We start from the raw sequence: 230,686 nt of genomic DNA, 5'->3' as shown, positions 1-230,686 counted from the left end.
TTTTCACAGCCTGTCGATTTCCCCCTCCTCCACTCGACTAGTCCATAAACAATGACCAATCAAAGCGAGGAGAGAATCATGAAATTCATGTTGATGCGCAAAGCTGATGCCAACACCGAGCAAGGAATTATGCCTTCGGAGGAGTTGTTGGCAACCATGGTGGACTACAACGAACAGATGCTAAAGGCAGGTGTATTTGTGTCGGGAAATGGTCTGACACCCAGTAAGGAGGGTTGTCGAATCGACTTTAAAGACGGCAAACCTATGGTTATAGACGGCCCATTCACTGAAACCAAAGAGTTGCTGGCAGGCTATACAATACTGGAAGCGGACTCTCTGGAAGAGGCAATAACCTGGGCTAAACGCTGGCCCACACTGGACAGCGATGGCAATGTCACCCTTGAGCTGCGTCGATTCTACGATCTGGAAGACTTTGCACCCGGCGATGGGATCGACAGGCATCGTGCGATGGGTGAGCAACTGAGTAGAATGCCGAGCAGTATCTGTCTGCATCTGGGCTTCAATGGCCAGTGCCGAGAAGCGATGACCTACTACGCCGAACTGCTGGGTGGCAATATCGAGATGATGGCCTCCTACCGGGAAACGCCAATGGCTGACGAAATTGCCGCTGAACAATTGGACTTGATTATCCACTCACAGATCAATATCGGTGGTCGGCGGATTATGGGGGCCGATGCGCCAGCCGGATATTACAGCCCAGTACAGGGTGCCAGCGTGCAGCTGGAATATGAGAATCTTGAGCAGGCGCGGCAGATCTTCCAACAGCTGGCTGAGGGTGGCACTATCATTATGCCCTTCGAACCCACCTTCTGGGCTCAGGGATTCGGCATGCTGACCGATCGCTTCGGTATCGCATGGATGATTAACGGAGGCATGCTTGGGCAAGACACCTGCCCTGCCCAGAAATAATCTGGATGGACATGTAAGGCTGACAATCAACCAGCGACCACCAACTACAGGCAGCCACACGTAGCTATACGTAACCACAGGAGTTGACCATGAAATATCTTGCACTGGTCTATTACCAGGAGAGCATCATGAATGCCATGACTGAACAGGAGTGGCATGATCTCAATCAGAAATGTATTCAGTGTGTTGGCAGACTTACCGAGGCAGGCCACTTCATCGCAGGGCAAGCACTGCAACCGGTTGAAACCGCTACGACCGTGCGTGTTCGCAATGGAGAGACCCTGATATCCGATGGCCCCTTCGCTGAAACCAAGGAGCAGCTTGCCGGATTTTATCTGTTGGAAGCACGTGATCTGAACGAAGCGATCCAACTGGCCGAGAAGATACCACCGGCACAGCTGGGAAGCATCGAGGTTCGGCCGATCCGAGATCTGCCACCACCTGATTGATGAGGATGCAGGGTTTGATACCATCATTAAGCTAGAAGCTACGGATGATGGCAGGGGCGAGTCATACAACTCAAGTGGATGAACTCTCCCCCAAACCCTGCCAGTTTTTACAAAATTTCTTTATCTGTTTGACGACCGGTTTGAAATCCGAAGGTTAAAGATCAAAACCCCCATAAATACCAATAAAGCACCCGAGTACTGCCCGATATCATTATCCAAGGACAATGCAGAGATCAAACCAGCCGCTATATAGATGGTTGGTCGGTATTCATAAAACAGTTTATTTGATTCCTGGAACATGACCTGTCCCCTTTTGGTCACCAGACTGTGCCTGCTCATTATCTTCCTCTGACAAAATTTTCAAGTGATCACCGATTGTTCAGCTTCAGCTGCGTCCCTGCAGCACTCATCTTGTCTTGAAGTAACATAGGCTCTCGCCCTGAGCATGCGACCATCCATAGCCATCTTCTGCTTGATATAAGCTTATCGTCTGAAAAAATTATCGTATATAGGAAAAATTCCTAAATTCAAATTAATCAGCAACTTATGAGCACTGACTCGACACAGAACAAATAAAACGTCTGAATCAGGGTTAAAAGCGGGCAGCAGCAGGCAGCTGGCCCGCCCTCCAGATAGATTTATTACTTCGTAAGCAGCTCTTGAATATCTTTCAGCATCGGCAGCGAGTTGATCGCTCCTTTCTGCGTTACGGTATAGGCACCACAGGCACAGGCAATGCGCAGAGCCGGCAGCAGTGATGTCGGCTCCTGTGCCATGGATTTCAGCTCGGCAGGGCCTACCGACTGTTCCGCCAGCGCATAGAGCAGGCCTCCGACAAAAGCATCGCCCGCGGCGGTACTATCCACCATGGTAACTTTGGGTGGCACGACACTTCCTTGCCCATAAGCGCTGACATAACGCACGCCCTTACCTCCGTCGGTCACGAGAATCACACTGGGCCCCATCTCCAGCATCTTATTCAGCACGGCATCTTCATCCTGCCCGGCACAAAGATATTCCAACTCTTCCACACAGAGTTTGAGCAGATCCACCTGAGGAATGCACTGCCAGACCGCAGCAAAGGCGTCTTCATCATCCGACCAGAGGTTATGGCGCAAATTGACATCAAAACTGATCAGAAAACCCGCCTCACGCGCTTTGGCAATACCGGCCAGCGTAGTCTCGCGTATAGCAGATTCGGTCAGAGTGTTGGAGCAGAAGTGAAAGATACCGGGCTCTGTGAACCAGGCATCATCAAAGTGTTCTTCACGAAACAGGAGATCAGCCGACGGCGAACGGTAAAACTCAAAACTGCGCTCACCTGTGGCGTCCAGCGAAACAAAAGCCAGCGCTGTTTTGGCCTCACGGGTCTGCAGCATGCAGCTGGTATCCACACCTGAAGCAGCCAATGTTTCGACCAGAAAATCACCGAACATATCCTTGCCGACCATGCCGGCAAAGTAACTGCGACCGCCAAGCTTGCCCACCGCGGCTGCCACATTGGCCGGTGCTCCGCCCGGAAACTTGATAAACGCTTCATGCTCATCGCCTGCGTCCTGACTGAACGAGGTTGACAGCATATCGATCAAGGCTTCTCCGAACGCAATCACTTTTTTCATCTACAGCTCCATACTGAGTTTTTGTTATAAGAAGACGTATTATCAGAACACAAGCAAAACCGCATTCAAACACAGTTGTTTTAATAACGCATGTATTGATTCTCCCTCTTTTGTAATAATTGAAATAATTTCCCTGCTCAGATGTGTTATTCAGGTAGGTAATAATAAGAGGTAACAACAGCATGAGCGAAAACATACGACAGCGACTGCTTGTCGTGGATGACGAAGCCCCCATGCGTGAACTGCTGCAGGACCTGCTTGAATCAGGCGGCTATGAGGTGATCACGGTGGCCAATGGTGAAGGGATGCGCCTTGCCCTGCAGGAACACGCCTGTTCGCTGGTCATACTGGATCTACGTTTGCGTGGCGAAGATGGTATGCAACTGGCCAGAGAGATACGAACCCAGTCTAGCATCCCCATCATGATGTTGACCGGCAAGGGGGATGAAACCGATCGTATTCTGGGGCTTGAGCTGGCGGCAGATGATTTTCTGATGAAGCCCTTCAACAACCGCGAGCTGCTGGCCCGTGTGCGTGCCATGCTCAGACGCACCACCGAGCTGAGCACCCCTATGGTGCGCAAGGAGGATCGCTACAGCCATGAGCGTCTGAGCTTTGATGGCTGGGTGATGGATCTGACCAGTCGTGAGCTGCTACGTCCCGATGGTTCATCGGAAACACTCACCCATGGAGAATTCGTATTACTCGAGGCGTTGGTCAAATCCCCCAACCGTGCATTCAGTCGTGATCAGTTGCTTGAAGCCACTCGTGGTTACAATACGGATGTGTTTGATCGCACGATTGATGTACTGATACTGAGACTGCGACGCAAGATTGAACCCAACCCCAGGCAACCCAGATATATCCGCACCGAACGTGGGATTGGCTATATCTTCAGTGCCACCGTAATGCAGTGCTGACCCGATGAGCCGCTTGCGCTGGCGCAACCCCTTTCACGGCATGCGGGCACGCACCCGTCTGATGCTGGCCTTCACCATTCTGGCTGGCTCCTCCATCATGCTGGCACTGGTTGGCTGGACCGGCCTGAGCAACACGGATACTGCGCTGAATGAGTTTGAACAGCAGGCGCTGCCGGATATTCTGCGCTCACTGGCGCTGGCTGAGCGAACCGCCAACCTGGCAGCGGTTGCCCCTTACGTTGCCAACACCAGCAGCCCATCGATGCTCAATGAACTGAACCTGTCGCTGAAGGAAAGAATCGACAATGTACTGACGATCGCCCGTGATATACCCGAACTCGACAACGCTGCACCGGGCCTTTCCGCCCTGCTGAGTCAGTTGGAAATCACCATCACCGAGTTGACCGGGCTGACTCATGAGCACCTGCTGCTGCGTGAAGATATACGTCAGCTTGAGTACCGACTAGGCCTACTTCGCGGAAAGTTGTACCAACACGAGCAGAATACAGACGCCCATGTCTGGCTGTCCTCTTTTCTGATACTGCTTGATCAGCTCAGCACTGCCCTGCATCTGGAGGATAGCCGTCAGATAACTCAGTTGCAGCAGCAGTTTACCCTGGCTTTGAATGAATCCGACAGCCTGATTCATCGCTACCCACAGATCGCTGCCTTCCAGCATGAGCTTCAATCTCTGGGGACTTCTGATCTCAACCTGTTTGAACAGCGCCGCCAACAGCTACAACTGCAACAACGGCGCGCGTTTCTACTGACATCGACACGAGCCGTGTCTGAGCAGCTCAGCACCGAGGTCAAACAGTTCGTTGATCAGGTTCAACAGCGTATCACCCACCAGGGTCAACGCATGGGAGTGGTCGTTAACTCGGGAAAAACCGGCATTCTGATGATCGCCCTGCTCTGCTTTGCCGCGGCGGTTGGCGGCATCTGGGTGGTCCGTGAGTTGACTCGAAGCCTGGGCGAAGTGACTTCCGTGATGAGTCGTCTTGCCGCTGGCGATCGTGAGCGCCAGACACCGGCGGTAGAGCGCCTGGATGAGATCGGTGAGCTGGCCAGAGCTTTTGAAGTGTTCCGGGAAAACGCCTTGGCGATAGATCAGATGAGCCAACACCTGAAAGAGCAGTCACGCTTGCTGGAGACCATCTTTGACAACATCAACGACGGGCTCAGTGTTTTCGATAGCCAGAACCGTCTGGTAGCGTGGAACCCTCAATATGCCGACATACTTGAACTACCGGTTGATAAGCTGCACTCGGGGCTCCCGATAGAAACCATCTACACACTGCTGTCACAGGAAGCGCAGGAAGGCTGGGCGCTTGATGGCATGATGCTGGACCGGGACGAAGTCAACCAGCTACGTAAACAACGGGCACAGCGCTTTGAGCGCCACTTCCCCGGTGGGAGGGTCGTTGAGTTTCGCAGCAACCCCATGCCAGACGGCGGCTTTGTTACCCTCTACAGCGACCTGACCGAGCGTAAAACCATCGAAGCACAGCTACGCCAGTCACAAAAGATGGAGGTATTGGGGCAATTGACAGGCGGTGTCGCACACGACTTCAACAATCTGCTGACTGCGATTTTCGGCAATCTGCAACTACTGGAAGAGCAACTCAGCCCGGATGCCAGAGAGCGCAGATTTGCTGGCCGTGCACTGGCCGCCGCTGAGCGAGGACGCCTGCTCACGCAACGCCTGCTCGCATTCTCACGCAAGCAGCACCTTCAACCGGAAGAAGTTGAGGTCGATGGACTGATCGAAGGGATGCTGGACTTGATAGAGTACAGTGTCGGTGATCAGATCGAGATCCGACTGGATCTGCAAGCAACCCACTGGCTCGTATCCGTTGATCCGAGTCAGTTGGAGAACGCCCTGCTCAACCTTGCTATCAACAGTAGTGCCGCCATGCAGGGCAAAGGCATTCTGACATTTACAACCCGTTTCCGAGCGCAACAATCACTGAATGGTGAGCAGCAGGATCTGATCTGCATCAGTGTAGCCGATACCGGTTGCGGCATCCCGGAGCCATTGATACGTCGTGTATTCGAGCCTTTCTTCACTACCAAGGAGATCGGTGAAGGCAGTGGTTTGGGATTGAGCATGGTCTATGGTTTCGTCAAGCAGTCGGATGGGGATATACAGGTCTGGAGCGAAGTCGGTCGTGGCACCCGGATCGACATACTCCTGCCTCGCCAGTTGGCCCGAGTACCTGAGACAGCACCCCTGCCACAACCACTCCCCCTGCAAGGGCGTGGACAACATCTGCTGGTGGTGGAAGATGATCGGCAGGTGGCCGAAGCAACCACCGCGATGCTGACCACGCTCAATTATCAGATATCGACTGTGCATTCAGCCGCAGACGCGCTGGCTCTGCTCGCAGAAACAGATGACATCGCGCTTGTGTTCACTGATATCAACCTTGGCAGCAGCATAGATGGACTTCAACTCGGCAAGCAAATTCTTGCTCGCTGGCCCGAGCTGCCACTGCTGTACACCTCCGGATTACCCCAATACCAGCAACCAGACATTCACAGCGCCGATATCACATTGCTGCCCAAACCCTATACACGGGAAACGCTGTCACAAGCAGTTGCGATCCTGCTGCAGCCATCACCCAAGGAGTCACCGGAATGATCCTCCCCTACACCCGACAGCGGTTCAGTGCCAAGGCTTTGGTGCTATCTCTTTTATTGTCTTCTACTCTGGCACTGAGCGCTCAGGCGTTGGCCGATCAAGCAACCTCTCCAGAGCGACAGCTCACTATAGGCGTCTCCGTATCGGACCTTGGCAACCCCTATTTTTCACGCCTTGTTCAGGGGGCTGAGCGCAAGGCAGCCGAACTGACCGGAGGACAGGCACAGGTTTTGCTCGTCTCCAGCGCTTATGATGTTCAGAGGCAGACACAGCAACTGGATCTGTTCATTCAACAGGAGGTCGATATGATCCTGCTGTCGGCGGCGGCCTATGATGCTTTCGATGCAGTGATCGCGCGCGCGCAGGCAGCCGGTATCAAAGTGCTGGCTGTTGATGTCAGGGCGAGAGGTGCGGATGCAACTGTCACGACCGACAATCTACAAGCCGGGCATATTGCCTGTGACTATCTGGCCCGCCAGCTGCAAGGCAGCGGCGAAGTGGTGATACTGAACGGACCACCGGTTTCCTCGATTATTGAGAGGGTTCAAGGTTGTCGGGAGGCGCTGGAAGCGTATTCTGACATCACGCTGCTATCCAGTGATCGTAACAGCGGTGGAAGCCTTGAAGGAGGTGTGGAAGCGATGACTCATCTGTTGCTGGAGCATCCGCAGATTAAAGGAGTGTTTGCGATCAATGACCCTGCCGCCCTCGGCGCCGAGATGGCAGGACAGCTCGCAAATCGCAAAGATTTTATGATTGTCAGTGTTGACGGCGCGCCGGCAGCAGTGGAGAGGATTCGAGATCCAGATGCCTTGCTGCGTGCAACCGCCACGCAATCACCGGCACAAATGGCAGAACTGGCGGTCGAAATCGGCTATCAGTTACTGCAGGGGGAGCAGCCTGATCAGACTGAACATCTGCTCCCCGCTACACTGATCACTTCGGAAAATGCCAACCAGACCGACGGCTGGTAAAGAGCGGCCGCAATCAAGCCGCAAATGCACCCGCTTGGTGCTCATCAGGCGCCATCGCACCCGTCATGATCGCCACCGCCTCCGACATGGTATGCGTATCCGGCTTGATCACGGCGATGCGCTGGCCCAGCCGATGGATATGGATGCGATCAGCCACCTCAAACACATGCGGCATGTTATGACTGATCAAGATCACCGACAGTCCTTTATCACGGACATCTCTTATCAGGTTCAATACGCGACGTGACTCCTTCACCCCCAGTGCGGCGGTCGGCTCATCCATGATCACAACATGTCGGGCAAAGGCTGCCGAACGAGCCACAGCCACCCCCTGTCGCTGTCCACCGGAGAGCGTTTCCACTGCCTGATTGATATTCTGGATCGTCAACAGTCCCAGCTCGCTGAGTTTCTGCCTGGCTTCATCATGCATCGCCTTGCGATCCAGCATTCTGAACACACTACCCAGAATTCCGGGTCGACGTTTTTCACGACCAAGATAAAGGTTATCGGCAATATTCAATGAGGGCGATACTGCCAGATTCTGATAGACCGTTTCGATACCGGCGTTTCTAGCATCCATCGGGCTGCGAAAGGAGATCGGCACACCATCGAGCAGTATTTCACCGGCATCCGGCACCAGGGCCCCGGAAAGTGCCTTGATCAATGAAGACTTACCAGCGCCGTTGTCGCCGATAACTGCCAGAATCTCGCCCTGATGCAGTTCCAGATCCGCACCATCCAGCGCAGTGACATGACCATAGCGTTTAACAAGCTTGCGTGCTTCAAGCACCATTTTCTGATTGTTCATGATCACACCTTCCGTATCCATTGATCCATTCCAACCGCAACGATGATCAACACCCCGATAGTGAACTCCTGCCAGAGCACATCAACACCGGCCAGTGCCAGCCCATTACGGAACACGCCCACAATGAGCGCGCCGATCAAGGTTCCGAAAATTGCGCCACGCCCACCAAATAGGCTGCAACCTCCAATCACTACGGCTGTGATACTGTCAAGGTTTGCCATCATACCCGCCTGAGGGCTCACCGAACCGATTCGGCCGATCAATGCCCAGGCACCAATGGCACAGATAAATCCTGCAGCGACATAGACTGAGAGTAAAACTCTGTCGGTACGAATACCAGCCAGACGCGCCGCTGCCGGATCGTCCCCTGTGGCATAAACATGACGACCCCAGGCGGTCCAGTTCAGCGCATACCAGACAATAAAAAACAGCGCCAGCATCAGCAATGATCCATAGCTGAGTTTGGCGCCAAACAGCTCAACGGTTTTCCCTGTCCAATGCAGCAGAGGTGCCGCCTGCTCGATCGCTTGTGAACGGATCGTCTCACTTTTGGAATACCAGAGATTCAGTGCAAAGAAGATATTCCAAGTGCCCAGGGTGACAATGAAAGGCGGCAGGCGAAAGCGTGTAACCAACTGACCATTGATAAACCCGGCCAGCGCCCCCACCAACAGACCAATTGCCAGGGCTGCGCTGGGTGGCAGCCCTACCTCAACGGCCATACGCCCCATCACGACTGATGTCAGCACCATGATGGCACCGACCGACAGATCAATACCCGCCGTGAGTATGATCAGCGTCTGGGCAATCCCCAGAATACCGATGATAGTCACCTGTTGCAGGATTAACGACATGTTGAAAGGTTGCAGGAAGCGATCCCCGACAATCATGCTGAATGTAAGAACGGCGAGCAGCAGAACGATGGTAGGCGCGGCCATGGGATGGCTGTGAAAAAAGCGATGCAACCTATCCTTGAGTGCGACTTTCTCCACCTCAAAGGAAGCGAAATTGCCACCAGCGGCAGCTGCAACCAATTCATGATCCGCTGCCTGTGATGTTTTTAAAGTATCAGGCTGTGACATGAGATTCTCCGGATTAACTCAGTGAGGCGGAGACAAGCGCTCCGCCCGTGACTATGGCGGGCTTAACCCCAGCACAGATCCATGCCTTCCTTAGCCGATTTTGAATCAAGACCTGTCAGCGGCTGATCAGTGATCAGTTCCACCCCGGTATTCACAAAATCCAGCCCTTCAGAGGCATTCGGTTTATTGCCTGTTTTGGCAAATTCATAAACGGCCTCAACGCCCATCGCCGCCATACGCAGCGGAAACTGCATGGAGGTCGCACCGATCACACCATCGCCGACATTCGAAACACCCGGGCAACCACCATCGACCGACACGACCAATACATCTTCGGTACGCCCTGCTGATTTAAGCGCCTCATAGGCACCGGCAGCCGCAGGTTCATTAATGGTATAAACCACATTGATACCAGGTTCACGCTGCAGCAGATTTTCCATGGCAGTACGACCACCCTCTTCTGCGCCCTGAGTCACATCCTGGCCGACGATACGTGAATCGGTTTCATCGCCGATGCGGCTGGGATCGAACACCTCAATGCCAAAGCCCTCCAGGAATCCCTGATTACGCGCAACATCAACCGTGATCATGCTGCTGTTCAGGTTCAGCATCGCAATTTTGGCATCAGCTGCTTTATCCCCTAACTGCTCAGCGGCCCACATCCCGATCAATACACCTGCCTTGTAGTTATCGGTTGCGAAAGTGGCATCCGCCGCATTGGCAGGGCTCAGCGGTGTATCCAGTGCAATCACCAGCAAACCAGCTTCACGTGCACGCTCTATCGCTGGCACCACAGCCACAGGATCACTTGGAGCAATCAGGATGCCCTTGGCACCGGATGCAATCAGGTTTTCAATCGCTTGAACCTGAGATTCATTGTCGCCATCAAAGCGGCCGGAAAAAGTACGCAGATCAACCCCCATTTCATCTGCCTTCTGCTGAGCACCCTCACGCATTTTGACAAAGAAGGGATTGGTGTTGGTTTTGGTGATCAGCCCGACAACTACCTTATCGGCCATGGTCAATGGAGAGATCAGTGATGCGGAAACAGCCAGGGCCAGTAGGCCAGCTTTGAATTTCATGAGAATACTCCCGTTATTATTTTTGTCGATGGATCAATCGTCTGATGACGCTCAAAGCAGCCGGGAGGTCAGTTATCTGACACGTTGCCCAGCTGATGAGTCTGATTAGAATCCAGCCGCATTAACGGGAAATTTTGTTGTTACAAAGGTTCGTTAATAATTGAAACAATCCCACCGGCACAGCAGCCAGCAGGAGTTGAAAAGGAGATTGATATTACTTTTCAGCAGTACGTGGCAGACTGACAGGAGAGCTTATCACCTGTCTGGATGCACGTCGGGCCTGGCGCGTGACATAGATGGACGACAGAACAATCAGCAATCCACCCGCGATGGTTGCAGGGCCCGGCACCTCAGACAGCACCAGAGCAGCCAGCAGTGTGGCATAGAACACCTGCAGCGCCAGAATAAACGACGCACTGGTCGCATTGATACTGCGCAAGCCATGCGCAATAAGACTGTGTGGAACTGCCGTGAAAACCGAGCTCAGTAACAGAATCAGCAACCAGGTATTGAGCGACAGCTCAGCCACGGTCGGGCCCAGAAACGGCAGAAAAACCAGTGCCGTGATCACACATTGATAGAACATGGTAACAGGGCCGGAAACCCCCATCAGCTTGCGTCTTTGCAAAATATTACGTGCCGAGTAAAGGATGGCGGATAACACCCCAAGCGTCAGCCCCAGCACTACATTACCGGCAATACTGCCCTCAAGCCCGATCAAGCCAACACCCGCCAATACAACCAGACTCATGGCCAGACTGTGCTTATCGGGTCGTTTGAGATCCATCAGCGGTTCCATCAATGCCGTGATCACGGGAAAGGTGAACAAAGCAATCACACCAACCGCCACACTCGATACCTGCATGGCATAGAAATAAGTCAGCCAATGAAAAGCAAACAGCAGACCACCCACCCCCATCATGAGATAATGGCTTCGTGATTCCAGCCGGAAAGAGCGACGTGTCGTCAATAACAGCAGCGCCAACAACAGGGTTGCCAGCACACCGCGAAGCGCTGTGATATCCAGCGCAGGTAACGGGATCAGTTTGGAAAAAAGTGCAGTACCGCCCAGCAAAAGGGCTGCAAAATGCAGCCCGAACAGATCCGATTTACTCGTCATTATCAATTATCACCTGAAACATTCAGCAAGTGATCACGCACCTGCCATAATGCGGTTACGGCCTTCCTGCTTGGCCTGATACAGCATCTTATCCACTTTTTCGATAAAAGGTGTGGCCTCGTCGCTGCGCGAAGGCTGAATGCTACCCACTCCCAGACTGATCGTCAAAACATGACTGACATCCGATTGTGCATGCTCTATTTGCGCTTTGAAAATCAACTGCCGACAGCGCTCGGCAACTTTTCGGGCCGCATCTCTATCCGTCTCGGGCAAAATCAGCACAAACTCTTCTCCGCCGTAACGTGCCAGAAAATCGCGAGAACGTGTTGCCCCGGAGCTGAGCAGACGGGCTACCTCCTTGAGGCATTCATCACCCTGGATATGGCCATAATGATCGTTGTACTGTTTGAAGTAATCGATATCAAACATGATCAAAGATAACGGCTGCTGTGTGCGCTGCGCGTTCAACCACTCCACCGCCATCACTGAGTCAAACATGCGACGATTGGCAACGCCGGTCAGACCATCCTTGAAAGAGAACTCTTCCAGTTCCTTCTGCAACAACATCAGTTTCTGCTCTGCTTTCTTGCGCTCACTGATATCAAACATGAAGCCGACCAGAGAATCGACTTCGCCACTCTCCTTGCGAACCACATGCACCACATCCCTGATCCAGACATAGTCACCCTCACGGGTCAGTGCACGGTAATCCGCCTCGTGATCGGTACCCGCCTGCGATTGTGCCACACAGAAGTTAACCACCCACTCCCGATCCTCCGGGTGCATACGCGCAGCCCAATCCTCAACACTGATCCAACTGTCGGGTGTCCAACCCAACAGCTGCTCTATCTGTGGACCTATATAAGCAAATTTCATGCTGCTCCAATCAATTTTCCACGGAATCGCCTTGGTAGACTCAAGCAGCGTCTTGTATACGGCGTAGTCCGGTACCTGTACTTCCGGAACATCACTCATTGCACATAGCTCCCATCTGACATCAAAAATGAGTTACTTCATCAGTAAATATAATATTAGCATCTACCGTTAGACTTGGGTTATTAAACCTTGAGAAGCAGTCGAACCGATTTCGCAAATATCGTCACCGCTCGCTCCAGCTCATCACTCCAGGGATTCCCGGCATTCAGACGTATAGCATTGGCATAAAGGCTGCGCGCGCTGAACACAGCCCCCGGCACCAGATTGATCCCCTGCTCTTTCATCACCTGATACAGCTGTAAACCGTCGCAGGCTTCAGGCAATTGAATCCAGATGGCATAACCACCATCTGGTCTGGCCAGCCTGCCATGTTCTCCCAGGTGGTGCTCCAGACTACCACACAAGCTGCTGACCTGATCTGCAAGCTGCAACCTCAGTCGATTCAGATGACGACGGTACTCGCCAGAGAGCATAAAATCCGCCAACGCCAACTGCAAAGGTGTGTTCACGGCAAGGCGTCTGGCCAGCATCGCCTGCCTCACCTCCCGATGAAAACGACCGCTGGCGCACCAGCCGATACGATAGCCCGGCGCCAACGTTTTGGACACCGAGCCACACCAGATCACCCAGCCACTCTGACTCCAGGATCTGAGCGGCAAGGGTCGTTGCCGTGTATACCCACACTCCCCGAATACGTCATCCTCGATCACCGGGCATTGATAGCGCTCGGCCATCTCCGCCAAACGCTGTTTATCGGTGGCGCTCAGGCAATACCCCAAGGGGTTTTGAAAAGAGGTGCTGACCAGGCAGGCACTGATCGATTTATCAGCCATCAACTGCTCCAGCCGATCCAGATCAAAGCCAGAGGATGTCGAGGGTATCTCTGCTACACGCCTTCCCATGCTGGCCAGCAGCTGCAACTGGCCACTGTAACAGGGTGACGGCAATGCAAGGGTATCACCCGGTTGCGTGACGGCGCTGACTGCCAGGCTCAGTGCCTCCATGCAACCGTTGGTGATGATCAGATCCTGCTGTGAACAGCTGATACCATCTTCCTGAAAGTGCGCGCTCAATGCCTGCAAAAGCAGCGGTTCCCCCGCAGACTGACTGTACGCCAATGCACGCCCCTGCGCGCGGCGGTTGGCGCGGATCAGACTGCGCTGCAGCGCCTGGATAGGAATCAGCGAAGGTGCGAGCTGAACCGTCCCCAACTGCACACGTCGCTCGTCAATGGCTGACTGGTGTATCTCGGCAATCAATGCCAGATTGTCGATCTGGTGACTGGCAGGATCAAACACAGGAAACTCAGGCTGAGGCAGACTCAGTGGACGCTCGCGGACATAAAAACCCGACTGCGCACGACTCATCAGGTAGCCCTGCGCCTCAAGCAGTTCATAACAACGCTTCACCGTCGTGATACTGACACCGCGTTGTCGGCTCATGACACGGATTGAGGGCAGTCTTTGCCCCTGCTGCAATCGACCGGACTGCACCTCCTGCATCAGGGTATCGGCCAACTCACGGTAACGAAATGCCATATTGTGCTCTTTTTTATATCAAAAATTGAATCTGTATTCTTTTTTCTACCGGAGGATACTAGGCAGAGTCAACACACTTTTTCTGGAGGATGTTCATGAGCCGCCTGACCGATGATTTTCAACAACTCGACCAACTCTCCACACACGTGGCAGACTGGTGCCAGAGCTTTCTGCAATCGCTGCCGGATCGCAAGGTTGCCATACTGGGCGACCCAACACTGACAGATGACCCACTGGACAATCCACTGGAGAATACAGGGATCGGGGCCTCAGCAGCATTTGAGCAGTTTACCCGGCATATTGCCCCTCTGCTCAGTGCATCGGCGGGCCCGCGCTATATGGGATTTGTAACCGGCGGTACCACACCGGCGGCCATGCTGGCCGACTGGATCGTTGCCACGGCTGATCAGAATGTTTCCTCGCCCGGCGACTCCATCAGCACCGCCGTCGAACTGCAGGTGATGCAGTGGCTGCGATCACTTTTTCACCTGCCGGAGCACTTCGAAGGGCTGCTGACCACCGGTGCGACTGCATCCAATCTGCTCGGCATATTGTGCGGCCGTCAATATGCCGGTCTGCAGCAGGGTATCGATATCGCCCGGCAGGGGCTGGCACAGGCACAGATAGAGGTTTTTTCCGCCACACCCCATGCCAGCTCGGTCAAATCCCTGAGTCTGGCTGGTCTTGGCCGTGAACAGCTGACACAGATAAATTGCCTGCCCGATACGGAAGCGATGGATGTAACCTCACTCAAGACTGCCCTGGAAGCGAGCAAAAGCCCCGGTAAAATTGTACTGGCGAGTGCTGGCACCGTCACAGGTACAGACTTCGACGATCTGGAGGCGGTCGCAGCACTTTGCAAAACACATAATGCCTGGTTGCATGTTGATGGAGCCTTTGGCCTCTTCTCGCGCCTGCTGCCTGAGCGTCGCCATCTGAGCAAAGGCATAGAACTGGCCGACTCCATCACCAGCGACGGACACAAATGGCTGAATGTGCCCTACGACTGCGGCATTTTCTATACGCGGCACACCCATTTGCTGCAGCAGACCTGCTCCGTCGCAGCCCCCTATCTGGCAACTGGCGTGGCAACACAATCATTGATGGATTGGGGTATTGAAAACTCTCGCCGTTTCAGAGCACTGCCGGTCTGGATGAGCCTCAAGGCTTATGGCCGAGATGGTTATCAGGCGCTGGTTGAGGAAAACTGCAGACAAGCATCCTGCCTGGCCGACTGGATTGAGGCATCACCCGACTACGAGCTACTGGCTCCCTGCAAATTGAATGTGGTGATCTTCAAACCCAGGGTGGATGATGCCGAGGTAGGTCGGGTTCTGCAGCGTATCAATGAAAGCGGCAAGGTATTCATGACCCCGGGCGTCTGGCAGGGCCACAAGGGCATCCGAGCCGCCTTCAGTAACTGGCGCACTACTCAGGAGGATATGGAGATCATCTTCAGTGTGCTGAAAAGAGTCATGCACTGATCAAGTGATTTGAATCCACTTTCATTACCCGACGGGTCGAATCACCAATGCTACGCGATGACCAACCGGCACGTCGGGATTCAGGAACAGAAGTGAGTCGCCGTCGCGTTCAACGAACCATTTGCGCTCGCCGCTGTGAGCGATCAAGGTGCCGGCAGACAATTCACGGAAGTTAACGAAGCCATCAAGCGCGACATCAAACTCGCCCTCGGGCCGGATGATCTCGCCGATCACCTCAAAATGCTGCGGGCGATGTGGTGCCTGACTCTCCTCACCGCTGGCCAGACGATCCAGCGCTCTGGTCATCGGTAGAAAGCGATCGATCGGCTCATTCAGTGAACTGACCTGGCCCAGTTCCAGCGTGGCGCTCTGATAGCCCTGTGAGGCGGTAAAGCTGGCAAAGGTTGATGCAACGGAGCGGTTCTGCACCCAGGCATCCACTTCAAACTGTGCAAACCAGTGCTGCAGCAGGCTCAGATCGCGCCCCTCGCAGAGACCAGGTACCAGCGCAAAGCGATCCTGCTGAGAGGCCTTGATGGTTGAGTGGAGATCCAGGTGCATACCTGTAGGATAGCGGTCGATGAATGCTCTGACCTCGGCCATCAGCATGCGAGTACGTTCACGCTCGGGTTGATTACCTCGCGCTGCCGAATCCGAAAACAGGCGGTTCATGTTCTCTTCGACGAAACGTTCACCATGAATCACAGCCGCGGGGTTTCCTAACAGAATCAGCAGCGGTCGGCGGATCAGCAGATCGCGCTGAGTCAGAGATTCCAGCCAGTAATCTATCAGGCGGATTGGTACAGTCTCATTGCCATGCACACCCACACTGAGGATCATCGCAGGCAAGCCCGTACCCTGCTCCGGCTCAATGCTGATCACGCCTGATTCAGGCCAGTGAAATCTGGCACCGGCAATAATGCGATCAGCTGGCAGAGTGGAAGCCTTGAGGCTGGTTTCAAGAAAGGCGATGGCTGACACGGATAATCCTTCTGAAAAAAGTAGCACTAAATCAGTACTGAAAATGTTTCTGACTGGCCACTATAACGATAAGCCAGTGTGCTGTTCAGCGTCTGGACTCAATCACAAAATTCTTTGTCGCATATCCTTAATTTGTGTTGAGCTCCCTGCCCTTGTCATAGTCCTTCTGCCACTCCTCAATCGGTACCATACTGCCACCGGTGGCCCACACAATATGGGTTGCCTGCGACAGCTGCCCTGCCAGTCCTTTCTGCACCAACATTTCAGGCGACTGAGCCAGCAAGCGCTCAAGTCCAACCAGCCCGATCAGAGCCGAAGGCTCCAGACGAATCCGATCGGCGTCGTATATCAGCGCCAGCAGCTCGTATAGAACTTGATCCTCGACTGTGTAGAGCCCACTGAGCAGTGACGACATCAGGCGCCCAACAAATGCAGAGGGCCGCCCAACCGCCAGGCCATCCGCACAGGTATGATTATCCAGACCGATATCCTGCACGCTGATCTGCTCATACAGCTCGGTATAGAGCCCCAACAACATGCAGGGTGAGTGCGTCGGTTCAGCAAAAAAGCAGTGCACATGATCACCAAACTGCTGTTTCAACCCAAACGCCACACCGCCCGGTCCACCACCAACGCCACAGGGCAGATAGACACATAACGGATGCTCGGCATCCACCTGAATATCCATCTGCCTGAGCTGTTCGGCCAGTCGCTCACCTGCCACACTATAGCCGGCAAACAGATCCAGCGACTGCTCATCATCAACAAAATGACTGCCAGGTGTCTGCTCAGCTTCGGCACGACCCGCCGCCACCGCCTGACCATAATCACCGAGGTATTCAATCACCTGCACGCCTTTGCTGCGCAGCAGATCTTTTTTCCATTGCCTCGCATCAGCAGACATATGCACACTGACCTGAAAGCCCAGATGAGCCCCCATGATACCGATGCTGAGCCCGAGATTACCGGTAGAGCCGACGATAATCCGGTGCGTGGCAAAAAGCGCGCGGCACTCGGCACTGCCCAGCACCGAGTAATCACTATCCAGTGTCAGCAGCCCTGCATCCACCGCCCGTTGCTCGGCAAACTTGAGCACTTCATGAATGCCACCACGCGCCTTGATAGAGCCCGAGATTGGCAGCTGGTTATCGCATTTGAGCAGTAGCCGCCCGGGCAGATCAAAGCCCGCACGCCGCATCAGTGCTCGCTGGGTAAGTGCTTGCTGAGTATTAGTTATCTCAATCAGCGGCGACTCGATCAGCCCACTTTGATCCACTGTGTCAGGAAAATGGCTGGCAATATAAGGTGCAAAGCGCTTCAGGCGCGCTGACGCCTCCTGCTGAACCTCACTCTCAAGACTGATTCGGGATGACAGACTCGTAAAAGGCTGCTGCAGTGGATTCCACCAGAACAGCTCCTGTGTCTGCTGCAGCGATGAAATCAAAGGGTGAGACGCCATCCATGCACTGAGGGACTTACCGGCAATTGTCGTGTCGAGCATACGAGGTCCTTGAGATTGAGCTTAATATTGAACTGATACAGACTGGCAGATGTCACTGGATCGATAGTAACATGCGGTTGATTAGCGCATAATAAACAACACTATAGATCTTGCCTGCAGTCGCTTCACCTTTACTGCAAAAAGGCGATTATTTTCCAGAACCTGACGCTGATACCTGACTTACATGATGAATAAATCTCTGTTATTTCTGTTTATGCTCTTCTCCAGCCCATTCGCTCAGGCCAGCCTGGTTCAGTTATTCAAGGATGAGCAAGGCAAAACCAATTGGCAATATGTGGCCAACTGGTCAAGCGGCATTCTGATCATCATTCTGTCGATCGTCATCACCACTCTGTTTTTTACCTGGCTCAAAGCACGTCGTTATAATCGCGAGCTCGAAGCCATTCGCAGTGATCTCGAGCAGCGTGTCGAAGAACGAACCGCCACCCTGAAGGAATCAAACCAGTTGCTGGAAAAGGAGATCGCCCAGCACGTGATCACCACCAACCTGCTGCGCTCGTCCGAGTCCTATATCAGTAGCATTCTGAAGTCGATGCCGCTGATGCTGATCGGCCTTAACAAAGCAGGTCAGATCACACAATGGAACCAGCGTGCAGAAGATATCTCCGGTATCCCTGCCGACGCGGCACTAGGCAAAGACCTGTGGGACACCTACCCCGGCATCACCGTATCGCCCAATCAGATCAACCGGGCACGCGAGCAGAATGAAACCATTAATATCAAACAGAGCCAGAGCGGTCTGTACTACTTCGATATCACCATCTATCCGTTACAGGATCAGACCGAAACCGGCGTCGTAATCCTGATTGATGATGTGACGCGCAAGACCCTGGCCGATAACATGCTGATTCATAATGACAAGCTCTCCTCCATGGGTGAGCTGGCCGCCACTATGGCACATGATATCAACACCCCACTGCAAGCAATCCTGTTTGACTTGACCAGCTACCAGAGCCAGCTGAGAAAAAATGCCGCGCTACGTGATGAAGCGCAAAATAATCCGGAGCTGGATCGCCTCAGTAGCCTGCTGACCGATGCATCCGAAAAGGGGCGCCACGTAGCCTCAATCATCAATAACCTGCTCTCCTTTGCCCGTGGCCGCATCGACAAGAAACAACCGGCTCTGCTGTCAGACATCATGGAGCATGCGTTAGGTCTGGCACGTGATGTGCTGTCATCACATGAGCGTCTCAAATTCCGCGACATCCGTATTGAGCGCGACTATGAGGATAACCTGCCCAGTATTGATTGCTATGTGGTGGAGCTGCAGCAGGTGTTTCTCAACCTGTTCCGCCACGCTTATGATGCACTGCTCAATACTACACACCCTGAACAGGAACCGGTTATCCGCATTCAGCTCACCCAGTGCTACGATGCCCTCTGGATCAAGATTCAGCACAACGGCAAGGGGCTGACGAGCGAAGAGCAGATGTATCTGTTCGAGCCCTTCTTCAGCAACCAGCCGGATGGTGAAGACTATGATGCAGGCAAGCGACTCTCCTTCTGCTATTTTGTGATTACCGAGCAGCACCAGGGACATATGGCTGTAACCTCAGATCTTGAGATCGGTACGACCTTCCATATGCAGCTCGACCTGAAGTAGTAGAAAACACTAAATTTCCGTCAAAAGGAATGATGAACCATGAAGATCAGCAGCCAGTTCGACAGCGGTAATATTGAAGTTATCTCAGCTCAGGATCCTTCAGACATTCGGCTCGCCATCCGCAAAGACAACCAGTCGGATTTCTTTCAATGGTTCCATTTTCGTCTGCATACCACCGCCGGTGTCCCGCACAGACTACGCATCATGAATGCGTCTGAATCTGCCTATGCGGATGGATGGCATGATTATCGTGCCGTTGCCTCCTACGATCGTGAAAGCTGGTTCCGTGTCGATACCGAATACGATGGCAAAGAACTGAGCATCGACTTGATCCCTGAGCATAACACCCTCTATCTGGCCTACTTTGCTCCCTACAGTTTTGAACGGCATCAGGATCTGCTGCAACAATCGCAACTGTCTCCCCTATGCGAGATGGTTGACCTCGGTGAAACCCTGGACGGCCGCGATCTGTCAATGCTGGTGATCGGCGACTCTGCACCCGAAAAGAAAGTGGTCTGGATTATTGCCAGACAACACCCGGGCGAAACCATGGCAGAGTGGTTTATTGAAGGGATGCTCGATCGCCTGCTTGATGAAGATGACGCCGTAGCCCGCAAACTGTTGCAGGAGTGCGTGTTTCATGTCGTACCCAACATGAACCCCGATGGCAGCGTGCGCGGCCACCTGCGCACCAATGCAGCGGGTGTCAACCTGAATCGCGAATGGCTCGAGCCCAGCATGAGAATGAGCCCCGAAGTGTTCCTGGTACGTCAGAAGATGATGGAAACAGGCGTTGATCTGTTCCTGGATATTCATGGCGACGAGAACCTGCCCTACAACTTTGTTGCAGGTACGGAAGGCATCCCCTCTTTTGATGCACACCTGAAAAATCTGCAGGATCGATTCAAGGCAGCACTGTTGGCAGCCACGCCGGATTTTCAGGTCGAACATGGCTATCCGATCAACGCACCGGGCAAAGCCAACCTGAGCATGGGTGGCACCTGGGTGGGTGAACACTTTAAATGTCTCTCCTACACGGTGGAGATGCCATTTAAAGACAATGCCGACCTGCCGGATGAGTTGTTTGGCTGGTCTGACACGCGCTCCCTCGGATTCGGGCAGGATATGCTGACAGCCATCCTCGCAGTGTGCGGACAGTTGCGTAAGACACACTGACAGGGCACCAGCGACTACGTAGTTCTACTGATAGACTCCGTAGTCATACGAATGGTTTCTGGCCTTTAGGTGTTTGATGATAAAGGCTGGCTAAAGCATGTACGCTGTTTTGTCGAGCATTTGCGCAGTCAGCCATGAAAGCTTGAGTCCGGAAAAGCGTCTGCTCGGACGTGTTCCCGACCAAAAAAACAACAATCGATCGAGGAATAACAATGAAACGTCGTGACTTTATCAAAACTGCTGCCGTCGGTGCCGGTGTTGCCGCAACCACTCTGGCAGCCCCTGCCATTGCTCAGCGTCGCATCACCTGGCGTATGGCCACCACCTGGCCACGTAACTTCCCGGGCTTGGGTGTCGGTGCACAGCGTCTGGCGGATCGTATCACCGCCATGTCGGATGGCCGTTTGACCGTACAGGTTTACTCTGCAGGTGAGCTGGTACCGGCACTGGGTGTGTTTGATGCCGTTATCGAAGGTTCTGCCGAGATGAGTCACGGTGCTGCCTACTACTGGCAGAACAAAAGCCGCGCCACCTCCTTCTTCACGGGTGTACCTTACGGCATGACCTCACGTGAGCTGGCAGCCTGGATTCGCTACATGGGTGGCCAGGAGATCTGGGACGAAGTCTACGATCAGTTCGGCGTGAAGGGCTTTCTGTCCGGTGATACCGGTACACAGGCCGGTGGCTGGTTCCGTAAGGAGCTGACTGGCCTGGCTGATGTCCGTGGTCTGAACTTCCGTACACCGGGCCTGGGTGGTCAGGTATGGCAGAAACTGGGTGCAACCGTGGTCAACATGGCCGGTGGCGAGATCTATCAGGCACTGCAGTCCGGTGCTCTGGATGCGGCAGAGTTCGTGGGCCCGTATAACGACCTGGCGCTGGGCTTCCATCAGATCTGCAAAGACTACTACTTCCCGAGCTTTATCGAGCCAGGCCTGGCGACTGAGCTGGTAGTGAACAAGTCCAAGTTTGCCGAGCTGCCAAATGATCTGCAGCAGATCGTCGAGTTTGCCTGCCAGGCAGAGTACGATCAGGTAGCGTCCGACTTCTATGCCAACGATCCGATTGCACTGAAAACACTGGTTGAACAGCATGGTGTGCGCGTACATCAGTTCCCGGACGAGATCCTGGAAGCCGGTGCCGTAGCAGCAAAAGAGATCTTCACCGAACTGCGTGAAGGTGGCGATGCCCTGACCAAGAAGACTACAGAGCATTACCTGCAATCACTGAATGTCCTGCGTACCCGTACAGAAACGGTTGATCAGGCGTTCCTGGCAGCGCGTCAGAAGTTCTTCCATATGACTTGATGGCTCGCGTATGGCAACCAGACCGGCTGCCATATAACCGCTCCTCCAGACACTGGCCGGTACGATCCGGCTGGTGTTATCCAACCGCCTTGCTTCAGTCCCTCCGTTTTACCCACGCTCCCAACATCCTCCTTACATCAGTTGCTTATTAAGACTAACTGACAGCTTGTCATATAAGGGGAAATACGTATGCTGGCAGCAGAGACAGGGATAAATACCGGAGAATAAAATGAATAAGCACAACCTCTATGCACTGGGTCTTGAGCAGAACCAGGCCAACTATACCCCGCTGACCCCTTTAAGCTTCATTACCCGTGCCGCAGATGTCTACCCTAACAGAACAGCGGTTGTGCACCAGAGCCTGCGCCGTACCTGGGCTGAGACCTATCGCCGCTGCTGCCAGCTGGCCAGCGCCTTGCACAAACGGGGTATCGGCAAGGGGGATACCGTCGCCGTCATGGCCCCCAACCTGCCAGAAACCTTCGAAACCCATTTCGCCGTGCCCATGGCTGGTGCTGTGCTGAATGCACTCAACATCCGCCTGGATGCCGAAGCGATCAGCTTTATCCTGCAACATGGCGAAGCCAAAGTGGTCATTGTAGATCGTGAGTTTTCCGAAGTGATTCAGCGTGCCGTCAGGATGATGGCCAATAAACCCTTGGTGATCGATATCGACGACCCCTTCTATGAAGGCGGCGAACTGATCGGCGAAAAAGACTATGAAGCGCTACTGAACGAAGGCGATCCCGACTTTGTCTGGCAGATGCCCGAAGATGAGTGGGAAGCGATCACCCTCAACTACACCTCCGGCACCACCGGCGACCCGAAAGGAGTGGTCTACCACCACCGGGGCGCCTATCTGAATGCCATGAGCAATATTGTCTCCTGGGATATGGGTCACCATCCGGTCTATCTCTGGACCCTGCCGATGTTCCACTGCAATGGCTGGTGCTTCCCTTGGGCGATTGCTGCCTCTTCCGGTGTCAGTGTCTGCTTGCGCCATGTACGCGCCGATCATATCTATGATGCGATCAAACAGGAAAAGGTCAACCACTTCTGCGGTGCTCCTATCGTACTCAATATGCTGAACAACGCCCCGGATGAGATGAAAACGGGTATCCAGCATGAGGTCAAGGTGATGACCGCCGGTGCCGCGCCACCGGCCTCTGTGATCGAAGGGATGGAGCAGATGGGGTTCCGTGTAACACACGTCTATGGCCTGACTGAAACCTACGGCCCGAGCGTCGTCTGCGCCTGGCATGATGAGTGGGATGAGAAAACCGCTACCGAAAAGGCCCGCCTCAAGTCACGCCAAGGAGTACGCGCTCCAATGCTGGAAGGGCTGATGGTCGCCAACCCCGAAACGCTGGAACCGGTACCGCAGGATGGAGAAACCATCGGCGAGATCTTCATGCGCGGCAACCTGGTCATGAAGGGCTATCTGAAGAACCCCGGCACCACCGATAAATCCTTTGCCGGTGGCTGGTTCCACTCCGGTGATCTGGCAGTATGGCATGCCGATGGCTATGTCGAAATCAAAGATCGCTCCAAAGACATTATCATCTCCGGTGGCGAGAATATCTCATCCATCGAGGTGGAGGATGTGCTGTATCGCCATCCAGCTGTGCTGGAGGCCGCCGTGGTAGCGATGCAGGATGAGAAATGGGGCGAAGTGCCCTGTGCATTTATCGCCCTGAAGCCCAACGCAGGCAACGTCAGTGAAGAGACAATCATCAACTTCTGCCGCGATAACATGGCGCGATTCAAGGCTCCGAAAAAAGTGATCTTCTGTGACCTGCCGAAAACCTCGACCGGCAAGATTCAGAAGTTCGTACTGCGGGACAAGGCCAATAGCAAAGGCTGATTTCCAATAACCTGATTGCGTTGCAGGCACAGGACTTTATCGAACGGACGCTGGATCTGAACGAACTGTGCATCCAGAAACCCGCTGCCACTTTTTTCGTGCGCGCTCAGGGAGACTCCATGATCGAGGCTGGAATTTTTCCCGGAGATATCCTTGTGATGGATCGCTCGCTGCAGGCTGAACATGGCGATATCGTCATCGCCGGTTTCAATGCCGAGCTGACGGTCAAGAAATTACAACTGCGCCCGGTGATTGTGCTATCCAACAATGACGGCTGCATCATCGCCCGCTCTGCCGAAGCCAAAGCGCTCGGTGTGCCGATGGGTGCCCCGCTGTTTCAGGTACAACAACTGATACGCCAGCATCAGATCGTAGTGTTCTCATCCAACTACCCGCTCTATGGCGATATCTCTGCGCGAGTCATGCAGGTGCTGGAGGAGTTGGCCCCACGGGTTGAGGTCTACTCGATTGATGAAGCTTTTCTAGACCTGACCGGCGTGCGCAATCTCCTGCCGCTGCCTGAGTTCGGCCAGCAGATACGTGATACTCTGCAGCGCTGGCTGGGTATCAGCGTCAGTGTTGGCATGGCACCGAGTAAAACTCTCGCCAAACTGGCCAATCAAGCTGCGAAGCGCTACCCAGCCACTGGCGGCATAGTGGACCTGAGCTGCACAGCACGTCAGAAAAAACTGATGTCGCTGATGCCAGTTGGCAATGTCTGGGGGGTTGGGCGCCGCCTGAGCAAGCATCTTGAGGCGATGGGGATCGACAGCGCATTGAAGCTGGCACAGAGCGATCCACGCATGATGCGTAAACGCTTCTCTGTCACTCTGGAGCGTACCATCAATGAACTGAACGGCACCCCCTGTTTCGGACTCGATGAAAGCCCTGCAACCAAGCAGCAGATACTCTGCTCGCGCTCCTTCGGTGAGCGTATCACCACGCTGCAACCAATGCGTGAAGCGATCGCCACCTATGCAGGCCGAGCCGCCGAGAAATTACGTCTGGAACAACGCTATGCACGGCGGATTGGTATTTTTATCCGCACCAGCTCGTTTACTCCCGGGCAGCCCTACTATGCGCAATCGGCCAGCCTGGAACTGGATCTACCCAGCGACGATACCCGTATTCTGCTGGATAGTTGCATGAAGCTGCTTGATCAGATCTGGCGCGATGGCTACGACTACGCCAAAGCAGGCGTCATGCTGGGCGATTTCTTTGCCCCCGGTACCTATCAGCCGGATCTGTTCAAAAGCAAGAGCACACTACCCGCCAATAGCAAGGCGTTGATGACCGTGCTCGATCGGATCAACCTCACTGGCAGAGGCCGTATCCACTTCGCACGTCAGGGCTGCCAGCAACCCTGGCGGATGAAACAGGAACACCGCTCCCCGGCTTATACGACCCGCTGGACGGACCTGCCCTGCGTGAGTTGATAGTTTTCACAAATCGAAAAGGGCTGATTCAAGCACTCTTGCGGGCAACGATATAAACCCACTCACTCCCCGGCTGCCACTCGTAATCGATACTGAAGCCAGCATCACTCAACATGGACACAAGCGCCTGTTTCGAAAAGACACTCACATGCGGGGCCAATCCCAGGCGCTGCATGATCGGGATCAGTAATCGCCAATAGAACTTCATTTCTGCTATAAGAGCAGTGTTGGACACAAAAACACCACCAGGCTTAAGCAGTTGATTGACGCGAGCAATTGCCGATTCGACATCTTCCAGAAGGTGCAGTATGTTCAGCCCCAGAACAGCATCAAAGCTCTCCGGCTCCAACTCCAGACTATCCAGCGTACCCTGCTGAAAACTGGCATTCTCAACCCCTGCATCCCGCGCTTTTTGCTCAGCGATCTCCAACATCTTGCTCGAAACATCAGTCGCGAGAATATGTTTAACATGGGGGGCATGAATAATGGCGGTGCTTCCTGTGCCGCAACCAAACTCCAGTACAGACCAATCGGGACGGAAGTACTGCTGAGTGACTTCAAGTTTTTTCTGATAGCTTTTCTCATCCTTGATAGGACTTCTGGAATAGCGTGAAGCCGCTTTATCCCAGAACTGTTGAGCACTCTTCATCTGATCTATTCCCTTTCTAATGACTCGTTTCGTTCTTGCTTATATTTTTTATAGGGTTTCTTTGTTTGCGCGATACATTCAGCATACTGCGGTGGCACTTCTCTATTGCAGGCATCACGCTGATAATGGCGCATAGTGTCATACATCGCCTGGTTACTGCACGCAGCGACACTCAGCAATAATAGCAGCAATAACAGAAATCTATTCATGACCATCCCCTATTTCGTCCGTCGCAATATCATCTTGACTAAATTATCATAAAACGATAATTTATTATCCTTAAACAATCACGTCAAGGAGAGAGTTGATGGCTCAGTACTTTTCACTACTTATCGCCCGAGGCTGCTGGGTTCTACTCATACTGACCCCGATAACCACTTTATTCTTTCTTTTCAATATTGATCTCTTTGCAACACTGGCACAGAATCAGCTCCGCCTGCCCATACAATGGCAAACAGTTACTTCGTTGCAATGGTATGGCTTATGGCTGTTAACCCTGCTTTACCTTGCTGTCGGATTGTGGGGGCTCTATTTTCTGCGCCGCGCATTCAGCAACTTCGCCAAAGGAGAACACTTTAACCAGAGCAACAGCCGCAATCTGCGACTGTTTTCAATACTTCTGTTTGCACAAGCACTCGCCAAACCTCTACACTACGCGCTTTCCAGCCTATTGCTCTCAATGAATCATCCTGCTGGCCAGAAGATGCTCTCTATCTCACTCGGCAGTGGTGAAATTAAGGTGATAGCCTTAGCTATGCTTCTGTGGGTCATGAGCGATCTACTGATCAAGGGTAGCCAACTGGAGAGTGAAAACAAGCAATTCATCTAGAGGTGTGAAATGCCTATCATCGTCAATCTGGATGTCATGCTGGCTAAACGAAAGATCCGCGGCAAAGAGCTCGCTAATGAGATCGGAATTACCGAGCAGAATTTATCGTTGCTGCGCACCGGTAAAGTCAAAGGAGTGCGCTTTTCGACACTGGAGCGGATTTGTCAGATACTTGAGTGTCAGCCGGGAGACATCCTCAGCTTTAGCCCGGATGAGCCCAACGCTGATCGCTAATCCAGCCACCGACCTTCCTCTGATTATCGCCTACACCCGCTGAAGGGAAAAATGGTGGGGCGGTATGCGATTGATGTATCGGGAGCCTGGCGCCTTACCTTTGAGTTTGACAATGGCGATGCCGTTGTCGTGGATTATGAGCAATACCACTGAGAGGTGTAGCGTGACTCGCATTCGTACCCGTAAACCGGCCCATCCTGGCCTAGTATTTAAAGCTGATGTGCTCAATCCATTGGGGTTGAGTGTAACCGCTGCGGCCAAGGCAATGGGTGTATCCCGCAAACATCTGTCTTTGTTCATAAACGGTCATACGGCCTGCAGCAAGGAACTGGCCTTGCGGATCGCCAAAGCCACCGGCACGTCTGTGGCCAGCTGGCTGAACATGCAGACTCGATTTGATGTGTGGGAAGTTGAGCATGCCGATAACAGTCGGCTGGCGTCTGTCAAATCACTTGAAGAGGTAGCTCACGCTGTAGCCTGAAAAGCACAAGTTGATATTGCAGGTCATAAAATGCTCAGACTCTTGAGCGAGAAAAAGACTCAGGACATATTGAGAACTCAAGAGTGGAAATAGAAGAGAACTGATAAAACTACACCCCCTGTTCACATGAACGAGCCAGAATCACCAGCGCGATACCACCAAGGATCGCCACCGATGCCAGCACCAGGCGCAGTGAGAGACTCTCGCCCAGAAAGGCAATTCCGCCCAGTGCAGCAATGACCGGCACACTGAGCTGAATCGTCGCAGCACTGGTGGCCCGCAAGGCAGGCAGGGCTGTATACCAGATCGCATAACCGATTCCAGACGCCAGCGCACCAGACGCCACCGCATACCAGAACCCGGCCATATCCACAGAATAACGACTCAACATCAACAGACTCAAACCTGCAGCAATCGGCGCTGCACGCAGAAAATTACCCGCTGTAACGCGCGTGGGATCACCACCACCCTTACCGCGCAGAGAATAGATACCCCAAGCGACTCCTGCCCCGAGCATCAACAGAGAACCCGCCAGAGGTGGTGCTGATAAACCTGGTAACAGCAGCCCTACCAACCCGGCAAGAGCCAGCAAAAAGCCAACCAACTGAAGGGCTGACAGACGCTCTCCCCTCCAGAAACCATAGCTGATCATAGTCGCCTGAACGGCACCAAACAGTAGCAACGCACCGGTCGCAGCCGTAAGACTGATGTAGGCAAATGAAAAGCCTGCCGCATACACAAACAGCGCCAATGCTGATAACCAGTTACCACCTCCAGCCCGTTCACCTTGACGCATACGGACAATCAGCCACAGCGTGACTGCGCCAGACACCAATCGAATAGTGGTAAAACTGGCCGCATCAATATCGGTCTGTAAAAGCGCCACACGGCACAGCAGCGAGTTCCCCGCAAATGCGATCATGGCCAGCGAGGTCAGAAGGATCAAGCGCAAATGCGGCATGGAGTTCAGCACCTGAATATCAAGTATGGGAAAAAGTCACTCACGCCCCTCTCCAAAGGCGGGCAGCTCATCAGCTATGTGATGCCAGCATGCCTTGTAGTTGGTATAAATATGGGCATCCACTTCAACCGGGATATCTTCATCAAACGCGGAGATAGCTATCTCAATCGCCGATAGCGGCTGGTTTTTTCCACGAAAGCCCAAGCTCGAGCCACACTCCGAACAGAAGCTTCTGACCGTTCCGTTGCCAGCCGTATAATGCTTCAGCATAGATTCGCCAGACACCCATCTCAGACCACTGACGCTCACCAGGGTCGCGAAGGCTGCGCCGTGGAATTTACGGCACATCGAACAGTGGCAGTTTGCAACTTGCGAGCTGAACCCCTCAACGACAAACCGAACCTGACCACATAAACAGCTGCCACTGTACATTGCGTCCATTACTGCCTCCTGGTTACTTTAAACGCTCACTTCAAATATACCGCCACTCAGGTTGCGGATAAACGCTTGATCACCCTCCCTGATGAGCAAACCTTTCAGCTCAGGTCGATGCCCTTATTACCCGAGCAACCGCTTCAATCTCTACCAGTGTGTCTGGAGACGCCAATGAACTGACTCCAACACCGGTCACAGCCGGGCGCGTAGTGCCGAAAGTTTCCACCATGATCGGGATGATATTCTCCATGTGATCAGCCAACTCCCCGCGCACATAAACACGCAGCTGAAGAACATGGCTGATATCAGAGCCAGCTTCGGCCAGCACCTCTTTCAGGTTACTAATGGCATTGCGGGTCTGCTCGCCTATGTCACCACTCTTGACCTGATAGTCCGGTGTCCAGTCAACCTGACCTGAAATAAAAACCAGCCCCGATACTTCATCTACCACAGCATGTGACAAACCATGAGGAGCCCCATCATAAAGCGATTGCGGATTGATTTTGATGATACTCATGATGACCTCGTTTTTTGATAAACAGTCCGGTCAGTCTAAGAGCATCAGCCCCCCTTGCCCATCAAGCCGTACTTGTAGCCGCTACAAGCTGCAGTTGTTCCATCAGCCAGTTCAGCACCGGATCCTGCCCTGCATTGGGATGCCAAGCCATCACCACCTCGAAGCCAGGCGGATACTTCTCCAGCGGAACTTCGAAAAGACCCGGCACCGGCAACATCCTTTCAGGGATAAACGCTACCAGCTCTATCTGCCTGAGTAGCTCCAGGGTCATTAAAAAAGACGGTGAAGAAATAACAACATTACGGGGATATCCTTGTTGCTCAAACCAGTCTGCTGCTGAGCCACACAAACCCGCTGTACCGGGAGACGTCACAACAAAATCATACTCCACCAGTTGCTGGAGCGTCAGAGGTTCGGTTCGGCGAAGTGCCTCGTTGGCAGTGACGCAAAGATAGCGTTCGACAAACAGCGGGCGGGACAATAATCCATCTGGAACGTACCCAGCCGTCGTCAGTGCAAGATCTATCTCACCGAGTTGCATTCTCCGGGTAAGGCCTGCACTTTCGATAGGGATCACCAACACCTTAAGCTTGGGAGCGAAGCTCCTGATCGCCTGCAGCTGGCTCGCCAACACAACTTTTTGAGCATGATCTGTTGCCGAAATCACCATGCTACGCGATACACTGCGCGGATCGATATCTGCAGGACGAGGCATTTGCTGCAACTGTTGCAACACAGAATCAATCATTGGCTGAATACTGCGGGCATAAGGACTTGGCGCCATGCCCTGCCCCGTAGCAGAAAACAATGGATCACCCAGAATCAACCGAAGCTTTTTCAGCTGCTGACTGACCGCCTGCTGAGAAAGGCCCAGCTGTTCAGCCGTAGCTGACAGCGTGCCATATTTAAAGAGAGTACTCAGGGTACGCAGGTGATGAATTTCAAGCTGATCAATCATTGGATTGCCCCCTGAAAGGCAGTCTATACCACAACAAGTACAACACCTGCCTGTTCATGGTTGATCATCAGGCTGCTGTGTATTGAAATTACCACGTACTCCAACAAGCCAAAACACGATTCCGGCACAGGCCCCGACATATCCAAAGAGCCCAATCAGGCCAGTATCCAGCCTATTCAGTGGTGCGATTACAACAGCCAGAATAATAACGGCACTTGCGATACAGCCGCCTAACGTTATCCGCCACCAGTTAACGGATCGAGAGCGCCCAATCACCAATAAAACAGGGAGGACAACAAAAGCACTAGCGTATATGGCCGAGAAACTACCAAACAGCAATACAGGACTCAATAACAGGAACCCGACAATGCTCGCTACACTGGCGGCGGGCACTATCTGCCACCAAGCCGTCCATCGGCATTTTTGCATTGCAAGAAAGAGAGGAAGCGCAACAAACAAAATGGCGGGTATCGCTATAAAGGGGCCAATCAGCAGCACTGCGATGAACGACTCACCGCAATGGTAACCACTGCCTGGAATAAGGCCAACTGCGCACTCAAACACCGGAAGAGCAAGCACAGAGGCCAGCGTAGCGGCAAAGAACGCAACGATGACTTTTCCATGATTGACTGAGCTCTTCATATGCATCCTGACGCTATCTATTCATGACGCTATCTATTCATAATGCCGCTATTCATAATGCCGCCTGATTGCTATACCGCAGATTTGACAATAGCATTTTAAAAGTACAGCTTGGCCATGAAAGTCTACCCCATTTTCATAGCTGGAGGATACGAATGCCTATCCCCCAGCTACTCAGCAATCAGGGCTTAACCGCCGATTTGTGCTTCAAGTCGCTTGGCGCGATCACCCGATGCTGGGTGGCTTGCAAAAAGGCTACGATGATTGCCGTATTTGCGCTCGATTTTACGTAAAGCGCTGACAGCAGAGGCAGGATCATGATTGGATTTAGCCATTAGCTTGATCGCATAATCATCCGCTTCATTCTCATGACGCTGAGAGAACTGAGCACTAACCAGCTTCTCACCCAGATCACCCAATTGTGATGAGGTCAGTGCAACCGCTGTTGACTGACCACTCGCCGCAACTGCCTGGCGCGCAGATGATGCGGCATAAGCTGTCTGGAAAGCCGTTTTTGAATGGCCCAGCACAACATGTCCGATCTCATGCGCAATTACATAACGCACTTCATCATCTGTCATCTCATCCAGCAAACCGCTGTGGAAGCGTATGGAACCATTTGGAACAGCAAAAGCATTCACCTCAGAGTCCAGATAGACTTTGTACTCCAGCGCAGCACCATCCACTCGCTGCCACGGTGCGGCCAATCTGGCTAACCGCTTTGCATAAGCGCTCTGAGAAGACGCAACGCGATTCGAGCTATCCAGCTGTGCGATTGTCTGATCACCCAGTTGTCTCATATCTTCATCAGTCAAAGTGGCTGCCGTAAACATTCCCTGACCTGCTGAAACCATGCCTTGCAGGTTCAGATCCGATGATTTACATCCAACCAAGGTCAGCGATGCACCACCCAATACCATCGCCATTGCCAGTCCAGCCAACTTGGAAGATCTCTTTTTTACGTACATCTATGTAGCTCCTTTTTCCATTAATCCATTTATAAACATAAAACACCGTAGTCAAGCGCCAGTCGCTTAAGCACATCACCTCTAGTCAGATCGGCGTGATAGCTCGATCATCGCGAACGAACGCATAGCCGGAAGCGCTTCGCTCCAGAACATTTACTCGTATGAGTAGATCAGTTTGATGATGTACCGAGATGGCCGGTAATAAATCCACTGCAGCAGTGATTACCAGACAGGTGTGATTGGCGCCTAAACGTGCGGTGGGCTTGCCCATGAAACGCTCCTTGTTGATAAAAACTCATGCTGAATTCTATGTTAAATTCTACATGAGCCTGCCTTTGTCCTGGATGGCAGCGGCGGGACTATAACTTGATTTAAACAGTTTGCCAAATCATCTTGGATGACTACTTCGCACCCAGCATATACGTTCCTCTATATAAGCGGCTCCCTATACAACTCCTCACCATAACACCCTAGTCAGATGGGGTGCGCGTTGATCTCATTCACGCACTCTACTGGCTCACTCAACGCCTGCAGGTTGCTCAAGGTAACCTCAGCGATCTGGGTCAGGGCCTCCTCGGTAAAGAACCCCTGATGCCCCGTGATCAACACATTCGGGAAGGTCATTAAACGGGACAGGTCATCATCAGACATAATTTCATCCGATAGGTCCCGGAAGAAAAACTCACTCTCCTGCTCATACACATCCAGTGCCAGATAACCGATCTGACCAGATTTGAGCGCAAGAATCGCTGCCCGAGTATCCACCAACCCGCCGCGCGACGTATTCACCAGCATCACGCCCGGCTTCATCGCCGCAATCGCCGCCCCATTGATCAGGTGATGATTCTCGAGCGATAGCGGACAGTGCAGACTGATGATATCTGCCTGGGCATAGAGCTCATCCAGCGTTACATAAGAGCCTCCCAGCGCCTCAAAATCAGCCGATGGATAAGGATCAAATGCCAACAGATGACAACCGAAGCCACGCAGAATACGCGCCGTTGCCAAACCGATCTGGCCCGTGCCGATCAGCCCCACCGTTTTGCCATGCAGATTAAAACCGAGCAACCCGTTGAGCTGGAAATTACTCTCCCGCACCCGGTTATAAGCACGATGCGTATGACGATTCAGCGTCAGGATCAACGCCAGCGTATGCTCTGCCACCGCCTCCGGCGAATAGCCCGGCACCCTGACCACACGGATACCCAACTCGGCAGCAGCCTCCAGATCCACCTGATTGAACCCGGCACAACGCAACGCCACCCACTTGACCCCTTGCTGCTTGAGCGCATACAGACACGCCTCATCCAGCGTATCGTTCACAAACGCACACACCGCCTGCGCCCCGGCAGCAAGGCTGGCCGTTTTCGCATTCAGAGGGGTATCGAGGTAACTCAGCGCAAAGCCGATGTGCTGATTGGCCTTGTCGAAAAAGGTGCGGTCGTAAGCTTGGGCGCTATAGAACTGGATTTTCATGTTTGGCTCTTCCTGAGTTCGGTTGTTTGCTGTCAGTCAGTTTTATTGTACGCATTAGAAGAGCGCATTCCCTTACCCCAACTAATCTGCTGCAATTCGACACAGTGTGATACCTGAGATTCCAAATGACTCACATCAGATCGATAGGAAACAACTGGATGGATAGTCACATCTATTATGCTTAAACCCCTTGCCGCAGTTACTCTTTCACCATTTTGACGTTTATAAATCGACCTACAGTCTCGACTACCATCACCCAAACATAATCGTCTCCAATAGAGGTCTCATAGATACAATTGCATGTAAAGAACGCAATCAGTAGGAAGGCTACTGTTTGGAACAGCATTATCTACCACTTACAACTAACAGCAAATCATGTATCACTTCTAATGCATCTTCTTTATATTTTGCATTCCACTTTTCCATCCAGATCAGGGGCCGCCCATCATCCTCCCACTCACCTAAAGCCACCCCATTTACTATCTCCATCTCAAACCATGCTTTTTTGTAGCGTTGAATAAGGTCCGCGTCGCCCTCCAACTCATCACAGAGTGACTCAGCCCGTCTAGTAAAATCAGAAAATGCAAAAACACTTTCTACTGCTAACAAAGCATCTTCGCGAAAAGTCATTAAATTCATCTTATTGTCCATATCTGACAGTTACCACCTTGCCCTGCGCGTTCACTACAACCGAAACATTATTTGCCTCATCATAGTGAATTGTAGTCCCTAAGCGGCTGGCCCTTGATGAACCAGTATCAATTGTATTTCGCACAACTTCTGGCATGATACCGCGATCTTGCATACGATCAATTGAGTGACCTGAATAATCCCGCCCATTAATGTTAGTTGACACATTTCGGACAGGTTGATAACTAGGATTCTCTGGCTGATTCATCTGTAATCGCCTACTACCAAGCGGCGATGTAGCCCCAGATGAAGCACTTGGACTACTTGGAACAACACTACCACTTCGCGCCGTAGTCTTGGCAAGATCCCCCACACTCCCAGCAGTCTTTGCAGCCGGAATAGGCAAGATAGAAAAGAAACGGTCTGCCCGGTTCGTGTAGCCCTGATTTTCCTTTGTCAAAGGATTGATCCCAGTGTAACGCTCATCACCAAAGGTGTTGCGCCACAGATCTGCAGCATTCGTTGCAAGATCTCCGAACAGGAAATTACTGACTTGCCCCTCGACGGTATCACGAAAGTAATTATCCGCAGGAGGAGCGATGATACCAACATCCGGTCCACGAAGCTCTTGGGGTGAGATAATGTCACTCGCTCGCTGCCCCACACTTGAACTGCCCTCTCCTCCCTCTGTCGTCAGGAAAGTTGGAATAGGTATTCCTGAATCTGAACCAGCACTTGCAGGGTTGAAAGGACTGATGTTTAAGTGGGTTTCAGGTGCGCTTGTTGCCACAGTAGTTTTAATGAGGGAGGACGATTGCACAGGAGAGCCAGTTGTAGGAGACGTCGGTATCAGCGACGCCTCTTCCGGCTCATCCGGCCCCTCAGTACTCGCAGCCGAGGCTACACTCCCGTTGATGTTGACCACGCGACCATCGATATTGATGCGCTTGCCGCCCAGCAGGTTTGCATTGGGGCTGTCGATGTAGATGGCATTGGTGGTCATGACGATCTTGGAGTCGCCACACATCATTTCGATTCTCTCACCGACATCAATGCTCAGCGTTTTGCCGACTTTAAGGCTGTCTTTGCCTCCCACTTTCTGAATGCGCGACAAACCCACCAGACTTTGTTGCATGCCACCCACGGTGAGGGTTTCGTTCAGGCCCACCGCCTGGAAACGCATCAAGCCGACGCTTTTCATCTCGGTCTGGCCGACGCTATGGGTCAGGTTTTTGGCGATGGAGACCTTTTCGTTGCCGCCAACGGTTTCCTTGCGGTTGTTAACGATGCTGATGGTTTCGTTGTTGCCGACATCTTCGGTGCGGTCATTGCCGATGCTGATGGTTTCATTGTTATCCACCCGCTCGGTACGGTCACGTTTGATGTGTACGGTTTCATCACGGTCGATGGTTTTCTCACGATCCCGGCCCACCCAGTGGGTCTCGTCGTTTTCAACTTCGATATCCTGATTCTTTTCCGCATGGATAAAGAGCTGCTCTTCACCCATCTTGTCTTCAAAGCGGATCCAGTTGGCATTCTCAGCGGTACCCTCTTTACTGGAACGGGTGAGGATACCACTCTGGGTTTTATTTGCCGGCAGGCCCCACGGAGGCATCTGCTCGGCATTGTAGACGCGACCGGTGATGATCGGGCGATCGGGGTTGCCATCGTAGAAGTCGACGATCACTTCCTGGCCGATACGCGGGATGTAGATCGAGCCCCAGTTTTTTCCCGCCCACTGGTGGCTGACACGCACCCAGCAGGAGCTGTTTTCGTTGTGTTGGCCGTAGCGATCCCAGGGGAACTGGACTTTGACGCGGCCATATTCATCGGTGTAGATCTCTTCTCCCGCTGGCCCCACGATCACGGCGTGTTGCGGGCCAAGCATCTTCGGCCAGCCGGTTTTCAGCGGTGGGCGATACACGCGAGAGGCGGGCATACAGACAAAGCGGTTTTCGTAGCCACGGGTCTCTTCATCCCGGCTGGTGTAGCTGTAGTCGGAGGCGTCATGCTGAATGCTGATCAGCAGGTAGGTGTTCAGCTCGCCCGGAGTGTCGTCATGTCGGGTAAGATCAAAGGTGTGGCCGGTACGGAAAGTGCGACAGATGCCTTTGCCCAGCACGTGATCATGCAGCGCTTCGTCGTGCTCGATACGCAGTTTGGTCAGGTTCTCACCGAAGCCTTTGTTGTCGTAGCGTCCGGGGTAGAGGTAGTGTTCATAGCGGGTCACGCCCGGCACTTCCATCGAGGCCGGTACACCGGTCAGCATATGATCAGGTGGCTTTTTGAAGTCATAGTCGCGCTTGGCATAGCGACCGGTACGAAACGCGTGCTGGTGTGACCAGCTGTGAATATGGTGCGGGCTCAGCGAGCCGGTGCGATAGCTGACCTGGTTTTCTTCACAGGTTTCAGGGGCGCTGCTGTGATCTGCCAGCACCAGGATATGCTGACCTTCGCTGTGTTTGAAGAAGTAGTAAATGCCTTCTTCTTCAAACAGGCGGGATAAGAAGGTGAAGTCGCTTTCCTGATACTGAACGCAATACTCTCTGACCGGATGCTGGCCGATCAGGCGGAACTCAAAATCCGTGAAGCCGTTCGCCGCAAACACCTCGCTGGCGATCTGGCGGATATCCTTGTGCTGGAAGACTTTGGAGTCGCTGGTCTGGGTCAGGAACCAGAGCCAGGGCACCACTTCAGCCGAGTAACAGCGCAGGTCGTGCAGTTGGCTGCCATCGCCCCGAAACTGTCGAACATAGCCGTTGATCACCGTGTGGGAATCGGTTTTGAGGCCCTGATCATCCGCTTTCATCAGTTTGAGGGTGACGTTCTTACCCACGATCTCTGCGGGAGCGATCGTCTCACGGAGCGAGTACATCTCTATCTCAAATGAGAACAGGCTCGAGATCGCTTCTTCACCCTCAAGGCGGGTCAGCAGCAGCGTGTCTTTGCCCAGGGGGCTGTCGATGGATAGCAGGCGGGGTTGTTGAGAAAACATCACTGCACCCTGAGTGCTTCAGGATGTCTGATATTGGCTACTGATTTAAAGACATAGGTGTGACGTCGAAAGTGCATCGCATTTCATCCCTGATGGTGTAACAAATCCTTTTTTGCAGCCGGTTATGAGACGTCAAATGACGGGCTCAAATATCGTGCTGCTCTCATGCCGCCCTGTTGGTACCTTTTCGATTTACTGCACTCGCATACCCGCGTGCAAGTACGACCTTTTGGAGATCGAGATAATCGAAGGGGCGAATTTATGTGATTGAGACACTATGTGTCAAGCTGAAACCTGACATCTAGCGTTTGGGGTAATATAAATTCAGCCCCAGCACACCTAAGAACGCTGCCTTGGTGGTAACGCTGGCCACTCCATAGACAATTCGTTTCCATTGATAAGAGATGATAATTCATGCATTTCATGATGCAGGCATTTCATCCCACACTCCCAGATAACAAGAACACGCCACCCCTCAGCCAACAATTGCTCTTTGACCTTTCTATCGCGTTCAATATTCTGGGAAAATTTCTGGTTCCAGAAATCAGCTCTTGTTACTGGTGTGCTGGTATAAAAGCAGTCAGCATGACGATGCCAGAAACAGCCATGCACAAATATAGCTAAACGATACTTTTTCAGTACCAGATCTGGTTTCCCGGGTAACCTTGAAGATTGGAGACGAAACCTGAATCCACAGGAATGAAGAAAGCGACGAACCTGAACTTCAGGCTTCGTATCTTTACCTCGGATCGCTGACATGTTTCTGGATCGGGTCGAACTGACATGTTGACGCTCAATCATACAGACCAACCTGTTGATTATTTGCAACCATCACAGCAATTACATTACCTCTCTTCCCACCCCATACCCAGCTCTGCTCTGAGCTGCTAACAACAAGCAAAGCAGAGCTGAAATATGGGTGATTAGAGTGGAATAGGGATCTGGTGCTGTTCACATACTGAAACTGACGACTGAGTCGGTGCTTCAGGTATACGATCTTTCAGCAATCTAGCCACTGCAGCAAACACCGGAACCACCACCGAATTACCAAACTGACGATAAGCCTGTGTATCAGACACAGGAATAATCATCTTGTTTTCACCAACTTTTTCAAAACCCATCAAACGTGCACACTCCCTTGGCGTTAGCCTGCGAGGCCTGTTTCTGATGTTTTCCGCTGAGTGAAAGTCACTTGCAGGGTTAAATCCCCTGTCAACCAGGATCTCAGAGCCATCCTTGTGATATCTGGCAGATAGCGTTCTCGCAACATCATCAGGACCAGTCAAGCTAAAACCAAAGCCGTTTCCTTTGGCACGATGCTTTTCAGCGTATCTGTACAGATACTCCCAAAGCTTTGGTGTGAGGATATATTTTTCATCAACATCAGGGTCCAGAATATCACCAAAACTGATACGTTTTTCCGGATAAAACTGATCAACATCCTTAAGGGTGAATCCTTGATGGATATCTCTCTCCCGCCTGAATCCGACAAGGACTATTCGCTCACGGTGTTGAGGAACAAAATTTCTGGCATCAATGACTTTAGGATCACCTTTTTTTGATGTAACCATGTCGGCCACTTCATAGCCAAGCTCATCAAGGGCATCGCAGATGACACGAAAGGTTTTCCCTTTATCATGACTCTTCAGATTTTTGACATTTTCCAGCAGAAAAACAGCTGGCTTCTTCGCAGCAATGATCCGCGCAACATCAAAAAACAAAGTTCCTTGCGTGTCACACTCAAACCCATGCTTACGGCCAAGTGAGTTCTTTTTCGACACGCCCGCAAGTGAAAAAGGTTGGCATGGGAAGCCTGCCAGCAACACCTCATGATCAGGGATAACGTGATTAATATGCTCATACGCCTGCTCATCGGTTACAAGCGGATTACAGGATAGAGTGACATCCCGAATGTCATGGTTGAATACATGCTCTTCGGGATCACAATAGTGATTGGCAAGATAAGTACGACGCGCATTTTTATCCCACTCTGAAGTAAAAACGCATTTGCCACCTATCTGCTCAAACCCAATTCGAATCCCGCCGATCCCTGCAAACAGGTCGATGAAGCGAAACGCTGGATTATCGTAATGTTCGGGTCTTCCCGGCAGAAGCTCCTTCAATGCATTGTACTCGGTGAAAGATATGCGAGGTAATGCTTTTCCTTTTAAGGCGCGGTTGATTGTCTCTCGTGTCCAGCGACCATTTGATACATTGCCCAGTACCTCCGCTATATACTTCTGGTCATAGATTTCAGAGACTCTACGCAGTAGCTGCATCTCTTGATTGATCGCTGTTAGATTCTGATCTGGTAAAAAGCTATTCATGAGGTTCAGCTGTGCCATTGTGTTCATGATGCATGCTCTCTGGGTCAAATTAGTGATCAGGAGTCACACAGAAAGATCGATTTTCAGTGAAAACTCCGCTTACATGCAAGCTTTTTTATGACTGCAGTTTCAGATTTTCACTGGCATCACCACTATGGCCATTTCTCAGCCAATCGTTCAATGCATCAATGACCAGATTAGAGTGGTGACAAACTGCCCAGAAATCCCACTCTCGCCACTCCAGCAGAGAACCGACACGCGGACATGGGTGACCTTCTTCAAGAAGATACATATTCGAATCAACATAATCATGTGCATCAGAAAGCGAGCCGAGATCAGCAGGCAAGACTCCACGACGAATGTCTTCCTCTATCCAGAGCTGCGCCACCTTTGTTCTGTAAATAACAACATTTTCAGGAGTTATAACGAGAGGATCTGGGGGGGCCACTTTCGAGGAAATTTGCCTGAGCACATCCTTGTCATCCAATACCGATAAATTTTCCATAATTCACCTCTGGGTTAAGTAAGTGATGATACATCACACTTTAATCAAATATAGTCACACATGATACACAAATCAAGACATAGCTGTATTTATATACAGTTTTTATCACGAGTACTACTGATACGCAAACTCACCTAGCCCGATTGACTTGATCCAGATCGGAAGTAGTTACTGTCTACGTGTCTGGTACACATCATAGATGTTGAACATCGTTGATAATCGGACTTACACTATGAAAGAAACTGATGATATTCATTTGGAGATACAGGGATGTTTGAAACCTGATTCCGTGACTTCGCAGTCACATATAATGCCTCACCCCCTGCAATCACAAGGCTTCCAGCGTTAAAATAGCCACTGATTTCCATTCACCCAGTCAGTGGTGTCAGCCCATGCGCAAATTCAAGATTGAACAGTCCAAAACAGACGTGATCACCCCACATGGAGGCCTGGCATTAGTAGGGCATTGCCTGAACCATCTGACGACACTGCACAAGACATCTCGCAGCATCGTCAAACGTCATGGTATTGCCAACATGGATCTTATCCGGACCTACCTTGGCCTCATCTGCCTGGGTAAAAGTGACTTTGAGGCCGTTGAGCAGACACGCCATGACCCCTATTTCACGGCGGCGATGGGGGTCAAACAATCACCCTCTTCAGCACGATTGCGTCAGCGATTCGATGAAGACGCTCCAGCCCTGATCCCCCTGCTGGATGCTGCCAGTGTCGAGTTCATGCAGAACGCCACCGTACCTCTGACCGGACTATCGACAGGCCACATCCCGCTGGATATGGATGTTTTTCCCATGGATAACAGTCAAACCCAGAAGGAAGGCGTGTCCTATACCTATAAGGGTTATGACGGCTATGCGCCGATAGCCGCCTATCTTGGTCAGGAAGGCTGGTGTCTGGGATGCGAGCTCCGCACAGGCAGTCAACATGCCAATCATGAGTTTATTCAGGTTCTGGAGCGCATCATTCCCCGAGCCCGGCAATTGACCGATCAGCCTCTGTTGGTACGGCTCGACAGTGCTCATGATGCCGCTGAGAATCGCACGTGGTTCAAGCAACACAACATTGACTTCCTGATCAAATGGAACCCCCGTCAGCAGGATCTCTGGCAGTGGTACGATGAGGCCAATGCAAAGGCCCAGTGGCAACATCGTCGGGCGGGCAAGATGGACGCCGTGTTCTCTCAATTACTGGATGATGCTGACAAAACCCGTCGTGTCATCAAGGTCACCGTCCGTCAGTGTGATGCCAAAGGGCAGATGTTTCTGGAGCCTCAGATTAGTATTGAAGGCTGGCTTACCTCGTTGTCTTCGGATCAGGCTGACGATGCCACCATTATCAGGCTGTATCAGGATCATGCCACCAGTGAGCAGTACCATAGTGAGTTCAAAACCGATCTGGACCTGGAGCGTCTGCCATCCGGCAAGTTCGATACCAATGACCTGGTGATGGCCTTTGCCGTATTGGGTTACAACATCCTGCGCTGGATAGGGTTGCGGGGCCTGATGCAGCAGGACTCGCCTGTGCGCCATAAGGCCAAACGCCGCCGTCTGAAAACCGTGATGCAGGAACTGATGTACATGGCTTGCCGACTGCTTCGCAGCGGACGACAACTCATACTTCGGTTTGGTCAGCACTGTCCGGGGTACCAGGCCTTCCACCGGGTGTATACTGCCATTTGACTGATCTGATACAGCGGAAACTAATCACAGGGTCTTCGACCAGAACAGGTTGTGTCCAGGTCATCAGAGTCGATCAAAAAACACACAGTGAATGACTCACCACTGCTGGTGACGGTCATCGTATGAGTACGGACAGACGATCTGTCAGGGTAAGATCTGTTGTTAAAGAGCAATTTTAGCAGTGACGACTATCCGTTCAGGTTGGGGTGGGTGGAGTCACTGATTCAGGTGAAAAACTAACAGATGTGTTTTCAGCGGCCGCACTCAAATATCTTACTGCAGTCGATGCCAGTCCTGAAAAGTCCAATCAACACGAGATCGGCGGCCTTGTCAGACCCAGTGGGTTTGGCAATGCGCTCGGCATGCCTGATGACGGATCCAAGCAGTATTTTCATACTGTAATGATGTATCTTGATGACTTCAGCGATGAACCAATTATCTGCGAGGATAAAGTTTCCTGGTATGACACACGCTATGATGATCCCACGCGATCACCAGAGTGGCGACTTTATTACCCCGGTAATGAAGTAACCGACAGGTTTCAGTCTTCTGATATGATGCTGATTGCACTGACATATGACAGAACTCTACTGATGATGTTTTGCCCACAGAGCAGTCAGGCTGAACTACAGCTCAGAGCTCTTTTTGGTGCCAGTGAAAGAACTGCGGATGAGAAATTCCGCAAAGTTCATATTGAGACCTCATCCATTGCAGCTCCCATCAGACTGATGCTGGCTCGGTACGGTATAGAGCTTGATATACGCAAGCAAGGTGATGATGTACTACTTGATCAGTTGATTTCAAAGTTTGGCAATAAATTTCCATCGACAAAAGAATTCTCCGCTTTCGCTCGCGCGTTACGTAATACAGATGTCTCAATAGAAGATGATCCAGACTCTGCACTACTGCAATGGATGAATGATGAAGAGCATATCTTTCGACTGCTTGAGAGAGCTATTGTACAGAAGCAGCTTGAAAAAGGATTTGGAGAAAGTGGGGTCGATGTAGATGAGTTCATCAAAATATCACTCAGCATCCAGAATCGCAGAAAGTCCAGAGTCGGCCATGCCTTTGAAAACCACATAGAAGAGATACTGCGCCAGAATAGAGTCAGATATGAGCGTGGGGTACATACCGAGGGAAAACAGAAGCCTGACTTCCTGTTCCCAAGCCAAGTAGCGTATCTTGACCCTCAGTATCCCGAATCTGAATTACAGATGCTAGGTGCAAAAACGACCTGTAAAGAGCGTTGGAGACAAATTCTTGCCGAAGCAAACAGAATAGCTCAAAAACACCTGATTACCCTCGAACCCTCTGTTTCCTCTGATCAGACAGACGAAATGAAGGAAAAAGGACTGCAATTAGTTGTACCTGTGCCAATTCAATCAACATACAAGCACGAACAGCAAGAATGGTTAATCTCATTCAAACAATTTATTGAAGGGCTTCCCAGATGAACACTTTTTCATAAAACAAGAGGGTGTAAATAATTCTGTGTAACCGCCGGGGTTATACGTAGTCGCTAATGCGATCCTCGAACTCGATCATAAACCGGTTCAGTGCGGCCTTCCAGTTTCTGATTGGCATCGTCCACTTTTTCGACGCATCCATGATCGCGAGATAGACCACTTTTCGCGCGGAGTCGTCTGTCGGGAATAGCTTCCGCTTCTTGATTGCCTTGCGGATAACACTGTTCAGGGACTCGATGGCGTTGGTCGTGTAGATAGCCTTCCGGATGTCCTGCGGGTAGCGGAACAGCGTGTTCAGATTGGGCCAGTGGTTGCGCCAGGAGCGGCTGATATGAGGGTATTTTTCGTCCCAGCGCTCCGCGAACTCGTCCAACGCCTGCAGCGCCTCTTCTTCCGTGGCCGACTGGTAAATGCGCTTCAGGTCGGCGGTCACTGCCTTGTAGTCTTTCCAGGGCACGTACTTCATTGAATTGCGAACCATGTGAACAATGCAGAGCTGAACCTGGGCCTGCGGGTACGCCGCATTGATGGCGTCAGGGAAGCCCTTGAGTCCATCCACGCAGGCGATGAGAATGTCCTTCACGCCGCGATTCTGGAGCTCTGTGAGGACGCCGAGCCAGAACTTGGCACCCTCGTTCTCCGAGAGCCACATGCCCAGCAGCTCCTTGTGGCCTTCGAGATTCACGCCCAGGGCCAAGTAGATGGCTTTGTTGATTACCTGCTTGTCTTGTCGGATTTTGACAACGATGCAGTCCAGGTAGACGATAGGATATACGGGGTCCAGTGGCCGCGACTGCCATTCGACTACGCGCTCAATGACGGCCTCGGTTACCTTGGAAATCAGGGTGGGTGAGATGTCGGCATCGTACATCTCCTTGAACGTGGCGACGATCTCCCGGGTGGTCATACCCTTCGCGTAAAGGCTGAGGATCTTGTCGTCCATCGAGGTGAAGCGGGTCTGGCCCTTCTTCACTAGCTGCGGCTCGAAGCTACCATCGCGATCACGAGGCGTGTTCAGCTCAAACTGGCCGTCTTCGGTCTTCAGGGTCTTGCTGGTGTGACCGTTGCGGCTGTTCGTATTGTCAGAGGGCTGATGGCGCTCGTAGCCCAGATGCTCATTGAGTTCGGCATTCAGCGCCGCCTCAACGGTGATCTTGGTCAGCATCTGGCTGAACTCGTTCAGATCCTTCTCAGTTTTGAGGCCCTTCGCAGCCTCGCGTGCGAAGGCTTCCAGCTCTTTCCTGTTCATCTTGTCTATCCTTACCCTGTCAGGGTTCTATGATAGACGGTTTACACAGTTTTATTTACAGGCTCTAAAACAACGGTTTGGGAGCCCCCTCACCGACTCCACTCCATCTTGGTAATCTTCCCCTGATACACATCGATAATCCAGGTACGGTTGTCATAATAATACTGAAACTGATGGCCCCACTTCTGCTCTGTGCGACACGAGGTACTAACAGGCTGGGTACAAACTTTGGCGCCGGATCTGTAAATTGGATGACCCAGATACTGAGCCAGCTTGGCAACTGGATCACCTGGTTTGATCAATGAGCCATCTTCTATTCGCATTGCGTGCGCATGGCTGATAGTTACAAAAAGCAGAATTCCGAGAATAAATAGTTTTGTTGAAGTCCGCATAGTCATACCTTTACTCCATAGCAGCTGAGAACAAATCCCTTACTCCGTTTCAGGTTTCTTTTTACTACTTTACCAATCCTGCCGCAACCCTGCCCCTTTTTGTCACCCAATTCAGCCGATATTGTCATTGCTCCTTGCCGCTTCAGGGGCGACAGTAGCTGTGACTTTTTCTCCTTCAACGACTGTTTAGCACAACGCTAAAAACAACTATCAACAACAATAACAATGGATGTCACATGCTGAAAAAAACCTTACTCCCGTTGGCAGCGGCCGTGATGTTGGCGCAGGGCGCGCAGGCCAGTAACTTTTCTGACACACTGTTCTTCGGCGATAGCCTGACCGATTCCGGTTCATTCGGCTTTCAGTTCACGACTAACCCCGGCCCTGTGTGGGCGCAGAACATTGCCGACAACTATGGCGTGGATCTATTGCCAGCCAATCAGGGTGGTACCAACTATGCTGAAGGCGGTGCCCGCCTCACCGGCTTGCCGGGTATTGGTGCCGGGCCTGCTTTAACGGCTACACCAGTGTTGCAGCAGGTACAGAGCTATCTGGCCAGCACCGGTGGCAAGGCTGATCCGAATGCGCTTTATGCGCTGTGGGCCGGTGCGAACGATATTTTCTGGCTGGCAGGTGGTAATGAGGCGGATATTCCGGCTTATGTCCGCAAGACCATCGGTGAGCATGTAACCGCTATCGGTATGCTGCGCGCAGCTGGTGCTCAGTATGTCGTGGTGCCACTGCTGCCTGATATTGGCCAGACACCTTTCGGCATGGCCCAGGGGCCTGAGGGAGCTGCAGGGCTGACTCAATTGACTCAGGGCTATAACAATAATCTGATGCTGGCGTTGCAAGTTCAGGGTATATCGGTGATCCCGGCTGATGTTTTCAGCCTGCTGCACGAAGCTCAGGCCGATCCTGCCGCCTATGGGTTCGATAATGTATCGGTGCCAGTCTGCGGCGCGACTCCCTCCCCCATGTGCATGACGGGTGTAAACTTCCCTGCAGGTCTGGAGAACACCTTCCTGTTTGCAGATGGAGTGCACCCGACCACTGGCGGGCACAAAGCAGTTTCCGATTATGTTCAGTCGTTGCTCGATGCTCCGGCATTCACCGCTCAGGCAGGTGTAGTCGCCTTGCAGGAGCAACGTGCCGTATCGATGGAGCTGGATCAGCAATCCCGTTCTGCGTTGTACAGCGATGGTGCTGAGTCACGTTTCTGGGCTTCTGGCTCGGCGGGTGATCAGTCACGTAACAGTGCTCAGGGTGCAGGTGGTTCACCCTATCGTGTGGGTGTTGGTATCGATAAGCGCGTCAGTGATGATGCGGTGCTTGGTTTTGCACTGCACCAAAGCTGGAACGCTGCCAGCCTCTCAAGCGGACGAGCAAAGCATGAGAGCACAGGACTCAGTGTCTATGGTGCACGCAGCGTTAATAACTGGCTGTTCAATGGCAGTATCAGTGTAGCCAAGGGTAGTTATGATCTGACGCGAGAGGTCAATATCGGCCCAGCTACGCGTCGCATGACAGCCAGCACCGATGGTTTCCAGTTGGGTGCTCAGGTAGCTGCTCAATATCGCTTCGAGGCGGATCGCATCACTCATGGCCCACTCTTCGGGCTTCGCTTTCAGCAGTTATCGATGGATAGCTATACCGAGCAGTCACCGGCTGGCTCATCAACAGCGCTACATGTAGATCCTGACTCCCAACGCGAAACCTCTGGCTTTGTCGGCTGGCATGCCAGTGCGGATTACGGTAGCGCACGCCCATATGCAAGCCTGGTGCTGGAAAGCCGCTTGAATACGCAGGACTCTGCAGCAACGGTTGCACTGGTGAATGTTCCGGGGCAACGCTTCAGCACCCCCGCAGGCAAACCGGATAAGCATTACGCTGCATTAACTCTGGGCAGTGATTTTGCGCTGAGTGAGAGTGTGCGTTTGGGTGTAAGCCTTAATCATCTGTTCGATAATGCGGACCTGGATGAGACCCGGGTCAGTTTGTCCGCATCCTTGTCTTTCTGATTTACAACACAAGGCTGCCGTCGAGTGCTATCAGCACTGCCGACGGCAGCCGCTTCAGATCTGTTTTGGTTTTCGCCTGACCAACGCCAACACGCCTGCAAAACAGATCAACAGCATTCCGCCCCAGGTCATCAGATTCAGGGTTTCATTCCAGATCAACCAGCCAGCCATCGCCGCAATCAGCACTGATGAATAGGTAAAGGGCGACAGGAATCCAGCAGGTGCTAACAGATAGGCTCGGCTCAGCAACAGTTGCGCCAGTGTTGAGCTGACAGCAAGACCTAACAGCCAGGGCAGATGAGCCAGTGTTGGCGTTACCCAGTTTAAGCCAGCAGGGATGGCAGCAAAGCAGGAGCCGAACAGCGCAAAGTAGAATACGATCCGTATAGCCGATTCGGTATCACCCATGCGGCGAATCACCACTTTGGCCAGAGATCCCAACATCGCCCCGCCCAGACCAACCAGCACCGCTATATTCAGCATCCCCTCCTGGGGTTGCAGTACGAGCAATACGCCACTGAAGCCAAGCAGAATGGCCCATTTCACCATGGGTGCGATCCGCTCACCCAGCCAGAAGAAAGCAAAGATCGGGATGAAGAAAGGTGCGGTTTGCTTTAATAGCGCCGCTTGCGCCAATGGCAGGTTTGCCCAGGCGTAAAACAGACAGCTCATGGCCGCCACACCCAGCAGAGCACGCACCAGATGTAATCTGATTCTGTCAGTTTTAAGTGTTGAGATCCCGGCATGAAAGATCAACGGCAGGAGCACAATCAGCCCAAGCAGATTACGCATCAGCACTATCACTTCAGTCGGCAGATCAGCACTGACCTGCCGGATGAAGATACCGCTGGATACCAGACAGAATTCGGAGGCGATGATCAACAACGCCCCCTTCAGCAGTGGGTTCAATGCATCTGCTCGTCAGATCTCGATGCGCTCATAAACATCCGGCAGGCTGGCAGCCGCCTTACTGTTGGTGATAATAGCCACGCTGGCAAGATCCTGCTTGAGCCAGGTGGCCGCAACACGTTTGAGATCATCAAGCGTGACCTGCAGGATCTGACTGCGAAACGCCTGACGCTGCTCTGGCGTGCGCCCGAACAGGCTGGAGTGGAAGGTCTGCTTCGCATCGCCGGCTGGTGAGCCGGGTTTGTCGATGGAACTGACCACACCCAGAATCGCTTCTTCCAGCTTGGCTGGATCATGGTCTGTCTGCTGAATCCACTGAGCCGCCTGTTCGAAATCCTTCAGCGTACCCTCGATCCGCGGATCACGGTAGGAGAAGAAACGGAACACGGCATCGCCACTGTCCTGACCGGCGCCCGCACCATAGGCACCGCCCTGCTCTCGGATCGCACGATGCAGGTAACCATTGCGCAGGAAATCACCCAGTACCGTCAAGGCGGCTGCATCCGGGTGTGCGCTGGTGACGGTCGGGAATGCCAGAGCACAGAAGTTGACCTGTGTACTGGTCAGCCACAGCTGTTGCACAGGCTCGCGCGTCAGCGACAGCGCCAGCGGCTCGAACTCTTCACTGACTGGCAGCGCTTCCCAGACCGAGGCCAGGCGCTCGGCATAGGCAGTTTTGTATTCTTCCTCTGCGACCATCAGGAACTGACGTGGTGCGGCAGCAACCTTCTGGTGCAGCGCCTGCAGGCGCTGAGCCAGTGCTTCCAGTGCGGCCGGATCATCTAACTGTTTGTCCAACTGTTTGGTGCTCCGCACCGCTTCCAGTCCTTTGGTAAGATGATTCAGGCGTGCGGCAGGGCTGAAGCCAGCGCAGGCAGCTGCCATCGCCAAGCCATGACCACGACCCGTGATGGAGCGTTCCTTGCGTGAACGCTGCTGCGCGACGATTTCACGGATACGTGGCAACTCATCAAAGCGCACTTTCTCCAGCGTTTCGGCCATCAGTTCAGAGAGCGCATCGCGGTTAACCGCCAGAGCCTTGCCCGACATGACCATATAGCCCGACACATCCTGCTCACTCTCCACAGTGCCACGCACCGTGAAGTAAGCTCCCAGTCCGCCGGTGATCTCGCTCTGATAGGCCTGATTCTCGCGGTAGTCGCGATCACCACAACCGAGCTCAGTCAGGCAGTAGGTATAGAGTGGCATCAACGTCTGTTCAGACTCGTCCAGATCCGGCAATGCAGAGATCATCTGCTGATAAACCAGACCGTTAGTGCCCGCCGAGTACCAGGTGGAGTTGAGCGAACCCGAAGTCAGTGTTTCAGCATTTGGCAGATGCAGTGCCAGCGGCACATCATCCAGGGTGACACGTGGCAGGATTGAGTCATCATCCACCTGCTGCTGACGCTGTTCCAGTGCCTGGGCCTGGCTGATTACGCCCTGTTTTTCTTCATCCGACATGGCAGCCTTCATCGCGGCCAGGCGCTGCGCTTCTGCTGCATCACGCAGGGTGCTGATCTGGTTATCTGGACGTAGTGTCAGGCGTACACGATGAGGATTATCCAGCAGCCAGGTGCGTACCAGTGACGGGATAAAATCAGGGTCCTGCACCGCTTCGCGCAACCTTTCAAGCGCCGGGTCGATATTCAATGCTGCGATCGGATCACCACGGTGAATGGCCGCCGGCATCGAGGCCAGTATCAATTGCAGACCAAAAGGATAACCATCGCCGGTAATTTCACGCTGGCTCAGTTCCAACTGATGCAGCTGTGCCTCGACCATACGCTGATCGACACCTTTCTCGGCGACCTGTTGCAGCGTCTCCAGCACCAACTGTTCAAACGCATCGGCCTTGTCTGTCTCGCTGCCTTCAATACCGCACATGAAACTCATCTCGCGGTTGGAGTCCTCCAAACCACACAGCGGTGACGGCGCACTGCCCAACCCACTGGATTCCAACGCAGACCGTAAAGGGGAGCTGGCGTTATCCAGCAGCACACGGCTGAGCAGATGCGCCTGCATCAGTTCATCGATATTGATCGAGTGTGGGAGCAACCATCCCAGGACATGATGGGTGTGACCGGCAAGTTCCTCTTCATCCAGCGCGTAGGCTTCTTCCACTTTCATCGGCGCAAAATAGCGTTTTTCGTCCGGCACGCTGAGCACCAGATCACTGCGTTCAAAACGAGACAGCGCCGCTTCATCGAAACGTGCTTGCAGTTCGGCAGCAGGTATATCACCAAACGTCATGAAGATGGCGTTGCTGGGATGATAATGGCTCTTGTAGAAAGCCAGTAGATCTTCATAGCTCAGATCGGGAATGCAGGCCGGTTCGCCACCACTGTTGTGATGGTAGGTGGTTTCCGGAAACAGGTGCTTGCTCAGGGTCTGCCACAAAGTCGAGACAGCAGAACTCATCGCCCCTTTCATCTCGTTATAGACTATGCCTTTGTAAACCAGATCCGACTCTGGATTATCTCGCTCTTCAAACTCCACACGATGGCCTTCCTGCGCGAAATCCAGCGGATCAAGGCGGGAGAAAAACGCCGCATCCAGATACACGTCGAGCAGGTTGAAAAAGTCCTTGCGGTTAAGACTCGCAAAGGGATAGGCAGTCCAGTCGCTGCTGGTGAAGGCATTCATGAAGGTGTTCAGTGAACGACGCGTCATCATGAAGAAGGGATCACGAACAGGGAAACGCTCACTGCCACACAGTGCGGTATGCTCCAGAATATGAGCGACACCTGATGAGTCCTCGGGCACAGTCCGAAACGCCACCAGAAACACATTCTCATCTCGGTCTGCTGCGATGTGGTAATGCTTCGCTCCCGTCACTTTATGCTCGAACTCATTCATTTCGACATTCAGGGAATGGATCTTCTGGCTACGCAGAAACGTGAAACTCGGGTATGCTTGCATATATCGATCTTACCTGTCTGAAAACGTTTGCGAAAAGATAGCATGATTGCGCAATGGCTGCATTTTTACTATATCTGATATACGCCGTTTGCTGATAAAACCGATTGGCAGATCAATCACACTTCTTCTGAAAAAGAGCCTCGAGGATATGGATAAAGACACTCGGGATAACCTTTCGTTCAGCAGCACCTCTTCACTCCTCCCTGAGAGCCTGTTGAATACGCTGATCAACAGTGAGGGACGCTTGCAGGTTGAGGTGGGAAACACGCATATCTCGACCAAGATGCAGTTTGCCTACAATCAACTGCAGTACCTGAGCAACTCAACACGTTTTGCTGATATCAAGGCTGCGGCCTTGGCCGGTGTGATCGGTACGCTGATTGGAATTCTGGTGAATGAGGTTTCAAGTGGGCGCTTCGCAGTTAATGTCCTGTTGATTCTGGCAGGCGGCCTTTTGGTTGTTGGGCTTGTTATGGCACTGGATGTGGTGTTTCCACGACGCGTTGCCAGGCAGCAAAAAGGGATTCTCTATTGGGAGGCGGTTCAGTGCCATAGTGCCGAGGAGTATCTGGAACTGATGGTCAGTATGCCTCGGTCGGAGCTGCTGGAAAAAATACTTCACCACAACTACTTGCTGTCTGGCATTGTGACGAGCAAGTACCGTATGTTGCACCGCGCCTTCATGACATCGGCAGCCGGACTTGTCTGTCTGCTTCTGGCTTATATTCTGAATATGCTCACCTGATTGTAACCCCTGTCATAACAACGCAATACCATTGTGACATGTTGTGTATGCAGCAGGTCGGCTATTGATTTCTATCTTTTTGTGCAATGCAGCATAAATCGCTTGACAGTCTATTTTTTAACCGACTATAGTGTACACATTGGTGCACTGCACAAAACTATTTTAAGACACAACCTCATTGCCCTGTAGGAGAGATTCCATGACTGACCCAATTAAAGATTTTCAGGAAGCCCTGAAGCCTGTTACTGAAATGTCTGAAAACCTGTTGAAAGACATGGAAGAGAAATTTCAGCCTGTTAAAGAAAAGATGCAGCCTGCTCTGGATATGGCTGAGATCAACAAGACTGCTGCTGAGCGTCTGATTGCTCTGCAGACTGAATATGTTTCTGACTTCGTCAACTCCAGCCTGGCTCAGTTGAAAGCCCTGACTGAAGTACGCGAGCCTCAGGATGCTCTGAAACTGCAGGTTGAGTTCTTCAAGACTCTGGACGCCAAATTTACTGATGTCGCTGAAAAAGAGCTGGCCGTTCTGAGCGGTGCTAAAGATCAGTTGACTGACCTGATTGAAAAAAGTTTTGCAGAGCTGGGCGATGCGCCTTTCCTGTCTGAGCTGAGCAAAATGGATATCGGCAAGTTTGACATGAGCAAGTTCGACATGACCAACTTCATCCCAGGCGCTGAAGCTAAAAAGCCTGCAGCTGCCAAGCCTGCAACTGCTCGTAAAGCAGCTCCTGTAAAATCTACACCTGCTGCCTGATTTATCAGGTTTTGCAAAAAAAGGCCGCTATGCGGCCTTTTTTATTTGCTTACTATTACAGTGCTTACTATTTACAGTGCTTACTATTTACAGTGCTTACTATTTACGGTGCTTTGGCCAATGCCGGTAACGGCCCTTCGAGCCCCATCGCCAGCTTGATAACATGAGGCTTGGCTATCGGCAGTTTGTCCGCCACTGCAAGGCCCGCATTGCGTAACCATTTGACCGGCAGTATATCGTTACTGAATACCCGGTAGAAAAGATCCATCGCCTGCATCATCAGCAGATTATGGTTACGGCGTTCCTGCTCATAACGCTGCAGGCAGCTCTTGAGATAAAAAGATTTCTCATCAGCTGGAAGATCCAGCAACACACCCGCCAGTGATGCCGCATCCAGAAATCCTATATTCACGCCCTGCCCGGCCAGTGGGTGGATCATATGTGCCGCATCTCCCACCAGCACCACACCATCCGCCACATACTGCTGAGCATGCTGACGCCTCAGTGGAAAATATCCACGCTCCAGCAATTGATCCACCGTACCCAGGCAATCGGGAAACTCATTATGCACCGCTTGCAGAAACGCTTCATCCGACAAAGCCATCAAACGCTTGGTGTTATCCGGTGTGTTGTACCAGACCAGCGATGCGTTCTGCCCAGACAGCGGCAGAAACGCCAGTGGCCCGGTCGGGGTGAACTGCTGCCAGGTGATATCCTGCTGAGGATAGGTCGTCTTCACCGATGCTACCAGTGCGTACTGATCATAATCCCATTTGGTGACACCAATACCGGCAGCAGAACGCACGCGCGATTCACCGCCATCGGCAGCGATCAGCAGTCTTGCCAGCAGCTCTCGCCCATCGGAAAGGCGCACCAGGCTGGAGCCGGGTGAGAAATCGATAGACTCGGTCACTGCAGGACAGATCAGATCGATATTATCAAAGGTTTTCAGACGCTCCAGCAGCGCCAGTTGCACCACTCGGTTTTCGACAATATTGCCCAGATAGGGCTGATCGATCGTGGCCGAGTTGAACTCTGTTGCCGCGTGCTCTGCATCACTCTCCCAGACTTTCATGCGCTGGTAGGGACAGACGCGCCGGGAGGTGATCCCCTCCCAGACACCGATATTGCGCAGCAGATTCTCAGAGGCCAGGCTGAGCGCCGAGACTCTGAGATCGTGCGGCTGATCCGGCTCGAAGGCTGCCGGGTATTGCTGTTCCAGCACCGCTATCGAGTAGTGGCTGTTACCCAGAGCGCAGGCAATGGCCGCTCCGACCATGCCACCACCCACAATAACCAGATCATAGTGCGCTTGCATACTTCGCTCCCTCGGCCGTCAGGCAGATTGAATGGCTTCGGTTTCCGCTTCCACTTCGGGCAGAGATCAGAGCTGCGTAACGCCGCCCATATAAGGCTGCAGCACCTCAGGCACATTGATGCGGCCGTCTGCCGTCTGGTAGTTTTCGAGCACCGCCACCAGGGTACGACCAATCGCCAGACCAGAACCGTTCAACGTGTGCACCAGTTCAGGTTTGCCGGTTTCGGGATTGCGCCAGCGAGCCAGCATGCGACGCGCCTGGAAATCAGTCATGTTGGAGCAGGAGGAGATCTCACGATACTTGTCCTGTCCTGGCAGCCATACTTCAATATCGTAGGTTTTCGCCGCACCAAAGCCCATATCACCACCACACAGGGTAATGACTCGATATGGCAGATTCAGCAGTTGCAGAATGCGCTCGGCATTGGCCGTCAGTTGTTCCAGTGCTGCGAAGGAGTTCTCCGGCTGAACAATATGAACCAACTCCACCTTCTCGAACTGGTGCTGGCGAATCATGCCACGGGTGTCCTTGCCTGATGCACCGGCTTCGGAACGGAAACAAGGTGTATGTGCCACGAACTGCATCGGCATCTGATCAGCTTCGACAATCTGATCGCGCACAAAGTTGGTGACAGGCACTTCTGCAGTCGGGATCAGGTAGTAATCGCGCTCACCAAAACCGATCTTGAACAGATCTTCTTCAAACTTGGGCAGCTGCCCGGTGCCACGCAGAGAATCGGCATTGACCATATAAGGCACGTTGACTTCGGTGTAACCATGCTCTGCCGTGTGCGTGTTAAGCATGAACTGAATCAGCGCCCGGTGCAGACGCGCCAGATCGCCCTTCAACACGGCAAAGCGTGAACCGGTCAGTTTGGCAGCGGTTTCAAAATCCAGACCCACGCGCTCACCCAGAGATACGTGATCCTGAGGTTCAAAATCCAGTTCAACCGGCGTGCCCCAGCGGCGCACTTCGACGTTGTCATCTTCATCCTTACCTTCGGGTACGGATTCATCCGGCAGGTTCGGTACGCCCATCAACAGATCATCCAGCGCCTGCTGCACGTCCTGCAGCTCCTGCTTGGCCTGATCCAGTTGATCGCCCAGGCTTTTCACCTCATCCATCAGAGGCTGAATATCCTGCCCGGATGCCTTAGCCTGACCGATACTCTTGGAGCGGGTGTTACGCTCATTCTGCAGGGATTCGGCCTGCACCTGCACACTGCGGCGCTTCTCTTCCAGCGCTGCAAACTCGGCAACAGGAAACTCATAGCCCTTTTTCTTCAGCAGACGGGCAACTTCTTCAGGATTGGCACGGACTAATTTAGGATCCAGCATGGAAGAACACTAACCTCGGATTTTTCTGAAAGATGTATCGTAAACGGCAACACGGCATTGCGCACTGCACCACGGACAATAACGCCCAATAATATATAAATCAGCGCCACGGATACATGCCCAAGGCGCAACAAACGCATGATTTCAGTGAAAAGTGGTTAAAAAGAGGGAAAAACGGCTACTTCTTATGGCGCTACTTTTTGTAGCACTACTTTTTATAACGTTGCCGGGGACTCACCTGATCCTGTGATTTAAGATGCTTCAGCTTTTCGCCGATCTTGATCTCAAGCCCTCTCGGCTCAGGCTGGTAGTAACGTCGATCCGAGATCGCTTCCGGCAGATAGGACTCACCCGCCGCATAGGCATCCGGTTCGTTGTGTGCATAGCGATATTCATCACCATAACCAAGTGATTTCATCAGCGAGGTTGGTGCATTGCGCAGGTGCTCGGGTACCGGATGGCTGGCATCCTGCCTGACATCCGCCAGACATTGATTGAACGCCTGATACAGTGCATTGCTCTTGGGTGCACAGGCACAGTAGACCGCTGCCTGCGCAATCGCGCGCTCACCCTCTGCCGGACCGACCCGCTCAAAGGCATCCCAGGCAGCCAACGCCACCTGCATCGCTCTCGGATCGGCATTACCGATATCTTCAGACGCAATGGCTACCAAGCGGCGTGCAACATAGAGTGGATCACAGCCACCATCCAACATACGGCAGTACCAGTAGAGCGCACCATCGGGCGAGGAGCCGCGCACCGATTTGTGAAAGGCCGAGATCATGTCATAAAACAGATCGCCACCCTTATCAAAACGACGGCCACCGGCACTGAGCACCTCTTCCATCTCGCTCAATCTGACCCGTTCGGTATTATCGTCCGACACTGCCAGATCAGCTGCTATTTCAAGCAGGTTCAGTGCACGTCGGGCATCGCCATCGGCCGCGGCGATCAGTTGATCCAGCACGCCCTCTTCAAACTGGATGTTGCGTTGCCCATAACCTCGTTCAGGATCACTCAACGCCTGTTCTACGACCTGCTGGATATCCGCCTGCTCCAGCGAACGCAGCAAATAGACTCTGGCACGCGACAAAAGCGCGTTGTTCAGTTCAAAGGAGGGGTTCTCGGTGGTGGCACCGATAAAGATCACCGTGCCATCCTCAACATAGGGCAGAAAAGCGTCCTGCTGGGATTTGTTGAAGCGGTGTACCTCGTCCACAAACAGGATGGTTTTACGACCATTCTGTGCCCTGAGTTGGCGCGCTTCTTCAACCGCCTGGCGGATATCCTTTACACCCGCCAACACCGCAGACAGGGTGATAAAGTGTGCATCCACCTGGTGTGCAACCAGCTTCGCCAGTGTGGTTTTACCCACGCCTGGTGGTCCCCAGAGTATCATCGAATGAATAACACCCTGCTCAAGCGCCTGGCGCAGGGGTTTGCCGGGCGCCAGCAGATGCTGCTGCCCAACATACTGATGCAGTTTGACCGGCCGCATACGCGCTGCCAGGGGCTGGTAGCCAGCTGTAGCAGTCACACCTTGCCTGACAGAGCTACCCACTGATTCCGGCTGGTCAAAAAGATCATTCATCAGAAACCGCTATCCATAATCACATCCACCCCTTCAGGCGGAACAAATACAAACAGATCCGGGCTCAGATCAGGATTGACCTGCACATCTTCCAGAACGATGGTTGAGCTTTGTCCCAGACTGTCATCCATGGCCAGCTCAGCCAGGATGCCATCTCTGAACAACAGGCGCACAGAGGAGAACAGGTTGTTCTGATCAGAGCGAGGAATCAGCTCAAAAATCTGTGTATCCTCATAGGACTGGATCAGCATGATCTGAAACTGCTCATTCAGCTCATCCACTTGTCCGTTCAGGATCAGAGCCGGGGCTGTACCTTCGCCCTCTTCAGCCAGCTTGCGAGTGGCCTGCTCCAGATCGGGGTCAAATACCCAGATGTATTCGCCATCGGAGATGATCTGCTGTGGAAACGGTGTTTCAGTTTCCCAGATAAAACGATCCGGACGTTCAACGGCAAAAAAGCCGGTTGAGGTTTCCCTTTTGGCACCCTGATCTCCCACACTGTACTGCTCGAACCTGGCGCTGAAGCGATCCTGCCCCTGCAACATTGATGCAAGCTTGTCTGCCGGTAATTCATCTGCCTGCAATGGCACGGCAAACAGCAAAATCAGGGTGCTCAGCGTAGTACGCAGAGTGGTACCCAGAGCAGTTCCCAGAATAGTACGCATATTGATCACTTCCTCGCATCAGTCTCGCGGCGGGGCCGGAGCCATCACTTCACGTTGTCCATTACTGCCGGCAGATGTCACCACCCCGGAAGCTTCCATGGTTTCTATCATGCGCGCCGCTCGGTTATAGCCTATCTTGAGCTTGCGCTGCACGGCTGAGATAGACGCCTTGCGGGTTTCGGTGACAAAGGCAACTGCCTCGTCATAAAGCGGGTCCTGTTCATCATCAAACAGACCGCCACCACCGCCACCCGACGCCATATCATCAGAACCATCAGACAGAAGGTTATCAATATAGTTCGGCGCGCCCAGCAGCTTCCAGGCTTCCACTGAGCGGTGCACTTCATCATCGCTGACAAACGCACCATGCACACGATTCGGAATACTGGTGCCGGCAGGCAGATATAGCATGTCGCCGTTTCCGAGCAGGTTTTCGGCACCCGACTGATCCAGAATGGTGCGCGAATCGATCTTGGTGGATACCTGGAAGGCGATACGTGTTGGCACGTTGGCCTTGATCAGGCCGGTGATGACATCCACCGATGGGCGCTGCGTAGCCAGAATCAGATGAATACCGGCCGCCCTCGCCTTCTGTGCGATACGCGCGATCAGCTCTTCGACCTTTTTGCCCACCACCATCATCATGTCGGCAAACTCATCGATCACCACCACGATATAAGGCAGGCTCTCAAGCAGCGGCGCAGGCTCACCGGCAGGCAGTCCATAATCTTCTGCTCGCCACAGCGGATCACGCAAAGGTGTACCCTGTGCTTCGGCCTGCACCAGTTTTTCGTTAAAACCGGCGATGTTACGCACACCCATTTTTGCCATCAGGCGGTAGCGGCGCTCCATCTCGTTCACACACCAGCGAAGGCCTGCCGCAGCTTCCTTCATATCGGTGATGACCGGCGTCAGCAGATGTGGGATCCCTTCGTAGATTGCCAGTTCAAGCATTTTAGGGTCGATCAACAGCAGACGCACCTCATCAGGCGTCGCCTTGAACAACAGGCTCAGCAGCATCGCATTGATACCCACTGATTTACCGGCGCCGGTCGTACCCGCTACCAGCAGATGCGGCATCTTGGCCAGGTTCGCCACTACCGGATTACCGGCTATATCGTTACCCAGCGCCAGCGTCAATCGGGATGGCGCCTCCAGGAAGGGCTTGGAGTTGAGCACTTCACTCAGGTGCACCACCTCTCGCGACTCATTGGGTATCTCGATACCGACCACCGATTTACCGGGAATCACTTCCACCACACGCACGCTGCGCACCAGCATCGAACGTGCCAGATCCTGTGACAGGTTGCTGATCTTGCTCGCCTTCACTCCCGGCGCAGGCTGTAACTCAAAGCGGGTGATAACCGGGCCGGGGTTGACCTCGACCACCTCGGCCACAACACCAAACTCACCGAGTTTGGTTTCAAGCAGGCGCGACATGCTTTCCAGCTGCTCTTCGGTGTAGCCCTGATCATGCTTCAGCTCAGGGGGATCAAGCAGATCCAGAGAAGGTATCTGGCGTTTCGCGGGTTTGCGCACAGTCTCTTTGGCGGAGGTACCCAGCTCAAGATCGGTTTCCTGCATCGGCTGATGCGCTTCAGACAGAGGCACGATTTTCAGGCTTTTACGGGCCGCTGGATCGACATTCTGAGCGGGTGAAGCGGCAACTGGACGGCTGCCAGAGGGTTGGCCAAATGATGGTTCATCATCCATATCCTCAGCACCGAGATTAAGAGCACCGAGGTTCAGCGTGCTGAGCATCGGCTCCTGTCTTTCCGACACAGAGGACTTTTTCGGCTCTACTGGCTTTGACTCTACTGGCCTTGCTACAGACCCCTTGGCGGGCTGGCGCGGTTCAACCGGCATGGAGATAGCGAGATCCGCATCAGCGTCATCCTCAACACCACGATTACGCCGCGGAAGACGAATATCGCCCAGCTTATCAGTGAACTTGCTGCCGAGTTTTTCACTGAATCTCTCTTTAGGACTTTCTTTAGGCGCATCAGCCATCAGAGGATCGGCTTTAGTAGAAGGAAGCAGCTTACCACCCGTTGCAAAAACAGACAGCAGAGCACCACCAATCGCTTCCAGCATGCGCTGCCACGACAACTCCATATAGAGCGTCAGGCCAAACAGCATCAGGGTCCAGAAAATAACGGAGCTGCCCAGCACACTGAACCAGATCACACTCAGATCAGAGATCGCCTGCCCGGCAAGGCCACCAGCGGTAAAGGGATACCCCAGTGCCTCGTTGGAAATATGGATCGATGCCAGTGTACACAGGCCCAGCACAAACATTACCGCACCTGTCACACGCAGCATCAGATAGGGTATCGCATCCAGCATACCGACTCTGCGCCGCATCAGAAAACGCAGCGTCGGCAACATCAGCATCGGCGGTAACAAATATGCCGTAACACCGAAAAAAGAGATCGCCATATCAGCGATCCAGGCACCCGTCACCCCAACAAGGTTTCTGACATCCGGCTGGTAACCGGCATGTGACCAGCCGGGATCACGTGGATCATAGCTCCAGACAGCCAGCAGCAGAAAAACACTCAGACCGATCAAAACAACCAGTCCTGCTTCCTTGAACACACGTGCAAAGTGATCACTCAGGGTCATCGGGGGTGTAAAACCTTTGTCACTCAAGTCTAAATCCCTTGTCATTTCGTATCGATGCGTATCGCTGTCGTGAATTTTGTATCAGGCAGAGTATTCATACCCTGCCTGACTTGGAGTAGTCTATTGTGCCACAAACCTGCCAAGACTCAGCAGTGTGTAGTTTATAATGTTGAAAAATTATCAGCAGCCCCCATTGAGTTTCTTTAACGTGTCTATTGGCATGAGTCTTATCAACGACTTTTCAGCACAGGAATTTTTTCATCATGAGTGACGTCCAGCATCATCGCCTTATTATTCTCGGTTCAGGCCCTGCCGGCTATACCGCTGCTGTCTACGCAGCACGTGCCAACCTCAACCCTGTTGTCATCACCGGCATGCAGGCTGGCGGACAGCTGACCACCACTACCGACGTCGACAACTGGCCCGGTGATGCCGAGGGCGTTCAAGGACCGGAACTGATGCAGCGTATGCAGGCACATGCCGAACGCTTCAACACTCAGGTCATTTTCGATCATATCAACGAAACCGATCTGAAGACCCGCCCTTTCCGTTTGAAAGGCGATTCTGCCACCTATACCTGCGACGCACTGATCATCGCCACCGGTGCCTCCGCTCAATACCTTGGCCTGCCGTCTGAAGAAGCCTTCATGGGCAAGGGCGTCAGCGCTTGTGCAACCTGCGACGGTTTCTTCTACCGCGGCCAGAAAGTGGCAGTGGTCGGTGGTGGTAACACAGCGGTAGAGGAAGCACTTTACCTGTCCAATATTGCCGCTGAAGTCACCCTGATCCATCGTCGTGACAGCCTGCGCGCCGAAAAGATCCTGCAGGACAAGCTTTTTGAGCGTGCTGAGAACGGCAATATCAACATCATCTGGAACCATGGTCTGGATGAGGTGCTGGGCGACAACACCGGTGTGACAGGACTGCGTATTCGCAGCAAGCTTGACGACAGCACTCAAGAGCTTGAGCTGGCAGGCGTTTTCATCGCCATCGGCCACAAGCCCAATACCGAGCTGTTTGAAGACCAGCTGGATATGCACGAAGGCTATCTGGTGATCCGTTCAGGCCTGAAGGGTAATGCTACTCAGACCAGCATTGAAGGCGTTTTTGCCGCTGGCGACGTGGCTGATCATGTTTATCGTCAGGCTGTGACATCCGCCGGTTTCGGCTGCATGGCGGCACTGGATGCTGAGCGTTATCTGGACGATCTGAATGCCTGACCTGTTTTTGCGCCAGCCATGATCCCCTGGCTGGCGGCAAACAACACCCGATTCCCTTCTGTCGAGCGCGCCCTGGATGAACCCAATGGCCTGCTCGCTGCAGGGGGAGATCTCTCCCCTGATCGTCTTGTACAGGCATATCGGCACGGCATTTTCCCTTGGTTCAATCCTGGCGAACCGATTCTCTGGTGGAGCCCGGATCCGCGCTGCGTGCTCTTCCCTGATGAGCTCTATCTGTCTCGCAGTCTGCGCAAGCGACTGAGACGCCAGGATTACCAGGTGACATTTGATCAGGCATTTGCCGAGGTGATTCAGGCATGTGCCGAAATTCGATCAGAAAAAGGTGGCACATGGATCAGTGAGCCGATGCAGATCGCCTATACTGAATTACATAAACGCGGCATTGCTCATTCCGTGGAGGTATGGATTGAAGGTGAGCTGGTTGGTGGGTTATACGGACTGGCTATGGGACGCATGTTTTTCGGTGAATCGATGTTCAGCCGGCAACGTGATGCTTCAAAAATCGCTTTCAGCTACCTGACCGTACAACTGCAAAGATGGGGCTTCAACCTGATCGACTGTCAGGTGTACAATCCGCATCTCGCATCGCTGGGGGCCAGAGTTATTCCACGCATGACGTTTTGTCGTCTGCTGCAGGAGAATAACGACCAACCCGATCAGACTCACTGGCAGTATGATATCGATGTAGATGCAGTAACCGGGGGATAATAATGACTGACATGAAAACGCTGCGCTTCTATGCGACGCCTACGCATGACTGCAGCTATCTCTATGCGCATCAGGCCAAAACTCTGTTTGTCGACCCGCAGGCCAGTGTCGACAGTGCACTGTACAGCCAGCTATCGGAGCTGGGCTTCAGGCGCAGTGGCAACCATATCTATCGCCCTCACTGTGACTTCTGCCAGGCCTGTGTATCGGTACGTATTCCCGTGGATATTTTCAAACCCGGTAAAACTCAGCGCCGATTGATGAATATCAACAAGGATCTTACCGTTAAGAGAATGCCACCACGCCTGACTCGCGAGTACTATCGCCTTTACCAGAGTTATATCAATGAGCGCCACTCGGATGGCGATATGTATCCACCGACCTCGGAGCAGTTTCACAACTTCCTGGTTGAGGGAAATCAGAACACTTTTTTTTATGAGTTTCGAGATCAGGAAGGAAAACTGGTCGCAGTTGCGGTAACCGATTATCTGCAACACGCAACATCAGCACTTTACACTTTTTACGATCCGGAGCTGTCATCACGCAGCCTGGGCAGCTATGCCATTCTGTGGCAGATCAAGGAAACCCGCAGGCTCGGACTACCTCATCTTTATCTGGGCTACTGGGTAAAAGAGTGTCGAAAAATGAATTACAAGCTCGCTTACAAGCCTCTGGAAATGCTTATTGACGGCCATTGGTCACGTATTAAGTAATATTCATTTTGAATCAAACACATTTTAGGGTAGAATTTCGGCCTTTCCAACCGGACCAGGTTATAGAAACCAGTCTTAGAGGTAACGATTAGAATGGCAAAAGAAGAAGCTTTTGAAATGGATGGCACTGTCATCGACACGCTCCCCAACACAATGTTCCGTGTTGAGCTTGAGAACGGTCATGTTGTGACAGCCCACATTTCTGGCAAAATGCGCAAGCACTATATCCGTATACTGACCGGTGACAAGGTCAAGGTTGAGCTGACTCCGTACGACTTGAGCAAAGGCCGCATCACCTATCGCGCCCGTTAGGATTCTAACAGGCGCCTGGTTGCCCCGTCCCTGGGATCAGTAGCAGGCTCGAATCAGGCTGTTACTGCCTCAACAGACAGCCTGATATCACCATCCTTCTCCTCAATCCTGACATCACCACCCGTTTCAGCAAGCTCTCCGAACAATATCATTTCGGCCAATGGCTTCTTGATCTTGTCCTGGATAAGACGCTGCATCGGGCGTGCACCCATTTTCTCGTCATAGCCATGCTCAGCCAGCCATGTACGGGCAGACTCTTCGACCTGAAGCACAACATGCTTCTCGTCCAGCTGTGCCTGAAGCTCGGTAAGGAACTTGTCGACAACGCCTTTGATGATCTCCGGTGTCAGTGATTTGAACTGAATCACGGCATCCAGTCGGTTACGGAACTCCGGCGTGAACATGCGTTTGATCGCCTCCGAACCATCCGAGCTGTGATCCTGATGGGTAAAGCCTATGGATGGACGCGTCATCGCCTCGGCACCGGCATTGGTGGTCATCACCAGTATCACGTTGCGGAAGTCCGCCTTGCGACCGTTGTTATCGGTCAGCGTGCCGTTATCCATCACCTGCAACAGGATATTGAACACTTCGGGATGCGCCTTCTCTATCTCATCCAGCAGCAGTACGCAGTGGGGAGATTTGGTGATTGCTTCAGTCAGCAGACCGCCCTGATCAAACCCGACATAGCCAGGAGGTGCACCGATCAGGCGCGATACCGTGTGACGCTCCATATACTCAGACATATCAAAGCGGATCAGTTCAATACCCATCTGGCGAGCCAACTGCATGGTCACTTCTGTTTTACCAACCCCTGTCGGGCCAGAGAAGAGGAAGGAACCAACCGGCTTATTCGGCTCTTTCAGCCCTGCACGTGACAGCTTGATCGCAGCCGCCAGCGCATCGATCGCCTGATCCTGCCCCAGCACCACCATCTTCAGATTGCTATCCAGCTTACGCAGCAGATCCTTGTCGGATGCCGATACGCTTTTTGGTGGAATACGGGCGATCTTGGCGACAACCGCTTCGATCTCGGGCACATCAATAATGGTCTTGCGTATCTCTGCCGGCATCAGACGCTGATAGGCGCCACACTCATCAATGACATCGATCGCCTTATCAGGCATATGCTTGTCATTGATATAACGATCAGCCAACTCTGAAGCCGCTTTGAGCGCTGGGTCGGTATACTCGACATTGTGGTGCGCTTCGAAACGGGATTTCAGCCCCTTCAATATCTGATAGGTGTCCTGCACGCTCGGCTCCAGAATATCAACCTTCTGGAAGCGACGCGCCAACGCACGGTCTTTTTCGAAGATGCCGCGGAACTCCTGGAAAGTCGTGGAGCCTATGCAGCGAATCTCACCCGAGCTGAGCATCGGCTTGAGCAGGTTGGAGGCGTCCATCGAACCACCAGACGCCGCACCTGCGCCGATTATGGTGTGTATCTCATCAATGAACAGAATCGACTGCGGCTGCTGACGTATCTCGTTCAATAATGACTTGAGGCGTTTCTCAAAGTCACCGCGATATTTGGTACCGGCCAGCAGCGCCCCCAGATCCAGTGAATAAACGATGCTGTTTGAGATGATATCGGGCACTTTGTCTTCAATGATCAGCTTCGCCAGACCTTCCGCTATGGCGGTTTTACCGACACCGGCCTCACCTACCAACAGTGGATTGTTCTTACGACGGCGCGACAGGATCTGCACCACGCGCTCCACTTCCGCATCACGACCCACCAGTGGATCGATGCGGCCAAGCGCCGCCTGCTGATTCAGGTTAACGGCAAACTGTGCCAGCGCGCTCTTGCCTTTTTCGCCACCCTCACCTGCATCAAGCCCCTCCTCCTGCTCACTATGGGACTCGTTATCGGCGATTTTGGAGATGCCATGTGAAATGAAGTTCACAACATCAATACGCTCGATACCCTGCTGATTCAGTACGAATACCGCATGACTCTCCTGCTCACTGAATATCGCCACCAGCACATTGGCACCGCTGACGTCTGTTTTGCCGGAAGACTGAACATGGAAAACCGCACGCTGAAGCACGCGCTGGAAGCCAAGCGTAGGCTGGGTTTCGAGATTAGGGATATTATCCGGAAGAATAGGGGTCGTTTCGTCAATGAAACTGGCCAGTTGGCTGCGCATACGATCAAAATCGACACCACAGGCCAGCAGGACTTCCGCTGCTTCGCGGTTATCCAACAGCGCCAGTAACAGGTGCTCCACCGTCATATATTCATGACGCTTCTCTCTGGCTGCCCGGAAGGCAGCACTCAAGGTATCTTCTAGCTCACGGTTTAACATGGCTGCAACCCTCTCTATACCGGCTCAATTTCGCAAAGCAATGGGTGTCGGTTGTGTCTGGCATATTGATTCACTTGAGCAGCTTTAGTTTCAGCCACATCACGAGTATAGACGCCACAGACGCCTTTTCCCTGAGTATGGACTGCCAACATCACCTGCGTCGCCTTCTCCCTGTGCAGGTTGAAAAAAATCATCAGCACCTCGATTACAAAATCCATCGGCGTATAGTCGTCATTCAACAGAACCACTCTATACATCGGCGGCTTCTTGATCTCCGGTTTGGTGTCGGCGGTGGCAAGATTGCCGTCTTTGTGATCCTCGTGCTCATCGTCTTTGGAGCTCATTCTGATGATGGCACCCCTTCTATCTATCAGCATAGTCGTATCAGCGTCATTGTCGAACATTAGAAATACATTTATATAGTTGTGATATGGGGCTTAAGTAATATAATTTAAACCGTGGGAGTGATAACTAAAGTATCTGCAGTCCCTGCAAGGATGTAAAGCAACACGCCGGATGTTACGCATTTTTTTCTGGCGTGGAGCATGAGTGGTCGGGCCTGTCTGCTTGCGACAGGCTTTCAGGCAAGGGAAACATGGGAGTGACCGATGCACACTGGAAAAGTCAAGTGGTTCAATAACGCCAAGGGCTATGGTTTCATCCTGTCTGAAGCGGGTGAAGAGGAGCTTTTCGCTCACTTTTCAGCGATCATGGCAGAAGGATACAAAAGTCTTCGCGCTGGTCAGGCAGTTCAATTCGAAACCCAGGAAGGCCCCAAGGGACTGCACGCAGTCAACATCCGCCCCCTGGAGTAACCCACATAACAAAGAAGCCAGCTTTCGCTGGCTTTTTAAGTTCTGTACAGAGGATGCCCGGCACCCTCTGCAAGTAGGCTATTACATCTTGTTGATGATAGCCTGACCGAACTCGGAAGACTTCAGCAGGGTTGCACCCTCCATCAGGCGTTCAAAGTCATAGGTCACAGTCTTGGCAGAAATAGCGCCATCCATACCTTTGATGATCAGGTCAGCCGCTTCAGTCCAGCCCATGTGACGCAGCATCATCTCGGCAGAGAGGATAACGGAACCAGGATTAACCTGATCCTTGCCGGCATACTTGGGTGCTGTACCGTGAGTTGCTTCGAAGATCGCAACATTGTCAGACAGGTTGGCACCTGGAGCGATACCGATACCACCCACTTCTGCAGCCAGGGCGTCAGACAGGTAGTCACCGTTCAGGTTCAGAGTCGCAACCACGTCGTACTCGGCAGGACGCAGCAGAATCTGCTGCAACATCGCATCAGCGATGACGTCTTTAACGACGATTTCCTTGCCAGTTTTAGGGCTCTTGAAGGTCATCCATGGGCCGCCGTCCAGCAGCTGAGCACCAAACTCTTCTGCAGCCAGCTCATAACCCCAATCCTTGAAGGCACCTTCGGTGAACTTCATGATGTTGCCTTTGTGAACCAGCGTCACAGAGCGACGGTCGTTGTCGACGGCATACTGCAGAGCCTTGCGAACCAGACGCTTCGTACCTGCTTCAGAAACCGGCTTGATACCGATACCGCACATGTCGGTGAAACGGATTTTGGTAACACCCATCTCTTCAGTCAGGAACTTGATCACTTTTGTGGCTTCTGGAGAACCCGCTTTCCACTCGACACCTGCATAGATGTCTTCTGAGTTTTCACGGTAGATTACCATATCAACATCGCCAGGTTTTTTAACCGGGCTTGGCACGCCTTCGAACCAGCGAACAGGACGCTGACAAACGTAAAGATCCAGCTCCTGACGCAGCGCAACGTTGAGTGAACGAATACCACCGCCAACGGGAGTCGTCAGAGGACCTTTGATACCAACAACAAACTCTTTGAAAGCTGCCAGAGTTTCTTCCGGGAGCCAGGTATCCTGATCATAGACCTGAGTGGCTTTTTCGCCCGCGTAGACTTCCATCCACGAAATTTTACGCTCGCCGCCATATGCCTTTTCAACAGCCGCATCGACAACGTTAATCATCACAGGGGAAACATCTACCCCGATTCCATCCCCTTCGATATAGGGTATGATCGGATTGTTTGGGACATTCAGGGAAAAGTCCGCATTAACGGTAATCTTTTCACCTTCTGCCGGCATCTGAATATTCTGATATCCCATTCTTTACTCCACTAGTAGTATTCGTAGAATTATCGTCTGCGGCGGTAATTATACACTAAGGGTAGCCCCCTGTTACTGAAAATAGCCCCACGGAACTGGCCCTCAGACCAATGTCGAACATACTGCTTTTCAACAAACCCTTCCGCGTCATGAGTGTTTTCACTGATAACGAGGGCCGAAGCACGCTTGCCGATTATATCCGCGAGCCGGGATTTTATGCTGCCGGGCGCCTGGATTACGACTCAGAGGGGTTGCTGATTCTGACTGACGACGGACAGGTTCAGCACCGACTGGCCAACCCAAAGTTCAAGCTGGAAAAAACCTACTGGGCCCAGGTCGATGGTGAAATATCGGATGCAGCGATTGAGCAACTGCAAAGCGGTGTCTTGCTCAATGATGGGCCCACGCGTCCGGCCAAGGCACGCAGAATGACGGAACCCGAGATCTGGCCACGCACGCCACCGATTCGCACACGGCTGTCGCAGCCTACCAGCTGGCTGGAGCTTAAAATAAGCGAAGGGCGCAACCGCCAGGTCAGACGCATGACGGCCGCTGTGGGATTCCCTACTCTGCGTCTGATCCGCTATGCGATCGGTAACTGGACACTCGATAATCTGTCACCCGGTGAATCACGACGGGAACAGATCAACCTACCCAAGACTCCAACCGACACTGGGGCTGCCAACGCTGGCACCCGATCGGGTGCGAAAAGCACCAGGTCCAGAACCAGGCCCAGTACCAGGTCCAGAACAAGAGCAGCGACCAGACAACGACGCTAAAGCCCTGACTCAGCAGCTCGATACATGCTAATATTGCGCCCGGTTTTATATAGCGACTTACGATTCATAACCAGCAGCCCATTATTTTACAGTTAATCAATCACAGGCCAGATTCAGTAACGTTATCATGACAGATCCTTCAAACCAGAAAGTTATCGTCGGTATGTCCGGCGGTGTCGATTCCTCAGTCTCTGCACTGCTGTTGATGCAGCAGGGCTATCAGGTCGAAGGCCTGTTCATGAAAAACTGGGAAGAGGATGACGGCACAGAGTACTGCACCGCGATGCAGGACCTGGCTGACGCTCAGGCTGTCTGTGACAAGCTGGGCATCAAGCTGCACACCGCCAACTTTGCCGCCGAGTACTGGGATAATGTGTTCGAGCATTTCCTGACCGAGTACAAGGCAGGCCGCACACCCAATCCCGATATCCTGTGCAATCGAGAGATCAAGTTCAAAGCTTTCCTCGACTATGCCAAGGTACTCGGTGCCGATCTGATTGCTACCGGGCACTACGTGCGCAGAGGTGAGCGAGACGGCCACACCTGCCTGCTGAAGGGTCTGGACCAGAACAAAGACCAGAGCTACTTTCTGCATCAGGTCGGTGAAGAACAACTGCAGCAGACCCTGTTCCCGGTCGGCGAGCTGGAAAAGCCCGCTGTGCGTGCACTGGCTGAAGAGCATGATCTGATTACGCATGATAAAAAGGACAGCACCGGCATCTGCTTTATCGGTGAACGACGCTTCCGAGACTTCCTGCAACAGTATCTGCCCGCTCAGCCCGGCAAGATCGAAACACCCGATGGCGATGTGATCGGCGAACATCAGGGGTTGATGTATTATACGATCGGCCAGCGTCAGGGATTGAGGATCGGCGGCCTGAAGAACTACCCAGAAGAACCTTGGTTCTCGGCTGAAAAAGACCTCGAACGCAACGTACTGATCGCTGTTCAGGGCCAGCAACACCCGATGCTCTATTCCGAGTGGCTGAGCCTGAGCGAGATCTTCTGGATCAATGAGCCACCGCCACTGCCGCTCACATGCGAGGCCAAGGTTCGTTACCGACAGCCTGATCAGGCATGCCGGGTGGAAGTGCATCCTGAGCTGGGGTATATCGTGCATTTTGACACGCCGCAACGTGCCGTGACGCCCGGTCAGTCTGTCGTTTTTTATCGTGATGATCAGTGCCTGGGCGGTGGTGTAATCGAACACACCAGCCCAAAGAATCGATAATCTGGAGTTTTGATGTCAAGACAACAAGATGAACAAACGATTGCGCTTGCCGGAATTTTCCAGGCAGCCAGTCTCGTGGAACAGATCGCAAAGCGCGGCATGATTCCTCAGAACAGTTTTGAGACCTGTATTCACAGTCTTTTCATCAACTCGCCAGAGGTGACGGAGGATGTCTTCGGTGGCGCTAAAGATCTGCCCTACAACCTCGGCCTTGGCTTGAGAAATCTTCAGGATCTTGTTGATAAGAAAAAGAATCAGCATAACGCCGATGTGATGCGCTATGCCCTGAGCGCCCTGCATCTTGAGCGCAAACTGAGCGCCAACCCCGATATGCTTAAGACCATCGGGCAACGCATGGATCAACTGGAACAGAAGGCGCGCTACTTCAATCCCGACCATTCCGAAGAGGGCCAGGCGCACCCCAACCCGACCATCTATACTCACAGCAATGTGATAGCAGGCCTGGCCGGGCTGTACCAGGATACCATCAGCACCTTCAGCTTTCGTATTCAGGTCGGTGGCGATCCGCGCCATCTGCAAAACTCTGAAAATGCCGCCAAGATCCGCGCCCTGTTGCTGGCATCGATTCGCTCTGCTCTGCTATGGCGCCAGGTGGGTGGTAAACGCTGGCACATGTTCCTCTTCAAGACTCGTGTACGCCCATCTCTGCAACGCATCATGGCTCGCCGCTGAGCAGATGAATGCCGCCTCCGAACGACCCTGCCGATCCCTTAAAGGACAATCACAGGGTTTTCGGGGGGCATTTGGCCCATCCACGGGCTTTTCAGTTATAATACCCGCCTTCTGACACAACAGTTAAAGTGAGATTGTTACATGGAGCTTTCTGCCCTCACCGCCGTATCCCCAATCGACGGACGCTATGGCAGCAAAACAGCCGATCTGCGCCCCGTTTTCAGCGAATTCGGATTGATCCGTTTTCGTGTCGAAGTCGAGATTCGCTGGCTGCAACAGCTGGCTGCACATCCGCAGATCAACGAAGTCCCTGCGCTGAGCCAGGAAGCCGATGCCGCCCTGAATCGTATCGTGAGCAACTTTTCTCCTCAGCATGCCGAGCGCATCAAGGAGATAGAGCGCACCACCAACCACGATGTAAAAGCGGTTGAATACTTCATCAAGGAGCAGTTCAGGGATAACGCCGAACTCCAGGCTATCTCCGAGTTCGTGCACTTTGCCTGCACCTCCGAAGACATTAACAACCTCTCGCATGCACTGATGCTCAAGCATGGCCTTGACGTGATCACGCAACCGATGCGCGAACTCTGCGATGCCATCGCTGCGCTGGCAACAGAGCATGCTGCTCAGCCAATGCTGTCACGCACACACGGCCAGACTGCCTCCCCCACCACAGTTGGTAAGGAGTTGGCAAACGTAGCCTATCGCCTGCAGCGCCAATTCAGGCAGATCGCTCAGATCGATATCCTGGGCAAGATCAACGGCGCAGTCGGCAACTACAACGCCCACATCAGCGCCTATCCTGAGGTGGACTGGGAAGCCAATGCCCGCAGCTTCGTGGAGTCGCTCGGCATCAGTTGGAACCCCTATACCACGCAGATCGAGCCGCATGACTATATCGCCGAATTGTTTGATGTGATCTGCCGTTTCAACACTATCCTGATCGATTTTGATCGCGATATCTGGGGCTATATCTCCCAGGGTTACTTCAAGCAGAAAACCATTGCCGGTGAAGTCGGCTCGTCGACCATGCCACACAAGGTCAACCCGATCGACTTCGAAAACTCCGAAGGCAACCTCGGCCTGGCCAATGCGATCATGCAGCATCTGGCACAGAAGCTGCCGATCTCGCGCTGGCAGCGTGATCTGACCGACTCAACCGTACTGCGCAACCTCGGTGTCGGCCTTGCACACAGCTTGCTGGCCTATCAGGCGAGCCTGAAAGGGATCTCCAAGCTGGAGTTGAACAAAGAGCGCCTGGATGCCGATCTGGAAGGCTCCTGGGAAGTGTTGGCAGAACCGATTCAGACCGTGATGCGTCGCTATGGCATAGAAGAGCCTTACGAGAAGCTCAAGGCACTGACACGCGGCAATGTGATGAACAAGCAGACACTGCACACCTTTATCGATACGCTGGTCCTGCCCGAATCCGTCAAGGAAGAGATGAAGCAGATGACGCCGCATAACTATATCGGCAACGCAGTTGCTCAGGCTAAGCGGATCTGATTGACCATGCTCAGCAACGTCCGCATTGTTCTGATCAACACCTTTCATCCGGGCAATATCGGCGCGGCTGCCAGAGCGATGAAAAACATGGGGTTATCTCAACTTGTTCTGGTTGACCCTCGTGTTTTCCCCGATCCGGAAGCCACCTCGCGTGCTGCTGGTGCCAAGGATCTGCTGGAGCAGGCACAGGTTGTCAGCACTCTTGAAGAAGCAATAGCCGATTGCCATCTGGTGATCGGCACCAGCGCACGCGAGAGAACCTTCGACCTGCCCCTGCTGGATATCGAATCGGCAGCAGCCAGTATTGTCGAAGAGAGTCATGGTGGTCAGATCGCCATACTCTTCGGCCGTGAGACCATGGGCCTGAACAATCAGGAGATGCTCGCCTGCAATCGTCACCTGTATATTGATGCCAACCCGGAATATCCGGTACTCAATATTGCCCAGGCGGTGCAGCTGATCTGTTATGAGATTCATCGCCATGCACGCAAGGCTGACAATAGCAGCGCAGGCAAGCCTACCCCTCACGCCCCTCAATCCGAGATGGCAATGTTTTATGAACATCTCGAAACAGTACTGCGTAAAACAAGCTTTATCATTCCACAACATGAAGGTCGCGTACTGGATAAGCTGAAGCGATACTTCAATCGCTCACGCCCTGAGCGCGGCGAACTGGGTATCCTGCGCGGTATTCTCAATGCTGTTGAAGAGAGCCTTGTACGCGAGCGTCAGCTTGGGCGTGATGAGGCTCATACAAAAAGCGAGTCCAAGCAAGACATGGAAACACCCTACCAGTCCTGACAGAAGGTAAATGGCTATGGATAACACCTTTCATACCCTGGCTGAACAAGCCGGAAAACTACAACAGGAACTGCAAGCCATCGCAGACAACCAGACACGTGTCGGTTACAACCTCTCCAGTCTGCAAGAGTGCGCCGCTGATATTCAACGCTTGGTACACCTGGTTGGCAATGACCGCACCGCGGCCCTGTCCAGCAAGGACGTCCGCAAAGTGATGGCTCAACTGCAGGACAGAGCCGATCAATTGCAGGAGCTGGTAGGTCAGTGAATATAACCTTCCCGCTTGGCGATATCACGGCTGAAGTCTTTCTGCGTGACTACTGGCAGAAAAAACCCCTCCTGATCCGCAACGCCATCCCCGATTTCGTGTCACCTGTCGGTGCCGATGAGCTGGCTGGCCTTGCCTGTGAAGAAGAGGTGGAATCGCGACTGATCCGCTTTGATGCCGTCAACGATGAATGGCAGATGATGCAGGGCCCATTGGACGAAGCGGTTTTCAGCGAGCTGCCGCCGAGCAACTGGACACTACTGATTCAAGCCGTGGACCACTGGGCCCCTCAGGCACATGAACTGCTGCGCCGCTTCAGCTTTATTCCCAACTGGCGCATCGATGACCTGATGATCAGCTATGCCGTAGACGGCGGCGGCGTTGGCCCCCACTATGACAACTACGATGTTTTTCTGCTGCAGGCCAGCGGAAAACGTCGCTGGGAGATCGGTGGAACCTATGATGAACATGCTCCCAGGCGGGAAGATGCGCCGGTGATGATTCTACCTGAGTGGCAGGCCGAAGAGAGCTGGGTGCTGGAACCCGGCGACATGCTCTATCTGCCGCCCCGGATCGGCCATAACGGTGTTGCTGTTGGTGATGACTGCATCACCTGCTCCATTGGATTCCGCGCCCCGGCTCATCACGAGATGCTGCGTGGGTTTTCCGACTTTGCCGGTGAGCGGCTCGGCCACGATGCTCGCTACTGCGACCCCGACCTGCCACTGCAGCAAGACCCGGGCGAGATCACTGCAGCTGCACTCGACAAGGCCAGACAAGAGCTGCTGGATATTCTGCAGGACCGCGAGCTGTTTGCCGCCTGGTTTGGTGAATTTGTCACCGAGCCCAAGTATCCGGAACTGGCTGCAGAGCCTGATGATGCGGTTTCTGAGGAGGAGTTGGTTGCGTTCTTGAACGACGACGGCTGCCTCTATCCAAGTGAAGGCTGCCGCCTGGCCTGGATGGATCAAGACTCTAAAGGCCAGGATTCTCTAGATCAGACACGCCTTCTGTTTGCCGATGGCCAATGCTACCCACTGACCTCCAGCGCCGCACAAGCACTGGCTTCTCGTCTTGGGCACTACCTCAGCATCAGCCTTGCCGATCTTGAGGATGTTGCAGATGCACAGTCGCTACATCTTTTGTGTGAGCTGCTAAAGCGCGGCTTACTACATGCCGGTAATGATGAAGAAGTTGACTCTGCGTTCGAGTAACATTTTCGGTCAACGTCTATAACAATTCGGGTCTGGCATTCGCCGGGCCCGCTCTTTTTTCCAGACTCTTCCATGCAGTTCGTTATACGGTTTTTACCCGTGCCTGACTGTAAACCCGTTAAAATTAGTATCTTCCGGGAATTTTTCCCGTTTTGTAGTCACTTTTATTAAGAATTATTTGGAATAAAAAACAAATTTAATATTCCTGTAGTTTTTGAAAAAACAACCGCCTCTTCTCAATCAACCAAAGTCTAACTTATGGCACCCACTTCGCTATAGGTAGCGTTTTCACTCACTTTACAAATCAGGCCTGCTGATTAAAGGTTGTAAAAAAATTACACCCATTATGTAAACCACCGTGTAGTCTGACTACATCTATGCTGCTCTGCACAAAAAGTGCTTTGACTCCTCTGTGCCGACACCGCATTATTCATCCAACACAACGCCACTGACCATCGTCTGCACAGCGGCGGGAATGAAGATTCCATAGCACATGACCATAGTTACTTGACCACAGTTACTCCACTAGTAAGCTTGAGAAGGAAAAACCATGTCTACTCTCAATAAAGATATCGACGCCATCGCAACACTGGCAAATGAGTTTGGTCCTGCATTCGAAGGGATCAACCCTGAATATGCTGCCCGTATGCGTGCTCAGAACCGTTTCAGAACCGGTCTGGATATCGCCAGATACACTGCCGACATCATGCGTAAAGATATGGCTGAGTACGACGCCAACAGCGCTGCTTACACTCAGTCTCTGGGTTGCTGGCATGGTTTTATCGGACAGCAGAAGCTGATCGCGATCAAAAAACATTTCGGCACCACCAAAAAGCGTTACCTGTACCTGTCTGGCTGGATGATTGCAGCCCTGCGTTCAGAGTTCGGCCCACTGCCTGATCAGTCCATGCATGAGAAAACCTCTGTACCTGCACTGATCGAAGAGCTGTACACCTTCCTGCGCCAGGCAGATGCCCGCGAAATGGGTGGTCTGTTCCGCCAGCTGGACGCAGCCCGTGCTGCCGGTGATGCCACACAGGAAAAAGAGATCCAGAGCAAAATCGACAACTTCGAAACACACGTAGTACCGATCATTGCCGATATCGATGCCGGTTTCGGTAACGAAGAAGCCACTTACCTGCTGGCGAAGAAGATGATCGAAGCCGGTGCCTGTGCGATCCAGATCGAAAACCAGGTATCTGACGAGAAACAGTGCGGCCATCAGGATGGTAAAGTCACCGTTCCTCACGCCGACTTCCTGGCCAAGATCCGTGCGGTTCGCTACGCCTTCCTGGAGCTGGGCGTTGACAACGGTATCATCGTTGCTCGTACCGACTCTCTGGGTGCTGGCCTGACCAAGCAGATCGCCGTAACCAATGCACCTGGTGACCTGGGCGACAAGTACAACAGCTTCCTGGATGGTGATTACATCAACAGTGCTGATGATATCGCCAACGGTGATGTCGTCGTGAAGGCCAACGGCAAACTGCTCAAGCCCAAGCGTCTGGCATCTGGCCTGTTCCAGTTCAAGAAAGACTCTGGCGTTGACCGTGTTGTACTGGACTGCGTTACCTCTTTGCAGAATGGCGCCGACCTGCTGTGGATCGAAACCGAAAAACCACACGTTGGCCAGATCGCAGAGATGGTTAACCGCATCCGCGAAGAAGTACCGAATGCCAAGCTGGTTTACAACAACAGCCCATCATTCAACTGGACATTGAGCTTCCGTCAGCAGGTGTTTGATGCGATGGCTGAAGCTGGTAAGGATGTATCTGCCTACGACCGTGCCAACCTGATGAGTGTTGAGTATGACCAAAGCGAACTGGCGATCGAAGCAGATAACCGCATCCGTACCTTCCAGGCTGATGCATCACGTGAAGCAGGTATTTTCCATCACCTGATCACACTGCCGACCTACCACACAGCTGCGCTGTCTACCGACAACCTGGCTAAAGAGTACTTCGGTGATGCCGGTATGCTGGGCTATGTTGAAGGCGTGCAGCGTAAAGAGATCCGCCAGGGTATCGCCTGCGTCAAGCACCAGAACATGGCTGGCTCCGATATGGGCGACGATCACAAAGAGTACTTCTCTGGTGATGCCGCACTGAAGGCCTCCGGTAAAGACAACACGATGAACCAGTTCTAAGTTTTTATCTCCCCACTAGGCTAGTTCTGCCAGGGTCGCGCAAGCGGCCCTTTTTTTATGTCTAGACTGTATGTCTGGCAATGCAGGAGCAATAGCCAGTGGTGCCAGCCTCGAGCCGCCTGTCCCATATATATTCACATCACACAGCAGCCAACTGATACCAATATTTTATAATATTCCTATTTAAGGATATTAAGTCCAATAAACATATTTAAGTGCTCTTTTGGTAACTTTAAAATATGAAACATAATATTACTCGCATTATGTGCTACTCTGGTAACTTAAACATGAGTTAATGATTTAATATCCGATAAAAGGTACGTTATGATAGCCAGCATAAAGTCCCCTGCTGCCATCGCTGAAGAACTGGGCGAGCGGTTGAAACACGCACGCCTGAACCGAGACCTGACTCAGGTCGAAGTGGCCGAGCGTGCAGGTGTTTCGCGCAAAGTGGTGCTCAATGCCGAGAAAGGCAAAGTCCATCTGGAAGCCTTTGTTGCCATTCTCAGTGCACTGAATCTGACAGACCAGCTCGACAAATTCCTGCCGGTACAAACCATCTCACCTGTTCAGCTGTCAAAGCTGCAAGGCAAGGTACGCCAGCGGGCATCAGGCCAGCGCAAGGCATCAGATGAGGAGGCACCCGAATGGTAATGCAGGTAATCCGGGTCATCTACAAGGATCTTGAAGCGGGAGCAATCAGCTTTGACACCGAGGCAGGGCTGGGCGCTTTTGAGTACACCTCATCATTTATTGACCAGGGCATTGAGCTATCTCCCCTGAAGATGCCACTGGCCAAGCGGATCTACTCCTTTCCTGAACTTGGCTTTGAAACTTACAAGGGCCTGCCCGGCCTGGTGGCCGACTCCCTGCCAGATGACTTCGGTAATGCCGTACTCAATACCTGGGTCGCCAGTCAGGGCAAACAGCCGCATGAGATCACGCCACTGCAGCGACTTCAATACACCGGCAAACGCGGCATGGGCGCTCTTGAGTATGCACCCGCAACCCGACTGAAGAACCTGAACGCCTCACACGCCGTTGAGATAGACGCTCTGGTGGAGATTGCTCAGGAGGTACTGGACAACCGGACAGGCTTTACCATCGAATTGAACAAAGCGGGTCATGAAGACAGAGAAGCGATGATGGCACTGCTGTCGGTCGGCATGAGCGCAGGCGGCGCACGCCCCAAAGCGGTACTGGCATTCAATGACGACTTCACCCTGGTGCGATCAGGCCAGAGCAACGTACCCGAAGGCTTCACGCACTACCTGATGAAATTTGACGGTGTCAGCGAACATAGCCGAACCCGAGAAACGTTTGGCGACCCGATGGGATATGGCGCCATGGAGTATGTGTATCACCTGATGGCCACAGGCTGTGGTATAGAGATGATGCCCTGCCGACTGCTGGATGAAGGCAATCGCCGCCACTTCATCACCCAGCGCTTTGATCGGGTCGACAACCGGAAGATCCATATCCAGACCCTGAATGGACTGGCCCATGTGGATTACAAAATGCCCGGCAGCTTCTCCTATGCAGAGTTATTCGGTGTCGCACGCGCCCTTAAACTGCCTGCCACCGCAGCAGAGCAACTGTTAAAGCGGATGGTCTTCAACATCGTTGCACGCAACCATGATGACCACGCCAAAAACTTCGCCTTCATGCTACACAACGACCAATGGACACTGGCCCCCGCTTACGACCTGGCTTACAGCTACAGACCTGGCAGTCGCTGGATCAACAGCCACTGGATGAGTCTTAACGGAAAGCGCGACCACTTCATCCGCAGTGATTTCTACACCCTGGAAAAACTCAGCCCCCTCTTTTCCCGAGCAAAAATCAACCGGGTGCTGGACGAGACCATCAGTCAGGTAGCACAGTGGCGAACACTGGCAAGGGAACATCAGGTACCTGAATCACTGTTTGATGAGGTTGGAGGTAATCTGCGGTTGGATTTGTGAGTAGTAAGATCTTGCGTGTAAGAGTGCCAGAAGCTCTCACTACAGTGGCTATTGGCAGCCAGCAACTCCATTTTTCCATGGATATTTTGTTAAGCTTTCCTTCAAAATCTCTATAAAGCCAGAAACACGTGCTGATCGTTCAGCTTCAGAGCTACTGACCAAAGCAACAATATCTGCACTTGGTAACTTATAATCTGGTAATAATCGAACTAATGATCCAGATCTTAGCTCTGGAGTTACATCCCACTCCGATCTCATGATAATCCCCAAACCTGCTTCTGCCCAGTCTTTTACAACACGCCCCTCATTACAAGAAAGACAAGGATTTATGCGGACAGTCGTATGCTCTCCTTTATTGTTTTCAAACTCCCACAAGGTTACATCTTCATTATTTTCTCTTAGAGCAATGCACGCATGATTTAAAAGATCCCTGGGGTGCTTTGGCTCACCATATTTTTCAATATAAACTGGTGATGCGCATATGAAACGATCATTATTGGCTAAGGTTATCATCTTAAGTGATGAATCCTTCAGTACACCTATATATATAATAATGTCCCATTTATGGTGAGTGGACCAGTTCGGCTGATCTGATAACTCTAATTCTATATCAAGTTTTTGATGTTTTATTTTATATTCTGCCAGCAAATGAGCGACATATTCATTTCCAAATCCCAGTGGAGCAAGAACTCTGAGCTTACCTGTTACCGTATTTTTTATACTGCTTAATTGTTCTTCCAGTTCATCTATATGCCTCAATATTACCAACCCTTTGTCTACGAGAAGCTTGCCCTCCTCAGTTAAGCTGACAACACGCGAAGGCCGCTGGATTAAAGATACCGATAACTTACTTTCAATGTGCTGCAGTCTCAGTGTGACTGAAGGTGGACTGACATTGAGAGCGCGTGCAGCCTCTGCCAGAGTTCTGCAACCACTTACTACGGTTAGAAATTCCAAGTCTTCTGTTGAAATCATTAAGCAAAAACCTAATCAATGAATTATTTTTTGTTAATTTACTTTTAATCAATCTAGCCAAATAATGATTAAAAATCAAATTATTTATGAACCAATACAAGAAGCAGGAATATTCATGACAAATCATGACGAGACATACAGAACACTAGCCCGAATATTGCAGCATAAACAAGAAGGGCGACCCGGTTTTTTGCTATAATTCAGGTACTTAAGCTAAATATAACAACCGGATCGCCCATGACACATTGTACTGTTACCCGGGACCTATTTCCACGCTGCAAAGGCCGTAAAATCGAAACCAATTTTGACGGTGGTGACATCACGTCCGATGCTGGAGCAATTCTACTCCGACAGATCGACCGGGAACTGAACCTGACCCGCTCGATTGCCCGTAAAATCACTGATCCGCGTAACCCATTCCTTTGCCGGCATCAGGCTCAGACCATGATTCGACAGCGCGTTTACGGACTGGCGCTGGGGTATGAAGACCTCAACGATCATACAACGCTGCGGCATGATCTGGCCCTTCAGACCGCTGTCGATAGCGATGCCACATTGGCCAGTCAGTCAACTCTGTGCCGGTTCGAGCTCAACGCCAATCGGAGTTGGGCCGTGGCCATGCATGAGGAACTGGTTGAGCAATTCATTCGCTCGTACCGGAAGCCACCCAAACGGCTGATTCTCGACTTTGACGCCACTGACGATGCGGTGCATGGAGAGCAGGTAGGCCGCCACTTCAATGGTTATTACAACAGTTACTGCTTCTTACCCCTGTTCGTGTTCTGCGGGCAGAAACTGTTGGTGAGCTATCTGCGCCCCGCGTCTGTTGACGCAGCCAAGCATGCCTGGGCCATTCTGGCCCTACTGGTCAGGCGGCTTCGCGCCGAGTGGCCGCAGGCGCAGATCATCTTTCGAGGCGACAGCGGTTTCTGTCGCCCTCGGCTGCTGAGCTGGTGTGAACGCCACGGGGTCGATTATGTCGTTGGCATCGGCAAGAACTCCAGACTGGATCAACTGGCATTGGATACCCGTTACCGCGCCGCTATCGCGTGCGAGGCCACACAGGAAAAACAGCGCTGCTTTGCGACGCTCTGGTACTCGGCACACAGTTGGAAGAAGCGCGTGCGAAAAGTGATCGTCAAGGCCGAGTTCACTACACTGGGCGACAACAACCGTTATATTGTCACCAGTCTGTCAGGCTCGGCCAAGTGGCTCTATGACCGGCGTTACTGCCTGCGGGGTGATATGGAGAATCGGATCAAGGAGCAGCAATGGCTGTTCTCTGACAGAACCAGTTGCCATGACTGGTGGCCTAATCAGTACCGTTTACTGCTATCCGGCCTGGCCTACGTGCTACTGGAAAGGTTGCGCAGTGGTTATCTGCGTGGCACTCGCTATGCCAGAGCTCAGGTGACTACGCTGCGTACCCGACTACTGAAAATCGGTGCCGTCATCACCCGCAACACCCGCCGGATCCGTATCATGATGAATAGCACTTATCCGGATCAGGAACTGTTCCAGAAAATCACCGCCAAAATGGCATCAGGATAACGTCAGTTGTGCTGCTCCCGGCACGGAATAAACAATGGGGTAAGGGGAAGTTGTGCTCTGATCATGCTGATTGATCAATAAACAAACAGTGCGCCGGGGGGGCGCTCAGCAAATCGGACAGAATTGGGCTGCCTGGCCCTCCACTTAAGAGCCGGATGAAATATCCGGGCTAGGAACGCCTTTTTTTCATGTCAGGAAAAAAACATTACTTACTAACATCAACAGACTTCATAAATTCATTAATGAATTTAATGTATCAATACGACCACATTTCAAAACAACTAGATCAATCAATGCATTGCCTTATCTTTTGGCAGACAAGAAAAGCCCTGTAACAGTCTCAACCATTAAAGAAGCAGAAGCACTGGTTGGTGAAGGTTACACAAATATCCTATATGCTGTAGGCATAACAGAATCTAAATTGACTAGAGTTAAAAATCTTAATGAACAGGGTTCAAATGTCATCATATTAATAGATAGCTTGGAGCAAGCCATTAGCATCAACAAGTATTGCGTTGATAATGGCTGCTGCTTTTCTGTATTGATTGAGGTTGATTGTGACGGCCATAGAGGTGGAATAAAGCCTAACAGCCCCCTTCTCGTTCAGGTAGCTAAAACAGTACAAGGTGGCAGTGCTGAATTTGTCGGTGTCCTCGCCCACGCTGGCGAATCATACAGTTGTTTTGACAAACTATCTTTACAAACTGCTGCCCAGAATGAAGTAGAGCAAACCCGCCTGGCAGTCAGTTATCTTTTTCAAGCTGGCATACCCTGCAAAATTGTCTCTATTGGGTCCACTCCTACTGCACATAACTACCAAGACCTTGAAGGTATCACCGAAGTTCGCGCAGGTGTTTATACTTTTTTTGATTTAGTGATGGCCGGTACTGGTGTGTGTGACATCAACGATATTGCAGCTACCGTAGTGACAACTGTCATTGGTCACAACCGAGAACAAGGCTGGTTGTTTGTTGACGCAGGCTGGATGGCTTTGTCTGCGGATCGGGGAACAGAAAAGCAACCAAATGACTGTGGCTACGGGTTAGTCACGACAAGTGATGGCACGTTACAAACAAATCTGCGCGTTGTTACCGTCAACCAAGAACATGGGATTATTGCATCCACAGAACCGAACGCCTTGAATCCAGATGACTTCCCCATCGGAACACGGTTGCACATTTTGCCAAACCACGCTTGTGCTACTGCCTCTATGCACAGTATTTATCACGTATTTGATGAGCTGAATAACTCCCATGAAGTTTGGACAAGAATTCAAGGTTGGTAATATGATTTATTTGACTGAAAGCCAAACGGCACAACTTATCTCGCACAATTTGGCTTACCAGGCAGTGAGAGAGGCATTTATTGCAGCTATATCTGACAAAACTAGATTGTTTCCTGTTGTTAATGCTACTGGAACAGAAGCTGATTCAATATTTTCGCTGAAAGCCGCATGTGCTGAATCGATTGTAGGTTGGAAAACAGGAAGCTACTGGCCCAATAACACAGCACTGGGCAAGCATTGTCATGGCACGACTATTTTCCTTCTTGAACCAGCAGATGGATCACTGAGCGCCATTGTTGAGGCTAGTCAGGTTAATGCTTATCGTACCGCAGCGGCTGACGCCGTTGCGGTTGACTGCTTAGCACGCCAGAGTGCAACTACTTTAGCTATTTTCGGCACAGGACACCAGGCAGAGTATGAGGTAATGGCCGTTTCTGCAGTAAGAGAAATCAAAACAGTTCTGGTCGTTGGGCGCTCTATTGCCAGAACAGAAGCTTTTGTTGGCAAACTGATCAAAAAGGGTATTTTGGCACAGTCTGCAGACGCTCAGTCAGCGTGTGAGAGAGCAGACATTGTTATTACCGCCACAACATCAACCTCACCTCTGTTCAAGGCCGAATGGATAAAATCAGGCACTCACATTTCAGCAATGGGAGCAGATAAAAAAGGGAAAAATGAATTGCCGACTGAGCTTTATCGGTACGCCAGGCTTTTCTGCGATTATAGTACGCAGTCTGTTGTGATAGGTGAGTTTCAGCACACTCGCGACACGCCCATAACCGACATAGGACACGTTCTTACAGGGCAGAAATCTGGCCGCACTTCTGCGAACGAAATCACAATTTTCGATAGTTCCGGTATTGCCATCCAGGATCTCATTGTTGCTAAAAAACTGATTGAACTCAGCCAGGAGAATAGTTTGTGATATTTATTCTTGATCCTCTTCTCTTCAGATGCAGGGTGTACCAGACGCTATCTCCAGCTTCCATAACGCTGGATTGAAGCTAGCTGTTGTAACAGGAGCCAGCGCGAACGGGGTTCACCACACAACACAGCCATGGGGAATGCGTGACTTCGTGGTGGATGACCCCTCCGGTGTGCTCTGGCGCATTGGTCTAAATATCGACAACAATCAGAACGAACACGAGATAGAAAAATGATAGAGAGCTGCTGGGAAATACTGGATATCTCGATATCATGATAGTCAATTATTTGTGAGGTTTGGGATTCCTTATCAGCAGCGAGGTTCTACGACCAAGGCTCCAGATACTTAGCAGCAGAAAAGCACCGCCTACCCACTGCAACGCACCGAAGTGCTGTCCCAGCAGGAGCGCTGAAAGCACCACTGCGGTTAACGGCTCAAGCAAAGTGGCCACAGTGAGCGCCGTGGGCTTCAGTCGTGCAGCCCCCCAGCTGAAGGCAAGTAATGCGAGGGCTGCAGTTATCACGCCGAGATAGAGAAACCAGGCTTGCGGTGGAACTTCCGCTGGCCAGGTAAACGGTTGAAAAAGAGCAGCCAGACTCATTACTGCAGCTGCAACCACCGTGAGACATGCTGTTGCCGGACCAGCGCCAAGTGCGATGGAAATACGCCCACTGATCATGGAGAAACCTGCGTACAGGAATGCCGAACCTATTGAAAACGCAACACCGCGCAGAACATTGTTCGCATCAACGCCTGCAGCCATCGCACTATGTTGAGTGATGATCAGAGCGGTGCCTACGATAGCCCCTGTAAGTACGAGGAGTAGCTGTAAATCTGCTATCTCTTGACCACGAACCACCGCGATAACAGTCACTATGACAGGTGGCAGGCAGAGCGCAATCAGCGTTGGTACGGCGGCCCCCATTTGCTCGATACCAAGAAACCATAGCAATACATAACCAGCCATCGCCGTACCTGCAAGAAGCACAGTGAATAATAGTGGTTGAAGTCGGCTCCACAAAATTCTGCGACCAAATATCCCGATGAGCACAACAGCACCTATAACAAAACGCCAGAACGAGACACTTTCAGGCGTGAAGCCATATTGCGCGACAAGAATATTGACAACTAACGCTCCTGTTCCCCACAGCATTCCTGCTCCACAGGCGGCCGCCAGCGCCATCTTCGAAGATGAATATCGTAAGTTCGACTGACGTGTTGAAGTGTCCATAACTCAGTGCCTTATCAGTTTTGGGCTACGCAAAAAAGACATACTTCGTCGTTAACCCATGCGAACGAATAGCTTGATATGTGTGGAGATAATTTCGCTTATTCGAGCTGGGTAATAATCCATTGACAGCAGACATATGTAAAACGAATAATTCTTAATTTAATTATTCGATATTCAAATGGATGAATCTATGAATCACCCTGATTTACCAATAAGCTGGTTACGAACTTTTGTTGCGGTAGTGGATTCTGGATCCCTGTCTGCTGCCGCCCCGTTGGTATGTCGGTCACAATCCGCAGTGAGTATGCACATCAAAAAGCTGGAAGAGATTCTAGGCGGTCCTATTTTATCGAGAGGCCCCCGCCATCTGGAAGTTACCTCAAAAGGTATGGAGCTACTCGTTTATTCGCGACGAATGCTGGAATTGCAGCTAGAAGCACAAGAGTCTCTGTTCGGCCCACAGTTATCCGGCATGATTCGTATAGGTGTTCCGGATGACTATGCAATGTATCTGACGCCCGTGCTACGAAGCTTTGCTGGTCGGAATCCGGGAGTAGATATTGAATTAACCTGCGAGCAATCAACGTCTCTTATACCTCGCATCAGTTGCAACGAGTTGGATATTTCATTGATCTCTCGCGATAGAACAGAGCAAGGACTGTTTCTTTTTCAGGAACCACTCGTGTGGGTAGGGACACCCAAACATGAAGTCTGGCGCCGGAACCCACTACCTATAGCAGTATATGAAGCTGGCAGCATGGCACAAATAGAAACACTCTCGGCATTAGGTAAACTCAATAGACAATATCGTATTGTTTATAAAAGTTCAGGCCTTGCCGGGCAGCTTGCGTTGGTAGAGAGTGGATTAGCCGTGGCAGCACTGACTCGCTGTAGTGTACCTGCCAACTTACAGATTCTACAAAATTTACCCTCTGAATATGCATTGCCCCAACTGGGGGCAATGAACGTTGCAGTTTTACGTAGCAAAAGATCAGAAAAGTCGGCCGCAGTGGATGCGATTTACGAACAAATGATCGAGACTTTGCAACTCGATACTCCCCTCGTGCCCCCACAACACGGAGCAGTTAAAACACATCTTGAAAAAAATCGTCAATGACATATCCTGAACGCCACTGCGTGAGGTAATCACGCCCCATGGCAATCACATTACAAGGAAGCTCTGTGAAACTTCGCGCGATTCTTTTTGACCACGATGGAACACTCGTCAACTCTGAACCTATCCACTATGAAATGTGGGTGCAGGTTCTTCGCACCTACGGCCTTTCATTATCAGAACAGCAGTACAAAGCCTACTATGCAGGCGTCCCAACGAACACCAACGCCATTGATTTAGTGCAGCGGTTTGGTATTGACGTATCGCCTGCTCAGCTCGCAGAAGCGAAAAACTCAGCAACACGAGACTACCTGGCGAAGAAAGCGTTTCCACTGATGCAGGGTGTACCAGAGGCTATCTCCAGCTTCCACAACGCTGGATTGAAGCTGGCTGTTGTGACAGGAGCCAGCGCGAACGGGGTTCACACAACGTTACAAACCAACGAGTTCACGCACTACTTTTCTACAATAGTATCTGGGGATGACGTCCGGGCAAGCAAGCCAGCACCCGATTGCTATCTCATGGCACTTGAACGACTTGGCATCACAGCGGATGAGTGTCTGGCTATCGAAGACACGCAACATGGTCTTGAAGCAGCCTACAGTGCTGGCATTAAGTGCCTGGCACTACCCACGGAAATGTCCAAGCATCATGACTTTGAATTGGCAACGGCTGTCCTTGACGGCATGTCAGAAGCAGTCGAGTATGTACGTCAAACCCTACATCCTTAGTGTTATGAGTGAGTTTGCTAAAACATCAGTAATAGGTTCAGGAGCTATTTAAATCAAATGATTGACATGACTATCTTACCCGTATTTGTTGTAGCGACATTTTTCCTTGTGATTTCTCCGGGGCCTGATTTGCTGCTTATATCCACCTACTCATCAGCTCGAGGATTTAAAGCTGGCCTCATGATATCAGTTGGCATTTTTATCGCTGGCTTACTTCAAACATTGTTAGTCGCTTTTGGTTTGGGTCAACTCATGCAAGCAATGCCACCACTGGTTTGGGCAGTCAAAATTGTCGGAGCCCTGTATTTGTCATGGCTTGGCTTAAACTTGCTACACGCATGGTTTAAAAGAGGATCAACAACAACGCCCGTTGAGAAAACAAAGTCTCTAAGCGCAGTACAACTGATATATCAAGGCCTGCTCAACAACCTGATGAATCCAAAAGCACTGCTGTTTTTCAGCATGTTCTTACCACAATTCACAAACGCAGAGTTGGGACTAACAACACAAATCCTTGTACTTGGCCTGTTATTAAGCTCTATCGCTTTGTTTATTAATACAATTTTTTCATTGTCATTCAGTAAGCTGGGGGCATATTTAGGTGGAAAAATCAAGCTTGGGCGTCATATTGATGGCATATTAGGAGTCGTGTTTTTAAGCTTGGCGGCGCGTCTGGTTGCAAGCAAGTAATCTGCTACAGAAACCTTTCGACCGCGAAAACACCTCTTTAGCTGCCAATTATTGCGCAGTTTCTTCCGGCTTTTTTGGCTTCGTAAAGTGCCAGATCTGCTCTTTCAAGCAACGATTCTGCTGTATCAAAATCTGTTGCCATGACCAAACCAAATGATGCGCTCACTTGCCCTACCGGTTCGATGTCTTTCTCAAAGATGCACAAGCGCAAGCGTTCTGAAATTTGCCACAGATCTGACTTTTCCACATGCTGAAAAATAACAATAAACTCCTCCCCTCCCCAGCGCACTACGGTCCCATCCTTACGGATCACTTCTGTACACCGCTGTGCTAGCTCTTTTAGCACTTTGTCTCCTGCCGGATGCCCGTAGGTGTCGTTAATTTTCTTAAAATGATCCACATCAAAAATGGCCAAGCCTACTGCATTTTTATCCGTCATTACCTGTCTCAATATGCGCTCACCTGCCCGCCTATTGAATAGTTTAGTGAGGGTATCGAGCTCACTTATGGTTTGCATCTTGCGATGTTCCACCTTAAGTTGCTCCACTTGCTTACGCAGACCTCGCTGAAAAGGAAGCAAAAGGGATACCAATAACAAGGCAGGACCCAGAGTTACGACCAGGTCCTTGCCTCTGGGACTCCATAATTCCGCAGGATGAAATAGCAAATAGGAAATAACGGGGATGGCCACCAGACACCAAGTGAGTAAGGAAACATTCAGGGCGTGGCGTGTACGCAGCAGTATCATATTCACCAAACTGATGATGATAAGTATGCTACCCACCGGCGGCAGAGTATCTACAAGCCTTTCACTGTCATTATCGTAGGCACTGAATACGAAATACCAAACGCTAAAGGTGAGTACTGCTACCACAACAAACAAGGTGAGCATCGCAATTTCGATGTCCCAGATAGGTCTGATAAGTAAAGTAATAATGAGGCTGAGAAAAATAGCAGCCATACCCGGTGGAATGATGAGATCTACACGCCTGGCATCAGGATCCAGCCAATGAAATATGCTGTTGCTGGTAGTAAACAAAAATCCTAGTAGCAGCAATGACAAGATGGTTTGAGGGTGTAAATAATTCTGTGTAACCGCCGGGGTTATACGTAGTCGCTAATGCGATCCTCGAACTCGATCATAAACCGGTTCAGTGCGGCCTTCCAGTTTCTGATTGGCATCGTCCACTTTTTCGACGCATCCATGATCGCGAGATAGACCACTTTTCGCGCGGAGTCGTCTGTCGGGAATAGCTTCCGCTTCTTGATTGCCTTGCGGATAACACTGTTCAGGGACTCGATGGCGTTGGTCGTGTAGATAGCCTTCCGGATGTCCTGCGGGTAGCGGAACAGCGTGTTCAGATTGGGCCAGTGGTTGCGCCAGGAGCGGCTGATATGAGGGTATTTTTCGTCCCAGCGCTCCGCGAACTCGTCCAACGCCTGCAGCGCCTCTTCTTCCGTGGCCGACTGGTAAATGCGCTTCAGGTCGGCGGTCACTGCCTTGTAGTCTTTCCAGGGCACGTACTTCATTGAATTGCGAACCATGTGAACAATGCAGAGCTGAACCTGGGCCTGCGGGTACGCCGCATTGATGGCGTCAGGGAAGCCCTTGAGTCCATCCACGCAGGCGATGAGAATGTCCTTCACGCCGCGATTCTGGAGCTCTGTGAGGACGCCGAGCCAGAACTTGGCACCCTCGTTCTCCGAGAGCCACATGCCCAGCAGCTCCTTGTGGCCTTCGAGATTCACGCCCAGGGCCAAGTAGATGGCTTTGTTGATTACCTGCTTGTCTTGTCGGATTTTGACAACGATGCAGTCCAGGTAGACGATAGGATATACGGGGTCCAGTGGCCGCGACTGCCATTCGACTACGCGCTCAATGACGGCCTCGGTTACCTTGGAAATCAGGGTGGGTGAGATGTCGGCATCGTACATCTCCTTGAACGTGGCGACGATCTCCCGGGTGGTCATACCCTTCGCGTAAAGGCTGAGGATCTTGTCGTCCATCGAGGTGAAGCGGGTCTGGCCCTTCTTCACTAGCTGCGGCTCGAAGCTACCATCGCGATCACGAGGCGTGTTCAGCTCAAACTGGCCGTCTTCGGTCTTCAGGGTCTTGCTGGTGTGACCGTTGCGGCTGTTCGTATTGTCAGAGGGCTGATGGCGCTCGTAGCCCAGATGCTCATTGAGTTCGGCATTCAGCGCCGCCTCAACGGTGATCTTGGTCAGCATCTGGCTGAACTCGTTCAGATCCTTCTCAGTTTTGAGGCCCTTCGCAGCCTCGCGTGCGAAGGCTTCCAGCTCTTTCCTGTTCATCTTGTCTATCCTTACCCTGTCAGGGTTCTATGATAGACGGTTTACACAGTTTTATTTACAGGCTCGATGGTTTTGTAAAACATCCTCTCATTGGCATTATAAAAGAAACTTTTCTGCAACTGAGTTTTGAGCAAAATCCCACCTCATATTCGAGCAACAACAGGCAAAAATTTATGATGAATGTATATACCACTCGTTATAGCAGAGCATCAATTATAACGGATAACTTTGCTTAACAAGGTAGGAGTATAAAGCGCCTTTTCGGCTCTCAAGTGAAGTATCTTACCCGAAATTCCTGAACATTTTTAACTTTTTTACAAGATCAGCTATAGGGCGGAAAGTGATCATGGCGTAGCTCAACATCAAAACAGTCGCTTCCAGACATCCTCCAGTCGAATGACCCTCATAAACTTTATGACGACTGCTCCTGATGTAAGGCTCACCCAACTAAGACAACACTGGAGGCGGCATGTTAACGACATCGAAACATTTTCCCCTGGATCAGGCAACCGCCGACTTCGTATCTAATCCGCGCCCAACAGAGATTATTCCAGGAGTCACGAAGCTGTCGAACCTTGCTTTTTCGACAGAAAACCTTCAACTGCGATATTATCAACCTGGAGAAATTGATCGCCAGGTCCCTCACAATCAAGAAGAGTTGTATGTTGTAGTCTGTGGCGAAGCTCAACTCGAATATGATGGTGGGCTTTATCATTGCCGCACTGGCGACGCTGCATACGTACCTAAAATGGCAGAGCATCGTTTTATCGATGCGACAGACGATTTTGCTGTATGGGTGATCTATTTTGATGCCTGATTCTCCCTTTTTGATGTTTATGATCAATAACTTTTTCAATCACATATTGAAAAAAACCGCCAATGACATATTCTGAATGCCTCTTCGTGAGGTAATCATGCCCCATAATCACATTACAAGGACGCTCTGTGAAACTTCGCGCGATTTTTTTTGACCACGATGGAACATTCGTCAACTCTGAACCTATCCACTATGTAATGTGGATGCAGGTGCTCCACACCTACAGCCATACATTGTCAGAACAGCTGCCCTCAATGGTATACCGCAAGCTATCGAGTACGTACGTCAAATCCTTTGTCCACTGAAGTACGAGTGAGTTACACAAATGAATGCATCCCTCTGCACTACATTCTTCCTCCAGATGGCGTCACCCGACGAGCTGAAGCCCAAACCTCTTCCCGATACATTGACGATCATAGAATGCGAAGAACCACAGTACCAACTCAACCGCTTCCTGTACGAACTCATAGGCAACAGCTGGGAATGGGGCGATTTGAATAGTTGGACCGATGATCAATGGCGAGCGCTTGTCGAAAGTGGCGATCATCGCACCTGGGTGGCGTATTACCGCGGCAGCATCGCTGGCTATTACGAACTGCACCGGCCTGACGGAGCTAATGCCGAAATTCGGTACTTTGGCCTGACACCGAACGTTATTGGCAAGGGGTTCGGTGGACCACTGTTAAGTCATGCAATCGAGTCGGCATGGAGTTGGCCAGGTACACAACGGGTCTGGGTCCACACCTGCACTCTTGATCATCCGAGCGCATTGAGCAACTACCTGGCGCGTGGCCTGAAGGTGTATCGGGAAGAGCATTCGCCCACATGATAGACATTACTTGTCATTATTATGATTAAAAGCGATGTACTCCCCCCGTTAACACCTGAGCTGAAAGTTCGAGATGTCGGGAAATCTCTGAATTTCTACACGGGACTGCTTGGCTTCTCAATTCGCTTCGAGCGCCCGGAAGATGGTTTTGCTGCCATAGAGTTGAATGGCGCATGTTTTATGCTGGAACAAATTGACGAGTTTGATCCAGATAACGAATTCTGGATTACAGCAGAACTCGAATACCCACTTGGTAGGGGCATCAATTTCCAGATCACGGTTGTAGATCTTGATGAGATTCACACCCGACTTCTGGAGAGCGACTACCCTCTTAAGCTACCACTTGAAGAAGTGGCATATCGGGTCAATAACAGCCTTGTAAAAGTTCATCAATTTATGGTGATGGACCCTGACGGATACCTACTGAGATTCAATATGGTTATAGATAAATGAGCAACGCAACATTCAGCAAGGAAACGCTATGACCAACATGACTACCGTTGAAATCAAAACTTTCGTACCGGCGAAGGACTTCGAGCTTTCGAAACGTTTCTATACAGACCTTGGATTCGAGCTCGCGTGGTGCTCAGACGATATGGCGTACTTCCATGCTGGCGGATCCAGTTTTCTTCTTCAGAATTTCTACGTGAAAGAACTGGCAGACAACTTCATGATGCACCTACTGGTCGAGGACGTAGAGTCCTGGTGGCAGCACATCAGCTCGAACCAGATCCAGGAAAAGTATGGCGTTCGTGTCATACCACCAGTTGATCAGCCATGGGGAATGAGAGACTTCATGGTGGACGACCCATCCGGTGTGCTCTGGCGCATTGGTCAAAATATTGATAACAATCAGACTGAAGCCGAGGTAGAAAAATGAAAGGCAGTTGCTTGTGTGGAGCCCTGGCCTATGAGGTTTCCACTCTGGATAAGCCGATTATGTTCTGTCACTGCAAAACCTGTAGAAAGGCACATGCAGCACCCTTTGTACCAACAGCAGGAGTATTGAGAGAGAATTTTCGCTGGCTGCAGGGGGAAGAGATGCTTTCGAGCTTTGAATCCAGCCCGGGGAAAATACGCCATTTCTGCTCTGTTTGCGGAACACACCTGGTAGCAGAAAGACCCAACCTGCCACATGTCATCATACGTGCGGCAACGTTGGATGATAGTCCAGGAGTAAAGCCTGAAGCTCATATCTGGGCTAGTCACGATGTTGAGTGGTTAGAGCATGAAGGTATTTCAGTATATCAAGAGTGGCAGCCAGGTAGATAAAATAAAGCCTCCCCACCCTTCTGACAAAGAGGTCTACGGTGATGTGATATACAATTGGTTTGATCATCGCTCTCGGCCCTGCCTCATGCTATTGCGATTCCTTGGAATACCTCCCTGAGCATCAATGGCGAATAAACACATCTTCCAGGCTGTTCGCGTCCAGCAGGTTTTCCGCGAACAGCTCCAGATCATCGGTACTGGCCGATTCCAGCCGTTTCACGGTAACAGCGTCCAATGTGCCAAACCGGCGCGACAGAAGGCGCTTCAGCAGGATGACCTCGCCCTGCTGCATGCCTTCTTCACGTAGCCGCTCAGAGAGTGTACTCATAGCCTTGGCCTCCTGTGGGTATTTATCAATGTAAATTTGCATTTCATTATCATCCAGAGCGCTGTAGATGTCGACGAAATCGATGTACTTGGCCTGCTTATCCAGGCTTGGTTCCAGCATCAGCAGTCCGTTGATGGCCTGAGCATAAACATCAACCTTCTGCGCCCTGCTATATTGCATGTTGGGCAAATTCAGCCGCGCCACCAGATTAGTACTGTCCCAATAATCCTCGCTGTGGAGCCCAGCCAGCACACAACGCAAGTAGCTAAATTGCAGATACACACAACGTTCCGTGCCCAGAATCAGGGCCTGCGGCAGGTTATCCGCAGCTGTCAGAAAAATCACCACCGGCACCACTCGGCTGAGACTAAACATTTCTGCCAGATCCAGGCAATAATGCGCTAAGCGATGAATAGAGAATCGCCCGGGATTGGACTCCTCTTCCAGCACAAACAACAATGCCTCACGCTGACCATCCGGCCACTCAACCAACAGCGGAACATCCAGTTCACGAAATCGATCACCGAGACGGGACTTCAGTTGTTCCTGGCGCACCGGAATAATACGTACAGGGGGCACTATGCCTACAGCTTCTTCCGGAGCAAAAAGTGCCAATGCATCTTGAGGATAGTCAATGAGCAGGTTCTTGAAGTTTTGATCATGGCTCATCTTCCTTGACATGTCAGGTCCCTTTTGACTGATTTTATATACAGTATATTGAGACGATAGCCAAGTGACAAGCGAGACGAGTAGGTATCCGTGCATCGGGCAAAATCTGTACACATCGAGCCGTTATAGCAAGTTTCGCAAGGAGCCGGGGGTTGCTGCAGCAGACTGGGTCAGCCATCTTTATCCCGGGTAACACCATAAGTGCGAAGTGCTGACTGGATTTGCGACTCTTCTGTCGTCTCTGAAGGATAAAGGCGGTAGCTAGGCGCAACTATCGGTTCAGCAGCGATAGCGCTTACAACGAATACGCTGTGTATCGGATAGCGATCCCCAGCCATTGTCAGCAGTGGAGCGACCCAGTGAGAATACTCGGGCTCTGACCGCTTAACTTCTGTTGCCGTGCCAATAATCTTGAAGCCCTTCTGGACAAAAACATCAACGAAGCTCAGGCATACTTTCTGGTTTGCCCTGATATTCCTGGCTGAGCGAGGTGACGCTATGTTTGCAACGACTATATTCTGACTATCCGCAACAGCAAAGACCTCCTTCGGCGATACATTCGGCTGTCCATTTTCATCGGTCGTCGCTAACCAGCAGAGCACGCTTCGCTCTACGGATTCACGAACTTCGCTAGTTATTATTTCTGACACTGCTTCCTCCTCGAATGCCTGATCCCCGGCTTTAGGGCTATCGTGTATCACTATCCGTAGCGCTAGCCCTCGAGATTCGGCATAGGTACAGAGATCGGTCATCATATGAATCCAATCAGCCAGATCAGCCTCATTCACGTTGGATGCTCTATTGATTGAAAACCGCCAAGTCGCTGCCCCTTCCATCTGATCCACATAATCAAGCAGCAGATCATAGGCAGCATCCCAGTTATCACCAAAATAGTCTGGAAAGTTAAAAGATTCTCTGAGTTTATTCAGCACACTCTCTTTATCCAGCTTACTGTTTTCATCCAGCGAGATCGCAGGTTGATCACGTTCAGCGCTGTGCTGCCAGATGATTGCAGCGGGCTTTCTAGTCTGTATGCTCATCTCAATGCCCTTGAATGCGGGTAAAGGATCGATAGTGGTCTTCCGTGTAGTAGTACACTTCGGGTGGATTGCCTCCTGTTACCACACGGCGCGGTCCCCTATGCGTGAGTCCCGGCGTATCCACTGTGAACTCCCGATAATATCCCCTTGCCTTGTTCGGTAACAACCGTTCCCGATTCTCGAAGGTGATGCCATCACGTTGATAAGGATAAGGCCCATTCTGACGAATCCGCTCCAGCGTGTTATATAGCTCCTGCTCCTGTGCTGAAAGCTGGGAATGGCTGGAAGAAGCTGAAGTTCCCAGAAATGAATCAAGATTACCGCCCTGTTGCTGGAACAGGCCAAAGGCAATAACAGCCAGCACAAACAGGATTTTCTTCATTTTATATGCTCCATTGCTGCCCAAGGTGGCAAGTGCCGCCTGCATGTGCACAGGTTTATTCTGGTGCTCAACACCCTGTTCGAACATGAGGAGCGCGAGTGTTCATGCATAACCTGGCCATCGCTGGTGGCCGCAAGGGTGATGGTGGGGATTCAGACATACTGCCCAGCACAATACCCCGATGCCCAGGCCCACTGGAAGTTGTGCCCTCCCAGGTGCCCAGTCACATCAATGCATTCACCGATGAAATAGAGGTGTGGCACTTTATTTGCCTCGAAGGTGCGCGAAGAGATCTCCTGCGTATCGACACCGCCAATAGTCACCTCAGCGGTGCGGTAGCCTTCAGTGCCGGCTGGTTTGACCACCCAGTGATGGAAGTGTCGTGCCACCTGCTGCAAGCGCTCGTTACTGGCGTCACCGATAATGCCTTGAATACCCCAGAGTTCACACAGCACCTGCGCGGTGCGTTTGCTCATGTGGGCTGACAGCAGGGTTTTCAGCTCCGCTTTCGGGCGTTCAGTGCGTTGCTGTTTGAGCCATTCGAACAGGTCCATATCCGGCAGCAGGTTGATCACAACCTCGGCACCCGGCTCCCAGTAGGAAGAGATCTGCAGAATGGCGGGGCCGCTCAATCCTCGATGCGTGAACAGCATCTCCTCTTTGAAGGACATGCCACCACAACTGACTGTGACCGGTTGTGACACGCCGGCCAGCACCTTGATAGGCTCCAGCAGTTGTGGCTGCAGTGTGAAAGGTACCAGTGCAGCCCTGCACTCGGTGACGGCCAGGCCGAACTGTCTTGCAAGGTCGTAGGCGAAGCTGGTCGCACCACCATTGGGGATCGACAGGCCACCGGTAGCGATCACCAGCGAGGAGGCCTCGATCTGTCCGGAGCTGGTGTTCACAACAAAGCCTTCGCCCTGCTGCGCGGCCCCATCCACGGCAACGCCGGTCATGACCTCGACACCGGCCCATTCGCACTCGGTTAACAGTACGCGCACGATCTCACGGCTGGATTCGTTACAGAACAGCTGGCCCGGTGTTTTCTCGTGATACTCCACACCATGCCGCTCAACCAGCTCGACAAAATCGGCAGCCTTATAACGGCTCAGCGCGGATTTACAGAAATGTGCATTATCCGACAGAAAGTTGGCAGGCGAGGTATGCAGATGGGTGAAGTTACTGCGCCCACCGCCCGACATCAGGATTTTACGCCCTATCTTGCTGGTGTGCTCAATCACCAACACAGAGCGGCCCCGATAGCCGGCGGTTGCAGCACACATCAGACCAGAGGCGCCGCCGCCTATGACTACAACATCGAATTTCAACGGGTCACCTGTTACTGCTGCTCAGTGGTATCGTCTTCAACCTGAGCTTCCACAGCTTCAGTAGGCTCCGCTTCAGCAGACACGGCTTCAGCAGAATCAGCCTCAGTTGATGCGGCTTTTTTAGCTTCAGCAGCTTCCTGCTTTTTCTTCTTGGCATTCATTTTACGAATCTTGTCAGCCAGAGGCCCAAGTGCTCGGCCACCACGACGCCCCGCTTCAGCATCACGCTCTTCACGTGTTTGCTGCTCCTGTGCCTTCTGGAAAACCGATTTATGCTTCTTGCGCTTGACCAGCGCTTTCAGCTTGCGGCTCTCATAACTGTCTGGATCGGCCAAGCGTTCTTTTTTCTTCGGCGTCTTGTCCAGCACAATCAGGTTGGCGGCGCGGCGCTGTTTTTTAATACGGGTCATTCATCTTTCTCCTGAGCAGAACTGGCAGCTGCTTCTTCTGCTGCGGCCTGTTCAGCTGCAATACGTTTTTGTTCCCACTCAACCACGGTTTCAAAGGTGATACGACCAATCTTGCCCGACCTGAGTTCATTCAAAAGGATATCGGCAGCCTTGAAGTGATCGACATGACCACCGGGGCGCAGACAGCCTCGTTTTCGCCCTAGCGCATCAAACAGCTCATCAGCGTTATCCGGCAGTCGATCCAGCTTATAGCGCTGCATCAAAATGAGCGGGTATTCATCTATCAGAAACTGGCCGGCATAGCCCGCCACCAGATCCTGTTCAATCGCGGTATCCTTGATCGCACCACTGGCTGCCAGACGGTAGCCGGAGTCTTGATCCTCAATCTTCGGCCAGAGGATACCGGGAGTATCCGACAGCGCCAGACCATTGTGCACACTGTAGCGCTTCTGGTGCCGGGTCACGGCAGGTTCATTACCTACCTTGGCGATCCGGCGGCCCAGCAGTGAATTGATCAATGTTGATTTACCGACATTGGGAATACCCATTATCATCGCCCGAACCGGTCTGCCGGAGCGAACCCTGGAGGCTGCAAAACTCTTGCAAATATCGGGGATCTGCTTGATCAGTTTGAGCTGTGTCTGATCCATCGCAATCGCTTTGATATCCGGCTGGTCATTGAAATAGTCCAGCCAGTCATCAGTCTTGTCTGGATCTGCCAGATCTTGCTTATTCAACAGTTTCAGTACAGGCTTGTTACGGCGCAACTGATTGATCAGCGGGTTTTCACTGGAATGGGGCAGCCGGGCGTCAAGCACCTCGATCACCAGGTCAATTTCATCCATGACCTCGGCGATCTCTTTGCGAGCCTTGTGCATATGCCCGGGGAACCAGTTGATTCGTGTCATAAAAAACTCAGGTTTATTGCAGGAAGATTTTTCATCAAAAATAGCGGATGCCAAAATCGGAGAACCATTATACACTTCATTTGAGAGAATGATTCAGCCGGAGAAGCGGAATCGCATCTATGAGTCCATCTATGAGCACACAAGGACAGCTTTTACTTGCTCGACAGCCGATTTTTGACCGAAATCAGCGTGTCATTGCCTATGAACTGCTCTACCGTTCGGATGAGTTGGAGACGCTCATACGAAAGGATGGTGATACAGGCCACTCCTCCGCCATGATTATTGAGGCCTACACCAGCATTTCGGACGAAGGCGAAGTGAAGCGTGTACCCGCCCTGCTCAGCCTCTCCTCCCGTGTGATACTCGAAGAGCAGATACCGTCACTACCGAAGAAACAGGTACTGATTGAGGTCGGTATCGCCGATGCTCCGAGAGAAACAGTTGCCAGGGCGTTGAAGGCGCTGAGTCACAGCGGCTATCGATCAGCCCTGAATCTGGATACTTACAAGACAGAGTATGACCCCCTGATACGTCTGGCGGATATCGCCAAGATCAGCGTCCGCGGCCTTGATAAGGATCAGATACGTCAGATCACTGATCATATCAAGACGCTGAAAACCACCCTGATGGCCGCCGAGATCGACGACTACAATCAGTTGGAGCTGTGTATCGAGTGCGACTTCAAGCTTTTTCAGGGCAACTTTCTGAGCAAGCCCAGACTGGTCAAGGGTCAGAAGATCAAGGCCAACCATGTTGCTCTGATGCAACTGATTCAGGAACTGCAGAAACCGACCGCCTCACCGGAAAAGCTGGAGATGATGATCATCCGCGATCCGGCACTCACCTATAAACTGCTCAGGGTCGTCAACTCTGCAGCCTATTCTCTGGTACGCAAAGTGGAGTCGGTGGCTCAGGCGGTGGTGTTGCTGGGGCTGGAACAGATCAAGAAATGGTCCACCCTGATTGCGCTCGACAGCCACAAGGAGAAGCCAGAGGAGCTCACCCGCATTCTGCTGGTGCGCGGACGCATGTGTGAATTGATCGCGATGGAGATGAAGCTTCCCAACCCTTCTTCCTACTTGATTGCAGGGTTGATGTCCGGAATTCATCTGCTGTTGGATATGGAGCAAGCGACCTTGCTGCAACAGGTTCCACTGGGTGATGAGATCATGCTGGGAATCCAGTCCCATGAAGGTGATATTGGCAAGGTACTGAAACAGGTGATGGCATATGAATCTGGCGACTGGGATAACCTGCCGCCAGATTTTGATGCTGGCCTCTATGAGATAGCCTATCGGGAAAGCCTGAAATGGACCAAGGAATCGATGCAGGTGATGTATGAGAATACCTGACGGATGCAGACAAACTTCCATATAAAACACAAAAGCGGCCTGAGCCGCTTTTGTCTTTATTGCACCTTACCAATCAGACAGATCAGTCGTCGGGAACAGCCTTTTTGGTAGCACTTTTAGACTGGCGATCACTGTTCTCGTAAATCAGAATCGGTTCAGAGGTACCTTCGATCACCCCTTCGTCGATCACGACTTTTGAAACATTCTCCATCGACGGCAGCTGATACATGATATCCAGCAGGGTCGCCTCCAGAATGGATCGCAGACCACGCGCACCAGTACGACGCTCAAGCGCCTTATGCGCAATGCTCAGCAATGCCTCTTCACGGAAGTCCACTTCGGCACCTTCCATTTCGAACAGCGCAGCATATTGCTTGGTCAAGCTGTTCTTCGGCGCAGTCAGTATCTCGATCAGCGCGGCTTCATCCAGCTCGGAGAGTGTCGCAATCATCGGCAGACGACCGACAAACTCCGGAATCAGGCCAAACTTAACCAGATCTTCCGCTTCGACATCATGCAGGATCTCAGTGTTACGACTCTCATCCTTGCTCTTGACGATAGCGTTGAAGCCGATAGAACTCTTCTCGCTACGGTCACGGATGATCTTCTCAAGGCCCGAGAAGGCACCGCCACAGATAAACAGGATGTTGGAAGTATCAACCTGCAGGAACTCCTGCTGTGGATGCTTACGGCCACCCTGAGGCGGTACAGAGGCCACTGTACCTTCAATCAGTTTCAGCAGCGCTTGCTGCACACCCTCACCCGATACATCGCGGGTGATGGAGGGGTTGTCTGATTTGCGCGAAATCTTGTCGATCTCGTCAATGTAGACTATACCCAGCTGAGCTTTTTCGACATCATAATCACACTTCTGCAGCAGCTTCTGGATGATGTTCTCGACATCTTCACCCACATAGCCCGCTTCCGTCAGCGTGGTGGCATCGGCAATCGTAAAGGGTACATTCAGCAGTCTGGCCAGTGTCTGTGCCAGCAGCGTCTTACCACTGCCGGTTGGGCCGATCAGCAGAATATTACTCTTGCTCAGCTCTATGTCATTGCCCTTTCTTTCCTGAAAGCGCAGACGTTTGTAATGGTTGTAAACAGCAACCGCAAGTACCTTTTTGGCCCGCTCCTGGCCTATGACATAGTCATCCAGAGTGGACTTGATCTCAGCGGGAGTCGGCAACTGTTCGCCCGACTCGCTTGCCGTAGAGTCCTGGATCTCTTCCCGAATAATATCGTTGCAGAGATCAACACACTCATCGCAGATAAAGACTGATGGCCCGGCAATCAGCTTGCGTACTTCATCCTGGCTCTTGCCACAGAATGAGCAGTACAGCTTGCCTGCATCATCTTTACCAGTGATCTGATCCGACATCGTGTTACCTCAAAAAACCTGTTCGTTTTAGGCCTGTGTTAACTAACAGAGGCCTCCCCGCCAGGGAAAGTTCTTTCACTTTTACCCAACAACAGCGCGTTTGTCGAGTACCTGATCGATAAGACCGTACTCCAGAGCCGTCTGAGGATTCATGAAATTGTCACGCTCTGTATCGCGCTCGATCACTTCAAGCGGCTGCCCAGTGTGCTCAGCCAGAATCCGGTTCAGCTTGGCTCTGATCGACAGAATCTCACGTGTGTGGATCTCGATATCAGTCGCCTGACCCTGATAACCACCCAGCGGCTGATGAATCATCACGCGCGCATTAGGCAGCGCAAAGCGCTTGCCCTTGGCACCACCGGACAGCAGGAAAGCGCCCATGCTGGCCGCCTGGCCGATACACATGGTGCTGACATTGGGCTGTATGAACTGCATGGTGTCATAAATTGCCATGCCTGCAGTGACAGATCCACCGGGGGAATTGATATAAAGATGAATATCCTTTTCCGGGTTTTCTGCTTCCAGGAACAGCAACTGAGCAACAATCAGGTTGGCCATATGATCTTCGACCTGGCCTACCAGAAAAATCACACGCTCTTTGAGCAGGCGTGAATATATATCGTAAGCACGTTCACCGCGCGCGCTCTGCTCAACTACCATCGGCACCAGGCCACCCGCATTGGTAATCTCACTGGAACGTCTGGTAAGGAAATCCGACATGCATTTTGCTCCTAAGCCTGTAAAGCGAAAAAACGACAGTCAGCACTGGCCAACTGTCGCTTTATAAAATATCTCTACCTGAGATAGCAAATCAAAGGTTTTATTTACCTTTATGCTGAAGCAGTTTCTTCTGCTTCAACAGGCGCCTGCTGAGCCGGCTTGATTGCATCCTGGTAGCTGACCTGTTTTTCAGTGACTTTGGCTGAAGATACCAGCAACTCGATAACCTGATCCTCCAGCACCAGGCTCTGAATCTGGCTCAGTACCTGATTGTTGCTGTAGTACCAGTCAATCACTTCCTGAGGATTCTGGTAAGTTTCGGCCATTTCAGTAACAGTGGCACGAACCTGCTCTTCATCAGGTTTGATATCATTGGCACGGATCAGTTCCTGAACCAGCAAACCAACAGTTACACGGCGCTTGGCCTGTTCTGTGAACATCTCTTTAGGCAGAGTGTTCGGGTCGATCTTGGAGTCAGGACCACCAAACTGCTGAACAGCCTGACGGCGCAGGTTATCAATCTCGGAATCGATCAATGACTGTGGTACGTCAATCTGATTCAGTTCGATCAGTTTACCGAACACTTTATCTTTCAGCTTACCTTTCAGCGCCTGCTTCAGTTCACGCTGCATGTTCTTGCGAACTTCAGTGCGGAAGCCTTCGACTGTCTGATCTTCGATACCGAAACGTGAGAAGAACTCTTCATTCAGCTCAGGCAGTTCCTGAGCAGAAACGCTCTGTACCTTGATTTTGAACAGGGCTGGCTTGCCTTTCAGGTTTTCTGCGTGATATTCAGCAGGGAAAGTCACGTTCACGTCCAGCTCATCGCCAGCAGATGCACCTGTAATGCCTGCTTCAAAGCCAGGGATCATGGTGTTGGAGCCCAGCACCAGATCCATACCTTCTGCTTTACCACCTTCGAACGCTTCACCATCGACAAAGCCTTCAAAATCGATCTTGACCTGATCGCCTTCAGCAGAGGCACGCTCTACTACAGCCCAGCTGCCCTGCTGCTTGCGCAGAGTGTCGATCATTTCATCCAGATCAGCATCAGTCACGTCAGCGCTGAGTTTTTCAATTTCTGCCTGAGAGAAATCAGCCAGTGCAATCTCCGGATACACTTCGAAGGTCGCAACATATTTGAAATCCTGACCTTCTTCGTCGCTGCGGAAGTCGATGGATGGACCACCGGCAGGCTTCAGTTTCTCCTGCTCAACCGCTTCATAGAAAGTTTCCTGCACTACGCGGCTGATAACATCCTGACGGATCGCTTTGCCAAACATACGCTTGATGACTGTGACAGGGACTTTACCGGGGCGGAAACCATCCAACCGACGAGTACGTGCCTGCTGCTGAGCCTGCCTGTCTACATCCTGGTCGATGCGCTCAGCAGGAACGGTGACGGTGATCTGGCGCTCAAGACCGGAAGTCGTTTCAACAGAAACTTGCATGAAGATCCTCACAAATAAATTGCAGCATAAGTTTGCGACCTGCATCCCGAATTTTCCTGCCCTCTTCTCCCACTTTGTTGCGCACATATTGCACAGTGAATCGGAGAGCAGAAACGCGGTATACAATGCCTGAATTCTAAAGGGCAAAATTTTCCGCGAATAGGATGCATTAGTCAAGTTAGAGAGGCGTAAAACCTGCTTTCAGGGCCATATTAGTCCACAAAGGGATAAAAGCGGGTCTTTAAGAAAGATATAAAGGAGATGAAAAGCGCGAAATCGAAACCAAGAGGGGAATGGGGTGGACGATGGGGCTTGAACCCACGACCGCCGGAATCACAATCCGGAGCTCTGCCAACTGAGCTACGCCCACCACAGCGTACTTAAATCATGTAACAACGGCGTATAACAATGGTGCGGAAGGAGAGACTCGAACTCTCACGCCTTGCGGCACTGGAACCTAAATCCAGCGTGTATACCAATTTCACCACTTCCGCGCTGATCAGACTGGGGTGGACGATGGGGCTTGAACCCACGACCGCCGGAATCACAATCCGGAGCTCTGCCAACTGAGCTACGCCCACCATTGACTCTGATCTTGCCGAATATAAAGCTACTGGCGCGCCCGGCAGGACTCGAACCTGCGACCTACGGCTTAGAAGGCCGTTGCTCTATCCGGTTGAGCTACGAGCGCTCATTACTTTACTCTTCGTTGAGCCTTGCTGTTAGCTCGCCTCAGCGAAGAGGTGCGTATCCTAAGGGAGCAGCTCGGACTCGTCAAGACTCCTGTATCATTTTTTAATAAAAACAATCATCCAGCCACAAAAACCCGTCACAACTGATTAAGAAGTGTACAACACCTACCGAGATTCACAACAGGATGAGGCGACATACTTGGCCGGAAGTGCCCATCCATGCGAAGATATGGCCTTTGAAAAACTCTTCCAAGGATCAACATCCAACAATGAGCGCAAACATCATCGATGGTAAAGAGATTGCCAGACAGGTCCGCCAGACTGTTAAAGCCGCTATTGCCAAGCGAGTTGAACAGGGCAAGCGCAGACCCTCTCTGGCTGTCGTTCTGGTCGGTCAGGACCCTGCTTCTCAGATCTATGTTCATCACAAGAAGGAGGCCTGTAAGGACGTTGGTATAGAATCAAAAGCCTATGACCTGCCAGCCACCACCAGCCAGGAGGATCTGATCCACCTGATCAAGTCTCTGAATGAAGACCCTACCGTTGATGGCATTCTGGTGCAACTCCCCCTACCCGATGGTTTTGACAGCTCAACCATTCTTGAAGAGATCAGACCCGACAAGGATGTTGATGGTTTTCACGCCTTCAACCTGGGTCGTCTGGTTCAACGCATGCCGGTACTGCGCCCCTGCACACCCAAGGGAATCATGACACTGCTGAAATACAGCGATATCGATCCCCGAGGTAAGGAGGCGGTGATTGTCGGTGCATCCAATATTGTCGGGCGCCCGATGATGCTGGAGCTGCTGCTGGCTGGCAGCACAACCACTGTCTGCCATCGTTTCACCCAGAATCTGGCTGATCATGTTGCCCGTGCAGATATCGTCGTGGTCGGCGTTGGGAAGCCCGGGATAGTCAAAGGTGAGTGGATCAAACCCGGCGCTGTCGTCATTGATGTCGGAATCAACCGACTCGAAGATGGCACACTGGTGGGTGATGTCGAGTTTGAACCCGCAGCCGAGCGCGCAGGCTGGATCACGCCCGTACCGGGAGGCGTTGGACCGATGACAGTGGCAAGCCTGATGGAAAACACGCTGGAAGCCGCCGAGCGCTTCCACGACAAAGTGCGGTAAGAATATGAGCAGGCCGGATTGCTTTAAAATCCGACCTGCTGTTTTCAGTTATCATGCGATTGCAGGCTTAATACCGGCTCAATCCTCACGATACCAGTTGGTCCCCTCAGGACTATCCTTGAGGATGACGCCCTGAGTCGCCAGCTCATCTCTGATACGGTCTGATTCGGCATAATCCTTGTTACGCTTGGCTTCAATACGCTGCTGAATCATCGCCTCGATGGCATCGTGGCTCAAACCACCTGCACGCTCCTCCCCTTTCAGGAACTGGTCAGGATTCTGTTGCAACAACCCCACCACACCGGCCAGGCGCTTCAACTCAGCAGCCAGCTTGGAGGCAAGCACAGGATCACTGCGCTTAGCGGTATTCAGCTCATTCACCAACTCAAACAGCACAGCAAGCGCCTTGGGTGTGTTGAAGTCGTCATCCATTGCCTCACAGAAACGCACCTCATACTCACTACCGGCCCACTGCTGGGTTTGATCAATGATGTCGATCCCCTGCAGCGCCTGATAAAAGCGTTCCAGCGCACTGCGCGCCTCCTTGAGGCTGTCTTCAGAGTAATCGATATAACTGCGGTAATGCGCACTGGTGAGGAAATAGCGCACCACTTCAGGGTTGTACTTTTCCAGCACATCACGAATAGTGAAGAAGTTATTCAATGATTTGGACATCTTCTCCTGATTCACGCGTACAGCGCCGGCATGCATCCAGTAGTTCGCATAGGTGCAACCGTTGGCCGCTTCCGACTGGGCGATCTCGTTTTCATGGTGCGGGAACGGCAGGTCCGGACCACCACCATGGATATCCAGCGTGTGCCCAATGCAGGATTTGGACATGGCCGAGCACTCGATATGCCAGCCGGGACGCCCATCACCCCAGGGTGATGCCCAACTGACCTCACCGGGCTTGGCAGCCTTCCAGAGCACGAAGTCCAGCGGACTCTCCTTCGCCTCTTCCACCTCGACACGCGAACCGGAGCGCAGCTCATCAATGTTCTGATTACTCAACCGACCATAGGTCTCGAACTTTTCGACCCGATAATAGATATCACCATTGCTCGCCAGATAAGCGTAATCCTTATCCATCAGAGTGCCGATAAACTCAATGATATTGTCCATATGCCCCGTCACACGCGGCTCATGATCAGGGCGCTGCACCAGAAGACGATTTTCGTCTTCATGCATCGCGGCAATCATGCGCTCGGTAAGCGTATCAACACTCTCACCATTTTCGGCAGCACGGCGAATGATCTTGTCGTCCACATCGGTGATGTTGCGAACATAATTGACATCCCAGCCACGCCAGCGCAGATAGCGCGTGATCACATCGAATGCGACCATGACCCGACCATGACCGATATGACAGTAGTCATACACGGTGACCCCACACACATAGATGCCAAGCTTGCCCGGCTGCAATGGTTCAAAGGGTACTTTGGTCCGCGTTAACGTGCTGTATATCTGCAACATAATGTCCCGTGTGTCTTTAGCAGAGGTAGTTAAATTCGACGCAGCACTTCACTGCATCGACCTGGAAAAAACGAGTATAACAAAATCAATCAGCGTTCAGGTAATGACCCAACTCGAGTTGCAGCCATGCGAATAATCCCCAACTGCGTGTCGCCCAGAATACTGCGCTCGCTAGTCAGCAGCAGATCGCCCTGTTGCCAGAGCACAGCCTCCCACTGCCCGGGAGGCTCTACCACATGATACTGAGCCACTGACCAGTCGATTGCACCATCAATGACCGGAAGGGTCCAGAGAAAGGCACGACTGCTGAAACGGCGCACCGTATAGCCCAGCAAAGCCAGCATACCTGTTTCTGCATCATAGTCTGCTGCGGTGATCAGCCCATGGACAGGATAGCGGCCCTGACTGACCAGTTCCTGATCAGGACTGTCGGGATCCAGAATATAGTGGCGGGTATGTGTATCTGCCCAGTTTTTGGTGAAAACCCAGATCTTGCCATCCACGACAGCCGCGGCTTCGCAGTCATTATCATGATTATGCCGACTGACAATACGCTCAGCATCGGCAAACCGGAAGTTGACTCGCTTTGCCGGTACATTGGCGCCATCCGGCGCGCCATCAATATCCTGCCAGCGAACACTGTACAACTGCAACCAGTTGCGATTACCCCGATTATTGCCGCAATCAAGGATGTGGAGGTACTGCTCATCCTGCGCCAGCGCCTCCCAATCGACATTGGCGGCATCCAGCGGGCGAATCCGGCGATCAATCTCTCGCCCATCTTCCGATAAGCGATACAGCAACGGCAAGTTGCCGCTGTCATTGATGGTCCAGAGGCGATCATGGTGCCTGGCCAGACCGGAGGTTTCGATCACCACTTCGGGCAGCAGTGCAATTCGCTCCACCTCCAGAACACGCGACAGCGCATCCGCCTGAGCCGGAGGGATGATGGGATCACTGCCACAAGCACTGAGCAACAGCAACGATCCCAGCAACAAACCACGTTGGATCAAATCAGCTACCCGCCTGAATCTTCGCCCAGGAGTCGCGCAGTGTCACGGTACGGTTAAAGATCAGTTTATCTGCAACCGAATCCTTGTCGACGCTGAAATAGCCCGTACGCTCAAACTGGAAACGACTTTCAGGTGCTGCACCCTCTAGACCAGGTTCGGCTCGCGCATCACTCAAAACGACCAGAGAGTCGGGATTGATGAAGCTCTGGAAATCCTGCTCCTTATCACCGTCCGGATTAGCTTCTGTAAAGAGACGATCATAGAGTCGAACTTCACAGGCAACAGAGCGATCCGCATTGACCCAGTGAATAACGCCATTAGCCTTGTAACTTTCAGGATTAGCACCCTTGGTAGCAGGATCATAAGTGCATTTCAGCTCAATGATCTGCCCACTTGCATCCTTGATCACCTCTTCGCAGCGGATTACATAGCAGCCACGCAAACGCACAGCATCACCCGTGGCCAGACGCTTCCATTTACGAGGCGCGACTTCTTCAAAATCTTCCTGCTCGATCAGCAGATTGCGGCCGAAGGACACTTTGCGACTCCCCATGGACTCATCCTTGGGATGCGCTGGCAGATCAAACCACTCCTCCTCACCCTCGGGGAAGTTGGTGATCGTAACTTTCAGCGGACGCGTAACACACATCGCACGTGGCGCAGAAGCGTCCAGATCTTCACGAATGGCAGATTCCAGCATCGCCATATCCACGATACCGTTGGAGCGAGTCACCCCGATCATGTCGCAGAAATTACGGATCGAAGCCGGCGTATAACCACGACGACGCAGGCCAGAGATAGTCGGCATGCGAGGATCATCCCAGCCATGCACAAACCCCTCTTCCACCAGTGCTTTCAGTTTGCGCTTGCTGGTGACGGTGTAGTTGAGGTTGAGTCGTGCAAATTCATACTGCTTCGGTGCAGCAGGCACAGGCAGATTTTCGATCAGCCAGTCATACAGCGGACGATGATCTTCAAACTCCAGCGTGCAGATGGAATGAGTAACCCCTTCGATCGCATCAGACTGGCCATGCGCAAAGTCGTATGACGGATAGATGCACCACTTATCGCCAGACTGATGGTGGTGTGCATGACGGATACGATAGATCACCGGATCACGCATATTCATATTAGGTGAAGCCATATCGATTTTCGCACGCAGCGCAGCCATTCCTTCGGACAACTCGCCGTTTTTCATCTTTTCGAACAGCGCCAGATTCTCCTCGACACTGCGATCACGATACGGGCTGTTACGACCTGGCTCGGTCAGCGTGCCACGATACTCACGCATTTCGTGTGCACTGAGATCATCAACATAGGCCTTACCCTGACGGATCAGATGCAGTGCGTAATCATACAACTGGTCAAAATAGTTGGAGGTGTAGCAGATGTCGCCCGCCCACTCAAAGCCCAGCCAGCGTACGTCTTCGATAATCGAATCGATATATTCCTGACTCTCTTTTTCAGGATTGGTGTCGTCAAAACGCAGGTTGCATTGCCCATTGTATTTCTGCGCCGTACCGAAGTTCAGGCAGATAGATTTGGCATGACCAATATGCAGATAACCGTTTGGCTCCGGTGGGAAACGGGTAACGACCTTCCCGCCATTCACATTATCGCGGATATCCTGCTCAATGATCTGATGAATGAAATTTGTCGGTTTAACGCTTTCCGTTTTGGTCATAATGGCAACTTGTCGAAACTGAACAACATGGCACTCCCGACCGGGAACACCCCCTGAAAACTGATCGGCTATTATAAACTGACTTAACCTGACAAAGCACGGCTTCACATCGCTGCACTGCAGCGCAGTTTCTTTGAGAACCCTCAAAGCGGGTGCAGCGAGATTATACTTGAGTATAATATCCCCCTTAACAAAACTATCTAACAAAACTACCAGGAATGCCCCCAATGATCATTTTGCACACTAATTTCGGCGACATCACTCTTGAACTCAACCACGAGAAAGCCCCTGTTACTGCTGCAAATTTCGAGCAGTATGTCAAAGATGGCTTCTATGACGGCGTTATTTTTCACCGTGTGATTGATGGCTTCATGATTCAGGGTGGTGGTTTTGAACCTGGCATGGTTTCCAAGAAAACTCGTGACTCCATCGAGAACGAAGCAGACAACGGCCTTGCTAACAGCGCTGGCACCGTTGCCATGGCACGCACCATGGACCCACACTCTGCATCCGCACAGTTCTTCATCAACGTGTCTGATAATACATTCCTGAACCACACCGCCAAAACACCTGATGGCTGGGGCTACGCTGTCTTCGGCAAGGTCGTTGATGGCCAGGAAGTTATCAACAAAATCAAGAAAGTAAAAACAACTTCTCGTGCAGGCCATCAGGATGTACCTGCTGAAGATGTGATCATTGAGAGTGCTGAAGTCGTAGCAGATGCTGCCAGCGAATAAGATGCGTCAGCTGTTCATATCCGATCTGCACCTGCAGCCTGAGCGGCCCGATATCACTAAAGGGCTGCTCTGGTTTCTTGAGCACATTGCCCCCGGCAGTGATGAACTGTACCTGCTGGGTGATATTTTCGAATACTGGATAGGAGACGACGCGCCCCTGCCCGGCCTTGGACAGGTGTTCGCAGAGCTGAAGAAAGTAAGCGCCCGCGGTACGCGCCTCTATTTTCAGCACGGCAACCGTGACTTTCTGGTCGGTGAAGCGTTCGCAAAAGCGATAGGTGCCGAGCTGTTACCTGAGGAGTACCTCATTGAGGCAGCAGATGGCATCACCAGCCTGTTGATGCACGGCGACCAGCTCTGTACCGATGATGTCGAGTATCAGGCGTTTCGTAAGATGGTTCGCCATCCTACCTGGCAACAGTCGGTGTTGAGCAAAAGCATTGAGGAGCGCATCGCGATGGCGCAGCACCTGCGCAGCGAAAGCCAGATGCAGGGCAGCCAGAAATCCGATGAAATTATGGATGTGAATGCTGATGCCGTGATTGAAACCCTGCAGCTACATGATGTCGGGCGACTGATTCATGGCCACACCCACCGCCCGGCGATCCATCAACTGGATCAGGGCAAGGCACCAGCACAACGCATTGTGCTGGGTGACTGGGACAAACAGGGTTGGTATATCGAGATAACTACTGCCGGGCTTGAGCTGCACAGTTTTTCACTGGACGGCAAAGCCTACTGACCCCTTATAGACTGGCTCTTTACTGCTGAGAAGGCGGCCCGCTGTGAAAACGGAATTCACTGTCGGGCTTCTCTATCAATGAGTGCTCGACCTCCGCAAAAAGTGCAATACGATCATCTATCGACTCACCCGCATATTCCCGCGCCAGTGCCAGATAATCCTGATAGTGACGTGCTTCCGACTTAAGCAGCGAACGATAAAACTTTGCCAGCTCATCATCCAGATGCGGCGCCAGACAGGCAAAACGCTCGCAGGAGCGCGCCTCGATAAACGCACCAATGATCAACAGATCAGTCAACCGCCCAGGCTCTGAGGTTCTGACATGCTCACGCATACCTGAGGCATATCGTGCCGAACTGAGGAAAACATACTCAACACCACGCGCCTTCATCAGCTCCAGCACCTGCTCGAAATGGATCAACTCCTCTCTCGCCAGGCGTGACATCTTATTCAGCAGATCTGTCCGCTCAACATACCGGAACATCAGCGACATGGCCGTAGACGCTGCCTTCTTTTCGCAGTGAGCATGATCAATCAGCAAAATCGACTGATTCTCCTCCCTTAATGCCGCCTGCACCCAAGCCTCCGGGGTTCTGCACGGCAAAAAAGCATTAATCTCATCAAGCGGGGTCATGTTTTCTCCTGGCCAATCTAAAACGCGCGATCTATTGGGTATGTAATAGGGGGTACGAACTATCAGGCGCGCATTATAGGTGATCGCGGATGGCATCAAAAGCGTTCAGCCAGTAACAACATCCCGGTACTGCTGATAAAGCGCCTCATGCTCAGACACCTTATCTCGGGATGGACGCTTGCGCACTGAAGTGTATCCCTTCAACACTCCATCACGAATGTTCGGCATAACGGTCGCCTTAACCCAGTAGTACCGCCCATCCTTACGCAAATTCTTCAGATAACCCAGCCAGTTACGCCCCTGCAGCAAAGTTTGCCACATATCGGCAAACACCTCCTTCGGCATATCGGGATGGCGCAGAATCGCGTGGGTTGCCCCCATCAGCTCATCTCTGTCATAGCCAGACATCTCGACAAAAGTATGATTGGCATGCGTGATGATGCCATCCGGGTCAGTACGCGACACTATCAATCGCCCTTCTGGCCACGCCACCTCCTGATCCACCACCCACACCTCTCTGTGCGTGCCGTCAAAATGCTGCAGCCGGACCCACTTCCCCTCAAAGGCTTCAGTTTCCATCCTTTTCAACCCTGCAACTGACACAAAATATTCCTCACCCATCAATAATATGAAATCAGACAGGAGATCCATCACCTGTGATTCATGAAAGTGTTTAGTAATTGAATTAATTACGCTATTGCAGCAAAAACAGGGCGAAAAAGCATTGATACGCATCAATTTTCGATACTTTTCCTGCACATATCCTGCACTTAACCCCCTTCCTTGACCCAAAGTATAAGCCCAAGATTGTCGACAATACTTAACTTTTCAGGCCTCTTAAGCTAGAATTCACCCGCCAATCACCACTCGATACAAATTCCAGGCGTCGTCGGTGTCATAAAATCCGGCGCATGCTGTGACAACAGATGAGGGCTTTATTGTGCTTGAAGCATATCGCAAACATGTCGAAGAACGCGCCGCTGAAGGCGTACCTCCCAAGCCGCTGGACCCAGAGCAAACAGCAGCACTGATCGAACTCCTGCAGAACCCACCCGCAGGTGAAGAAGCCTTCTTGCTTGATCTGTTGACTGATCGCGTACCTGCCGGTGTTGACCAGGCTGCTTATGTTAAAGCAGGCTTCCTGGCTGCCGTCACCAAGGGCGAAGCCAGCTCACCCATGGTCAGCAAAACCAAAGCTGTTGAACTGCTCGGCACCATGCTCGGTGGATACAACATTCAGCCGCTGATTTCGTGCCTGGATAATGAAGAGCTGGCTCCGACTGCTGCCAAAGCGCTGTCCACTACTCTTCTGATGTTTGATGCCTTCCATGATGTGAAAGACAAAATGGATGCGGGCAACCCACATGCGAAACAGGTAGTCGAGTCCTGGGCTGCTGGTGAATGGTTCACCAACAAACCTGCCGTTGCTGAAAAAATCACCGTTACCGTATTCAAGGTTCCTGGCGAAACCAACACTGACGACCTGTCTCCTGCACCAGATGCCTGGTCGCGCCCTGATATCCCACTGCATGCCAATGCAATGCTGAAGATGGAACGTGAAGGTATCGAGCCGATCAACCCTGGCACGACTGGCCCACTGAAGCAGATCGAAGCTGTTAAAGCCAAAGGCTTCCCAGTTGCTTATGTTGGTGACGTTGTCGGTACCGGCTCATCACGCAAATCTGCTACCAACTCTGTGCTGTGGTTCTTCGGCGATGATATCCCGAACGTGCCTAATAAGCGCGCTGGCGGCTACTGCTTCGGCAGCAAGATCGCTCCTATTTTCTACAACACCATGGAAGATGCCGGCGCACTGCCAATCGAGATGGATGTGTCGAAAATGAATATGGGTGATGTCATTGATGTCTATCCCTATGAAGGTGTCGCGAAAAATCACGAAACCGGCGAAGAACTCTGCCGCTTCGAACTGAAAACTCAGGTTCTGCTGGATGAAGTACGCGCCGGTGGCCGTATCCCGTTGATCATCGGACGCGGCCTGACTGACAAGGCTCGTGCAGCACTGAAGCTTCCTGCTGCTGACCTGTTCCGCCTGCCAGAGCAGCCTGCCGATACCGGCAAAGGCTTCACCCTGGCGCAGAAAATGGTTGGTAAGGCATGTGGTCTGGAAGGTGTTCGTCCAGGCATGTACTGCGAACCCAAGATGACGACTGTCGGCTCTCAGGACACCACTGGCCCGATGACACGTGACGAGCTGAAAGACTTGGCATGCCTGGGCTTCTCTGCCGATCTGGTGATGCAGTCCTTCTGCCACACCGCAGCTTATCCAAAGCCGGTTGACGTCAGCACGCATCACACGTTGCCAGACTTCATCATGAACCGTGGCGGTGTCTCACTGCGCCCTGGTGATGGTGTAATCCACTCCTGGCTGAACCGCATGCTGCTGCCTGATACAGTCGGCACCGGTGGCGACTCCCACACCCGTTTCCCGCTGGGTATCTCTTTCCCTGCCGGTTCCGGTCTGGTCGCGTTCGCTGCAGCTACCGGCGTCATGCCACTGGATATGCCAGAATCTGTTCTGGTTCGTTTCAAGGGCAAACGCAACCCTGGCATCACCCTGCGTGATCTGGTTCATGCGATCCCCTACTATGCTATCCAGGAAGGCCACCTGACCGTTGCCAAATCCGGCAAGAAGAATATCTTCTCTGGTCGTATCCTTGAGATTGAAGGCCTGGATGACCTGACTGTCGAGCAGGCATTTGAACTGTCTGATGCCTCTGCAGAGCGCTCTGCAGCCGGCTGTACCATCACTCTGTCAGAAGATTCGGTCGCAGAATACCTGCGCTCCAACATCGTTATGCTGAAATGGATGCTGGCTGAAGGCTATGGCGATGTCCGCACCATTGAGCGTCGTATCAAGGGTATGGAAGAGTGGCTGGCCAACCCACAGCTGATGCGTGCCGATAAAGATGCCGAGTACACTACCGTCATCGAAATCGACATGTCAGAGATCAATGAGCCGATCCTGTGTGCGCCTAACGACCCTGACGATGCCCGCAAACTGTCTGATGTTGCCGGCGATACCATCGATGAAGTATTCATCGGTTCGTGCATGACCAACATCGGCCACTTCCGTGCTGCCGGCAAACTGCTGGAAGCCAGTGGCAAAACGATTCCGACTCGTATGTGGATCGCGCCACCTACCAAGATGGATGCCGCTCAGCTGACAGAAGAGGGTTACTACAGCATCTTCGGTCGCGCCGGTGCACGTCTTGAGATGCCGGGCTGTTCATTGTGCATGGGTAACCAGGCACGTGTTGCGGCGAAGTCTACGGTTGTATCCACCTCAACCCGTAACTTCCCTAACCGTCTGGGTGATGGTGCCAATGTCTACCTGGCCTCTGCCGAACTGGCTGCAGTCGCTGCACTGATGGGCAAGCTGCCGACGGTTACCGAGTATCTGGAGTATGCCAGCAAGATCGACAGCATGGCCGGTGAAGTCTATCGCTATCTGAACTTTGATCAGATGGATAGCTACATCAGCAAGGCTTCTTCGGTTATCCCGACAGCCGCTGTCTGAAACGTGCCGGTGTGATCTGACTGGATCACACGCTCCCTATAAACCCTGCACGGCAACGTGTGGGGTTTATCCGTTTAAAAGCGACCTGAATCGCCAGAATCGATAGCGAGCAGAAAATGAAAACCGTGATACCTGATACAACTCCCGACACCAGGAATGAAACCGCTCAGACCAAAAATGGCTTTCTGGTGCTGGTTTCTCGCCTTGTATTTGATGAAAAGCTGCCGGTACGTTTCATGTACAAAACTGTCCCGGAGCATCTTAACGATACAGGATGGCGGCTGTTTACCGGCTATGAGTCAGAAGAGTTTCTGGCAGATGAAGCACTGAACCTACTACCGGTTCCACTGGAAAAAATACAACAGCTTGACCCGTCTCTGACAGAACTTCTGCAGTATAATGCCGGCACCGTATGGGAGCGCACGCCTGACTCGCCACAATGGGAGCGCGTGTATGACTTCAAAATCCCTGTGCCGCAGAGCGATGTGACCATTACCAATGATGTCGATCAATTCGCCGATATCAAAAAGGGTGAATAATAGCCCCCTCTCACGACCTGCTTTAGGAGATCAATCATGCCATTAAGCGCCTACCTGCTTAACCTGCTTGGGGTTGCAATTGTCATTCTTGGCCTGAACCTCAAGAAAAAATGGCAGAAACTTGGAATCGCCTTGGCAATAGCTGGATTTCTGATCGGCACATCGCCGGTCTGGTATGTCATGATGAACCAGCCCAGCGATGAAGAGGTTATCGAGTACCTGCGCGAGCAGCATGAGCGTCAGTTGAAGATTGAACAGATGAGGCAGGATCGTGAGCTGGAGCAGCCTTCCGGTTACTGACGCACCTCAGGACTGAGCGGCTTTATCGAAAAACCGTCTTGTTTCGAAAATACTGGCAGAGAAGCGCTTCCCATTGCTGCTCAGGTGCCGCTTCAGGGCGAGATCAAACAAGACCGGGTTATGCCGCCTCAGCTCTGTCATGAAATCGACAGAGGACATCTCAAGCATACCCTCGCGCGCCAGTGATAAAGGCGAAGTCAGTGGCAGAATACCAGGTAGCGGGTAATCTGAACCAAACAGCAGGCGGGGATGCCATTCGTCCCGCTCAATCAATTCCCGCAACACCTCATCAGGGCGATTGCGTTGCGTGATGGCCGAGATGTCACCATACAACAGGTTGTCGTAATGTGTTTCGGCCATCATTCGCTTGAACAGCGAAAAGCTCGACACTCGCCGCCCCTCCGGCCCCTGGTCCAGATCGACATCTTCACCGGTGCTGGCACAGTGCGCCATCACCACTCGAACACCTCTATCCAGTGCACGCCTGAGCCTTAGCGGATTCCCCCAGACAGGTCGTCCGGCACCAACCACTGCACGCTCCTCACCAACATGGGTGATCAGCGGCATATCCAGCCTGACCAGAGCATCATAGAAAGCATCACACTGCGCTGAGTCAGGATCGATACCCATTGCTGGTGGCAACCACTTGACCGCTCTGGCTCCTTGCTGACTGGCCAGTTCAAGCGCCTCTATTGCATCTTCGCGATAAGGGTGTACCGAGCACACCCACTCAAACCAGTAAGGTGCTGCCAATGCGATTTTTCGCGCATAATCGTTGGGTACATAAAAAGGGGGCAGATCCGGGCGAGGCTCACCATTACTACTGTGCGTGCGATCAAACGCAAACAGCATCATCTTGAACCCCAGCGGCATACCGGATACAAGATTGTGAAGACGTGCAACATAGCTACGATCGACACTACCTTCTGCATCATGGACACACCCAGCGTTCAGATAAAAGAGCCGTTGTACGTACTGTATTGGGTGCAATGGACTGAGCATGCGATCAGACAACTCTATGCCGCTGTCTGAATCGCCCACACCCACCAGATGGGCATGACAATCCCAGACCAGTTCTGGGTCGAGACCTTCCCAACTACTATGCAGTAGTTCATGATTACGCAATGAGTCGGGCAGCGTTGTGATGCAAGGATTGAAAAGCCTGGGTTCACTGATGACAGGGCCTTTACAGCCGCTCAGAAACAATGCCCCGAGCCCTGCAGCGATAAAACGTCGACGTGAGTGTGAAACCAAAGCCCGCTCCGCCTTACTTGCGATTGCCGACTACGTCACCCACACTGGCAATGAAATAGACGGGATCGAATGAAGGTGGCAACCGGTCATTGATGATGAAGTACATATACACGGCGTGCAGCGCACCGAAACGATAGAACACACCACTGAGAAGACGTGAAATAAAAGCGGGGTGGTAGCGTCGTAGGCGCAGCTTGCTTTTAGCGGCGCCGAACAGATATCCATAAGTTGCACCGACAATCTGCTGATCGGCTCTCATCACCCCCTTCTCAACCTGTACCTTGGAAAACTTCACAGCATCACGAATCGAGTGGCCAATAGAGATTGCCAACAAGCGGCTTATTTTATCTGCAGCCTGTGGTTTATTGATCACTATCGTATATTTTTCAGCCAGTATCTCATGCGCCTTGGCAAGGTGAAGGGATATGTTGCCATTGATCGTTGGTCGATAGAACACATGCGGGCTGAGGTAGGTGAAAAGTCGACGGCGCGTGATCAGTTGCACAAATCGGTCTACCACATCCTTGAAGGAGAAAAAAGGCATCGTAGCCAGCGGCACTGTAATCAACATAGTGACCAGCAGTGAGTATTTGAATGCCAGTTCTCGGCGGTTCAGTACCATCCCCTCAAACAGGGCATAGAGTATTGCCGACATGCCTATCATCACTAAAAAGGCTAGAACGAGGATATTCATGAAATATGAAAACAGAAAAAACCTGCCCTCTGAGCTACCCACCACTGCAGAAAGGAAGCGTTTGGTCTCACTCAGCCTGAAGCCGATCTCAGAAATCATGCGCGGGCATCCTTTTGTTACCTCTTGCAAGCTACTGACACTGAAGCTGGCTTGCTGGAGCAAAGTATAACAAAGTTGGGTAGGAATTCAGAAAGACCTGGAAACACAGGGAATGAAATGATCAGGCAGCCAGAATTCTGGCCTGTTCCTTTTGCAGCAGATTCAATAACTGCTCTGGACAGGTTTCAGTTCTGATCAGTTGAAACAGATCCTTTGCTTGAGGATAGTAACGGCTAAGCATCTGCACCCACTGCTTGAGCCGGCCATGTACATGACGAATCGACAGATCCTGAGTCACACGTGAGTGGAAGTCGCTCAACAAGGGTAACAGTTCTGCCCAGGTCTGTTCAGGCATGATCAGCGGCATATCCGCACGTATCTGCCTTGCCAGAAACGGATTCGCAACCAGCCCGCGACCGATCATAACATCCGAACATTGGCTGACTGCCTGGCAGCGACGATAATCGTCAGCAGTCCAGACTTCACCATTGGCGATAACGGTGATGCTGATCGCTTCACGGATACGTGCAATCCATTCCCAATGAGCAGGTGGACGGTAACCTTCGGTTTTGGTTCTGGCATGCACCGTCAGTGTGCCCGCACCGGCTGACTCTATGGCACAGGCATTCTCGATTGCCAGGGTCTTATCCAGATAGCCCAAACGCATCTTCGCGCTGACAGGCACATCAGCCGGAACCGCTCTGCGAACGGCTGACACGATCTGATGGATCACTTCAGGCTCATTCAACAGAATCGCTCCACCGCGGCTTTTATTCACCGTTTTGGCGGGGCAGCCAAAGTTCAGGTCGATCCCCGGCGCTCCCAGCTCCACAGCTCGTGCAGCATTCTCTGCCATCAGTCCCGCTTCGCTGCCCAGCAACTGCAGTAACACGGGTGTACCGGACAGGGTTTTTCCACCCTGCTGTAATTCAGGCACCAGACGGTGAAAAACCGAGGCTGGCAACAGCGAACCCGACACTCTGACAAACTCACTGACACAAACATCAATACCACCAATGCCTGTCAGCAGTTCGCGCAGGGTGAAATCCACCACGCCCTCCATCGGAGCAAGAAAGATCCTCATGACTGAGCAGATCCCTCGAACATCAAAGCGCCGCCAGCCCCAGCTGCAGATCTCGTTTGATATCTTCAACCGATTCCAGCCCGACTGACAGCCTGATCAGGTTGTCATGAATACCGGCACTGGCCCGCTCTTCTGGTGTCATACGACCATGCGTGGTCGTGCCAGGATGGGTGATAGTAGTTTTCACATCACCCAGATTGGCAGTAATGGATATCATCCGGGTGGAGTCAATGAAGCGCCAAGCGCCCTCTTTGCCACCTTTGACTTCAAAGGACAGGACGCCACCAAAACCTTTCTGCTGGCGACTGGCCAGCTCGTACTGAGGGTGTTCCGGCAAACCGGAGTAAAACACACGCTCAATACCCGGCTGCTCTTTCAACCAAAGTGCAACCTCAAATGCCTGCTCACTCTGCGCCTTGATTCGCAGCGACAGGGTTTCCAGCCCCTTCAGAAACACCCATGCATTGAAAGGACTCATGCAGGCACCACCGGTACGGATAAAGCCGAAGACAGCTTCCATCTCTTTCTCGCGTCCGACCAGCACCCCACCGACACAACGCCCCTGACCATCAAGGTACTTGGTAGCAGAGTGCATCACGATATCGGCGCCGAGATCGAGCGGGCGCTGCAGAATAGGTGTCAGGAAACAGTTATCGACCACCAGTAGCGCATCATTTGCATGAGCAAGATCAGCTAACGCTTTGATATCACTAAGTTCTGATAAAGGGTTAGATGGTGTTTCCAGAAACAGCATGCGTGTATTGGACTGAATTGCAGCCTGCCAGGCAGACACGTCCGTCGGATCAACAAAAGTACTGGTGATACCAGCACGGGTCAGATAGCGATCAAACAGCGATACTGTCGAGCCAAACACACTGCGTGAGCAAACGATATGATCGCCCTGCTGTAACAATGCCAGACCGATACTCATGATCGCGGCCATTCCCGAGGCCGTTGCAACCGCTCTTTCGCCCCCTTCCAACGCCGCTATACGTGACTCGAAAGCCTGTACAGTGGGGTTGGTGAAACGGGCATAGATATTACCGGGCTCATCACCGGCAAAACGCGCTGCGGCTTCACGCGCGCTGGAGAAAACAAAGCTCGACGTCGTGAAGATAGGGTCGCCATGTTCTCCCTCTGCCGTACGCTGCTGACCGGCCCGGACAGCGAGAGTTTCAAGGTCATAGCCCTGATCCTCAAACTGAATCCGCTCGGCACGTTCAAATCTGGACTGAGTCATATTGTCATTTCTCCTGCTTCAGTCAGCATCGATACAGGTATGAAGATCAGCCGAATCATCATTATCGGCATCAACATCATCACTTCGCGACTTGGCACCATCATTACGACGTGCTTCCAGACGGTCCAGATATGCCTTATCAACTGTACCGGTGACATAGGCGCCATCAAACACGCAGGTATCAAACTCTTTAATCGCCGGGTTAATCTCGGTAATGGAGGCCTTGAGATCATCCAGCTCCTGATACAGCATCCAATCGCAACCGATATATTCACCAACCTCATTGGCAGTGCGGCCGTGAGCGATCAACTCACCCGCTGTCGGCATATCGATACCATAGACATTGGGAAAGCGGACTTCCGGTGCGGCTGATGCGAAATACACTTTACGAGCACCCGCCTCACGAGCCATCTGCACGATCTGCTTGGATGTCGTGCCACGCACAATAGAGTCATCTACCAGCATCACGACCTTGTCCTTGAACTCGGCCCGGATAGGGTTGAGCTTCTGACGTACTGATTTCTTGCGTTGCGTCTGCCCCGGCATAATGAAAGTACGGCCGATATAGCGGTTCTTGATAAAGCCTTCGCGGAAAGTCACATCGAGACGCTTGGCCATTTCCAGCGCTGCGGTACGACTGGTATCCGGGATAGGGATCACGACATCGATATCATGCTGAGGGCGCTCCTTCAGCACTTTCTCAGCCAGTTTCACACCCATCAACATGCGAGAATGATGAACCGAGATCTTATCTATGATGGAATCAGGACGTGCCAGATAAACATACTCGAACAGACAAGGTGCCAGCTTGGTTACCTGCGCGCACTGGCGCTTGTGAAGCACACCTTCTGTATCGATGAAAACGGCTTCGCCTGGCAATACATCTGCTTCCAGCGTAAAACCGGAAGTATCCAGCGCCACACTTTCTGATGCCACCATATACTCGACTCTACCGCCCACTTCACGCTTGCCATAAACCAGAGGACGAATGCCATGCGGGTCACGGAAGGCCAGAATGCCATAGCCGGTAATCATCGCCACAACCGCATAGCCACCCTGACAACGTGCATGCACCTGCTCCACCGCCTGGAAAATATCCTCAGCTGTCGGCTGCAGCTTACCCAGACGCTGCAACTCGTGTGCAAAGACGTTCAGCAACACTTCCGAATCGGATGTGGTATTGATATGGCGCAGGTCTGCCCTGAATATATCATCCGCCAGTTGCTCTGCATTGGTCAGGTTACCATTGTGAGCCAGCGCTATCCCGTAGGGAGAGTTGACGTAAAAAGGCTGAGCTTCGGCAGAACTGGAACTACCAGCCGTTGGGTAACGTACATGCCCGATACCCATGTTGCCTTCCATACGCTTCATATGACGGGTTCTGAAGACCTCATTGACCAGCCCATTGTCCTTCCGCATGAAAAAGCGATCACCGTCGCAGGTCACCATGCCAGCCGCATCCTGCCCCCTGTGCTGCAGAACAGTCAATGCATCATAAATGGTCTGATTTACAAAGCTAGTGGCAACTATGCCGACAATACCGCACATCTAATCAACCCCTAAGGAGATAGTTAATCTAAAAAACAGTGTCACACTCAGCTTCCGATGTTCCAGAGCATATGCCCCAGGTCCTGCGCCATATCCCTCGACCAGGTTTCCAACACCAGAAAATGCGGAATCAACTGGGATTCACGCCACCATTGGTCCTGCACTGCGGGCGTCATACCCAGCAGTACCAGCAGTATAACAACGACAAGCCCGCCACGCAGTGCCCCGAAGCCAATACCCAGAACACGATCCGTGGCGGACAGGCCCGTTACATTAATCAGCGCCCCGATCATCAGACCTATAAGATGGCCGACAATCAGGGTAGCTATAAACAGAATCAGAAATGCGATCAACAGATGCACAGATGGCGGAGTATCGACGTACTGCGCCACCACGGTCGACAAGGGCACCGAGAAGATGCGCCCGACAATAAAAGCCGCGACCCAAGTACACAGCGATATCGCTTCCCGTGCAAAACCTCGCCTCAGACTCAACAACGACGATATGCCGATGATGGCAAGAATACTCCAATCAACCCAGTTCATATTCTTTAAAGCCCTGTCACCATCTGATTATTCGGCTTGGTTTTCTTCAGCATCAGTATCATTGCGTGGTAAAACGCACGATGATACCGTCCAGGCCATATTCCTGCTTCAACTGCGCCTGCAGCGCTTCGAGTCTGGAGCGCTGCATATCAGGCCCGACATAAACCCGAACAAGGTCCGTACCCTGGCGGATATAGACCTTATAACCCGCTTCAATCAGCTTGTTTCTGAGCCCGCGAGCATTCTCCTCCTGCTTGAAGCTTGCCAACTGCAGCGTCCAGGCAGCAGGCACCTGATCGGCATCCAGTACCGGTGTATCCTCTACAGGGTTCAATGTCGGTGCTAACTGCTCAAGTGGCTCAGCTATTTCGACAGCCGGTGCGGGCACAATAACCGCTTCTGCCGGTGGTGCTGGCGTAACACTTTCAATTATTATCGGGTTGACCGGTTCAATCTGAACCAGCTCCGGCATCACAGGTGCTGGTGGTATAACTGGCTCCAACTGACGCTCCTGATAGCCCGCTCCATCAAACACCAATGGAAAAAAGACCAGTGCAATGATCAGCACTGCCACAGCACCAGCCAGACGTCGTTTAAGATTAACCGTCATACGTTCAACTCGTCCATTTCAGCGTTTTGAGTGCATCGGCTACGGTAAAGAAAGACCCGGCGATAACCACTCGATCCCCCTTCTGCACCCTTTCCAGCACTTTCTGGACAGCCGATTCAACACTGCCATGTTCATGTATACTCGCGGCATTCACTTGCAAGCGGGACAGACGCTTCGCCAGATCCTCAGACCGGGCGCCTCTGCCAACATCAAGTGTGATCGGGTACCATTCACAGACTGCTGATTGTAACAGGGCCAGCACCTGATCAATATCCTTATCAGCCAGCATGCCTATAATCAGATGTGTTCTGGTGGCATCTTCTGATCCCAGACGCTCAGCCAGATAGGCTGCTGCCTCAGGGTTATGCGCCACATCCAGAATGAAAGGTATGCCCTGTACATCAAGGCGCTGCATGCGACCTGTCATCTGAGCCGATTCAAGACCTTTGCGGATCGCCGCTTCAGAGATGGTGAAGGGTAAAAACTGAATAGCCTGCAGCACGCTGGCTGCATTTTCGATGGGCAAAGCGGGTTTTGGCAGATCACACAGTGTCAGCGGTTCACCTGAGGAGCTGACACCTTGCCAATCCCAGTTCTGAGCACTCTTTGCATGATCACTCCTTGCAAGATCACTATCGGCCTGGGCATTATTGCTGCAAACAGAGTTGCTGCAAGCAGAGTAATCCTTCTGCCGCACCAGCAGACGGGCACCCAGATCACGTGCCACTTGCAGCAGACTCTCCGGCGGATCAATATCACCACACAGCGCGGGTTTGCCTGCTCGGAAAATACCTGCTTTTTCACGCCCGATGGATTCGCGATCCGGCCCCAACCAGTCAGTATGATCCAGGGCAATGGTGGTGACTATCGAGATATCGGCATCAACCAGATTTACCGCATCCAGGCGCCCACCAAGTCCCACTTCAAGAATCACGACATCTGGTTTGGCTGCGGTAAAAAGCACCAATGCCGCCAGCGCACCATATTCGAAATAGGTCAGTGAGATGTCGCCTCTGGCCTGCTCTATCGCAGCAAAGGCATCACACAGCGCCTGATCACTGACCTCCTCACCATCGATACAGATGCGTTCGTTATAACGCAAGAAATGGGGTGAGGTGAATGTGGCGCAACTCAGACCTGCCTGGCGCAGAATCTGATCAAGCATGGTCGTGGTGGAACCCTTGCCATTGGTACCACCGACAACAATTTTGATACTTCCACTCAGATCGGCGGGCAGACGAGCCGCCACCCTTCCGATACGCTCAAGCCCAAGATCAATCTCATTGGGATGACAAGCCTCAATCCTGGCAAGCCAGTCGGCCAGTGTGGCTGGATATGTAGTCGACATTAAAGTTCTACCGGATCAGGTGGTTTCTGTCTCGTCGACAACGATCTCTTCTTCCGCAGTTTCCACTTCGCCGACAAGCGTCTTCTGACCGCTCAGTTTGCTCAGGATCGATGCCAGACGGGTGCGCATCTCTTTGCGCTCAATGATCATATCGATCTGACCATGCTGAAGCAGAAACTCACTGCGCTGAAAACCTTCCGGCAGCTTCTCACGAACGGTCTGTTCAATAACACGTGGACCGGCGAAACCGATAAGTGCGTTCGGCTCAGCCACATTCAGATCGCCCAGCATGGCCAGACTGGCAGAAACGCCACCATAAACAGGATCTGTCAGAACAGAGATATAAGGCACACCGGCACGCTTCATCTTTTCAAGCGCTGCACTGGTTTTAGCCATTTGCATCAGTGAAAAAAGCGCTTCCTGCATACGCGCGCCGCCAGAAGCCGAGAAACAGATCAGCGGGATGCGCTCCTCCAGAGCGATTTTGGCAGCCCGAACAAAACGTTCACCGACAACCGCCCCCATCGAGCCCCCCATGAAACGGAACTCGAACGCTACCGCTACAACAGGCTTACCTTCAAGATTACCGCGCATGGCAATCAGCGCATCTTCCTCGCCAGTCTCTTTCTGCGCAGCACTCAGGCGATCCTTGTACTTCTTGGAATCACGAAACTTAAGACGATCAACCGGCACCACATCGGCACCTATTTCAGAGCGCCCTTCACGATCCAGAAACAGATCCAGGCGTTGGCGTGCACCAATGCGCATATGGTGATCGCATTTGATACAGACATTCAGGTTCTTTTCCAGCTCAGGCCGATAGAGAACCGAGTCACACTTCGGACATTTCTCCCAAAGACCTTCAGGTACATTGGTGCGTTTCTTTTCACTTCGAACCAGTGAAGGAACTATTTTATCCAGCCAGCTACTCATGTTTTATAAATCCTGCCAGTGAAAAGGTTAACTATCAGGCGTCCATCGCCTTGCGCATATCTGCAATCAGGGACGAAACGCTGGATGCGATGGCATCAGGCTGTGTCACCAGCTCAGCAATTTTGCTGACCAGCACACTGCCGACTATCACGCCATCTGCAATCTGGCCGATAGCGCGGGCAGATTCAGGATCACGAATACCAAAGCCTACCGCCAGCGGAAGATCGGTCATCTGTGCAACCTGTGACAGCTTGGCTGCCACTTCATCCACATTCAGTGCTGCAGAGCCCGTAACGCCCTTCAGTGATACATAGTAAAGATATCCGGTGCCCAGATCGCAGATATGACGCAATCTGGCTTCGGAGGTAGTCGGTGAAATCAGATAGATGGTATCAAGTTCATGAGAGGTCAGAATGGCAACGATCTCTTCGGACTCTTCCGGCGGCAGATCGACTGTCAGAACACCATCTACACCGGCATCCTTTGCGCGCTTGGCAAAGTTCTCATACCCGATCGCTTCCACCGGATTCAGATAACCCATCAGTACGACAGGTGTTGTCTGATCCTTCTGACGAAACTCCGCCACCATATCCAGAACATCCAGCAGACGGGTACCGTGGTGCAGTGAACGCTCGCATGCAAGCTGAATCACTGGGCCATCAGCCATGGGATCAGAGAAAGGTATCCCCAGCTCAATGATATCGGCACCGGCCTCAACCATGGCATGCATCAGACCAACAGTGATACCCGGAGCCGGATCACCCGCTGTCACAAAGGGGATCAACGCGGCACGGCCCGACGCTTTAAGGTTGCTGAAACTGCTTTTAATTCGACTCATATCTGTACATCTACCCTTCAGATCTCAATGCCGTCAAGTGCTGCAACGGTGTGTATATCCTTGTCACCACGACCGGACAGGTTCACGATAATGCTCTGATCCGGACGCATCTGTGGGGCCAGCTTGATCGCCTGAGCTATCGCATGACTGCTTTCAAGAGCGGGCATGATGCCTTCAACCTGAGTCAGAGTACGGAACGCCGCCAGGGCTTCGTGATCGGTGATTGCGACATATTCTGCGCGTCCTGAATCTTTGAGCCACGCATGTTCTGGTCCGACTCCCGGGTAATCAAGACCCGCCGAGACAGAGTGTGTATCCAGAATCTGACCGGCATCATCCTCCATCAGGTAAGTGCGCATCCCATGCAGTACACCCGGGCGACCATCAGACAGAGGCGCAGCATGCTGGCCAGTTTCCAGACCATAACCACCCGCTTCAACACCGATCATTCTGACCGACTCATCCTCGATAAAGGGATGGAACAAGCCGATAGCATTGGAACCGCCACCAACACACGCAATAAGTACATCCGGCAAGCGACCTGTCTGCTCCAGACACTGGGTTTTGGCTTCACGGCCGATCACGCACTGGAAGTCACGCACCAGTTTGGGATAAGGGTGTGGACCTGCCGCCGTACCGATGATGTAGTAGGTATTATCGACGTTTGTCACCCAGTCACGCATCGCTTCGTTCATCGCATCCTTGAGCGTACGCGTGCCGGAGGTGACCGGAATCACCTCAGCACCGAGCAGGCGCATGCGATAGACGTTCAGAGACTGGCGACGTACATCTTCAGCCCCCATGTAAACTTTACATTCAAGACCCAGACGCGCAGCAACCGTTGCTGATGCAACACCATGCTGACCGGCACCTGTTTCGGCGATCACACGCGGCTTGCCCATGAATTTTGCCAGCAGCGCCTGACCAATGGTGTTGTTCACCTTGTGGGCACCGGTATGGTTGAGATCTTCGCGCTTGAGATAGATCTTTGCACCACCCAGCTCACGTGTCAGGCGCTCTGCCAGATAGAGAGGCGACGGACGCCCGACATAATGTGCCAGGTCACGATCAAACTCTTCCTGAAAAGCGGGGTCTTTGGAGAGTTTGTCATACACTGCTTCGAGCTCTTCGAGTGCTGCAATGAGGGTCTCAGAAACGAAACGGCCGCCATAGGGGCCGAAATGTCCTCTGGAATCGGGTAAAGACTGCTTCGCAGTCTGTTCAGTCGTTGACACTTTTCACCTCATTTACAAAGCGCTTGATTTCATGAATATCCTTGATGCCCTTACTGGCTTCCACTCCGCCACTGACATCAACGGCCCAGGGTCTGATCTGCCGTATCGCTGCAGCGACATTATCAGCATCCAACCCTCCGGCCAGTATGATTCCGGGCCTCAAGGCCTCAGGAATTACTGACCAGTCAAAAACTGATCCGGTGCCACCGGGCACTCCGGAAACATAGGTATCCAGCAGTACAGCGCGAGCTGCAGAGTATTGATTCACCATAGCGGTCAAATCCATACCCGGTGCCACGCGCAACGCCTTTATCCAGGCTCGTGCAAAACTGTCACAGAACTCCGGTGTTTCATTACCATGAAACTGCAACAGGTCAATCCGCGTTAAATCGATTGTACGTTGCACCTCTTCAGCCGAAGCGTCCACAAAAAGACCTGTCATGGTCACAAACGGCGGCAAGGCAGCAATAATTTCGGCTGCTTGCTCAGGCGCGATATAACGAGGACTCGGCGGGTAAAAAACAAAACCCAGTGCATCTGCCCCTGCATCCATCGCAGCCCTGGCATCTTCCAGACGCGTAATGCCGCAGATCTTAATCCGTGTTCTCATCTTTGCCTCTGGAAATTCAACTGCAGGGCGAATAATAGCAAAGCCAGCGTCTGCCGTCAGTCTGCACCTGACAGAAAATAGGGCCCAAGTGGCGATAGCGGCAACTCAAACTGCTCCGGATAGTCTACATCGACGAAATATAGACCAAACGGCGGCGCTGTCACGCCGCCCATGCGACGATCACGCGCCTCAAGCACCTCACGTGACCACTCCACCGGAGCCTCACCGCATCCGATTTTCATCAGTACGCCCGCAATATTTCTGACCATATGGTGCAAAAAGGCATTTGCCCTCACATCGATCATGATCAGCCGACCTCGTTGAGTCACTTCCAACGACTGTATTGTCCGCACCGGACTTTTGGCCTGACATCCGACTGCACGATAAGAGGTAAAATCATGCTCACCCACAAGACTTTCCGCTGCACGCTGCATTAACTCAAGATCAAACGTTTTGTGTGTCCAGGTGACGCCTCGGCTCAACAATGCCGGCTTCACGGGTGAGCTGTAGATCAAATACCGGTAACGCCGGGCACGAGCCGAAAACCGCGCATGGAAATCATGCGTGACAGGTTTTGCCCACTGAATGGAGATGTCATTCGGGAGATAAGTATTAGTGCCCAGCACCCAGGCACGCAGATCACGCTCGACACTGGAATCAAAATGGATGATCTGCCAGGTGGCATGCACACCAGCATCCGTTCGACCGGCACAGACAACCTGAACCGGATGATTGGCCACGCGAGACAATGCACGTTCAACTTCTGATTGCAGGCTGGGTACATCGTCTTCACTCTGTTTCTGCCATCCACGATAAGCAGTACCCTTGTATTCCACAGCCAGCGCATAACGATAAGGGGCGATCGAAATCGCCCCTTGATTTTCAGTTTCACTCATAGTTTTTTCAGGACAGTGATTTTAACAACTCTTCGGCTTCTTCACGCTGTTGATCACTTCCCTCACGCAGGATCTCACCCAGAATATCTCGTGCACCCTCAACATCATCCATTTCGATATAGGCACGAGCAAGATCCAGCTTCGTTTCATTTTCATCAGCACCATCAAGCAATCCAAGACCTTCCAGAATATCCTCTGAATCGGACGCATCGGTTTCTTCAATTGCAATATCATCATCTGTACTGTTCAGCAGGTCATCCAACTCGCTATCCAGCTCCAGTTCGAGATCATGAGCGATATTCGCTGTCAGCTCCTCCTCAACCACCTCTCCAGGCCTTGGCTTGCGCTGAACAGGTTCATCGCCATCTTCAAGATCCAGCGAGCTGAGCAGAGAGTCAATATCATCCGCATCAGGCACTTCCGCTTCTTTCGAGAGCGCATCATTGACGGCAATTGTCGCCTCGTCATGATCTTCGATGTCATCAAACTCAAATGCGGTCAGGAAGTCATCTTCAGCATCATCCTCATCGGCACCTTCAGAATCACTCAGATCTGAGCCCACATCATCCAGCTGCATGCCTTCAGAACCCAGTAGATCTTCATCATCATCTTCGACCGTCTCAACGTCGGCATCCAGTTCCTGATCCAGCTCGTTCTCAAGATCACCCTCAAGATCATCCAGATCATCCAGATCAAATTCATCATCATCCAGAGATAGAGCTTCCGACTCTGACTCATCAGCAGATTCAAGGTCGCTCTCAGCCAGCTCTTCCTGGAGCAGCTCGGCATCTTCGTCATCCATGCCGGCCAGCAGACCTTCCAGATCAGAATCCAACTCTTCATCTTCATCAGCGACAGCAAGAGTGCTTGCTGCAACTGCAGCAGGTGGAGCAAGATCAGTCAGACCGTCATCTTCAGAAAGCTCATCTTCATCGGAAAGCTCAATCGCCTCAAACTCATCCTCTACTTCAGAAGCACCTTCATCTTCAGAAGCACCATCATCTGCATCATCAAAATCCAGATCGAAGAGTGAATCGACATCATCAGTCAGCGACTTGTCTTCATCGTCACCCTCAAGGTCTGAATCTGCGGATGTGCTGGTGAAATCCAGCTCATCAAGATCATCGTCTTTATCTTCGAGGCCAAGACCAGAAATCAGATCTTCCTCATCACTCTCTGCGGAATCAGACTCGGCAGCAGTCACTTCTGGTTCAACACTTTCAGGACTGGATAGATCAATATCATCCAGATCATCGAAATCATCAGCCGACAGATCGAACTCCTCATCCAGAACTCTGACATCTTCCTCTGCCGTTTCGGTCATCTCAGAGGCTTCTGGAATATCCAGATCCATATCCAGATCCAGATCTGAAAGATCATCTGAACTATCTACCGCTCCAGACAGCGGCTGGTGCACGACACGCTCTTCTTCCTGAGGCACGACTTCTTCAGGCTCACTTGCAGCCACCGCCGCTGCAGCAGCAACTGCCGCAACAGGTGCCGCCTTGGAGACAGCCCCGGAGTCAGTTGCACCAGAATCAAGATCCTTGGGAGCACGAATCAAGCCTGGGTCGTCCTCTTTGGTTGAGGCTTTACGTTTTCTGATGAACAACAGCGCCAGCAGCAGTGCCAGAATACCGCCCAGGATAGGTCCTATATAGGGTATGGAGGAGACTGTATTGATAAAGCGCTCTACGCTTTCCATGAAGCCGCCACCCGTAGCGGCCGGAGGTGGTGATGCTTCAAATTGTGCGATTTTAGCTTGAAGATCAGCAATCTCTTTACTTTGAAGCTCAAAAAGCCGACTTTCTAGTTGACGCTGCCCAAGCAGTGCATCAATTTTCTCATGCAGATCCTGATTTTCACGACGCAGCATATCGATCGACTCTTCAGTCATCATCAATCGAGTATCTATCTGCTCTATTCGTTGCTCCTGAACCTCAGTTTGCTCTGCAGGCTCTACCGCCGCATCGGCATCAAGAGCCGACTGCTCACCAGGGTCGGTTACATCTGGCGCAGACTGCTCAGTACTGACTGCACGTTCCTCAGCGGCCGTTTCCTCCTGCGTGGGCGGAGTCACTATCTTAAGCTCACTGGGAACCTCTTCAGTCACAGCTTCAGGCTGCGCTTCAGGCTTTCCCTCTTCACGACTCCCATCAACGGCTGGTGTCGCGGCGACCGCTTGCCGGGGAGCTGCGCGCCCCTGTCGCCAGAGTTCTGTCTGGCGGGCAAACTCTGCATTAGCCTGCTGTGCACTCAGCGATCGGATCTCACTGCTACTGGGAATATCCATGACCGTACCGGCCTTGAGCATATTCACATTGCCGGTAGGAAAGGAGCCCGGATTCTTGCGCTGCAGAGCCAGCATCATCTGTTGCGGGGTGATACTTGAGTCTGGCCGATGCCTGAGAGCAAGCTCCCACATGGTATCGCGCACATCAACATAGATCTGGGTCTGCGCATCCGCACGTGACTGCAGATTGCTCGGAGGAGCGACTGCAGGCGAAGACACTACAGGTGCTGGCGCGGGAGCCGGCGCTGGTGACTGCACAGGAGAAGGCACTACGACAGCTGGCATGGGCGCGCTGGATACCGCTGGCTGAACCGGACGAGAGACGGGTGCCGGATCGAAGACCGGGGGATCAAGTAACAACGTATACTCTCTGACGAGTCGACCACTCGGCCAGTTCACCTCAACCAGAAAATTAAGGAAAGGCTCCCGGATAGGCTCGTTCGAGGTCATTCTGATAACCCCGGTGCCGTCAGGGAATACATTCACCTGGAAGCGCACATCGCTGATGAAGCGCGAGCGTGTCACGCCAGCCAGAGAAAAATCATCAACATCCGCCATTCTGGGCTGAATCTGCATGGGCGACAGATCACGCACCTGCAGGAGCCTGATCTCAGCCTCAAGCGGCTCATTCAGCGCAGATCTGATGTTAATCTCACCAAGCCCCAATGCATTTGCATTCGGTATACCCAGCACCCCGGCGATCGCAAGGCTTAAGGCAAGTTTTCTCAGCATCAGTTGTTCCCTCTTGAGGAGCAGCTCTCGTTACAATAATCTGGATAAAACAGAGAGTTGCATATCCGAATTGTAACGCAAGTATTATTTATAAACTGCTGTTCGGTCAAGTCAGGCGTGAAGGATTACTGACTGGCGCCGGATCAGAGTATCACTTTCTATTATAAAGCAATTATCCGAGCCGCCCGATAAGACCTTCAGCTATCTGTACGGCGTTCAATGCACCACCCTTGCGCAGGTTGTCGGTCAGGGCACACAGAGAAAATCCATTGGCACTGTCGCGGTCAACTCGGAGTCGGCTGATAAATACCTCATCCTTTCCAGCGGCAGTTGATACAGGCGTCAGAGGCTCTTCGTCCGGTCTGGCCAGGTACACGCCAGCCACTTCACCCAATAACTCACGCATTTCATCCAGTGCCACTTTATGCTGTGTTTCTGCGTGAACAACCACTGCCTGACCATAAAAAAGTGGCACCTGCAGCTCACTGACGGCGATTTCAAGCTGATCATCCGCCAGCAACTCTCTGAGCTGGTCGGCCAGTTGCCATTCATTCAGAGTATAACCACTTTCCAGTATTTCGCCGGTCTGCGGCAACAGGTTGAATGCCACCTGACGCGAAAAATACTCAGGCTCAGCATCACGACCGTTCAGCAACCGAGCTGTTTCACCCGCAAGTGCCTTGATGCCGTCATGACCAACACTGGCCACAGAGCTGAGGCTGGTGACATTCAATCGCAGAATCTGATAGCGACGATGCAATGCCGCCAACGCCACGGAAGCAGCAACAACGGCAGCTCCCGGAGAGCAGATCACCGAACCGGATGCAACAGACTCGAGAACTTCGGGATTCACTTCAGGGACAGCACAGTGCGCCTGAGCGCTCTCTGATGAGGGCGTCAGATCAATAACAAATCCACCCTGCGCCGACATCTGCGCCTGCATATCTGCGCTCAGCCCACCCGACATGCAGTTAAACAGAATACCCACACCTGAAAGATCAAGCTTGCTCAAGGTCGTGATACGCACGGCATGGCCGGCGAACATCACACCACGCGCTTCTTTGTCATCACTGTCGGCAAGACGGACACTACTGACGGGAAACTTCCGATCGTCCAGTATTTCCAGCAGATTTTCGCCCAGAAGAGATGTGGCGCCCAGAACAGCAATTACAATCGACATGCTTTAAACCTTTGTAGGTAATATAAAAAAAGCCCGGACAAGGCCGGGCTGTATTCTAACACAATTGTGAGCGGGCTTGATCAGCCTTGCAACAAGATACGCAGCATCCTGCGCAACGGCTCAGCCGCACCCCAGAGCAACTGATCGCCAACGCTGAACGCGTTGAGATACTCAGGCCCCATTTTCATTTTACGCAGACGGCCAACTGGCACACTGAGCGTACCGGTCACCTTGGTGGGCGACAGTTCAGCCATGGTGATCTCACGCTCATTCGGAATCACTTTGACCCAGTCATTGGCACCGGCAATCAGCGCTTCGATCTCGCTCAACGGCAGATCGCGTTTGAGCTTGATAGTGAATGCCTGACTGTGGCAGCGCATCGCACCGATACGAACGCAAGTACCATCAATCGGTACAGGGTTTGAGGTGTGGCCGAGAATTTTGTTGGTTTCGACAAAACCCTTCCACTCCTCTTTACTCTGCCCATCCTCTACAGCCTTATCGATCCAGGGGATCAAGGAGCCTGCCAGAGGAACACCAAACTTATCAGCCGGGAAATCGCCACTGCGCATCGCTTCAGCCACTTTGCGATCGATATCCAGAATCGCAGAAGCCAGATTTTCAAGCTCGGGCTTCACAGCCTCATTGATCGCACCCATCTGGCTGATCAACTCACGCATATTCTGCGCACCGGCACCCGATGCAGCCTGGTAGGTCATGGAACTGACCCACTCAACCAGATCAGCCTTGAACAGACCACCCAGCGCCATCAACATCAGCGAAACGGTACAGTTGCCACCAACATAGGTTTTCACACCCTTGCTCAGGCCGTCACGAATGACATCAAGATTGACTGGATCCAGAATGATGATGCTGTCATCTGCCATGCGCAGAGAAGAGGCCGCATCAATCCAGTAGCCATTCCATCCGGATGCACGCAGCTTGTCATATACCTCGTTGGTGTAATCACCGCCCTGACAGGAGATGATCGCATCCATCTGTTTCAACTCATCAATATTGCGAGCATCTTTCAGCGGAGGGGTTTCCTTACCGATATCGGGGCCGGACGCACCCGCCTGCGAGGTCGTGAAGAAAATCGGTTCCGCAATATGCTCGAAATCGCCCTCTTCCAACATCCTCTGCATCAGTACTGAGCCGACCATACCACGCCAGCCTACAAACCCTACACGTCTCATTCGTGCCCCCATATCAATTAGATTGCAAAACTTCTGAGGCCTGCTCTGCTGCATGACGCTCTCAAACGCTCATGCAGCGATGCTCAGCCTCTCAGCGGTTACGCAGCGCGTCTATGACTGCGTCCCCCATGACAGAAGTACTGACCTGCTGCATCCCCTCAGACATGATATCTGCGGTACGCAACCCCTGATCCAGCACCTTACTGACAGCCAGCTCGATTCTGTCTGCCACTTCGCCATTATTCAAAGAGTAACGTAACATCATAGCGGCTGAGAGGATCGTTGCCAACGGGTTCGCGATACCCTTTCCTGCGATATCGGGCGCAGAACCATGACATGGCTCATACATTCCCTTGTTATTCACATCCAATGACGCCGAAGGCAGCATACCGATTGAACCGGTCAGCATCGCCGCTGCATCCGACAGAATGTCACCAAACATATTACCGGTCACAATGACATCAAACTGCTTGGGTGCACGCACCAGCTGCATCGCCGCATTATCAACGTACATATGGCTCAGCTCGACATCCGGATACTCGGCAGACAGCTCATTCATCACCTCACGCCAGAGCACCGTCACTTCCAGCACATTGGCCTTGTCTACGGAGCAGAGTCTGCCATTACGGGCACGAGCTGCTTCAAACGCGACCCGCCCGATGCGACGAATCTCGTTTTCATCATAAACGTAGGTGTTGTAGCCTTCGCGTATGCCACCCTCTTTAGTGCGATAGCCACGCGGCTGGCCAAAATAGATGCCACCGGTCAGCTCACGCACGATCAGGATATCCAGACCGGACACCACCTCGGGCTTGAGTGTTGAGGCATGCGCCAGCTGCGGATAGAGAATCGCCGGGCGCAGGTTGCCGAACAAGCCCAGTGCCGACCTGATACCAAGCAAACCTTTTTCAGGGCGAATCTGGAAATCGGGAATCGTATCCCATTTCGGACCACCTACCGCTCCCAGCAGAATAGCATCAGCATCTTTTGCCGCCTGCAGCGTCTCATCAGGCAGAGGCACACCAGTAGCATCGATGGCAGCACCACCCACTCGCGCTTCGCTGAGATTCAACTCCAGACCATGCTGTTCATTAACCAGTTCCAGCACACGGCGTGCTTCGTTGACTATCTCCGGGCCAATACCATCGCCGGGAAGGATCAGAATATTTTTTGACATCAGTTTCAGACCTTAAGATGTTATTTAACTGTTCTGTGCAAAAAGCCAGGGAGCTTCCTGCCTGCGACGCTGTTCATAGATGCTGATATCATCTGCAAACTGCAGTGTCAGGCCAATATCATCCAGACCATTCAACAGACAGTGCTTACGGAACTCATCCACCTCAAACGGCAAGCGCGTGCCATCAGCTTTTACAACCGCCTGACCGGGCAGGTCGATCGTCAGTTGATATCCCTCGTTTGCCTCCACTTCAGCAAACAACTGATCAACACTGGCTTCATCCAGCACAATCGGCAACAGACCATTCTTGAAGCAGTTGTTGTAAAAGATATCGGCAAAACTCGGTGCAATCACGGCCCGGATACCGAAATCTTCCAGCGCCCAGGGTGCATGCTCTCGACTGGAGCCGCAACCAAAATTACGACGCGCCAACAGAATGCTGCAGCCTTTATAACGCGATTTGTTAAGGACAAAGTCCGGATTCAGAGGACGTTTACTGCTGTCCTGATCAGGTTGACCCTCATCCAGATAGCGCAACTCGTCAAACAGGTTGGGGCCAAAGCCGGAACGCTTGATCGACTTCAAGAACTGCTTGGGGATGATCATATCGGTATCGACATTGGCACGATCAAGAGGAGCCACAATACCCTGATGCTCTGTAAATTTTCTCATCTGTTTCTCCTCCGCCTTACTGGGCTGCAAATTCACGCACATCAACAAAGTGGCCAGCAATCGCAGCCGCAGCCGCCATCGCGGGGCTCACCAGATGGGTACGCCCACCAAAGCCCTGTCGACCTTCAAAGTTGCGGTTGGATGTGGATGCGCAGTGTTCACCAGGTTCCAGCTTGTCCGGATTCATCGCCAGACACATGGAACAACCGGGCTCACGCCACTCCAACCCCGCTTCGATAAACACCTTATCCAGCCCTTCCGCTTCGGCCTGAGCCTTGACCAGACCAGAACCCGGCACCACCATCGCCTGTTTGACGCTGGATGCCACCTTGCGACCTTTTACCACCGCCGCTGCTTCGCGAAGATCTTCAATGCGCGAGTTGGTGCAGGAACCGATAAAGACACGATCCAGACTGATGCTCTGGATAGACTGATTAGGCTGCAGCCCCATATATTTAAGCGCACGCTCGATCCCTTCACGTTTGCCAGCATCATCTGCCTGCAGCGGGTCTGGCACCTGGCCACCGACACCCACCACCATTTCAGGTGAGGTACCCCAGGTCACCTGTGGATCGATATCTTCACCCCTGATCACAACCACCTGATCAAAATGGGCATCTTCATCCGATACCAGCGTCTGCCAGTTCGCAACCGCTTGCTCCCATTGCTCAGCTGTTGGCGAATAGGGGCGGCCCTTAACGTAATCAATAGTAATCTGATCAACCGCAACCAAACCCACACGTGCACCGGCTTCAATCGCCATATTACAGATGGTCATGCGACCTTCCATTGACAGGTTGCGGATCACTTCGCCACCAAACTCAATGGCACAACCCGTTCCACCCGCCGTCCCGATCACACCGATCACATGCAGCACAACATCCTTCGCCGTGACGCCGACACCGAGCTTGCCATCGACACGCACCAGCATGTTTTTCATTTTTTTCGTGATCAGGCACTGCGTGGCCAGCACATGTTCGACTTCCGAAGTACCGATACCGTGCGCCAGCGCACCGAAAGCACCATGCGTTGCCGTATGAGAATCACCGCACACGACTGTCATACCCGGAAGAGTCGCACCCTGCTCCGGGCCAACGACATGCACGATCCCCTGACGCAGATCGTTCATCTTGAACTCGACGATGCCAAAGGAGTCACAATTATCGTCCAGCGTCTTCACCTGGATCCGTGAGACAGGGTCGATGATGCCTTCCACTCCGGAAGAGCGGTCCGTAGTCGGCACGTTGTGGTCAGGTGTTGCCAGATTGGTATCCAGACGCCAGGGTTTACGACCCGCAAGACGCAGCCCTTCAAATGCCTGAGGTGATGTCACCTCATGCAAGAGGTGCCGATCAATGTAAATCAGCGCGCTGCCATCTTCATTGGCACGCACGAGATGGGACTCCCATAACTTGTCGTAAAGTGTCTTGCCGGCCATTGCTTCTCTCCCGGGAAACTATTTTTTTCATTAACAGGTGACTTATCCTAGTTCAGCCGCTACCAATACACAAATTCATAATTTTTATTATATTCATTCCAAATTGGAATTCGTGTACCCTACTGACTCAGATCCTATTTTCAGGAGCCTCCAAGCATGGATAGCGCCACGCTGACCGCATTTGTTTCTGTTGCCGACTGCCACTCCTTTTCGGAAGCAGCGAATCGACTTTTTCTGACTCAGTCAGCCATCAGCAAGCGAGTGGCCCAGCTCGAAAGTCAGCTCAGCTGCAGATTGTTTGACCGCATTGGGCGCCATGTGTCACTGACCGAAGCAGGCATACAGCTATTACCCAAGGCGCGTGAGATTCTGCAATCACTTGAAGATGCCCAGCGGCTGGTCAGCAACCTCTCCGGCAGAGTCAGTGGTAAACTATCCGTAGCCGCCAGCCACCATATCAGCCTGCACCGCCTGCCTCCGATACTGAAAGACTATATTCAGCGCTACCCGGAAGTTGAGCTTGATTTGAAGTTTGATGAGTCAGAGCTGGCCTACGAAAGCGTGCTGCGCGGTGATCTGGAGCTGGCACTGATCACCCTGTCCCCTCACCATGATGAGCGGATATGCGCCGAGGTAATCTGGAAGGACAGGCTGCAGTATGTAGTTTCATCACAACACCCTCTGGCCAATAGCGCAGCAATTTCACTGCAGCAACTCAATTGCCACCCTGCCATCCTGCCACGCAGCAGCACTTTTACCCATACGCTGGTGCGCCAACAACTGGCCGAACATGGCCTGGAGCCTCAGACAGGCATGAGCACCAATTATCTGGACACTCTTCGCATGATGGTGCGCATCGGTCTGGGCTGGAGCCTGCTGCCGGAAACCATGATAGACGAGGAACTAGTCTGCCTGGATGTGCAATCAGCTCCGGTCTACCGAGATCTCGGTTTTATTCATCACCGAGATCGTACGCTGTCTAATGCGGCCAGAGAGATGGTCAGCCTGCTGCAACAGCAACGCTGTTCCAATAACCAATAACCAATGACCGATAGTCAACCCGTTCGGGGTATATTAAGATCAACAGATCAGAATCTTTGGAGAGTATTGTGGACAATGACCTGCTTGAGCTGATGCGACGCTGGCTCAATCGTCCAGCCGATGTTGCAGCTGCAACTGATGACCCAGACCGGAAAGCCGATCCAGAAGGTGACGCAGACTGGCAAACCCTGCTGCAAAAACTGCAGTCACAGGGATGGAATCAGTTACCGCAGCAGCAGGCGGAGGTACTCTCATTACTGACTCGACAATCGAGTGAGTTCACACGTTTTGCAGAACAATTGCTGGCCAGTCTCAATGAAAAAAGTGCTGAATTCAGTCTGGCGCCTTTCTTCACACAGTTCCATGACCATATCAGACGCCTGACCAATGAGTGGCTGGTGCAACGCTGGCAGCTACCGGAACAGCTGGGCAGTCTGCTCAGAACTCACAGTTTTCAAGATGACCTGCTGTTTGATAACCCCTTTGTCAATGGTTTGAAAAGTCTGCTGGAAAACCCGGTCGTCGGTACTTCTCACCAACAACAAGCAGCAATGAAAAAGGGTGTTTCATTGTTGCTTGAGTATCAGCATGCGCTGTCTGATTACAGCCAGCATTACAGCCGCATCAATACCGAAGCACTCGAGCAGATGATGCATGAGGTTAACCAGAGCGAAAGCGATGTCAGTACTCTTCACGAGCTGCACCTTCTCTGGGTCAACTGTTATGAATCGGTGTATGCCAAGGCGATCGCTACGGATAAGTATCAGCGTGCTCACGGCCGCATCAGCAATGCCGTGATGCAACTGCGAAAATTCATGCAGGATCAACGTGATGTTCAGTTCGACGCTGTAGGCCTTGCAACGCGACAGGGATTGAATACGGCTCTGGAGCGTCAGCATCAGATGCGCAAGCAGATGAAGCAGGTCAGAAAAGAACTAATCGAACTGGCAGCTCTTCGCGATGAGGTTGTTCAACTCCGCCAAGAGGTACAAGAGCTGCGCAAGGTAAATACACGCCAACCGACCGAGCGGGGTAAAACCTCATGAGCGGACTCAAGCTTGATCCACTCAAGGTGGCAGATGAGCTGACGACGTTTAACCGCCGCCTGATCGACAGCTATATCACACTGAACAAGATTCATGAGATCGACACCGGCCAGACACCCTGCGTCGAGATCTACCGCGAAGACAAGATGAGGCTGAATTACTACGCCCCTATCGGCAAGCCAAGCTGCAAGACACCCCTGCTGATCTGCTATGCCCTGGTCAATCGCCCTTATATGATCGACCTGCAACCGGATCGCTCGCTGCTGCTGAGACTGCTTGAGCTGGGCATACCTGTCTATCTGATCGACTGGGGTTATCCAGACCCAGCGGACCGTTATCTGGATCTGGATGATTACATCAATGGCTATATGGATGCTTGTGTCGAGCAGGTTTGCCATCATGCAGGAAGTGAACAGGTCAACCTGCTCGGTATCTGTCAGGGCGGCACCTTCAGCCTGTGCTATAGCGCACTGCATCCTGAAAAGATTCGCAATCTGATCACGGTCGTAACACCTGTCGACTTTGGCACCGAAGACTTTACCCTGAGCAATCTGTCACGCCATGTTGATGCAGATCTGGCTGTCGATACCTATGGCAATATCCCCGGCGAACTATTGAACGACAGCTATAACTCGCTGATGCCGATGCGACTGAGTATGCAGAAAAATCTCGGCATGCCCCGCCAGTTGGAGAATCGTGAATCTGCGTTGAATTTTCTGCGCATGGAGAAGTGGATCTATGACAGCCCAGATCAGGCGGGTGAAGCGTTCAGGCAATTTATCAAGGATTTCTTTCAGCAGAACCTGCTGATCAAGGGTGAGGTGTGCATCGGAAGCCATCCAGTCAAGCTCCAGGCGATTACGCAGCCATTGCTGAATATCTATGGCTCTCAGGATCACCTTGTTCCCCCCTCGTCATCCAAGGCACTCAAGGGGCTGACACAAAGCGGGGATTATCAGGAACTGGAGGTCAAGGCCGGACATATCGGTCTGTTTGTCAGTGGGTCAGCACAGAAGATCGTGCCCGGCACAGTGGCACAGTGGTTGATAGAACGCGACAGCCCGAAACGCAAAAGAGCACCTCGCCGAAGCTGAATCGTCCGGCGGGATTCTCACGGGGCTTTTTTATAGCGCTTTCACGTAGCGCTTTCACGTAGCGCGACTGCCGCTTACATACCCTTACTTCTGTTTCGTAGCAGGCTCTGCATCGTCCTGCTTGTCGCGCCCTTGCGCCGTAGTACCCGAGGCAGTCTTATCTCCAGCACCATCTTTACCCATGGGTGCAAACATGTTCCACACGGCCAGGTTCTGATCCGCCAGACGATTCATCATCGTCAGTGGGTTCGTAGCGCCGATCATGTTCTGCATCTGATCACGAATTCGATCCTGATGCTCAAGGAAAGCAGCAATACTTTGCTCCAGATACTGACTCATCATCCCCTGCATGCTGTCGCCATAGAAGCGTATCAGCTGTTGCAGTACCTGATTAGTCAGGAGGGTGCCATGACCTTCGGCTTCCTGCTCGCTGATAATCTGCATCAGTATATTTCGGGTCAGATCATTTCCGGTCTTGGAATCCTGAACCTGAAAGGCTTCACCCTTCAACACCAGAACTTTCACATCCTCCAGAGTGACATAGCAGCTACGTGACGTATCATACAAACGGCGGTTGGTGTACTTACGAAGAATCCGCACATCAGACTCCTTAGGCTTTACACTCATCAGAAATTAATCCTTGCTGTCGGATGTGGAGCCTGAGCGACCATACTGGCTCAGCATACCCATCATCATCTTCTGAAAACCTTCCATTGAGCCCAGACCGGTCGCCATGAAAGGCTTGAATAATGTCAGAGGATCGTAGCCCTCTGCACCTGCCTGCATACGTTCACGAATCTGAGTGATCATCTCCTCATGCAGGCCCGTCACGTCCGGCAGCCCCAGACTCTCTCGCAGCTCATCCGGTGTCATCTCTATATCGATCTTGAACTTCATATCGGACCCGCCTGTTGGTTATCCTGCTTTTCTCAAGCATACCTTAAACCAGCTCTATTGTTCCAGTTGCTGCGCTTTTTCCAGATGTATGGGGAGTTATGACAACATGATAGCAACAGGCCCTGTTACGAATCATGGCGCGTCATGTTGCATCATGCCGAGAAAGATCCTCCAGTATCGGGCACTCCGGTTGATCATCACCATGACACCGGCTGATCATCCCTTCCAGCAGCTGTTTCATCATCTCCAGTTCCTGAATCTTATCCTGCAGCTCCTGGATATGATGCTGAGCCACCGCCCTGACATCTGCACTGGTGCGCTCAGGGTTCTGCCACAGTTGCACCAGACGCTCGATCTGAGGTACAGAAAAACCCAGCCGTCTTGCGCGGCGGATAAAGATCAGCGTTTGAACATTATCACCTGAATAGAGGCGATAGCCGTTATCACTTCGCCGCACCTGCTGCAGCAAACCGATGCTTTCATAATAGCGAACCATTTTGGCAGATACGCCGGAAGCGCTGGCCGCCTCTCCGATATTCATCATATTGATTACCTCACTTCTGCCAGGCGCTCTTCAGTCGATGAGCGCGAAATATCTGCAGACATCTGTGCACGAAAACGTCGTAAACGCAGGGCATTAGCCAGCACACAGACACTGGATGCGGCCATCGCCATCGCAGCAAATACCGGCGACAGCAACAGGCCAAAGGCAGGATAAAGCACCCCTGCCGCAACAGGAATCAGACTGGTGTTGTAGGCAAATGCCCAGAACAGATTCTGACGGATATTATTCAACGTTGCATGCGAAAGCCCAATGGCATTCGGAACATTGCGCAGATCGCCCGACATCAGAACCACCTCAGCCGACTCCATCGCAATATCAGTTCCGGTACCGATGGCGATACCGATATCTGCCTGTGCCAGTGCTGGAGCATCATTGATGCCGTCACCGACAAACGCCACGCGCTGCCCGCCCGACTGCAATTCTTTAATCGCGTCGACCTTGCCATCCGGCAACACTTCGGCCACCACATGAGTGATACCCAACGAATCGGCAATTGCCTTTGCAGTGCGTCGGTTATCACCCGTGATCATCACTACATCGAACCCCTGCGCCTGCAAGGCTCGGATAGCCTCCGGTGTACTTTCCTTGATGGGGTCCGCAACAGCCACGATGGCTGCAAGCTCTCCATCTACAGCAGCATACAAGGGGGTTTTCCCCTCACTCGCCAGACGCATAGCCACCTCTTCGAAGGGCTGCGTATCCAATCCCAACTTGTGCATCAGACGATCCGCCCCCACGGCTATACGCTGCCCTGACACATCTGCCAGCACACCAAACCCGGGCTGAGCATCAAAAGCCGACACATTCATCAGTTCCAGACCACGAGCGCGGGCTTCTTCCACAATGGCCTCAGCGATGGGATGTTCGGACGAGGACTCCACGCTGGCTACAGATGCCAGCACCTGCCGCTCATCAAAGCCCGGCAACACCACAAGATCAGTCAGCTCAGGATGTCCCTTGGTCAGGGTGCCGGTCTTATCCAGAGCGATCACTCTGGCATCACGTAAAGACTGCAACGCCTCGCCACGTCGGAACAGAATACCCAGCTCAGCTGCCTTGCCGGTACCCACCATGATGGATGTTGGCGTGGCCAACCCCATCGCACAGGGGCAGGCGATAATCAGAACAGCCACCGCATTGACCAGCGCCAGCGGCAGAGCAGGCTCAGGTCCGAAGATCAACCAGACCAGAAAAGTCACAAGTGCTGCCGCCATAACGGCAGGTACAAAATAAAGAGTCACCTTATCGACCAGCGCCTGAATCGGCAACTTGTCTGACTGCGCCTCCTCCACCATGCGTACGATCTGCGCCAGCAGCGTATCGCGACCTATGCGTGTCGCCTTGAAGGTGAAGCTGCCGGTCTTGTTGATGGTGCCACCGATCACCTCATCGCCCACCTGCTTGGCAACAGGCACCGGCTCACCGGAGATCATCGCTTCATCAACATAGGAGTGACCGTCTACCAGCTCACCATCAACGGCTATCTTTTCGCCCGGCCGGACTCTGATGATATCGCCCAATTGCAGTCGCTCAACCGGAAGTTCAAGCTCCTGATCCTGGCGCACCACTCGGGCCGTTCTGGCCTGCATGCTGAGTAGACGACTGATCGCCTGACTGGTCCTGCCGCGCGCCTTGGCTTCCAGAAAACGCCCCAGCAGGATCAGGGTGATAATAACCGCAGAGGCTTCAAAATAGACATGCACAGCACCCGCAGGCAGCAGCTCAGGGAGGAACGTCGCCACTACCGAATAGCCATAAGCAGCCGTGGTACCGAGCATCACCAGCGAGTTCATATCGGGGGCCGCACGCAGCAATGCGGGCCAGCCTTTGATATAAAACTGCAGCCCCGGACCAAACTGCACCAGACTGGCCAGCACGAATAACAGATAAAACAGATTCTGCTGCCCCATCATCCCATGCAACCAGTGATAGAAAGCCGGGATCAGATGCCCTCCCATGTCCAATATGAAGATCGGCAACGTAAGAGCAGCCGCCAGCAGTGTATTGCGATGCAGTCGCGACTGCTCCTGCTCCTGCCGCTCGGCCGTGTTGTCCTGCTCACGGCTCTCTTCAGTAATCAGGTGCGCTTCGTAACCCGCTTTTTGCACAGCATCCAGCACCGACTGAATATCCAGCTTTCTGTCAGAACTCTTGATATGAGCACGCGCCGTTGCCAGATTCACGTTCACCGCCTCAATTGACGGTACCTTAAGCAGGACCCTTTCAACCCGGCCGACGCAAGATGCACAGGTCATACCCTCTATCGCTATATCCAGATCAGCGCCCTTGTCTCCTGATGAATATTCGGTATTGATGTTCATGCTATATCCCTGAAATATTGACTCATCTGGATGTTATAAACCTTCCCATCATGTCAAGGTCAAGCAATTGGAGCCACTGATTTTTTCCTTGACCTTACCATCATAGGAAGCTTTAGCATGGTACAAGTTCAAATCTGACAGGAGAAACCATCATGCTGGAAGTCAATGTAAGTGGAATGAGTTGCGGGCACTGCGTCAAAGCAATCACTCAAGCCGTTCAGGAGTTGAGCAACGAAGCCGTGGTGGATATCGATCTGAGTAGTGGCAAAGTCAGCATAGCGGGCTTGAGTGATGCAGCCGCCATATCGCATGCGATCGAGGAAGCTGGTTTTGAGGTCACAGGTATCAGCAAGACTGAGCAATAGCTGCTCTAGTCAGAAAGATGCAAGCGCATCTTCCAGGTAGCGCGGTAGTGCAAAAGCACCCTGGTGTAACGCCGGGGTGTAGTAGCGTGTGCTGATATCACTTTGGCTGAATCGCTGCTGCAGCACAGGCAAGGGAAGTAGGCGTAATTCAGCATTATCACTCGCCCAGGCAAATGCCATCACACCACCGATATAGGTTGGTACGGCGGCGCAGTAGAAAGTCTGGTCAGCAAAGTAAGGGCTCAGGCGCCTGCGGGTGGTTTTCAATTCATCCAGCTGCATGAAAGGCACACCATTTTGTGCAACAAAAACACCTCCGGGATTGAGGCAGCGTTTGCAACCAGCATAAAACTCACTGCTGAACAGCACCTCACCCGGCCCGACTGGATCGGTACAGTCGGAGATGATGATATCGAAACGCTCGTTGCACCGAGCCACAAAATCGATACCGTCGGCGATCACAATGCGCGCGCGGAGATCATCAAAAACCCCTTGGGAATGCTCAGGCAGATGCAGACGACACAGATCAATCACCGCCTGATCTATCTCCACTTGCGTCACCTGCTCAACCGATTGATGCCGCAACACTTCACGCAGGATTCCGCCATCGCCACCACCGATGATCAACACACGCTTAGCATCGCCATGAGCGAGCATCGGCACATGCACCATCATTTCATGGTAAATAAACTCATCACGCTCGGTGGTTTGAATAATACCATCGAGCGCCATGACACGACCAAAATGACGATTGCGGAAAATCAGCAGTTGCTGATGTCCGGTATCCATCTCGAACAGCACCTCATCAACCGAGAACTGCTGAGCATAACCGGAATAGAGTTGTTCAACGTACTGAGTCATCACTCTCGACCGATACTGTTCCACGCAGGATCTCACTGACCAGAACCTCTGCCGGAGAGAAGGCCGCTTCCAGAACCGGTAGCGTATTGGCAGGCTCTGCGTCGCCGCACATGAATACATCGAATGCAGCGTAATTACGCTCTGGCCAGGTATGCACACTGATATGAGACTCAGCGAGAACAGCCACACCGGAGATACCACCATTAGGTGTAAAATGGTGCAGATGAATATGCAGCAGTGTCGCCTTGGCTGCCACTACAGCATCTCTGAGCGCATTTTCCATCACTTCCAGATTATCCAGATGCGAAGCACCCTTCAGATCAATAATCAGATGAGTGCCAGCATAACGCTGGCCGTCACGCTCGATGAAAAAATCCAGACGCTGCTCACCTTCATCCTTTTTATAAGCTGGCCAGCGGGCGACCGGGGTGGTCAGGGTTTCTTGAGCTTCGGACATTACGCCAATAGCTTCTTGCATGGTGACTGCTCCAGACAAGCGCGCTGTTGTGTGCGCATCCTAAAGAAAATTCCAACCTGTCAGTAACTGAGATTCGCAAAAAGCTGAATGTCTGCTGAATACTGACCAATTGGGTCGATACAAAATCAGTGACCTTTATACAGTCTTATGTAACAAATACAAGTTATATACTGGTATTCCCTCACAAAATGGCATAAAAAATCACTGATTCGTACTCTCCAAATCCCTTTGAATCAAAACATTACCTTAAAATCGGGAGATCCGATCTGACACCGGCATTCTGCCCTCTGTTTCTGAGCAGATGATCAAGCAACACAATCGCCATCATCGCTTCGGCGATTGGCGTGGCGCGTATGCCAACACAGGGATCGTGCCTGCCTTTGGTGATCAGATCCACAGCTTCACCCTTCGAGTTTATACTGCGACCGGGCAAGCGGATACTAGATGTTGGTTTAAGAGCGATATGCGCTACTATTTCCTGACCGGTTGAAATTCCACCCAGAATGCCTCCGGCATGGTTGGACAGAAAGCCGTCTGGTGTCATCTCATCACGATGTTCCGTCCCCTTCTGGCTAACAGCGGCAAAGCCATCACCTATCTCTACACCTTTGACCGCATTAATGCTCATCAGTGCATGCGCAAGGTCTGCATCCAGGCGATCAAAGACCGGCTCACCGAGTCCGACCGGCACACCAGAGGCCACCACCGAGATACGCGCCCCGACAGAGTTGCCCTCTTTACGCAGCTGATCCATATATTCAGCCATCGCCTCTGCGGCCTGAGCATCCGGTGAGAAGAAAGGGTTGCTGCCCACTTCATCCCAGTTGAAACGGTCCTGATCTATGACAATAGGGCCCAATTGTGACAAAAAGCCGCGTATCTCAACACCCTGAGCAGCCAGCACCTTCTTTGCCAGTGCCCCTGCAGCCACTCGCATGGCAGTTTCACGGGCAGATGAACGTCCACCACCGCGATAATCACGAAAACCATATTTATGGTTGTAGACATAATCCGCATGAGCAGGTCTGAAGCTATCCTGGATATCGGAATAGTCTTTCGAGCGTTGATCCGTATTTTCGATGATCATGCCGATCGGTGTTCCGGTGGTACGGCCCTCGAACACCCCCGACAGTATTTTCACCTCATCCGCTTCACGTCGTTGCGTGGTGTGGCGCGATGTGCCTGGCTTGCGCCGATCCAGATCAACCTGCAGATCGGCTTCGCTGATCTCAATACCCGGTGGGCAACCATCAACAATACATCCGATTGCCGGACCATGACTCTCACCAAAGCTGGTGACCACAAATAGTTTTCCGATGCTGTTACCGGACATAGTTGAATCCTGTTTTCAAACGATACTGACAAGACAGCCAGTCTTAAATTTGTTTTGCATGCTGACGCAGTTCAGCGGCTGTGATGACAAACACGCCATTACCCCCCTGCTCCAGCTCAACCCAGATCAGCGGGATTTGAGGAAACTGTTCCATCATATGTGTTTCACTGTTTCCGACCTCGACCACCAGAAGGCCATCCTCTGTCAGGTAGTCGGCAGCCTCACGCAGAATGCGACGGGTAATATCCAGCCCATCTTCCCCGGATCCCAGCGCAAGCTCAGGCTCATGCCGGTACTCAGCTGGCATGGTCGCGAGGTCATTCGCATCGACATAGGGCGGGTTGCTGATGATCAGATTATACCGCCGACCAGACAGTTCGTTAAACAGATCACTCTGGATCGCCGTTACCCTGTCCTGCAACGCATGCCGGGCTATGTTGATTTCGGCCACTTCAAGAGCATCGGCCGAAATATCAACCAGATCCACTTCCGCTTCCTCGAACACCAGTGCGCTGGCAATACCGATGCAGCCACTACCGGTACAGAGATCCAGAATATGCTCAACCGGCGTATCTGAAAGCCAAGGCGAAAACTCACTGCTGATCAACTCGGCAGTTGGTGAACGAGGTATGATCACTCGCTCATCGACATGAAATGGCAACCCCATGAACCAGGCTTCGCCGGTAATGTAGGGTAAAGGCTTGCGATCCACGACGCGCTGGCGAAGATAGTGTAGTATACGCCGCTTTTCGGTCATGGTCAGTCGCGCATCCAGCAGCTCGCGATGACTGTCCCAGGGCAGATGTACAGCATTGAATACCAGCTGCACGGCTTCATCCCAGGCATTGTCAGTGCCGTGACCGTAAAAAATCTCATGTTCATGGAATGCACTGAGGGCCCAGCGGATATAATCGCGCAGGGTATGTAACTCATCGCAAACGGATGCCTGATCTATCTTCATCAATTGCCTGATAAACTGAAATTAAGTTGCGCCAATCTTAAAGAAATAACACCCTGAATGCCATGATTGATGACCCGGAAGTACCAAGCAACAACGAGGATATCGACTTTGCCAAGGCGGTCGGTGATGTCAAGCCGATCCAACATGATCGCGCCGATCTGACACGCCATCGATCCCGCAAGGAGCTCAACCGCGACCCCAGCCTCAACTACCGGCGTGAAGCCGCAGCGGTCGAGCCGGAGCGGTTCATCGACGGCCTCTCTTCAGAAGCCGCCGAGATCGTGGAGTCGGAAGATGATCTGCTGTTTGCCGTGCCGGGCGTCCAGCTTCGCCAGCTTAAGCGACTGCGCAAGGGCCATATCCCCTGGGAACAAGGCCTGGATCTGCATGGTTACTCAGTTGAAGAAGCACGTGACCAGATCAGTCGTTTTATTCGATCCGCCCGCCGGGATAACGCCAGATGCGTTCTGATCGTTCATGGCAAAGCTTACAGCCAACCTGGTCAACCAGCACGACTGAAGTCGTCAGTCAATGACTGGCTGCGCCAATTGCCCGGCGTGCTGGCCTTCAGCTCAGCACAACCCAAAGATGGCGGCACAGGTGCTGTATACGTGTTGCTGGCTAGTAGCTGATCACCACCAGCACCCGATCCCGCCCCGCCAGCACGGATGGCGCAAGAGCCCCGACGCCATAAGCCTGAAGCCGGTCTGACTGAGCACTACCCTGTAATACCTGATCGCGAATCTGCATTGCCAATGCCTGCGCATCAGCCAGCGACTGCTCAACATCCATGCCGGCCAGATGGACCACTAGCCTCAAATTAAGATCGACATCCGCTTCCAGCAGGTTCTGCAAGGCTCTGATCGCAACTGTGTCCTGCCCAGGCCAGTCGGTCAGCTCGGCATAGCCTCGCTCATACAGTAACTCACTCCACTCCAGCCCCACATCCCCGGCCGCTCCCTCGACTAAGCCGCCCGCTTCCACTGGATCTCTATACACGACATCCAACTGCATGTAGACACGCCCATTCCCTCTGCGAATTGTATAAAGGGCAATATGTGCATCTGGATGACTCGCAGCCAGATAGGACTGGGTTCTGTCAGCACCATAGAGCGTTGCATAACCGAACACATCATTTGCCCAGAGATTGCTGGCGCCACAGTTTCTCGAATTACATTCAAAGAGTATTTCAGCATTGTTCTCAAGTAACTGCTCTCTGATCATGCTGAACCCCTGCTCAGGGGTATATCCACCGAGCAGCTCATAGGTATGACGTGTAAGATTACCGCTCACACGCAGCTCATTCTCCATGCGCACAAGGCCTTGAATACGAGAGATCTGTGATAGTGGAAAAACATAATCTTCCGAATACGCCTCTTTGCGGTCAATCAATGTTGAAAGTGGCACAGGTTTTAACCATTCCGGCAGCGACGCCTGCACGACAGCACCCAGCGGGTTGATAAGCAGCAGGGTTACGGTGATCTGCAGAGCTCTCATGATATATCTTTGCATGCATACTCCTGTTTGCCGGCCAGCGTCATCATGACACGACAGAATGTTGCCTACCCTATTGAAAGATAGAACCTGTTTATACGATCCGCCAGAGATACCACTGGTTCCGGCTCAAGATGAAAATGGTGAGATCCGGGGAACAGGTCACTCTCGATACCTTGTACGCAGGTAGCAAGCGTTTTGGTCAACTCAGGATAGATTCCCTGCTCTGCCAGACACAGGAGTGATGGACATCGAATACGCTCCAGAAAGGCACGGACCTGCTGCTCTGTCAGCCTGACCACGGATGGTAATGTCACACTGGCATCCGTTCGCCAGTGATACCCCTGCTCTGTTTTGATGATGGCACGTCCGACAAGTCGAACTGCAGCCTCTTCCGGCACCGGAAAGCGACCATTGATTCGCGCAGTAACCGCTTCCTGCATTGTGTTGTAGAAACGCGGTGAGCGATGCCGCAGCCGCGTACGCTTGCGCAGTGCATCTGCCATTTTCTCTGGCAACTCCTCGGCACTGTAAACCAGAGGGGCAAGCCCCTCAAGCAACACCAGACTGGACACCCTATCCGGAAAGGTGCCTGCCGCCAGAGAGGAGACTGCAGCGCCCATCGAGTGGCCCAGCAGGTGAATCTGATCAAGCTCCAGCTCATCCGCAATGGTCAACAGATCAGAAACATTATCCCAGATGTAATAGGGCATACTGCTGGGACGATGAGATGTCAGGCCATGCCCCATCATATCCAGGGCAATCAACCTCACGCCCTTGAGGCGCGGTGCCAACTGGTAAAAGGTTTCGGCATTATCCAGCCAGCCGTGCAAAGCCAGCACAGGCTTGCCATCAGCCGGTCCCCAGGCGATCGCAGCCATCTCCTGTCCTTGTACTTCAAACCGCAGCTCGTCCCGCAGCCCTTCAAGTAGTCCTTCAAGTAGCTCTTCCCGCAACATAAAGCATCTCCCTGACTCTGCTCACTCTAGCATAGACAACACAGGTGCAACCGCCATCGGATGGAAAATGATCAATATCAGGCCGGGTAGTGACTGGCCAACAGCTGCCCCAGATTACCAGCTGGCCAGTCTGCCTCGATAACAGCCAGTTGGGCCGTCGCCCAGGATAGCTGTGCATTCGTGCCTTCACAAAGCCAGTTGACCCAACATCCGATCAACGGCTGGTGAGTCACAATCAACAGGGATGAATTGGCTGTATATGCCTCCAGCGCCTGACAGGCCAGAATAGGTGTAGACTCGGGAACCAGAGCATCCAGCGCAACTGACGGTACCTGAAGTCCCTCTGCCAACAGATCTACCGTCTGCACAGCCCTGACATAGGGACTATGCAGCACCTGTGACACGCTGCTCAATAGCTCCGGTATCTGCTCCCGAATACTGATCACCTCCTGCCGACCATTGGGTGACAACTCTCGCCCGGCATCCCCGGATGGCGACCAGGGCATCGCCTCACCATGACGAATCAGCAGCAGCTTCATGCATCGCCCCTCGGCAATACGAACTCGACATCAGAATTCTGAACATTCAGCATCATGCCCTTAACAACAGCCGTGACGGGCGCGCCATTGAACACCACTTCATACAGACCCGAAACCAGCGGCATGTAGATCTCTTTTTCCAGTGCTTTGTCTCGCACCTGATGCAGTGTGTTGACCCCTTCAGCCACCTCACCCAGCTCAGCCACAGCCTGATCCAGCGTTTTACCCGAACCCAGTGCAAAACCAACTCGGAAGTTACGGCTCAGTGGAGAGGTACAGGTCACGATCAGATCACCGACGCCGGCAAGGCCGAGAAAGGTCATGGGGTTGGCGCCCATGGATACCGCAAAACGGCTCATTTCGGCCAGGCTGCGTGTAATCAGCATGCTCTTGGTGTTTTCTCCCATACCAAGCGCCACGCTCAAACCGGCGGCGATAGCATAGATATTCTTCAGCGTACCGCCCAGCTCAACACCATAGGTGTCACTGCTGGCATAGACACGAAAATATGCACTGCCAAGCAGCTCCTGAATCCTGTTGCGAAGTTCAGCATCCGTACTGGCAACCACACTGGCCGTCAACTGGCGCTGCGCGATCTCCTTCGCCAGATTCGGCCCACTGAGTACGCCCACTGCCGATTCAGGGCAGACATCGCTGATGATTTCACTCATCAGACAGAAGGTGCCCGCCTCTATCCCCTTGGTGGTGCTGACCAGCAACTGCTCTGGCTTCAGAAAAGGGGCTGCTTTAAGCATCACGCTGCGAAATGCATTACTCGGCACCGACACGAACACCACTTCAGCGCCAGTGATCGCCTCTTCCAGATCCGCTGTGGCATGCAGCGATGGAGATAACGGATAATCGGGAATATAACGTGTATTGAGACGACTGCTATTCACCTCGGCGGCCCGATCGGCATCGCGCATCCAGAATTGTACCGGCACGCCCTTTTCCGCCATCATATTGGCAATGACCGTACCAAAGCTTCCGCCACCCAGTACAGCGACGGGTTTGCCTGATTTACTCACAACTTTCCACTCCGGACCTGACAGGTTGTTGAAAAACTATCGGCATATTTAATGACGCTACTCCTTATCAAGACTATCCAGAAGCTTATCTATTCCTTTGAAAACAATCATAACCAGAACCAGACTGACTACAGCCAGTGCCAGAAACAGCATCAGCTGCATCGGATCGCTGGTACGCTGATAACCGGCAACCCCCACGACTGCAAAAAATGCACTGATTACAATCGCGAGCAGGTTGCGGATGCGACGGGTATTGTGTCGATCACTCATGACTGATTGGCTGGTTTACTCTCTGGCTCAGCTGCATCTACTGCCTCTACTGCCTCTTCCTTCGCGGCAGGCTCATCTGTACTTGTAGCATCGGTAGCATCGGTAGTGTCGGTAGTGTCGGTAGTGTCGGTAGTGTCGGTAGTGTCGGTAGCCTTAGCCGACTCGGTTGAATCTTCCACTACATCAGCATTGTCCAGCTCTGTTGTGACTGTTTCAGTCACTGGTTTATGCTCGGACTCAACAATCTCTGACTCAAGCTCTGATTCAACTTCTGATTCAACTTCTGATTCAACCTCTGTTTCAAGTTCTGATTCAACGACAGGCATTGTCTGAGGCAGGTCGCTCAACAGCTCAGCATCCGGATGGATACACTCCAGCTTGACGCCGGTTTCCGCTTCGATCTCGGGGATCAGGAAGGAGTCGTTTTCACAGGCGAAACAGATAGAGGTGCCGCTTGCACCAGCACGACCAGTACGACCGATACGGTGTACATAATCATCGGCATCTTCAGGAAGCTGATAGTTGATCACGTGGGTGACACCATCAATATGGATACCTCGGCCAGCGACATCAGTTGCTACCAATACCTGAATCCTGCCGCTACGGAAATCATCCAGAGTTTTAACACGCTTGTGCTGGGGAATTTCGCCCGACATCAGTGATGCCTTGAGGCCATCACGCTGCAGACGTTCGGCAAGCTTGCGTGTTTCACTGCGACGGTTACAGAAGACGATGGCGCGATCAACACCATTAATGTTCAGGTAATTGCGCAGCAGGCGGTATTTATCGGATGCCGCCACCAGAAATACTTTCTGGCTGATATTGTCTGTCGTTGCGCCCACTGACTCCATTTCAAACTGAACCGGATCAACTGTCCACTGGCGGGCCAGATTCATGATCTCGTCAGAGAAGGTCGCGCTGTAAAGCATTGTCTGACGCTCAGGTCCTTTGCGGGGTGTCTGGCGGATGATAGTTCTGACATCAGGGATGAATCCCATGCTGAGCATTCTGTCTGCTTCATCCAGGATCAGCACTTCAACATTATAAAGGTCAACATCTTTGGATCTGACAAAATCGATCAGACGACCGGGAGTCGCCACCAGCAGATCAACTGGACCACTGGCCAGCTCTTTGCGCTGTTTGTCAAAATCCATACCCCCCACCAGCGATACCACTTTGAGATCGCTGTATTTGATCAGCCCTTCTGCATCAGAAGCGATCTGCAGCGCAAGTTCGCGGGTCGGAGCCAGAATCAGAACACGAGGTTCCGCCAGCTTACGTTTACCTTCAATTGGGTAGTCGAGCAGGTCGGTGATCACGCTGATCAGAAACGCAGCGGTCTTGCCTGTACCGGTCTGCGCCTTGGCAATCAGGTCTTTACCTTCCAGCGCCTGCGCCAGAGTGACCGACTGAATCGGCGTGCAGTATTCAAAGCCAAGATCATGGATCGCATGCATCAGTTCATCCGGCAGATTAAGATCCTGAAACCGGGTTTTGTCGTCCACAGCGGGAACGGATATCTCAAGTGGTGACCAGGTTTTCTTCGTATCGCGACGGCTGTCACGACGCTTGCGCCTGGGTTTTCTGTCGTTATTGGTGGTCTCGCCGGTAGTGCCTGCTGCGTTTTCTACAGCATCTGCAGGTTTGTTATCAGCTTCTGAATTCAAAATATTGCCTTCCTGACTTAAGCATTAAAATTGACGGCGAAAAGGCGGCAGGGAATCCAACATCTGGCGCCCATAACGTTTATTGACGATGCGCCGATCCAGTATAACGATACGGCCATGATCCTTTTCGGTTCTCAGCAATCGACCAACCGCCTGGGTCAGTTTCATTGCCGTTGCGGGTACCATCCAGTCATTGAAAGGATTGCCACCCTGTTGCTCTATCCATTCTGCCATAGTCGCATCCACCGGGTCATCCGGCACGCTGAATGGCAGCTTGGCAATAATCACATCCGTTAAATAGTGGCCCGGCAGATCCACCCCTTCGGCAAAGGAGGCTAATCCAAAAATGATGCTTGGTTTACCTTCATCAAGCCGCAAGCGATGCTGCCGGAGAATCTCACCTTTGGCCAACTGCCCCTGAGCCAGTACGCTATTTTTCACGGAATCATCCAGCCGATCAAGCACTGTCAGCATCTGTTTCCAGGAGCTGAACAATACCAGCACAGCCGTCAGTTGAGCCAGTTCCAGATTCAGATATTCGGCCACCTCTTCCGTATGTTCCTGTGCTCTGCTTGGATCAGTGCGCATCTGAGGCACTTCCAGCACGGCAGCATTGTAGTGATCGAAGGGGCTGAACAGTCGCTCACATGTTGTATCTTCAGCCAGCCCCAGGCTGCTGCAGATACGATCGAAACGCCCAAGCGAAGTCAGGGTAGCCGATGTTACCAGCGCACCAAAGCACGACTCCCACAGATGTTCTCGTAACGTATCCGCCACTGACACGGGGCTGCTGCGACATTCAAAATCCTGCGCATGCCCGGCCTCGACCCTGATAATCCAACGTGCAACCGGAGTCGAACCCTCGGGATCTGGCCGCGCGTAACTGCCTGCCAGCCAACCCAGATGCTGTATCCGACTCCAGAAAACACCAATCTGAGGATACCACAACTCCGCATCGGCTCGCGCGACCTCGCTGCTGGCCCCCTCCATTCCCTCTTTGAGAAGATCAGATATCTGCTCAAGCAGTTGCCCCACCCTGTCGCAACAGAATGCGATTTCCTGAGCCGGCGCATGCCAGCTATCCGGTAAAACACCTCCCGGAAAACGATAACGGGCTGACTGATTTCGTTCGTCGCTGAACTCAAGTAAAGACGCCAATACTTCAAACTGACCCAGTGCACGATACAAATCGGCACCCGGCTGCTGCATTCGCCCGACATAATCGGCCAGTTGAGTAGAACCTGTTTCCTGAGCCAACTGATTGAGTTTTTTCTCAAGAATGCCGATCAGCTTCTGACTGGCACCAATGCGCATGGAGTAGGCAAAATGATTGGAGGCCTTATCTGAAAGATGATGGCCCTCGTCGAAAATATAGAGGGTTTCAGACGGCTCAGGCAGAATCGCGCCGCCGCCGAGCGCCAGGTCAGCCAGCACCAGATCATGGTTGGCCACAATCAGATCCGCTTCCGCCATCCTGTCACGCGAGCGATAAAAGGGGCAGACACTGAAATTACTGCAGCGCCGGTTACTGCACTGCATATGATCACTGGTCAGTGGTTGCCAGAGCTCATCAGCCACCTCAAGCTCAAGGCGATCACGATCACCATCCCACTCTCCTGCCGCGTAGCGCTCCATCAGTGTGCGATAGAGCAGCAATGAAGACTCGGGCAAGCGCTCCTCGATCTCATCCTCATAGAGTGCGATCTGCCCCAGGTTTTCCTGACGCTCCAGGCAATGCTCAACCTTGTTCAGGCACAGATATCGCCCTCGCCCTTTGGCCAGAGCAAAACTGAAGATCAGCCCCGAGTGCTGTGCCAACTCTGGCAGATCCTTGCTGATCAACTGCTCCTGGAGCGCGACCGTCGCGGTGGAGATTACCAGTTTGAGTTCACGACGACGCGCTATCGGAAGAGCAGCAATTAAATAGGCAACCGTTTTGCCTGTACCTGTGCCAGCCTCAACAAGGGTCACATGATTTTCACCCAGACGCTCGCCCTTGTCTCCCTGACGAATGGCACCCAGCACACGCGCGACAGCGCCGATCATCTGCTTCTGAGCAGGCCGGGCACGCAATTCCCTGCTTTCGAGAAAACGGGTGTAGGCGGTCTGAATCTCTTTTTTGAGATCACTTTCGAGCAACAGCAGAACTCCATCAGCGCTGATTTGAAGCGGATATTAACAAAATACTGGATATACAAACAGATTTTTACTTGACGAATCTGAAATACTGTATAAAAATGCAGTGACTGTATAAAAAGACATATGACTATGAAACTGACAAAACGCCAAAGTGAAGTACTCGCCTGCATCAAGCGACATATGGAAACCACCGGTTATCCGCCGACGAGAGCAGAAATCGCACGCGACCTGGGGTTCAAGTCAGCGAATGCGGCTGAAGAACATCTTCGAGCGCTCGCCAACAAGGGCGCCATCGAAATGATCAAGGGCACCTCACGCGGAATCCGGTTGCCGGAGTTCGAACAGGATCTGGGTCTGCCGATCGTCGGCATGGTAGCCGCTGGTTCACCCATACTGGCTCAGGAGCATATCGAGCAGCACTGCACCATCTCTTCGGACTTCTTTCATCCACCGGCAAACTATCTGCTGCGTGTCCGTGGAATGAGCATGAAGGATGTCGGCATACTGGACGGTGACCTGCTGGCCGTACATCAGACACATGATGTCAAGGATGGTCAGATAGTCGTAGCACGTATCGGCGAAGAGGTGACGGTTAAACGTTTTCAACGCAACGGGCATAAAGTCAGCCTGATCGCAGAAAATGAAGACTTCCCCGCCATTGAAGTGGACCTGAAGGAACAGGATCTGGTGATAGAAGGACTCGGTGTAGGCGTTATTCGTCAGGGCAGTTAGCCGGACGCAGGAGAGACGTAATGTTAGCCATTGCCGCAGCAAGAGATGATTCACAGATCGCTGGTCAGCCTCAACTGACACTTGAGAGTACACGCTCAAGCAACAGGTCCAGAGTTGATAACCGACCACAAAGCGACTGCCCCAGTCCGCTGAGCGGAAAGATCACTGAGATAGTACTTCACAGTGATCTGGTTTCGCTTCAGCCGATGATACTGCCCATGCTGTCACAACTGAGCCGTGGTGAGCGCTGGCTGGCCCTTGTTGCACCACCTTCTGAACTGACACGGGATCATCTGTTGCAGGCAGCAACTGACTTGAGCAAAACACTGACTTTGCGTTGTGAAACTGACAATGCTGTTGTGCTGGCAGCCAAAGCACTATGCGCCGGCACCTGCCATACTGTAATTCTCTGGCACCCACAACTGACCCGAGAAGAGCTCAAACGTCTGGAAAATGCCGCACTGGCCGGAGGCAGTCACTGCCTGGCGATACACGGTCACTCACTCTGATATAATCAGAGCCTATGAGTGAATTGGGCCCCTTCCCCTGCTCGATTCACTCAGCCCTCTTTTTGATTGTATCAATCTACTTACTGTTACTTGCTATTGCCGATTGCTATTACAGAGTGCTACGTGGGGAGTGCTATCTACTGAAAACTACCACTCCTGCATACCACTACGCTGACGCTCCACCATATCGCGCAGCGCACTGAGCCAGGACTGATACTCAGCCATCACCTCAGAATCCTCGGCATGATCAGGATTGATCTGCATCACCTGTATCTCAGAATGGCTTTGTGCCGATTCCATTCTATCTGCTTTGAGATTAGTAGCTTGCCAGCAGGCAGCATAGGCCGCCTGCATCTGGCACAACCAACTATCCTCACGTTCCTGCAGAGACTCCAGCTCCAGCACTTCGGGAGACTCCTGCCCAGACTGCTCAAAACACTGGCGCAGGTCCTGCAAGGTGCGAACAGATGCAGAATCAAAGCTGTAACGCTCCGCTATTTCACGCATAAATGCGAGATACGCCGTACTCAGATGAAACAGTATCGACTCCTGAAAGGACTCGATCAGCGCATGCTTGCTCCAACTGGTCGAGTCATGAGCAGCCTTCAAGGCATCAAGATGCAAACGAGCAAAGTTCAACTTCTGGTTCGTCCGTATCAGATAAACATCACTCATAACCTGCCTCTGCTTACTTGGCCTTAGTGGTTTTGGCCGGTTTCTTTTTAGCTGCTTCCACCTGCCATTTACCATTAGTGTAAAATGCTCTCCAGCCGGTTGCCTTGCCTTCAGATTCAGACATCACATACTGTTCCTGCGTTTTACGGCTGTAGCGAATCACGCTGGGGTTACCCTCATCGTCCTTCAGCGGCGCTGAAAGCAGGAAGTGATATTTCGGATCCAATGCTTCTTTATGCGGAATCAGCTCACTGACCAGAGGCGCCCTGGTTTCACGATTTTTGGGAAACTGACTCGCAGCCAGGAATAAGCCACTGGCACCATCACGCAGAATATAGGTATCGTCAACCTTCTCACACTTCAGCTCAGGCATCGGTACCGGATCCATTTTCGGTGGTGCTGCCTCACCACTGCGCAGCAGTTTGCGCGTGTTCTTGCATTCGCTATTGGTACAACCAAAGAATTTACCGAAGCGGCCTGTCTTCAACTGCATTTCAGAACCGCATTTGTCACATTCCAATACCGGGCCATCATAGCCCTTGATACGAAACGCACCCTTCTCAACTTCATACCCTGGGCAGTCCGGATTATTACCGCAGATATGCAGCTTGCGATCCTCATCCACCAGATAGGAATCCATCGCAGTACCACAAAGTTTGCAGCGATGCTTGTTGCGAAGAATGCGCGACTCTTCCTCATCATCCCCGTCAACACTGACCACCTCATCACCGGGAATCAGGTTGATTGTGCACTTGCAGCGTTCTTTGGGTGGCAGGTTATAACCGGAACAGCCCAGAAACACGCCGGTGCTACCGGTACGAATCATCATGTGACGGCCACATTCAGGGCACTCAATATCGGTAGGCGTCGGGGTGTTCGGGCGCATACCGTTTTCAGGACTCTGCGCCGCCTCCAGCGATATCACAAAATCCTTGTAGAACTTATCCAGCAGCTCACGCCAGTCCATCTTGCCCTGAGCGATCTCGTCGAGATACTCCTCCATTCTGGCGGTAAAACCATAATCCATCAGATCAGAAAAGTTTTCACTCAGACGCTCACTGACGATATCACCCATTTTCTGGGCATAGAAGCGACGCCCCTGAACCTCGACATAACCACGCTCCTGAATCGTCGAGATGATCGCCGCATAGGTCGATGGACGGCCGATACCACGCTTTTCCAACTCTTTGACCAGGCTCGCCTCGGAGTAGCGCGGAGCGGGCTTGGTGAAGTGCTGTTTCGATTCAAGATCGATCAATGACAGTACTTCGCCCTTTTTCAGGTCGGGCAGAATGATATCCTCATCCCCTTTGCCTCGACTTGGCAGAATACGGGTATAACCATCAAAGCGCAGAATGCGCCCTTTGGTAACCAGTTCGAAATCACCACCGGCAACAGTCAGACGCGTGCTGGTATATTGTGCGGGCAACATCTGACAGGCAATGAACTGACGGCGGATAAGGTCATACAGGCGCACAGCGTCTGTTTCCATGCCCACCAGATCATCCGGCCCAATCGCAACATCAGAAGGTCTGATCGCTTCATGCGCTTCCTGTGCACCCTCTTTACTGCTGTAACGTATCGGATCTGAGGGCAGGTAGTTTTCGCCGAATTTAGACTGGATATAGTCACGGCACGCTGCCACTGCATCTGTACTGAGATTGGTCGAGTCAGTACGCATATAGGTGATATAGCCAGCTTCATACAGCCGCTGAGCCATCATCATGGTTTTCTTCACGCCATAACTCAGACGCGTACTTGCCGCCTGCTGGAGCGTGGATGTGATAAAGGGTGCTGAAGGCTTGCTGCTGGTGGCGCGGTCTTCACGACTGACTACTGTGAGCTTCTCCTGGCGCAGCAGTGCGGTCAGTTTTTCAGTCTGCTCGCTGGAAGTCGGTCTGAAGTTATCAGCACCATAGCGCATCACCTGCAGCTTGACCTGATCATCCGCATTACTGCGAGTATCGGCAAACACCTCCCAGTACTCTTCGGGAATAAACGCACGAATTTCGCGCTCACGCTCAACGATCAGCTTGACAGCAACCGACTGCACTCGCCCTGCCGACAGTCCGCGGGCAACTTTCTCCCAGAGCAGTGGCGAGACCATATAACCGACAACACGATCCAGAAAGCGTCTGGCCTGCTGAGCATTGACACGACTCATGTCCAGCTCACCCGGTTTTTCAAACGCCTGTTTTATCGCTTTCTTGGTGATTTCGTTGAAGACGACGCGCTTGTAGCGGCTGTCGTCACCGCCAATCGCCTCACGCAGATGCCATGCAATGGCCTCTCCCTCGCGGTCAAGATCCGTTGCCAGATATATCTCGTCAGCCGATTTGGCCAATCTCCTCAGCTCGTCTACCACCTTTTCCTTGCCGGGAAGTATTTCATAGTGCGCATCCCAGCCTTGCTCAGGGTCAACACCCATTCGCCGGATCAGTTGCTGGCGCCCTTTTTTACGCTGGTACTCCAGTTTGTCTTCAGGTGACATTTTACGCGTCAGTGCAGCTTGCTTTGCCCGTTCCTTAGGATCAGACTTACTGGCCCCACCCGTCGGCAAATCACGTATATGGCCGACACTGGATTTGACGACATACTGACTGCCGAGATACTTATTGATTGTCTTCGCCTTTGCTGGCGACTCGACAATGACCAGGGTTTTTCCCATTAAACTAAGTCCTTATTCCTGCAAGCAGCCAAAATCATGCGTGCATATATAAGTGCTGACACTTGAAGGGTCAAGCAACATACAGAAAATAATCTGTTTATCTTTGAACGGTGCTGGTCCTAAAATAGGGACCAATGCAATATTTACGATAGAATCTATAATGATATCTGTTATACCAGAGTGCCAAACAGAATGCTCAGAGACAACCTGGTTTTTATAATTTTGATTGCGGTGGTCGGCGTTGCTGCCCTGCTCATCAACTATTTCATCAATATGCGGGAAAGCCAGCAGGAGTCTCGAAGCTCCCGCTTGCGCTGGCTCAAGGAGCAAGCTGAGCACACCTTGAACGCACTGGCCATTCTCAAGGAGGCGGGCTGTCGTGAAGACATTACCGACAAGCTCAACCAGCACGCGCTGGCCCTGATCGAGGAGATCGGCGTCCTGGCGCCCGACTCAGAGCTGATGACCGATGTCAGCCGGATGAAGGAAACCAGCGACAGAGCCCGCCCGACGCAAGGTGCATTTGACAGCGACCGTGCCGTCAAGCGCGCTCAGATTTATATCACCTTTGCCGAAAAGCTGCTGATCGAAATGGCTAACAAAGGCAAGATGACACCTCAACTGGCGCTCAACTACCAACAGGACCTTTACTGGCTCAACATCTCATTGGTTGCTGATGCCCACCTGGCCCACTCCGCCAAGCTGGAACAAGGCGGTGACATGATCGGTGCCTTATCGCACCTTAAGCATGCCAAGGCGATTCTGGTCCGTGCGAAGGTAACCCAGCGCCATAAGCAACCCAAGCTGGATCAGGTACAGGCTGTCATCGACCGCATTCAACCGCCGAAAGACTTTGGACCCGGCAAGTTGGCAGCGGCGCTGGATGACTATCTCAAGGAATGATGCGCCTCAAGAATAACCCTGTACGAGAGAATGCTATGCATCAGCAATAAAGGCAAACCTGGGGCATTGTGTACCATCCTTCAACACCACCTGTTCGGTGAACATCTCCAGCGGCCGAACCCATAGTCCGAAATCACCATAAAGAGCGCGGTATATCACCAGCCACTCCTCGGTTTCGGAATGCCTGGCCGTTCCAAACACCTCATACTCAAGCCCTTTGTAATGTCGGTAACGACCTGGCTGGGGCTGTATCAGTGCTATCATCAATTTTCACCTGTGTAGTTCTTATCGTGTTGAATATTTAATTTTTGAGTCAAATCCGTGCATCCAGGATCGGCTGGATCAGCGCACGCAGACGATCAAGGGTAGCGAGATCGCCACGCTCACGCCAGTAGACTGTAAAATGTACGGGCGATGATTCCAGTGCGATCACATCCGCCGGTACCTGCTCAATCAACTCTCGGATCAGAGTCAGTGCCGGTAAAGACAGCGTACCTTCGCCTTTTTTCCATGACCAGCCTGCAGGCAAGCCCGCGTCAGCAACATTTTCCACCCTGAAAATTTGCCAGGAGGCCCAGACGTCGCGCAAGTCTGGCGGAAGATCAGTGCGCAGAATCCGATAGGCTGGCACGGATATTTTCTCAGCCTCCATCTCGCCTTTCGCACGAGTGGTTTCGATTCTGGCGATCTGAACCAGAAAACCCAGCTGTTTGGCATGCAGACGCATCGCTGCCTGCATCTTCTGACGCGGCGTGGGTTTGATCCACATCAACGAACCCAACAAAGAAAGCATCACAAGAGTGATGATTACCCATTGCATGATGCTATCCTTAAGTCAGGATAAATGGATTTCTCAAACCAAGACTGATTAACAGGTAATCTCATGAGTACATATTCCCGTATTTTGCTAGCGATTGATCTGACCGATGAGTCATCTCAGCTGATTTCGAAAGCCGATGAACTGGCTCACCTGTATGGAGCCGAGCTGAATATCATTCATGTCGTCGAGCCCCTTACATTTGCGTATGGTGGAGACGTTCCGATGGACCTGTCCACCATTCAGGAGCAACTGGATGACCATGCCAAGCGCAAAATGGATACGCTGTGCGCAGCTATCTCTCAGCCAGTGAACCAGCAATACATCGTTACCGGGCATACCGAATCGGAGATTCATCGCATTGCCAACGAGACCCAAACTGATCTGATCATCGTCGGCAGCCATGGTCGGCATGGACTGGCACTGCTGCTTGGCTCAACAGCCAATGGCGTTCTTCACGGCGCGCAGTGTGATGTCCTGGCCGTGCGCGTCAGACAGAAAGAGGCTTAATCCTCTCCTGCCTGCATCGCTTCCAGTTCAACCCAGCGCTCCATCAGCGCCTCAAGCTTGTGCTCCTGTTCATGCAGGAGTGCAAGCCTTGCCGTGACATGGGCATGATCCTGCTGATAAAAGTCAGGTGCCGCACTCTCAAGCGCAAGCGCTTCGAGTGCCGCTTCTGCCGCTTCCAGCTCGGCAGGCAAGGCATCCAATTCGCGCTGCAGTTTATAGCTGAGCTTTTTCGGCGCTTTACTCTTACGAACATCATCACTCTGCACCGCAGCCCCAGATGCTGAACCACTTGCAGGCGCATTCTGAGAACGTTTGGCAACTACAGGCTCCGACGGGCGCTGCCTCAGCCAGTCCTGATACCCACCCACATACTCACTGATTTTACCGTCGCCCTCAAACACCAGCGTGCTGGTGACAACGTTATCAAGGAAGGCACGGTCATGGCTTACCAGCAGCAAGGTGCCGTCATACTCAAGCAGGATATCCTCCAGCAGCTCCAGCGTTTCGATATCCAGATCGTTGGTTGGCTCATCGAGCACCAGCATGTTGGCCGGTTTACTGAACAGACGGGCCAGCAGTACGCGATTACATTCACCACCTGACAACGCCTTGACCGGTGTTCTGGCACGTTCGGCACTGAACAGGAAGTCGCCCAGATAGCTGATGATATGACGGTTGCGGCCATTGATCTCGATGAACTCGCGTCCACCCGAGACGTTGTCGATCACACTGCGCTCCATGTCCAACTGGTCGCGCATCTGATCAAAGTAAGCCACTTCTATCTTGGTACCCTGCCTGACCTGCCCACTGTCTGGCTGCAGATCACCAAGCAGCACTTTCAGCAGGGTACTCTTACCGATACCGTTTGGACCTATCAGACCGATGCGGTCACCTCTTTGCACTCTCAAGTCCAGATCGCGGATCAGGGCTGCGCCACCCAATGCCAGCGAGACTGATTCCAGCTCAGCCACGAGCTTACCGGACTGATTGGCCTGTTCGAGACCGAACTTGGCCGATCCCTGACGCTCGCGACGAGCGGCGCGTTCACGACGCATGCTCTCAAGCGCTCTGACACGACCTTCGTTACGGGTACGGCGAGCTTTGATGCCCTGACGTATCCAGCGTTCTTCCTGAGCCAGTTTTTTATCAAACTCTGCCTGATGACGTGATTCTTCTTCGAGCAACGCTTGTTTCTGCTCAAGATAGCGACTGTAGCTACCGGGAAAGCGTGTCAGATGACCACGATCCAGCTCAACAATCACCGTTGCCAGCTTTTCAACCAACGCGCGGTCATGCGAGATAAACAGCAATCCTCCGCGGAAATCCATCAGCATCTGCTCCATCCATTCGATGGTTTCGATATCCAGATGGTTGGTAGGCTCATCGAGCAGCAGCAGATCGGGCTTCTGCACCAGCGCAGCGCCCAGTGCCGCACGACGACGCCAGCCCCCTGAAAGCTCTGCCATGGTTTTTTCTGCCGGCAGCCCAAGGCGATCAATCACCGATTGAACCTGCTGCTCAAGGTGCCAGCCATCGACCGCTTCAAGGCGGTGCTGCAGTTCCTCAAGCTCATGCATGGCGGCTTCATCTTCGCGCTGCGTCAGTTGATCATACTGAGTGCGAAGCGCCAGCACATCCGACAGACCCGCCGTCACGACATCCCAAACCTTACGTTCATCCGCAGCAGGCAGCATCTGTGGCAGATCCGCTATGCGCGCAGACGGCGCTCTCCAGACCACGCCATTATCCTGATGCTGGCTGCCATTGATCAGCTTCATCAGGGTAGACTTCCCTGCCCCGTTCATTCCTACCAGCGCAACCCGCTCACCCGCCTCGATCTGCAGATCGGCAGCATCAAGAATAATCTGGTTACCAAACGCCAGCGATACCGCATCAAGCTTGATCAGTGTCATAAATCCCAATTACCTCATTTATTCAGCGCGTCATTCTACCTGAAAAGGGGAATTCTTTTTATTCTCTTCTCAAAACATATCTGGAACAGATAAACTGAACAGGCTACAACCAAGAAACGCGCTACAAAGAGAAGGGGAAGGTCGTGAGCATTTCCAGAGCCCTTATGGGCTTATCGGTCGGTTTTGTACTTGCAATGCCCGTGCACTCATTTGCACAGGTATTGAACAAGCAACAGCAATTATTTCTGGATACCCTTCAGGCAGCGGAAGCCGGGCGAAAGAGTGACATATACAAGGGACTGGAGCAGTTGCAGAACTATCCGCTGACACCCTATATCACCTTCGCAGAACTTCGTGGACGCCTGGCACATGCCAGACAGGATGAGGTCGATCACTTTCTGACAACTTATGCAGATTCACCTCTGGCAGGTCGCATGTTGTTCGCCTATACGACCCAACTGGGCCTGAAAAAGGACTGGGGTCGTTTTCAAACCTATTACAACAGAATCCAGCGCCCCAATGCTCAGCAGCAGTGCCTTGCAGGACTTGCCAGCCTGGCTTTGGGTGACAAAGACGGAGCCTATCAGCAAGCCGCTCAACTGTGGCAGGTGGGCACTTCACAGCATGATGCCTGTGACCCTCTGTTCGAACGCTGGATAGCCTCCGGTGGCCTGCAGTCAAATCATGCCATCGAGCGTCTGTTACTGTCGCTTGAATCCGGCAATATCCGGCTCGCGCGCTATGTAGAACGCTTCATCAAGGATGAAGCCAGCAAACAGCATGTTGCCACCATCTGGCGGGTATATGACAAACCCGAACAGCTGCGCCAGAACCCAGGCATCATCAGCAAGCAAACACCTCAGCACCGACGCCTGGCCATGTTGGCGGTCAACCGTCTGGCAAGCAGCGATCTTGAGCTGGCATTGAACACATGGATTGGCCTGGTACGACATCTTGAAATACCAATACCGGAGCAGGAAGCACTGGCTAACCGCTTGGGCGTGCGCTATGCCAAGCGGTTCCTGCCAGGCACAGAGAAACTATTGTCACGTGTGGATCCTGACTTCAATTTCGGGGAGCTGACCGAGTGGCGCATCCGCCTGGCTCTGGTGGATCAGGCCTGGCCTCAGGTTGCATCGATGATCGAAAAACTGCCAGACGAACTCAAGATCAACCCGCGCTGGCAATACTGGGCACATGTGTCGCACAAGCACCTCGGCATTCCCTATACTCAGGATGCGCTTGAGCAGTTGGTTAATGATCGAAGCTTCTACAGTTTCATTGCCGCCGAGCATAACAATCTGCCCTTTGAGTTGAAAAACTCACCAGCACCTTTTGATGCCAATGCACTGAATGAGATTGCTCAGCTGCCAGCGTTCACACGGATGCATGAACTGTATCGGATCAATCAGATCAACAATGCGCGTTCAGAATGGAATCATGCCACCGCTTCTCTGACGCAGGAGCAGCAGCATGTTGCCGCACACCTGGTGAAAAGCTGGGGCTGGTATTTCCAGGGGATCCGGGGCGCGATCGGCAGTGATCAGTGGGATGACCTGGAGTTGCGATTCCCGACCCCCTATACAGAACTCTTCCATCAGGCATCGGGTAAGTACTCGATTGAACGAGCCTGGGCTATGGCCGTCACCCGCCAGGAAAGTGCTTTTCTGGAAGATGCGCGTTCAGGTGCCGGTGCCATGGGGTTGATGCAACTGATGCCAGCAACAGCAAGAGAAGTGGCTAAACGCAACCGCATCGACCTGCCGGACCTCAGTCGTTTGTCGCAGCCCGCAGTCAATATAGAACTTGGCTCAGCCTACCTGTCGCAGATGCAGCAACGGTTTAATGGTAATCGTGTCTACGCCACGGCTGCCTACAATGCTGGCCCCGGGCGTGTTCAGCAGTGGCTGAATGCCCGTGGCCATCTGCCTCTGGATATCTGGATCGAGACCATTCCCTTTGATGAAACCCGTCTGTATGTGCAGAACGTTCTCTCCTTTGGTGTCATTTATGACCACCTGACCGGTCAGAGCCCCAGCATGATGAGCCAGTCTGAGCGCCAACTTCTTGCACTGAACAGCACCCACTGAGGAGAGATTAAAGCACAGCAGGGCTCAGTCACCGCAGGTGTTGAGAAACGTCTCAAGCGCCTGCCGGTCGAAAGGCCAGTCCAGCTCACGCCCATTACCTGTATCCCGCAACACCGGGATACGGGTAGCATAGCGCTCCATCAACTGATCATCATAGGCGATATCCACCAGCTCCACTTCGTGCAGATCTTCATTCATCGTCACCACCAGAATCTGCGCTGCGTCATCACACAGATGGCACCCCAGGGTGGTCATTAATTCAAAACTTCGCACATACATCTCCACAAAACGGTTTAATCTGTTACTTTAACAAGGCAATATGCAACTTGAAGACTGATCCTGAGACCAATGCACCATGAACTGAGCTAAATACCATGGTATAAGATAGGGTCTGGAACGCAACGCACTAGCAGCAGGCAGATATTTATGGATAAGAACAGCAAAATGGCAACTGATCCACAAGAGTTCATTAACTATGTGAACCGAGAAACAAATAAAATTCTTGAGATGTACTCTGCTACCGGCGGCGATGATATTTTCAAGCAGTTCACCACCGCTTGGTCCGAGCTGGCCACACGCTCAATGGAAGATCCTACTGTATGGATCAAAGCGATTACAGATTTCCAGCAGGCTCAACTTAATCTGTGGCAGAACATGTTTACCGGTGCGGGCACTCAGGTCGTCGTGCCCAAACCGGGAGATCGCCGCTTTCAGAATGAAGAGTGGTCCAAAAACCCGGTGTTTGATTATATCAAACAGTCCTATCTGCTCAGCTCAAAGATGCTGACCGAGATGTCGGCCAATGCCAAACTGTCGGAAGCCGAACAGCAGAAGCTCGATTTCTACACCCAGCAGTTTATCGATGCCATGTCACCAACAAACTTTGCCATGACCAACCCTGAAGTACTGAATCAGGCGATCGAGTCAAATGGCCAGAGCCTGGTCGATGGTTTGAAGAACCTGCTTGGCGACATCGATAAAGGCCATATCTCCATGACCGATGAAACCGCCTTCGAACTTGGAAAAGATCTGGCCACCACAGAAGGTGCAGTGGTTTTTCAGAACGACATATTCCAGCTGCTGCACTACAAACCGCTGGCTGCGCAGGTTCATGAAAAGCCTCTGCTGATCGTGCCACCCAGCATCAACAAATTTTATATCCTGGACCTGCAGCCACATAACTCTTATGTGCGCTACTGTCTGGAGCAGGGCCACAACGTCTTCCTGATCGCTTGGGTAAACCCCAGCAAAGAGATGCGCGATCTGACCTGGGATGACTACATCGAAGATGGCATCCTGAAAGCTACCGCTGTGACCAAAGAGATCACCGGCAGCGACAAGATCAACGCCGTCGCCTGGTGCGTCGGTGGCACCATGATGGCCTCCGCACTGGCAGTCATGACCAATCGCAAAGATAACAGTATTGCATCGGCGACTTTCCTGACCACCCTGACTGATTTCAGCGATCCAGGTGATCTGCGCGTCTTCATCGATGAGTATCAGGTCAAACAGCTGGAGAACAAGGTCAACAAGGAGGGATTTCTGCACGGCCGCGAGCTGTCTACCTCTTTCAACATGCTCAGAGCCAACGATCTGATCTGGTCCTATGTCGTAAACAACTATCTGAAAGGTCAGACACCGCCTCCATTCGACATTCTCTACTGGAACAGTGATCCGACCAATCTGCCTGCAGCGATGTATACCTTCTACATCAATAAGATGTACCTGGAAAACAAACTGGTCGAGCCAAATGGTCTGACGATCTGCGGTGAGCCGATTGATCTGAGCAAAATCAAGACGCCCTGTTACTTCCTCTCCACCATGGAGGATCATATCGCTCCGTGGAAAAGCACCTTTGCTGCCACCGACAAGTTCACTGGCAGCATGGAGTTTGTACTGGGCGCCAGCGGGCATGTCGCAGGTGTCATCAATCCGGCATCCAAGAATCGTCGTCATTACTGGATTAAAGGCGAGCTTGGTAAGGGACCTGATCACTGGCTTGAAACCGCCGAGCAGCAGGAAGGCTCCTGGTGGAACCACTGGTCTGAATGGATCAAGCGTCGCGGTGGCAAGAAGATCGATGCACCGGCCGACTACGGCAATGCTGCTCACAAGGCCATTGAGGCCGCACCGGGCAGCTATGTTAAATCACGCCTTGACTGATCCTCGCTAATATTGATACTACAAGGGGCACTCAGGTGCCCCTTTTCAATTATGAAAGAGTTGCGCACCCTCGCCGACCGGACTGACCCTCAATGCACCTGATTAAAAACTCCCTGAGCAGAAAGCGAGTGGAGACCCTGGCTATTCTTCATCTGGCCTGGCCCATTGTGATCGCACAACTTGCGCAGCACTCTATTGGCTTTGTAGATACGCTGATGGCGGCTCGTGCCGGTGCTGAAGATCTGGCAGCCATCGCGTTAGGAACCAGCATATGGATACCTGTATTTCTGGCGCTCAGTGGCATTCTGATGGCAACCACACCTTTGGTTGCACATCTGGTCGGCGCCAACAGAGCCCAAGACACATCAGGCACGTTGCATCAAGGATTGTGGATTGCACTGATGCTGGGTGCGATTGCTCTACTGCTGCTCAACAACACTGAGCCGCTGCTGGCATTACTGTCATTGGAACCCAGCCTTGCTGACAAAACCAGACGCTATCTTGAGGCGATCTCACTTGGATTTCCGGCGCTGCTGCTGTTTCAGGTGATGCGCAGCTATTGCGAAGGGTTTGGCAAGACCCGCCCGGTGATGAAGATAGCCATCATCGGCTTGTTGTGTAATATCCCACTAAACTATGTGCTGATTTTCGGTAAATTCGGCTTTCCTGAACTCGGTGGTGTGGGTTGCGGCTGGGCCAGTGCAATCGTAATGTGGATCTTCCTGTTCTGCGGCACTGGCTACCTGCATAGAAGCTCCTCTTTTGCCCCCCTCAAACTCTGGAGACGCTGGCAAAAACCACAACTCCGCGCTGTTCTGAGCTTTCTCAGGCTCGGCACCCCTATCGGCTTTGCACTACTGATAGAAGCCAGCATGTTTTGCGTGATCGCGCTGCTGCTGGCAAGGCTGGGAGATATTGTGCTAGCCGCTCATCAGATCACCATCAGTTTCACCGGTATGGTTTTCATGCTCCCTCTGAGTATTGCGATAGCATTGACCATACGTGTCGGCCAGCTCTCCGGTGCCGGGCAGGCTGCATCAGCCAGATACGCTGCCTTCACCGGGATACAGATCACCCTGCTTCTGGCATTGGTGACCACCACGCTGACACTGCTCTTTGCAAGAGGCATTGCGCGACTGTATACCCCGGATATCGAAATCCTCGATCTGGCAGCCTTCCTGCTCGTTATTGCCGCCCTGTTCCAACTCTCGGATGCCATACAGGTCAGCGCAGCTGGAGCGTTGCGTGGCTATAAGGATACCGCTATACCTTTACTACTGGTTTTTATCTCTTTCTGGATTATCGGGCTGCCGATCGGTTATCTGCTGAGTCTGACTGATACGCTGGTCCCGGCGATGGGACCAGCCGGTTTCTGGTATGGTTTGGTGATCGGCTTGAGCGCAGGCGCCGTATTGCTGTTGACAAGGCTACATCTGGTTTCACGTTATGGTGAAAATGCTTAAAGCCTGCCTGCTACTGCTGGCAGGTTTAACCACTGCTACTATCTCGGGCTGCTCAGAACCCACGCCCGAGAAGATGATGCAGACCTATGCCCAACGCCTGGGCAACGCGCTTGACCAACCTGTAGACTTCACGACAAGTCACTTACCCCCTCTCCCCCAACAACCTCCACGGCGCCAACGCTTACTACCGGTTACGGAGATAAGAGAGGGGCTATTTGATGTGCTCAACTTGCGACATTGCAACCTGCTGCCTTTGATTGCAGAGCGCAACAGCTCACTCGGTCGAGTCATGCCGCCATCACAGCAACTGATCTATGAGCTGCAGTTTCTGCAAGCCATAGGCGAGTGTGAAGAGCATCTGCGGGCTCTGGTGAATACAGACAGCGATCTGGAGGAGGTGCTTCTACAGGTCAGCGAGATACACCGCATCAAACGCGACAATCTTCCGGCAGTGATCTGGAATAGTTTTTATACCGCACCCGAGATGGAAAAACAGTTTGCCATCAACCAGCCACCTTTGCCGCTGAATAATGCCGGGCTGCTGGCGACCATTGAACCAAGTTTACTGATGTTTGCCAGAATCAGCGGCCTGACTCTAGTAGATGCTGAATCGATCGATCCGATAGCAATCAAGGCCTTGGAGCAGGATTATGAACGCCTGTACCGGAGTGATTTCGGAGCTCAATGGCTGAAAAGTCTGTTACATCTGACCCATCTGCTTGATGCGACCGCTGACGCCATCGAAAAGCGTCTGGAACGGCTACCGGTATGCTATAACAACCGCCCCAACCCACAGGCAGAGATTCTTCGCAATGTGTTCACGCGTTTCTATGCCGGTGAGATACAAGGCTATCTGGCGACCGTTCATCAGCAAGGCATCCGCTGGCTTGAGTTACAGCAACGGATCATGGAACCTCTGCCGGTACCAGGACCTGCTACGCTCTACTACAGACAAGTGATCAGCACAGATACACAGAACAGTCTCTGGCAAACCTATACAGTTGCCAGAGACCGACACACATCGGCCTGGCAACAGCTGCTGGGGCAATGCGGCATGATGCCCGGTCAGGACAATATGCCTGCAGGATGAAGCCTAGCGGTTCTGATTGAGATTCAGCAACTGACTCAACTTGTCGTTGAGACGCTCCTCTTTCTCTTTCAGTTTTGCCTGTTTTTCCTGCTCACGAATACGCTCTTTGCGCAGTTGATGATAGGCTTTGAGCTGCGCTTTGGCATGCTCAGCCTCAGACGCTGTCACCTCGCCGGACGGCTCACCATCCAGACCGATGCGAGAAGCGCCTTCCTGAAGGCTGCGCAGATAATTGGGTGAGCGCACATATGAAGCAAGCGCACGCTTGATCCGGGTTTTGGACAACTTATCATCCGCAATCAGATCTTCCTGTATGCCGATTTTCAGCGGCCGCACATTCTCCCGACTGAATACCGCCGGATAGGCTTGCGACAGCTCCTGCAGTGCGGCCAGATTGGCGGCACGATTTTTAGTCCGATTACGGGAGCCGCTCTTTTCGCTGTCCACTTTCACTGAATCATTCACTGCTTTACTCTCAACTCGCTCAATTGACCTGTTCAAACGCCGCTCAGCGTACTCCAGTCGTTGCTCACACTCAACCAGCAATTGCTCGGTTGAATGCCTTAACTGCTCCAGCTCAGACATCGCCTTTGCGGATGAAATACTCATAATTTGTTTCCTGTTGCTTCTCACTCAGCAATTCATGTCCCAGAAACCTGCAAAATCTGGGTATATCCCGCTGAGTGGAAGGGTCAGTCGCGATCACATGCAGTACTTGATCGACCGACATCTCCTGTATCTTGTTATGCAGCATCATGACCGGCTCGGGGCACAACAGACCGGATGTATCCAACACCACATCAACGTCGATCTTATCCATTACCTGTCACTCATTTCTATAAAGGCCGCTATTGTCGCAAATATCCTACCTCAGAGAAACTGCATATACGCAGTTAACATGCCTCAGGGGAGCGACTATGCTTGAATTATCGGCAGAACACTATTATCAGGAGTACAGATGCCATGATTCGAGTAATGATAGAGCGCCACATTGCACTGGATCTGGACGAGCATTATGACCGTGTCGCCAGTGAAACACTACAAAAAGCCATGTCTGCACACGGCTTCATATCGGGAGAAGCGCTGAGAGATATTGATGATCCCATGCACCGACTGGTCATCGCCAATTTCAGAAACGCTCACGACTGGCAAATCTGGGCCCAGTCGGAAGCGCGCAAGGATATGATGAAACAGATGAGTCTGCTGCTGGAGCAGGAGGAAAAAATCACCCTGTTTGAGTACTGATCACTCACGGCGAAGATCCAGAAAACAGGTGATCTCTTCGCGATCATGGTACAGGTGCCGTGCTTCGATACGATGCGTCACGCCTGCAGCATCCAGCTCACTGCGGATCGTTTCGAGGCAGTTCACCACTTCACGATAGCGCTGTTTCATGGGAAGCTTGAGGTTGAAAACAGCTTCACGGCACCAGCCTCTTTTGGCCCAGAGCACCACGAGGTCTGCGATTCGTGAGGGTTTTTCGACAACATCGCACACCATCCAGTAAACCGGTTTTGATGGCGCAAAGGTAAAAGCATCTTCTCGAAGATGGGTGACCTGACCACTCTCCATTAACTCCTCACCCATCGGACCGTTGTCCACTGCGGTTACGAACATCCCCTGCTGCACCAACTGCCAGGTCCAGCCACCGGGCGCTGCCCCCAGATCAACAGCTGTCTTGCCACCACCCAGGCGCTGCTCCTGCTCATGCCTGGATAAGAACCAGTGCCAGGCCTCCTCAAGCTTGAGCGTAGAACGACTCGGCGCAGCAGCTGGAAACTTCAGACGCAGAATACCCATCTCCCAGGGCGAGCTGTTCCGCCGTGGCGAAACACCCAGCCATAGAGATTTACCCGACAGCGCAAACAGATGCATGCGCCATTCAGCCTTCTGTTTGCGAGGCAACAGGCAATTCTGCTTACGCATCTGCTGTACAAGTGCCGAACTGAATTTCCGTGCAAACCCCTGGAGCTCACGTCCGGAAGTCGTATCCGGCGTTTCGGCAAACAGCTCATTGCACAAGGGCAACCCGGCGGCGTGCGCCAGAACAGGTGTCACACGATCATGCCCCGGCAGATCATCAAGCATGGGCAGACAAGCTACCCACTGACGCACAAAGATCAGAGAGCGAAAGGCGATCCTCTCCATCACCTCCAGCGCAGTGCCAGGCTGATGCAGATTGAATATGACATAAGCCTCCTCCGCTCGATAAGTCGGATGCCCTGAGAAGCCAGCCAGCGCCGCACGCTCAGTAAACTCGGCAGCGCATTCACGCTCAAATCCGGAACGGCAATAGAGAATCAGTGTGTTTAAGGTCTGCATCGTGTGGGTTGTCTCTCCTGCCTGACGGCGTTATTCCTGATGGTTCGGCGCCCATCATACCTGACTCGCAAACTTATGATCTAGCAACAGTTGTACGAGCTCTCGCCTCTTTCCTTATGGGTCATACTCCACAGGAAGACATGCAGATTAGTGCAGAGATTTATATGCTATGCTTTGCAAGCCGGATTCAGCACTAACGACAAACTTTAAACCTGTTAAATATCAGTTTGCTACGCTCATTTTTACCCTGATATGAGATCCTCTCAGTTGAATAAACCGATGTTTGAAATGATTAAAAACTCAGCCCCCTTTCTTGGTTTGTGTAATCAAACACGAAATCACCTCGCATCAGCATCTGAGCCCTTCCGGGTTCACAAAGGTACAGTTTTGCAAAGTGCAAATCAGCCGTGGAGCAAGGTGTATCTACTCAATCGGGGGCTAGTACGCATGTATTATGCAGATCTAGATGGCAATGAGCATAACAAACGTTTTTTTATGGACAGTGATTTTTTTTGGCCAGTCACCCATGCTTTACGTACTCAACCAACGGGGTTTTTTATTGAAACGCTGACAGAAACAGAGGGATACTTCTGGCAGTTTGATGCGTTTCAATCGTCTTTCTCCAATGATTACGAATGGCTCACTTTCAGTCATGTCTGGATGGAAAAACTCCTGGAAGCAAAGCTGACAAGGGAACGCCAGTGGCTGCAGTTAACGGCAAGTGAGCGCTATATTCAATTTTGCCAACACTCCCCAAAGCTTGCTGCACGCCTTCCTGCTCATCAGGTTGCAAGCTATATAGGCATTACACCAGTTTCTCTTTCTCGATTAAAAAAACATCTGATTGTTAACATTTGATAATGCACCTCCAGTCGCCAGAAGCAATACTGCTTCAAAAAGGAGTGCCATAATGCTGAGCCTAACCATACGCTATTTCTCTATATCCAGCACCTTACTACTTGGACTGATGGCGGGCTTTTTCGCTACTTATTCGTTTAATGTCAATTACGCAACATTGGCTTTGAACGGTGAGATGTATGCAATAGTCCAATCCTTATTTAATACGAATGTACGTCATCCAGGCTTTTTCTTGTGTTTTTTTGGTGCGGGTGCCATGAGTGTGATTACAGGCCTTCTGGGATTGGTCGCAAAGGAAAAAACAGCGAAGATCTGGATAGCTATTGGCATTACCTACGTAGTGGGAATTATTTTTTTCACACGGTTCGTCAACTTACCACTCAACTTCTATACAGAAACCTGGAACCCAATGGATCTTCCAGCCGACTGGCCCGAAGTTCGCGCCAAGTGGAACCAAGCGAATCTATTTCGTACCGTGATATCTTTCGGATTATTTTCTACTGCAACCTTTCTGCTTGCATCCCCCAGCCAACAGAGTGCATTACCTGAGACTTAAAAGGACACATTCTGCGTCGATTGGACTACCTACAGCTCCTTCAACAAATTAGTGATCACTATTTCTTTACTCCACGCTCCTCCCGCAAACTTGATCCATATCAAATAAACATCATTTATCATGTCGTTTGGAGCAGTACCAAAGTCGTGATTATAACACTTTGAGCTAACTCATACTGCTCTGCACAAGCATCACCTGACCCTGCAATCAACTTTCAACCCATTGAAAAACAATAAATTACTATTGATAAACAAGAATATATAAAACACTAGTTCGTAAGTAGTACAACTCGACAAGAGCATCTTGATGCGATGCAACAAACCGTTTCATTACATTGAAATACCGCGGTAATTCACTGATAATCCGCGCTGGTACTGTTTTCTAACTCTAACAGCTTGTTGATGAGAGCCTGACATGAGCATTGCAACTGATCACCCAACATACAACTACAAGGTGGTGCGTCAATTCGCCATCATGACTGTTGTCTGGGGTATTGTCGGTATGGGCGTGGGTGTCCTTATCGCGGCCCAGCTGGTCTGGCCGGCGCTAAACTTCGATCTACCCTGGTTATCCTACGGACGTATTCGTCCGTTACACACCAACGCGGTTATTTTTGCGTTTGGTGGCTGCGCCCTTTTCGCAACCTCTTACTATGTTGTTCAACGAACCTGTCAGGCTCGCCTGATTTCGGACTCACTCGCAGCATTCACTTTTTGGGGCTGGCAGATCGTAATCGTTGCAGCAGCTATTACTCTCCCGCTCGGTCTGACTTCTGCCAAAGAGTATGCTGAGCTGGAATGGCCCATCGACATCCTGATCACCCTGGTGTGGGTTACTTATGCTGTCGTGTTCATCGGCACAATATTGAAGCGTAAGACCAAGCACATCTATGTGGCGAACTGGTTCTACATGGCCTTCATACTGGTTATCGCTGTGTTACACGTGGTCAACAGTGCAGCTCTGCCGGTGTCTCCGTTCAAGTCTTACTCTGCTTATGCCGGCACTATCGATGCCATGGTACAGTGGTGGTATGGCCATAACGCCGTTGGATTCTTCTTGACTGCTGGCTTCCTTGGCATGATGTACTACTTCGTACCGAAGCAAGCCAATCGTCCGGTTTACTCTTACCGCCTGTCGATTGTTCACTTCTGGGCACTGATCGCCACTTATATGTGGGCGGGTGGACACCACCTGCACTACTCTGCCCTGCCAGACTGGACTCAGTCAGTCGGTATGGTGATGTCTCTGATCCTGTTGGCTCCCTCCTGGGGCGGCATGATCAATGGTATGATGACGCTGTCCGGTGCCTGGCACAAACTGCGTACCGACCCTATCCTGCGCTTCCTGGTCGTCTCTCTGTCCTTCTACGGCATGTCCACTTTTGAAGGGCCGATGATGTCGATCAAGACTGTTAACGCTCTGTCACACAACACAGACTGGACAGTTGGCCACGTTCACTCCGGTGCATTGGGCTGGGTGGCAATGATCTCCATCGGTGCGGTTTATCACATGATTCCGAAGCTCTTCGGCAAAGCAGACATGTACAGCACCAAGCTGATTAACGTGCACTTCTGGCTGGCAACAGTTGGTACCGTGCTCTACATCGTATCCATGTGGGTCAACGGTATTCTGCAGGGTCTGATGTGGCGTGCAGTGAACGTAGATGGCACACTGACTTACAGCTTCGTCGAAGCACTCGAAGCGAGCCACCCGGGCTACTTTGTTCGCCTGATCGGTGGCCTGATCTTCCTGTCCGGTATGTTCTTCATGGCCTACAACGTATGGCAGACCGTCCGCTCTGGCAGCAGTGTTGCCAAGGCAGAACCTGAGCCAGCGGCCCAGACTGCGTGATTGAGACGAGGAGCATAGAGCAATGATCAAACACGAAACTATCGAGAAGAATGTCGGCCTGATGGCGATCCTGGTTATGATCGTGATCAGTGCCGGCGGCCTGGCTGAGATTGTCCCCCTGTTTTATACAGATTCAACTACCAAGCCGGTCGAGAACATGCGCACCTATACCGCCTTGGAATTGGAAGGCCGCGATATATACATCCGTGAAGGCTGCCATGTTTGCCACACACAGATGATCCGCCCTTTCCGTGCTGAGACCGAGCGTTATGGCCACTATTCAACAGCCAATGAGCATGTATGGGAACATCCATTCCTGTGGGGCTCCAAGCGTACCGGTCCGGACCTGGCCCGTGTAGGTGGCCGTTATTCTGATGACTGGCAGCGTGCACACCTTTACGACCCACGCGATGTAGTACCTGAGTCAAAAATGCCCTCCTACCCCTGGCTGTTTGATAACCAGATAGACGGAAGACAAACTGCTCGCAAAATGGAAGTGATGCGCACACTGGGTGTTCCATACACTGAAGAGCAGATTTCAGGTGCTCGCGCCGAAGTTGAAGGCAGATACGAGATCGATGCCATCGTTGCTTACCTGCAAGCGCTTGGCAGAACTCATGACAAATACACCCAAACACGGTAATCCTCAGTGAGTTATGATGTTTATGGCCCGTTCTTGCCACTGGTGATGTTGATCACCTTCCTGGGGATTTTTGTCTGGGTGCTCTTGCCTCAGAACAAGAAGAGCTTCGATGAAGCCGCGAATCTTCCCTTTGCGGATGATGAACAGGAAGCAGACAACAACAATAGCAACGAACCAGCCCATGACAGGAGAGAAGAGAAATGAGTGCTTTCTGGAGCATGTGGGTATCTGTCATTACCTTGGCAGTTATTGTTGGCTGTACCTGGTTGCTGCTTGCAACCCGTAAAAGCCAGCCTCATCAGGAACTGACTGAAGAAACCGTTGGTCACTCCTTTGATGGTATCGAAGAACTGGACAACCCGATGCCGAAATGGTGGTTCTGGATGTTCATGGTCACCGTCGTTTTCGGACTTGGCTATCTGGTGCTCTACCCTGGGCTTGGCAACTTTGCCGGAGTACTGGGATGGACATCAACCAAGCAGTGGGAAGAGGAAATCGCCTACGCTGAAGAGAACTACGCACCAATCTTTGCTCAGTATTCGTCACTCTCGATTGATGAGTTACAACTTGCTGACAATGCTGCGGGTCTGCGTATCGGTCAGCGTCTGTATGCCAACAACTGCTCACTGTGCCACGGCACAGCAGGTACAGGAGCCTACGGCTTTCCCAACCTGACCGACAATGACTGGCTGTATGGCGGCGATGAAGCAACCATCAAGCACACCATCACCCAAGGCCGAATGGGAGCAATGCCAGCCTGGTTACCAGTGCTGGGTGAAGAGGGCATCCTTGATATGACTCACTACGTGCTGAAACTCAGCGGACGTGAGCATGATGCAGGGTCAGCTGATCGCGCAGAGCCGCAATTCCAGGCACTGTGTGCAGCCTGCCATATGCCGGATGGTACCGGCATGAACGCACTGGGTGCACCCAACCTTACCAACGATACCTGGTTGTATGGCGGTGAATTCGGACAGATTGCCCACACTCTGCGCGTTGGACGCAGCGGCGTGATGCCCTCCTTCCGTCACCTGCTGACAGATGATCAGATTCACCTGATCACTGCCTATGTAACAAGCCTGTCTCAGGACTGATAGTTCGAGATCAGGTGAAAGCGACATGATCTGCGTCATGTCGCTTTTTTTTTGATATATTAGAATAACCTCAGACAATACCCGCAGATCACACTTTACAATCCATCCAAGCCAGGTGGCAGGTACATATGAACCAGATACCGGTTAAAGATATCACTCCCTCCAGGAAAAAAGAGGATCAGCAACATTACGACCTCTACGCTAAGCGCGAGCATATCTACGTCAAATATTACCGGGGTTTTTTCAAGAACCTGCGTACCGGCTCCAGCTTTATCATGCTGGCCCTTTTCTTCAGCGTGTCCTGGATACAGTGGGATGGTCGTCAGGCTGTTCTTTTTGATCTGCCCAATCGTCAGTTTCATATATTCGGCATGACTTTCTGGCCACAGGACTTCGTTCTGTTATCGTGGTTGCTGATCATCCTTGCCTTCGTACTTTTTTTCGTCACCGTCTTTGCCGGACGCCTCTGGTGTGGTTACTCCTGCCCACAGTTTGTCTGGACCTGGTTTTTCATCTGGGCCGAGCGGATCACCGAAGGCGATCGCAATAAACGCATGCGCCGCGACAAAGGTCCCGGCAGTACAGAGAAAACCCTGAGGAAAACTGCCAAACACACCATATGGATTGTTTTATCGATCGCCACGGCAATCGCATTTGTAGGTTATTTTTCACCTATTCGAGAGCTGCTGCCCAGTATCGCATCTTTCGACCTCGGCCCGTGGGAGATGTGGTGGCTGGCATTTTTTACTGTTGCCACTTATGGCAATGCCGGCTGGCTGCGTGAACAGGTCTGTATCTACATGTGCCCCTATGCCCGCTTCCAGGCAGTGATGTTCGACGAGGACACACTGGTTATCTCCTATGATGAAAATCGTGGTGAAAAACGTGGCAAGCGCAAAAAAGGTGCCGATTACAAAGCCGAAGGACTTGGCGATTGCATCGACTGCGACAACTGTGTGCATGTCTGTCCGGTTGGAATCGATATTCGTGACGGCCTGCAGTATGAATGCATAGCCTGTGGCGCCTGTATCGATGCCTGTGATGAGATCATGGACAAAATGGGCTATGAACGTGGTCTGGTACGCTATACCACAGAACACGCGCTCAAGGGTAAGAAGACAAAGATACTGCGCCCACGGTTGATCGGATATTTTGCCGCTGTAATGATCATGGTGATCAGCTTTGGTTATGTGCTGGCCACTCGCGTCCCGATTCAGTTTGATGTCATCAGGGATCGCAGTGATCTCTACACCGAGGTACAGGGCAGCATGATTCAGAATGTCTATACCCTGAAGATCACCAATAAGGATCATATTGATCAGACTTATCAACTGACAGTATCTGGCCTGGAGGGTCTTGAATTATTGAATGAACCGACTATCAACATCGCTGCAGGTGAGATGATCGATTATCCGGTCAGGCTGCAGACAACACGCAGCCAGATGGCTCAATCGAACTATCCGGTTGTTTTCCTGATCCAGGCAATTGACAACCCTGCAAGCCAGGCACAGGTTGAGAGTCGTTTTATCGGGCCAGCACCGCGCCGTTAATAGCGGTGCATGTCTGGCTTAAGGTATAATTTGCGGCGAACTATACGTGCCAAAATGCATGTCGCCGCCCATTTCAGGAGCACCAATGAAACAAGATACAGCCCCCGTAGCCCCCTGGTACAAACAGTTCTGGCTGTGGTTTGTTCTGACACCGATCTTTTGTGTAATGATCTATGCCACCACCTTTGCTGTTATAGCGATAAAGACCAGCGACGGCATCGTGCGTGAAGACCACTTTCGCTATGCCCGTGGCACTTACGTTGATACCAGCAAGGAGATGAGAGCTGTCGAATTGGATCTCAAAGGCGAGATGGTACTGGATAACAACAGCGGCAGAGTTGCGCTTGATCTCGCTGGCCTTGTGCCCGATGGAACAAGTCAATTAAACCTGAGCATCATTCACCCGACTCACCAGAAGTTTGATCAACTGATCATAATGACAGCAACCAGCCAGCCCAACCATTTCGAAGGCACGCTGAGCAGCGAACTGCAGGGGAAGCGTTATTTCATTCTGGAGCCGGATAATATTGAATGGCGACTGCGCACCGAGGCCTACCCTCCATACGAAGCCCGCTCGCTGACCTTCTCCGCACTCTGATTGTGGAGATATAGCGCTATATGAATGCAGCACATGGAAGCCCTGTCACAGGTTGTTATCACTGCGGGCTTCCCATTCCGCCGAACAGTCACTTCTACACCGAAATTAAAGGTGAAGCACAGCGGATGTGCTGCCCTGGCTGTCAGGCAGTGGCACAGACCATCGTCGATGGTGGCCTGGATAACTTCTATCAGCATCGTGGAAACGACCTGTCACCAGAAGTGATTGACGCCGAACGACTTGATGAGCTCAGCGCAGAGCTGGCCCTTTATGACCGCCCCGAAGTACAAAAAACCTTTGTCCGACAAGCCCAGGACGACACCCTTGAGGCGATGCTCGTCATTGAGGGTATCAGTTGTGCGGCCTGCGTCTGGTTGATCGAACAGCACCTGGCGCGCCAGCCTGGCATCAGCGATGTCAAGGTCAACCTATCCAGCCATCGCGCACGCCTTAGCTGGAGATCTGCCGAGGTTAAGCTCAGCAGCATCCTCAAAGAGATTATTCGCATCGGCTATCAAGCACATCCGTATCACCCCGACCGTGAAGAACAGCGCCTGCAGAAAGAGAACCGCAAGGCTCTGACTCGCATGGGTGTTGCCGGAATCGGCATGATGCAGGAGATGATGATGTCGGCGGCGCTGTTTGCCGGCTATATCCAGGGCGGCATGGATGAGCCACACATGTTGATGCTGCGCTGGGCCAGCATGCTGATCGCCACACCAGTGCTTATCTATTCAGCCTTCCCTTTCTTCGCCAATGCTATAAGAGATCTTCGCATCGGCCATCTGACAATGGATGTGCCGGTAGCTCTGGCTATCGGGTTGGCTTATGTTTCCAGCGTCTGGGCAACGCTGACACATACTGGCGATGTCTACTTCGACTCAGTCACCATGTTCACCTTCTTCCTGCTGATCGGACGTTATCTGGAGATGCGTGCCCGCCAGCGCACCGGAGCAGCCGGCAACGCCCTGCTCAATCTGATCCCAAGCAGCGCCAACCGCTTACGCGATGATGGCACTGAAGAGCTGATCCCTGCGTCCGAACTGCAACCGGGTGATCATATCCGTGTCCGCCCTGGACATACGATACCCGCTGATGGCGTACTGTTGAGCGGCCATACATCTGTTGATGAGTCTGCACTGACGGGAGAGTATTTGCCAATCACCAAACAGGCTGGTTCAGCAGTTGTGGGCGGCACCATCAATGTCGAAAACCCGATAGAGTTGCAGGTGACACAGGTGGGCGAGAACAGCCGCCTGTCTACCATCGTCAGGCTGCTTGATCGCGCCCAGAGTGAAAAACCCTATATGGCTCGTCTGGCCGATAGAGTTGCCAGCTATTTTGTCAGCGCTGTGCTGGTGACAGCCGCGATTGTCTATACGGTGTGGCACTTTATTGAGCCATCCAGCGCCTTCTGGATCACTCTGTCGGTGCTTGTCGTGACCTGTCCTTGTGCTCTGTCACTGGCTACACCCACAGCACTGACCACAGCAACCGGCACCCTGCGCCAGCGCGGCCTTCTGATCACTCGCGGGCATGTCCTGGAGAGCTTATCCAAGGCCACCCACATAGTATTTGATAAAACCGGCACTCTCACCGAAGGTCGGCTGGTTCTTCAAGATACTCAGGCCCTGACATCCGTATCACCCTCTCAGATGCTGCGGATTGCTGCAGCTCTGGAGAGCCAATCTGAACACCCCGTAGCGCGTGCTTTTACGCCCTGGTTTGAACAGAGTGCAGAGCGGATAAACATCAGTATCGGTAAAGGTGTCGAAGGCTGGGTGGATGGGGACTGTTACCGTATCGGCAAACCTGAATACAGCAGCGTACTGTGCATGTCCAGCCCACAGCCTCTTCCTGACAGCACCCGTCACTGGTTATTACTGTGTGATTCTGATCGTGCATTGGGCTGGTTCGCATTGGATGACCAGGTGCGCCGTGAAAGCCAAACTGTCATCAGTCAGCTCAAGGCGATGGGTCTGGAGATAGAGATGCTGACCGGTGACAGCTCACCTGCAGCCCTGCGAGTGGCCGAATCAGTGGGTATCGAAACGGTTTACAGTGGTGTATCGCCTGAAGATAAGCTGGCAAGGATCTCAGCTCTTCAGGAGACTGGTGCTAATGTCGTGATGGTCGGCGACGGCATCAATGACATCCCCGTCATGGCGGGTGCACAAACATCAATCTCCATGGGCGCAGCAACTGATCTGGCCAAAACCAATGCAGATGCTGTTCTGATCAACAATCAGTTGCAGACTCTGGCCGATGGCATACAACTGTCACGCAAGACACGCCAGATCATTCGCCAGAACCTTGGGTTGTCGCTGGCTTACAACCTGCTGGCACTGCCCGCCGCCGCCATGGGCCTGATTCCACCTTACATTGCCGCACTGGGCATGACTGCCAGCTCAATTGTAGTGGTGTGTAACGCTTTACGACTGAGCATGCGTGAGCGTCGTCGAACCAACGCTGATCTGATTCAGCCAACGCAGACCGCCGGCCAGGAGATATGAAATGAACAGCATGCTACTTTTGATTCCATTAGGGATCATACTTGCCGGAGGTGCCATGTGGGCATTTTTCTGGAGCGTCAATAATGGTCAGTTTGATGATCTGGACTCTCCTGCTCACAGCATACTTTTCGATGATGATGGCGATATGATTCCCGAAGAGTCTCGAATCAAAGCTGAAAAGACCGCACCACCCGAGGAAGACAGCCACACCGACCAAGACCGGAAAAATGACTGATCCGCTGGTCATATCCACCGCTTTCATCATCGGGCTGCTGGGTAGTACGCACTGCATCGGCATGTGCGGTGGCATTGCCGCAGCCGTCGCCATCAACACCCGTAGCGATGGCACTCGTCCTATTTTACTGCTGGCCGGCTATAATATCGGCCGTATCAGCAGCTACATGCTGGCCGGTGCCCTGCTTGGACTGATCGGCTCCACTGTCGCTACTGGCACTCCCGGCCTGATACTTCGTACCTTTGCCGGACTACTGCTGATCGCCATGGGCCTGTATGTCAGTCAGTGGTGGACTGGCCTGATTCGTCTTGAAAAACTCGGTGGCCATCTGTGGCGCCATATTCAACCACTGGCCAGCCGCCTGATGCCCGTCAAGACCCTACCTCAATCACTCCTGCTGGGCATGGCCTGGGGCTGGCTCCCCTGCGGTCTCGTCTACAGCACCCTGCTCTGGGCATCCGCGGCTGGCAGCTGGCAGCAGAGCGGTCTGCTGATGCTGGGATTCGGACTCGGCACACTACCTGCAATGCTGGCGACAGGCCTGCTCGCCCAGCAGATCCGACAGTTTATGCAGAAGCGCTGGACTCGGCGAGTGGCGGGATTACTGCTGATCGCTTTCGGCATCTATACTCTGCCTCTGATGGGCTTTTTTCACACCTTTCATTGATAGTCATCAACACTTCTCCCTGCAAACTTATCTATACTCCATCTGATTAAATCCGGATACCGCACCTCAGGGGGACGTTACAGCGTGAACCAACATAACTCCATCGAGTGGAACCTCGATCTGATCAGCCGCTACGACCTGTCGGGTCCACGCTACACCTCCTACCCCACAGCCCTGCAGTTTCAGGGTGAAAGCACACCGGAACAACTGATCGCTGCAGCCCGGGCAAGTACCGACAGCCAGGCCCCTCTGTCTCTGTATGTACACATCCCCTTCTGCGCTCATGTCTGTTATTACTGCGCCTGCAACAAGGTGATCACACGCAATCGAGATCGTGCCCAGCCTTATCTGGACAGTGTCTATCGTGAAATGAAAACCCTGTCTGACTGGTATGGCAAGGATCGTCAGGTCAATCAGCTGCATTGGGGCGGCGGTACCCCCACCTTCATCAGCGATGAGCAGATGCATGAGTTGATGGGCAATCTGCGTCAGTACTTCAATCTGCGTGATGATGATCAGGGCGACTACTCCATCGAGATTGACCCGCGTGAAGCCAGCCGCTCAACCATGGAGGTTCTGCGCGAAACCGGTTTCAATCGCATCAGCCTCGGCGTACAGGATCTGGAGCACGAGGTTCAGGAGGCCGTGAATCGTGTACAGCCGATCGAACAGACCCTCGCGGTGCTGGAACAGGCACGCGAACTGGGATTCACTTCGCTGAATATGGACTTGATCTACGGCCTGCCCCATCAAACACCAGACAGCTTTGATCGCACCCTGGATAAAGTGATTGAGATGAGCCCGGATCGCCTGTCAGTGTTCAACTATGCTCATATGCCCGAGCGTTTTCGTTCGCAGCGCCATATACAGAGCGAACACTTGCCCAGCGCGGAAGCCAAGCTGATTATCCTGCAAAATACAATCAGCAAGTTGATGGAAGCGGGTTATCGCTATATCGGCATGGACCACTTCGCCAAACCCGATGACTCTCTGGCACAGGCTCAGCTCAATGGTCAGCTGCATCGTAATTTTCAGGGTTATACGACCCATGCAGACTGCGATCTGGTAGCGATGGGCGTGTCATCCATCAGCAAGATCGGCAACGTTTACTATCAGAATGAACACGACCTCGGTCTCTATACCCAGGCAATCGAAGAGAAGCAGAATGCCGTGCGCCGCGGCATTACACTCAGTCGCGATGACCTGATCCGTGCCGCTGTAATAGAGCAACTGATCTGCCATTTCAGACTCGATACCCAAGCGATCGCATCGCATTTCAAACTTGATTTCGACAGCTACTTTGCCGCTGAGATGCAGGAGCTGCGACAGTTTGAACAGGACGGTCTGGTTCATCTTGATGCTGGCATCATTCATGTCACACCAGCTGGACGTCTCTTGATCAGACGTGTCTGCATGGCATTCGATGCCTACATTCCCAAACTGCAACCTACCCGAGGCTATTCACGCATCATCTGATCCAAACCTGACTAATGACGGTCTGTTGCTATAATAGTTGTCATGACTACTGTTATAACAGTTAGTCTATAAGCGTCTGCTGAACTTCACCCCGGGCGCTAAATGATACATAATGTCCTTTGAATAGATCGGGCATGACCGTCACAGACACTGCAGGACTTGGATGGATGATAAATCGGATGGATGATAAAGCAGCATCAGGTAAGCTTCACAGCATCAAGCCATCACACTGCAACACCTGCAGTCTGAGCAGTCTGTGCCTCCCTGTTTCGCTCAACATGACCGAGATGGAGCGGCTGGACAATATCATCGACAAGAGCCGACCATTGAAAAAAGGTGAGCACCTGTTCAGACAGGGCGACCCTTTTGGCAGCATTTACGCCATCCGTGCTGGCTCCGTCAAAAGCTACACCATCACCAATGATGGTGAAGAACAGATCACCGGTTTCTATCTGCCAGGTGAGCTGGTTGGCCTCAGTGGCTATGATGCCAACCACTATCCGGTCTCGGTCAAGATTCTGGAAACCACCACCGTCTGCGAAATTCCGTTTGAACGCCTTGATGACCTGTCTGGACAACTCCCTGAGCTGCGTCGCCAGATTGTACGCACCATGAGCAAAGAGATCCGCGACGAGCAACAGATGATGTTGCTGCTGTCGAAGAAAAATGCCGAGCAACGCGTCGCCACCTTCCTGATCAAACTGTCGCAGCGTTTTCAGGAGCGGCGCTACTCTGCCATGTCTTTCCGTTTGTCCATGTCACGAAATGAGATCGGTAACTACCTGGGTTTGGCCGTTGAAACTATCAGCCGTATCTTCACCCGTTTTCAAAACCAGAACCTGATTCAGGTGGATGGCAAAGAGATCAAACTGATGGATCTTGAAGAGATCTATGAGCTGTCTGGCGAATGCTCCGTGGACGACCCTTCCGCCCTTCAACAAAAGCGTAACTGATACAGATGTTTACTACCTGCCGAGAATAACCGTGTCTCAAACCAAAAAAAACGCCTCAGATTTTCATCTGAGGCGCCCGAATGTCCCACAATGACGTCATCAGTTCATTGTGTAACCCAACGAGCCTATTAAACACCGCCTGATACCCGAAAACATTGAGCTGTATCAAGTTTGCATCCTATTGAGGAGTTTCTGATGTCTTTTGACGAATATTACATAAAATCGGTGATCCGATCCCTGCCTGACTGGCCCGAACCCGGCGTTATGTTCAGGGATGTAACACCGGTTTTCAAAGACCCGAAAGCGATGCGCATGGTATGTGATGCCTTCATTCAGCGCTATATCGGCAGTGATATCACCCATATTGCAGGAATAGATGCACGCGGCTTTCTGCTGGGATCGGTAATTGCCTATCAGCTCAATCTACCGCTGATTCTGGTACGCAAGAAAGGCAAACTGCCGGGCGACACCATCAGCCAGGAATATAAACTGGAATATGGCACTGCTGCTGTTGAGGTTCAAACAGATGCTGTTGCGGCTGGAGATCGCGTACTGCTGCTTGATGATCTGATCGCCACAGGCGGTACCCTGCTGGCCAGCTGTAGCCTGATCAATCAGTTGGGTGCAGATGTCACAGAAGTGGCCGCACTGATCGACCTGCCGGATCTGCAGGGATCCGCCCGCATCCAGGAAAGTGGAATTCCTGTCTACTCTTTGCTTGCCTACGCCGGACACTGAAATGAATTGGTTTAAAAACGCTATCTGCTATCGCTTCGAACCCGCTGAAGACTTCACGGAAGAGCATCTCGAAAGAGTACTGCTGGAAAAACCCTTTGTACCCTGTGGCCGCCATGAAGTCAGTCGCAGCGGCTGGACCTCACCGACTGGCCCTCTGTCTGAGTCACCAGTATTCAGCAGCAATGGCTATATCCTGATCAGCTATCTGGTTGAGGAGAAAATTCTGCCCACCAGCGTGATCCGTGACGAAATGGATGAGCGTATCCGTGTCATCGAAGAGAACGAAGCACGCAAGGTGTACCGCAAGGAACGCCAGCAGATGAAAGACGACATCACGCTTGAGCTTCTGCCACGCGCCTTCACACGACGTCATCGTACCCGCGCCCTGCTGATGCCTCAGCAAGGCTGGATTCTGGTCGATGTCGGCAGCTTCAAACGTGCCGAAGACCTGCTCAGTGCCCTGCGTGAAGCGTTGGGATCGCTGATTGTAAGACCATTGGAGGTCAACCAGGCCCCCAGCAGCGTCATGACCGAATGGCTGCAGGACAAACGCCCTATTCCCTCCGTTATTGAGGTTGAAGATGAGAGCGAGCTGCGTGATCTCAGCGCAGAGGGAGGCGTTATTCGCGTCAAGGGACAGGACCTGTTCAGCGATGAGATCCGCGCCCACCTGGACAATGGCATGCAGATCACGCGGCTGGCGTTTAACTGGGAGGAGCAGATTCGTCTGGTGTTGCATGCCGATATGAGCCTGCATCGCCTGAAGCTCACCGACCAGTTCCGCGAGCAGATGGACAATGACAGCCCTGAAGATGAGCTGGCCTATTTTGATGCCCAATTGACGCAGATGGGGCTAGAGTTCAGCCGCTTTGTGCCGGCGCTGGTGGAAGCCTTCGGCGGGGAACCCGTCCGATAAGGCGGCGTCATACTTTGACTGAATAGCCTTTACTGAATGGCCCTTACGAATAGCCTTTACTGTTTTAACCTGATCCGGAGTTTACATGTACAGTGTCAAAGAGATGTTCTACACCCTGCAAGGTGAAGGCGCTCAAAGCGGTCGAGCAGCAGTTTTTTGTCGCTTTACCGGATGTAATCTCTGGTCAGGTCGTGAACAGGACAGGGAGAGTTCCGTGTGCAAGTTCTGTGATACAGACTTTATCGGCACTGATGGCCAGAACGGCGGTAAGTTTGAAACAGCCGAGGCGCTGGCCAGTCGTATTCGCAGCTTCTGGCCAGCAGGCGAAAAAGGCCAGCCCTATGTCGTCTGTACCGGAGGAGAGCCTGCACTGCAGCTGGATGGCGAGCTGGTTGAGGCACTGCACCAGAAAGGGTTCGAAATAGCGATTGAAACAAATGGTACCCGTCCCTTGCCAGCCGGCATTGACTGGATCTGTGTCAGCCCCAAAGCTGATGCAGAGCTGCTGATTACACAAGGTCATGAGCTGAAACTGGTCTATCCGCAACGCGAAAACCGCCCCGAACAGTTTCAGTCACTCGATTTTGAGCACTTTTACCTGCAACCACTCGATAGCCCGGAGCAGGCAGCCAACACAGCCGCCTGCATCCGCTACTGCATGGATCACCCGCAGTGGAAATTAAGCCTGCAGACACACAAGATCATCGGTATCGACTAGGCTGAGCCGAAACGCCACCAGCCCCTGGTCAGGATCAAGCAGTCCGACTGCGTCGAAACTGCAGCAGGGTTCGACGATTACGCCAGCCGATAAGTGCGAATGCAGGAATCTGCATCAACACCCCATAAACCAGAGCACTCGCTGACATTTCAGCATTCTGTAGAATCGTGCTGGTCACCAGCAGCGCAGTACCAGCATTCTGCAACCCCACTTCAACCATGATTGATATCCGCTGTGGATCATTCAGCCCAGCCATCTTCGACAGCAAAAATCCCAGCAACATGGCCGCAAATACCAGACAAAACACTGCGGGCGCCAACTGGACCAGCAAGGCAGGCAGTAGATGCCAGTTGCCGCGCACCAGCAACACCACCATCAGCAACAACAGGCAGAGTGAAAAACGCCTGAAAGGCACTCTGACACGTGCCGCCAGAAGAGGAAAGCGCGCACTGAATCCGACTCCCACCAGCACCGGTAGCAGTGTAATCACCACCATTTTCATGATCGATTCGATAATCGGAAAATCAATCACGGCCGTTGTTTGAAACCAGTGCTGCAAAGCCAATGCAGTCAACAAAGGTATAGTGAAAGGTGTCAGCAGGGTCACCAGCGCTGTGAGTGAAACAGAAAGCGCCGCATCTCCGCGCGCGAGCAGTGTGATCGCATTGGATGTTGCACCACCGGGGGCAAAGGTGAGAATCATGATACCCACAGCCAATGCAGGGGGCAGTTGAAACAATGTCACCACGATTAAACCCAGCACAGGCAACAGCAACATCTGAGCACCGATACCCAGCAACAAGGTTCTGGGCTCTCTGAGAACCTGTGCAAAATCCCTCATACTCAGCGAGAGACCCACAGCCAGCATGATGATCGCCAATGCTGTGGGCAAAAATATCTGAGAAATGATCGAAGCCTGCATTTTTTTATCTCTCGCTGAATCACAAGGCGTCATCATATCGACGGGGATGAGTTCACACAATCTTAACGCAACTGCAGCATTTATAGGCTAGGCTTAGAAAGCGACAGAGCAGAACTTTATCCACTCAGGACAAAACCCCTATGCCTCGTGGGCTTGGAAAGCCTACCCACATTCTCTGTGGATAACATTGTGTGTAGACGTTTTAAAACCCCGCCTTGCTCCCACGTCTTCATGCCTCCCTACAGATTGATCAAAAAATGTACAGATATTTTACATCATATGAATCAATAAGTTATTAGTTAATATATGCAATTATTTGCAGATGCGAAAGCGAAACAAGAAACTAAAACACCCCTGCAGTTTCTTCTCAGCATCTAGCACGGAGTCAAGGTTACACACAACCCTTTTCACACATCTGTCATAATCTTGATTCTGAAGAAAAACTCTGAAGAGTAACAATGAGCACTCACAACACTGGTCTAAGGCGACTAAGGCAGTTAGTATACCGAAGCTGAAAATGAGGTATCGGAACTGACAATGCAGGAAGAGCTGGATCAACGACGCAGGGCAGGACAGCGCATCACTCTGATTGGCGCGTTGGTCGACAGCCTGTTGAGCGCCGCCAAGATTATCGTGGGTATACTGGCCAACTCAGCCGCATTGATTGCCGACGGCTTGCACTCGCTGTCGGATGTTTTGACCGACTTCATGGTCGTGTTTCTTCTCAAGTTCTCGCATGAAAAACCAGATGCCAACCATCCCTGGGGGCATGCACGCTTTGAAACCGTCGGCACCGTTGTGCTTGGCGGTATTCTCATGCTGGTCGGGGCCTTGATGGCCTATGAAAGCCTCAAGCTGCTGTTTGGTTCAGAAGTTCCACCCCTGCCAGCCTGGCCCGCGCTAATCGTAGCGGGCGTCTCCATATTGTCGAAAGAGATCCTTTATCACTACACCCACCGGGTCGGAAAAGCACTGAACTCGAACCTGATCATCGCTAACGCCTGGCACCATCGCACGGACTCGTTATCCTCCATTGTTGTCTTCGTTGCCATAGCCGGAGCCATGACGGGCGTCTGGTGGCTGGATGCTCTCGCGGCAGTACTCGTTGCGCTGCTGGTCGGCAAGATCGGCTGGGATCTGGTTGCCAAAAGCATTTCCGAACTGGTTGATACGGCGCTACCGGCAGAACGGGTCAAAAAACTCCGTGAAGCAGCCCTTTCAGTTGATGGGGTGATAAGTGTTCACAGCTTCAAAAGCCGCTCAATGGGCAGCCAGAGCCTGCTGGAGATGCATCTTCAGGTTGGTCCTCACCTGAGTTCTGCAGAGGGGCATTTTATTGGTGACTCGGTCACCTGCCTGTTACGGGACCGGTTCGATGATATCGGTCATATCATCTACCACATCGACACCTATGATGATCACGACATGTCTGAAGAGATCTGCCCGATAATGCCGCCACGATCCGAGATACAGCAGCATCTTGACGCATCGATCAGTCGTATTCTGGGGGATACAGCGGATTATGAGTTGATCATCTACTACGAGCCACGCTGCATCGATCTGGACATCAAGTTCAGCAGCGATATCCATCAGTTACTGAGCAACACGGGTATCGAAGCACATGCGCTGGAAGCACAACTCGCTGAAGAGCTGAAAGGCCTGAACTGGTTCCGTCAGATCAATATCTGGCTGGCTCCTCAGCCAGCCAAGTGAGTCCGGCGACGCCGCTCCAGTAACAGAATCAGCCAACAACTGATAACGAAAGGCGCAGTTAGTGCAGGCAGACCAGCCGCCATCAACCCTGCTCCAGCTGTTGCCGCTAGCAGCATCCCAGCCAGTATCCATCGCCAGCTCAGTTGATGGTGATATAGCGCAATCGCAGCCAGTACCGGATTGAACCCAGCTATACCAAACGTCAGAGAGCCTGGATCCAGGCCGAACAGAATACCCGCCACGATGCCGACAAGACTGCCACCTAGCGCCCACAATAGAAACGGAACACCCTGCAAAAGTAAAACCAGCGTTACCACAACTGCCGATATCGGATCCGATACAAACAACACCTGACTGACACCAGACAGCAATGGAATCGGGTCGACCGGCAGATCCAATGGAGTGGTCTGAGTCAGAAAGAGCCAGGGCAGCATGAGCAGATTGAAAGGAGCTGTGAACAGCGGAATAGCCCAAACGGATCTGAGCCCTTGAAACAGTAACGTGCAGGCAATTGCTCCTGACACAATGCCGAGCGCCAACAGCAGACTCGGCTCATAACACAGACCCAGCAACAAACCGACCAGGCCTGCATTGTAGCCAAACAAACCCTGCTCGATATCTGAGATTGAAAACCCTGCCAGTCTGGCAGTCAGATTGGCGCTGCTGACGCCAAGCAACATCCCTATCACCATCACTGGAGACGCCCAGAGAACAGCCAGCAGAAATGCCAGACCGCTCCAGGGATTACTCAGAAAAAATATCTGGCTGATACCCGCCAGCGTTGCACGCATCCAGCTCACAGACTGATACCTACAGATGGGGTTAAAAAGCTGACTATTAAGTCAGTTTGAAACCGCATTAGATCAGAAGTGTGCAGCCTGAGCAACTGGATTGTGCGCTGGAGCGAAACGCTTTAAACAGTGAGTCTATTATTGATGTCGATGCTTATCGAACCGGCTCCCTCATTGTCACAAACTCCTCAGCCGCCGTCGGATGAATACCGATAGTGCTGTCAAATACCGCTTTGGTTGCACCCGCCTTGAGTGCCACGGCAATGCCCTGAATAATCTCGCCGGCTTCAGCCCCGACCATATGCACTCCCAGCACGCGATCAGTTTCCTGATCCACCAGCATCTTCATCAGTGTGCGTTCCTGCGAACCACTGAGGGTATGCTTCATGGCACGGAATTCGGAGCGATACACGTCCACCTTAGTGAAACGCTCACGCGCCTGCTCTTCCGTCAGCCCCACCGTACCGATATTTGGCTGGCAGAAAACTGCGGTCGGGATCAGGTCATAATCAACTGTCTTCTCGCCCTTGCCATAAAGTGCCTGGACAAGCGCCATGCCTTCGGCCAGCGCAACCGGCGTCAGCTGTACACGATCAATCACATCACCGATTGCATAGATGGAGGGGATTGAAGTCTGGAACTGATCCGACACAACAACAGCGCCCGACTTGTCAGTGGCAACACCAACCTCCTCAAGACCAAGCCCAGCTGTATTGGGTACCCGCCCGGTTGCATACATGATCTGGTCGGCTTCCTGCGTGGAGCCATCTTCAAACTCCGCAATCAATACGCCATCGTCGGCCTTCGTAATCGAGCGGATATTGGTGTTGAAGCGCAGCTTCACGCCCTTCTTCGCCACCTCCTGTGCGGTGAACTCCCGCACCTCCTGATCAAAGCCACGCAGGAACAGATCGCCTCGATAAACCAGATCGGTTCTGGCACCGAGTCCGGCAAAGATACCGGCAAACTCAACCGCGATATAACCCCCGCCAAGAACTATGACACGACGGGGAAAGGTCTCCAGATCGAACACTTCATTGGAGCTGATGACATGCTCCCGACCCGGAATATCCGGCACATGCGGCCAACCACCGGTTGCAATCAGGATCCGTTCAGCTGTAATACGTCGCCCATCAACACTGACCTCATTCGGACCTGTTACTGTGGCCCGCGCTTCGATCAGCTCACAACCGCTGTTAATCAGCAGGTTGCGATAGATGCCGTTTAACCGGGTGATCTCGGCTGTCTTATTGTCACGCAGAGTCGGCCAGTCAAACGTCACGCCGCTGGCATTGAGACCAAAGCCCGCTGCTTCATGAAAGGTTTCAGCATAATGAGAGGCATACACATAGAGTTTCTTGGGAACGCAGCCGACATTCACACAGGTACCGCCGAGGTAGCGCTCCTCTGCCACTGCAACTCGCACACCCATACCGGCTGCCATGCGCGCTGCCCTGACGCCGCCCGAACCTGCCCCTATGACAAACAGATCATAGTCGTACTGACTTACCTGATTCTCCTGGCTCACTATTGACTCCTGATTGGCAAAACTGCGATTAACAAAAGCTATCTATAACAAGATAGGAATTAGATCAGGCCTACCTTATACAGAGGTGGAAGCAAACACCAATTCATAAACGCTACCAGCTCCATTAACAGGCGCTATAGGTCTGGCTATTATTCATAGGGTGCAGCTCAATCAACTAACTGCTTCTGCATGAAGATACTGTAAGGGTCTTCGCGATAGTGACCAAAAGGCGGTCTGGTTTGATAACCATAGCGCTCATACAACCCCAGCGCTTCTGGCTGACTGATCCCTACCTCAAGTCGTGCCAACACAACACTCTGCTCCTGCAGATGAGACTCGAGCCTTTGCAGAATCGCCGATGACAAACCTTTACCACGCTGACGCTCATCCACAAACAGGCGCTTCACCTCGCCATAATGGCCATCATCACTCATCACTCTGACCGCACCACACCCGACCAGTTCATCACCTATATAGCATCCATAAAGGGCGGCATTGGGTTTCTGCAGATCCTCAATACTGGCCAGATGGTTGCTTTCAGCCGGGTAGAGTTCGGCCAGATAGGCATCCGACAAGGCTATCAACCTCGCCACCTCTGGCAGGGTTGGATCAATTTTTTCAATTCGGTAAGTGTGAGCCTGTTGCATCGTCATTTTCTCCAGACGGATTGGATGGCAATTATATGGTTTTCAAGCTTATGCACGCATGTTAATGCCTTTGGTAAATCCGTAAAAGCGACAATAAAATATCTGGCCACCCCGTGCCGTGTCGCGCATCCCTGGTGTATGATCATCCCAACGCACCGGTGCCGGCATATCAGGATGCCAGGCATGCCCAGGACGCGTTCATACTCATATCGCATTGAAAGGGTCTTTAAGCATTATGAACTTGATATTTCTGGGCATTGTCTTGATTGCTGCAGCGGTGGCTGGCTGGCGTGAACTCTTTCATATCCCTGTAGAGGGCGAACCCTCCCCAATGGAAGCCCTGTCATCCGGGATGATAGATTCGGCCGGAGGTGCCGTCGAGCTGGCGATTGGGCTGGTCGGGGTGATGACGCTCTTTCTGGGCCTGATGAAGGTTGCTGAAGCCGGTGGCCTGCTGACTATCATCGCCAAGCTGATTCGCCCGCTGATGACCCGACTGTTCCCTGAAGTGCCGCCAGATCACCCCGCTATGGGGGCAATGATCCTGAACATGTCGGCCAATGCCCTGGGATTGGGCAACGCTGCCACCCCCTTCGGTATCCGTGCCATGCAAGAGTTGGATAAGCTCAACTAGCAACCGGGAACCGCCACCAACTCCATGGCACTGTTTCTGGCGATCAACACCTCCAGCGTCACCCTGCTGCCTACCGGAGTGATCGCGATACGCGCCGCCGCAGGCTCTGCTGATCCGGCTGCAATCCTGCCCACCACCCTGTTTGCCACCATCTGCGCCACCATTGCTGCCATTTCTGCCGCGATGCTGTTTCGGCGCTTCTTCCCGGTGGTACCTGATCCCGCTGCAATGAAAATAGAGCGCCCCTGGGTGAATGAAAACGATGCCGATGCACGCACCTCCGATACTTCTGCTTATCCGGTCTGGGTATCGGTATTGGCGTTAGCGACCATCGTGGCGATGATTCCGCTGATGGTCGTGTATGGTCGTGCCGTATCCCCCTGGATCATGCCGGGACTGATGGTCGGATTTCTGCTGTTTGGTGCGCTGCGCGGAGTGCGCATCTATGAAGTATTTGTCGAAGGTGCCAAGGAGGGGTTCCAGGTGGCGCTGCGCATCATCCCCTATCTGGTAGCGATACTGGTTGCCGTCGGGATGTTCCGCGCCAGCGGAGCAATGGATGTGATGGTCAATATGATCGGCGGCATCACCGCCCGCTTCGGTCTTCCTGCCGAGGCACTGCCAATGGCATTGCTGCGCCCGCTCTCCGGTTCCGGTGCCTATGGCGTCATGGCCTCGGTCATCAATGATCCGGCAATCGGGCCAGACAGCTATGTTGGCTATCTGGTCACCACACTACAGGGCTCAACTGAGACCACCTTCTATGTGCTGGCGGTCTATTTTGGAGCGGTGCAGATTCGCAGAATGCGTCACACCCTGGCAGCCGCTCTGACTGCCGATGTGGTTGCCGTTATCGCGGCGGTCGCGATCTGCTCCTATCTGTTTTTGTGAGTCTGTTCCTGAGGACTGTCTACATAAGACAGCACTTCAGGTTTCAATATCCATATAAACCAACTCCCAGATATGGCCATCCAGATCTTCAAAGGCATGTCCATACATAAAACCGAAGTCCTGTGGGTCCCGAGGCACAGTGCCGCCGGCAGCTACGGCCTTTGCAACCATTTCATCCACCTCCTCTCGTGATTCACAAGAGAGGCAAACCAGCACTTCAGTGCACTGGCGAGCATCACAGACTGTCTTGTTGATAAAGGTTTTGAAGTAGTGCTCCACCAGCAGCATCACAAAGATATTCTCATCCACTCGCATGCAGCCGGCATTTTCGTTGGAGAATTTGGGATCGAATCCAAATCCCAGCGCGGTAAAAAATGCTTGCGCCTTATCCAGATCACTGACTGGAAGGTTGACGTAGATCTTTCTTGCCATGGCCATGGTCTTGTCTCTATTTTGAATTTTCATTCAGTGTAGCATGCCCGTCTGTGACAAATTCGTGATAACTCGGTGATAGACTGTTTACCGACCCGTGATCCTTGCCAGAGATACATCTGACATGATGGAATGAAGCATTACCTGACCAACATCTGCCCAGCCAAAACGGCCGGACAGGCTGAACTTTTGACAGGCCCCGATGAAACGCACTGTACTGATTATTGAAGACACTCCCGACATCGCTCAACTGGTGCGTATGCATCTTGAAGATCTGGATTGTACTGTTCTGGTTGAACCTCGCGGCGACACGGGGCTTGCTCGCTTTCGCGAAGGTGGAATCGATCTGGTGATACTGGATCTGATGCTGCCGGGTATGGATGGCCTGTCGGTGTGCCGAGAGATCCGTACTTTGCCGGGTTACACGCCCGTATTGATGTTGACCGCGCGCAGCTCAGAACTGGATCGTGTGCTGGGACTGGAAATGGGTGCAGATGATTACCTGACCAAACCTTTCAGCGTGGCCGAGCTGACTGCCAGGGTCAAAGCTCTGTTCAGACGTGTCGATGCCCTGTCACAACCGGCAGAAAAGCCAGATAACACAATCCTGACCTTCGATCAGCTGCGACTCGATCCCGCCAAACGCCGTGTATGGATAGCCGACTCAGAGATTGATCTGACTGCGCGTGAATTCGACCTGCTGCTGCATTTTGCCAGTCATCCGGGCCATGTGTTCAGCCGTCTGCAACTGCTGGATGCTGTGTGGGGTTACAATCATGAAGGCTACGAACACACCGTCAATACCCATATCAACCGTTTACGCGGCAAGATCGAAAAAGACCTTAATAACCCGCACTTTATTCAGACAGTCTGGGGTGTCGGCTATCGTTTCCGGGATTGAGTGAACAGACATGATGATACGCAGCCTGTATGCCCGCCTCTCTCTTGGTCTTTTCGTACTGCTGATAACGGTGGGGCTGGTGTACGCCTCTATCAGCTTGATTGCGTTGCGCAGCTATCAGGCATCGGTCAATCAGGAGTTGAACCGCAACCTGGCTCAGAACCTGGTATCCGATCGTAATCTGGTCGATGAGGGCAAGCTGAATCATGATGAGCTGAAAGAACTCTTCTCGCTATATATGACAATTAACCCGAGTATTGAGATATATTTGATTGATATTAAAGGAACTATACTCTCCTACTCTGCCGATCCCGATAAGATAAAACGCAACAGCATCGCCATGGACCCCATCCACAAGCTGCTGTCAGATAATGAGGCCTACCCCCTGCTGGGTGATGATCCTCGCAGCCATGATCGACAGAAGGTGTTCTCTGCCACACCCGTGCCATCTGCCGATAATATCGAAGGTTATCTCTATGTTGTGCTGCGTGGGGAAGAGTACGATTCAGCCGAGCTGATGGCCAGAGAGGGGCACTTCTTTGTCATGAGTGCCTGGGCCGTTGCGATCAGCCTGGGGTTTGGTATGCTCGCCGGGCTCGCCGTTTTTCATCTGCTGACTCGACGCCTCACCCGCCTGGCACAGGGAGTCGAACAGTTCCAGAACCAGCTCACGTCAGACTCACCCAGAACCTCAAACACAGCGGGGGATGAGATTGACTATCTCGCCTCGACCTTTGAGCGCATGTCGACGCGCATCAATCTACAACTCGAGCAATTGCAGGAAAAAGACGCATTACGGCGCCAGCTCATTGCGCAGGTGTCACATGATCTGCGCACACCACTGGCCTCCTTGCAGGGTTATGTTGAAAGCCTGCTGATCAAACGCCACAGTCTGAGTGATGAGGAGCAGGCGCGCTTTCTGACCATCGCACTGAACGAAGCTCGCCGGCTCGGCCGACTCGTCGATGAACTGTTTGAGCTCGCCGCGCTGGAAGCCTGTGAAAAACAGCCGGTAGCAGAACCCTTCTCACTGCCTGAACTGATCCATGATGTGGTCCAGAAACACCAACCCGTGGCTAGCGGCAAGAAGCTGAATCTGTCCATCAATGGCGACCTGTCATTGCCAATGGCTTATGGCGACCTTGGCATGACCGAGCGCGTACTGGACAACCTGATCGGAAACGCCATGGACCACACCCCCGAGGGCGGCAATATCAAACTGACACTCGGGCAGGAGGAGCAACTGCTGACGGTTACTGTTCATGACAGCGGGTCGGGTATCGCCCCATCTGACCTGCCTTATATCTTCGATGCTTTTCACAGAGGCACATCCGGGCGCAGCGCCAGCCATGCAGGACTCGGGCTCGCCATCGCCAGACGTATCATGATGTTGCAACAGGGCAGCATCAGCGCAAGCAACGACAAGGTTCAAGGTGCCATTTTCGTCATTCGGTTGCCGCTTTTTACATCGAATACCCACACCATAAAAGATGACCTGTAATAGATACTTTCTTAATCAATTACAGCCCCCTGAGAACCTTTACCAAGTAACCCGGGGCTACTCTCATACGGATGTAGGCATGGCTCTAGCCAGGAGGTGGCTGGCTCGTTTGGCGGCTATTCAGTTGCTCTAGCGCCATAGAAAGCTGCATCGCAAACCGCGCAGTTGCCACCGGTAACACCCTTCCTTTCAACTGCCCCAGCAACAAATGCCCAACGGGTACATCTCGCGCAGGCAACTCCCGAAACACCAACCCATTGTCCGGCGCAGCCTGCAGCCCTATGGGTATCTGGAAACCCACTACCTGTTCATGGCGCACATAGTGGCGGATCAGTTCGAAAGATTCAGTATCTACCACCGGGGTGACTGTGCGGCCCTGAGCTTTTGCGGCCCGGTTTAGCAGGTTACGTACGCCGTACTCGGTGGCTGGCAGTATGTGGGGATGTTCAAGGCAGTCTCGCAGACGCAAGTTGGTTTTGGTTACCAAAGGGTGGCCGGCGGAGAACACGGCGCATACAGGCTGGGGAATACTGTGCATTACGTCGAAGTCCACCAGGTGTTCCGGTTCAAACACCAGAGCCAGGTCGCTGCTGAAGCTGGCCAGCTCCCGCTCCACTTGGCTTCGGTCGCGCACTTTTATGGCAAAGGTAACGCCCGGATAGTCGCGCCTGTAGCGAGCTATCTGCTCTGGCATGAAATACGGCACCAGCGCCTGGGAACAGGCCAGGGTCACATGGCCGCGGCGCATACCGGAAAGGTCGGATACCAGGGATTGCACGCGCTGCAAGTCCGATTTCTGGGCACGAAAGTGCTGTAGCACCAGCTCACCGGCCGGATTCAGGCGCACACCACGTGTCAACCGCTCAAATACCGGGGTGCCAAACTCCTCTTCAAAGCGTGCAATACGGCGGTTCAGTGCCGAGGCGGTGATGTTGGCATCTTCCGCCGCCTTGCGGATGGAGCCCGCTCGGGCCACCGCTTCTATTAACTGAAAGGTGTATAGATGCCGCATGAGTATGCCCTGGTAAAGGAGTGGTGCATTTAATGCACCGGAACTGTGAATTAATAGCATTTCCCAACCCACCGGTAAAGCGGCAAGATAAAAACCATCCCGAGACTGTTCAAATAACGTCCCGTAACCGATGGAGCCAGCCATGACCGACACGAATCGCCGTACCTTCCTGAAGATGCTCTCACTGGGGGCTGCCTCGCTGCCTTTTCTGAAAATTCTGCCCGCGGCGGCTGAATCCCGCGATACGCTGGTAGTGGTATCGGGGCAAACGATCAACAGTCTGGATCTACACCGGGTCGGCACCAACCGGGCGAGTTACCAGGTGGCCATTAACTGTTACGACCGACTGGTCAGCTTCGGTACCAAAACCCTGCCCAGTGGCGAACTCTCATACGATTACGAGACCATCGAGCCAGAACTGGCTGAAAGCTGGAGCCTGTCGGATGACGGGTTGGTCATCACCTTTAAACTGAAGTCCAATGCCACCTTCTGGGATGGCCGCAAGGTAACCGCCGAAGATGTTAAATGGTCATTCGACCGAGCGGTATCAGTGGGAGGCTTCCCGACTACCCAGATGCGCGCCGGAGGCCTGAGCCGGTCGGATCAGTTCGCGGCGGTCGATGAAACTACCTTCACCGTAACTCTGGACTACCCGTCCAAGCTCTCGCTGCCTGATCTCGCCGTGCCGGTGCCTTTTATCATTAATGCCGAAGTTGCCAAAGCCAACGCCACGGCAGATGACCCCTGGGCGATGGAGTATCTGCACCAGAACCCCGCTGGCTCAGGTGCCTTTAAAGTAGCTCGCTGGGACCAGGGGCAGCAACTGGTGTATGAGCGCAACGACGATTGGGTCGGCGGCCCGCTGCCAGCCACGCGCCGAGTGATTGTGCGCGAAGTGCCCAGCCAGTCGACCCGGCGTGCACTGATTGAACGCGGGGATGTGCAGGTCTCGTTCGATATTCCGGATCGGGATGCGGCGGAACTCGCCAATAAGCTGACGGTGCATTCAACCCCCATCGAGAACTGCATTCACTGCGCCTGCCTGAATACGGCCTTTGAACCCTTTCAGGACCCGAACGTGCGCAAGGCCATCGCTTGGGCGATCCCTTACGAGGCCATTTTCAACACCGCCGCCTACGGCCGGGGAGCACCCATGTGGGGCGGACCGGAAACCGTGACCGATACTCAATGGCCACGCCCTTTCCCCTATAACACCAACCTGGATACCGCCCGTGAATTCCTGGCGAAGTCAAACTATGCGGATGGCTTCAGTGTGCCACTTTCTATCAGCCTGGATCTCGCCGCATGGATGGAACCGACTGCGCTGCTGATACAGGAAAGCCTGCAGAAAATCGGCATTACGTGCACCATCGAAAAAATACCGGGTGCGAACTGGCGTACCGTGGCGCTGGTGGAGAAATCACTTGCCTTTCATCTGGAAAACTTTGGAGGCTGGCTGAACACACCGGATTACTATTTCTTCTGGGCCTACCAGAAAGACAAGCTGTTTAATTCATCGAACTATTACAACGAAGAGGTCGAATCCCTCACCGAACGCACCCTGCACATGCCAATGGATCACCCGGAATACGCGGGGCTGATTCAACGTATGTTCGAGATCGTGATTGAAGACATTCCGCGTATTCCGTTGTGGCAACCAGCGTTGAACGTGGCGCTGAACGGCGCGACGGATTATGAGTTCTGGTTCCATCGCCAATTGGATGCGCGGTCAATCACTGGGGTTTAATGTCATGAATGCACAGCTTCGCTCCGTATTCTGGCGTATTTTGCAGACCTTGCCGGTAGTGTTCGGTGTGGTGGTCATCAGCTTCGTGCTGACCCGGGCCTTGCCCGGGGACCCCGCCGTTTACTTCGCTGGTGCCATGGCCGATGCCCAGTCGATTGAGGAAGTGCGCCGCGCACTTGGTCTCGACCAACCCCTGTGGAGGCAATTCTTTCTGTACGTTGGGGATTTATTGCAGGGAGACCTGGGCAATTCTATTTCGACCGGCCAACCGGTACTGACAGATCTGGCCATGCGCCTGCCCGCCTCATTGGAACTCACGCTCACCGCCTTGTTGATCGCCTGCGCCGTAGCCATTCCGCTCGGCGTGTTGGCAGCGGTCCGCCAGGGCTCCTGGGTGGATCATCTGTGTCGGGTGCTAGTAACGGCAGGTGTTTCACTACCCACCTTTTTTACCGGTATTCTGCTGATTTATATTTTTTACTATCTGCTCGGTGTCGCGCCCTCGCCGCTGGGCCGGTTGGATTTTATTTATTTCGAACCGCCCCGGGTCACCGGTTTTTACCTGATCGATAGCCTGATCGACGGTGACACTGAAACCTTTTTCGCGGCACTGAGACAGCTCATTTTACCGGCAACGACGCTGGCGCTGTTTACGCTCGCCCCTATCGCACGAATGACGCGGGCATCGATGCTCACGGCGTTATCGTCTGACTACATTCGCACCGCTCGTGCGGCGGGTTTGTCTGGCGCTATGGTGCTGTTCGGTTATGCCTTTCGCAATGCGTTGCTGCCGGTGGTCACCACGCTTGGCATGGTGTTTTCGTTCGTGCTTGGGGCTAACGTACTGGTCGAAAAAGTCTTCGCCTGGCCAGGAATTGGCTCCTACGCGGTGGAGGCGCTGGTGGTCTCCGACTACGCGGCAATCCAGGGCTTTGTGCTCGCCATGGCCTTGCTGTTTGTGTTTCTGAATCTGGTGATCGATCTAAGTTACACCCTGATCGATCCACGCATAAGGTTTGCTGCAAAATGACGATTGCAACTCCCATATCAGCACCCAACCAGGGCGGGCTGTGGGCACATTTACTTTATGTGCTGCGGGATAACCTGGTCACTCTGTTATCGTTCGGGCTGTTCGCGTTTTTCATCGGCTCGGCCGTGCTCGGCCCTTACCTGGTGCCTTACGACCCACTTGCTACCAACGCCGCCCAGGCGCTTCAACCACCCAGCTTAAGCCACTGGTTCGGCACCGATAACCTCGGCCGAGATGTGTTCAGTCGAGTAATTGTGGCAACGCGATTGGACCTCAGCATTTCCATTGCAGCCGTGGCGCTCTCGTTTGTAATCGGTTCGGTACTTGGCGCCATCGCCGGTTACTGGGGTGGGTGGCTGGATGCCGTGTTGAACCGGGTGTTCGATACCATAATGGCGTTTCCGTTGTTTGTGCTGGCCATGGGCATTGTGGCAGCGCTAGGCAATACCATTGAAAACATCGTGTACGCCACGGCCATTATCAACATTCCATTTTATGCCCGACTGGTGCGCGCGGAAGTGAACATTCGGCGTGAGTCTGGATTTGCACTGGCGGCGCGGTTATCCGGTAATTCGCATTGGCGGGTGCTGGCGTTTCATATTTTCCCCAATGCGCTACCGCCGATGATGGTACAGGTATCGTTAAATCTGGGCTGGGCGATTCTTAACGCCGCAGGGCTCTCGTTCATAGGGCTGGGCGTACGCCCGCCGACGCCAGAGTGGGGCATCATGGTTGCTCAGGGCGCGGACTTTGTGGTCTCCGGCCACTGGTGGGTCGCATTGTTCCCCGGTCTGTGGCTGATGCTTGCAGTATTCACCTTCAACCTGATGGGCGACGGGCTGCGCGACATCGTCGACCCAAGGCGGAGAACCTGATTATGTTATCAATCAAGGATCTGGCCGTTGGCTTTCGCACCAGACGCGGTGAAGTACAGGCGGTGCGGGGCATCAGCTTCGAACTGGCCAAGGGCGAAACCTTAGGTATCGTCGGCGAAAGTGGTTCCGGCAAGTCAGTTACCTCTTATGCGCTGATGCGTATTCTCGATGCTGGTGGCACCATTACCGCAGGTGAAGTGACCTATAGCGGTATTGATTTACGCCGCGCCAGCGAACAGGATTTACAGACCATTCGCGGCCGTGAAATCTCGATGATTTTTCAGAACCCGCGCGCAGCATTGAATCCGATTCGCAAGGTCGGTCACCAGATTGAAGACGTGCTGCGCCAGCACGCTCGGGCCAGCCGCGGCGACGCCCGCAAGAAAGCTATTAAGGCGCTGCGCGATGTTCGTATTCAGGACCCGGAAGCACGTTACCACGCTTACCCGTTCGAACTCTCTGGCGGCATGTGCCAGCGCATCGTCATTGCCCTGGCGCTCGCCTGTGATCCACGCCTGCTGATCGCCGATGAACCCACAACCGGCCTCGACATCACCACCCAGAAAGCCGTGATGGACCTCAGCCTGGAATTGATTCGCGAGCGCGGCATGGCGTCGATTCTGATCACGCACGATCTGGGCCTTGCCGCTCAATATTGCGATCGTCTGGCTGTAATGAAAGACGGCGTAATCGTTGAAACCGGCCCGGCTGAAGCCGTATTCGCCAACCCACAACATGACTACACACGCAGACTGGTAGAAGCGACACCCCGGCCGGATGCCAGTGTGCGCAGCCTGCTGCCGGCAAACCGCCGCCCACCCGAAATCGACTACACCACAAGCGACCAGCCATTACTGGAAGTGCGCGGTCTTCGTAAAACCTATGCAGGCAAAACAGGTCCGGTTCACGCCGTGAAAGGCATTTCGTTCACCGTTAACCAAGGCCAGAGCGTTGGGCTGGTAGGTGAAAGTGGCTGCGGTAAATCGACCACCTCGTCGATGCTGGTGCGGCTGCTCGACCCAACAGAAGGACAAATTCTCTACCAAGGCAAAGACCTGGCGCAGATTCCTGCCGAGCAGTTCGGCAAGCACCCTTTGCGGGGCGACATTCAAATGGTTTTCCAAGACGCGACCGATAGCCTGAACCCAAGGCACAGTGCCCGGGATTGCATCGCCGAACCACTACGTCGGCTGGCAGGTTTGCGCGGCAAGGCCTTACTTGAACGCGTTGAGGAACTAGCCGAATTAACCGGCTTGCCCGCCAATCTGCTCAGCCGCTTCCCGCACCAGCTTTCCGGCGGCCAGAAAGCCCGCGTCGGGATCGCCAGAGCCATCGCGCTGAACCCAAAATTTCTGATTCTGGATGAGCCGACCGCCGCGCTCGATGTGTCCATTCAGGCCGTAATTCTCAACCTGCTTGCCGACCTGCGTGCACGGCTAGGCATGAGCTACCTCTTCGTCAGCCACGACTTGAACGTGGTGCGTTTGCTGTGCGATGAAGTAATTGTGATGCAAGACGGCGCCATCGTTGAAGCTGGACCTGCCAAGCAAGTGATGACGGCACCGGCACACTCCTATACCCGCGCCTTGCTGTCGGCAGCACCCCGACCGCCCGAGCGTGTTTTAACGACCCCAAAACTGCGAGAGGTGCAAAGCGCACTATGAATCACCCGACGACTGTTTCGCCATTAGCAAATTTACCCTTCACACTGACCTCGTTGCGCCAGGCCTATGCCGAGGAGGGCTACCATCCGAGCCAGATCATCACAGAGATGTATCGACGACTGCGGGAGCTGAACGATCCCGGTATTTTTATTCATTTAATGGACGAAGCTGACGCGCTGAAGCTCGCCGAAAGCCTTGGCGAATTCGATCCGAGACAGATTCTCTGGGGCATCCCCTTCGCCGTTAAAGACAACATCGATGTGGCCGGTATGCCAACCACTGCGGCCTGCCCAACCTACGAATATGCACCGGCTGAAGATGCCCATGTCGTCGCCTGCCTGCGCGCCGCCGGAGCCATCCCGGTTGGCAAAACCAACCTGGACCAGTTCGCCACCGGTTTGGTGGGTGTGCGCTCTCCTTTCCCACACCCGCGTAATGCCATCGACCCGGCGCTGGTGCCCGGAGGCTCGTCTTCTGGTTCGGCGGTTTCTGTTGCACAGGGGCTGCTGCCCTTCGCCCTGGGTACCGATACTGCCGGCTCCGGCCGGGTGCCTGCGGCGTTGAACAACCTGGTTGGCCTGAAACCCACCCTGGGCGCGATTTCGAACCGGGGCGTGGTGCCCGCCTGTCGCTCGCTGGATAGCGTCTCGATTTTCGCACTGAACATCAACGATGCGATGACAGTGCTGAGTGTTGCCAACCACTATGATGCGGCCGATGCCTACACCCGGTCATTAACGCTGCCGGCCATAAGCTCACCACTACCCAACCCTGCGATCGGGGTTCCTGATATCGCCAGCCTGCGCTTCTTCGGAGACACGCTGCAAGCTGACGCCTTCGAAGCCACGCTCACGCAGCTGGAAGCCGAAGGCGCACGCCTTGAACGCATCAACTTTACACCTTTTTATCAGGTTGCAGATCTGCTCTACCACGGCGCCTGGATCGCCGAACGCACTCTGGTGATCGATGACCTGCTGACGACAACGCCGGACGCCATACACCCGGTCACCCGCCAGATCATCCAACCAGGCCAGAAGCTAACCGCGATGGACGCATTTAAGGGCCTGTACCAGTTGCAGGCGCTAAAGAAAACCTGTCGGACAATACTGAAACGGTTCGACTACCTGTGCGTACCGAGCATCCCGACTTTCTATACCACTGCCGACCTCGAAGCCGACCCGATCGGCCCCAATAATCGGCTCGGCACCTACACCAACTTTGTTAACCTGCTTGATTTGTGTGCACTCACCGTCCCCTGCCCACCCCGCAGCGATGGCCGCCCCGGCAGCGTCACTTTCATCGGTACTCAAGGCAAAGACAGCCTGCTTGCAACTGAGGGCCAACGCCTCGAAGCCTGGGCCCGAATCAGCCCCGGCAATACCGGCTGGCCTTATCAGAGTGCACCGACCCCGACGGCAACCGCAACAAACGACGAATTGATTCTGGCCGTGTGCGGCGCACACATGTCTGGCCTGCCACTGAACCACGAACTCACCTGTCGCGGTGGGCGTTTTATCGAACGAACCAAAACTGCTCCCCATTACAAATTGTTCGCACTGTCGGGTGGTCCACCCTACCGTCCCGGTTTAGTTCGACAGGAATCAGAAGGTGTAGCCGTAGCACTCGAGCTTTGGGCCCTACCAAAAACGGCCGTGGGGGATTTCATATCAGGCATACCTTCACCGCTAGGTATCGGTACAGTGGTGTTGAGCGATCAACGCACTGTAAAAGGCTTTGTGTGTGAAGCATCAGGGCTTAATGGAGCCGAAGATATTTCGGCACTGGGGTGTTGGAGGGCTTTTTTGCAGTCGGCTTGAGTGATCTTCTTGCTACCCATAGACCACAAATATTCTGCATAATCAGCCAGCTCTCGGGCGTGAGACCAAGAAGCCCCGAGAGCCGCAATGCCATTTCCGGACCGATGCCGCTATCTCTCTTTCACATCCAACTCTTTACACAGCAAAAGATGATCCTCAAACGTGATACTTTCGTAATCAATTACAGATCCCCCTGTGAACCTTTGCCGACATACTGAACCCTGTGGCATTGAAGCAGATCACAGTTCTATATGTCTAAGGCTTACGAGGTACAGAGTATGAAACGTTCATTTATCGTTGCTGGGCTGTTGCTGGCAGTGACAGTTATCGGCGTTAATGTTGGAGCCAGCAATCATTCCGCCCAGACCAGCCAGTATGCACCTGATGATCCTTCTCTTGAGGTGGCCACCTTTGCTGGCGGATGCTTCTGGTGTGCGGAGGCAGGGTTCGAAGTACTTCCTGGCGTGGTAGAAGCGGTGTCCGGTTACACGGGCGGGCCGGAGGTCAATCCGACTTACAAGCAGGTCGCTGGCGGCAGGACAGGACATACCGAAGCGGTTCAGGTGTACTACGACCCTGAAGTGATCACCTACGAGGGACTGCTGCAAGGTCTGTGGCGCATGATGGATCCGACCGATGCCGATGGCCAGTTTGTAGATCGCGGGCGCCAGTATCGTCCGGGGATCTTCTATCACACACCGGAACAGCAGGCGCTGGCAGAAGCGGCAAAACAGGCGTTGATCGCAGAAAATCGTTATCCGAATCCTGTCATTATCGACATTGTACCCTTTGAAATTTTTTACGATGCCGAGGAGTACCATCAGGATTACTACAAGACCAATCCGATCCGTTACAACGTTTACACCCGTAACTCAGGCCGCTATCAGTTTATTGATGCCATCTGGGGTGAGGATAAGGAGATCGATTACGGTCAATTTCGTCCTGCAGCCATGAGCAACAGCAACAGCAATAGTGGTTTTAATCCTGATACATTTACCAAGCCAGATGCCGAAACGCTGAAACAGCGCCTGACACCGATCCAGTACAAAGTCACCCAGGAAGATGGTACCGAGCGGGCTTACAGCAATGTTTACTGGGATGAGAAGCGCGAAGGGATCTATGTTGATATCGTGTCGGGCGAACCGCTGTTTTCGTCGCGCGATAAGTACAAATCTGGAACAGGCTGGCCCAGCTTCACTCAGCCGATCAAACCAGACATCCTGGTTGAAAAAGAGGATCGGAAGCTGTTTTCGGTCCGCACCGAGATACGTAGCCGCTTCGCAGACTCCCATCTTGGCCATGTGTTCAGTGACGGACCGCAGCCAACCGGCCTGCGTTACTGCATGAACTCCGCTGCGATGCGCTTTATTCCTAAAGAGGAGATGGAAGCCGAGGGTTATGGCGAATATCTTGAGCTGGTCGGGCCGCCCATCTCCTGATAGCTTTTCGTTACGCGATGTCCGGATATTTCCTGCTGGACGCCGCGTTTTCCGCCCCTCTCCGCCTTGATGACAAAGCGTGATGTCATCGCTTTCATCAAGGCGCTGTAGTTGACCCCGAAGCGAATCTCATCGCCCACCGACAGGACGTTATTGCCGGGATCAAGGACAAGATGGTCACTGCTTGTTCCAAGTATCGTCATATCGATCGGTGCCGACAGGCCGCCCGGATCAATATCCTGATGTCCAACCGCCAGAATCGTCCGAACAATGCGGCCACGATCGACGAACTGGGCTGCATCTCCAAAGGCAGTTTGAGCGATGTGCCCTCTGGACTGTGACGGCTTCAGCTTCTGTTCGATGACTTCAGCCACGAAGGTGATGGCATCGGTATAGAGGCCATCAATAGGCTGACGGTGGAGTGGTTCACAGCCAAGTAGAATCGACTCCCCCAAGCGAAGATTATTGATCCGACCGGTAACGGATGCCCCGAGTGCCCAGTCGAGGTTGGCGGAGTTGCCGCCAGAAATGATGGCGAGGTGAACACCCAGAGTCGCCTCGAGGGTCTCGGCAAGAGCGGATAGCTCATCCATATTGCCTGAATCCGGCACGACACCGCTTTGGCAGGCCAGATTGGTGCCTATGCCACACAGTCGCACGTGTGGCAGGCGCACCACTTCACGCGCGACGTGCTCCAGGTCGGCAGGCATAATGCCTTCACGAAGATCGCCAAGCTCGACCATAAGCATGATGCCGTGAGTGCATCCTGCAACTCCGGCGGCAGCAGAAAGCGCACGGATGACAGTCATTTCTGTGTTGACACTCATATCACTGTGTCGCACCACTCGCGTCACCTGGCTGAGCATAGGTGAGCGAATCAGCATCATCGGTGCGGTGATGTGCTCGCGATGCATCGCCTCAATATTGTCGATTCGAGAGTCGCCCAGATGGGTGACTCCCGCACGCAGAAACGTATTGGCAATGGCGGTAGAGCCAAGGCTTGCCTTCGTCACCCCCGTGACAGAAATGCCACGAGCCGCCAATCTTCGCACCAGGCTACACGCATTGTGGTAGATCTTGTCGAGATCGATATCCAGTCGTGGCGCAGTCATTGCCGTTCCGACAGCTGCGGTGTCTCCAGTGAGGGAAATGCGGTGAGAACCATTTGAACCAGATGCTCCACAGGCCGGGTCAAAACATCGGTAGCAGGAATACCCAGTTCGCCCTCATAGGATGAAATAGCCGCAGTCACTTCACTGAAGCTCATATGCTCGTGGTTCAGGGTAAGCCCGATCACTCTGGTTTCAGAGAAGGTCTCGATAAGTTTAATCTCGGTATCGGGCGTGGGCATGGCCATCCCGTCAAAATCACAACGATTGACACGACCGGGAGCATGCTGCAAAACCACCGCATCGGGACAGCTTCCGCGCAGGATGAACGATGAAGTGGAAAAGGCTGGATGACTGAGCGCCCCCTGACCCTCGATGACAATGACATCAGGTTGTTCGGCTTCAAAAGCCTCGATAATAGTGGCTTCAAGCTCACCGGCACAGAATTGTGAAGGGACTGCATCGAGTGCAATGCCATAACGGGCACCCTGTATCAACCCTGTCTGGCCGGTACAGATCATCACCGCTTTCAAGCCGATGTCGGTCAACGCAGCGACCAGAGCCGTGGCTGTGGTGCGCTTGCCAATGGCGCAATCGGTGCCCAGAACAGCAATACGCGGGCAGGTCACGTCGGTGATACGACCGCTGAACACTCGCAGCGCCTTGGTGGGGCGTGGCCGGCGCACATCAATCATTTTGACGGCATTGGCGGCGCTGGCGGCGATGAACTCCGGATCATCATTCAGGAACTCATGAAGACCATTGACGATATTCATCCCCAGAGTAATAGCCTCGAGTACAATGCCACGCTCGCTGGCAGACAGCATGCCCGACGAAGGTGCCATTCCATAAATAAAATAGTCCGGTGTCCCGTCCGCCAGCAGCAATGCATCGGCCAAGCTGGCATGAATAGGAATACCGTTAGGCTGACCGTCCAGCACCATGCCGGTATCGAGACCGGCCTTTTGACTGTCGATGACCGACAGGATGTTGTATTTTTGCGAATGCCGGACGAGTCCGTTAGCGGTCTTGCCATCAATGCCGGCAAAGTTGGCCTCACAGTAGACGACGGCTGTCTCTGTACGTATGAGATCACCATCAGGATGGCTCTGAAGGGTTGTAGGCCAGGCATGATCTGGCGTTACCAGGCTCGGCGCCCCCTGTGGCTGGAGCGACGATAAGCTGGAAGAACTGGACATAGTAGAGCCTCTATATTGCTGGCTCAGAGGAAGAAACAATCGCACAAATCTGACTTAGCCAGAAATCAACCAGAGGCCCCTCATAAGCGATGGGGAAGATGTAACCTTAACACACATGGTAAGGAAAGGGTGGACTGACACCCTTTCCTTACAACTGCCGTCACTCAATATCCACGGCTGTGCCAGCGACCACGATACCACCCTGTGCAGGCACCTCAAGCCGCAACAGGCTCAACCGTCCCATCGCCTCACCCTGTCGTATCAGAAACCTGCTTGGCACGTTGATCAACCGGGCACCACGCAGATAACCACCCAACGCTGCCGCGGCTGCGCCCGTTGCGGGATCCTCCACGACACCACCCACCGGGAAAGGATTGCGTGAATGGAACAGGCCATCATGCTCACGATACACCAGTTGCAAGGTGGTCAACCCCTCGCGCAGCATCAGCGACTTCACCTTGTCGAAATCATACTCAAGCCTGTTCAGCCGTTGCAGCGAGTTGGCAGCCAACACCAGATGCCAGGCACCGCCGTAGGCCAGGGCCGGCGGAATAGATGCGTCCAGTTCATCTGCAGACCACTGCAGCAGATCCAGCACTTCGCTGACCAGCTCGGCTGAAGCTGGCTTCTGCGTTGGCTCAACCGAGGTCAATGCCGCCTGCAATTGCCCATCAACCGACTGAACCGTTACCGGTACCCGCCCTACGGCCGTATCCAATTGATAGGTGCCAACACCACTCAACCGACCCAGCACCACAGCGCTGGCAATCGTGGCATGCCCACAAAAGCTGACTTCCGCCAATGGACTGTAATAGCGGATGGTTCTGACTTCGCCACTGGCTGGTGCGACAAAGGCTGTTTCCGAGTACCCTACCTCTGATGCAATACGCTGCATGGTCGCAACATCCGGCAGCGCCTCACCAACCCAGACGCCTGCAGGATTGCCACCGGCTGGATCTGCTGAAAACGCTGCCAAACGATATAACTCATTCATGCTGCTCTACTCCCAAGTTGTTTCAACTGAATATAAGCACCATTCTGACACCAAAATTAATAATGAAAACTGCTTTATAATCATCCATAGACTTACTAAAATTTAGCCATGAAGCATGCCATTTTGCCACCACTGAATACCCTTCGCGCCTTCGAGGCCGCCGCACGGCTGGGCAGTTTTGCCTCAGCCGCCAAGGAGCTCAACCTGACCGCAGCGGCTATCAGCCACCGCATCAAGGAGCTTGAAGGCCGACTCGATATCCCGTTGTTTGTGCGTCAGCCACGCGGTGTATTGCTGACGGAAGCAGGCCGTCGCTACCATGAGCGCCTGTCCGACATTTTCACCCAGATAGAGCAGGCAACCAAATCGCTCAGACAGCAAGGGATCGACGGTCCGCTGACACTATCAGCACCCCATTCATTTATTCACCACTGGCTGATGCCCCGTCTGGAAGGATTACAGGCACGCCATCCCGGTTTGATGCTGACACTGCGTGGAGAAAGTCAGCTACTGAGTTTTCGGGATAACCAGGCGGATATCGGCATCCGTTTCGGCACCGGCCACTATCCAGGGTTGCACGCGGAGCAACTGATGACCGACAGCGTCTCGGTCCTCGCTCCCGGAACACTGCTCAATCACCTCACCGACACCCGCCCGGCCAGCCTGATGCAGACACAGCTGCTGCTGGAAGACAGCAGCATCAACACGAGCGAGCCCTGGAACACCTGGCAGCCGTGGTTTCGCGAAGTGGGCCTGACGCTTGAGCCATCACGGCATAAGATGCAGTTTTCCGACAGCGGACTGGTGTTGAGTGCCTGTGCTGAAGGCCTGGGGCTCTGCCTCTGCCGCCATTCGATCACCAGCCGATTGCTGCAGGAAAGAAAGGTGCAAGCGATCCTGCCCTGGCGCAGCCATGAGTTCGCCTACTATCTGGTATCACATCCGTCGGAGGTGGATAACCCACGTATCGTGGCATTCAGGGAGTGGTTGCAGGAGGAGATCAGGGCTTTTGAACCTCCTTGAATACCTGGATCGACCAGTGATAACGGATCGCCCCCAACCGCAACAGCAACGTAGTGAGCATAGCTGCTGACATCGCAATCATCTGGTGCCATTCATAGAGCAGTACAAACACGATCGCGCCTGCGATGCAGGTAGTGGCATACAGGTCACTTTTCAGCACCATCGGCACATCTCGTGCCATCACATCGCGGATCAGTCCACCGAATACCGCCGTCATGGTGCCCAGAATAATTGCCGTGAATGCACTGACACCCAGCTCCAGTGCCTTGCTGGCACCCAGTACCGTAAAAAAGGCGATTCCGAATGCATCCGCAATCAACAGATAGCGCAACTGGCTGTGAGGTCTGAACCTGAGCAGGATAATGCACGCAATGGCGGATGCCAGAATCACATAAAAATAAGTTGGGTCATGCAGCCAGAAGACCGTCACATCGAGAATCACATCCCTTGTCGTGCCACCACCGACAGCCGTGACCGATGCCAGGACGACAACGCCAAATCCATCCATCTGCTTGCGAAATGCCAGCAGTGTTCCGGAGATGGCAAACACCGCCACCCCCAGCAGATCTGTTATGTACAACCAATCCAACATGATAGATGCTTCTCTGCCAACGATAACATCAGCTTATATGCTTTATCTGCGACATGACAGTGAAAGCAAGAACAGAAAGCAGGTGCCAACTTGATGTGATGACGGTTATGTCTGTTACCGCGCAGAGTAACTAATCTTGTCAGCCAGCGCCCTGCGCAAAGATTGAATGAGATGCTTGGGATAGGCCTCTTTCAAAGACACCCTGTCACACCATTATCCTAAAGCCTCACCGGCTGCCTTTTGATTATCGGTTGGCATAAAAAACGGCACCGAGCTGGGTTTACCGTCAAAATCCAATAGATAGCTTAGATAGCGCCAAGCGTTATCGCTTGCATGCAAAGGCTTGTGTTGCAAGGCATCCCAAACAACGAAACCACGGTCCTGCAACACATGAAGAACGCGCAGACATTTCGCGCCCTGGCAATCCCACAACCGAATGCTATTATCTCTACCTGCGGATGCCAGCGTCACGCCATCACCAAGCACTGTGAGGGCTTGAATCGAACCACGGTGGCCTCTCAGTTCCTGCAGACAAGCTCCAGTCCGGCTATCCCACAACCGAATTCTGCTATCATCACCTGCTGATGCCAGCGTCACGCCATCACCGAGCACGGTGAGGGCATGAATCGAACCTTGATGGCTGTTCAGTTCCTGCAGACACGTACCGGTCCGGCTATCCCACAACCGAATGTTGCTATCAGTACCTGCTGCTGCCAAGGTTACGCCATCCCCGAGCACGGTGAGGGCATGAATCCAACCTTGATGGCTGTTCAGTTCCTGCAGACACGCACCGCTCCGGCTATCCCACAAGCGAATACTGTTATCTCTACCTGCGGATGCCAGCGTCACGCCATCACCGAGCACGGTGAGGGCTTGAGTCCAACCACAATGGCTGGTGAGCTCCTGCAGACATGCACCGGTTCGGCTATCCCACAACCGAATACTCTTACCCTCACCTCCGGATGCCAGTGTCACGCCATCACCGAGCACGGTGAGGGCCTGAATCCAACTTCGATGGTCGCTCAGTTCCTGCAGACACGCACCGGTTCGGCTATCCCACAAGCGAATGCTGTTATCTATACTTGCGGATGCCAACGTCACACCATCACCGAGCACGGTAAGGGCTTCACCCCAAGCTTGATAGGCACCCAGTTCCTGCAAACACGCATCGCTCCGGCTATCCCACAACCGAATGCTGTGATAAAGCCCTGCGGACGCCAGCGTCACGCCATCACTGAGCACGGTGAGGGCTTGAATCCAACCATGATGGCCACTCAATTCCTGCAGACACGCACCGCTCCGGCTATCCCACAACCGAATACTGTTATCTAGACCTGCGGATGCCAGCGTCACGCCATCACCAAGCACGGTGAGGGTTTGAAGCGAACCACGATGGCCGCTCAGTTCCTGCAGACACGCACCGGTCCAGCTATCCCACAACCGAATACCGTTATCTCTACCTGCGGATGCCAGCGTAACGCCATCGCCGAGCACGGTGAGGGTCTGAATCGAACCTTGATGGCTGTTCAGCTCCTGCAGACACGCACCGGTCCGGCTATCCCACAACCGAATACCGTTATCTAGACCTGCGGATGCCAGTGTCACGCCATCGCCGAGCACGGTGAGGGTCTGAATCGAACCTTGATGGCTGTTCAGTTCCTGCAGACACGCACCGGTCCGGCTATCCCACAACCGAATACTCTTATCCTCACCTCCGGATGCCAGCGTCACGCCATCACCGAGCACAGTGAGGGCTTGAATCGAACCTTGATGGCCGCTCAGTATCTGCAGACACACACCGCTCCGGCTATCCCACAACCGAATGCTATTACCTCTACCACCTGCGGATGCCAACGTCACACCATCACCGAGCACGGTGAGGGCTTGAATCCAACCTTGATGGCTGGTGAGTTCCTGCAGACACGCACCGGTCCGGCTATCCCACAACCGAATGCTGTTATCTATACTTGCGGATGCCAACGTCACGCCATCACCGAGTACGGTGAGGGCTTGAATCCAACCTTGATGACCGTTCAGCTCCTGCAGACACGCGCCGGTCCGGCTATCCCACAACCGAATGCTGTTATCATCACCTGCGGATGCCAGAGTCACGCCATCCCCGAGCACAGCTAGCGTTTTAATCCGACTGTTATAGCCGGAGGTGATGCATTGCTTTACCTGAGCTGTACAGAGCTCAAATTGACGCTGCGCTGATTGCAGCAGCAATTGCCCGACGTGTGGCAAGCAATAATATTGCTGGGTGTGCAAGGTGTTAGCAGTAGCCAGACTGACATTTAGCAAATTGCAGCGATAAAACATACAGCTGGTTAAGTCAGCACCGGTAAAGCAACTGGTATTTAGCTGACAACGGGCAAAGCTTGCCTGGGTTAAGTTAGCCCCGTTAAATTTGGCATTTTGTAACAGCAGCTTGGTAAAGCTGGCCCGGCGTAAGCTGGCGTTGGAAAAATCAGCATTGACCAGCGATAGGCCTACACCAAAAGTCGGGTCCACTGTAATTTGCAAGTCATCCAGTTGTGCACCCACTAGGCTGATGCCTGCTAAATTAGGCGGCGCAAAGCCCAACTGGGGTGATAGCATCGCAAAGTACAAGATGTTTTCGCTTACCTGCGGCCGGTAGACTTGCTTCCAGTCAGTGAGCTTGGTAATTAGTGGCTTGTTTTCTGGCTCAGCCAGTAACTGTGCCAAAAACGCCAGCGTTTCCCGGCTGGGTTTGGACATGGCCCATAATTCAGGCCGGTTGTCGTTTACTGCCTGCAACAGGTAACTAGCGAGAAAAAACTCTTGCAACGAGCTATGAGCAAACTGAAAGCGACTGCCGGAGTCGCCATCTAACCGGCTTAAAAAAGTTGCGGTACGCAAGTCTTCTTCTAACAGGTCTGGGTGATAATGACGATAGCGGCTTGCAAGCGAGGGTTGCTCATCCAGCCATTGATGAAACCAGTTCTGCATTTCGTCAGCCGGCAATGACCTTTGGCCTTTTTTCCATAGAAAAGCTGCTAAATGAGCAGCCAATAACTTTTTATGTGCAGGGCTGACATGGTGCTTACCATTGTCCCGGTTTAACCAACGGTCAATCATCAGTTGGTACAAGCCAACACCACTCACGCTTTTGCCAAGCTGCCGTTGTTTTTCAATTTGTGGAATAAGTTCGCTCACCAGCTTTAAGGTATATGGGCGTTTACTAAGATCGGTTAAATCATGCACTGAAGCAATCATCGCCAAAATCTTATTGGGGTCTAACCCCGGTAAGCTATGTTGTAGATAACTGACTATTTGCTGCTCATTAAAGGGCAACAGGATCATGGCTTCTAAGCGATCTGTTCTATAACCGCCACGCTCTGAATTAGTAAAGTGGTCAATCTGTTGATTTAACGATGGAAAATACTGGGTACGGCAGGATAGCAGCATTTTGATGCGTTGCTCTGGTAAGCGTTGCTTTAAATCGGCTAGGAGTTTAAACAGCAGATTGGTAAAGCGTTGTCCGCCCTTTTCTTGCAGCTTAACCAGTACCTCATCCAAGCCATCAAAAATCAGCACTAAACCATACTGCCTAGCCCAGCGCTCAACATCAGCTAGTGTGAACTTGCTGTGATCTTCCTTGGCAAACCAGCCATGTTTAACACAGTCTGCGACCACTTTTTCAATATCGGGAATGTTGCTGTCTGTCAGACTTTCCACATGCCGTAAGTCAAAATACAAAGAGACCGGCAAGGCATTATTCTGTTGGTGTGCGTCGCGTAAGCCCTTATCAAATAACTGGCAATTAATGGTTTTGCCCATGCCATATTCGCCAAGCAGTGTAAAAACATCCTTGTCTGAATTGTTCAGCCACTTCATTAGGGCTTGTTGCACCGGAATGCCACTTACCGCTGAACTCGCTGAGCCAAGGCTGAGTAAATCTGACTTAAGCAATGAGGTTTGTGTCGCCAGAGCATCATCTACAGTATACTTATTGCCCTCTAAGTCGCGTCGGTGTGCGCTAAAATGTTCAGGGCCATTTTCAATTTTTTTTTGTGTAGAGTGGTTGTTTCCCCTATGCCAATCTAAAGAGCTTTGCTCCAGCAGGGCTTTTACAACCTTAGCCGCATGCCTGGCTGCTGTTGCCTGATCGTACTCTTTGGCCTTAGTGTTCTTGGTGCCATCAGCAAAGTCACAAATGGCTTTCACGACAATCCAATCCAGCCCGGCACTACTGGCTGCCTCATACAAGCCATTTCCTTCCATTTCACCGCCAATCGCCTCGGGTGCGTGTTTTCGCAGCGCAGACAGAAAGGCTGAGGAATCGATCAGCTTATCACCAGTGAAGATACCGCCAAAACGCAAAACAGGATAATCAACTGCCCTGGTTGCTATGAAATGGACGTTCAGCTGTTGGAATGCCTGAAATAGTTTTTTGCTCGCCGGAGGACGGGGACCACGCAGTGCCATGTTACCATCAGAATTAACCCGAGCTAACTCATAAGGGATCAGGTGTTCAGCAATCAGTACATCACCAATGTTTTGTTTGTCCCTGTCGACACCAAATGCTATCCCCATAGCGATGATCGCTTTGGGTTGCCAGGCTGAAATAGCAGCCGTGGTCGATTGCATAGCTTCTATGGTCGCTTGCGCTGAATGCAGCAACACAACCTTGTGACCACCAACAACCCCTAACCGATAATAGAGGCGACCCTCTTTCTGCAGACCATGCTTACCAGCTTCGCAACCAAAGACCTGCAAAGCCTGCTGCAACTCATGTTCATTAAAAGTCAGCAGGACAAAATCAGCGTTATCAACAAAGGTCGCTTGCTGATCTGTGGTCAGTAACTCTTGATCAATGGCGTCCAGCTCTCTGGTGTAAGGCCTTGGCAAGGCGGTTTGCTCCGCCTCAAACCAAACATCACGTTGTAAGCCCACTTTTTTGTCAGCCGTAATTTGTAATCGTGCAGAGCTGCCGGCATCTGACAACTTGTCATTTAACCCGGCCATTAGACGATTTAGGGATGCATTGGCTGAGGCTGTTGTACTTAATGCAAACAGGTTTTCATGGATCGTTTTGACTTTCACCGTGCCATCGGGCTGAAGCAACCCCAGCAACTCATCGACATGTTTGGCCAGCGCGGGACTTAATGTTGCACGAATTCTATCGACAGCATTGCGAGCTAAAGCTGGTGACAGAGTTTCCATGGCGACATCCTCAGTGATTGAGGCATTCAGTCTAGCGAGCATCTGCATGGGCGTCAATTTAGCACTTGATTGATATGATTGATGTGAGATTGATATAAAATTGATGTGGAAGACGAACATCATGGAGACGTTTGCAGGCTCAAAAGGAGTGCCTTTATTGGCACAGAGCAGAGTGTCAGAATTGATCACACTTTCTAATCTACAGTGTCAGATAATGGATTGAACCCGGAATCGCTTCTCTTGCTCCAGCCAAACCTCGCCCATAGGGTTGAACCTGCAGCACCCCCTGTGCAGACAGGGCAAGGCGGCGCAATCGCATCAGTTTTTGTGGACGCTCCCTGACAATCATGCTCATATTTGCCTATTATTTGTATTCAAAACAATACCCTTGAATCTGGAACCACTCTACAGGCAACAAATATGAAACTCATCAGTAACAGCCTTAAACCAGACCAGCCGATACCTGAGCAATATACCTTTGCCCGCATCGCGACGGAAAATCATATTACGCTGTCGGATAACATCAACCCGCATCTGGCCTGGAGTGGTGCGCCTGAGAGCACACTGTCCCAGCGTCGCTGCCACAGGTGAACTTTTATCACTGGCTGCTGCTGGATATTTCGGCATCCGTGACTGAGATTGCAGAAGGCAGCCATGGTCAGGGTATAACAGCAACTGACTCATCACTGGGACAGGAGATCCAGAGATCATGCAGACATTCAAGATAGCGGTTGCGCAGGTTCCATCGAACAAAGGCGATGTAGCGACCAATACAGCCACTCACCTGCATGCCATTAAGTGCGCAAGTGCTCAGGGCGTGTCCTGCCTTGTTTTTCCGGAACTATCCCTGACTGGCTATGAACCGGAGCTGGCCTCAGATCTCGCATTTACCCACGATGATTTGAGACTGCAGCCCTTTATTGATGCAGCGCGTGAATACAACATCAGCATCGGAGTGGGTGTGCCTCTGGCAACAGTTCAGGGGATCGAAATCGGGCTGCTGTTCTTCTCCCCTGCCGGTGAAGTCACAAGCTATTCGAAAATGCATCTGCACCCGGGCGAAGATCGCTATTTCTCACCTGGCTCTGAACATCATATTGAAACCCTGCACGGCGTCACCATCGCACATGCGATCTGTGCCGATACCAACCAGCCACAACATGCCAGGGAGTGCGCGAAAGCAGGTGCAGAGGTCTATATTGCTGGAGTGATGATCACCGCTGGCGGCTATGAAGCCGATACCGCAGCCCTCAGCCGATATGCATCTGAGCACGGCATGCTGGTCGCCATGGCAAATCACAACGCCTCGACTGGCGGTTGGCAACCCATCGGGAAAAGTGCCATCTGGACTGAATCTGGATTACTGGCCTGCGCGAATGAAACCCAGCAGGCACTGGTTGTGGCCGAACAAACATCTCAAGGCTGGGTGGGACAAGTATTTGAAATCTGATATGGGAGCAGGCCTGCCGCTTATCGGCACAGGCCTGTCCATTGTCGCGATGAAACAGCAGTAGATCACCTGTATTTATTTGTCAGTGCTCTCAGTATCAGTGCTCTCAGAGTCATCACTCGATGTTGCCATCGCCCGCCGGTACTCCTCAACAGGGAGACCACCAACACCCCAGTTTTCCATTTCGACTTCATCAATGACTACCATTGTGGTTGCCGGGGATTTTTGGAGTACATCGACAAGCAGGTCGGTTACTCCTTTAATCAGAGCTGCTTTTTGCGACGCTGTCACCCCTTCTCGTGTGACCTTGATATTAACGTAGGGCATTTCTCTCTCCTTTTGACTCTCCTTTTGTATCCCCTTTCATATCAATAATCTGGAATACTTTTGCAATGATGCGCCAGCGACCTTCAGTACGGACGAGCGACAACAGGTCCACAAAGTCACGCTCGCCAATGGAGCAACGAACACGGGCAAAAGCTGCGTTGTCTCCCGCAAACTCAATGGCGTCTACGCAGTCGCGACGCTGCTCGCTGCGCGATGCTGGTGAAGTGCGTTGAGCAATTACCTCGCGGTATGCGGACATGTTTCGGTAGAGCAGTGGCGTCTCGTCAGCTGTGACATATATGGCCTGGGGATGAAAAACCACATCAAATTTTTCCAAATCACAGTAATACAGTGTGTCGAAGTACTGCTCCAGCAGGACGTGAACGTCTGCAAAATTGCTCATTGAGATTTCCCCACAGGCAATAGTCCCTCCGCCTCAAGAGCCTTGACCACGCTCGGATGCGAGCGAAGGCGCTCCCAGAATGCATAAGTAGCTGGCCAGGAGGTTAGCGAGAAGCCAATGAATTGCGACCAGTTAAGAATCACGAATGCATAAGCGTCCGCTACACTGAGTTGGCTCCCCATCAGATAAGGCCCTTTATCCGACAGCCGAGCTTCGATGGGAGCTATCCGCTTAGCGATCTTGGCTTCTGCAGCATGCCGCTCACTTGCTGTTAGCTCAGTGCCAGTAAAAAATGGGCTAAATGCCTTATGCAACTCCGAAGACAAGAACGCGAGTAGTTCACGTAGCCGCGCGCGTTCGAAGGTTCCTTGCGGTGGTGCCAAGCCTTTTTCTGGCGCCAGGTCGGCCAGGTACTCAAGAATAGCGGGATTCTCAGTCAGGACCAGTCCGGGCTCCAGTTCCAATGCTGGCACATAGCCGCTTGGATTGATTTCGGCGTAGTTCCGACCAGTCTCCGTAACTCCTTGAGCCGTGTCTGTCCGCTCGAGTAAGAACGGGATGTCTAGCTCATTTAGCACTATGTGAGAGGCCATGGAGCAGGCACCGGGTTTGTAATAAAGCTTCATGTGCGATTAATCCTTATGTTTAGGTTAGGCATACACATGATATCCAAAAGATATGTGATTACTAGAAGTAACCTACCGTTTGCAAGTAGAATTGGGTTACCTCCAGGAAACCTGGTTACTTATATTGGTTGTTCAGATTGGTTGCTCATATGTCACTGAAAGTTCGTATTAATAAAAGCCCACTAGCACCTGAGCCTTGCATGCTGACTGAGTGCATGGCGGTAATAGCTGGTGCTTGGGCTCCGAATGTCATCTGGTGTTTGCGCGCAGGGCCACGGCGGTTCAACGAGCTGCGAATCGACATTCCGCCTATTTCAGCAAAAGTACTGTCGACCCGGCTGGCAGAGCTGACGAAGCGCGGTGTCATCCAACGTCACGTCCTGGACACATCACCGCCTTCGGTAGAGTACGAATTGACCGAACTCGGTCACGAGCTGATTCCTGCACTGGATGGCATCGTCAAGGTTGGCCACAAACTCAAGGAGAAAGGGCACCTCGACGTTTCCGACTAGTCGCGTTTGTACAAAGCCTCAATGGTACTGGAGCCCAGTGAGTGTGCATTTATCATATAGCCGGTTAAAGCACCGGAGGCGTTTTCAGGCAGTTCCAGATTTTGGGATAAGGCATGAATCGTAAACTGATAGCGATGAATGCCATGCCCCTGTGGAGGGCAAGCACCACCAAATCCATTGACACCATAATCGTTACTTATCTGGTGGCTGCCTTCAGGAAACAGGTTTTTGCTCATATCACCCGCCCCGGTGGGTAACGTATCAACATAGCCGGGAATGTTAACTATTTGCCAATGCCACCAACCACTGCCCGTCGGTGCATCAGGATCATACGCTGTAATAGCAAAAGCGGCCGTGCCTTCTGGTGCACCAGACCAGGAAAGCTGTGGTGATAAATTATCTCCAGCACAGCCAAACCCCTGATACTCTTGAGCCTTGTTCATGAACTCGCCGTGCGAAATGTCTGTACTTGTCAAAACAAATGAGTCTGCCAATACAGATCCAGGCAATAACAGTGCTAAACAGCAAACAACCAGTTTATTTTCTTTGCGCTTCATAAGAGTCTCCATAGCTCATGCTTTCAGGATCCTCATGATATTTTCTACCCGTCAGTCAGGATAGCTCAAAAACAGTCATTCATTCGCCCTAATCGTGCAGCCTTGTTTTTCTCAGTTCCGTTGGAGTAATGCCAAAAAGCTGCTTGAACTTGTCAGTAAAGCGCGACTGGGATTGATAACCACACTGTTCAGCAATGCGACCGATTGGATCAAGACTGGCCTGTACCAGATGAAGGCCATGACCTAACTTCACTCTATCCTTAATGGCCTGAAGACTGGTTCCTTCTGCACTTAATTTTCTTCGTAAAGTCGATTCACTCATCGCTAACCTCTCTGACAAGGCATCCGCTCCCAGATCATCAGAAATATGAGCACTGATAATATTATTTACTTTATGACTAAGGCTCGGCGGCTCTATTACAGCACTCACCTGCGTATAACCCAGATGGTAAATAACTTGAAGAATCTCTTTTTTACGAAGTGACCAGATATCGGACGGCATCACAGTCGACCATTCGATAAACTGCTGCAAAGTGTTTTTCAAAACTGAATCAATATCACCCTGAAAATATGTTTCTGCATGAGCTGTTTGATATTTAAAGCAATCGAAATCGCTATAATCAAACTCAATTAATAGAGCAAAGTACTCATTGCCTTGAGAAATATTCCGCATATCGATTTTAGGACTGTTCGACAGAAACACGAAGCTGCCTGTCGGGCAGACTATTTCATGCTTGCTACCAAGCTTTTTACATCCATCAAGCACACAAATTAATAATGGCTTTATGACAGGAACATTCAGAATGTGTTGCTCCTTGACTGATGAATAGACCGAAAACGGCAATTGGTCGTGCTCCTGTAGTGCGAGCTTGGCTGTGTTTATTAGCTTATTCATACTTTGGTTGATGCCTGAATCCTGATAAAAACGCCCTCTGGCTTGAAACGATACACCAGAGGGCAGCCACCTTAGTCCTCCAGCCTCACCCTGAATCGCTGACCACCCACCAGAAGATCATTCCAACGCGATGGCTCTACCTCAATTTCACCAGCTAATAGCGCCTGATAAAACTGATCAAAGTCATCCTGATCTTTGTAAAAAGATCCAAGATATGAAATTTCCCATTGATCATCTTGCTGAAAATACAGGTTTATTTCAGTGTGCCTGTGTCTTTTTTCTATCCATAGATATTCCTGATTGCCATCTTTATCCAGGTCCACTGCTCGTAAGTAATATTGATGTGCCTGCTGAATATTCCAGTATTGCTCCATCTCCTGTTTATAAATCTCCGTCAGCAGCGCCTCAGGTGGGTTATCAGATAACAGAGTAATCGCGGCGACAAATTCGTCGAAGGTAGAGCTTGGCTGACTGTCAGCTCTGTCGGCGTACAGAGCATTGATTCTTACCAGCAGGCCTGGGTTGGCTTCACCGTATTGCTCCTTGAGGGTTTGCAATCCTTCGTACCCTGGCCGGGCCAGCTCACGACGAAAATAGTGCAGATCGAAGTTATCAACGGTAACTTTATTGTCTGCCAGCCGCTGCAGTTGATCCGCCACTACCATTTTTCTGAAATCCAGCAGTGGTGTGTTAACGACCAGCATCGTAAACAGCACCACCAGACCAATGGCAACATTGGTGCGACTGAGCTGGTGTGTCCAGCGATCCCGATATTTCGCGATGCCCCACCAGTAACCGAGGGGGAACAGCGCCAGTAAAAACCAGATCAGATAGGCCCAGTAGCGACTGAGGCTCCAGCCATACTGGTCGATGCGCAGGCTAAGTCCGTAGAAGCTGATCAGGCTATAAATGGGTAGAACCGCAACACCGATATAGATAAAACGGTGCAGCCACAGCGGATAGGGCCAGTTGTCCGGCTCATCCTGATAGACGGCGTTGACGAAAAACAGCATCAGTGCCTGCATGCATAAAATCAGACCGCTGCCACCGCTCTCCCACAACGGATCGAGGCCTGTAAAAGGTAAAGCACCAAGAAATAACAGCGATACCAGCGACAGCACCACCAGCAGGAACTTCATCAACGCCTGCTGCAGCCGGGTAATGGTATCGATAATGCGGGTGAGGTTGCGAAAGATGATAACGCCAAAGCCATTAGCAAGGGCAATGGCGGGGTAATAGAACCAGCGCTCTTTAAACAGATCGCTGAAGAAGTCGATATCGATGGCTTTAAACAGTGCACCCCATAACAGCAATACCAACCAGAAGCTGCCGGCAAATAACAACGCCAGTGACAGGGTCAGAAAATTGCGCCAGGACCACAGGAACAGAGCACTGTAGGTGACACGCTGACCACTCGCCCACAGCTGACTGTACATCAGTGTTTTAAAGGTGGCGATGATCATGGTAAACACAAAACTCCACAGCAGCGCTGTATAGCTGATGTGCTCGATGGGAGTGGCCTGATAACCAACATAGTAGCCCAGCAAACCGCTGAGCAGCGCAAATGGCAGAGTGAGTTTCACTATTGCGCGGCAGTTGTTCTGATCCAGCCCGAGTAACAGCATCGTCGGCCAGATGAAAACAACACTATATAAAGCAAACAACCACTGTGGCTGTTCGTGTGGCCAGTAATGAAGCTCGATTGCCTGATGCAGGTAGAGTAATCCGAGGCCCTGCAGCAGTGATATCAGAGCCATCAGCTTGGTCGGTAGTTGATCGGGTTTATCCTTTTGATCCCATTGAGCCATAGCGACGCTGTCCTTAGTGTTATGTCTGGTTGCCGGACAGGATAACCAATCTTGCCTGCCAGAGCACTAAGAATGGAAGCCAACTTTCACCAGCAACTGACAGCAACACCTATACACAACGGTAAGCTGTCATGATGCTTGGCGCGTTTATGGCTATTGAGATACAGTTAAGTTGTATCTCCGTACATAATTGCTACAGGTGATGAATATGAAGCTCGTCAGTAACAGCATCAGCCCAGATCAACCAATTCCAGAGCAGTACGCCTTTGCCCGCATCGCGCCAGAGAATCACATTACACTGTCGGATAATATCAACCCTCACCTGGCCTGGAGCGATGCACCTGCAGGCACTCAATCCTTTGTATTGATCTGCCATGATCCGGATGTACCCAGCAAGGGAGATGATGTGAATCAGGAGGGTCGTACCGTACCCGATACTCTGCCAAGGGTGGATTTTTATCACTGGCTGCTATTGGATATCCCGGCATCCGTCACTGAGATTGCCGAGGGCAGCCACTGCCGGGGGGTTACCCCCAATGGTAAACCTGGCCCTGCAGGGCCGTATAATATGCGCCATGGCATCAACGATTACACCGCATGGTTCGCCGGCGATGAGAATATGAAAGGTGATTACTTCGGCTACGATGGCCCCTGCCCTCCCTGGAATGATGAGCGGCTGCATCGCTATATTTTCACACTCTACGCACTGGATGTTACAACACTGCAGGTTCAGGGCGACCTGACCGGCGGAAATGTCGTGGCTGCACTTGATGGCCATGTACTGGCCAACGCAAGTTTCACCAGCACCTATACGCTGAATCCGGCACTGTAACAGCCAGCCCCCTCGGTTCTCTGACCAGCAGAACCGGGGGCAACAAGGGCTGACACAATGTGTTCAGACGTGGTCTCCAGCAAATTAAAGCAACGCACGAATATTTTTTGAACCCTTTTCAAAACACCCGCGACTACCTCCATGAGAACACCAAATACAAACAATGGAGATAACTCTCATGAAAACTTCAAAACTGATTCCTATTCTGTTTGCTGCTACTTTGGGTTTTTCTGGCCTGGCCATGGCTAACTGTGCCGACGATGCTATCAACACCTGTAATGCCAAGCATCCTGATCCCGATAAAAACTATGGTGCCTACGAGTTGTGTATCAAAGCGCAACTGGGTCAGAAATGTCCATCAAGTGCCTCCGCCCATCCAACCGCAAGTGATGTCTTTGCCACTCACACCAAACCCACCGTGCCGCCTACACGCATCAGGAGCACAATGGTGCATCAGCCTACTGCGACTCGAAGCAGTCGCTGACAGATCAATGGCCGGGGAGCCCCTCCCCCGGCCATAACTTTTCTGATCTACAACAAGTTCTACCTTCCTTCATACGCCCTTTGCAGCGCGGCAAGATCAAACTTTTTCATTTTAAGAAATGCCTGGGTCACACGATCCACCTTGTCAGAGTCCGGATCCTGCATCATTTTATTCATGTCATCAGGTACGATCTGCCAGGAGAGACCATACCTGTCCTTGAGCCATCCGCACTGTTCAGCCTCAGGAACAGCTGAGAGCATCTTCCAATAGCCATCAATCTCGTTCTGATCCTCACAGCTCACCATAAAAGAGATTGCTTCATTAAACGCAAAATCATGCTCACGGGCGCTGTCCATGGCAACGAACCACTGCCCTTCCAGCATAAAATCAGTGAACATCACAGCTCCCTCTTTATCGGGTTCCATACCGGCAGGATAGCGCACCATTTCGCCTCGATTCGCACGCTTGAAGCCAGAAAGATAGAAATCCGTAGCCTCCTCCGCCTTGCCGCACACATCCCCGACAAACAGCAGCGCCGGAATAATAAACGGTCGTTCACTACCCATCGGACTGGTCAGGATCAACTGCCATGACAAGCCATACTTATCCTGAATCCATCCATAACGCTCGCTGAAAGGATAAGTGTCCAGCGGCATCAACACCTCACCGCCATCGGCGAGCTTGCTCCACACCTCATCAATTCTCGCACGCGCATCTTTGTCCTGCGCTAGATCAAAGTTCACCATGAAGGAAACTGAAGGATTGAACTTGAACACGGGCCCAGCGCTGATCGCCATAAACGAATGCCCCGAAAGATCGAAGGACACCACATCGCAATCACCCCCTGGCGTATTGTGTAGCGTAGTAATGTTGGTGATGGTTGAATCAGGAAAGACAGAGCAATAGAAATCCGCCGCTTCTTTGGCTTCTGTATCGAACCACAGATGTGGAACAATCTTTTGTTTGGTCGCAGTCATCGTATTTCTCCTTCAGGGCTAACATCCAGGTTCAGTAACATTCAAGCTCAGTTACATCATAAGCTAATCGAACGAAGCCCTTGAGAATCGACACGCTTTACAACAATGCTATCCTGACTTTATGTGCTCTGTCAGAAAGCACCGCCACAATATATCAAGCACAATACTGTGTTTGATTCTTGCGGCCCTTACGATATGGTCAAATCAGGTATCAGAGACCAGCCACAACCATCTGCTTTATTTTTACCGCTTTTTCGAAATGATCCAGTTTGTGTGTTTGTATCCACCATGTTGCAGCCTCCATCAGAAGCTCTGGATTGTCATTCCTGTTAGCAAAAAATGCATAAAATGAAACACCGACCGCCTCACCCTTGGCCTGTATCTTCTTATCACACACCGTGATGATTTTTGCTCGTAAATCAGGCCTCATACTACCATCCATATCACAATTATTGGTTCGCACGCCGCTGATCTCGCAGATACGCGACTGTCAGAGCCCTGCCTCAGCTACGGGCTCTCACTACTGTTAGGAATTCATGGCTGATATTCAAGCAGGCTTCACCTTGTCTTGTTAAGATCAGTCAAACATAAAACTCAAAACCTATAGCAGCAATGCCACCTAAACACCATAGATAAAACCCAACAAGATTCACTACCTTCCCCCATAAATGAATTCGATATATTAATCCCACACTGAATGAAACAACTGCACCCCCTATTGTTGCATAGAAATACATCGCATTTTCGAACGACATATCAGAAAACAAACCAAAAATCACTCCAACAATACCACCTAAGATAAGTATCAATGGCAATCCTCCAGCTGAAAAAATACCAAGAACCAGCAAAGAGCCAAGATACAACAACATCCACTGTTTATTTTGAGTCATGCTCACATAAAACTCCAAATCCTACTATCCATTACAAAAAAATCGACAAATTCATGAAAAAATTATAGCATATGACCTCAACCACTTAGTGAGAAAAATAATGGACGACTTTCCTCATTACTTTGCTTTAATTATTTCTTTACTGATATCAATACCCAGCGGAGTTTATATGTTCCGTGAATGTTTTGATGATTACAGCCAGTTTAAAAAAGAATTAAAAGAAGCTCATGGCAGTGAAGCTTTAAAACTATTCATGGGTGAATTCACTAAAGCAGCCAATCACCAATTTATTGAGTTCAAGGTAGGTTTTGCCATTGCATTTCCATTGCTCATTTTCATAATAACCAATGTAACCATAAGATCTTTATTAGAGAGCCTGATTAACCTTTTTCAAGGATGGTAATGGACCAAGGCCCTTTAGATCTCTAAGCTTCATGCTTACCTTATACGCTCAATCGCTACGTGCTAATAGTAGCCCTACTCCAGCACTGCCAAGCAGGCCCGAACAAATCCGGTTGAACAAACGCCTCATTGAAGGGCGCGAGAACCAGTGGCGCAGTGCACTGCCAAAGTACGCATAGCCTGCAATTGCCACCCATTCGAGAAGTAAAAACAATGCGCCAAGAACCAAAAATTGAAAGCCTACATGGCCTGCAGGATCTACAAACTGTGGTAGAAACGCGGTGAAGATCAAGATGGCCTTTGGATTGCCAGCAGCCAGTAAAAATTCCTGCCTAGCCAGCCCGAACAGGCTCATATCTCCCGGTGCTCCTTCGTCACTGTCCGCAGGGTCAGCAACCCATAGCTGAAACGCTAACCACAGAAGGTAAAGGCCACCAGCTACTTTGATAACCAAGAAGAGTTTTTCTGAAGTATAAAGAACTGTCGCAAGCCCTGTTGCGGCAAGAACGATCATTCCGATAAATGCGACAATTCGGCCGATGCCCGCAAAGCAAGCAACTCGGACGCCATAACGTTTTGCATTAGACATTGAAAGAAGGTTATTTGGCCCTGGCGCCATATTCAGTGCAAAGCATGCTGGCAGAAACAGCAGTAATGTCATCCAATTCACGATTACCTCTCCTTGTTGAGCAACAATTTCGCCCACTTCACATTAACCGTTTTTTAACACTCTTTTTCATTCGGTTCAACACGACTTACAGGCGTAGCATTACCTGCCCTCATTTCTTTCCCTGATTGGAGCTGTTTGTGCCAAGCTCCTTACACATAAATGAAGCCAACGCCGGGCATAGGCCCGCAAACTGAGCAGTACCCACTATGGAGTCAGGTGCTTGCGATCGCGATGCCTCCACATAACCATGCCGTGCAAAGAAATCAGAAGCGGTCGTGGTGAGGAGGTATAAGGTTTCCATGCCATTCCTGCACGCCCAAGCTTCTGCCTGAGTGACCAATGCCTGACCGTAGCCACCCTTGCGATGGGTATCGATCACTACCAGTGAGCGTAACAAGCCTACCGTTCCATGCGACTCTATACCAATCAGGCCAATGATTTGGTCGTCCGAGCGCACCCCAAATAGCTGCAACTGGCAACCATCGCGAAGATCAGCAACAGGAAGCCCCGCGCTGCTCAAAAGGTTCTCAACTTCATCAGTCACTTCAAGTGGTTCAATGTACATAATCTTCGCCCGTTAACATGAAACCCGATGAATACATTGGCTTTGTTCTATTACTCCGAGCCTATGCACCCCTACCCCAATGTACCCATATCAGGAGCCAGCACCACTGAGAATAGCCCAGGATTTTACTATCCCTATTGCGTGTACTACACCAAAGAATAGGCAGATGGTGGAACTCACCACCCAGAAGGTAGGACTATTTCCACCTGTCGCAAAAAAGGCGAAGAAAAACCCCACGATTCCACGCAGCAGGTATATGGTCGTGACCGCGATCAATACCAGGCTGAGAAACGGCAGCCCAGGTAAAAGGCCAGCCCCTGATAAAGCATAAGCAGACAAGATGCTCAGTACCAGGGCAATAGCGGCAGTGACCAGAGCCGGATGCCAGCTGCCCTCTGATGCAAGACGCGCCATATTGTCACCAGCGCCAAAAAATCGATACCAAGCGGGCCCACCGATGATAATGCCGATGTGCGCTAATGCAGCCAACCCACTCAGAACTGCACCTAATACCAAAAAACCTGATCCAACCGAGTTCATTCAAACCGCTCCTTTAGCTTGCGCTGGTAATCGTGCTCCATCACCATTAACAAAGCTGAGATTCTAGCCACCGGCGAGATGGCCTGGTAATAGATGCTAGTCCACTACAAATAGCCTGGCCCCTTGCTTCGTCGAAGAACGATGAAGCTCAGCATTATCTGCTACCTGATAGCTCGACCCTGGGCGGAGCACAAAACAGCGGCCATCCTCTAGCTCAGTATGGAGCTCACCTTCCAGGCAAAGCAGGATATGTCCTTTGGCACACCAATGATCAGCCAGATACCCGGGGCTGTACTCAACCATCCGAACGCGGATATCTCCGAAGGTTCGGGTCCGCCAATAAGCAACTCCCTGTTCCCCTGTGTGTTCAGTCTTCTCAACTTCTGACCAGTCAGTAACCCCGAAGGGTAGATCCGTAATCTTCACGCTGTTTCTCCTTACGAATATAATCCGCCGCTAATGCGAACCACCACGTAGTTGCTTGTTAGCAGCCTCTGCTTGAAGACGCTCAACTAACCACACCTTAATGATTGATTGGCGGGTAACCCCAATACGCGCCGCTTCACGATCCAGCGAATCTACGACCCAAGCCGGAAAATCCACGTTGATTCGCTTCTGTTCCTGGTTGACCCGACGAGCAGAGGAAAGATCAAGATCATCAATAATATCTTCTTGATCCTCCTCAAATTTTTTATCGAAATCTTTAGCTTTCATAGAGATCAATCTCCTTCTTTCGGGAGCGTCTGACTGAAATCAGGCGAATACGCCCTACTCTGTATGTGACGACTGCCGACCAGTGTTTTGGACCAATTTTTCCGATCAGCAAGAACCTCGTTTCGCCTTCTGACTTTGCACGGATTTCCAGCAAACCAGGATCATTCCACAGCTGCTGAGCCGCCTCAAAATCAATACCGTGCTTATCCATATTGGCCTTGCTTTTTGTTTCGTCGAACTCAAACTCGTCCATGAGTATAAATTATTCCTTTTTTACTCATCTCGCAAGATATAGGAGGATGGATCAGCAACTCACCTTCGCCGATAGCGAGTTCAGCAACAAGCGTCGCCAGACCAAGAAGTGTAACGAATGGTACTTTGGCATGAAAGCGCATATTGGCGTTGATGAACGAACCGGTATCACACATAGTTTTACCACGACAGCGACACATGAGCATGATCGCAACCAGGCGGGATAAA

Annotated in this window: 222 protein-coding genes, 4 tRNA genes and 5 pseudogenes; 103 read left to right on the top strand and 128 right to left on the bottom strand. The window is 52.3% G+C overall.

All coding sequences use genetic code 11. The features are described from left to right. Positions 1–78: 78 nt before the first annotated feature. Positions 79–930, top strand: coding sequence for a YciI family protein (locus ACK3CJ_RS10665; protein ID WP_409526385.1), 852 nt, complete (start codon positions 79–81; stop codon positions 928–930). A gap of 89 nt (positions 931–1,019) precedes the next feature. Then, positions 1,020–1,379 carry a YciI family protein gene (locus tag ACK3CJ_RS10660; protein WP_409526384.1) on the top strand — a complete coding sequence of 120 codons (360 nt, stop codon included), beginning with the start codon at positions 1,020–1,022 and terminating at the stop codon, positions 1,377–1,379. 641 nt (positions 1,380–2,020) lie between these two features. Here the strand turns inward: ACK3CJ_RS10660 and ACK3CJ_RS10655 are convergent. Next, positions 2,021–2,998, bottom strand: coding sequence for a carbohydrate kinase family protein (locus ACK3CJ_RS10655; RefSeq protein ID WP_409526383.1), 978 nt, complete (start codon positions 2,996–2,998; stop codon positions 2,021–2,023). Between the two features lie 182 nt (positions 2,999–3,180). Here ACK3CJ_RS10655 and ACK3CJ_RS10650 point away from each other — a divergent pair, with 182 nt between their 5' ends. From ACK3CJ_RS10650 to ACK3CJ_RS10640, 3 genes are read left to right on the top strand one after another with little or no spacing between them, the layout of a single operon-like run. Beyond that, a complete protein-coding gene (locus ACK3CJ_RS10650; RefSeq protein WP_409526382.1) occupies positions 3,181–3,918 on the top strand; it encodes a response regulator in 738 nt (245 codons plus the stop codon). Between the two features lie 4 nt (positions 3,919–3,922). After that, a complete protein-coding gene (locus tag ACK3CJ_RS10645; protein WP_409526381.1) occupies positions 3,923–6,562 on the top strand; it encodes a PAS-domain containing protein in 2,640 nt (879 codons plus the stop codon). Next, positions 6,559–7,536 carry an ABC transporter substrate-binding protein gene (locus ACK3CJ_RS10640; RefSeq protein WP_409526380.1) on the top strand — a complete coding sequence of 326 codons (978 nt, stop codon included), beginning with the start codon at positions 6,559–6,561 and terminating at the stop codon, positions 7,534–7,536. The genes ACK3CJ_RS10645 and ACK3CJ_RS10640 overlap by 4 nt, the downstream gene beginning before the upstream one ends. A gap of 13 nt (positions 7,537–7,549) precedes the next feature. Here the strand turns inward: ACK3CJ_RS10640 and ACK3CJ_RS10635 are convergent, their stop codons facing one another. The 6 genes from ACK3CJ_RS10635 to ACK3CJ_RS10610 form a co-directional block, all read right to left on the bottom strand. Beyond that, entirely contained in the window at positions 7,550–8,344 is a 795-nt protein-coding gene (locus ACK3CJ_RS10635; protein ID WP_409526379.1) for an ATP-binding cassette domain-containing protein, read from the bottom strand. 2 nt (positions 8,345–8,346) lie between these two features. Next, positions 8,347–9,426, bottom strand: a complete 1,080-nt coding sequence (locus tag ACK3CJ_RS10630) for an ABC transporter permease (RefSeq protein ID WP_409526378.1) — start codon at positions 9,424–9,426, stop codon at positions 8,347–8,349. A 62-nt stretch (positions 9,427–9,488) separates the two neighbouring features. After that, complete coding sequence (locus ACK3CJ_RS10625) at positions 9,489–10,508, bottom strand: sugar ABC transporter substrate-binding protein (RefSeq protein WP_409526377.1); 1,020 nt, start codon at positions 10,506–10,508, stop codon at positions 9,489–9,491. Between the two features lie 214 nt (positions 10,509–10,722). Next, complete coding sequence (locus ACK3CJ_RS10620; protein WP_409526376.1) at positions 10,723–11,628, bottom strand: DMT family transporter; 906 nt, start codon at positions 11,626–11,628, stop codon at positions 10,723–10,725. A 33-nt stretch (positions 11,629–11,661) separates the two neighbouring features. After that, a complete protein-coding gene (locus tag ACK3CJ_RS10615; RefSeq protein ID WP_409526375.1) occupies positions 11,662–12,603 on the bottom strand; it encodes a GGDEF domain-containing protein in 942 nt (313 codons plus the stop codon). An 83-nt stretch (positions 12,604–12,686) separates the two neighbouring features. After that, positions 12,687–14,102 carry a PLP-dependent aminotransferase family protein gene (locus tag ACK3CJ_RS10610; protein WP_409526374.1) on the bottom strand — a complete coding sequence of 472 codons (1,416 nt, stop codon included), beginning with the start codon at positions 14,100–14,102 and terminating at the stop codon, positions 12,687–12,689. A 95-nt stretch (positions 14,103–14,197) separates the two neighbouring features. Here ACK3CJ_RS10610 and ACK3CJ_RS10605 point away from each other — a divergent pair, with 95 nt between their 5' ends. After that, a complete protein-coding gene (locus tag ACK3CJ_RS10605) occupies positions 14,198–15,586 on the top strand; it encodes a pyridoxal phosphate-dependent decarboxylase family protein (protein ID WP_409526373.1) in 1,389 nt (462 codons plus the stop codon). A gap of 24 nt (positions 15,587–15,610) precedes the next feature. Here ACK3CJ_RS10605 and ACK3CJ_RS10600 read toward each other — a convergent pair whose 3' ends face one another. Together ACK3CJ_RS10600 and ACK3CJ_RS10595 are read right to left on the bottom strand one after the other, a co-directional pair. Next, positions 15,611–16,567 (bottom strand): succinylglutamate desuccinylase, encoded by a 957-nt coding sequence (locus ACK3CJ_RS10600; RefSeq protein ID WP_409526372.1) that lies wholly within the window; start codon positions 16,565–16,567, stop codon positions 15,611–15,613. 127 nt (positions 16,568–16,694) lie between these two features. Next, positions 16,695–18,068 (bottom strand): D-serine ammonia-lyase, encoded by a 1,374-nt coding sequence (locus tag ACK3CJ_RS10595; RefSeq protein WP_409526371.1) that lies wholly within the window; start codon positions 18,066–18,068, stop codon positions 16,695–16,697. A gap of 184 nt (positions 18,069–18,252) precedes the next feature. Between ACK3CJ_RS10595 and ACK3CJ_RS10590 the strand changes: the two genes are divergently transcribed. The 6 genes and pseudogenes from ACK3CJ_RS10590 to umuC all read left to right on the top strand — a co-directional run bounded on the left by ACK3CJ_RS10590 (position 18,253) and on the right by umuC (position 25,475). After that, on the top strand, positions 18,253–19,692 hold the full coding sequence (locus ACK3CJ_RS10590; protein ID WP_409526370.1) for a two-component system sensor histidine kinase NtrB: 1,440 nt from the start codon (positions 18,253–18,255) through the stop codon (positions 19,690–19,692). 39 nt (positions 19,693–19,731) lie between these two features. Next, positions 19,732–20,868, top strand: coding sequence for a M14 family metallopeptidase (locus ACK3CJ_RS10585; RefSeq protein WP_409526369.1), 1,137 nt, complete (start codon positions 19,732–19,734; stop codon positions 20,866–20,868). Positions 20,869–21,080: 212 nt separating this feature from the next. Further along, a complete protein-coding gene (locus ACK3CJ_RS10580; protein ID WP_409526368.1) occupies positions 21,081–22,175 on the top strand; it encodes a TRAP transporter substrate-binding protein in 1,095 nt (364 codons plus the stop codon). Positions 22,176–22,404: 229 nt separating this feature from the next. Continuing rightward, positions 22,405–24,039, top strand: coding sequence for an acyl-CoA synthetase (locus ACK3CJ_RS10575; RefSeq protein WP_409526367.1), 1,635 nt, complete (start codon positions 22,405–22,407; stop codon positions 24,037–24,039). After that, positions 24,036–24,299 (top strand): annotated as a pseudogene (locus tag ACK3CJ_RS10570) (S24 family peptidase); the annotation flags it as partial. The gene ACK3CJ_RS10575 and the pseudogene ACK3CJ_RS10570, both read left to right, overlap by 4 nt. Continuing rightward, a complete protein-coding gene (gene umuC, locus ACK3CJ_RS10565; RefSeq protein WP_409526580.1) occupies positions 24,288–25,475 on the top strand; it encodes a translesion error-prone DNA polymerase V subunit UmuC in 1,188 nt (395 codons plus the stop codon). The pseudogene ACK3CJ_RS10570 and the gene umuC, both read left to right, overlap by 12 nt. A 28-nt stretch (positions 25,476–25,503) precedes the next feature. Here umuC and ACK3CJ_RS10560 read toward each other — a convergent pair whose 3' ends face one another. Next, positions 25,504–26,124 (bottom strand): class I SAM-dependent methyltransferase, encoded by a 621-nt coding sequence (locus ACK3CJ_RS10560; RefSeq protein WP_409526366.1) that lies wholly within the window; start codon positions 26,122–26,124, stop codon positions 25,504–25,506. Positions 26,125–26,431: 307 nt separating this feature from the next. Between ACK3CJ_RS10560 and ACK3CJ_RS10555 the strand changes: the two genes are divergently transcribed. From ACK3CJ_RS10555 to ACK3CJ_RS10540, 4 genes are read left to right on the top strand one after another with little or no spacing between them, the layout of a single operon-like run. Beyond that, positions 26,432–26,953, top strand: a complete 522-nt coding sequence (locus tag ACK3CJ_RS10555) for a DUF2975 domain-containing protein (protein WP_409526365.1) — start codon at positions 26,432–26,434, stop codon at positions 26,951–26,953. 9 nt (positions 26,954–26,962) lie between these two features. Then, positions 26,963–27,187 carry a helix-turn-helix domain-containing protein gene (locus tag ACK3CJ_RS10550; protein WP_409526364.1) on the top strand — a complete coding sequence of 75 codons (225 nt, stop codon included), beginning with the start codon at positions 26,963–26,965 and terminating at the stop codon, positions 27,185–27,187. Between the two features lie 51 nt (positions 27,188–27,238). Further along, positions 27,239–27,340, top strand: coding sequence for a hypothetical protein (locus ACK3CJ_RS10545; RefSeq protein ID WP_409526363.1), 102 nt, complete (start codon positions 27,239–27,241; stop codon positions 27,338–27,340). 10 nt (positions 27,341–27,350) lie between these two features. Further along, positions 27,351–27,668, top strand: coding sequence for a HigA family addiction module antitoxin (locus ACK3CJ_RS10540; RefSeq protein ID WP_409526362.1), 318 nt, complete (start codon positions 27,351–27,353; stop codon positions 27,666–27,668). A gap of 109 nt (positions 27,669–27,777) precedes the next feature. Here ACK3CJ_RS10540 and ACK3CJ_RS10535 read toward each other — a convergent pair whose 3' ends face one another. The 13 genes from ACK3CJ_RS10535 to ACK3CJ_RS10475 form a co-directional block, all read right to left on the bottom strand. Beyond that, a complete protein-coding gene (locus ACK3CJ_RS10535; RefSeq protein WP_409526361.1) occupies positions 27,778–28,629 on the bottom strand; it encodes a DMT family transporter in 852 nt (283 codons plus the stop codon). Positions 28,630–28,665: 36 nt separating this feature from the next. Then, complete coding sequence (locus ACK3CJ_RS10530; RefSeq protein WP_409526360.1) at positions 28,666–29,070, bottom strand: GFA family protein; 405 nt, start codon at positions 29,068–29,070, stop codon at positions 28,666–28,668. A gap of 100 nt (positions 29,071–29,170) precedes the next feature. Beyond that, positions 29,171–29,581, bottom strand: coding sequence for a RidA family protein (locus ACK3CJ_RS10525; RefSeq protein ID WP_409526359.1), 411 nt, complete (start codon positions 29,579–29,581; stop codon positions 29,171–29,173). 61 nt (positions 29,582–29,642) lie between these two features. Then, complete coding sequence (locus ACK3CJ_RS10520) at positions 29,643–30,539, bottom strand: LysR family transcriptional regulator (RefSeq protein WP_409526358.1); 897 nt, start codon at positions 30,537–30,539, stop codon at positions 29,643–29,645. A 54-nt stretch (positions 30,540–30,593) separates the two neighbouring features. Further along, positions 30,594–31,181, bottom strand: a complete 588-nt coding sequence (locus ACK3CJ_RS10515) for a hypothetical protein (protein ID WP_409526357.1) — start codon at positions 31,179–31,181, stop codon at positions 30,594–30,596. 188 nt (positions 31,182–31,369) lie between these two features. Further along, positions 31,370–32,149, bottom strand: coding sequence for a M48 family metalloprotease (locus ACK3CJ_RS10510; RefSeq protein ID WP_409526356.1), 780 nt, complete (start codon positions 32,147–32,149; stop codon positions 31,370–31,372). Positions 32,150–32,234: 85 nt separating this feature from the next. Beyond that, positions 32,235–32,420 carry a hypothetical protein gene (locus tag ACK3CJ_RS10505; protein ID WP_409526355.1) on the bottom strand — a complete coding sequence of 62 codons (186 nt, stop codon included), beginning with the start codon at positions 32,418–32,420 and terminating at the stop codon, positions 32,235–32,237. A 203-nt stretch (positions 32,421–32,623) separates the two neighbouring features. Continuing rightward, the gene (locus tag ACK3CJ_RS10500) at positions 32,624–33,625 is read right to left on the bottom strand and encodes a 2-hydroxyacid dehydrogenase (RefSeq protein ID WP_409526354.1); all 1,002 of its coding nucleotides are present in this window, start codon (positions 33,623–33,625) and stop codon (positions 32,624–32,626) included. Between the two features lie 345 nt (positions 33,626–33,970). Further along, positions 33,971–34,264: a hypothetical protein gene (locus ACK3CJ_RS10495; protein ID WP_409526353.1), complete on the bottom strand. Its 294-nt coding sequence runs from the start codon at positions 34,262–34,264 to the stop codon at positions 33,971–33,973. A gap of 1 nt (position 34,265) precedes the next feature. Beyond that, positions 34,266–37,250 carry a type VI secretion system Vgr family protein gene (locus ACK3CJ_RS10490; RefSeq protein ID WP_409526352.1) on the bottom strand — a complete coding sequence of 995 codons (2,985 nt, stop codon included), beginning with the start codon at positions 37,248–37,250 and terminating at the stop codon, positions 34,266–34,268. A 339-nt stretch (positions 37,251–37,589) separates the two neighbouring features. Then, positions 37,590–38,051 (bottom strand): very short patch repair endonuclease, encoded by a 462-nt coding sequence (locus tag ACK3CJ_RS10485; protein ID WP_409526351.1) that lies wholly within the window; start codon positions 38,049–38,051, stop codon positions 37,590–37,592. A 122-nt stretch (positions 38,052–38,173) separates the two neighbouring features. Further along, complete coding sequence (dcm, locus tag ACK3CJ_RS10480; RefSeq protein WP_409526350.1) at positions 38,174–39,604, bottom strand: DNA (cytosine-5-)-methyltransferase; 1,431 nt, start codon at positions 39,602–39,604, stop codon at positions 38,174–38,176. Between the two features lie 88 nt (positions 39,605–39,692). Beyond that, entirely contained in the window at positions 39,693–40,082 is a 390-nt protein-coding gene (locus tag ACK3CJ_RS10475) for a hypothetical protein (RefSeq protein ID WP_409526349.1), read from the bottom strand. A gap of 392 nt (positions 40,083–40,474) precedes the next feature. Here ACK3CJ_RS10475 and ACK3CJ_RS10470 point away from each other — a divergent pair, with 392 nt between their 5' ends. After that, a complete protein-coding gene (locus tag ACK3CJ_RS10470; RefSeq protein WP_409524194.1) occupies positions 40,475–41,779 on the top strand; it encodes an IS1380 family transposase in 1,305 nt (434 codons plus the stop codon). Positions 41,780–41,985: 206 nt separating this feature from the next. Then, entirely contained in the window at positions 41,986–43,236 is a 1,251-nt protein-coding gene (locus tag ACK3CJ_RS10465) for a type II restriction endonuclease (protein ID WP_409526348.1), read from the top strand. A gap of 52 nt (positions 43,237–43,288) precedes the next feature. Here ACK3CJ_RS10465 and ACK3CJ_RS10460 read toward each other — a convergent pair whose 3' ends face one another. Beyond that, positions 43,289–44,497, bottom strand: a complete 1,209-nt coding sequence (locus tag ACK3CJ_RS10460; RefSeq protein ID WP_409522710.1) for an IS256 family transposase — start codon at positions 44,495–44,497, stop codon at positions 43,289–43,291. Between the two features lie 89 nt (positions 44,498–44,586). After that, positions 44,587–44,895: a hypothetical protein gene (locus ACK3CJ_RS10455; protein WP_409526347.1), complete on the bottom strand. Its 309-nt coding sequence runs from the start codon at positions 44,893–44,895 to the stop codon at positions 44,587–44,589. A gap of 230 nt (positions 44,896–45,125) precedes the next feature. Here ACK3CJ_RS10455 and ACK3CJ_RS10450 point away from each other — a divergent pair, with 230 nt between their 5' ends. Continuing rightward, positions 45,126–46,910: an autotransporter domain-containing protein gene (locus ACK3CJ_RS10450; RefSeq protein WP_409526346.1), complete on the top strand. Its 1,785-nt coding sequence runs from the start codon at positions 45,126–45,128 to the stop codon at positions 46,908–46,910. A gap of 54 nt (positions 46,911–46,964) precedes the next feature. On the opposite strand, the gene ACK3CJ_RS10445 is transcribed toward ACK3CJ_RS10450, so the two are convergent. After that, a complete protein-coding gene (locus tag ACK3CJ_RS10445) occupies positions 46,965–47,819 on the bottom strand; it encodes a DMT family transporter (protein WP_409526345.1) in 855 nt (284 codons plus the stop codon). Positions 47,820–47,831: 12 nt separating this feature from the next. Next, positions 47,832–50,741, bottom strand: coding sequence for an insulinase family protein (locus tag ACK3CJ_RS10440; protein ID WP_409526344.1), 2,910 nt, complete (start codon positions 50,739–50,741; stop codon positions 47,832–47,834). A gap of 148 nt (positions 50,742–50,889) precedes the next feature. Between ACK3CJ_RS10440 and ACK3CJ_RS10435 the strand changes: the two genes are divergently transcribed. Further along, on the top strand, positions 50,890–51,486 hold the full coding sequence (locus tag ACK3CJ_RS10435; protein ID WP_409526343.1) for a Pycsar system effector family protein: 597 nt from the start codon (positions 50,890–50,892) through the stop codon (positions 51,484–51,486). Between the two features lie 199 nt (positions 51,487–51,685). Beyond that, positions 51,686–52,243 (top strand): phasin family protein, encoded by a 558-nt coding sequence (locus ACK3CJ_RS10430; RefSeq protein ID WP_409526342.1) that lies wholly within the window; start codon positions 51,686–51,688, stop codon positions 52,241–52,243. Between the two features lie 103 nt (positions 52,244–52,346). Here the strand turns inward: ACK3CJ_RS10430 and ACK3CJ_RS10425 are convergent, their stop codons facing one another. The 6 genes and pseudogenes from ACK3CJ_RS10425 to ACK3CJ_RS10400 form a co-directional block, all read right to left on the bottom strand. After that, positions 52,347–53,561: a UbiH/UbiF/VisC/COQ6 family ubiquinone biosynthesis hydroxylase gene (locus ACK3CJ_RS10425; protein ID WP_409526341.1), complete on the bottom strand. Its 1,215-nt coding sequence runs from the start codon at positions 53,559–53,561 to the stop codon at positions 52,347–52,349. Between the two features lie 66 nt (positions 53,562–53,627). After that, positions 53,628–54,899, bottom strand: coding sequence for a serine--tRNA ligase (serS, locus tag ACK3CJ_RS10420; RefSeq protein WP_409526340.1), 1,272 nt, complete (start codon positions 54,897–54,899; stop codon positions 53,628–53,630). Positions 54,900–55,107: 208 nt separating this feature from the next. Continuing rightward, positions 55,108–56,490, bottom strand: coding sequence for a replication-associated recombination protein A (locus tag ACK3CJ_RS10415; protein WP_409526339.1), 1,383 nt, complete (start codon positions 56,488–56,490; stop codon positions 55,108–55,110). Further along, complete coding sequence (lolA, locus tag ACK3CJ_RS10410; RefSeq protein WP_409526338.1) at positions 56,490–57,155, bottom strand: outer membrane lipoprotein chaperone LolA; 666 nt, start codon at positions 57,153–57,155, stop codon at positions 56,490–56,492. The genes ACK3CJ_RS10415 and lolA overlap by 1 nt, the downstream gene beginning before the upstream one ends. Before the next feature lie 18 nt (positions 57,156–57,173). Next, positions 57,174–58,670 (bottom strand): annotated as a pseudogene (locus ACK3CJ_RS10405) (DNA translocase FtsK); the annotation flags it as partial. A gap of 621 nt (positions 58,671–59,291) precedes the next feature. Continuing rightward, a pseudogene (locus ACK3CJ_RS10400) lies at positions 59,292–59,780 on the bottom strand (DNA translocase FtsK 4TM domain-containing protein); the annotation flags it as partial. Between the two features lie 263 nt (positions 59,781–60,043). Between ACK3CJ_RS10400 and trxB the strand changes: the two are divergent. The 4 genes from trxB to infA all read left to right on the top strand — a co-directional run bounded on the left by trxB (position 60,044) and on the right by infA (position 62,754). Continuing rightward, positions 60,044–61,000: a thioredoxin-disulfide reductase gene (gene trxB, locus ACK3CJ_RS10395; protein ID WP_409526337.1), complete on the top strand. Its 957-nt coding sequence runs from the start codon at positions 60,044–60,046 to the stop codon at positions 60,998–61,000. Between the two features lie 18 nt (positions 61,001–61,018). Next, entirely contained in the window at positions 61,019–61,729 is a 711-nt protein-coding gene (gene aat / locus ACK3CJ_RS10390) for a leucyl/phenylalanyl-tRNA--protein transferase (RefSeq protein WP_409526336.1), read from the top strand. 2 nt (positions 61,730–61,731) lie between these two features. Continuing rightward, a complete protein-coding gene (locus tag ACK3CJ_RS10385) occupies positions 61,732–62,442 on the top strand; it encodes an arginyltransferase (RefSeq protein WP_409526335.1) in 711 nt (236 codons plus the stop codon). A 93-nt stretch (positions 62,443–62,535) separates the two neighbouring features. Then, complete coding sequence (gene infA, locus ACK3CJ_RS10380) at positions 62,536–62,754, top strand: translation initiation factor IF-1 (protein WP_151704709.1); 219 nt, start codon at positions 62,536–62,538, stop codon at positions 62,752–62,754. Positions 62,755–62,807: 53 nt separating this feature from the next. Here the strand turns inward: infA and clpA are convergent, their stop codons facing one another. Together clpA and clpS are read right to left on the bottom strand one after the other, a co-directional pair. Then, complete coding sequence (gene clpA, locus ACK3CJ_RS10375) at positions 62,808–65,066, bottom strand: ATP-dependent Clp protease ATP-binding subunit ClpA (RefSeq protein ID WP_409526334.1); 2,259 nt, start codon at positions 65,064–65,066, stop codon at positions 62,808–62,810. A gap of 14 nt (positions 65,067–65,080) precedes the next feature. Further along, complete coding sequence (gene clpS, locus ACK3CJ_RS10370) at positions 65,081–65,443, bottom strand: ATP-dependent Clp protease adapter ClpS (RefSeq protein WP_409526579.1); 363 nt, start codon at positions 65,441–65,443, stop codon at positions 65,081–65,083. Positions 65,444–65,674: 231 nt separating this feature from the next. Here clpS and ACK3CJ_RS10365 point away from each other — a divergent pair, with 231 nt between their 5' ends. Beyond that, on the top strand, positions 65,675–65,881 hold the full coding sequence (locus ACK3CJ_RS10365; RefSeq protein ID WP_409526333.1) for a cold shock domain-containing protein: 207 nt from the start codon (positions 65,675–65,677) through the stop codon (positions 65,879–65,881). A gap of 81 nt (positions 65,882–65,962) precedes the next feature. Here ACK3CJ_RS10365 and icd read toward each other — a convergent pair whose 3' ends face one another. After that, positions 65,963–67,219, bottom strand: a complete 1,257-nt coding sequence (gene icd, locus ACK3CJ_RS10360; protein WP_409526332.1) for an NADP-dependent isocitrate dehydrogenase — start codon at positions 67,217–67,219, stop codon at positions 65,963–65,965. Positions 67,220–67,329: 110 nt separating this feature from the next. Here icd and ACK3CJ_RS10355 point away from each other — a divergent pair, with 110 nt between their 5' ends. The 10 genes from ACK3CJ_RS10355 (at position 67,330) to ACK3CJ_RS10310 (ending at position 77,821) form a co-directional block, all read left to right on the top strand. Next, the gene (locus ACK3CJ_RS10355) at positions 67,330–67,998 is read left to right on the top strand and encodes a pseudouridine synthase (protein ID WP_409526331.1); all 669 of its coding nucleotides are present in this window, start codon (positions 67,330–67,332) and stop codon (positions 67,996–67,998) included. A 127-nt stretch (positions 67,999–68,125) separates the two neighbouring features. Then, the gene (gene mnmA / locus ACK3CJ_RS10350; protein WP_409526330.1) at positions 68,126–69,229 is read left to right on the top strand and encodes a tRNA 2-thiouridine(34) synthase MnmA; all 1,104 of its coding nucleotides are present in this window, start codon (positions 68,126–68,128) and stop codon (positions 69,227–69,229) included. 12 nt (positions 69,230–69,241) lie between these two features. Continuing rightward, positions 69,242–69,922, top strand: coding sequence for a high frequency lysogenization protein HflD (hflD, locus tag ACK3CJ_RS10345; RefSeq protein WP_409526329.1), 681 nt, complete (start codon positions 69,242–69,244; stop codon positions 69,920–69,922). 141 nt (positions 69,923–70,063) lie between these two features. Further along, positions 70,064–71,428 carry an adenylosuccinate lyase gene (purB, locus tag ACK3CJ_RS10340; protein WP_409526328.1) on the top strand — a complete coding sequence of 455 codons (1,365 nt, stop codon included), beginning with the start codon at positions 70,064–70,066 and terminating at the stop codon, positions 71,426–71,428. 6 nt (positions 71,429–71,434) lie between these two features. Then, positions 71,435–72,229: an RNA methyltransferase gene (locus tag ACK3CJ_RS10335; RefSeq protein ID WP_409526327.1), complete on the top strand. Its 795-nt coding sequence runs from the start codon at positions 71,435–71,437 to the stop codon at positions 72,227–72,229. A 16-nt stretch (positions 72,230–72,245) separates the two neighbouring features. Beyond that, complete coding sequence (locus tag ACK3CJ_RS10330; RefSeq protein ID WP_409526326.1) at positions 72,246–72,497, top strand: hypothetical protein; 252 nt, start codon at positions 72,246–72,248, stop codon at positions 72,495–72,497. Beyond that, the gene (locus ACK3CJ_RS10325; RefSeq protein ID WP_409526325.1) at positions 72,494–73,711 is read left to right on the top strand and encodes a JmjC domain-containing protein; all 1,218 of its coding nucleotides are present in this window, start codon (positions 72,494–72,496) and stop codon (positions 73,709–73,711) included. Before ACK3CJ_RS10330 ends, ACK3CJ_RS10325 begins: the two co-directional genes overlap by 4 nt. 550 nt (positions 73,712–74,261) lie before the next feature. Continuing rightward, the gene (locus tag ACK3CJ_RS10320) at positions 74,262–75,857 is read left to right on the top strand and encodes an isocitrate lyase (protein ID WP_409526324.1); all 1,596 of its coding nucleotides are present in this window, start codon (positions 74,262–74,264) and stop codon (positions 75,855–75,857) included. A 324-nt stretch (positions 75,858–76,181) separates the two neighbouring features. After that, a complete protein-coding gene (locus ACK3CJ_RS10315; RefSeq protein ID WP_151704697.1) occupies positions 76,182–76,511 on the top strand; it encodes a helix-turn-helix transcriptional regulator in 330 nt (109 codons plus the stop codon). Continuing rightward, on the top strand, positions 76,505–77,821 hold the full coding sequence (locus tag ACK3CJ_RS10310; protein WP_409526323.1) for a type II toxin-antitoxin system HipA family toxin: 1,317 nt from the start codon (positions 76,505–76,507) through the stop codon (positions 77,819–77,821). The genes ACK3CJ_RS10315 and ACK3CJ_RS10310 overlap by 7 nt, the downstream gene beginning before the upstream one ends. A gap of 48 nt (positions 77,822–77,869) precedes the next feature. Here ACK3CJ_RS10310 and ACK3CJ_RS10305 read toward each other — a convergent pair whose 3' ends face one another. Then, positions 77,870–78,796 (bottom strand): LysR family transcriptional regulator, encoded by a 927-nt coding sequence (locus ACK3CJ_RS10305; RefSeq protein WP_409526322.1) that lies wholly within the window; start codon positions 78,794–78,796, stop codon positions 77,870–77,872. Between the two features lie 237 nt (positions 78,797–79,033). Between ACK3CJ_RS10305 and ACK3CJ_RS10300 the strand changes: the two genes are divergently transcribed. From ACK3CJ_RS10300 to ACK3CJ_RS10290, 3 genes are all read left to right on the top strand, one after another. Next, entirely contained in the window at positions 79,034–80,347 is a 1,314-nt protein-coding gene (locus ACK3CJ_RS10300) for an IS1380 family transposase (protein WP_409523236.1), read from the top strand. Positions 80,348–80,507: 160 nt separating this feature from the next. Then, positions 80,508–81,632 (top strand): alanine racemase, encoded by a 1,125-nt coding sequence (locus tag ACK3CJ_RS10295; protein WP_409526578.1) that lies wholly within the window; start codon positions 80,508–80,510, stop codon positions 81,630–81,632. Further along, complete coding sequence (locus ACK3CJ_RS10290; RefSeq protein WP_409526321.1) at positions 81,601–82,557, top strand: ornithine cyclodeaminase family protein; 957 nt, start codon at positions 81,601–81,603, stop codon at positions 82,555–82,557. Before ACK3CJ_RS10295 ends, ACK3CJ_RS10290 begins: the two co-directional genes overlap by 32 nt. 283 nt (positions 82,558–82,840) lie before the next feature. On the opposite strand, the gene ACK3CJ_RS10285 is transcribed toward ACK3CJ_RS10290, so the two are convergent. Beyond that, on the bottom strand, positions 82,841–83,788 hold the full coding sequence (locus ACK3CJ_RS10285; protein ID WP_409526320.1) for a DMT family transporter: 948 nt from the start codon (positions 83,786–83,788) through the stop codon (positions 82,841–82,843). Between the two features lie 190 nt (positions 83,789–83,978). Between ACK3CJ_RS10285 and ACK3CJ_RS10280 the strand changes: the two genes are divergently transcribed. From ACK3CJ_RS10280 to ACK3CJ_RS10270, 3 genes are read left to right on the top strand one after another with little or no spacing between them, the layout of a single operon-like run. After that, the gene (locus ACK3CJ_RS10280) at positions 83,979–84,905 is read left to right on the top strand and encodes a LysR family transcriptional regulator (protein ID WP_409526319.1); all 927 of its coding nucleotides are present in this window, start codon (positions 83,979–83,981) and stop codon (positions 84,903–84,905) included. Positions 84,906–84,943: 38 nt separating this feature from the next. Further along, positions 84,944–85,633: an HAD family hydrolase gene (locus tag ACK3CJ_RS10275; RefSeq protein ID WP_409526318.1), complete on the top strand. Its 690-nt coding sequence runs from the start codon at positions 84,944–84,946 to the stop codon at positions 85,631–85,633. Between the two features lie 57 nt (positions 85,634–85,690). Continuing rightward, positions 85,691–86,323 (top strand): LysE family translocator, encoded by a 633-nt coding sequence (locus ACK3CJ_RS10270; RefSeq protein WP_409526317.1) that lies wholly within the window; start codon positions 85,691–85,693, stop codon positions 86,321–86,323. A gap of 37 nt (positions 86,324–86,360) precedes the next feature. Here ACK3CJ_RS10270 and ACK3CJ_RS10265 read toward each other — a convergent pair whose 3' ends face one another. Beyond that, positions 86,361–87,386, bottom strand: a complete 1,026-nt coding sequence (locus ACK3CJ_RS10265) for a GGDEF domain-containing protein (protein WP_409526316.1) — start codon at positions 87,384–87,386, stop codon at positions 86,361–86,363. A gap of 41 nt (positions 87,387–87,427) precedes the next feature. Beyond that, a complete protein-coding gene (locus ACK3CJ_RS10260) occupies positions 87,428–88,636 on the bottom strand; it encodes an IS256 family transposase (RefSeq protein WP_409522710.1) in 1,209 nt (402 codons plus the stop codon). Between the two features lie 469 nt (positions 88,637–89,105). Here ACK3CJ_RS10260 and ACK3CJ_RS10255 point away from each other — a divergent pair, with 469 nt between their 5' ends. The 5 genes from ACK3CJ_RS10255 (at position 89,106) to ACK3CJ_RS10235 (ending at position 91,554) form a co-directional block, all read left to right on the top strand. After that, positions 89,106–89,453: a cupin domain-containing protein gene (locus tag ACK3CJ_RS10255; RefSeq protein WP_409526315.1), complete on the top strand. Its 348-nt coding sequence runs from the start codon at positions 89,106–89,108 to the stop codon at positions 89,451–89,453. A gap of 325 nt (positions 89,454–89,778) precedes the next feature. Next, a complete protein-coding gene (locus tag ACK3CJ_RS10250) occupies positions 89,779–90,282 on the top strand; it encodes a GNAT family N-acetyltransferase (protein ID WP_409526314.1) in 504 nt (167 codons plus the stop codon). Between the two features lie 21 nt (positions 90,283–90,303). Continuing rightward, positions 90,304–90,735: a bleomycin resistance protein gene (locus ACK3CJ_RS10245; protein ID WP_409526313.1), complete on the top strand. Its 432-nt coding sequence runs from the start codon at positions 90,304–90,306 to the stop codon at positions 90,733–90,735. A gap of 28 nt (positions 90,736–90,763) precedes the next feature. Next, positions 90,764–91,162 carry a VOC family protein gene (locus ACK3CJ_RS10240; RefSeq protein ID WP_409526312.1) on the top strand — a complete coding sequence of 133 codons (399 nt, stop codon included), beginning with the start codon at positions 90,764–90,766 and terminating at the stop codon, positions 91,160–91,162. Next, positions 91,159–91,554 carry a GFA family protein gene (locus ACK3CJ_RS10235; protein ID WP_409526311.1) on the top strand — a complete coding sequence of 132 codons (396 nt, stop codon included), beginning with the start codon at positions 91,159–91,161 and terminating at the stop codon, positions 91,552–91,554. Before ACK3CJ_RS10240 ends, ACK3CJ_RS10235 begins: the two co-directional genes overlap by 4 nt. Positions 91,555–91,675: 121 nt before the next feature. Here ACK3CJ_RS10235 and ACK3CJ_RS10230 read toward each other — a convergent pair whose 3' ends face one another. From ACK3CJ_RS10230 to ylqF, 6 genes are all read right to left on the bottom strand, one after another. Further along, a complete protein-coding gene (locus ACK3CJ_RS10230) occupies positions 91,676–92,563 on the bottom strand; it encodes a DUF4351 domain-containing protein (protein ID WP_409526310.1) in 888 nt (295 codons plus the stop codon). A gap of 158 nt (positions 92,564–92,721) precedes the next feature. Further along, on the bottom strand, positions 92,722–93,591 hold the full coding sequence (locus tag ACK3CJ_RS10225; protein WP_409526309.1) for a pyridoxamine 5'-phosphate oxidase family protein: 870 nt from the start codon (positions 93,589–93,591) through the stop codon (positions 92,722–92,724). Between the two features lies 1 nt (position 93,592). After that, positions 93,593–93,973: a ribonuclease domain-containing protein gene (locus ACK3CJ_RS10220; RefSeq protein ID WP_409526308.1), complete on the bottom strand. Its 381-nt coding sequence runs from the start codon at positions 93,971–93,973 to the stop codon at positions 93,593–93,595. A gap of 152 nt (positions 93,974–94,125) precedes the next feature. After that, a complete protein-coding gene (locus ACK3CJ_RS10215) occupies positions 94,126–95,301 on the bottom strand; it encodes an NAD(P)/FAD-dependent oxidoreductase (RefSeq protein ID WP_409526307.1) in 1,176 nt (391 codons plus the stop codon). A gap of 11 nt (positions 95,302–95,312) precedes the next feature. Then, positions 95,313–95,711, bottom strand: coding sequence for a hypothetical protein (locus ACK3CJ_RS10210; RefSeq protein WP_409526306.1), 399 nt, complete (start codon positions 95,709–95,711; stop codon positions 95,313–95,315). Beyond that, a complete protein-coding gene (gene ylqF / locus ACK3CJ_RS10205; protein ID WP_409526305.1) occupies positions 95,708–96,619 on the bottom strand; it encodes a ribosome biogenesis GTPase YlqF in 912 nt (303 codons plus the stop codon). Before ylqF ends, ACK3CJ_RS10210 begins: the two co-directional genes overlap by 4 nt. Positions 96,620–96,750: 131 nt before the next feature. On the opposite strand from ylqF, the gene ACK3CJ_RS10200 reads away from it, so the two are divergent. Then, positions 96,751–97,971: an EAL and HDOD domain-containing protein gene (locus tag ACK3CJ_RS10200; RefSeq protein ID WP_409526304.1), complete on the top strand. Its 1,221-nt coding sequence runs from the start codon at positions 96,751–96,753 to the stop codon at positions 97,969–97,971. An 82-nt stretch (positions 97,972–98,053) separates the two neighbouring features. Here ACK3CJ_RS10200 and clpX read toward each other — a convergent pair whose 3' ends face one another. The 7 genes from clpX to ACK3CJ_RS10165 all read right to left on the bottom strand — a co-directional run bounded on the left by clpX (position 98,054) and on the right by ACK3CJ_RS10165 (position 102,211). Further along, on the bottom strand, positions 98,054–99,349 hold the full coding sequence (gene clpX / locus ACK3CJ_RS10195) for an ATP-dependent protease ATP-binding subunit ClpX (RefSeq protein ID WP_409526303.1): 1,296 nt from the start codon (positions 99,347–99,349) through the stop codon (positions 98,054–98,056). 81 nt (positions 99,350–99,430) lie between these two features. After that, on the bottom strand, positions 99,431–100,069 hold the full coding sequence (gene clpP, locus ACK3CJ_RS10190) for an ATP-dependent Clp endopeptidase proteolytic subunit ClpP (RefSeq protein ID WP_409526302.1): 639 nt from the start codon (positions 100,067–100,069) through the stop codon (positions 99,431–99,433). Positions 100,070–100,179: 110 nt separating this feature from the next. After that, positions 100,180–101,520 carry a trigger factor gene (tig, locus tag ACK3CJ_RS10185; protein WP_409526301.1) on the bottom strand — a complete coding sequence of 447 codons (1,341 nt, stop codon included), beginning with the start codon at positions 101,518–101,520 and terminating at the stop codon, positions 100,180–100,182. Positions 101,521–101,814: 294 nt separating this feature from the next. Continuing rightward, positions 101,815–101,890, bottom strand: a tRNA-His gene (locus ACK3CJ_RS10180). A gap of 39 nt (positions 101,891–101,929) precedes the next feature. Beyond that, a tRNA-Leu gene (locus ACK3CJ_RS10175) sits at positions 101,930–102,014 on the bottom strand. A gap of 11 nt (positions 102,015–102,025) precedes the next feature. Then, positions 102,026–102,101: transfer RNA gene (locus ACK3CJ_RS10170), tRNA-His, on the bottom strand. 33 nt (positions 102,102–102,134) lie between these two features. Beyond that, a tRNA-Arg gene (locus tag ACK3CJ_RS10165) sits at positions 102,135–102,211 on the bottom strand. Positions 102,212–102,481: 270 nt separating this feature from the next. Here ACK3CJ_RS10165 and folD point away from each other — a divergent pair. Next, entirely contained in the window at positions 102,482–103,345 is an 864-nt protein-coding gene (gene folD / locus ACK3CJ_RS10160; protein WP_409526300.1) for a bifunctional methylenetetrahydrofolate dehydrogenase/methenyltetrahydrofolate cyclohydrolase FolD, read from the top strand. Positions 103,346–103,423: 78 nt separating this feature from the next. Here folD and cysS read toward each other — a convergent pair whose 3' ends face one another. The 3 genes from cysS to ACK3CJ_RS10145 form a co-directional block, all read right to left on the bottom strand. Next, positions 103,424–104,818 (bottom strand): cysteine--tRNA ligase, encoded by a 1,395-nt coding sequence (gene cysS, locus ACK3CJ_RS10155; protein ID WP_409526299.1) that lies wholly within the window; start codon positions 104,816–104,818, stop codon positions 103,424–103,426. 89 nt (positions 104,819–104,907) lie between these two features. Beyond that, positions 104,908–105,831, bottom strand: a complete 924-nt coding sequence (locus ACK3CJ_RS10150) for a hypothetical protein (protein WP_409526298.1) — start codon at positions 105,829–105,831, stop codon at positions 104,908–104,910. Position 105,832: 1 nt separating this feature from the next. Then, entirely contained in the window at positions 105,833–107,515 is a 1,683-nt protein-coding gene (locus ACK3CJ_RS10145) for a glutamine--tRNA ligase/YqeY domain fusion protein (RefSeq protein WP_409526297.1), read from the bottom strand. A gap of 227 nt (positions 107,516–107,742) precedes the next feature. Here ACK3CJ_RS10145 and ACK3CJ_RS10140 point away from each other — a divergent pair, with 227 nt between their 5' ends. Continuing rightward, on the top strand, positions 107,743–108,252 hold the full coding sequence (locus ACK3CJ_RS10140) for a peptidylprolyl isomerase (RefSeq protein ID WP_409526296.1): 510 nt from the start codon (positions 107,743–107,745) through the stop codon (positions 108,250–108,252). After that, a complete protein-coding gene (locus tag ACK3CJ_RS10135) occupies positions 108,236–108,994 on the top strand; it encodes a UDP-2,3-diacylglucosamine diphosphatase (protein ID WP_409526295.1) in 759 nt (252 codons plus the stop codon). Before ACK3CJ_RS10140 ends, ACK3CJ_RS10135 begins: the two co-directional genes overlap by 17 nt. A 19-nt stretch (positions 108,995–109,013) precedes the next feature. Here ACK3CJ_RS10135 and ACK3CJ_RS10130 read toward each other — a convergent pair whose 3' ends face one another. Together ACK3CJ_RS10130 and ACK3CJ_RS10125 are read right to left on the bottom strand one after the other, a co-directional pair. Beyond that, complete coding sequence (locus ACK3CJ_RS10130) at positions 109,014–109,628, bottom strand: tRNA-(ms[2]io[6]A)-hydroxylase (protein ID WP_409526294.1); 615 nt, start codon at positions 109,626–109,628, stop codon at positions 109,014–109,016. 105 nt (positions 109,629–109,733) lie between these two features. Next, complete coding sequence (locus tag ACK3CJ_RS10125; RefSeq protein ID WP_409526293.1) at positions 109,734–110,207, bottom strand: PAS domain-containing protein; 474 nt, start codon at positions 110,205–110,207, stop codon at positions 109,734–109,736. Between the two features lie 361 nt (positions 110,208–110,568). On the opposite strand from ACK3CJ_RS10125, the gene acnB reads away from it, so the two are divergent. From acnB to ACK3CJ_RS10110, 3 genes are all read left to right on the top strand, one after another. Next, complete coding sequence (acnB, locus tag ACK3CJ_RS10120; protein ID WP_409526577.1) at positions 110,569–113,166, top strand: bifunctional aconitate hydratase 2/2-methylisocitrate dehydratase; 2,598 nt, start codon at positions 110,569–110,571, stop codon at positions 113,164–113,166. Between the two features lie 116 nt (positions 113,167–113,282). Next, a complete protein-coding gene (locus tag ACK3CJ_RS10115; RefSeq protein WP_409526292.1) occupies positions 113,283–113,705 on the top strand; it encodes an immunity protein Imm33 domain-containing protein in 423 nt (140 codons plus the stop codon). 36 nt (positions 113,706–113,741) lie between these two features. After that, entirely contained in the window at positions 113,742–114,005 is a 264-nt protein-coding gene (locus ACK3CJ_RS10110; protein ID WP_409526291.1) for a hypothetical protein, read from the top strand. Between the two features lie 6 nt (positions 114,006–114,011). On the opposite strand, the gene ACK3CJ_RS10105 is transcribed toward ACK3CJ_RS10110, so the two are convergent. From ACK3CJ_RS10105 to leuC, 19 genes are all read right to left on the bottom strand, one after another. After that, positions 114,012–115,259, bottom strand: a complete 1,248-nt coding sequence (locus ACK3CJ_RS10105) for an amidohydrolase family protein (RefSeq protein WP_409526290.1) — start codon at positions 115,257–115,259, stop codon at positions 114,012–114,014. Positions 115,260–115,272: 13 nt separating this feature from the next. Next, on the bottom strand, positions 115,273–116,052 hold the full coding sequence (locus ACK3CJ_RS10100) for a hypothetical protein (RefSeq protein WP_409526289.1): 780 nt from the start codon (positions 116,050–116,052) through the stop codon (positions 115,273–115,275). A 121-nt stretch (positions 116,053–116,173) separates the two neighbouring features. Next, complete coding sequence (locus ACK3CJ_RS10095; protein ID WP_409526288.1) at positions 116,174–117,136, bottom strand: tRNA dihydrouridine synthase; 963 nt, start codon at positions 117,134–117,136, stop codon at positions 116,174–116,176. A 22-nt stretch (positions 117,137–117,158) separates the two neighbouring features. Next, positions 117,159–118,376: an O-succinylhomoserine sulfhydrylase gene (locus tag ACK3CJ_RS10090; RefSeq protein WP_409526287.1), complete on the bottom strand. Its 1,218-nt coding sequence runs from the start codon at positions 118,374–118,376 to the stop codon at positions 117,159–117,161. An 18-nt stretch (positions 118,377–118,394) separates the two neighbouring features. Next, positions 118,395–119,924 carry an amidophosphoribosyltransferase gene (purF, locus tag ACK3CJ_RS10085; RefSeq protein ID WP_409526286.1) on the bottom strand — a complete coding sequence of 510 codons (1,530 nt, stop codon included), beginning with the start codon at positions 119,922–119,924 and terminating at the stop codon, positions 118,395–118,397. Between the two features lie 47 nt (positions 119,925–119,971). Then, on the bottom strand, positions 119,972–120,469 hold the full coding sequence (locus ACK3CJ_RS10080) for a CvpA family protein (protein ID WP_409526285.1): 498 nt from the start codon (positions 120,467–120,469) through the stop codon (positions 119,972–119,974). A gap of 58 nt (positions 120,470–120,527) precedes the next feature. Beyond that, positions 120,528–121,079, bottom strand: coding sequence for an SPOR domain-containing protein (locus tag ACK3CJ_RS10075; protein ID WP_409526284.1), 552 nt, complete (start codon positions 121,077–121,079; stop codon positions 120,528–120,530). Positions 121,080–121,083: 4 nt separating this feature from the next. Beyond that, entirely contained in the window at positions 121,084–122,427 is a 1,344-nt protein-coding gene (folC, locus tag ACK3CJ_RS10070) for a bifunctional tetrahydrofolate synthase/dihydrofolate synthase (protein WP_409526283.1), read from the bottom strand. Positions 122,428–122,442: 15 nt separating this feature from the next. Then, positions 122,443–123,360, bottom strand: coding sequence for an acetyl-CoA carboxylase, carboxyltransferase subunit beta (accD, locus tag ACK3CJ_RS10065; RefSeq protein ID WP_409526282.1), 918 nt, complete (start codon positions 123,358–123,360; stop codon positions 122,443–122,445). A gap of 34 nt (positions 123,361–123,394) precedes the next feature. After that, entirely contained in the window at positions 123,395–124,198 is an 804-nt protein-coding gene (gene trpA, locus ACK3CJ_RS10060) for a tryptophan synthase subunit alpha (protein ID WP_409526281.1), read from the bottom strand. A gap of 17 nt (positions 124,199–124,215) precedes the next feature. Continuing rightward, positions 124,216–125,433 (bottom strand): tryptophan synthase subunit beta, encoded by a 1,218-nt coding sequence (trpB, locus tag ACK3CJ_RS10055; protein WP_409526280.1) that lies wholly within the window; start codon positions 125,431–125,433, stop codon positions 124,216–124,218. Next, the gene (locus ACK3CJ_RS10050) at positions 125,420–126,043 is read right to left on the bottom strand and encodes a phosphoribosylanthranilate isomerase (RefSeq protein WP_409526279.1); all 624 of its coding nucleotides are present in this window, start codon (positions 126,041–126,043) and stop codon (positions 125,420–125,422) included. Before ACK3CJ_RS10050 ends, trpB begins: the two co-directional genes overlap by 14 nt. A gap of 56 nt (positions 126,044–126,099) precedes the next feature. Continuing rightward, positions 126,100–126,939: a tRNA pseudouridine(38-40) synthase TruA gene (gene truA / locus ACK3CJ_RS10045; RefSeq protein ID WP_409526278.1), complete on the bottom strand. Its 840-nt coding sequence runs from the start codon at positions 126,937–126,939 to the stop codon at positions 126,100–126,102. A gap of 7 nt (positions 126,940–126,946) precedes the next feature. Next, positions 126,947–129,964: a FimV/HubP family polar landmark protein gene (locus ACK3CJ_RS10040; RefSeq protein WP_409526277.1), complete on the bottom strand. Its 3,018-nt coding sequence runs from the start codon at positions 129,962–129,964 to the stop codon at positions 126,947–126,949. A 172-nt stretch (positions 129,965–130,136) separates the two neighbouring features. Next, a complete protein-coding gene (locus ACK3CJ_RS10035; RefSeq protein WP_409526276.1) occupies positions 130,137–131,144 on the bottom strand; it encodes an aspartate-semialdehyde dehydrogenase in 1,008 nt (335 codons plus the stop codon). An 80-nt stretch (positions 131,145–131,224) separates the two neighbouring features. Then, on the bottom strand, positions 131,225–132,340 hold the full coding sequence (asd, locus tag ACK3CJ_RS10030; RefSeq protein ID WP_409526275.1) for an aspartate-semialdehyde dehydrogenase: 1,116 nt from the start codon (positions 132,338–132,340) through the stop codon (positions 131,225–131,227). A 91-nt stretch (positions 132,341–132,431) separates the two neighbouring features. Beyond that, positions 132,432–133,517, bottom strand: coding sequence for a 3-isopropylmalate dehydrogenase (gene leuB / locus ACK3CJ_RS10025; protein WP_409526274.1), 1,086 nt, complete (start codon positions 133,515–133,517; stop codon positions 132,432–132,434). 24 nt (positions 133,518–133,541) lie between these two features. Beyond that, positions 133,542–134,189, bottom strand: a complete 648-nt coding sequence (gene leuD, locus ACK3CJ_RS10020) for a 3-isopropylmalate dehydratase small subunit (protein WP_409526273.1) — start codon at positions 134,187–134,189, stop codon at positions 133,542–133,544. 16 nt (positions 134,190–134,205) lie between these two features. Further along, positions 134,206–135,627 carry a 3-isopropylmalate dehydratase large subunit gene (leuC, locus tag ACK3CJ_RS10015; RefSeq protein ID WP_409526272.1) on the bottom strand — a complete coding sequence of 474 codons (1,422 nt, stop codon included), beginning with the start codon at positions 135,625–135,627 and terminating at the stop codon, positions 134,206–134,208. 156 nt (positions 135,628–135,783) lie between these two features. On the opposite strand from leuC, the gene ACK3CJ_RS10010 reads away from it, so the two are divergent. The 3 genes from ACK3CJ_RS10010 (at position 135,784) to phaC (ending at position 138,808) form a co-directional block, all read left to right on the top strand. Then, positions 135,784–136,668, top strand: a complete 885-nt coding sequence (locus ACK3CJ_RS10010) for a LysR family transcriptional regulator (RefSeq protein WP_409526271.1) — start codon at positions 135,784–135,786, stop codon at positions 136,666–136,668. A 68-nt stretch (positions 136,669–136,736) separates the two neighbouring features. Then, entirely contained in the window at positions 136,737–137,714 is a 978-nt protein-coding gene (locus ACK3CJ_RS10005) for a poly(R)-hydroxyalkanoic acid synthase subunit PhaE (RefSeq protein ID WP_409526270.1), read from the top strand. Further along, positions 137,711–138,808, top strand: a complete 1,098-nt coding sequence (phaC, locus tag ACK3CJ_RS10000; RefSeq protein WP_409526269.1) for a class III poly(R)-hydroxyalkanoic acid synthase subunit PhaC — start codon at positions 137,711–137,713, stop codon at positions 138,806–138,808. The genes ACK3CJ_RS10005 and phaC overlap by 4 nt, the downstream gene beginning before the upstream one ends. 84 nt (positions 138,809–138,892) lie before the next feature. On the opposite strand, the gene phaR is transcribed toward phaC, so the two are convergent. The 4 genes from phaR to ACK3CJ_RS09980 form a co-directional block, all read right to left on the bottom strand. Next, positions 138,893–139,435, bottom strand: coding sequence for a polyhydroxyalkanoate synthesis repressor PhaR (gene phaR, locus ACK3CJ_RS09995; protein ID WP_409526268.1), 543 nt, complete (start codon positions 139,433–139,435; stop codon positions 138,893–138,895). A 6-nt stretch (positions 139,436–139,441) separates the two neighbouring features. Next, a complete protein-coding gene (locus ACK3CJ_RS09990) occupies positions 139,442–139,705 on the bottom strand; it encodes a DUF6489 family protein (protein ID WP_409526267.1) in 264 nt (87 codons plus the stop codon). 142 nt (positions 139,706–139,847) lie between these two features. After that, the gene (cueR, locus tag ACK3CJ_RS09985; protein WP_409526266.1) at positions 139,848–140,249 is read right to left on the bottom strand and encodes a Cu(I)-responsive transcriptional regulator; all 402 of its coding nucleotides are present in this window, start codon (positions 140,247–140,249) and stop codon (positions 139,848–139,850) included. Between the two features lie 5 nt (positions 140,250–140,254). Continuing rightward, positions 140,255–142,591, bottom strand: a complete 2,337-nt coding sequence (locus ACK3CJ_RS09980; protein ID WP_409526265.1) for a heavy metal translocating P-type ATPase — start codon at positions 142,589–142,591, stop codon at positions 140,255–140,257. A 152-nt stretch (positions 142,592–142,743) separates the two neighbouring features. Between ACK3CJ_RS09980 and ACK3CJ_RS09975 the strand changes: the two genes are divergently transcribed. After that, on the top strand, positions 142,744–142,956 hold the full coding sequence (locus ACK3CJ_RS09975) for a heavy-metal-associated domain-containing protein (protein ID WP_409526264.1): 213 nt from the start codon (positions 142,744–142,746) through the stop codon (positions 142,954–142,956). 9 nt (positions 142,957–142,965) lie between these two features. Here ACK3CJ_RS09975 and speE read toward each other — a convergent pair whose 3' ends face one another. From speE to prmB, 4 genes are all read right to left on the bottom strand, one after another. Continuing rightward, entirely contained in the window at positions 142,966–143,817 is an 852-nt protein-coding gene (gene speE, locus ACK3CJ_RS09970) for a polyamine aminopropyltransferase (RefSeq protein ID WP_409526263.1), read from the bottom strand. Beyond that, entirely contained in the window at positions 143,801–144,295 is a 495-nt protein-coding gene (speD, locus tag ACK3CJ_RS09965) for an adenosylmethionine decarboxylase (protein WP_409526262.1), read from the bottom strand. The genes speE and speD overlap by 17 nt, the downstream gene beginning before the upstream one ends. 241 nt (positions 144,296–144,536) lie before the next feature. Continuing rightward, positions 144,537–145,628 carry a chorismate synthase gene (gene aroC, locus ACK3CJ_RS09960; RefSeq protein WP_409526261.1) on the bottom strand — a complete coding sequence of 364 codons (1,092 nt, stop codon included), beginning with the start codon at positions 145,626–145,628 and terminating at the stop codon, positions 144,537–144,539. Between the two features lie 43 nt (positions 145,629–145,671). Continuing rightward, on the bottom strand, positions 145,672–146,589 hold the full coding sequence (gene prmB / locus ACK3CJ_RS09955; RefSeq protein ID WP_409526260.1) for a 50S ribosomal protein L3 N(5)-glutamine methyltransferase: 918 nt from the start codon (positions 146,587–146,589) through the stop codon (positions 145,672–145,674). Positions 146,590–146,651: 62 nt separating this feature from the next. On the opposite strand from prmB, the gene ACK3CJ_RS09950 reads away from it, so the two are divergent. Further along, positions 146,652–147,221: a Smr/MutS family protein gene (locus ACK3CJ_RS09950; protein WP_409526259.1), complete on the top strand. Its 570-nt coding sequence runs from the start codon at positions 146,652–146,654 to the stop codon at positions 147,219–147,221. On the opposite strand, the gene ACK3CJ_RS09945 is transcribed toward ACK3CJ_RS09950, so the two are convergent. The 7 genes and pseudogenes from ACK3CJ_RS09945 to dinG form a co-directional block, all read right to left on the bottom strand. Further along, positions 147,211–148,101 carry a DUF4892 domain-containing protein gene (locus tag ACK3CJ_RS09945; protein WP_409526258.1) on the bottom strand — a complete coding sequence of 297 codons (891 nt, stop codon included), beginning with the start codon at positions 148,099–148,101 and terminating at the stop codon, positions 147,211–147,213. The two genes, ACK3CJ_RS09950 and ACK3CJ_RS09945, sit on opposite strands and share 11 nt — an antisense overlap. Before the next feature lie 50 nt (positions 148,102–148,151). Beyond that, entirely contained in the window at positions 148,152–149,042 is an 891-nt protein-coding gene (locus ACK3CJ_RS09940; protein ID WP_409526257.1) for an alpha/beta fold hydrolase, read from the bottom strand. 77 nt (positions 149,043–149,119) lie between these two features. Next, entirely contained in the window at positions 149,120–149,581 is a 462-nt protein-coding gene (gene sixA, locus ACK3CJ_RS09935) for a phosphohistidine phosphatase SixA (RefSeq protein WP_409526256.1), read from the bottom strand. Next, complete coding sequence (locus tag ACK3CJ_RS09930) at positions 149,578–150,609, bottom strand: NAD(P)H-dependent glycerol-3-phosphate dehydrogenase (RefSeq protein WP_409526255.1); 1,032 nt, start codon at positions 150,607–150,609, stop codon at positions 149,578–149,580. Before ACK3CJ_RS09930 ends, sixA begins: the two co-directional genes overlap by 4 nt. Positions 150,610–150,666: 57 nt before the next feature. After that, entirely contained in the window at positions 150,667–150,879 is a 213-nt protein-coding gene (locus ACK3CJ_RS09925; protein ID WP_409526254.1) for a hypothetical protein, read from the bottom strand. 344 nt (positions 150,880–151,223) lie between these two features. After that, positions 151,224–152,549, bottom strand: a pseudogene (gene rhlB, locus ACK3CJ_RS09920) (ATP-dependent RNA helicase RhlB); the annotation flags it as partial. Positions 152,550–152,570: 21 nt separating this feature from the next. Then, positions 152,571–154,685 carry an ATP-dependent DNA helicase DinG gene (dinG, locus tag ACK3CJ_RS09915; protein ID WP_409526253.1) on the bottom strand — a complete coding sequence of 705 codons (2,115 nt, stop codon included), beginning with the start codon at positions 154,683–154,685 and terminating at the stop codon, positions 152,571–152,573. 129 nt (positions 154,686–154,814) lie between these two features. On the opposite strand from dinG, the gene lexA reads away from it, so the two are divergent. Together lexA and ACK3CJ_RS09905 are read left to right on the top strand one after the other, a co-directional pair. Next, positions 154,815–155,417, top strand: a complete 603-nt coding sequence (gene lexA / locus ACK3CJ_RS09910; RefSeq protein WP_409526252.1) for a transcriptional repressor LexA — start codon at positions 154,815–154,817, stop codon at positions 155,415–155,417. A 20-nt stretch (positions 155,418–155,437) separates the two neighbouring features. Beyond that, positions 155,438–155,926 (top strand): SulA-like leucine-rich domain-containing protein, encoded by a 489-nt coding sequence (locus ACK3CJ_RS09905; protein WP_409526251.1) that lies wholly within the window; start codon positions 155,438–155,440, stop codon positions 155,924–155,926. Between the two features lie 147 nt (positions 155,927–156,073). Here the strand turns inward: ACK3CJ_RS09905 and ACK3CJ_RS09900 are convergent, their stop codons facing one another. Both ACK3CJ_RS09900 and topA read right to left on the bottom strand, forming a co-directional pair. Continuing rightward, complete coding sequence (locus tag ACK3CJ_RS09900) at positions 156,074–156,601, bottom strand: DUF6586 family protein (protein ID WP_409526250.1); 528 nt, start codon at positions 156,599–156,601, stop codon at positions 156,074–156,076. A gap of 13 nt (positions 156,602–156,614) precedes the next feature. After that, complete coding sequence (gene topA, locus ACK3CJ_RS09895; protein WP_409526249.1) at positions 156,615–159,269, bottom strand: type I DNA topoisomerase; 2,655 nt, start codon at positions 159,267–159,269, stop codon at positions 156,615–156,617. Between the two features lie 192 nt (positions 159,270–159,461). On the opposite strand from topA, the gene ACK3CJ_RS09890 reads away from it, so the two are divergent. Then, entirely contained in the window at positions 159,462–160,172 is a 711-nt protein-coding gene (locus ACK3CJ_RS09890) for a DNA topoisomerase I (protein WP_409526248.1), read from the top strand. Between the two features lie 33 nt (positions 160,173–160,205). Here ACK3CJ_RS09890 and ACK3CJ_RS09885 read toward each other — a convergent pair whose 3' ends face one another. Both ACK3CJ_RS09885 and ACK3CJ_RS09880 read right to left on the bottom strand, forming a co-directional pair. Next, entirely contained in the window at positions 160,206–160,427 is a 222-nt protein-coding gene (locus ACK3CJ_RS09885) for a DUF1653 domain-containing protein (protein ID WP_409526576.1), read from the bottom strand. A gap of 58 nt (positions 160,428–160,485) precedes the next feature. Beyond that, positions 160,486–160,992 (bottom strand): hypothetical protein, encoded by a 507-nt coding sequence (locus ACK3CJ_RS09880; RefSeq protein WP_409526247.1) that lies wholly within the window; start codon positions 160,990–160,992, stop codon positions 160,486–160,488. A gap of 63 nt (positions 160,993–161,055) precedes the next feature. Between ACK3CJ_RS09880 and ACK3CJ_RS09875 the strand changes: the two genes are divergently transcribed. Continuing rightward, positions 161,056–161,499: a universal stress protein gene (locus ACK3CJ_RS09875; RefSeq protein ID WP_409526246.1), complete on the top strand. Its 444-nt coding sequence runs from the start codon at positions 161,056–161,058 to the stop codon at positions 161,497–161,499. Here the strand turns inward: ACK3CJ_RS09875 and ACK3CJ_RS09870 are convergent. Continuing rightward, entirely contained in the window at positions 161,496–163,412 is a 1,917-nt protein-coding gene (locus tag ACK3CJ_RS09870) for an ATP-binding cassette domain-containing protein (protein ID WP_409526245.1), read from the bottom strand. The two genes, ACK3CJ_RS09875 and ACK3CJ_RS09870, sit on opposite strands and share 4 nt — an antisense overlap. A 143-nt stretch (positions 163,413–163,555) precedes the next feature. Between ACK3CJ_RS09870 and ACK3CJ_RS09865 the strand changes: the two genes are divergently transcribed. Next, the gene (locus ACK3CJ_RS09865; RefSeq protein ID WP_409526244.1) at positions 163,556–165,502 is read left to right on the top strand and encodes a transglycosylase SLT domain-containing protein; all 1,947 of its coding nucleotides are present in this window, start codon (positions 163,556–163,558) and stop codon (positions 165,500–165,502) included. 24 nt (positions 165,503–165,526) lie between these two features. Here the strand turns inward: ACK3CJ_RS09865 and ACK3CJ_RS09860 are convergent, their stop codons facing one another. After that, positions 165,527–165,775 carry a glutaredoxin family protein gene (locus tag ACK3CJ_RS09860; protein ID WP_409526243.1) on the bottom strand — a complete coding sequence of 83 codons (249 nt, stop codon included), beginning with the start codon at positions 165,773–165,775 and terminating at the stop codon, positions 165,527–165,529. Between the two features lie 153 nt (positions 165,776–165,928). Between ACK3CJ_RS09860 and ACK3CJ_RS09855 the strand changes: the two genes are divergently transcribed. From ACK3CJ_RS09855 to ACK3CJ_RS09845, 3 genes are all read left to right on the top strand, one after another. After that, on the top strand, positions 165,929–167,665 hold the full coding sequence (locus ACK3CJ_RS09855) for a PHA/PHB synthase family protein (RefSeq protein ID WP_409526242.1): 1,737 nt from the start codon (positions 165,929–165,931) through the stop codon (positions 167,663–167,665). Between the two features lie 92 nt (positions 167,666–167,757). Next, positions 167,758–169,128: an MATE family efflux transporter gene (locus tag ACK3CJ_RS09850; protein ID WP_409526241.1), complete on the top strand. Its 1,371-nt coding sequence runs from the start codon at positions 167,758–167,760 to the stop codon at positions 169,126–169,128. Then, entirely contained in the window at positions 169,112–170,218 is a 1,107-nt protein-coding gene (locus tag ACK3CJ_RS09845; protein ID WP_409526240.1) for a DUF3080 family protein, read from the top strand. The genes ACK3CJ_RS09850 and ACK3CJ_RS09845 overlap by 17 nt, the downstream gene beginning before the upstream one ends. Before the next feature lie 3 nt (positions 170,219–170,221). Here ACK3CJ_RS09845 and ACK3CJ_RS09840 read toward each other — a convergent pair whose 3' ends face one another. Next, complete coding sequence (locus ACK3CJ_RS09840; RefSeq protein WP_409526239.1) at positions 170,222–170,827, bottom strand: ProQ/FINO family protein; 606 nt, start codon at positions 170,825–170,827, stop codon at positions 170,222–170,224. Continuing rightward, complete coding sequence (tusA, locus tag ACK3CJ_RS09835) at positions 170,796–171,038, bottom strand: sulfurtransferase TusA (protein WP_409526238.1); 243 nt, start codon at positions 171,036–171,038, stop codon at positions 170,796–170,798. Before tusA ends, ACK3CJ_RS09840 begins: the two co-directional genes overlap by 32 nt. A gap of 143 nt (positions 171,039–171,181) precedes the next feature. Here tusA and ACK3CJ_RS09830 point away from each other — a divergent pair, with 143 nt between their 5' ends. Next, positions 171,182–171,463 carry an antibiotic biosynthesis monooxygenase family protein gene (locus ACK3CJ_RS09830; protein WP_409526237.1) on the top strand — a complete coding sequence of 94 codons (282 nt, stop codon included), beginning with the start codon at positions 171,182–171,184 and terminating at the stop codon, positions 171,461–171,463. On the opposite strand, the gene rlmM is transcribed toward ACK3CJ_RS09830, so the two are convergent. After that, the gene (gene rlmM / locus ACK3CJ_RS09825; RefSeq protein ID WP_409526236.1) at positions 171,464–172,540 is read right to left on the bottom strand and encodes a 23S rRNA (cytidine(2498)-2'-O)-methyltransferase RlmM; all 1,077 of its coding nucleotides are present in this window, start codon (positions 172,538–172,540) and stop codon (positions 171,464–171,466) included. A 279-nt stretch (positions 172,541–172,819) separates the two neighbouring features. Between rlmM and ACK3CJ_RS09820 the strand changes: the two genes are divergently transcribed. From ACK3CJ_RS09820 to queE, 16 genes are all read left to right on the top strand, one after another. Continuing rightward, positions 172,820–173,398 (top strand): Crp/Fnr family transcriptional regulator, encoded by a 579-nt coding sequence (locus tag ACK3CJ_RS09820; RefSeq protein ID WP_409526235.1) that lies wholly within the window; start codon positions 172,820–172,822, stop codon positions 173,396–173,398. Positions 173,399–173,450: 52 nt separating this feature from the next. Beyond that, positions 173,451–173,954, top strand: a complete 504-nt coding sequence (locus ACK3CJ_RS09815; RefSeq protein WP_409526234.1) for an anthrone oxygenase family protein — start codon at positions 173,451–173,453, stop codon at positions 173,952–173,954. A gap of 414 nt (positions 173,955–174,368) precedes the next feature. After that, positions 174,369–175,805: a cytochrome-c oxidase, cbb3-type subunit I gene (gene ccoN, locus ACK3CJ_RS09810; RefSeq protein WP_409526233.1), complete on the top strand. Its 1,437-nt coding sequence runs from the start codon at positions 174,369–174,371 to the stop codon at positions 175,803–175,805. 25 nt (positions 175,806–175,830) lie between these two features. After that, positions 175,831–176,448 (top strand): cytochrome-c oxidase, cbb3-type subunit II, encoded by a 618-nt coding sequence (ccoO, locus tag ACK3CJ_RS09805; RefSeq protein WP_409526575.1) that lies wholly within the window; start codon positions 175,831–175,833, stop codon positions 176,446–176,448. Positions 176,449–176,454: 6 nt separating this feature from the next. Further along, on the top strand, positions 176,455–176,652 hold the full coding sequence (locus tag ACK3CJ_RS09800) for a cbb3-type cytochrome oxidase subunit 3 (protein WP_409526232.1): 198 nt from the start codon (positions 176,455–176,457) through the stop codon (positions 176,650–176,652). Further along, a complete protein-coding gene (gene ccoP, locus ACK3CJ_RS09795; RefSeq protein ID WP_409526231.1) occupies positions 176,649–177,542 on the top strand; it encodes a cytochrome-c oxidase, cbb3-type subunit III in 894 nt (297 codons plus the stop codon). Before ACK3CJ_RS09800 ends, ccoP begins: the two co-directional genes overlap by 4 nt. Positions 177,543–177,670: 128 nt before the next feature. Further along, positions 177,671–179,092: a cytochrome c oxidase accessory protein CcoG gene (ccoG, locus tag ACK3CJ_RS09790; protein ID WP_409526230.1), complete on the top strand. Its 1,422-nt coding sequence runs from the start codon at positions 177,671–177,673 to the stop codon at positions 179,090–179,092. Between the two features lie 85 nt (positions 179,093–179,177). After that, positions 179,178–179,690, top strand: a complete 513-nt coding sequence (locus tag ACK3CJ_RS09785; protein WP_409526229.1) for a FixH family protein — start codon at positions 179,178–179,180, stop codon at positions 179,688–179,690. Between the two features lie 20 nt (positions 179,691–179,710). Next, positions 179,711–182,203 (top strand): heavy metal translocating P-type ATPase, encoded by a 2,493-nt coding sequence (locus ACK3CJ_RS09780; RefSeq protein ID WP_409526228.1) that lies wholly within the window; start codon positions 179,711–179,713, stop codon positions 182,201–182,203. Position 182,204: 1 nt separating this feature from the next. Continuing rightward, on the top strand, positions 182,205–182,438 hold the full coding sequence (ccoS, locus tag ACK3CJ_RS09775) for a cbb3-type cytochrome oxidase assembly protein CcoS (RefSeq protein WP_409526227.1): 234 nt from the start codon (positions 182,205–182,207) through the stop codon (positions 182,436–182,438). Then, entirely contained in the window at positions 182,431–183,105 is a 675-nt protein-coding gene (locus tag ACK3CJ_RS09770) for a sulfite exporter TauE/SafE family protein (RefSeq protein ID WP_409526226.1), read from the top strand. Before ccoS ends, ACK3CJ_RS09770 begins: the two co-directional genes overlap by 8 nt. A gap of 84 nt (positions 183,106–183,189) precedes the next feature. After that, the gene (gene hemN / locus ACK3CJ_RS09765) at positions 183,190–184,581 is read left to right on the top strand and encodes an oxygen-independent coproporphyrinogen III oxidase (RefSeq protein ID WP_409526225.1); all 1,392 of its coding nucleotides are present in this window, start codon (positions 183,190–183,192) and stop codon (positions 184,579–184,581) included. Positions 184,582–184,760: 179 nt separating this feature from the next. Further along, positions 184,761–185,534 carry a fumarate/nitrate reduction transcriptional regulator Fnr gene (gene fnr / locus ACK3CJ_RS09760; RefSeq protein ID WP_409526224.1) on the top strand — a complete coding sequence of 258 codons (774 nt, stop codon included), beginning with the start codon at positions 184,761–184,763 and terminating at the stop codon, positions 185,532–185,534. 195 nt (positions 185,535–185,729) lie between these two features. Then, the gene (locus ACK3CJ_RS09755) at positions 185,730–186,272 is read left to right on the top strand and encodes an adenine phosphoribosyltransferase (RefSeq protein WP_409526223.1); all 543 of its coding nucleotides are present in this window, start codon (positions 185,730–185,732) and stop codon (positions 186,270–186,272) included. Position 186,273: 1 nt separating this feature from the next. Next, on the top strand, positions 186,274–187,188 hold the full coding sequence (gene rdgC / locus ACK3CJ_RS09750; protein ID WP_409526222.1) for a recombination-associated protein RdgC: 915 nt from the start codon (positions 186,274–186,276) through the stop codon (positions 187,186–187,188). An 85-nt stretch (positions 187,189–187,273) separates the two neighbouring features. Then, a complete protein-coding gene (gene queE / locus ACK3CJ_RS09745; protein ID WP_409526221.1) occupies positions 187,274–187,906 on the top strand; it encodes a 7-carboxy-7-deazaguanine synthase in 633 nt (210 codons plus the stop codon). A 34-nt stretch (positions 187,907–187,940) separates the two neighbouring features. Here queE and ACK3CJ_RS09740 read toward each other — a convergent pair whose 3' ends face one another. Then, positions 187,941–188,828, bottom strand: coding sequence for a bile acid:sodium symporter family protein (locus ACK3CJ_RS09740; RefSeq protein ID WP_409526220.1), 888 nt, complete (start codon positions 188,826–188,828; stop codon positions 187,941–187,943). A 537-nt stretch (positions 188,829–189,365) separates the two neighbouring features. Between ACK3CJ_RS09740 and ACK3CJ_RS09735 the strand changes: the two genes are divergently transcribed. Further along, on the top strand, positions 189,366–190,541 hold the full coding sequence (locus tag ACK3CJ_RS09735; RefSeq protein ID WP_409526219.1) for a cation diffusion facilitator family transporter: 1,176 nt from the start codon (positions 189,366–189,368) through the stop codon (positions 190,539–190,541). Here the strand turns inward: ACK3CJ_RS09735 and ACK3CJ_RS09730 are convergent. From ACK3CJ_RS09730 to ACK3CJ_RS09720, 3 genes are all read right to left on the bottom strand, one after another. After that, the gene (locus tag ACK3CJ_RS09730; RefSeq protein ID WP_409526574.1) at positions 190,526–191,332 is read right to left on the bottom strand and encodes an urea transporter; all 807 of its coding nucleotides are present in this window, start codon (positions 191,330–191,332) and stop codon (positions 190,526–190,528) included. The two genes, ACK3CJ_RS09735 and ACK3CJ_RS09730, sit on opposite strands and share 16 nt — an antisense overlap. A gap of 154 nt (positions 191,333–191,486) precedes the next feature. Then, positions 191,487–192,860, bottom strand: a complete 1,374-nt coding sequence (gene gor / locus ACK3CJ_RS09725) for a glutathione-disulfide reductase (protein WP_409526218.1) — start codon at positions 192,858–192,860, stop codon at positions 191,487–191,489. A 167-nt stretch (positions 192,861–193,027) separates the two neighbouring features. Beyond that, positions 193,028–193,507 carry a GNAT family N-acetyltransferase gene (locus ACK3CJ_RS09720; RefSeq protein ID WP_409526217.1) on the bottom strand — a complete coding sequence of 160 codons (480 nt, stop codon included), beginning with the start codon at positions 193,505–193,507 and terminating at the stop codon, positions 193,028–193,030. A gap of 235 nt (positions 193,508–193,742) precedes the next feature. Here ACK3CJ_RS09720 and ACK3CJ_RS09715 point away from each other — a divergent pair, with 235 nt between their 5' ends. Both ACK3CJ_RS09715 and ACK3CJ_RS09710 read left to right on the top strand, forming a co-directional pair. Beyond that, complete coding sequence (locus ACK3CJ_RS09715) at positions 193,743–194,141, top strand: nucleoside recognition domain-containing protein (protein WP_409526216.1); 399 nt, start codon at positions 193,743–193,745, stop codon at positions 194,139–194,141. A 24-nt stretch (positions 194,142–194,165) separates the two neighbouring features. After that, the gene (locus ACK3CJ_RS09710; RefSeq protein WP_409526215.1) at positions 194,166–195,032 is read left to right on the top strand and encodes a spore maturation protein; all 867 of its coding nucleotides are present in this window, start codon (positions 194,166–194,168) and stop codon (positions 195,030–195,032) included. A gap of 36 nt (positions 195,033–195,068) precedes the next feature. Here the strand turns inward: ACK3CJ_RS09710 and ACK3CJ_RS09705 are convergent, their stop codons facing one another. Then, positions 195,069–195,497, bottom strand: a complete 429-nt coding sequence (locus tag ACK3CJ_RS09705) for a VOC family protein (RefSeq protein WP_409526214.1) — start codon at positions 195,495–195,497, stop codon at positions 195,069–195,071. Between the two features lie 169 nt (positions 195,498–195,666). Here ACK3CJ_RS09705 and ACK3CJ_RS09700 point away from each other — a divergent pair, with 169 nt between their 5' ends. Further along, positions 195,667–196,365: a response regulator transcription factor gene (locus ACK3CJ_RS09700; RefSeq protein WP_409526213.1), complete on the top strand. Its 699-nt coding sequence runs from the start codon at positions 195,667–195,669 to the stop codon at positions 196,363–196,365. A gap of 10 nt (positions 196,366–196,375) precedes the next feature. After that, on the top strand, positions 196,376–197,866 hold the full coding sequence (locus tag ACK3CJ_RS09695; protein ID WP_409526212.1) for a sensor histidine kinase: 1,491 nt from the start codon (positions 196,376–196,378) through the stop codon (positions 197,864–197,866). Positions 197,867–197,951: 85 nt separating this feature from the next. Here the strand turns inward: ACK3CJ_RS09695 and ACK3CJ_RS09690 are convergent, their stop codons facing one another. Then, entirely contained in the window at positions 197,952–198,878 is a 927-nt protein-coding gene (locus tag ACK3CJ_RS09690; RefSeq protein ID WP_409526211.1) for a LysR family transcriptional regulator, read from the bottom strand. A 142-nt stretch (positions 198,879–199,020) separates the two neighbouring features. On the opposite strand from ACK3CJ_RS09690, the gene ACK3CJ_RS09685 reads away from it, so the two are divergent. From ACK3CJ_RS09685 to msrB, 6 genes are all read left to right on the top strand, one after another. Beyond that, entirely contained in the window at positions 199,021–200,625 is a 1,605-nt protein-coding gene (locus tag ACK3CJ_RS09685; protein WP_409526210.1) for an ABC transporter substrate-binding protein, read from the top strand. Beyond that, on the top strand, positions 200,573–201,655 hold the full coding sequence (locus tag ACK3CJ_RS09680; RefSeq protein ID WP_409526209.1) for an ABC transporter permease: 1,083 nt from the start codon (positions 200,573–200,575) through the stop codon (positions 201,653–201,655). Before ACK3CJ_RS09685 ends, ACK3CJ_RS09680 begins: the two co-directional genes overlap by 53 nt. Beyond that, positions 201,652–202,530: an ABC transporter permease gene (locus ACK3CJ_RS09675; RefSeq protein ID WP_409526208.1), complete on the top strand. Its 879-nt coding sequence runs from the start codon at positions 201,652–201,654 to the stop codon at positions 202,528–202,530. Before ACK3CJ_RS09680 ends, ACK3CJ_RS09675 begins: the two co-directional genes overlap by 4 nt. 2 nt (positions 202,531–202,532) lie before the next feature. Further along, positions 202,533–204,194 carry a dipeptide ABC transporter ATP-binding protein gene (locus ACK3CJ_RS09670; protein WP_409526207.1) on the top strand — a complete coding sequence of 554 codons (1,662 nt, stop codon included), beginning with the start codon at positions 202,533–202,535 and terminating at the stop codon, positions 204,192–204,194. Beyond that, the gene (atzF, locus tag ACK3CJ_RS09665; protein WP_409526206.1) at positions 204,191–206,011 is read left to right on the top strand and encodes an allophanate hydrolase; all 1,821 of its coding nucleotides are present in this window, start codon (positions 204,191–204,193) and stop codon (positions 206,009–206,011) included. Before ACK3CJ_RS09670 ends, atzF begins: the two co-directional genes overlap by 4 nt. Before the next feature lie 278 nt (positions 206,012–206,289). Further along, on the top strand, positions 206,290–207,450 hold the full coding sequence (gene msrB, locus ACK3CJ_RS09660) for a peptide-methionine (R)-S-oxide reductase MsrB (RefSeq protein WP_409526205.1): 1,161 nt from the start codon (positions 206,290–206,292) through the stop codon (positions 207,448–207,450). On the opposite strand, the gene ACK3CJ_RS09655 is transcribed toward msrB, so the two are convergent. The 3 genes from ACK3CJ_RS09655 to ACK3CJ_RS09645 all read right to left on the bottom strand — a co-directional run bounded on the left by ACK3CJ_RS09655 (position 207,408) and on the right by ACK3CJ_RS09645 (position 210,752). Then, positions 207,408–208,562, bottom strand: a complete 1,155-nt coding sequence (locus ACK3CJ_RS09655; RefSeq protein ID WP_409526204.1) for an alanine/ornithine racemase family PLP-dependent enzyme — start codon at positions 208,560–208,562, stop codon at positions 207,408–207,410. The genes msrB and ACK3CJ_RS09655 overlap by 43 nt on opposite strands. Further along, complete coding sequence (locus ACK3CJ_RS09650) at positions 208,559–209,758, bottom strand: DUF1611 domain-containing protein (RefSeq protein ID WP_409526203.1); 1,200 nt, start codon at positions 209,756–209,758, stop codon at positions 208,559–208,561. Before ACK3CJ_RS09650 ends, ACK3CJ_RS09655 begins: the two co-directional genes overlap by 4 nt. A 160-nt stretch (positions 209,759–209,918) precedes the next feature. After that, positions 209,919–210,752, bottom strand: a complete 834-nt coding sequence (locus ACK3CJ_RS09645) for a PhzF family phenazine biosynthesis protein (RefSeq protein WP_409526202.1) — start codon at positions 210,750–210,752, stop codon at positions 209,919–209,921. Between the two features lie 108 nt (positions 210,753–210,860). Here ACK3CJ_RS09645 and ACK3CJ_RS09640 point away from each other — a divergent pair, with 108 nt between their 5' ends. Continuing rightward, a complete protein-coding gene (locus ACK3CJ_RS09640) occupies positions 210,861–211,775 on the top strand; it encodes a LysR substrate-binding domain-containing protein (RefSeq protein ID WP_409526201.1) in 915 nt (304 codons plus the stop codon). Here ACK3CJ_RS09640 and ACK3CJ_RS09635 read toward each other — a convergent pair. From ACK3CJ_RS09635 to ACK3CJ_RS09625, 3 genes are all read right to left on the bottom strand, one after another. Then, entirely contained in the window at positions 211,753–212,367 is a 615-nt protein-coding gene (locus ACK3CJ_RS09635) for a trimeric intracellular cation channel family protein (RefSeq protein ID WP_409526200.1), read from the bottom strand. The genes ACK3CJ_RS09640 and ACK3CJ_RS09635 overlap by 23 nt on opposite strands. 213 nt (positions 212,368–212,580) lie before the next feature. Continuing rightward, positions 212,581–217,554 carry an NACHT domain-containing protein gene (locus ACK3CJ_RS09630; RefSeq protein WP_409526199.1) on the bottom strand — a complete coding sequence of 1,658 codons (4,974 nt, stop codon included), beginning with the start codon at positions 217,552–217,554 and terminating at the stop codon, positions 212,581–212,583. 199 nt (positions 217,555–217,753) lie between these two features. Continuing rightward, the gene (locus ACK3CJ_RS09625; protein ID WP_409526198.1) at positions 217,754–217,903 is read right to left on the bottom strand and encodes a hypothetical protein; all 150 of its coding nucleotides are present in this window, start codon (positions 217,901–217,903) and stop codon (positions 217,754–217,756) included. Between the two features lie 71 nt (positions 217,904–217,974). On the opposite strand from ACK3CJ_RS09625, the gene ACK3CJ_RS09620 reads away from it, so the two are divergent. Beyond that, the gene (locus ACK3CJ_RS09620; protein ID WP_409526197.1) at positions 217,975–218,145 is read left to right on the top strand and encodes a hypothetical protein; all 171 of its coding nucleotides are present in this window, start codon (positions 217,975–217,977) and stop codon (positions 218,143–218,145) included. Positions 218,146–218,263: 118 nt separating this feature from the next. Continuing rightward, complete coding sequence (locus tag ACK3CJ_RS09615) at positions 218,264–219,004, top strand: carbon-nitrogen hydrolase family protein (RefSeq protein WP_409526196.1); 741 nt, start codon at positions 218,264–218,266, stop codon at positions 219,002–219,004. Positions 219,005–219,079: 75 nt separating this feature from the next. On the opposite strand, the gene ACK3CJ_RS09610 is transcribed toward ACK3CJ_RS09615, so the two are convergent. From ACK3CJ_RS09610 to ACK3CJ_RS09600, 3 genes are read right to left on the bottom strand one after another with little or no spacing between them, the layout of a single operon-like run. Further along, on the bottom strand, positions 219,080–219,331 hold the full coding sequence (locus ACK3CJ_RS09610; RefSeq protein ID WP_409526195.1) for a tautomerase family protein: 252 nt from the start codon (positions 219,329–219,331) through the stop codon (positions 219,080–219,082). Further along, positions 219,318–219,734 (bottom strand): nuclear transport factor 2 family protein, encoded by a 417-nt coding sequence (locus ACK3CJ_RS09605; protein WP_409526194.1) that lies wholly within the window; start codon positions 219,732–219,734, stop codon positions 219,318–219,320. The genes ACK3CJ_RS09610 and ACK3CJ_RS09605 overlap by 14 nt, the downstream gene beginning before the upstream one ends. Continuing rightward, the gene (locus ACK3CJ_RS09600) at positions 219,731–220,360 is read right to left on the bottom strand and encodes a glutathione binding-like protein (RefSeq protein WP_409526193.1); all 630 of its coding nucleotides are present in this window, start codon (positions 220,358–220,360) and stop codon (positions 219,731–219,733) included. The genes ACK3CJ_RS09605 and ACK3CJ_RS09600 overlap by 4 nt, the downstream gene beginning before the upstream one ends. A gap of 149 nt (positions 220,361–220,509) precedes the next feature. Here ACK3CJ_RS09600 and ACK3CJ_RS09595 point away from each other — a divergent pair, with 149 nt between their 5' ends. After that, positions 220,510–220,872 (top strand): winged helix-turn-helix transcriptional regulator, encoded by a 363-nt coding sequence (locus ACK3CJ_RS09595; protein ID WP_409526192.1) that lies wholly within the window; start codon positions 220,510–220,512, stop codon positions 220,870–220,872. Here the strand turns inward: ACK3CJ_RS09595 and ACK3CJ_RS09590 are convergent. The 3 genes from ACK3CJ_RS09590 to ACK3CJ_RS09580 all read right to left on the bottom strand — a co-directional run bounded on the left by ACK3CJ_RS09590 (position 220,869) and on the right by ACK3CJ_RS09580 (position 224,132). Beyond that, positions 220,869–221,429 carry a YbhB/YbcL family Raf kinase inhibitor-like protein gene (locus tag ACK3CJ_RS09590; protein ID WP_409526191.1) on the bottom strand — a complete coding sequence of 187 codons (561 nt, stop codon included), beginning with the start codon at positions 221,427–221,429 and terminating at the stop codon, positions 220,869–220,871. The genes ACK3CJ_RS09595 and ACK3CJ_RS09590 overlap by 4 nt on opposite strands. An 88-nt stretch (positions 221,430–221,517) precedes the next feature. After that, on the bottom strand, positions 221,518–222,324 hold the full coding sequence (locus tag ACK3CJ_RS09585; RefSeq protein WP_409526190.1) for a helix-turn-helix transcriptional regulator: 807 nt from the start codon (positions 222,322–222,324) through the stop codon (positions 221,518–221,520). 71 nt (positions 222,325–222,395) lie between these two features. Then, the gene (locus ACK3CJ_RS09580; RefSeq protein ID WP_409526189.1) at positions 222,396–224,132 is read right to left on the bottom strand and encodes a DUF4153 domain-containing protein; all 1,737 of its coding nucleotides are present in this window, start codon (positions 224,130–224,132) and stop codon (positions 222,396–222,398) included. A gap of 208 nt (positions 224,133–224,340) precedes the next feature. On the opposite strand from ACK3CJ_RS09580, the gene ACK3CJ_RS09575 reads away from it, so the two are divergent. Together ACK3CJ_RS09575 and ACK3CJ_RS09570 are read left to right on the top strand one after the other, a co-directional pair. Then, positions 224,341–224,964: a YbhB/YbcL family Raf kinase inhibitor-like protein gene (locus ACK3CJ_RS09575; protein WP_409526188.1), complete on the top strand. Its 624-nt coding sequence runs from the start codon at positions 224,341–224,343 to the stop codon at positions 224,962–224,964. Positions 224,965–225,142: 178 nt separating this feature from the next. Then, positions 225,143–225,448, top strand: coding sequence for a hypothetical protein (locus tag ACK3CJ_RS09570; protein WP_409526187.1), 306 nt, complete (start codon positions 225,143–225,145; stop codon positions 225,446–225,448). 59 nt (positions 225,449–225,507) lie between these two features. On the opposite strand, the gene ACK3CJ_RS09565 is transcribed toward ACK3CJ_RS09570, so the two are convergent. The 3 genes from ACK3CJ_RS09565 to ACK3CJ_RS09555 all read right to left on the bottom strand — a co-directional run bounded on the left by ACK3CJ_RS09565 (position 225,508) and on the right by ACK3CJ_RS09555 (position 227,315). Continuing rightward, positions 225,508–226,425 carry a VOC family protein gene (locus ACK3CJ_RS09565; RefSeq protein WP_409526186.1) on the bottom strand — a complete coding sequence of 306 codons (918 nt, stop codon included), beginning with the start codon at positions 226,423–226,425 and terminating at the stop codon, positions 225,508–225,510. Positions 226,426–226,636: 211 nt separating this feature from the next. Continuing rightward, positions 226,637–226,855, bottom strand: coding sequence for a DUF6500 family protein (locus ACK3CJ_RS09560; RefSeq protein ID WP_409526185.1), 219 nt, complete (start codon positions 226,853–226,855; stop codon positions 226,637–226,639). A gap of 151 nt (positions 226,856–227,006) precedes the next feature. Next, a complete protein-coding gene (locus ACK3CJ_RS09555) occupies positions 227,007–227,315 on the bottom strand; it encodes a hypothetical protein (protein ID WP_409526184.1) in 309 nt (102 codons plus the stop codon). A 100-nt stretch (positions 227,316–227,415) separates the two neighbouring features. On the opposite strand from ACK3CJ_RS09555, the gene ACK3CJ_RS09550 reads away from it, so the two are divergent. Beyond that, complete coding sequence (locus tag ACK3CJ_RS09550) at positions 227,416–227,718, top strand: hypothetical protein (protein ID WP_409526183.1); 303 nt, start codon at positions 227,416–227,418, stop codon at positions 227,716–227,718. A gap of 48 nt (positions 227,719–227,766) precedes the next feature. Here ACK3CJ_RS09550 and ACK3CJ_RS09545 read toward each other — a convergent pair whose 3' ends face one another. The 6 genes from ACK3CJ_RS09545 to ACK3CJ_RS09520 form a co-directional block, all read right to left on the bottom strand. Continuing rightward, positions 227,767–228,387 carry a LysE family translocator gene (locus ACK3CJ_RS09545; protein ID WP_409526573.1) on the bottom strand — a complete coding sequence of 207 codons (621 nt, stop codon included), beginning with the start codon at positions 228,385–228,387 and terminating at the stop codon, positions 227,767–227,769. A gap of 109 nt (positions 228,388–228,496) precedes the next feature. Beyond that, entirely contained in the window at positions 228,497–228,952 is a 456-nt protein-coding gene (gene arsN2, locus ACK3CJ_RS09540; RefSeq protein WP_409526182.1) for an arsenic resistance N-acetyltransferase ArsN2, read from the bottom strand. 90 nt (positions 228,953–229,042) lie between these two features. Further along, the gene (locus tag ACK3CJ_RS09535) at positions 229,043–229,492 is read right to left on the bottom strand and encodes a hypothetical protein (RefSeq protein WP_409526181.1); all 450 of its coding nucleotides are present in this window, start codon (positions 229,490–229,492) and stop codon (positions 229,043–229,045) included. A 96-nt stretch (positions 229,493–229,588) separates the two neighbouring features. After that, positions 229,589–229,918 carry a DHCW motif cupin fold protein gene (locus ACK3CJ_RS09530; protein WP_409526180.1) on the bottom strand — a complete coding sequence of 110 codons (330 nt, stop codon included), beginning with the start codon at positions 229,916–229,918 and terminating at the stop codon, positions 229,589–229,591. Between the two features lie 30 nt (positions 229,919–229,948). Then, positions 229,949–230,206, bottom strand: coding sequence for a type II toxin-antitoxin system BrnA family antitoxin (gene brnA / locus ACK3CJ_RS09525; RefSeq protein WP_409526179.1), 258 nt, complete (start codon positions 230,204–230,206; stop codon positions 229,949–229,951). Continuing rightward, the gene (locus ACK3CJ_RS09520) at positions 230,196–230,459 is read right to left on the bottom strand and encodes a BrnT family toxin (RefSeq protein WP_409526178.1); all 264 of its coding nucleotides are present in this window, start codon (positions 230,457–230,459) and stop codon (positions 230,196–230,198) included. The genes brnA and ACK3CJ_RS09520 overlap by 11 nt, the downstream gene beginning before the upstream one ends. A 97-nt stretch (positions 230,460–230,556) precedes the next feature. Here ACK3CJ_RS09520 and ACK3CJ_RS09515 point away from each other — a divergent pair. Beyond that, positions 230,557–230,679: pseudogene (locus ACK3CJ_RS09515) on the top strand (transposase); the annotation flags it as partial. Between the last annotated feature and the right edge of the window lie 7 nt (positions 230,680–230,686).

This window comes from Nitrincola salilacus (assembly GCF_046271865.1).
Classification (GTDB): domain Bacteria; phylum Pseudomonadota; class Gammaproteobacteria; order Pseudomonadales; family Balneatricaceae; genus Nitrincola; species Nitrincola salilacus.
The sequence above is the reverse complement of the archived record's forward strand: the minus strand, read 5'-3'. Positions and strand labels throughout refer to the sequence as shown.

What these genes read in the sequence shown, in the direction of transcription:
- leuC (WP_409526272.1), bottom strand. Translation starts at nt 135,627, where the DNA reads ATGGCCGGCAAGACACTTTACGACAAGTTATGGGAGTCCCATCTCGTG.
- ACK3CJ_RS09730 (WP_409526574.1), bottom strand. Translation starts at nt 191,332, where the DNA reads ATGCGTGCAACGCTGGCGGGTATCAGCCAGATATTTTTTCTGAGTAAT.
- speE (WP_409526263.1), bottom strand. Translation starts at nt 143,817, where the DNA reads ATGACTCAGTACGTTGAACAACTCTATTCCGGTTATGCTCAGCAGTTC.
- sixA (WP_409526256.1), bottom strand. Translation starts at nt 149,581, where the DNA reads ATGAAGCTGCTGCTGATTCGTCATGGTGAGGCGATGCCCTGGTCGCCA.
- clpA (WP_409526334.1), bottom strand. Translation starts at nt 65,066, where the DNA reads ATGTTAAACCGTGAGCTAGAAGATACCTTGAGTGCTGCCTTCCGGGCA.
- fnr (WP_409526224.1), top strand. Translation starts at nt 184,761, where the DNA reads ATGGATGATAAAGCAGCATCAGGTAAGCTTCACAGCATCAAGCCATCA.
- ACK3CJ_RS10555 (WP_409526365.1), top strand. Translation starts at nt 26,432, where the DNA reads ATGGCTCAGTACTTTTCACTACTTATCGCCCGAGGCTGCTGGGTTCTA.
- ACK3CJ_RS10100 (WP_409526289.1), bottom strand. Translation starts at nt 116,052, where the DNA reads ATGATTTCTGAGATCGGCTTCAGGCTGAGTGAGACCAAACGCTTCCTT.
- ACK3CJ_RS09870 (WP_409526245.1), bottom strand. Translation starts at nt 163,412, where the DNA reads ATGACACTGATCAAGCTTGATGCGGTATCGCTGGCGTTTGGTAACCAG.
- phaR (WP_409526268.1), bottom strand. Translation starts at nt 139,435, where the DNA reads ATGAGTGTAAAGCCTAAGGAGTCTGATGTGCGGATTCTTCGTAAGTAC.
- ACK3CJ_RS10050 (WP_409526279.1), bottom strand. Translation starts at nt 126,043, where the DNA reads ATGAGAACACGGATTAAGATCTGCGGCATTACGCGTCTGGAAGATGCC.
- ACK3CJ_RS10575 (WP_409526367.1), top strand. Translation starts at nt 22,405, where the DNA reads ATGAATAAGCACAACCTCTATGCACTGGGTCTTGAGCAGAACCAGGCC.
- ACK3CJ_RS09700 (WP_409526213.1), top strand. Translation starts at nt 195,667, where the DNA reads ATGAAACGCACTGTACTGATTATTGAAGACACTCCCGACATCGCTCAA.
- ACK3CJ_RS10655 (WP_409526383.1), bottom strand. Translation starts at nt 2,998, where the DNA reads ATGAAAAAAGTGATTGCGTTCGGAGAAGCCTTGATCGATATGCTGTCA.
- leuB (WP_409526274.1), bottom strand. Translation starts at nt 133,517, where the DNA reads ATGTCAAAAAATATTCTGATCCTTCCCGGCGATGGTATTGGCCCGGAG.
- ACK3CJ_RS10580 (WP_409526368.1), top strand. Translation starts at nt 21,081, where the DNA reads ATGAAACGTCGTGACTTTATCAAAACTGCTGCCGTCGGTGCCGGTGTT.
- ACK3CJ_RS10140 (WP_409526296.1), top strand. Translation starts at nt 107,743, where the DNA reads ATGATCATTTTGCACACTAATTTCGGCGACATCACTCTTGAACTCAAC.
- ACK3CJ_RS09560 (WP_409526185.1), bottom strand. Translation starts at nt 226,855, where the DNA reads ATGAGGCCTGATTTACGAGCAAAAATCATCACGGTGTGTGATAAGAAG.
- ACK3CJ_RS09815 (WP_409526234.1), top strand. Translation starts at nt 173,451, where the DNA reads ATGCTGAGCCTAACCATACGCTATTTCTCTATATCCAGCACCTTACTA.
- ACK3CJ_RS10310 (WP_409526323.1), top strand. Translation starts at nt 76,505, where the DNA reads ATGGTAATGCAGGTAATCCGGGTCATCTACAAGGATCTTGAAGCGGGA.
- ACK3CJ_RS09980 (WP_409526265.1), bottom strand. Translation starts at nt 142,591, where the DNA reads ATGAACATCAATACCGAATATTCATCAGGAGACAAGGGCGCTGATCTG.
- ACK3CJ_RS10115 (WP_409526292.1), top strand. Translation starts at nt 113,283, where the DNA reads ATGAAAACCGTGATACCTGATACAACTCCCGACACCAGGAATGAAACC.
- ACK3CJ_RS10475 (WP_409526349.1), bottom strand. Translation starts at nt 40,082, where the DNA reads ATGGAAAATTTATCGGTATTGGATGACAAGGATGTGCTCAGGCAAATT.
- ACK3CJ_RS09720 (WP_409526217.1), bottom strand. Translation starts at nt 193,507, where the DNA reads ATGCAACAGGCTCACACTTACCGAATTGAAAAAATTGATCCAACCCTG.
- ACK3CJ_RS09905 (WP_409526251.1), top strand. Translation starts at nt 155,438, where the DNA reads ATGTTAGCCATTGCCGCAGCAAGAGATGATTCACAGATCGCTGGTCAG.
- ACK3CJ_RS09595 (WP_409526192.1), top strand. Translation starts at nt 220,510, where the DNA reads ATGTCACTGAAAGTTCGTATTAATAAAAGCCCACTAGCACCTGAGCCT.
- ACK3CJ_RS10595 (WP_409526371.1), bottom strand. Translation starts at nt 18,068, where the DNA reads ATGCTCGACACGACAATTGCCGGTAAGTCCCTCAGTGCATGGATGGCG.
- ccoG (WP_409526230.1), top strand. Translation starts at nt 177,671, where the DNA reads ATGAACCAGATACCGGTTAAAGATATCACTCCCTCCAGGAAAAAAGAG.
- ACK3CJ_RS10620 (WP_409526376.1), bottom strand. Translation starts at nt 11,628, where the DNA reads ATGACGAGTAAATCGGATCTGTTCGGGCTGCATTTTGCAGCCCTTTTG.
- ACK3CJ_RS10525 (WP_409526359.1), bottom strand. Translation starts at nt 29,581, where the DNA reads ATGAGTATCATCAAAATCAATCCGCAATCGCTTTATGATGGGGCTCCT.
- ACK3CJ_RS10315 (WP_151704697.1), top strand. Translation starts at nt 76,182, where the DNA reads ATGATAGCCAGCATAAAGTCCCCTGCTGCCATCGCTGAAGAACTGGGC.
- asd (WP_409526275.1), bottom strand. Translation starts at nt 132,340, where the DNA reads ATGAGACGTGTAGGGTTTGTAGGCTGGCGTGGTATGGTCGGCTCAGTA.
- ACK3CJ_RS09650 (WP_409526203.1), bottom strand. Translation starts at nt 209,758, where the DNA reads ATGTCCAGTTCTTCCAGCTTATCGTCGCTCCAGCCACAGGGGGCGCCG.
- ACK3CJ_RS09635 (WP_409526200.1), bottom strand. Translation starts at nt 212,367, where the DNA reads ATGTTGGATTGGTTGTACATAACAGATCTGCTGGGGGTGGCGGTGTTT.
- ACK3CJ_RS10490 (WP_409526352.1), bottom strand. Translation starts at nt 37,250, where the DNA reads ATGTTTTCTCAACAACCCCGCCTGCTATCCATCGACAGCCCCCTGGGC.
- ACK3CJ_RS10125 (WP_409526293.1), bottom strand. Translation starts at nt 110,207, where the DNA reads ATGGAAACTGAAGCCTTTGAGGGGAAGTGGGTCCGGCTGCAGCATTTT.
- tusA (WP_409526238.1), bottom strand. Translation starts at nt 171,038, where the DNA reads ATGGATAAGATCGACGTTGATGTGGTGTTGGATACATCCGGTCTGTTG.
- ACK3CJ_RS09735 (WP_409526219.1), top strand. Translation starts at nt 189,366, where the DNA reads ATGCAGGAAGAGCTGGATCAACGACGCAGGGCAGGACAGCGCATCACT.
- ACK3CJ_RS10290 (WP_409526321.1), top strand. Translation starts at nt 81,601, where the DNA reads ATGAAGTTTGGACAAGAATTCAAGGTTGGTAATATGATTTATTTGACT.
- ACK3CJ_RS10660 (WP_409526384.1), top strand. Translation starts at nt 1,020, where the DNA reads ATGAAATATCTTGCACTGGTCTATTACCAGGAGAGCATCATGAATGCC.
- ACK3CJ_RS10245 (WP_409526313.1), top strand. Translation starts at nt 90,304, where the DNA reads ATGATTAAAAGCGATGTACTCCCCCCGTTAACACCTGAGCTGAAAGTT.
- ACK3CJ_RS10545 (WP_409526363.1), top strand. Translation starts at nt 27,239, where the DNA reads ATGGTGGGGCGGTATGCGATTGATGTATCGGGAGCCTGGCGCCTTACC.
- ACK3CJ_RS09715 (WP_409526216.1), top strand. Translation starts at nt 193,743, where the DNA reads ATGAACTTGATATTTCTGGGCATTGTCTTGATTGCTGCAGCGGTGGCT.
- ACK3CJ_RS09575 (WP_409526188.1), top strand. Translation starts at nt 224,341, where the DNA reads ATGAAGCTCGTCAGTAACAGCATCAGCCCAGATCAACCAATTCCAGAG.
- hflD (WP_409526329.1), top strand. Translation starts at nt 69,242, where the DNA reads ATGTCAAGACAACAAGATGAACAAACGATTGCGCTTGCCGGAATTTTC.
- ACK3CJ_RS09670 (WP_409526207.1), top strand. Translation starts at nt 202,533, where the DNA reads ATGTTATCAATCAAGGATCTGGCCGTTGGCTTTCGCACCAGACGCGGT.
- phaC (WP_409526269.1), top strand. Translation starts at nt 137,711, where the DNA reads ATGAGCGGACTCAAGCTTGATCCACTCAAGGTGGCAGATGAGCTGACG.
- ccoS (WP_409526227.1), top strand. Translation starts at nt 182,205, where the DNA reads ATGAACAGCATGCTACTTTTGATTCCATTAGGGATCATACTTGCCGGA.
- cueR (WP_409526266.1), bottom strand. Translation starts at nt 140,249, where the DNA reads ATGATGAATATCGGAGAGGCGGCCAGCGCTTCCGGCGTATCTGCCAAA.
- aat (WP_409526336.1), top strand. Translation starts at nt 61,019, where the DNA reads ATGATCCCCTGGCTGGCGGCAAACAACACCCGATTCCCTTCTGTCGAG.
- ACK3CJ_RS10200 (WP_409526304.1), top strand. Translation starts at nt 96,751, where the DNA reads ATGAGCACACAAGGACAGCTTTTACTTGCTCGACAGCCGATTTTTGAC.
- rlmM (WP_409526236.1), bottom strand. Translation starts at nt 172,540, where the DNA reads ATGCAGACCTTAAACACACTGATTCTCTATTGCCGTTCCGGATTTGAG.
- ACK3CJ_RS10040 (WP_409526277.1), bottom strand. Translation starts at nt 129,964, where the DNA reads ATGCTGAGAAAACTTGCCTTAAGCCTTGCGATCGCCGGGGTGCTGGGT.
- ACK3CJ_RS09740 (WP_409526220.1), bottom strand. Translation starts at nt 188,828, where the DNA reads ATGCAGGCTTCGATCATTTCTCAGATATTTTTGCCCACAGCATTGGCG.
- ACK3CJ_RS10320 (WP_409526324.1), top strand. Translation starts at nt 74,262, where the DNA reads ATGTCTACTCTCAATAAAGATATCGACGCCATCGCAACACTGGCAAAT.
- ACK3CJ_RS10650 (WP_409526382.1), top strand. Translation starts at nt 3,181, where the DNA reads ATGAGCGAAAACATACGACAGCGACTGCTTGTCGTGGATGACGAAGCC.
- ACK3CJ_RS10275 (WP_409526318.1), top strand. Translation starts at nt 84,944, where the DNA reads ATGGCAATCACATTACAAGGAAGCTCTGTGAAACTTCGCGCGATTCTT.
- ACK3CJ_RS09680 (WP_409526209.1), top strand. Translation starts at nt 200,573, where the DNA reads ATGAGTTCTGGTTCCATCGCCAATTGGATGCGCGGTCAATCACTGGGG.
- ACK3CJ_RS09820 (WP_409526235.1), top strand. Translation starts at nt 172,820, where the DNA reads ATGTTTGAAATGATTAAAAACTCAGCCCCCTTTCTTGGTTTGTGTAAT.
- ACK3CJ_RS10625 (WP_409526377.1), bottom strand. Translation starts at nt 10,508, where the DNA reads ATGAAATTCAAAGCTGGCCTACTGGCCCTGGCTGTTTCCGCATCACTG.
- ACK3CJ_RS09830 (WP_409526237.1), top strand. Translation starts at nt 171,182, where the DNA reads ATGATTCGAGTAATGATAGAGCGCCACATTGCACTGGATCTGGACGAG.
- ACK3CJ_RS10550 (WP_409526364.1), top strand. Translation starts at nt 26,963, where the DNA reads ATGCCTATCATCGTCAATCTGGATGTCATGCTGGCTAAACGAAAGATC.
- ACK3CJ_RS10095 (WP_409526288.1), bottom strand. Translation starts at nt 117,136, where the DNA reads ATGAGGATCTTTCTTGCTCCGATGGAGGGCGTGGTGGATTTCACCCTG.
- ACK3CJ_RS10220 (WP_409526308.1), bottom strand. Translation starts at nt 93,973, where the DNA reads ATGAAGAAAATCCTGTTTGTGCTGGCTGTTATTGCCTTTGGCCTGTTC.
- tig (WP_409526301.1), bottom strand. Translation starts at nt 101,520, where the DNA reads ATGCAAGTTTCTGTTGAAACGACTTCCGGTCTTGAGCGCCAGATCACC.
- ACK3CJ_RS10035 (WP_409526276.1), bottom strand. Translation starts at nt 131,144, where the DNA reads ATGTCGATTGTAATTGCTGTTCTGGGCGCCACATCTCTTCTGGGCGAA.
- ACK3CJ_RS10495 (WP_409526353.1), bottom strand. Translation starts at nt 34,264, where the DNA reads ATGAATTTAATGACTTTTCGCGAAGATGCTTTGTTAGCAGTAGAAAGT.
- ACK3CJ_RS10270 (WP_409526317.1), top strand. Translation starts at nt 85,691, where the DNA reads ATGATTGACATGACTATCTTACCCGTATTTGTTGTAGCGACATTTTTC.
- ACK3CJ_RS09785 (WP_409526229.1), top strand. Translation starts at nt 179,178, where the DNA reads ATGAAACAAGATACAGCCCCCGTAGCCCCCTGGTACAAACAGTTCTGG.
- ACK3CJ_RS10010 (WP_409526271.1), top strand. Translation starts at nt 135,784, where the DNA reads ATGGATAGCGCCACGCTGACCGCATTTGTTTCTGTTGCCGACTGCCAC.
- ACK3CJ_RS10455 (WP_409526347.1), bottom strand. Translation starts at nt 44,895, where the DNA reads ATGACTATGCGGACTTCAACAAAACTATTTATTCTCGGAATTCTGCTT.
- ACK3CJ_RS10435 (WP_409526343.1), top strand. Translation starts at nt 50,890, where the DNA reads ATGGATAAAGACACTCGGGATAACCTTTCGTTCAGCAGCACCTCTTCA.
- clpS (WP_409526579.1), bottom strand. Translation starts at nt 65,443, where the DNA reads ATGCTGATAGATAGAAGGGGTGCCATCATCAGAATGAGCTCCAAAGAC.
- ACK3CJ_RS10470 (WP_409524194.1), top strand. Translation starts at nt 40,475, where the DNA reads ATGCGCAAATTCAAGATTGAACAGTCCAAAACAGACGTGATCACCCCA.
- ACK3CJ_RS10355 (WP_409526331.1), top strand. Translation starts at nt 67,330, where the DNA reads ATGTCGAACATACTGCTTTTCAACAAACCCTTCCGCGTCATGAGTGTT.
- ACK3CJ_RS09890 (WP_409526248.1), top strand. Translation starts at nt 159,462, where the DNA reads ATGCTCAGAGACAACCTGGTTTTTATAATTTTGATTGCGGTGGTCGGC.
- ACK3CJ_RS09520 (WP_409526178.1), bottom strand. Translation starts at nt 230,459, where the DNA reads ATGGACGAGTTTGAGTTCGACGAAACAAAAAGCAAGGCCAATATGGAT.
- truA (WP_409526278.1), bottom strand. Translation starts at nt 126,939, where the DNA reads ATGAGTGAAACTGAAAATCAAGGGGCGATTTCGATCGCCCCTTATCGT.
- ACK3CJ_RS10640 (WP_409526380.1), top strand. Translation starts at nt 6,559, where the DNA reads ATGATCCTCCCCTACACCCGACAGCGGTTCAGTGCCAAGGCTTTGGTG.
- ACK3CJ_RS09925 (WP_409526254.1), bottom strand. Translation starts at nt 150,879, where the DNA reads ATGAGTGATCGACACAATACCCGTCGCATCCGCAACCTGCTCGCGATT.
- ACK3CJ_RS10615 (WP_409526375.1), bottom strand. Translation starts at nt 12,603, where the DNA reads ATGAGTGATGTTCCGGAAGTACAGGTACCGGACTACGCCGTATACAAG.
- ACK3CJ_RS10605 (WP_409526373.1), top strand. Translation starts at nt 14,198, where the DNA reads ATGAGCCGCCTGACCGATGATTTTCAACAACTCGACCAACTCTCCACA.
- cysS (WP_409526299.1), bottom strand. Translation starts at nt 104,818, where the DNA reads ATGTTGCAGATATACAGCACGTTAACGCGGACCAAAGTACCCTTTGAA.
- ACK3CJ_RS10635 (WP_409526379.1), bottom strand. Translation starts at nt 8,344, where the DNA reads ATGAACAATCAGAAAATGGTGCTTGAAGCACGCAAGCTTGTTAAACGC.
- ACK3CJ_RS09770 (WP_409526226.1), top strand. Translation starts at nt 182,431, where the DNA reads ATGACTGATCCGCTGGTCATATCCACCGCTTTCATCATCGGGCTGCTG.
- mnmA (WP_409526330.1), top strand. Translation starts at nt 68,126, where the DNA reads ATGACAGATCCTTCAAACCAGAAAGTTATCGTCGGTATGTCCGGCGGT.
- ACK3CJ_RS10110 (WP_409526291.1), top strand. Translation starts at nt 113,742, where the DNA reads ATGCCATTAAGCGCCTACCTGCTTAACCTGCTTGGGGTTGCAATTGTC.
- ccoP (WP_409526231.1), top strand. Translation starts at nt 176,649, where the DNA reads ATGAGTGCTTTCTGGAGCATGTGGGTATCTGTCATTACCTTGGCAGTT.
- ACK3CJ_RS10440 (WP_409526344.1), bottom strand. Translation starts at nt 50,741, where the DNA reads ATGCAAGCATACCCGAGTTTCACGTTTCTGCGTAGCCAGAAGATCCAT.
- ACK3CJ_RS09875 (WP_409526246.1), top strand. Translation starts at nt 161,056, where the DNA reads ATGAGTACATATTCCCGTATTTTGCTAGCGATTGATCTGACCGATGAG.
- ACK3CJ_RS10560 (WP_409526366.1), bottom strand. Translation starts at nt 26,124, where the DNA reads ATGAAGAGTGCTCAACAGTTCTGGGATAAAGCGGCTTCACGCTATTCC.
- ACK3CJ_RS09570 (WP_409526187.1), top strand. Translation starts at nt 225,143, where the DNA reads ATGAAAACTTCAAAACTGATTCCTATTCTGTTTGCTGCTACTTTGGGT.
- ACK3CJ_RS10300 (WP_409523236.1), top strand. Translation starts at nt 79,034, where the DNA reads ATGACACATTGTACTGTTACCCGGGACCTATTTCCACGCTGCAAAGGC.
- dcm (WP_409526350.1), bottom strand. Translation starts at nt 39,604, where the DNA reads ATGAACACAATGGCACAGCTGAACCTCATGAATAGCTTTTTACCAGAT.
- ACK3CJ_RS10135 (WP_409526295.1), top strand. Translation starts at nt 108,236, where the DNA reads ATGCTGCCAGCGAATAAGATGCGTCAGCTGTTCATATCCGATCTGCAC.
- ACK3CJ_RS09780 (WP_409526228.1), top strand. Translation starts at nt 179,711, where the DNA reads ATGAATGCAGCACATGGAAGCCCTGTCACAGGTTGTTATCACTGCGGG.
- clpX (WP_409526303.1), bottom strand. Translation starts at nt 99,349, where the DNA reads ATGTCGGATCAGATCACTGGTAAAGATGATGCAGGCAAGCTGTACTGC.
- ACK3CJ_RS10450 (WP_409526346.1), top strand. Translation starts at nt 45,126, where the DNA reads ATGCTGAAAAAAACCTTACTCCCGTTGGCAGCGGCCGTGATGTTGGCG.
- lexA (WP_409526252.1), top strand. Translation starts at nt 154,815, where the DNA reads ATGAAACTGACAAAACGCCAAAGTGAAGTACTCGCCTGCATCAAGCGA.
- clpP (WP_409526302.1), bottom strand. Translation starts at nt 100,069, where the DNA reads ATGTCGGATTTCCTTACCAGACGTTCCAGTGAGATTACCAATGCGGGT.
- ACK3CJ_RS09620 (WP_409526197.1), top strand. Translation starts at nt 217,975, where the DNA reads ATGAAACTCATCAGTAACAGCCTTAAACCAGACCAGCCGATACCTGAG.
- ACK3CJ_RS10075 (WP_409526284.1), bottom strand. Translation starts at nt 121,079, where the DNA reads ATGACGGTTAATCTTAAACGACGTCTGGCTGGTGCTGTGGCAGTGCTG.
- topA (WP_409526249.1), bottom strand. Translation starts at nt 159,269, where the DNA reads ATGGGAAAAACCCTGGTCATTGTCGAGTCGCCAGCAAAGGCGAAGACA.
- ACK3CJ_RS09645 (WP_409526202.1), bottom strand. Translation starts at nt 210,752, where the DNA reads ATGAATGAGTTATATCGTTTGGCAGCGTTTTCAGCAGATCCAGCCGGT.
- ACK3CJ_RS09580 (WP_409526189.1), bottom strand. Translation starts at nt 224,132, where the DNA reads ATGGCTCAATGGGATCAAAAGGATAAACCCGATCAACTACCGACCAAG.
- ACK3CJ_RS09990 (WP_409526267.1), bottom strand. Translation starts at nt 139,705, where the DNA reads ATGAAGTTCAAGATCGATATAGAGATGACACCGGATGAGCTGCGAGAG.
- msrB (WP_409526205.1), top strand. Translation starts at nt 206,290, where the DNA reads ATGAAACGTTCATTTATCGTTGCTGGGCTGTTGCTGGCAGTGACAGTT.
- ACK3CJ_RS10280 (WP_409526319.1), top strand. Translation starts at nt 83,979, where the DNA reads ATGAATCACCCTGATTTACCAATAAGCTGGTTACGAACTTTTGTTGCG.
- ACK3CJ_RS09675 (WP_409526208.1), top strand. Translation starts at nt 201,652, where the DNA reads ATGACGATTGCAACTCCCATATCAGCACCCAACCAGGGCGGGCTGTGG.
- prmB (WP_409526260.1), bottom strand. Translation starts at nt 146,589, where the DNA reads ATGAAGATAGATCAGGCATCCGTTTGCGATGAGTTACATACCCTGCGC.
- ACK3CJ_RS10645 (WP_409526381.1), top strand. Translation starts at nt 3,923, where the DNA reads ATGAGCCGCTTGCGCTGGCGCAACCCCTTTCACGGCATGCGGGCACGC.
- ACK3CJ_RS09845 (WP_409526240.1), top strand. Translation starts at nt 169,112, where the DNA reads ATGGTGAAAATGCTTAAAGCCTGCCTGCTACTGCTGGCAGGTTTAACC.
- ACK3CJ_RS10510 (WP_409526356.1), bottom strand. Translation starts at nt 32,149, where the DNA reads ATGTACGTAAAAAAGAGATCTTCCAAGTTGGCTGGACTGGCAATGGCG.
- ACK3CJ_RS09900 (WP_409526250.1), bottom strand. Translation starts at nt 156,601, where the DNA reads ATGAGTGATGTTTATCTGATACGGACGAACCAGAAGTTGAACTTTGCT.
- ACK3CJ_RS09840 (WP_409526239.1), bottom strand. Translation starts at nt 170,827, where the DNA reads ATGAGTATTTCATCCGCAAAGGCGATGTCTGAGCTGGAGCAGTTAAGG.
- ACK3CJ_RS10080 (WP_409526285.1), bottom strand. Translation starts at nt 120,469, where the DNA reads ATGAACTGGGTTGATTGGAGTATTCTTGCCATCATCGGCATATCGTCG.
- atzF (WP_409526206.1), top strand. Translation starts at nt 204,191, where the DNA reads ATGAATCACCCGACGACTGTTTCGCCATTAGCAAATTTACCCTTCACA.
- ACK3CJ_RS09585 (WP_409526190.1), bottom strand. Translation starts at nt 222,324, where the DNA reads ATGAATAAGCTAATAAACACAGCCAAGCTCGCACTACAGGAGCACGAC.
- ACK3CJ_RS09555 (WP_409526184.1), bottom strand. Translation starts at nt 227,315, where the DNA reads ATGACTCAAAATAAACAGTGGATGTTGTTGTATCTTGGCTCTTTGCTG.
- ACK3CJ_RS10230 (WP_409526310.1), bottom strand. Translation starts at nt 92,563, where the DNA reads ATGTCAAGGAAGATGAGCCATGATCAAAACTTCAAGAACCTGCTCATT.
- ACK3CJ_RS10305 (WP_409526322.1), bottom strand. Translation starts at nt 78,796, where the DNA reads ATGATTTCAACAGAAGACTTGGAATTTCTAACCGTAGTAAGTGGTTGC.
- ACK3CJ_RS10225 (WP_409526309.1), bottom strand. Translation starts at nt 93,591, where the DNA reads ATGAGCATACAGACTAGAAAGCCCGCTGCAATCATCTGGCAGCACAGC.
- ACK3CJ_RS10255 (WP_409526315.1), top strand. Translation starts at nt 89,106, where the DNA reads ATGTTAACGACATCGAAACATTTTCCCCTGGATCAGGCAACCGCCGAC.
- ACK3CJ_RS10585 (WP_409526369.1), top strand. Translation starts at nt 19,732, where the DNA reads ATGAAGATCAGCAGCCAGTTCGACAGCGGTAATATTGAAGTTATCTCA.
- ACK3CJ_RS09610 (WP_409526195.1), bottom strand. Translation starts at nt 219,331, where the DNA reads ATGCCCTACGTTAATATCAAGGTCACACGAGAAGGGGTGACAGCGTCG.
- ACK3CJ_RS10610 (WP_409526374.1), bottom strand. Translation starts at nt 14,102, where the DNA reads ATGGCATTTCGTTACCGTGAGTTGGCCGATACCCTGATGCAGGAGGTG.
- ACK3CJ_RS10590 (WP_409526370.1), top strand. Translation starts at nt 18,253, where the DNA reads ATGATGAATAAATCTCTGTTATTTCTGTTTATGCTCTTCTCCAGCCCA.
- ACK3CJ_RS09615 (WP_409526196.1), top strand. Translation starts at nt 218,264, where the DNA reads ATGCAGACATTCAAGATAGCGGTTGCGCAGGTTCCATCGAACAAAGGC.
- ACK3CJ_RS10335 (WP_409526327.1), top strand. Translation starts at nt 71,435, where the DNA reads ATGCTCAGCAACGTCCGCATTGTTCTGATCAACACCTTTCATCCGGGC.
- rdgC (WP_409526222.1), top strand. Translation starts at nt 186,274, where the DNA reads ATGAATTGGTTTAAAAACGCTATCTGCTATCGCTTCGAACCCGCTGAA.
- ACK3CJ_RS09850 (WP_409526241.1), top strand. Translation starts at nt 167,758, where the DNA reads ATGCACCTGATTAAAAACTCCCTGAGCAGAAAGCGAGTGGAGACCCTG.
- queE (WP_409526221.1), top strand. Translation starts at nt 187,274, where the DNA reads ATGTACAGTGTCAAAGAGATGTTCTACACCCTGCAAGGTGAAGGCGCT.
- ACK3CJ_RS09625 (WP_409526198.1), bottom strand. Translation starts at nt 217,903, where the DNA reads ATGATTGTCAGGGAGCGTCCACAAAAACTGATGCGATTGCGCCGCCTT.
- serS (WP_409526340.1), bottom strand. Translation starts at nt 54,899, where the DNA reads ATGCTGGATCCTAAATTAGTCCGTGCCAATCCTGAAGAAGTTGCCCGT.
- ACK3CJ_RS10260 (WP_409522710.1), bottom strand. Translation starts at nt 88,636, where the DNA reads ATGAACAGGAAAGAGCTGGAAGCCTTCGCACGCGAGGCTGCGAAGGGC.
- ACK3CJ_RS10240 (WP_409526312.1), top strand. Translation starts at nt 90,764, where the DNA reads ATGACCAACATGACTACCGTTGAAATCAAAACTTTCGTACCGGCGAAG.
- folC (WP_409526283.1), bottom strand. Translation starts at nt 122,427, where the DNA reads ATGTCGACTACATATCCAGCCACACTGGCCGACTGGCTTGCCAGGATT.
- ACK3CJ_RS09550 (WP_409526183.1), top strand. Translation starts at nt 227,416, where the DNA reads ATGGACGACTTTCCTCATTACTTTGCTTTAATTATTTCTTTACTGATA.
- infA (WP_151704709.1), top strand. Translation starts at nt 62,536, where the DNA reads ATGGCAAAAGAAGAAGCTTTTGAAATGGATGGCACTGTCATCGACACG.
- ACK3CJ_RS10485 (WP_409526351.1), bottom strand. Translation starts at nt 38,051, where the DNA reads ATGATTGAGCGTCAACATGTCAGTTCGACCCGATCCAGAAACATGTCA.
- accD (WP_409526282.1), bottom strand. Translation starts at nt 123,360, where the DNA reads ATGAGTAGCTGGCTGGATAAAATAGTTCCTTCACTGGTTCGAAGTGAA.
- trpA (WP_409526281.1), bottom strand. Translation starts at nt 124,198, where the DNA reads ATGAGTCGAATTAAAAGCAGTTTCAGCAACCTTAAAGCGTCGGGCCGT.
- ACK3CJ_RS09655 (WP_409526204.1), bottom strand. Translation starts at nt 208,562, where the DNA reads ATGACTGCGCCACGACTGGATATCGATCTCGACAAGATCTACCACAAT.
- ACK3CJ_RS10210 (WP_409526306.1), bottom strand. Translation starts at nt 95,711, where the DNA reads ATGACCCGTATTAAAAAACAGCGCCGCGCCGCCAACCTGATTGTGCTG.
- ACK3CJ_RS10530 (WP_409526360.1), bottom strand. Translation starts at nt 29,070, where the DNA reads ATGGACGCAATGTACAGTGGCAGCTGTTTATGTGGTCAGGTTCGGTTT.
- ylqF (WP_409526305.1), bottom strand. Translation starts at nt 96,619, where the DNA reads ATGACACGAATCAACTGGTTCCCCGGGCATATGCACAAGGCTCGCAAA.
- ACK3CJ_RS09590 (WP_409526191.1), bottom strand. Translation starts at nt 221,429, where the DNA reads ATGAAGCGCAAAGAAAATAAACTGGTTGTTTGCTGTTTAGCACTGTTA.
- ACK3CJ_RS10385 (WP_409526335.1), top strand. Translation starts at nt 61,732, where the DNA reads ATGACTGACATGAAAACGCTGCGCTTCTATGCGACGCCTACGCATGAC.
- ACK3CJ_RS09600 (WP_409526193.1), bottom strand. Translation starts at nt 220,360, where the DNA reads ATGAAGCTTTATTACAAACCCGGTGCCTGCTCCATGGCCTCTCACATA.
- purF (WP_409526286.1), bottom strand. Translation starts at nt 119,924, where the DNA reads ATGTGCGGTATTGTCGGCATAGTTGCCACTAGCTTTGTAAATCAGACC.
- ACK3CJ_RS10630 (WP_409526378.1), bottom strand. Translation starts at nt 9,426, where the DNA reads ATGTCACAGCCTGATACTTTAAAAACATCACAGGCAGCGGATCATGAA.
- ACK3CJ_RS10430 (WP_409526342.1), top strand. Translation starts at nt 51,686, where the DNA reads ATGACTGACCCAATTAAAGATTTTCAGGAAGCCCTGAAGCCTGTTACT.
- ACK3CJ_RS09945 (WP_409526258.1), bottom strand. Translation starts at nt 148,101, where the DNA reads ATGCAAAGATATATCATGAGAGCTCTGCAGATCACCGTAACCCTGCTG.
- speD (WP_409526262.1), bottom strand. Translation starts at nt 144,295, where the DNA reads ATGCAAGAAGCTATTGGCGTAATGTCCGAAGCTCAAGAAACCCTGACC.
- ACK3CJ_RS09605 (WP_409526194.1), bottom strand. Translation starts at nt 219,734, where the DNA reads ATGAGCAATTTTGCAGACGTTCACGTCCTGCTGGAGCAGTACTTCGAC.
- purB (WP_409526328.1), top strand. Translation starts at nt 70,064, where the DNA reads ATGGAGCTTTCTGCCCTCACCGCCGTATCCCCAATCGACGGACGCTAT.
- ACK3CJ_RS10145 (WP_409526297.1), bottom strand. Translation starts at nt 107,515, where the DNA reads ATGACCAAAACGGAAAGCGTTAAACCGACAAATTTCATTCATCAGATC.
- ACK3CJ_RS09695 (WP_409526212.1), top strand. Translation starts at nt 196,376, where the DNA reads ATGATGATACGCAGCCTGTATGCCCGCCTCTCTCTTGGTCTTTTCGTA.
- ACK3CJ_RS09690 (WP_409526211.1), bottom strand. Translation starts at nt 198,878, where the DNA reads ATGCGGCATCTATACACCTTTCAGTTAATAGAAGCGGTGGCCCGAGCG.
- leuD (WP_409526273.1), bottom strand. Translation starts at nt 134,189, where the DNA reads ATGAGAAAATTTACAGAGCATCAGGGTATTGTGGCTCCTCTTGATCGT.
- ACK3CJ_RS09705 (WP_409526214.1), bottom strand. Translation starts at nt 195,497, where the DNA reads ATGAAAATTCAAAATAGAGACAAGACCATGGCCATGGCAAGAAAGATC.
- ACK3CJ_RS10330 (WP_409526326.1), top strand. Translation starts at nt 72,246, where the DNA reads ATGGATAACACCTTTCATACCCTGGCTGAACAAGCCGGAAAACTACAA.
- ACK3CJ_RS09975 (WP_409526264.1), top strand. Translation starts at nt 142,744, where the DNA reads ATGCTGGAAGTCAATGTAAGTGGAATGAGTTGCGGGCACTGCGTCAAA.
- ACK3CJ_RS10365 (WP_409526333.1), top strand. Translation starts at nt 65,675, where the DNA reads ATGCACACTGGAAAAGTCAAGTGGTTCAATAACGCCAAGGGCTATGGT.
- ACK3CJ_RS09855 (WP_409526242.1), top strand. Translation starts at nt 165,929, where the DNA reads ATGGATAAGAACAGCAAAATGGCAACTGATCCACAAGAGTTCATTAAC.
- arsN2 (WP_409526182.1), bottom strand. Translation starts at nt 228,952, where the DNA reads ATGTACATTGAACCACTTGAAGTGACTGATGAAGTTGAGAACCTTTTG.
- lolA (WP_409526338.1), bottom strand. Translation starts at nt 57,155, where the DNA reads ATGCGTACTATTCTGGGAACTGCTCTGGGTACCACTCTGCGTACTACG.
- ACK3CJ_RS10130 (WP_409526294.1), bottom strand. Translation starts at nt 109,628, where the DNA reads ATGACCCCGCTTGATGAGATTAATGCTTTTTTGCCGTGCAGAACCCCG.
- aroC (WP_409526261.1), bottom strand. Translation starts at nt 145,628, where the DNA reads ATGTCCGGTAACAGCATCGGAAAACTATTTGTGGTCACCAGCTTTGGT.
- ACK3CJ_RS10250 (WP_409526314.1), top strand. Translation starts at nt 89,779, where the DNA reads ATGAATGCATCCCTCTGCACTACATTCTTCCTCCAGATGGCGTCACCC.
- ACK3CJ_RS09880 (WP_409526247.1), bottom strand. Translation starts at nt 160,992, where the DNA reads ATGCAATGGGTAATCATCACTCTTGTGATGCTTTCTTTGTTGGGTTCG.
- ACK3CJ_RS09950 (WP_409526259.1), top strand. Translation starts at nt 146,652, where the DNA reads ATGATTGATGACCCGGAAGTACCAAGCAACAACGAGGATATCGACTTT.
- ACK3CJ_RS10500 (WP_409526354.1), bottom strand. Translation starts at nt 33,625, where the DNA reads ATGAAAATCCAGTTCTATAGCGCCCAAGCTTACGACCGCACCTTTTTC.
- ACK3CJ_RS09940 (WP_409526257.1), bottom strand. Translation starts at nt 149,042, where the DNA reads ATGTTGCGGGAAGAGCTACTTGAAGGACTACTTGAAGGGCTGCGGGAC.
- ACK3CJ_RS10460 (WP_409522710.1), bottom strand. Translation starts at nt 44,497, where the DNA reads ATGAACAGGAAAGAGCTGGAAGCCTTCGCACGCGAGGCTGCGAAGGGC.
- ACK3CJ_RS10235 (WP_409526311.1), top strand. Translation starts at nt 91,159, where the DNA reads ATGAAAGGCAGTTGCTTGTGTGGAGCCCTGGCCTATGAGGTTTCCACT.
- ACK3CJ_RS09535 (WP_409526181.1), bottom strand. Translation starts at nt 229,492, where the DNA reads ATGAACTCGGTTGGATCAGGTTTTTTGGTATTAGGTGCAGTTCTGAGT.
- ACK3CJ_RS10425 (WP_409526341.1), bottom strand. Translation starts at nt 53,561, where the DNA reads ATGCAAGCGCACTATGATCTGGTTATTGTGGGTGGTGGCATGGTCGGA.
- ccoN (WP_409526233.1), top strand. Translation starts at nt 174,369, where the DNA reads ATGAGCATTGCAACTGATCACCCAACATACAACTACAAGGTGGTGCGT.
- icd (WP_409526332.1), bottom strand. Translation starts at nt 67,219, where the DNA reads ATGGGATATCAGAATATTCAGATGCCGGCAGAAGGTGAAAAGATTACC.
- folD (WP_409526300.1), top strand. Translation starts at nt 102,482, where the DNA reads ATGAGCGCAAACATCATCGATGGTAAAGAGATTGCCAGACAGGTCCGC.
- brnA (WP_409526179.1), bottom strand. Translation starts at nt 230,206, where the DNA reads ATGAAAGCTAAAGATTTCGATAAAAAATTTGAGGAGGATCAAGAAGAT.
- ACK3CJ_RS10535 (WP_409526361.1), bottom strand. Translation starts at nt 28,629, where the DNA reads ATGCCGCATTTGCGCTTGATCCTTCTGACCTCGCTGGCCATGATCGCA.
- ACK3CJ_RS10285 (WP_409526320.1), bottom strand. Translation starts at nt 83,788, where the DNA reads ATGGACACTTCAACACGTCAGTCGAACTTACGATATTCATCTTCGAAG.
- ACK3CJ_RS09685 (WP_409526210.1), top strand. Translation starts at nt 199,021, where the DNA reads ATGACCGACACGAATCGCCGTACCTTCCTGAAGATGCTCTCACTGGGG.
- ACK3CJ_RS10505 (WP_409526355.1), bottom strand. Translation starts at nt 32,420, where the DNA reads ATGGGCAAGCCCACCGCACGTTTAGGCGCCAATCACACCTGTCTGGTA.
- ACK3CJ_RS09640 (WP_409526201.1), top strand. Translation starts at nt 210,861, where the DNA reads ATGAAGCATGCCATTTTGCCACCACTGAATACCCTTCGCGCCTTCGAG.
- trxB (WP_409526337.1), top strand. Translation starts at nt 60,044, where the DNA reads ATGAGTGACGTCCAGCATCATCGCCTTATTATTCTCGGTTCAGGCCCT.
- ACK3CJ_RS10665 (WP_409526385.1), top strand. Translation starts at nt 79, where the DNA reads ATGAAATTCATGTTGATGCGCAAAGCTGATGCCAACACCGAGCAAGGA.
- ACK3CJ_RS09565 (WP_409526186.1), bottom strand. Translation starts at nt 226,425, where the DNA reads ATGACTGCGACCAAACAAAAGATTGTTCCACATCTGTGGTTCGATACA.
- ACK3CJ_RS09755 (WP_409526223.1), top strand. Translation starts at nt 185,730, where the DNA reads ATGTCTTTTGACGAATATTACATAAAATCGGTGATCCGATCCCTGCCT.
- ACK3CJ_RS10090 (WP_409526287.1), bottom strand. Translation starts at nt 118,376, where the DNA reads ATGACTCAGTCCAGATTTGAACGTGCCGAGCGGATTCAGTTTGAGGAT.
- ACK3CJ_RS09630 (WP_409526199.1), bottom strand. Translation starts at nt 217,554, where the DNA reads ATGGAAACTCTGTCACCAGCTTTAGCTCGCAATGCTGTCGATAGAATT.
- ACK3CJ_RS10515 (WP_409526357.1), bottom strand. Translation starts at nt 31,181, where the DNA reads ATGAAGAGCTCAGTCAATCATGGAAAAGTCATCGTTGCGTTCTTTGCC.
- ACK3CJ_RS09710 (WP_409526215.1), top strand. Translation starts at nt 194,166, where the DNA reads ATGGCACTGTTTCTGGCGATCAACACCTCCAGCGTCACCCTGCTGCCT.
- ACK3CJ_RS10415 (WP_409526339.1), bottom strand. Translation starts at nt 56,490, where the DNA reads ATGAATGATCTTTTTGACCAGCCGGAATCAGTGGGTAGCTCTGTCAGG.
- ACK3CJ_RS10520 (WP_409526358.1), bottom strand. Translation starts at nt 30,539, where the DNA reads ATGATTGATCAGCTTGAAATTCATCACCTGCGTACCCTGAGTACTCTC.